This window comes from Pseudomonas sp. Yb2C2 (assembly GCF_052112325.1).
GTDB classification, from domain to species: domain Bacteria; phylum Pseudomonadota; class Gammaproteobacteria; order Pseudomonadales; family Pseudomonadaceae; genus Aquipseudomonas; species Aquipseudomonas marginalis.
Window position 1 is genome coordinate 226,031 of record NZ_JAVAJK010000001.1, and the last position, 229,699, is coordinate 455,729.

A 229,699-nucleotide genomic window follows, 5' to 3' on the forward strand; every position below is an offset into this window, starting at 1 on the left:
CGAGCTGGCGCGTGTGCTACGCGAAAACGCTGCGCCCGGTCGTTGCCTGTTGGTGGATTGCCTGACCCTGTGGCTGACCAATCTGCTGATGCTCGAAGACGCGCAGCGCCTGGCGTTCGAGCGCGATCAATTGCTGGAAAGCCTGGCCGTGCTGTCGGGTGAAATTATTTTTGTCAGCAACGAGACCGGTCTGGGTGTCGTGCCGCTGGGCGAATTGACTCGCCGCTATGTGGATGAAGCCGGTTGGCTGCATCAAGCCTTGGCCGAGCGCTGTCAGCGTGTTGTCCTGACGGTTGCCGGCCTGCCCCTGACGTTGAAAGGTACTGCGTTATGACTGACACCTGGTGGCTCAACCCTTGTAAGGCCATTGACGCCTCGGCGTACGAACAAGCCCTGGCGCGCCAGCAGCAATTGACCAAGCCGGCCGGTTCCCTGGGCCAGCTGGAAGCGCTGGCGGTGCAATTGGCCGGCTTGCAGGGCCAGGTCAAACCGTCGGTGGACCGGCTGTGGATCGCCATCTTTGCCGGTGACCACGGCGTGGTTGCCGAAGGTGTATCGGCGTTTCCCCAGGAAGTGACCGGGCAAATGCTGCATAACTTTGTCACCGGTGGCGCGGCCATCAGTGTATTGGCGCGGCAACTGGATGCGCAGTTGGAAGTGGTCGACCTCGGTACGGTGACCCCTTCGCTGAGCCTGCATGGCGTGCGTCACCTGAATATCGGCGCGGGCACCGCCAATTTCGTCAAGGGCCCGGCAATGACCGGTGCCCAGGGCCGATTGGCATTGCAGGCGGGTCGCGACAGTGTGCTGCGCGCCCGTGAAAGCGGTGCGCAGTTGTTTGTTGGCGGCGAGATGGGCATTGGCAACACCACCGCCGCCAGTGCGCTGGCCTGCGCCTTGCTCGATTGCCAGGTGACCGAGCTGACAGGCCCGGGCACCGGATTGAATGCCCAAGGCGTCAGTCACAAGGTGGCGGTGATCGAACGCGCGCTGGCCGTGCATGCCGCGCAGCGTGGGGATGCGCTGCACACCCTGTGCAATCTCGGTGGCTTTGAAATCGCTGCCCTGGTGGGGGCTTACCTGGCCTGCGCCCAGGAAGGCATCGTGGTGTTGGTGGATGGGTTTATCTGCACCGTCGCGGCGCTGGTCGCCACGCGCTTGAACCCGGCGTGCCGCGAATGGCTGCTGTTCGGCCACCGCGGCGCCGAGCCTGGCCATCGCCATGTCTTGCAGAGCCTCGATGCACAACCGTTGCTGGAACTCGGCCTGCGCCTGGGCGAGGGCAGTGGCGCGGCGTTGGCGGTGCCATTGCTGCGCCTGGCCTGTGCGCTGCACGGGCAGATGGCGACGTTTGCCGAAGCGGCCGTGGCAGACCGTCCGGCATGACCTTGCACCTGGACCTGTTGCGCCATGGCGAAACCGAACTGGGGGGTGGCCTGCGCGGCAGCCTGGACGATGCATTGACCGCCAAGGGCTGGGAACAGATGCGCGCCGCTGTGGTGGCACAGGGGCCCTGGGATCGGCTGATCAGCTCGCCGCTGCAACGCTGCGCGCGGTTCGCGGATGAACTGGGCGCGCGGCTGAATGTGCCGGTGAGTCTGGAAAAGGACCTGCAGGAACTGCACTTCGGTGCCTGGGAAGGGCAAAGTGCGGCAGCGCTGATGGAGACCGACGCCGAAGGCCTGGGCCGGTTTTGGGCCGATCCCTATAGCTTCACGCCGCCCCAGGGCGAACCGGTCAGCGCGTTTTCCCTGCGGGTTTTGGGCGCCGTCCTGCGCCTGCATAAGGCGTATGCCGGTGAGCGTGTGCTGTTGATCAGCCACGGCGGGGTGATGCGTTTGCTGTTGGCCCACGCTCGGGGGCTGCCCCGTGAGCAGTTGCTGAATGTCGAAGTCGCTCATGGTGGGTTGTTCAACCTGCAGGTCGGCGCCGATGGCGTGTTGAAGGAAGGAATCTGAGCATGCTGCCGTTCTGGATCGCCGTGCAGTTCCTGAGCAGTTTGCCGATTCGCCTGCCGGGTATGCCGCAACCGCAGGAACTGGGGCGCTCGTTGCTGTTTTATCCTGTGGTCGGGTTGCTGTTCGGCGTGCTGCTGTGGGGGCTCAATACGCTGTTGATCGGATCACCGCTGTTGTTGCACGCCGCGCTGCTGCTGACGGCCTGGGTGTTGCTCAGTGGCGGCTTGCACCTCGACGGCCTGGCGGACAGCGCCGATGCCTGGCTGGGTGGCTTCGGCGACCGCGAGCGCACCCTCAGCATCATGAAAGACCCGCGCAGCGGGCCGATTGCGGTGGTCACCCTGGGCCTGGTGTTGCTGCTCAAGTTCACCGCGCTGGTGGCTTTGATCGAACAGCGCAACGGTGTGGCGTTGATTCTCGCGCCGTTGATCGGCCGCGCGTCGATGCTGGGGTTGTTTCTCACCACGCGCTATGTGCGAGCGGGTGGGTTGGGCCAGGCGTTGTCGGATCATCTACCGCGCGTCGTCGGGCAACAGGTGCTGATCCTCAGTGGCCTGGCCTGCATCCTGATCGGTGGTTTCAGCGGTGGGGTTGCCGTGCTGCTCGCGGCCGTGTGTTTTATCGGCCTGCGCCAACTGATGGTCAATCGCCTCGGCGGCACCACCGGCGATACCGCTGGCGCGCTGCTGGAGCTGCTGGAAGTGGCTGTTCTGGTCGGTTTGGCGTTGTAACACTTTCTTGCATTTCCTTAATCGCGGGTATATACACGTTCCATGCTTGCCTCCCAATGTTTATGCACCAACCTGCGACGTGCCGCCCGTGGCGTCAGCAGGCACTACGACGGCGCCCTCGACGGCTTCGGGATCAACGTCGCCCAGTATTCCTTGCTGTGCAACCTGCAGCGCCTCGATCAACCGAGCATTTCCAGCCTGGCCGACGCCATGGGCCTGGATCGCAGCACCTTGGGGCGCAACCTGCGGGTGTTGGAAGGTGAGGGCCTGGTGCGGATGGTAGAGGGCGATGATCTGCGCAACCGCCTGGTGCTGTTGACCGCCGCCGGTGAAGAGCGCCTGGCGGCAGCGTTACCCGCCTGGGAGGCGGCGCAACAGAAATTGGTCGATCAACTCGGCGCGGAAAAACGCGAAACCCTGTTGGCCTTGCTGGATGAACTCGCCTGAACGCGGGTTTGTTCGAACACAAGCGGGTATATACCCGCGAACGGAGAATAAGAAATGACGTCGATGTGGCGCACCAGTGGTTGGATCCTTGTAGGGAGTGCGCTGATCCTGGCGTTGTCCTTGGGCGTGCGGCACGGGTTCGGCCTGTTCCTGGCGCCGATGAGCAGCGAATTCGGCTGGGGCCGTGAGACCTTTGCCTTTGCCATCGCCTTGCAGAACCTGATCTGGGGCCTGGCGCAGCCCTTTACCGGTGCCCTGGCCGACCGGTTCGGCGCCACCAAGGCGGTATTTGTCGGCGGGGTGTTATACGCCGCGGGCCTGGTGTTGATGGGCCTGTCGGATTCGGCGTGGTCATTGTCCTTGAGTGCCGGCCTGCTGATCGGGATTGGCCTGTCGGGTACATCGTTTTCGGTGATTCTGGGCGTGGTCGGCCGCGCCGTGGCGCCGGAAAAACGCAGCATGGCCATGGGCATTGCCAGTGCCGCCGGTTCGTTTGGCCAGTTCGCCATGGTGCCGGGCACCTTGGGCTTGATCAGTTGGCTGGGCTGGTCGGCCGCGTTGCTGGCGCTGGGCCTGATGGTGGCGCTGATCCTGCCGCTGGTGAGCATGCTCAAGGATCGCCCGCTGCCGGTCATGGCCGGCCAGCAGACCCTGGGTGAAGCCTTGAAGGAAGCCTGCTCCCACTCCGGGTTCTGGCTGCTGGCCTTCGGCTTTTTCGTCTGCGGTTTCCAGGTGGTGTTTATTGGTGTGCACCTGCCGGCCTACCTGGTGGACCAGCACTTGCCGGCCACGGTCGGCACCACGGTGTTGGCGTTGATTGGGTTGTTCAATATCTTCGGCACCTATACCGCCGGCTGGCTTGGCGGGCGCATGTCCAAGCCGCGCCTGTTGACCGGGTTGTACCTGCTGCGCGCGGTGGTGATCATCCTGTTCCTGTGGGCACCGGTGACCGAAGTCACGGCCTACCTGTTCGGCATGGCCATGGGCTTTTTGTGGCTGTCCACGGTACCGCTGACCAACGGCACGGTCGCCACGTTGTTCGGAGTGCGAAACCTGTCCATGCTCGGTGGGATCGTGTTCCTTTTCCACCAGCTCGGCTCGTTCCTTGGTGGTTGGTTGGGCGGGGTGGTCTATGATCGAACCGGTAACTACGATTTGATCTGGCAAGTGGCGATCCTGTTGAGCGTGCTCGCCGCAGCCCTGAATTGGCCGGTACGTGAGCGGCCGGTGGCGCGATTGCAGGCGCAGATGGAGACGGCATGAGTTCGACCTGGTATTGGTTTGGCGGGGCAATCGCGGCCGCACTGTTGCTGGCCCTGGCCTGGTGGGGCTGGCAGCGCGGTGGCCTGGCGTTGATGCAACTGGGTATGTCGATCTGTTAAGTTCGGTGCCTGAACTCTTTAAAGGACGTTTCGACATGCAGATGCGCTGGCTGGCTGTACCTGTGCTGATGGCTGCTTTTGGCGGCGTGGCGTTGGCTGCCGATTGCCCGCCGTTGCTGGAGGGGCAATTGCCCAAGTTGCGCGCCAAGGAATCCATCGACCTGTGCCAACGTTTTGCCGGCAAGCCCCTGGTGATCGTCAACACGGCGAGCTTTTGCGGGTTCGCGCCGCAATTCAAAGGCCTCGAAGCGCTGTATCAGCGCTACAAGGATGAAGGGTTGGAGGTGATCGGCGTGCCATCCGATGACTTCAAGCAGGAAGCCAAGACCGGCGAAGAAACCGCCAAGGTCTGCTACGTGAACTACGGCGTGACCTTCACCATGACCGAGCCGCAGAAGGTCAAGGGGCCGGACGCGGTGCACCTGTTCAAGGTATTGGCGCAGCAGAGCAATGCGCCGAAGTGGAATTTCTACAAGTACGTGGTGGACCGCCAGGGCAAGGTGATTGCCGATTTCTCCAGCCTCACCAAGCCGGACAGCCCCGACCTGATCAAGGCGGTGGAGCAGGCGATAGCGTCCAAACCCTGATTATCGGGCACTGAAAAGCCCCGCCTCCCTTGCAGGAGAGCGGGGCTTTTTTACACCCGTCCGGATCAGAAGGTGTAGGTCATGCCCAGGCCGAAACCGTTGGCACTGTTTTCGTACTTGGCGCGGTAACTGGCTGTCGACGGGGCGTTAGCCGTCTGGTTGATCTTGACGTCTTCTTCTTTCAGGTACGAATACGCCAGGTCGACGGTCATGTTATCCATGACTTTGTAGCCCAGGCCCACGCTGAAGATCGTACGGTCGCCCGTCGGGATGCGCGGCGAACGATCGGTGTTGTTGGCCGGGGATTGGTCGAAGGTCAGGCCGGTACGCAGCACGACTTGCTTGGTCAACTGATACGAGGTACCCACGGCGTAGGCCCAGGTGTCGTGCCAATTTTGTTCTTCAGTGATAGAGCCCAGTTGGCTTGGCGCCAGTAAGCCGCCTGCAGCTGTTACGCCTTCGTTGTTGACGGTGATCTCTTTCAGGCGACTCCAACGCGTCCAGGTTGCACCGCCGTAGAGTTTCCAGGCGTCGGTCAGGTCTTGGGTGACCGACAGGTCGTAGGACTCTGGGGTGTCGATTTTCAACGAAGCGTCGTAACGGTTGTTACGCAGGAACGGTTGAGTGGCCGCTGGGCCGCTGACCGTGGTGTGGCCTTCCAGCTTGTACTTGACCTTCGAGTGGTAGGTCAGGCCCACGCGAGTGGTGTCGGTGGCCTGGACCAATACGCCGACGTTGAAACCCAGGGCGGTATCGTCACCCTTGATTTTGACGTTGGTGTCGGAGGCAAGCGGGCTGAGGGTCTTGTCCGACTCAAGCACACCGGAAATCCGGTTGATGGTCGGGCCAAAGCCGATGGATACACGATCATTGAACGCATAGCTGACAGTTGGCTGGAAGGTCATGACCTTCACTTCGCTCTTGCTGCCGAAGCCGCGACCCTGGAAGCCGTTTTCATAGTCGGTCACCAGGCCGAACGGTGCGTATACACCGAAGCCGATAGCCCACTGATCGTTGAGTTTGTTGGTGTAGAAACCGAATGGCACCGCGGTGAACGGAACCATGTCGCCTTTGTTGGAACCGCGAGAGTTGCCACCGGTATTGCTGATATCGGTCGAGGCATCAATGGCAGCGACACCACCGGTGATTTGTTGGCCATTCAGACGGGACATACCGGCCGGGTTACCGTAGACAGTGCTTGCATCATCGGCAGAAGAAGAGCGACCTGCGAAACCCGTACCCATCCCGCTGACGCTCTGTTCGTTCAGTGCGAAACCGCTTGCGAACAGTTGGGAGGATGCCATGGCAACGGCGAGGCTAAGTGTGGTCTTGAGCATTACTTTTTTCATTATTAGAACTCCGTGGTGATCACCGCAGCGGAAAGTATCAATAAAATTAACATCGCGCTATAGGCTGTAATGCAGGAGATAGAGCGGTTTTGTAGGACAATCCGACCAAAATTCGGCTTTTTTGCCGAATCTTGCAAATTGCCCGGTCAGCAGGCCACGTGATTCAAGGGCGAAACACAGGTTTGCCAGGCCTGGGTGAAATCCCGCAGCCTTCCTTGAGGATGAAATATTTCTTTCCAGATACGCGCCATGGCTAAAACATCACCGGGTGGTGGCAGGGCGGGGCTGTGTTGTTCGACCAGGAGCCAGGCGATGGCCGTGGCATAACGCAGGTTTACGGTGAGTTCCAGTTGGGGCGCACTGAGAAAGGCGTGTTGGCTGGCGAGCCCGCGTACCAGGCTGGCACGCTCGGGATCGAGCGCCAGGTAGTTATCCCACAAGGCGCGATGGCGAGGTTCGGTGATGCTGTACAGGCCGTGGCCGCGTCGATCATGCAGGGCAGAACCCAATTCCGACTGGCTGGCGGCGATACCCAGCAGCAGTGACTCAGCCGTTGGGCTCTGCTGGCCGAGGTACGTCAAGGTCGGCCGGATCACATAGCGACACAATTCACTGGCTGCGATACCCATACATGCCTCAATCCGTGAAAAGGGTCGACGAGCCCTGAGAAAGGGGGCTTGGCAGCAGTGGATCGGCTCTCAGGCTCGTCGGAAGCGGATCATGCCGCTTGAGTTGAAGTGTAGTGTCATATTCATGAGGTAAAGGACTGTTTTTAAAACATCTTCTTCAACCAGTTATAACGTTTATATCGTTTTGAACTTAGTGCAAATACTCGAGGCAAGAATGACGGGCAATAAAAAACCCTGTGTTTTAAACAGGGTTTTTTGTGTTTCAGCGACTCGGGTCGATCAGGCAACCAGTGCCTGACGGGTACGCTCGATCACGGCCTGCAGCGGTTCAGCGCTGGAGTATTGATCGGGGTACAGGCGTTCGCTGTGACGGGCGATGCCGTGTTCGTTGACCAGGGTGAAGCTGAAGCAGCCTTTGCGAGCGGCCATGATCAGGCAGTTCATTGGGGCAAAAGCGTTGGTGAGGGTGCGAATGGCATCCTGAGTGTGGATAGCGGACATATTATTGGTGTTCCTACAAATGACACGGATAAGAACCGTGCAACGTTAAAACGTTCCAGTAACGTTGATCACCATTGATCAAACGAAGAACCCGACTGGAACAAAGCAGCCAGTTTGAAGCGCTGATTAAGTTAGGCGCGCTTGGGCTGGCAGGTAGGTACTTAGGAGGGCAGGCAACACAACAAGGGCAAAGGTTCTGGGCCCGGGGTGAAGATCCTGATCAATTTGCAGGTTGGTTCGGTCAGAGTATTAAAACTTCGCGGCACCCTTTGCTTGTTCAAAGGCAGTGTCGTCGCAAGTGATACCTGGAAACCATCGAGGTGGTCGATCCCGTGTTGTTCAGGGGAGTTGTTCGACCAGAATTGACTTTCAGCTTGGTACTAACGCTGCGGATAGTAACGGATTGAAACAGGCAATGGAAGCGTGCTAGTCAAAAAACTTCAATCAGCCGCCCAGCAGGCCGCGATACACCAGCACCGTGACGGCGGCGGCCAGGGAACAACCCAACCCATAGGCGGCCAGGGTCAGGCGCAAGGATTGGCCGGTCTCGACCATCTTCATCACATCGCCCATGTCATCGATACGCCCTTCACCCAGCTCGATGCACAGGCTCACGGCGGTGAACGCGGCCGATAGCAGGATGGCGATGGCAAACAACGCCCCATCCGGGGATGGCAGTACGACATTTATCCCTAATGAAATGGCACAGATGGCCAGTAACAACACGGCGAATAACAGCATTCCTTTCATCGGCCCACTCAGCGTTGTGTTGTCCGTCGGGCAGTGTGGCGAGCTGGCAAAGATTTGAAAAGTCCCTGTTTTGCCTCGGCGGTAACATTTTTGAAGGCTATCGCTTCAAAAAAAGCCGGGGATATAACCATCGGATCGGTACTTGTGCACATTAGTTGCGGCGTGTGTAACCTGGCTGTCAATCGCTGGACAGGGCCGCCATTTGCCTGCAATGGAAATTTAAGTCAATGAAAAATCTGGCTTTTTTTTATTGGTGAAAAAATCGTCAGTTTGACTGTGGGCCCCGTTCCATGGGCCTTTGCGCGAGTTAAAGGCTGGTTGTCCACTGAGTTATCCACAGCTTCTGTGGATTGTCCCAAGCGCTTGCTCTAGAACGGGCGTGCCGGGTTTTTTCAGCTTTACCTGTGCGAAAAAAAGAGTAGAGTGGCGCGCCTTCCGTTCTGTCCCACAGTGCTTTATGAAGTTTCGCTTAGTATCACCTTCTGTTACCGATACCTCCCAGACTGTTACCGCACCCAAGCGTTTTTCCTTGAAAGTCGCCCTGTGGTTGCTCGACAGCCCACGCCTGGGCCATAGCACCAACATCAAACACTTCGCCGGGCGCTTGCTCAAGCAGCCGGCCCGTGAGGGCGTAGTGGCTGCGCAAAGCCGTCTGGGCCAATTGATGTGCCGCGAGTGCGGCAACGCCCGCGACCGCCGCATTGGCCACGATCTGCTGCGCCTGGCCGCCCGTGCCGGTGACCGCCGTGCCCAACGGGAACTGGGTCAGGTCGAAGACTGAGCTGTCCTCACGCTCTACGCTTGGTTAACCTTGCTCCTTTTCGGTGATGGCAGAAATGGCTATGGTTTTTGACTGGACCAGTGTTGCCCTGGGCCTGGCTGGCGCCGCAGTGCCTTTATTGGCGGTGTGCTGGCAGATTCAGCGGCGGTTGACCGCGCGGACCACCGGCTGGGAACTGCTCGAAGAGCGCCTGGCCACTGCGCAACTGGCCCAGGAGGGCCTCGCCGCTCAACTGGATGCCAGTCGCGATGAAATCAGCGATCTGAGCCAGGCCAACGCCGCCAAGCAAGCTGACCTGGCTGCAGTGCGCCGCGAGGTCGAGCTGTTGCAGATCGATCGCGACAACGCCCGCGACGCCGCCCACGCCTGGAACCTTGACCGCAGCGCCAAGGAAACCGAATTACGCCGCCTCGACGCACTGTCGGCCGCCTTGCGCGCCGAACTGCGCGAGCAGCAGGAAAGCCATCAGCAGCGCCTCGCCGACCTGCAAGGCTCGCGGGACGAGTTGCGTGCGCAGTTCGCTGAGCTGGCCGGCAAGATCTTCGATGAGCGCGAGCAGCGCTTTGCCGAGACCAGCCAGGAGCGCCTTGGCCAGTTGCTCGACCCCTTGAAGGAACGCATCCAGTCCTTCGAAAAACGCGTGGAAGAGAGCTATCAGAACGAGGCTCGCGAGCGCTTTTCCCTGGCCAAGGAGCTTGAACGCCTGCAGCAGCTGAACCTGCGTCTGTCAGACGAAGCCACCAACCTGACCCGCGCCCTCAAGGGCCAGAAAACCCAGGGCAATTGGGGTGAGTTGATCCTCGAGCGCGTGCTGGAACACGCCGGCCTGGAGAAGGGCCGCGAGTACCAGACCCAGGTCAGCCTCAAGGGGCCGGACGGCGAGCGTTTCCAGCCGGATGTGCTGATCATGTTGCCGGGCGACAAGCAGGTGGTGGTGGACTCCAAGGTCAGCCTGACCGCGTACCAGCAGTATGTCGCAGCGGATGATGAGGTGATCGGCCAGGCAGCCTTGAAGCAGCACGTACTGTCGCTGCGCAATCACGTCAAAGGCTTGGCCGGTAAGGATTACAAACGCCTGGAAGGCCTGCACAGCCTGGATTTCGTGTTGTTGTTCGTGCCGATCGAAGCCGCTTTTTCCGCGGCCTTGCAGGCCGAACCGAATCTGTTCCAAGAAGCTTTCGACCGGCATATCGTGATCGTCAGCCCAACGACGCTGCTCGCCACCCTGCGGGTGATCGACAGTCTCTGGAAGCAAGAGCGTCAAAGCCAGAACGCCCGCGAAATCGCCGAACGCGCCGGGTGGCTGTACGACAAGTTCGTGCTGTTTATCCAGGATCTGGATGAGGTGGGCAATCGTCTGCAGCAGTTGGATAAGGCTTACAGCGCGGCGCGGAACAAGCTGACAGATGGGCGCGGAAACCTGGTCAGTCGCACCGAGCAATTGAGGTTGCTCGGTGCGCGTGCCAGCAAAAGCCTGCCGACGGATTTGCTGGAGCGGGCGATGACCGACGCCGACGGCGTCGCGCACCTGCCCGAATAAACACAATCCGAAAGGTGGAAGGGGTGTAGCCCCCTCCCACATGTTGACTGAGTACATCCGGTTTATAGCGGTAAGTGTCGACTCAGCAACGCCCGCAGCGCGGCGGGCTTCACCGGTTTGGCGAGGTAATCCAGCCCCGCCGCATGCACCTCTGCCACCATCTCCGGGCGGCCGTCGGCACTGATGACCACGCCGGGAATCGGCTCCGCCATTTGCGCCCGCAGCCAGCCCATGAGCTCGGTGCCGGTCTCACCGTGGTCGAGGTGGTAATCCACCAGTGCCAGTTGCGGGCGTACGCCTTGCTCCAGCAGCGCCGCACATTGGGCCTGGTCGGTGGCGGTCCACACTTCACAGCCCCAGCGTGTCAGCAGGCTGCGCATACCGATCAGGATGCTCTCTTCGTTGTCCACGCAGAGTACTTGCGCGCCGCTTAACGGCAGGCCGTTCTCCTGGGTAGGCTTGACCTGCGGGCTGGCCTGGTTGCGTGCCAGCGGCACACGCACGCTGAACACGCTGCCCTTGCCGGGCCATGAGCGCACGCTCAGGCGATGGCCCAGCACCCGGCACAGGCCGTCGGCAATCGCCAGACCCAGGCCCAGGCCTTTCTCGGCGCGGGTCTGGTGGCTGTCCAGGCGTTTGAACTCTTCGAAGATCACCTTCTGTTTATCCAACGGGATGCCAGGGCCTCGGTCCCAGACTTCCAGGCACAGCTCGCCCTTGCGCCGACGTACGCCCAGCAGCACCGGGCCGTCGGCATACCGGAAAGCGTTAGTCAGAAAATTCTGCAAGATCCGTCGCAGCAACTTGATGTCACTGTCGACGCGCAAGCGGCTGCCGCGCAGGCGAAAACGCAGGCCTTGTTCCTGGGCCAGGGCCTTGAATTCCGCGCCGAGGGTGTCGAACAGTTCGTTGAGCACAAAGGGCTGGCGCTGCGGGTTGATCTTGCCGTTTTCCAGGCGCGAGATATCCAGCAGGTCGCTGATCAGGTCTTCGGCCGAACGCAGCGAGCTGTCCAGGTGCTGTACCAGTTGCCGGGCTTCGCTGGACAGGCCGTCGTTCTGGTGGGAAAGGGCAGCGGAGAACAGGCGGGCGGCGTTCAGCGGTTGCATCAGGTCATGGCTGACGGCCGCGAGGAAGCGCGTCTTTGACTGGCTGGCGGACTCGGCAACGCCCTTGGCATCGGTGAGCGCCACATTGAGCTGCGACAGTTCGTGGGTGCGCTCGGTCACCCGTTGCTCGAGGCCTTCGTTGGCCTCGGTGAGTGCCTGCTCGGCCTCGCGGAACGCGGTAATGTCGGTGAAGCTCATGACGAAGCCGCCGCCGGGCATCGGGTTGCCGATCAGCTCGATCACCCGCCCATTCGGGAACAGCCGCTCTGAGGTATGCGCGCGGCCCTGGCGCATCCAATGCAGGCGGCGCGCCACGTGGACCTCGGCTTCCCCCGGCCCGCACAGGCCGCGCTCGGCGTTGTAGCGGATGATGTCGGCAATCGGTCGGCCTACGCTGATCAGCCCGTCCGGGTAATTGAACAACTCCAGGTAACGCCGGTTCCAGGCCACCAGCTTGAGGGACTGGTCCACCACACTGATGCCCTGGGTGATGTTCTCGATGGCGCCCTGCAGCAATGCGCGATTGAATTGCAGCACTTCCGAGGCTTCGTCGGCGATACGTACGACGTCCTCGAGCTGCATTTCCCGCCCCTCGATCGCCGCTTTCACCACGGCCCGAGTCGAGGATGCGCCGAGCACACCGGCCAGCAATCGCTCGGTGTGTGCGATCCAGTCGTTGTCGGCATTCTGGTTGGGGTTAAAGCCTTTGCCCTGGCGATAGGCGAAGCGGATAAAACTCTGCTGGGCCCGTTCTTCGCCGACAAACCGCGCGGCCAGGCTGAGCAGGTCGCTGATCTGTACCGACAGCATCGAGCGGGCATTGGCGCGCTGGCTGATTTCCTGGCCGATAAAGCGCCCGGCTTGCCAGTGTTCCGAGACACGTGTGCGCGACAGCATCGACACCCACACGAACAGCGTGAAGTTACCGGCCAGGGAGAACACGGTGCCCAGGGTCAGTGAGGTGACGGACAAACCGAGCGGGTGCGAATGCATCCACGTCAGCCCCGGGAAAATGGCGAGGGACCAACCCAGGCTTTTCGCGGTAACCGGCAGGACCAAGGTGTAGAACCACAGGAACGTACCCGCCGCCAGCCCCGCAAATACACCGCGTCGGTTGGCTTGCTTCCAATACAGTGCGCCAAGCATGGCCGGGGCCAGTTGAGTCACCGCGGCAAACGCGATCTGGCCGATGGTCGCCAGGCTCGCGGTGGAGCCCAGCAGGCGGTAGCTGACATACGCCAGCAGCAGGATGATCACGATGCTGACCCGGCGCACCGACAGCATCCAGTGGCGGAACACTTCGAACGGCCGCTCGGCGCTGGAACGGCGCAGCAGCCAGGGCAGCAGCATGTCGTTGGAGACCATGGTCGACAAGGCGATGCTCGCCACGATCACCATGCCGGTGGCCGCCGACGCACCGCCGATAAACGCCAGCACGGCGAGGGCCGGGTGGGCTTCGGCCATGGGCAGGCTGATCACGTAGGAGTCCGGCAGCACCGAGCCGGGCAGCATCATTTTGCCGCCCAAGGCGATCGGCACGACAAACAGCGCGGCGAGGATCAGGTAGGCCGGGAACACCCACTTGGCCAGGCGCAGATCCTGGGGGTCGATGTTCTCCACGACCGTCACATGGAACTGCCGAGGCAAGCAGATGATCGCCATCATGGCGACGCCGGTCTGTACCACCATCGACGGCCAGTTGATGGTTTCCTTCCAGTATTCCTCCAGGCGTGGCGCGAGCATCGCCTGGCTGAACAGGTCGCCGAAACCGTCGTACAGGCCGTAGGTCACAAACGCCCCGACCGCGAGAAAGGCGAACAGCTTCACCAACGATTCAAACGCAATCGCCAGCACCATGCCGCGGTGGTGTTCGGTGGCGTCGAGGTTGCGGGTACCGAACACAATGGTGAACAGCGCCAGCACCAGGGACACGATCAGCGCCGTGTCCTGGGCTCGGGTGCCGGTGGTATCGGCACCTGCGCCAATCAGCAGGTTGACCCCCAGCACAATGCCTTTGAGTTGCAGGGCGATATAAGGCAGCACGCCCACCAGGCAGATCAGCGCGACCACCACCGCCAGGGACTGGGATTTGCCATAGCGTGCGGCGATGAAGTCGGCGATGGAGGTGATGTTTTCCTGCTTGCTGATCAGGATCATCTTCTGCAGGACCCAGGGTGCCAACACCAGCAACAGCACCGGTCCCAGGTAGATCGGTAAGAACGCCCACAGCTGTTCGGCGGCCTGGCCTACGGCGCCGAAGAAGGTCCAGCTGGTGCAGTAGACGGCCAGCGACAGGCTATAGACCCAGGCACGCATGCGCGGCGGCAGCGGCGCACGGCGGCGGTCACCGTAGAAGGCGATGGCAAACATAATGGCCATATAGGCCAGGGCAACGGCGGCGATCAGCCCGCTGGACAGCGTCATGGTAACTCCGAGCATGAGAACACCCAGGCATTTCAGGCCCGGTTGGACAGTCTCGCATGATGCCTGGGGTTAGTCAGTGTCGACCAAGGTCGTGTGGGATCTAATGTCGCAGGGGGCGCTTAGCGCGGTGGCAGGGTTTTCTGGCGCAGGATGTAGATTGTCGCCAGCACCGCGCTGGTCAACATGAAGCCACGTGCCCATGGCAACGGCACCAGGTAGCAGGAAAAACCGATACTCAGCCACATCAGGCCGATGGCGTAGACCTTGCCCTTGAGCGGGATGCCGTTGCCGTCCAGGTAGTCACGAATCCAGGGGCCCAGGCGCGGGTGTTCCACCAGCCACTGGTAGAAACGCGGGGAGCTTCGAGCGAAGCAGGCGGCGGCGAGCAGGAGGAAGGGGGTGGTCGGCAATACCGGCAGGAAAATACCGATCACTCCCAACGCTACGCTCAGCCAGCCGATGGCCAGCAGCACGTAGCGCAGGAGCAGCGAGCGATTGCCCATGGGTGTCACGGGCAAGCGACTCAGTGGTGGCGTGGCTTGAGGATCGCCGGTTTTTCGTCAGGGGCGTTGCACAGCAGGTACAGGGCGGTCAGCGCTTCGGGGATCTGTACGATCATGTCGTCCATCAGGTTGGCGTCGGCGGCGATGTCGGAAAATTCAGCTTCTTCCTCAAACAGCCCCGAGCCGACCATGATCGGCAAAAGCATTTCGCTGACTTCTTCCTCGGCGGTTTCGAACCAGGCGGCTTCACGCAGGAACACACCTTCCATGAAGCCGATGCACCAGCCGCGCAGGTCGGAGTCGTCCGGCTCCTCGCCCAGGTCCAGCTCGCACGGCAACTCGAATTCTTCATCGGAGGCCAGTTGGCGAGAGATGTGGGCCTTGAGGGCCAGCAGGGTGGATTCGATTTCTTCGCGCTGGGCGGCGTCGGCGTAGTGCGGCTCTTCGGCGAACAGTGCGTCGATCCATTCACGGTCGGGAACGACCTCGGAGCAGATCGACAGGGCGGTCAGGTAGCCGTGGGCGGCCACGTAGTCCAGCGCCTCGTCATGCAGCTCATCGGCGTCGAGGAAGGCTTGCAGGCGGGTTAGTTGCTCAGCGAAGGACATTGAAGGACTACCTTGGGAATAAACGATGCTGAATTCTAGGCTTTCTTGCGCGCCCAAGCCAGTCGGCGTGCATATTTGCCAGGTTTTAGAGACGGGCTGCAATTCGTCAGCGGCGCCCTTTGCCGGATGACGCTCGGGTATACTGCCGCGTTTTGTGATGCCCCTGCAGGCCAAGCGCCAGGTCGAGAAAACTTCGCTTACGGATTATTTTCCGTGAGCCCGTATTTTTTCGACCAGCCTGTACAGAGGGATTTCGGCACTATTTTGTTGGAGTTATACATGCTCGATCAGGCTCAACGCGTCCTCAAGGACATCTTCGGCTACGACAGCTTTCGTGGTCGCCAGGGTGCGATCATTGAGCGCGTGGCCAAGGGCGGTGATGCCCTGGTCCTGATGCCTACCGGTGGTGGCAAGTCGTTGTGCTTCCAGGTGCCGGCGTTGTTGCGCAACGGGCTGGCAGTGGTGGTGTCGCCCCTGATCGCGTTGATGGACGACCAGGTTGCGACCCTGGAAGAACTTGGCGTCGCTGCCGCCGCCTTGAACTCCACCCTCAGTGCCGAGCAGCAACGCGACCTGGCCGCGCGGATCAAGCGCGGTGAAGTGAAGATGCTTTATCTGGCACCTGAGCGCCTGGTGCAGCCGCGCATGCTGGCGTTTTTGCAGAGCCTGGAAATTGCCCTGTTCGCCATCGACGAAGCCCACTGCGTATCGCAATGGGGGCATGATTTCCGCCGCGAATATTTGCAGCTCGGTCAACTGGCGGAGCTGTTCCCGGACGTCCCGCGCATCGCCCTGACCGCCACGGCCGACAAGCGCACCCGTGAAGAAATCGTCGAGCGCCTGCACCTGCAGAACGCCGAGCGGTTCCTGTCGAGTTTCGACCGGCCAAATATTTTCTACCGCATCGTACCCAAGGAGCAGCCGCGCAAGCAGTTGCTGGCATTCCTTTCCGAGCGACGCAGCGATGCGGGCATTGTCTATTGCCTGTCGCGCAAGAAGGTCGATGAAGTGGCCGCGTTCCTCTGCGAGCAGGGCTACCCGGCGCTGCCGTACCACGCCGGACTGCCCAACGAAACGCGCGCTGCCCACCAGAAGCGTTTTCTCAACGAGGAAGGCCTGATCATGGTGGCCACCATCGCGTTCGGCATGGGCATCGACAAATCCAACGTGCGCTTCGTGGCCCATATGGACCTGCCCAAGTCCCTCGAGGCCTATTACCAGGAGACCGGTCGTGCCGGCCGTGATGGCCTGCCGGCGGATGCCTGGATGGTCTACGGCCTGCAGGACGTGGTGATGCTCAAGCAGATGCTGCAGAACTCCGAAGGCGATGAGCGCCACAAGCGCCTGGAGCAGCACAAGCTCGACGCGATGCTCTCGTTGTGTGAAGAGACCCGCTGCCGCCGCCAGACCTTGCTGGCCTACTTCGACGAGGACATGCCGCAACCGTGCGGCCACTGCGATAACTGCATCGATGGGGTGCAGACCTGGGACGCCACCGAGCCCGCCCGCCAGGCGTTGTCGACGATCTATCGCACCGGCCAGCGTTATGGCGTCGGTCATCTGGTGGATGTATTGCTGGGCAAGGACAACGAAAAAGTACGCAGCTTCGGCCACGAGAAACTCTCGGTCTACGGCGTCGGCAAGGCCCGTGCCGAGGGCGAATGGCGTTCGTTGTTCCGACAGATGGTCGCGCGCGGTCTGGTGGACATCGATATCGAAGGGTATGGCGGCCTGCGCCTGAACGACAGCTGCCGGCCGTTGCTCAAGGGCGAGGTGAGCCTGGAGCTGCGCCGCGACCTAAAGCCGCAAACCACCGCCAAGACCAGCACCAGCCAGGCCAGCCAGCTTGTACGGGGCGAGGAGCGCGAACAGTGGGAAGCCCTGCGTACCCTGCGACGCAAACTGGCCCAGGAACACAGCGTGCCGCCGTACGTTATTTTTCCCGACTCCACGTTGCTGGAGATGCTGCGCGAGCAGCCCACCACCATGGCCGAAATGGCACGGGTCAGCGGCGTCGGTGCGCGTAAGCTGGAGCGCTACGGCCAGGCATTCCTCGAAGTGCTTGGTGGCCAGGCCGAAGCGCCGAAGGAAATCGCCGATATTCGCCATGAACTGATCAGCCTGGCCCGCGCCGGCATGACCCCGATCCAGATCGCCGGCCAGTTGCAATGCACGGAGAAAAACGTCTACACCTTGCTGGCCGAAGCCATCGGCAAGCAGCAGTTGTCCCTGGAGCAGGCCCTTGATTTGCCGGAGGATTTGCTCGGCGAGATCCAGGACGCATTCCTTGACGGAGAAGGCGAATTGCCACCGGTTGCGGAGATAGCACCGCTGTTTGTCGGGCGTGTGCCTGAAGGGGTTTTGTACTGCGTACGGGCCGCTTTGCAGTCTGAATTCGAAATTTAGTGTGCCAATTACGACAATGTAACGAATCAGTACATAGCAACTCTTGCCTAGTGACATGGCTCATGCTTAGCTGACTAATAATTAGCCATACTTTATTTTCAGTCTAAACCATGAGTTTTTTATGCCGTTAACCGATCAACACCGTTTTGGCATGCAACTGGCGCAAATGTCCCGAGGTTGGCGCGCCGAGCTCGACCGCCGTTTGGCCGGGCTGGGCCTGTCCCAGGCGCGCTGGCTGGTGCTGCTGCACCTGGCCCGTTTTGAAGAAGCTCCCACCCAGCGTGAGTTGGCGCAAAGCGTCGGTGTAGAAGGGCCGACCCTGGCCCGGTTGCTCGACAGCCTCGAAGGCCAGGGCCTGGTGCAACGCCAGGCCGTGGTGGAAGACCGTCGCGCCAAGCGCATCTTGCTATGTGACACCGCCAAGCCGTTGATCGAGCAGATCGAGACTATTGCCACGGCTTTGCGCCAGGAGCTGTTTATGGGCGTTGACGAAGAAGATATGCGTGTCTGCATGCGGGTGCATGGGCACATTCTGGCGAACCTGGAAAAGTCCTGATCCCAGGTGAAGTGACGATCAAAATGTGGGGGACTTGCTGTGGTGAGCGGGCTTGCCCCGCGCTGGGCTGCGAAGCGGCCCCAATGAGCCCGCCGCGATTCTTCAGAAAAACCGCAGGGCCTGGTTTCAGGGCCGCTCCGCAGCCCAGCGCGGGGCAAGCCCGCTCACCACAATTAATAGCCGCTCCAATACGGGTGCAGCGTTGTATCAGAACGTCTGCCCCAGGTTCAGGTACACCGCCTTCTGATTATCATCGTTGAAGCCATAGCTGAAATTCAGCGGCCCCAGCGGTGTATCAAACCCGAGGAAAATACTCGCGGCGTTGATATAGCCGCTGTCGAATTCATTGTCGTTGTTCCATGCCCGGCCGCGTTCCAGGGACGCGCCCAGGTACAGCGGGAAATCCAGCGGCAGGTAGGAGCGCGGTGTCAGCCGGCGGTAGTACACCGCGCGCATCAAGCTGATGTTCTGCCCGGATATCGCATCCTGGCGGAAGCCCGACAACTGCCGCGCACCCCCCAGCAGGAAGCTGGAAATCACCACGTCCGAATCATCCAGGGTACGCCCGTAGCGCCCGCCCAGTACCAGGGTGTCCGGACCATGGCTCATGGCCTTGTCCAGCTTGAACTCCCATTGTCGATAGCGCTGGTCCGAGCCCAACCCCGGTTCGAATTCGCGAAACGCCAAGCCAATGTCCTCGCCGCTGTGGGGGAAGTACACGTTATCCAGGGAGTCGAATGAATACTTCAGTTCATAGAAGCCTTCGCTGAAGCTCACACTTGGCAGGTCGCGGTCGCCGATGCGCACATCCGCCTTGCCCCAGGCCTCGCCGACGCCGAAGCGGATCTCGCCGCTGTTGCCGATCTGCCGCCCCACGTTGAGGCCGAAGCCGTAGCGTTCCAGGCGGTATTCGGAGATGGGGTCGTTGTCCAGGATCAGCTCGACGTTCTGTGCCTGGGCGCTGATATACGGCGCGACAAAATAGCGCGAACCGGTATCCATCGGCTGGTAGAACTCGCTGTAAAGCTCCTGCCGATCACCGATCTGTACCCGCGTCAGCCACTCGGCGCCCAGGCGATTGATGCCGTTCATGCGGTAGCTGGCGCCGAGGTTGAAGGCGCTGTCGCCGCGCATGTCGTCCGACAGGTTCAGGCCCAGGCGCAGGTAGTCGGTGCCGCTGCGTTTGCCGCGTGCGCTGATCACCAGGGTATTGTCCTGGCCCTTTTTCACCACGCGGTATTGCACCTGCTCGAAGTAATCCAGGCCATACAGGGTGCCCATGTCGGTCTGCAGGCGGCCAAGTTCCAGCGGTTGGCCCAACGGTTGGCGGATGTAGTAGCGGATCACGTCGTCGCTGACCTTCGAGTCGTTCTCCACCTTGATCGCGGTGATCACCGGGGTGCGTTCGCCCGGGGTACGCGCGGCTACCAGTTGCGGGTCGATCGGCTCGGCGGGGCGCAAATGGGCCAGGCGAACGTCAAGGGCGCGGGTGGCGCGGTAGCCGGCATCGATCATGTCCTTGGCGCGGCCGAAATCCGTCACGCCATAGGCGGCCAGGGGCGGCTGGATCAGTACGTCCTTGGGATGCAGGGCCTTGAGTTGTTCTTCGGAGTTGCGCCGGGTCATCAGGGTGATGGACTGGTTGAGCACGTCCACCACCGTTGCCAGTTGCTTGCGTGAACGCAACGGGGTGCCGATGTCGACCACGATGGCGATGTCCACGCCCATCTCACGCGCCACATCCAGTGGGATGTTATCGGTCATGCCGCCATCCACCAGCAGGCGACCATCCAGCTCCACCGGCGCGAACACGGCCGGGATCGACATGCTGGCGCGGATCACCTGGGGCAGGTGGCCCTTGCTGAATACCACTTTCTCGCCGGTGGTGATGTCGGTGGCCACGGCGCGAAAGGGGATCGGCAGCTTGTCGAAATTACGCGTGTTGCTGGTGTGGGCGAACATGCTTTCCAGCAGCAGCGCCAGGTTCTGGCCCTGGATCACGCCAAGGGGCAGGCCGAGGCTGCCGTCATCGCGGAAGCTGAGCTTCTGCTTGACCAGGAAATCCCGGTCATCCTGCTTGCGTCGAAACGGCACGTCTTCCCGTGGCGGTGCGTCGGACAGCGCCTGTTGCCAGTCGATGCCCAGGGCCAGTTTTTCCAGCTCATCGATCTTGTAGCCCGACGCATACAGCCCGCCAATCACCGCGCCCATGCTGGTGCCGGCAATCGCGTCGATATGAATACCCTGTTCCTCCAGGGCCTTGAGCACGCCGATATGGGCCAGGCCTCGGGCGGCACCGCCGGACAGCACCAGGCCGATTTTGGGGCGGGGCGTCTCAACGGCGTCGGCAAGAAGCGGGAGCAGGCACAGGAACAGGCAGGACAACAGGCGGCGCATCATGAATCTCGAGGCTGGGCGATAAAGGCCGGTATTATAGCCATCCGATCCGCCGAGCCCGTCACACCAGGAGCCTCTCAAATTATGTCGCTGAGCAAACCCGAGATTGTCATCACCTATTGCACCCAGTGCCAGTGGCTGCTGCGCGCCGCGTGGCTGGCGCAGGAGTTGTTGAGTACGTTTGCCGATGACCTCGGCCGGGTGGCGCTGGAACCGGCCACCGGCGGTGCGTTTCGGATCACCTGCGACGGTGTGCAGATCTGGGAGCGCAAGGCGGATGGTGGCTTCCCTGAAGCCAAGGTGCTCAAGCAGCGGGTGCGCGACCAGATCGACCCACACCGCGACCTGGGCCACAACGACCGTACGCCATGAAGGTCACCGCCACATCAGGGCGGTGACCCCTCAGTGCGCCGCTATTTGGCGGCCATCTTGCTTTTGATGAAGCCCACGACCCAGGTCAGCACCAGGCCGCCCACGCCGCCGCCGACGATATTGCTGCCGACTGCCGCCACATCCAGCGCCTCGCCGCCCGATGTGCCGGTCAGCGCGGCCACGACCTGGCCCAGCACGAGCCCGCCGACACCCCCCAGCATGGTATTGAGCCCGGTGCCCAGGCTTTGTTTGGTCATGCCGGCCAAATTGCCACCGACGGCACCGCTGATGATCTGAACCAACAAGCTGATGAACATTTCCATGATGAAACCCCTGCATCGCGTTGATGGAGTGACCACTCGCGTGCAGCAACTGCAGAAAACACCATGGCTGTCGTCGAGGAGTCTTTATCCGTTGAACGACGGCTGACTGTTGCGGATGTTTAAAGTATAGATCAGGCCGTTGCAGCGGGCTGTCTGGCCTGGCTGGCGCTGCCCATCAGCCCGGAAAGCACGATGGCGACGATGATCAACGCGCCGCCCAGCAACATGCGCAGGGTCGGGGTTTCGGCAAACAGCAGCCAGGCCACGGTGATGCCGTAGACCGGCTCCATGGCGAACACCACCGAGGCGGTGCGCGCCTTGATCACCGCGAGGCTGGCAACAAACAGGCTGTGGGCCAGGCCGGTGCAGAACACCCCAAGCAGGCCGATCCACAACCAGTCCAGCGCGCGCACGTCCGCCAGCCCCGGCGCGGCCACGGGCAGCAGGCACACCGCGACCACCACGTTCTGGCACAGCGCTGCCTGCACGGCGGGAATCCGTCCGGAGCTGGCGCGGTTGTTCAGCGACAACAATGAGAACAGCAAACCCGAGACAATCCCCCAAAGCAGGCCGCCCGTGGCTTCGCTGGCGAGATTGAAGTCCGGCGTCACCAGCACCAGGCCAACGGTGACCAAGGCCACCAGCACGATTTCATTGGCGCGGATACGCTCGCGGAAGATCAGCCCTTCGAGGATCACGGTAAACGCCGGGAATGCGGTGAACCCCAGCGTGGCGACGGCTACGCCGGCGACCTTGACGGCAATGAAGAACGTCACCCAATGCGCCGCCAGCAACACGCCGCTGACCAGCAGGCGGCGCCAGTCCTGCAGCGCCAGGGTTTTCCAGGGGGCGTTGCTGGCGAAGCGTGCAAACACTGCCAGGGCAATCACGGCAAACGCGGCGCGCCCGAAGACGATGATGGCCGGGGAGGCGGCCGCCAGCTTGCCGAATACGCCGGTGAGGCCAAACATCAGTGCGCCGATATGCAGGGCGCCGAGGGCTGAGCGGGGAGTCATTGCGATCCTTGAACCAACGGGAGTGACAGGTTCGCAGTCTAGAGGGTGCCGGTGTGTGCGTCTGTCGTGGGACTCGCGATTTTTAGCGCAAGGCTCGCCCTATGTGGCGCGCCGCAACGCGCCGGGAGAGGCGCCGAATTCGCGCAGCATAGCGGCGGCAAAGGCACTTTGTGAGGTGTAGCCAACCCGCACGGCGATTTCACCGACGGGCAGCGGCGTCTCGCGCAGCAGGTTCAGGGCCAGTTGCAGGCGCCGGCTGCGGATGTAATCCATGGGCGTCTGCCCGCATTCGGCGATGAAGCGCGCATGCAGGCGCGCCACCGATAGGCCGGCGATACGCGCCAGGTCGGCGACCTGCAACGGATGGGCGACGTGTCGCTCGATATGCGCATTGAATGCCGCATACGGCAGGCGGCGGCCCGGCAGTTGCGGGGCCTGCGGATGATTGAGGCTGGCCAGCAACAGCACCGCACCCTGTTGGGCGATCAATGGATCATCCACGGGGCTGTGCGCCAGCCATTGCACCAGTTGGTGCTGCCGGGAATCCAGGGCCACGCGTGCCGGTTGATCGAGCAGGCGGCGGCTGGCGTCGGCGTGTTCGCCCAGGGATTGCAGGAGCCAATGCTCCGTGGGCACATCCAGTACCAGGCAACGGCTGCCATCGCGACTGCCACAGGCGTGGTGGGCGGAGAAGGGCAGCACCATCACGCTGCTTTCGCGCACCTGGCTGCCACGGCCGTCGACTTCCAGGTCCAGGTGGCCGGACAGGCCGAACACCAACTGCGCATGGTCATGGCTGTGGGCGATGGGCGCTTCGAGGTAGTGGCGTAGCGTGAGCGACGGTCTCATCGCGGTCTCCTGGGCGGCAGGGCGCCAGTCTACAACGCTTCGCGGCCGGCGGGCGCTGTCATCGGACTGACGCACGACTGTCATGGGCTATTAATCGCCAGGGCGCAAGCTCGCGAAAACAGCGTCGAGGGATGCCCATGACCAGTGCCGAGTTCACCAAGCCCAGCCGCAAGCAGCGGGTTCGTACCCTGTGGATTTCCGACGTGCACCTGGGCACCCGGGATTGCCAGGCCGAACACCTATCGCAGTTCCTCAAGGGCTACCACGCCGATAAGGTCTACCTGGTGGGCGATATCATCGACGGCTGGAAAATGCGCGGCGGCATGTATTGGCCCCAGGCCCATACCAACGTGATCCGTCGCCTGCTGACCATGGCCAAGCGCGGTACCGAGGTGATCTACGTCACCGGCAACCACGACGAGTTCCTGCGCCGCTACTCCAAGCTGATCCTGGGCAATATCCAGTTGGTGGATGAGGCGGTGCACGTGACGGCCGACGGTCGCCATCTGCTGGTGATCCACGGCGACCAGTTCGATGTGATCACCCGCTATCACCGTTGGCTGGCGTTCCTGGGCGACTCGGCCTACGAGTTCACACTCACCTTGAACCGCTGGTTGAACCACTGGCGCGCCCGCTACGGCTATGGCTACTGGTCTTTGTCGGCGTACCTGAAACACAAGGTCAAAACCGCCGTGAGCTTTATCAGCGATTTTGAAGAGGCCATCGCCCACGAAGTGACCCGGCGCGAGTTGCATGGCGTGGTGTGCGGGCATATCCACCATGCGGAGATTCGCAAGGTGGGCGAGGTGGATTACCTCAACTGCGGGGATTGGGTGGAGTCGTGCACGGCGTTGATCGAGCACTGGGACGGGAGCATCGAGTTGTATCGGTTGGCGGATGCCCAGGCGAAAGAAGCGCAGTTGAAAGCTGAGATGATCACAAACTGAAGGCCAACCACAGTCCAACTGTAGGAGCGAGCTTGCTCGCGAAAAACGTCAACGATAACGCGTGCAGCCTGAATAGGCGCGGTGCTTATGAGTTCTTCGCGAGCAAGCTCGCTCCTACGATTGGTTTTGTGTTTCTTCAGTTGGAGACGTCGGCGATGGCTTCGGCCAGAAGTGTCAGGCGTGTCGCATCAATACCCGCCACGTTGGCCCGCCCCGAACTGACCATATACACGCTGTGCTTCTCGCGCAGTTGCTTGACCTGCTCGGCACTCAAGCCGGTGTAGGAAAACATCCCGCGTTGCGCCCCGATGTGCGCAAACCGTTCCGATAGACCATGGGGCGCCAACGCCTCCACCAGTCCGGAACGCAACTGCGCGATTCGCGCACGCATGGCTTCGACTTCCTCGCTCCACTGCTTTTTCAGCTCGGCATCCCCCAGGATGGTCGCGACCACCGCCGCACCATGGTCCGGCGGCGTCGACCACAGGTTGCGCGCGGTATTCGCCAGTTGGCTGCGTACATCCTTCAGCTTCTCGGCATCCGCCGCGCACACGATCAACGCGCCGACACGGTCGCGGTACAGGCCGAAGTTCTTCGAGCATGAACTGGTGATCAATACTTCCGGCAGTTCAGCCGCAAACAAGCGCACCGCCCAGGCGTCCTGCTCCAGGCCGTCGCCAAAGCCCTGGTAGGCGAAGTCGATCAGTGGCAGCAACTGGCGCTCACGCACGATGTGCAGTACCTGGCGCCAGTCATCCTGGGACAGGTCGAAGCCGGTCGGGTTATGGCAGCAGGCGTGCAGCAAGACCACGTCGCCCTTGGGCACGGTGGAGAGGGTTGCCAGCATCGCCGCCACATCCAGGCGGTTATCCGCGCCCACGTAGGGGTAATGGCTGACCCTGAGCCCGGCCTTGGCAAAGATGGTTTCGTGGATCGGCCAGGTCGGGTCGCTCAACCACACGCCACGGCCGGGCAGGCTGTGGGCGATAAAGTCGGCGCTCAGGCGCAGGGCCCCGGTGCCGCCTGGGGTTTGAGTGGCGCCGGCACGGTGTTCGCGCAGCAGGGCGGAGTGGGCGCCCAGCACCAGTTCGCTGATCAGGCTGCCGAACGCTGCATCGCCGTGGCCGCCGATATAGGTCTTGGTGGCCTGGGTGTCGACCAGGCGCTGTTCGGCGCGCTTCACCGAAGCGGGAATCGGCGTCAGGCCCTGGTCGTCCTTATAAACGCCCACGCCGAGGTCGAACTTGTTCGGGTTGGCGTCCTGGGCATACAGGTCCATCAAGCCGAGGATCGGGTCGCCGGGCACGCGGCCTATGGCATCGAAATGCATTACTTGCGGCCCTCGGCGTCCTTGGCCACTTCGTCGGTGCGCGCGGCCATGATGAAGTCGTTGCGGTGCAGGCCCTTGATGGAGTGGCTCCACCAGGTCACGGTGACCTTGCCCCATTCAGTGAGCAGGCCTGGGTGATGGCCTTCGGCTTCGGAGATTTCACCCATGGCGTTGGTAAAGGCCAGGGCGAACTTGAAGTTCTTGAACAGGAAAACCTTTTCCAGCTGCATCACGGCATCGCGCACTTCGATGTTCCAGTCGGGGATCTGCTTGAGCAGCACCGGCAGTTCTTCATCGCTGACTTGCGGGGCATCGGCGCGGCAGGCTTCGCAGTGGGCTTGGTTCAAGGTGGTCATGTGGTGGTGTCCTGAATTCGAGTGTTTAAAAACGGTCGTCAGTGGCGTCACCCTAAAGCAACGCGGGGCCAGGGAACAGACTCACCTGGCCTTAAAAGCTGAGGCTCACGCGGCTTTGGGCTTGGGTGGGAACTTCGGCGCGTGCAAGCCCAACTGCATACCGTGCTCGACCATGCCCATGATGTCTTCCTGCGCCACTTCGAACAGGCGCTTGAGGTTGGGCAATACGAAATACAGCGGTTGCAGGATGTCGATGCGATACGGGGTGCGCATCGCTTCCAGCGGGTCGAAGGCTTGATGTTCAGGCTGGTCGGACAGGCAGTACACGCTTTCCTTGGGCGACGACAAAATCCCGCCACCGTAGATACGCCGGCCGTCGGGGGTGTCCACCAAGCCGAACTCGATGGTCATCCAGTACAGGCGCGCCAGGTATACCCGTTGCTCCTTGCTGGCCGCCAGGCCGAGCTTGCCGTAGGTGTGGGTGAACTCGGCAAACCACGGGTTGGTCAGCAGCGGGCAGTGGCCAAAGATCTCGTGGAAAATATCCGGCTCTTGCAGGTAATCCAGTTCTTCGCGGGTACGAATAAAGGTCGCCACCGGAAACTGCTTGTTGGCGAGTAATTCGAAGAAGGTCTGGAAGGGGATCAGCGCCGGCACGCGAGCGACTTGCCAGCCGGTGGTCGCGGCCAGCACCTGGTTGATTTCACCCAGTTGCGGGATGCGATCCAAGGGCAGGCCGAGCTTGTCGATGCCGTCCAGGTACTCTTGGCACGCGCGGCCCTCGATCACTTTCAACTGGCGGGTGATCAGGGTGTTCCACACCGCGTGTTCTTCCGGCGGGTAGTGGATAAAACCTTGCGCATCGGGCTCGCGGGCCACGTAGTGCGTCTGCTTCATACGGCTCTCCTGCTAGGCATTCGTTCTTGTTATGTCCTGGGATGAGCCTATTGATACGCCGTGCGGGGCAAGATTCCATCGGCTTCAGCATCGGCCGTGTAGGAAAAATTACTGGTTTTCGTAAAGTATTCGTTACGATTGCTTGGCTCAATACGGTATTGGGCTGGGAAAAGCCCCCAAGCTGTCACATAATCTTGACGACTATCTGCGCCCAGCGACAAAAAGACGCGGCGCCTACCCACTTTTCGAGCCTTTTCATGCGTATCAAAGTGCACTGCCAGAACCGCATCGGCATCCTGCGGGACATCCTCAACCTGTTGGTGGAGTACGGCGTCAACGTCGCCAAGGGTGAGGTGGGTGGCGAGCATGGCAACGCCATTTACCTGTTCTGCCCAAACCTGGTGAACATGCAATTCCAGGCGCTGCGCCCGCAGTTCGAGGCGATTGCCGGGGTGTTTGGCGTCAAAAGGGTAGGGCTGATGCCCAGTGAGCGTCGACATATGGAGCTCAATGCGCTGCTCGGTGCGCTTGAGTTTCCGGTGCTGTCCATCGACATGGGCGGCTCCATCGTCGCCGCCAACCGCGCGGCCGCGCAGTTGCTCGGGGTGCGGGTGGACGAGGTGCCGGGCATTCCGCTGTCGCGCTACGCCGAGGATTTCGACTTGCCGGAACTGGTGCGCGCGAGTAAATCGCGGATCAATGGCCTGCGGGTCAAGGTCAAGGGTGACGTGTTCCTGGCGGATATCGCACCGCTGCAATCCTCCGAACATGACGACAGCGAAGCCATGGCCGGTGCCGTGTTGACCCTGCACCGTGCCGACCGTGTGGGTGAGCGTATCTACAATGTGCGCAAACAGGAGCTGCGCGGTTTCGACAGTATTTTCCAAAGCTCCAAGGTCATGGCCGCCGTGGTGCGTGAAGCCCGGCGCATGGCGCCGTTGGATGCGCCTCTATTAATAGAAGGCGAAACCGGCACCGGCAAAGAGTTGTTGGCACGCGCTTGCCACCTGGCCAGCCCGCGCGGGCAATCGCCGTTGATGGCGCTGAACTGCGCTGGGCTGCCCGAGTCGATGGCCGAGACCGAATTGTTCGGCTACGGCCCCGGCGCTTTTGAAGGCGCGCGGGCCGAAGGCAAGCTCGGGCTGCTGGAGCTGACGTCAGGCGGTACGTTGTTTCTCGATGGTGTCGGGGAAATGAGCGCGCGCTTGCAGGTGAAATTGCTGCGCTTCCTGCAGGACGGCTGCTTTCGGCGCGTGGGCAGTGACGAAGAGGTGTACCTGGATGTGCGGGTGATCTGCGCCACCCAGGTGGACCTGTCCGAACTCTGCGCCCGTGGCGAATTCCGCCAGGACCTCTATCACCGCCTCAACGTGCTGTCCTTGCATATCCCGCCCCTGCGCGAATGCCTCGACGGCCTTGCTCCCCTGGTCGAGCACTTTCTCGACCAGGCCAGCCGGCAGATTGGCTGCCCGCTGCCCAGGCTGGCGCCTGCCGCCATGGACAAGCTCAGCCACTACCACTGGCCGGGGAATGTGCGGCAGCTGGAAAACGTGCTGTTCCAGGCGGTATCGCTGTGTGACGGCGGGACGGTCAAGGTCGAACACATCCGCCTGCCGGACTACGGCGTGCGCCAACCCCTTGGCGACTTTTCCCTGGAGGGCGGTTTGGAGGCGATCGTCGGACGCTTCGAGAAGGCGGTGCTGGAGAGCCTGTATGCCGAGCATCCCAGCAGCCGGCAGTTGGGGAAACGCCTGGGGGTGTCACACACCACCATCGCCAATAAGTTGCGTGATTACGAAATCCTCAAGTCCGACAAATAACCCAATGTGGGAGGGGGCTTGCCCCGATAGCGGTGTGTCAGCTAAGAGTAATCTGGCTGACAGACTGCCATCGGGGGCAAGCCCCCTCCCACATTGATCTGCGCCGTTGCCGTAAGCGGCAGTAGTCCGCCGTTTTTTCGACTATCCCTCCATCCATATTTTTCAATACCTTCGCGCAAACCCCCGTCGTTGCTGGGCTTCGTCCTCTTTTAAAAAGTTGGTTCGCAAATTGCTTAAGCCTCATCAGTACAGCGGTGGGCGGCAAGCCTGCGTCAGAAAGAGGAAAGAGCGTGGACAAGTACCTTTATGTGGCAATGACCGGCGCCAGCCAGAATGCACTGGCGCAGAAGGCCCATGCCAACAACTTGGCGAACATTTCCACCAACGGTTTTCAACGTGACCTGGAACAGGCGCGTTCGATGCCGGTGTTCGGTGACAGCTTTCCGGCGCGTGCGTTTGCCATGACCGAACGTCCCGCGACCGACTTCAGCCCTGGCGCCATGATCGAGACCGGTCGCGACCTGGATGTGGCGGTGAACGGCAATGGCTGGATGGCGGTGCAAACCCCCGATGGCGGTGAAGCCTACGTGCGCAGTGCCAGCATGAACGTCGATGCGCTGGGTGTGCTGCGCGCCGGCAACGGCATGCCGATCATGGGCAACGGTGGCCCGATCGCCGTACCGCCGCAGCAGAAAGTCGAAGTGGGCGCCGACGGCACCATCAGCATCCGCGCCATGGGCGAAGGCCCGCGGGTGATGGCTGAAGTGGACCGTATCAAGCTGGTCCAGCCCGACCTCAAGAATATGAATAAAGGCCTGGATGGCACCATCCATACCAAGGATGGCCAGCCGGCCGTCGCCGATGCGAACGTCACGCTGACCTCGGGTTTCCTGCAGGCGAGCAACGTCAACGCGGTTGAAGAAATGACCGCGGTCCTGGCGCTTTCCAAGCAGTTCGAGTTGCACATCAAGATGATGAACAGCGCCAAGGAAGACGACCAGGCCATGACCCGCGTAATGGCGATGAGCTGATAGCCGCGTTATTGACCGACTACTAATTTTTGCAGCGCAGCGCCAACAAACAGGCGCACGAAGGAGAACAGCATGCTTCCGGCTCTATGGGTTGCCAAAACAGGCCTGTCCGCCCAGGACACCAACCTGACCACCATTTCCAACAACTTGGCCAACGTGTCGACCACGGGTTTCAAACGTGACCGCGCCGAGTTCCAGGATTTGCTCTACCAGATCAAACGCCAGCCAGGCGCCCAGTCGACCCAGGACAGCGAATTGCCGTCGGGCCTGCAACTGGGTACCGGTGTGAAGATCGTCGGCACCCAGAAGAACTTCAACGCCGGTAACCTGCAGCAGACCGGGCAGCCGCTGGACATGGCCATCAACGGTAAAGGGTTCTTCCAGATCCTGCAGCCGGATGGGACCACTTCCTACACCCGTGACGGTACCTTCCACCTGGACTCCAATGGCCAGATCGTGACGGCCAACGGTTTCGCCCTGGAACCGGCTATCGTCGTGCCGAACAACGCCCAGACCTTCACCGTCGGCAACGACGGCACCGTGTCGATCACCGTGGCCGGTAACCCGGCGTCGCAAGTGATCGGCAACCTGCAAACCGCCGACTTCATCAACCCGGCCGGCCTGCAGGCGATGGGTAACAACCTGTTCCTGGAAACTGCTTCCAGCGGCGCGCCGCAAATCGGCACCCCTGGCCTGAACGGTTTCGGCACCACGCTGCAAAGCACCCTGGAAACCTCCAACGTCAGCACCGTTGAAGAGATGGTCAACATGATCACCACTCAACGCGCCTACGAGATGAACTCCAAGGTGATTTCCACCGCCGACCAGATGCTTTCGTTCGTAACGCAGAATCTGTAATCAAGTCTATGGGGCGCTCCTGAGAGCACCTGCAACACCGTGAGGTAAGGGTCATGAATCGCTATGTTTCCGTTCTGGCATTGAGTGGGATTGCCGTGCTCGCGGGCTGTGTCGCCCCGACGCCAAAACCCAATGACCCGTACTACGCGCCGGTGTTGCCGCGCACCCCACTGCCGGCGGCGGCCAACAACGGTTCGATCTACCAGGCCGGTTTCGAACAGAACCTGTACAGCGACCGCAAGGCGTTCCGGGTCGGTGACATCATCACCATCACCCTGAACGAACGCACCCAGGCCAGCAAGAATGCCAACTCCCAGGTGGGCAAGAACAGCACCGCCAGCCTTGGTTTGAGTTCTCTGTTTGGCGCCGTGCCCAACGTCAATAACCCGTTGAGCGACGGTGACCTGACCTTGAACGCCGGCTACAGCGGCAGCCGCGCTACCGACGGCAAGAGTGCGGCGGGGCAGGGCAACAGCCTGACCGGCTCGATCACCGTGACGGTCGCTGACGTATTGCCCAACGGTATCATTGCCGTGCGCGGCGAGAAGTGGATGACCCTCAACACTGGTGACGAATTGGTGCGCATAGCCGGTATGGTCCGCGCCGATGATATTTCCACGGACAACACCGTGCCTTCCACGCGGATTGCCGATGCACGCATTACCTATTCCGGTACCGGTGCTTTTGCTGATGCGAGTCAGCCCGGTTGGCTCGACCGTTTCTTCCTCAGTCCGCTGTTCCCTTTCTAGGTGACTACTTTGAAATTCAAACAGCTGATGGCGGCCGCACTGTTGCTGAGCCTGAGCGCAGTCGCCCAGGCCGAACGCCTGAAAGACATCGCCAGCATCTCCGGCGTGCGTTCCAACCAGTTGATCGGCTACGGCCTGGTGGTGGGGCTCAACGGAACGGGTGACCAGACCACCCAGACCCCGTTCACCCTGCAAACCTTCAACAACATGCTCTCGCAGTTCGGCATCAAGGTGCCGGCGGGTTCGGGCAACGTGCAGTTGAAGAACGTCGCGGCGGTGTCGATCAGTGCCGACTTGCCGGCGTTTTCCAAGCCGGGCCAGGTGGTCGACATCACTGTGTCGTCCATCGGTAACTCCAAAAGCCTGCGTGGCGGCACCCTGCTGATGACGCCGCTGAAAGGTATCGACGGCAACGTCTACGCCATCGCCCAGGGCAACCTGGTGGTGGGCGGGTTTGACGCCGAAGGTCGCGACGGTTCGAAGATCACTGTCAACGTGCCGTCGGCCGGGCGTATCCCGGGTGGCGCCACGGTTGAACGCACCGTGCCGAGCGGTTTCAACCAGGGCAACAGCCTGACCTTGAACCTCAACCGTTCGGACTTCACCACCGCCAAGCGTGTAGTCGACAAGATCAACGACATGCTCGGCCCTGGCGTGGCCCAGGCCATCGACGGCGGCTCGATCCGCGTCACCGCGCCGCTGGACCCCAGCCAGCGTGTGGACTACCTGTCGATCCTGGAAAACCTCGAAGTCGATCCGGGCCAGGCGGTGGCCAAGGTCATCATCAATTCGCGCACCGGTACCATCGTGATCGGCCAGAACGTCAAGGTCTCGCCGGCGGCGGTGACCCACGGCAGCCTGACCGTGACCATCACCGAAGACCCGATCGTCAGCCAGCCTGGGCCGTTGTCCAATGGCCAGACGGCGGTGGTGCCACGCTCGCGAGTGAATGCCCAGCAAGAAGCCAAGCCGATGTTCAAGTTCGGCCCCGGCACGACGCTGGATGAGATTGTGCGTGCGGTGAACCAGGTGGGCGCAGCGCCAGGCGACTTGATGGCGATCCTCGAAGCGTTGAAGCAGGCCGGCGCGTTGCAAGCCGACCTGATCGTGATTTAAGGCCATGGCCATGGACATGCGTAACAGCGGCCTGACCAGCACGGCGGATTCGGGTTCGTATTCCGACTTGAATCGCCTGAACCAACTGAAGGTCGGCGACAAGAACAGCGAAGGCAACATGCGCAAGGTGGCGCAGGAGTTCGAGTCGCTGTTCTTGAGCGAGATGCTCAAGTCCATGCGCTCGGCCACCGAGGCCCTGGGCAAGGACAACCCGATGAACACCCCGGCCGCCAAGCAGTACCAGGAAATGTACGACCAGCAACTGGCGGTGTCGATGTCCCGCGAAGGCGGCGGTATCGGCCTGGCCGATGTGCTGATGCGCCAGATGCAGAAGAACAAGCCGGTGGACGCCCAGGCGGCCACCTTGCAGGGCCCGGCGGCGGCCGAGGCGGTCAAGAAAGTCGATGTGCCGACGCAAATTGCCGCCGGTACCCAGGCCGAGGGCCCGCTGGGGCGTTCCAATGGCCAGCGTCCACTGTGGGCCTATCGCGTGGCGGAGCCCCAGGCGGGCGCTGCAGCGGCCCATAGCAATGACATCGCACTGATGAACCAGCGCCGTATCGCCTTGCCGAGCAAGCTCACCGATCGCCTGCTCGCCGGTATCGTGCCGAGCACCGACACCACCACCGTTGCCCAGGCGGCGCCGTTGCGTAACAGCGCGGCCGCCGACAATGTGGTCAACAGCACGGCGCGCACGTTTGCCGTGCCGAGCGGGCGCATGCAGGTCTACGGCCGCGCCGTGGCCCAGCCGCCATTGGCACCGGTGAAGAAGGCGTTCAGCTCCCAGGATGAGTTTGTCGCGACCATGTTGCCGATGGCCAAGGCGGCGGCCGCGCGTATCGGTGTCGATCCGAAGTACCTGGTGGCCCAGGCCGCCCTGGAAACCGGTTGGGGCAAGTCGGTGATGCGCGCCGAGGATGGCAGCAGCAGCCACAACCTGTTCGGCATCAAGGCCGGCCAGAGCTGGCAGGGCGGCCAGGCCCGTGCAATCACCAGCGAGTTTCGTGATGGGGCGATGGTCAAGGAAACGGCGCAGTTCCGGTCCTACGATTCTTACCAGGACAGCTTCCATGACCTCGTGACATTGCTGCAAAGCAATGATCGCTATAAAGATGTTGTGAAATCGGCCGACAACCCGGAACAGTTTGTACGCGAGTTGCAAAAAGCCGGGTACGCCACGGACCCGGCCTACGCCAGCAAGATTTCGCAGATCGCAAAAACCATGAACAGTTACCAGAATTACGCTGCCGCGGGCGCGACCACTCATTTATAAGGTCTGAACCATGAGTTTGCTCAATATCGGGATGTCGGGGCTTAACGCCGCTCAAGGATCGTTGTCGGTCTTGAGTAACAACATCGCCAACGCCAATACCGCGGGTTATTCGCGTCAGCAGACCACCCAGAGCGCAAATGCGTCGAACCAGTATGGCGGCGTGTTCATCGGCAGCGGCACCACCCTGGCCGACGTGCGCCGGGTGTACAACGAATACCTGGACACCGCCTACCAGAACAGCACCTCGCTCAACAGCGATGCCAAGGCTTACCTTGATCAGGTCAGTGCCGTCGACAAGACCCTGTCGGACAAGACCACCGGCATGTCCGCCGTACTCAGTTCATTCTTCGCTGCTGTGCAGACCGCCTCGGCGAACCCCAACGATACCTCGGCCCGCCAGATCCTGCTCACGAACGCCCAGACGCTGAGCAACCGGTTCAACTCCATTTCCAGCCAGTTGAGCCAGCAGAAAGAGACCATTAACAGCCAGTTGTCCTCGATGAGCGATCAGGTCAACCAACTGACTTCGTCGATTGCCTCTCTCAACAAGCAGATCGCCCAGGTGCAGGGTTCGTCGAACACCACCCCGGCCAACCTGCTGGACTCGCGCGCCGAAGCCGTGCGTTCGCTCAATGAGCTGATCGGTGTGACCGCCACTGAGAAGAACGGCGTGTTCAGTGTCAGCACCGGTAGCGGCCAGTCCCTGGTGCTGGGTGATAAGTCCAACACCATTTCCGCCGTACCGAGCAAGAGCGACACCAGCCAGTACACGATCCAGCTCAATGCGGCCGGCGGTACGACGATGGACCTGGGCAACGTGATCAGCGGCGGTAGCATCGGCGGCCTGTTGCGCTATCGCAGCGACGCGTTGATTCCTGCGATCAATGATCTGGGGCGCATCGCGATTGCCACCGCCGATACGGTCAACAGCCAGTTGGGCCAGGGCCTGGACCTCAATGGCGAGTTCGGCGCCTCGATGTTCACCGACATCAACAACGCAGCCTCGGTTGCCCTGCGTAGCCTGGCTGCCCAAGGCAACCTGGGCGACGGTGCCCTGGGCGTGACGATCAAGGACAGCACTCAGCTGACCAACTTCGATTACAAGGTCAGCTTCAACGACGGCACCGACCTCAACAAGGTCACGGTACTGCGTTCCGACGGCAAGGCCATGGGCACCTATGACCTCAGTGCCACGCCGCCTCCGGTCATCGATGGCTTCACCCTGGCGGTCAAGAGCGGTACGGTGCAGGCCGGTGACAGCTTCAAGGTCAGCCCCACCGCCAACGGCGCCAAGGAAATCGGCACGGTCCTCAGCGACCCCAGCAAGATTGCCTTTGCCGCGCCGTTGCAGGGCGAGGCCAGCAAGACCAACCAGGGCACCGGCACCTTCACGCCGCCGACGCTCACCGTGCCCCTGGACATACAGGGTGGTGCCGATACGGCACAACTGCGTACCGGCATCGAATACTCGATGCCGGTGAAGATGGTTTTCGGTAAACCGGCGGCCGATGGCACCCAGCCTTATACGCTGAGTAACGCCCAGGGTGATCCCATCGGTTCCGGCACCATCATTCCGGGACAGGCCAATAAGATCAGCATCAGCGTGCCGATGCGTGATGCCAGCGGTGCCTTGGTGTCGCCAGCCAAGAACTTCAGTTTCGACACCACGGTGGGCGGTTCGCCGGCCAACGGCGACGGCACCTCGTTCTCGTTCAATGCCACCGGCAAGTCCGACAATCGCAACGCCCAGGCACTGCTCGACCTGCAGACCAAGGCAACCGTGGGCCTGGCGGCCGATGGCAGCGGCGGTACCAGCCTGGTGGGCGCCAACAGCAAGCTGGTCTCCACCGTGGGCGCCAAGGCCGCTTCGGCCGGCACTGACAACACCGCTACCGGTGCGCTGCTGGCCGCCAACAAGAACGCGCGCAACTCCGTATCCCAGGTGAACCTGGATGAAGAGGCGGGCGACATGATCAAGTTCCAGCAGTACTACACGGCGTCGTCGCAGATCATCAAGGCTGCGCAAGAAACCTTCAGCACGCTGATCAATAGTCTTTAAGGGAGTCTGGGACGATGCGCATTTCTACACAGCAGTATTACGACACCAGTGCCGTCAAGTATCAGAACAACTATTCCAGCGTTGTGAAGGCCCAGGAACAGGCGAGCTCCGGCGTGCGTGTACAGACCGCTTCGGATGATCCGGTTGCCGCCCAGCGCTTGCTGATGCTGCAACAGCAAAAAGACATGCTGGCCCAGTACAGCGGCAACATCACCAGCATTCAAAATACGCTGACGAACGAAGAAAGCGTGCTGGAGGCGATCAATACCACGATCCAGGCCGGCAGCCAGTTGGCGCTGCGTGCGGGTGGCGTGACCAGCGATGCTGACCGCAAGTCCATTGCGGTCGAGGTGGGCGCGCTTGAAAATCAGCTGTTGGGTTTGCTTAACAGCAAGGATGCGGCGGGCAACTATCTGTTCTCCGGTTCCAAGACCGACACGCCACCGTATTCGCGCAACAATGATGGTACTTATAGCTATCAAGGCGACGAAAACGAGCTGAGCCTGCAGGTTTCCGAGACGCTGAAGGTGCGCACCAGCGATACGGGCAAGACCATCCTGGAAGGCGCGGTCAACACCAGCCGCACCCAAGCCACCTACACGACGCCTGCAACGGTGGATGACCACAAGGTCGCGATCTCGGCAGGCCTGGTAACGTCGGGCATCGATTACACCAAGCAGTTTGCCGACGGCCAGCCCTATAAGGTGACCTTTACCAGTAGCACGCAGTACGTTGTGACCGACAAGGACAACAACGACATTACTTCGCAGCTTCCAGGTAATGGTACGTTCGACTCCACCAAGGAAGGCAGCGCCAGTATCAATGTACGCGGGGTCAAATTCGATATCACCGCAGACCTCACCGGCGTGGCCACCGGGCCGGATGCCGATGCGTTGGTTGCAGGGCGTGAGTTCACCCTGGCCGCCAAGCCGGACGCGTTCAATGTCTCTCGCACCGCAAGCAACACTTCGGCGGCGCAACTGACCAATGCCCGCGTCAGCAGTGCAGCCGACTACTCCAGTACGTTTCCCAACAGCGGCGTACTGATCAAGTTCGACGATGTCGACCCGACTGCTTATAAGGTGTATGCCCAGCCGTATACCCCCGACAGCAAGCCGATTGTCGATAATGGCGTGATCGTCAGCGGTACGCCGCCAGCCAAGGACACGATCACCGCCGCGGGTGTCACCTTCGAGTTGAGCGGTACGCCGAACACCGGCGATCAGTTTTCGGTCGGCAACACCACCCAGAAAACCCAGAATGCCCTCGACACCCTGAGCGAGCTGCGCCAGGCCCTGGAACAGCCGGCGGATGGTATTCCCGGTGCGCGGGTCAAGCTTCAGGACGCCCTGAACGCCGCGGTCAGTAACCTGACCAACTCGGCCGACCAGGTGGACAACGTGCGTGGCTCCATCGGTGCGCGACAGAATGCACTCACGGTGCAGTCCAGTGAAAACACCAGTGTCGGCCTGGCCAACAAGACCACGATGAGTGACCTGGCCAACATTGACATGGGCGAGGCAGCGATCAACCTGACCCTGCAGCAAACCATGCTGGAGGCCTCGCAGCTGGCTTTCGTGAAAGTCTCGCAGTTGAGCCTGTTCAACAAGATGTAAGTGGCGTCAAGTCAAGCGGCCCGCTCTGGAAACAGGGCGGGCCGTTGCCGTTTCTGGGACTTAATTGTTTGAAGGTTTTGCACAAAGCACACACAATTGAGTGACCTGTGAGTCATAAAGCGCATCTTCACTGTATCGTGTGAAAAGGATAAGTCGTCACAGGGTCCTTGCGGGGCGGCTTTCAGCGAGATTTTTATGGGGTTATCCCCTTTATTGTCAGCACTCCAGGCCACGTCTGGGGTGTTCTCCAGCTATTTAGTATTGGGAAGCCACAATGATTGGCATAAAAAGCATCGCCAGTTACGTGCCGGCAGACGGGATCGATAACTACGCCCAGGGTGCCAAGTTCGCCAAGGATGAAGAATTCATCATCGGCAAGATCGGTTCGGCGTTCCTGCCGCGCAAGGAAGCCGCGCAGGAAACCTCCGATCTGTGTGTCGAGGCGGTCAACGCTTTGTTTGCCAACAATCCGGATTTGAAGCGCGAGTCCATCGATGCGCTGATCGTCGTCACCCAGAACGGCGATGAAGAGGGTTTGCCCCATACGGCCGCGATCGTCCAGGACAAACTCGGCCTGCCCACCCACGTGGCGGCGTTTGATATTTCCCTGGGCTGCTCCGGCTACGTCTACGGCATCTACGCGATGAAGGGCTTCATGGAAGCCACCGGCCTGAAAAACGGCCTGTTGGTCACCGCCGACCCGTATTCGAAGATCGTCGACCCGGAAGACCGCAACACCACCATGCTGTTCGGCGATGCCGCCACCGCCACCTGGATGGGCGAAGACGCGCCGTGGTTGCTGGGCAAGTCCAAGTTCGGCACGGACGGTTCCGGCGCACCGCATCTCAAGGTCAGCGATGGCGTGTTCTTCATGAACGGTCGCCAGGTGTTCAACTTCGCCTTGCTCAAGGTGCCCGCGCATTTGCACGAGCTGCTCGACGAGTCGGACCTTGCGGCCGATGACATCGATGCGTTCTGCATTCATCAGGGCAGTGCGGCGATTGTCGACGCCGTGGCCCGGCGTTTCGAAGACGCGCCGGTGGAGAAGTTCATCAAGGACATGGTCGAGACCGGCAACACCGTGTCGTCGAGCATTCCGTTGCTGCTGGAAAAGCATGTGATGGACGCCACCTGGAAGCGCGTGGCAATCAGCGGTTTTGGCGTGGGCCTGTCGTGGGGATCGGCGATTCTCTATCGTCCGTGACGCTTCGATAGACTGCTTTCTGCGTAAAAGCAAACGCCGATGCTCGAAAGAGCATCGGCGTTTTTTATTTGGCGCCAGAAAACCCAATGAAATATGGGTTTTTAGCCGGCGTAAGCCCTTGAATTACAAGGGGTGGCACGGCGCCATTAAAAAAATCAAAAAAAATCCTCAAGCAACCGGCTACCACGACGATAACTATTACGTAGGTTCTCAGGCCACACCCGGCGGTTGCCAGGGCCGGAAGCCGCAGTATCCATCCAACGAGGATTTCGTCATGGCTTTAACAGTAAACACCAACATTGCTTCGATCACTACTCAGGGCAACCTGAACAAAGCCGGCGGCGCCCTGGCCACCTCCATGCAGCGCCTGTCTTCCGGCCTGCGTATCAACAGCGCTAAAGACGACGCAGCCGGCCTGCAGATCGCTAACCGCCTGACCAGCCAAATCAACGGCCTGGGCCAAGCTGTAAAAAACGTGAACGACGGTATCTCCATCGCTCAGACCGCTGAAGGCGCGATGCAGGCTTCGACCGACATCCTGCAAAAAATGCGTACCCTGGCTCTGTCTTCCGCGACTGGTTCCCTCAGCCCTGACGACCGTAAGTCGAACAACGACGAATACCAGGCTCTGACTTCGGAACTGACCCGTATCTCCAACACCACCACTTTCGGTGGCCAGAAGCTGCTGGACGGTTCGTACGGTACCAAGGCCATTCAGGTTGGCGCCAACGCTAACGAAACCATCAACCTGAGCCTGGAAAACGTTGCAGCCAACAACATTGGTTCGCAGCAGATCAAAACCAAGGCCATCGTGCCTAGCGCAACTGGCCTGGCTGGCGGCAGCATCACAGTAACCGGCAACGGCCAAAGCAAAGCCGTTACTTATGCAGCAGGCGCGTCGGCTAAAGACATTGCTTCCGGCCTGAACGGTTCGATCGGTGGCCTGACCGCTACCGCCAGCACCGAAGTCAAGCTGGAAGTGGGTGCCGCAACCCCGTCGAACTTCACTCTGGCTGTTGGTAACAGCGGCGCTGTGAGCTTCGTAGGCGTTACCGATCTGGCTGGCCTGGCTGACCAACTGAAGTCCAACGCTGCCAAGCTGGGTATCAGTGTCAACTACGACGAAGTTAACAAGAGCCTGTCGGTTAAGTCGGATTCCGGTGAAAACCTGTCGTTCGCTGGCGCTGATGCCAACGCTCAGACGAACATCCTGGTTGGCGCGAAAGATGGCGCTGGCGCATTCGCTACCCCGGCTGCTCTGGGTGCTGCTGCAATCGTTGTTACCGGTCAAGTCTCCCTCGACTCGGCTAAAGGCTACTCCTTGAGCGACGCCGGTACCGGTGTTTCGGACTTGTTCTCGGCTGCTACCGTTTCGTCGACCAAAACCTCCATCGCCCAAACCGACGTGACCGACGCTACCAACGCTCAAAACGCCCTGGCTGTTATCGACAAGGCCATCGGCACCATCGACGGCGTTCGTTCGGGCCTGGGTGCTACCCAGAACCGTCTGACTACCACTGCAGACAACCTGCAGAACATTCAGAAGAACTCCACCGCTGCACGTTCCACCGTTCAGGACGTCGACTTCGCTTCCGAAACCGCCGAACTGACCAAGCAACAAACCCTGCAGTCGGCTTCTACCGCGATCCTGTCGCAGGCTAACCAGCTGCCATCCGCTGTACTGAAGCTGCTTCAGTAATCCCAGCGCTTGGTAACTAACGGAAGGGCGCGTCTACGTGCCCTTCCGTTTTTTCGGTTTAGAGGAGATTGGACATGGACATGAGTGTAAAGCTGAACCAGTCTTATCCGCCGGTTGCACCTCAAAGCGCACCTGCCAAGGTAGTGACTGACAACGGTGTCAAGAATGTCCAGGCAACGCCCGCGACCAGCCAAGAGCCCGCACGCGCCGACCTGGAAAAAGCAGTAACCGATATTCGTGATTTCGTTCAGGCTACCCAGCGTAGCCTGGACTTTTCCATTGATGACTCCACCCACCGCGTGGTGGTCAAGGTCATCAATACCGACAATGGTGAAGTGATTCGCCAGATTCCGTCGGAAACAGCCTTGAAGCTGGCACAGAACCTCAGCAGCGCAAGCAACTTGTTGTTTGACGACAAGGCCTGAGCTGGCATGAAACTTGTTGCTGTCTGGTCTTGAGGCGTAATAAGTCAAGATAACGGCAGCCACCGAACAGGAGATAGATGATGGCGGGTTCAACGGTAAGTGGTATCGGTTCGAACATCGATACGCAAGCGATCGTGACATCCTTGGTCAACGCCGAAAAGGTGCCCAAGCAAACGCAGATCAATACCGCGTCTGCGAAGGCGACCACCACGCTGTCTTCGATCGGCAAGGTTCAGGCCGCGCTGGATGCGTTTCGCAGTGCCTTGGACACCATGGCCAAGGACAGCAGTTTCACCGGCTTGACCGGTTCGTCCTCGGATGAAAAGACCGCGACCATGACGGCCAGCAACACGGCCTCGAACGGCAGCTTCCGGCTGGTCGTCGATCAGTTGGCCCAAGCGTCCAAGCTGTCGAGCAAGAACTTCAGCGGTGGCACCTCGACGGTAGTCAACGCGACGGACAAGCCGACGACGCTGACCATCAGTCAATCGGGCAAGTCATACGACCTCAATGTTCCCGCGGGTGCGACCCTGCAGCAGGTGCGTGACTCGATCAATACCCAGTTTGGTACTTCGGGGCTGAGCGCCAACATTCAAACCGACTCCAACGGTTCGCGATTGATCCTGACCTCTACCACCATGGGGACCGGCTCGGACCTTACACTCTCTGGCACTTCGGGCCTCGATGTGGGTGCCACGGTCGTCGATCCGCCCAAGGATGCGCTCTACAGCATCGATGGGGTTGCGTCTGTGTCCAAGTCCAACACCATCACAGGCGCTCTTAGCGGGGTGGATATCAAGCTGGTAGCTGCGTCGACTTACAAGACCAATTCCACCGTCGATAAAAACGTAACGCTCATCACCGTCAGCACCAACAACACCGCACTCAAGTCCGGGGTCAAGGGTTTCATTGATACCTACAACGCCCTGATCACTGCCATGAACGCCGAAACCAAGGTCACCACGAACCTGGACGGCAGCACTACAGCGGCAGCGTTGACCGGCGACTCGACCATGCGTTCGTTGCAGAGCGCTATCCGCAATGAGTTCAACGCGCTGTCGGGCACCGGTGCGTTCAAGTCCCTGGCGCAGTTCGGCGTGACCACCAGTTCGAGCACGGGTCTGCTGGCGATCGATGACAAGAAGTGGGACGCGGCGGTTAAAACCAACGGCGCCGACATCAACAGCATGTTCAGCGGTAAGGACGGCATGCTGGCACGGATGAAAAGCGCCACGGATGACTTTGCCAAATCCACTACCGGCATTCTGGCGACCCGCTCGACGTCCTTGTCCGACACGCTCAAGGACCTGACCAAGCAGCAGTCGACGCTGGACGAGCGCATGACCCTGCTCACCAGCAGCCTGTCGGCCAAGTACAACGCCATGGACACCCTGGTCGCCCAGTTGCGCCAGCAAAGCACCAGCGTGATGACCACGCTCAATGCCTTGAACAATCCAAAGACCAATACTTGATCCCCTGCTGAACAAAAAAAGGCCAGGCAATCTGCCTGGCCTTTTTTATCGCGGGACGACGGGGGCTAAAGCTTTTTGCAAACCCGTCGACATATTGGTTACTAGAATCCTTTTCGCTGTCGCCTGTCACGAGGTAGAAACATGAATCCCATGAGAGCCCTTCGCCAATACCAGAAGGTCAATTCCCATGCCCAGATCTCTGAAGCCAGCCCGCATCGCCTGGTGCAGATGCTGATGGAGGGCGGCCTGGACCGCATGGCCCAGGCCAAGGGTGCGCTGGCTCGTGGCGACATCGCCCAGAAGGGCCTGATGCTGGGCAAGGCCATCGATATCGTGATCGGCCTGCGCGACGGCCTGAATGCTGAAAAGAGTGACAACCCGGCTTACGTCCAGCAGTTGGAAAGTCTGTATGCGTACATGACTAACCGCCTGATGGAAGCGAACCTGCATAACGATGCCGACATGATCGACGAAGTCGCCCGTTTGCTGATTACCGTGAAAGAAGGCTGGGATGCCATCGCCGCGCCACAGGCTGCAACCGAGTAAGGCGCAGCAAAGAAGGGCCTGAGGGCCTTGAGGAATACGTCATGAGCCAAGCACTGCAACGCATTGATGAAACCCGTGAAGCGCTGATCGGCGCGCTGGCAGACCGTAACTGGGACGCCATTGGCGAGCTGGACATGGGCTGTCGCAACGTGATCGACGAGGTGCTCAGCGAAGCGCCGGTGGATGAGGATGCGTTGCGTGAAAAGCTTGAGAGCCTGTTGGCGGTATACCAGCAGTTGCTTGAGGTGACGACGGGCGAGCGCCAGGCGATTTTTGAAGAGATGTCGCAGATCAACCAAGCGAAGAACGCGTCAAAGGTTTACCATTTGTTCGGCTGAACAGACGCAGTTAATCCGAACGGCGCGTCATAAATTTGACCGTGCCAGCTTTTTTGACTTAACTAGTGCTGTTTTCAGATTTCAGACGTCTATAAAGTAAGAAGTCTTACGGCCGTCTCGATTGCCCTTACACTGGGCAGAGCGTTTTACTAGGGAAGTTGCTATTGCATGTGGCGTGAAACCAAAATTCTGCTGATCGATGACGATAGCGTCCGCCGCCGCGATTTAGCGGTGATTTTGAATTTTCTTGGCGAAGAAAATCTGCCCTGCGGCAGCCATGACTGGCAGCAGGTAGTCAGCTCATTGTCATCGAGCCGTGAAGTCATCTGTGTGCTGATCGGGACGGTAAACGCTCCTGGCGCTGTTTTGGGCTTGTTAAAGACACTGTCAACCTGGGATGAGTTCCTTCCGGTGTTGCTAATAGGCGATATTTCTTCTGTCGACCTGCCCGAAGACCAGCGCCGTCGTGTGCTTTCCACCCTGGAAATGCCGCCCAGCTACAGCAAATTGCTCGATTCCCTGCACCGTGCCCAGGTCTATCGCGAGATGTACGACCAGGCCCGCGAGCGCGGTCGCCACCGCGAACCCAACCTGTTCCGCAGCCTCGTCGGCACCAGCCGTGCCATCCAGCACGTGCGCCAGATGATGCAGCAGGTGGCCGATACCGACGCCAGCGTGCTGATCCTCGGCGAGTCGGGCACCGGCAAGGAAGTGGTCGCGCGCAACCTGCACTACCACTCCAAGCGCCGCGACGGGCCTTTTGTGCCGGTCAACTGCGGAGCGATCCCGGCAGAGCTGCTTGAAAGCGAACTATTCGGTCACGAGAAGGGCGCCTTTACCGGGGCGATCACCAGCCGTGCCGGGCGTTTCGAGCTGGCCAACGGCGGCACCCTGTTCCTCGACGAAATCGGCGACATGCCGCTGCCGATGCAGGTCAAGCTGCTGCGCGTCTTGCAGGAGCGCACCTTCGAGCGCGTGGGCAGCAACAAGACCCAGAGCGTCGACGTGCGCATCATCGCCGCGACCCACAAGAACCTCGAAAGCATGATCGAGGTCGGCAGCTTCCGCGAAGACCTGTACTACCGCCTCAACGTATTCCCGATCGAGATGGCCCCGCTGCGTGAGCGCGTGGAGGACATCCCGTTGCTGATGAACGAACTGATCTCGCGCATGGAGCACGAAAAGCGCGGTTCGATCCGCTTCAACTCGGCCGCGATCATGTCCCTGTGCCGCCACGGCTGGCCGGGCAACGTCCGTGAACTGGCCAACCTGGTGGAGCGCATGGCGATCATGCATCCCTACGGTGTGATCGGCGTGGTCGAGTTGCCGAAGAAGTTCCGCTACGTCGACGACGAAGACGAGCAACTGGTCGACAGCCTGCGCAGCGACATGGAAGAACGGGTTGCCATCAACGGCCACACCCCGGACTTCGGCTCCACCGCCATGCTGCCGCCCGAAGGCCTGGACTTGAAAGACTACCTCGGTAACCTCGAGCAGGGGCTGATCCAGCAGGCCCTGGACGACGCCAACGGCATCGTCGCCCGTGCCGCCGAGCGCCTGCGCATCCGTCGAACCACCCTGGTGGAGAAGATGCGCAAGTACGGAATGAGCCGCAAAGAAGGTGATGAACAGGCAGATGATTGACGCCTGTTTTCCAAGCCGCTGATATTTCAGCGGTTTTTTTTCGGCACAACTATTGCTACAGCCCTCGCAACGTTCCGTTTAACTGACGGTCAGCCAAGCGAGAGAGCATCATGCCCCACGCCGCCCAACTATCTTCGGCCCCTGCCATCCAGGGGCTGGTTCCGCCTGTCGAGCCGCCGACCCGCCAGGGTCTTGAGCAGGCGTTCTCGCAGTTCAGCCAGATGTCGAGCCAGCTGACCGACTCCTACAGCCTGCTGGAAGCCCGGGTCTCCGAGCTGAAAGGCGAACTGGCCGTGGTCAGCGCCCAGCGCATGGAAGAGTTGGCCGAAAAAGAGCGCCTGGCCAACCGTTTGCAAAACCTGTTGTCGCTGTTGCCCGGTGGCGTGATCGTCATCGATGAAGAGGGCCGCGTGCGTGAAGCCAACCCGGCGGCCTGCGACATGCTCGGCCTGCCGCTGGAAGGCGAGCTGTGGCGCCATGTCATCACCCGCTGCTTTGCGCCGCGTGAGGACGATGGCCACGAAATCTCCCTGAAGGACGGGCGCCGCCTGTCCATCGCCACCCGTTCCCTGGATGCGGAGCCGGGCCAGTTGGTGCTGCTTAACGACCTGACTGAAACCCGTCATCTGCAAGACCAGTTGGCGCGCCATGAGCGTTTGTCCTCGTTGGGGCGGATGGTCGCTTCGTTGGCGCATCAGATCCGTACGCCGTTGTCGGCCGCGTTGATCTACGCCAGTCATTTGACTGATGAGCAATTGCCCGCCGCCACGCACCAGCGCTTTGCCGGGCGCCTGAAGGAGCGTCTGCATGAGTTGGAGCACCAGGTCCGCGACATGCTGGTGTTTGCCCGCGGCGAATTGCCGCTGACCGACCGCGTGACGCCGGCCCAACTGATGCAGGCCCTGCAAGCGGCGGCCGCTGCCCATATCCAGGACGTGCACGTGCGTTGGCAGTGCGACAGTCACCTCGGCGAGCTGCTCTGCAACCGCGACACCCTGGTGGGCTCGCTGCTCAACCTGATCGAAAACGCCACCCAGGCCAGCGGCCCCGGCGCGCGGCTCAAGGTGCACCTGTACAGCCGCGAGCAAACCCTGCGCCTGTGCATCAGCGACAGCGGCAGCGGTATCGACCCGGTGGTGCTCAAGCGCCTGGGTGAACCCTTTTTCACCACCAAGACCAACGGTACCGGCCTGGGCCTGACCGTGGTCAAGGCGGTGGCGCGTGCCCATCAGGGAGAATTGCAGCTGCATTCCCGCGTTGGGCGTGGCACCTGTGCATTGATGACCTTGCCGCTGTTTTCATGCGCGGCAAGCGCGGAGTAAGGATATGGCTATCAAGGTTTTGTTGGTGGAAGACGATCGCGCCCTGCGTGAAGCATTGGCTGACACGCTGTTGTTGGCGGGCCATGACTATCGGGCGGTCGGTTCTGCCGAGGACGCCTTGGACGCGGTGGAGCAGGAAGCCTTCAGCCTGGTGGTCAGCGACGTGAACATGCCCGGCATGGACGGCCATCAGTTGCTCGGTCTCTTGCGTGCGCGTCAGCCGCAACTGCCGGTGCTGCTGATGACCGCCCATGGTGCGGTGGAGCGTGCCGTGGACGCGATGCGCCAGGGCGCCGCGGATTACCTGGTCAAGCCTTTCGAGCCTAAAGCCCTGATCGAACTGGTGGCGCGCCACGCCCTGGGGGTGATCCCGGCCAACGAAGGCGAGGGCCCGATCGCCTTCGAGCCGGCCAGTGCACAATTGCTTGAGTTGGCGGCCCGTGTGGCGCGCAGTGATTCCACCGTGCTGATCTCCGGCGAGTCCGGCACCGGTAAAGAGGTGCTGGCGCGTTATATCCACCAGCAGTCGACCCGCGCCCAGCAACCGTTTATCGCCATCAACTGCGCGGCGATCCCCGACAACATGCTTGAAGCCACCCTGTTCGGTCATGAGAAAGGTTCGTTCACCGGTGCCATCGCGGCCCAGGCGGGCAAGTTCGAACAGGCCGATGGCGGCACCATTTTGCTGGATGAAATCTCGGAAATGCCCCTGGGCCTGCAAGCCAAGTTGCTGCGGGTGCTGCAAGAGCGGGAAGTGGAGCGGGTTGGCGCGCGCAAGCCGATCCAGTTGGACATCCGTGTGGTCGCCACCACCAACCGGGACCTCGCCGGCGAAGTGGCAGCGGGGCGCTTCCGGGAAGACCTGTTCTATCGGCTTTCGGTGTTCCCCCTGGCCTGGCGCCCGCTGCGTGAACGCCCGGCAGATATCATTCCGCTGGCCGAGCGCCTGCTGAACAACCACGTCAAAAAAATGAAGCACGCCCAGGCGCGGCTGTCGGCGCAAGCCCAGGCCTGCCTGGTGAGTTATCCATGGCCCGGCAACGTGCGGGAATTAGATAACGCCATCCAGCGCGCCCTGATCCTGCAGCAAGGCGGCTTGATCCAGCCCCAGGATTTCTGCCTGGCCATGGGCAGTGGTGCGGCGCCATTGCCCTCGTTGGCGCCTGCGCCGGTGGTTGCAGAGGCTGAGTCTGCCGGTGCCCTGGGCGACGACCTGCGTCGCCGCGAATTCCAGATGATCATCGACACCCTGCGCGCCGAGCGCGGCCGACGCAAAGAGGCCGCGGAGCGCCTGGGCATCAGCCCGCGCACCCTGCGCTACAAGCTGGCGCAGATGCGTGACGCCGGAATGGATGTGGAAGCGTATCTATTCGCCACGTAACCGGTAAGAAGGTCGACAAGGTTTGTCGCCTTTTCTTACGAGTTGATGCGGATCTGGCACCCTTGTTGCTACCTCCCCTAGTAATCGCTGCGTAGTGTCAAAAAATTGCAGGTTGGAGAGAGAAGGTCATGAGCCAGGGTATTGAGTTCAATCGGTTGATGTTGGATATGCGCGCCATGCAGATGGATGCCATGGCTCAACCGAAATCCGTCGCGCCAGCGCCGGAATTGGGCCAAAGCAGCTTCGCCGACATGCTCGGCCAGGCCATCAACAAAGTCAGTGACACCCAGCAAGCTTCCAGCCAGTTGGCCACTGCGTTCGAAATCGGCAAAAGCGGCGTGGACCTCACCGATGTGATGGTCGCCTCGCAAAAGGCCAGCGTCTCCTTCCAGGCCCTGACCCAAGTGCGTAACAAGCTGGTTCAGGCCTATCAAGACATCATGCAGATGCCGGTTTAAGGGCGAGATTTAAGTCATGGCAGAAGCAGTCTCCGACAACGTACCCGCCAAGACAGACGGCAAGCCGCCGCTGTTTGGCCTGTCGTTCCTGGAAAACCTCTCGGAAATGACCATGCTGCGTCAGGTGGGCCTGATGGTCGGCCTGGCTGCCAGCGTGGCGATTGGTTTTGCCGTGGTGTTGTGGTCGCAGCAACCCGATTACCGGCCGTTGTACGGCAGCCTGGCGGGTATGGATTCCAAGCAGATCATGGAAACCCTTGCCGCCGCCGACATCGCCTACACCGTGGAGCCCAACTCCGGCGCGTTGCTGGTCAAGGCCGACGATGTGGCTCGTGCGCGCATGAAGCTGGCCGCCGCCGGCGTGACCCCGTCCGACAGCAATATCGGTTTCGAGATCCTCGACAAGGACCAGGGCCTGGGGACCAGCCAGTTCATGGAAGCCACCCGCTACCGTCGTGGCCTTGAAGGCGAGCTGGCGCGCACCATTTCCAGCCTGAACAACGTCAAGGGTGCCCGCGTGCACCTGGCGATCCCGAAAAGCTCGGTGTTTGTGCGCGACGAGCGCAAGCCAAGTGCTTCGGTACTGGTCGAACTGTTTTCCGGCCGCTCCCTGGAGCCTGGCCAGGTCCTGGCGATCATCAACCTGGTGGCTACCAGCGTTCCCGAACTGAGCAAGTCGCAGATCACCGTGGTCGACCAGAAGGGCAACCTGCTGTCCGACATGGCCGAAAACTCCGCGCTGACCCAGGCCGGCAAACAGTTCGACTACAGCCGCCGCATGGAAAGCATGCTCACCCAGCGTGTGCACAACATCCTGCAACCGGTGCTGGGCAATGACCGCTACAAGGCGGAAGTGTCTGCCGACGTGGACTTCAGCGCCGTCGAGTCGACCTCCGAGCAGTTCAACCCGGACCAACCGGCCCTGCGCAGTGAGCAATCGACCAGCGAACAACGCACCGCCAGCAATGGCCCGCAAGGTGTGCCGGGTGCCCTGAGCAACCAGCCGCCGGCCCCGGCCTCGGCGCCGCAAACCACCGGTGGCGCCGCAGCCACCGCGGGCGCGATCCAGCCTGGCCAGCCACTGTTGGATGCCAACGGCCAGCAGATCATGGACCCGGCCACCGGCCAGCCGATGCTCGCGCCGTACCCGGCGGACAAGCGTAACCAGTCCACCAAGAACTTCGAACTCGACCGTTCCATCAGCCACACCAAGCAGCAGCAGGGTCGCGTCAATCGCCTGTCGGTGTCGGTGGTGGTGGATGACCAGGTCAAGGTCAACGCCGCTGACGGTGCCGTAACACGTGCACCGTGGAGCGCCGACGAATTGGCGCGCTTCACACGCCTGGTGCAGGACGCCGTTGGTTTTGACGCCAGTCGGGGTGACAGCGTCAGCGTAATCAACATGCCGTTCTCCGCCGAGCGTGGCGAAGTGATCGCCGAAGCGGCGTTCTACACCCAGCCGTGGTTCTGGGACATCGTCAAGCAAGTGCTGGGTGTGTTGTTCATCCTGGTGCTGGTGTTCGGTGTGCTGCGCCCGGTGCTCAACAACATCACCGGCAACGGCAAGAAACAACTGGCGGCCTTCGGTGGCAGCGATGTCGAGTTGGGTGGCATGGGCGGCCTGGACGGCGAACTGGCCAACGACCGCGTCAGCCTCGGCGGCCCGCAAAGCATTCTGTTGCCGAGCCCGAGCGAAGGCTATGACGCTCAGTTGAACGCAATCAAAAGTCTGGTAGCAGAAGACCCGGGCCGTGTGGCCCAGGTCGTGAAAGAGTGGATTAACGCAGATGAGTGATCGAGCCGCTGTTGCCAAGCTCTCCCGGGTCGACAAAGCCGCAGTCCTGCTGCTGTCCCTGGGGGAAACCGACGCCGCCCAAGTGCTGCGCCACATGGGCCCCAAAGAGGTCCAGCGGGTGGGCGTGGCCATGGCGCAAATGCGCAATGTGCACCGCGAGCAAGTCGAACAGGTGATGAGCGAGTTCGTCGAGATCGTCGGCGACCAGACCAGCCTGGGCGTCGGCTCCGACAGCTACATCCGCAAGATGCTCACCTCGGCCCTGGGCGAAGATAAGGCCAACGGCCTGATCGACCGCATCCTGCTGGGCGGCAACACCAGTGGCCTGGACAGCCTCAAGTGGATGGAACCGCGCGCGGTCGCCGACGTGATCCGCTACGAGCACCCGCAGATCCAGGCAATCGTGGTGGCCTACCTCGACCCGGACCAAGCCGGTGAAGTGCTTGGCCACTTCGACCATAAGGTGCGCCTGGACATCATCCTGCGCGTGTCGTCGCTGAACACCGTGCAGCCGGCGGCCCTGAAGGAACTCAACACGATTCTCGAGAAACAGTTCTCGGGCAACTCGAACGCCTCGCGCACTACCCTGGGTGGTATCAAGCGCGCGGCCGACATCATGAACTTCCTCGACAGCTCGGTCGAAGGCCAGTTGATGGACTCGATCCGCGAGATCGACGACACCCTGTCCGGCCAGATCGAAGACCTCATGTTCGTATTCAACAACCTCTCCGATGTCGACGACCGTGGCATCCAGGCGTTGCTGCGCGAAGTGTCCTCCGACGTGCTGGTACTGGCCCTCAAGGGCTCGGACGAAGGCGTCAAGGAGAAGATCTTCAAGAACATGTCCAAGCGTGCCTCCGAGCTGTTGCGCGACGACCTGGAAGCCAAGGGGCCGGTGCGCGTCAGCGACGTGGAAACCGCCCAGAAAGAAATCCTCACCATTGCCCGCCGTATGGCCGAAGCCGGAGAAATCGTTCTCGGTGGGAAGGGCGGCGAAGAAATGATCTAAGGCGCTCCCCATGTCGAACAAAGATGAGGCGCCCAGCGATCTGATTCGCGCACGGGACGTCGGTGGGTTCGACATCTGGTCGTTGCCCAGCTTCGATCCGCATGTGCCCGAGCCCGAGCCGGAACCGGTTGAAGAGCCGCCGGTGGAAATGGAAGAAGTGCCGCTGGAGGAAGTCCAGCCACTGACCCTGGAAGAGTTGGAAAGCATCCGTCAGGAGGCCTACAACGAAGGCTTTGCCGCTGGCGAGAAAGACGGTTTTCGCAGCACCACCCTCAAGGTGCGCCAGGAAGCCGAGGCGGCGCTGAGCGTCAAGCTGGCCAGCCTGGAGCGCCTGATGGGCAACCTGTTCGCGCCCATCGCCGAGCAGGATTCGCAAATCGAAAAAGCCATGGTCGGCCTGGTACAGCACATCGCCCGCCAGGTGATCCAGCGCGAACTGGTGCTGGATTCCAGCCAGATCGAAAGCGTGATGCGCGAAGCCCTCAAGTTGCTGCCCCTGGGCGTCGGCAATGTGCGGCTGTACATCAACCCGCAGGACTTCGAACAGGTCAAAGCGATGCGCGAGCGCCATGAAGAAACCTGGCGCATCGTCGAAGATGCGGCGCTGCAGCCCGGCGGTTGCCGGGTCGAGACCGAGCACAGCCGCATCGATGCCACGGTGGAAACCCGCATCAGCCAGATCATGGCCAAGCTGCTTGATCAACAACACGAGCAGGCGCTGAACCCGGCCGAGCCGGACCTGAGCGTGGACCTGGACGCCCCCGATGCGCCTTGATCGCACCAGCTTCGCCAAGCGCCTGGGCGGCTATGCCGAGGCCACCGAATTGCCCGGCCAGCCAATCCTCGAAGGGCGTCTGTTGCGCATGGTCGGCCTGACCCTCGAAGCCGAGGGCCTGCGCGCCGCCATGGGCAGCCGTTGCATGGTGATCAACGACGACAGCTACCATCCGGTGCAGGTCGAAGCCGAAGTGATGGGTTTTTCCGGCAACAAGATTTTCCTCATGCCCGTCGGCAGCCTGGCCGGCATCGCCCCCGGCGCCCGCGTGGTGCCCCTGGCCGACACCGGCCGCCTGCCCATGGGCATGAGCATGCTCGGCCGGGTGCTGGACGGCGCCGGTCGCGCACTGGACGGCAAGGGCGGCATGAAAGCCGAAGACTGGGTGCCGATGGACGGCCCCACCATCAACCCGCTCAACCGCAACCCCATCAGCGTGCCGCTGGACGTGGGGATTCGCAGCATCAACGGTTTATTGACGGTCGGCCGTGGCCAGCGTCTGGGCCTGTTCGCGGGTACGGGTGTGGGTAAGTCGGTGTTGCTCGGCATGATGACGCGCTTTACCGAGGCCGACATCATCGTGGTGGGCCTGATCGGCGAGCGGGGCCGCGAGGTGAAGGAGTTCATCGAACACAGCCTCGGCGAAGAAGGCCTCAAGCGTTCGGTGGTGGTCGCATCCCCAGCGGACGATGCACCGTTGATGCGTCTGCGCGCGGCCATGTACTGCACGCGCATCGCCGAATATTTTCGCGACAAGGGCAAGAACGTCCTGTTGCTGATGGACTCGCTCACCCGTTTCGCCCAAGCCCAGCGGGAAATCGCCCTGGCCATCGGCGAGCCCCCGGCCACCAAGGGCTACCCGCCGTCGGTGTTCGCCAAGCTGCCCAAGCTGGTGGAGCGCGCCGGTAATGCCGAGGCCGGTGGCGGCTCGATCACCGCGTTCTACACCGTATTGTCCGAAGGCGATGACCAGCAGGATCCCATCGCCGACTCGGCGCGGGGCGTGCTCGACGGCCACATCGTGCTGTCGCGGCGTCTGGCCGAGGAGGGGCACTACCCGGCCATCGACATCGAAGCGTCCATCAGCCGGGTCATGCCGGCGGTGGTCACGCCGGAGCATATGGCCCGCGCGCAGCAGTTCAAGCAGCTGTGGTCGCGTTATCAACAGAGCCGCGACTTGATCAGCGTCGGCGCCTATGTGGCCGGCGGCGACCGCGACACTGACCTGGCGATCGCCCTGCAACCGCAGTTGGTGACTTACTTGCGCCAGGGCCTCAACGACAAGATCAGCATGGGTGAAAGCGAAGCGCACCTGGGTTCGATCTTCGCTCCTGCGCCGGGCGGCTAAGCCATGGCCAACAGCCGCGCTGCGCGCCTGGCCCCGGTGGTCGACATGGCCGAAAAAGCCGAGAAAACCGCGGTCCAGCGCCTGGGGTATTTCCAGGGCCAGGTGCGTTTGGCGGAAAGCAAGCTGGGCGACCTGGAGCGCTTTCGTGGCGAGTACCAGCAGCAATGGATCGAACGCGGCACGCAAGGTGTATCGGGGCAATGGCTGATGGGTTACCAGGGCTTTCTCAATCAGCTGGAGACGGCCGTCGGCCAGCAGCGCCAAAGCCTGGCCTGGCACCAGAACAACCTCGACAAGGCCCGCGAGAGCTGGCAGCAAGCCTTCGCCCGCGTCGAGGGCCTGCGCAAACTGGTGCAGCGCTACATCGACGAAGCGCGGGCATTGGAAGACAAGCGCGAGCAGAAACTGCTCGACGAATTGTCCCAGCGCCTGCCGCGCCAATCACAATACTGACGGTTGCCTGTCTCCCACATTTGATCTGCTGTGTTGCTGGTATCCCATTCGCCTGCTACACCTTGTGTCTATGCCTATGACAAGGAAGCAGTCGCATGTCAATCGAGTCAGAAGTATCCCTGGACGGGAAGAAGTTGACGATCGCAATCAAGGGTCGGTTCGATTTCAGCAGCCACCAGGCGTTTCGTGAGGCTTACGAGCGTTTCTACAAGGTGCCTGAGTCGTATGTGGTCGATCTGAAGGAAACCACTTATATGGACAGTTCGGCCCTGGGCATGCTCCTGCTGTTGAGGGACCATGCCGGCGGCGAGGAGTCGGAGGTTCAGGTGATCAACACCAACTCCGATGTGCGCAAGATCCTCGCCATCTCCAACTTCGACAAATTGTTCGACATCAATTGAGCGCCCTGGCCCCCGCGGTTGAGCCGCTGACGATCCTGATCGCCGAAGACAGTGCCGCCGACCTGCTGTTGCTGTCGACCATTGTGCGACGCCAGGGGCACCAGGTGCTCACTGCAACCAATGGCGAGGAGGCCGTTGAACTGTTCGCGCGCGAGCGTCCGCAACTGGTGTTGATGGACGCGATCATGCCCGTGATGGATGGCTTGGCCGCCGCGCGGTGGATCAAGCAGTTGGCGGGGGAGGAGCTGGTGCCGATCATCTTCCTCACGTCCCTGCGCGAAAGTGCCGCCCTGGCCGAGTGCCTGGATGCCGGCGGCGATGATTTCCTGCCCAAGCCCTACAACCAGCTGATCCTGGCGGCCAAGATCAACGCCATGGACCGCCTGCGCCGGCTGCAGGCGACGATGCTGCAGCAGCGCGACCAGATCGCCAGGCACCATGAGTACCTGTTGCGTGAGCAGCGGGTGGCCAAGGCGGTGTTCGATAAAGTCGCCCATTCCGGCTGCATCAACGCGGCGCCGAATATCCGCTACCTGCAATCGCCTTATGCGCTGTTCAACGGCGACCTGCTGCTGGCGGCATATACGCCGTCGGGCGACATGCACGTGCTGCTCGGCGATTTCACCGGCCATGGCCTGCCGGCGGCGGTGGGCGCCATGCCCCTGGCGGAGGTGTTCTACGGCATGACTGCCAAGGGCTACGGCCTGGCGCAGATCCTGCGGGAGATGAATGCCAAGCTCAAGCGCATCCTGCCGGTGGATATGTTCTGCTGCGCCACCCTGCTGTGCCTGAGCACGCAGCGACGGGTGGTGGAGGTGTGGAACGGCGGCATGCCCGAAGGCTATGTGCATGAAGTCGCCAGCGGCAAGCGCGCGCCGCTGCAGTCGCGGCATTTGCCGTTGGGGGTGCTGTCGGCTGAGGCATTTGATGATCGCACCGAGGTCTGGCCCATGGCGCTGGGTGACCGCGTGTTCCTGCTCTCCGATGGTGTGCTGGACACCGCCGACGCCAACGACCAGCTGTTTGGCGTCGAGCGCTTGCAGCAGGTCTTTGCCGCCAACCGTGAGCCCGACCGGCTCTTCGACGACATCGAGCAGGCCCTGGCGGCCTTTCGCGGTGTGACGCGGGATGATGTGAGCATGGTGGAAATCACACTGCGCCCCGGGCAGCCGCTGCGGGCCACCGGGCCGTTGTATGCCGACAGCGGCCAGTCGTGCCCGTTGGATTGGTCGGTGAGTTTCGAATTTCGTGCCGAAACCCTCAAGCGTTACAACCCCTTGCCCTACCTGCTGCAACTGCTGCTGGAGATCCAGGGGCTGCGCGAGCAGAGCGGGGCGCTCTACAGCGTCATGGCTGAGTTGTATTCCAATGCGCTGGAACATGGCGTGCTAGGCCTGGACTCGCGGCTCAAGCGCGATGCCCAGGGCTTTGCCGAGTATTATCGCCAGCGCAATGACCGCCTGGCGCAGTTGAACAGTGGTTATGTGCGTGTGCATGTGCAGGTGGTGCCCACCGAGGCGGGCGGCAAGATGACCCTGCGCGTTGAAGACAGTGGGCCAGGGTTCGACGTGGAGCAGGTGCTGGCCCGGCCGCTGGACATTGATTGCCTGTCCGGTCGGGGCCTGAGCCTGGTGCGTCAACTCAGCAGCGAGGTGCGCTGGTCCGACGGCGGGCGCAGTGTCTGCGTAGAGTTTTGCTGGGGGGCTCTGGCATAATCCGCCGATTCTTGATCAAGGAGCGAGCAAGTGGCTGAGATTCATATGGACCCGGACGTGTTGTCGGGTTTGCAGGAGGTCATGGAAGGCGAGTACCCCAAGCTGCTCGATACCTTCCTCGATGATTCCCAAAAACGCGTCGAAGCGTTGCGCAAGGCACGGGACGACGCCAAGGCACTGGGGCGTATCGCCCATAGCTTCAAGGGCAGCAGTGGCAACCTCGGCGCAGTGCGGTTGGCGTACCTGTGCCAGCGCTTGGAGGCGGAGTCGGTCGAGGCCGCGGCGGACCTGGGGGCGCTGGTGGATCAGATCGATCATGAGTTTGCCTTGGTGAAGCCGATGTATGAGTCGGAGCGGCAGCGGTTCCAGATTTGATTCCATCAGTTTGAAAACCTGGCCCGACTCTTGCTCTACCTCCTGATACTGCATCCCCGATCCCCATGCAGTGGAGACCTTTACCTATGCCAGTCGCCCCGAATTCGCTTCTCCAGGCTGCCCCTGCGGCCAAGCCTCAAGCGCCTGCCGTCAATCCACCGGCAGTGGCTGCGGACCCACGGGACAAGGGCCCTGGCTTCGCTCAGGTGTTCGCCAGCCAGGGTTCCAAACCCACGGTCAAGGCTGATGACAACTCGGCCAAGCCCACGCGGGACAAGCCTGTCGATGCCAGCGCCAAGCCTGCGGCGGGCAACGACAAACCTGCCGCCGCCACGCCAGCGGTTGCCGATAGCGGCAATACCTTGCCTGCCAAGCCTGCGGCATCGTCCGACGACACTGCCAGCAAGGATGACGCTGCACCTGTGGATCCGGCCCTGGCGCAGCAGCCTGCGGTGGACCCGGTGGTCGACCCGGCATTGATTGCCACGGTCACCCCGGTGGTGGTGCCGGTGCCGGTGGAAACCCCGGCCCCCGCAGCCGCTGCCAAGGATGACAAGGCCGCACCCGTGGTTGCGGCGCCAATCGCAGCGACCGAGGACGCCACGCCGGCCTTCGACCCTGAGGCCGATCCCCTGGACGCCATGCCGGCCGTACGCCTGGCAATGGAGCAGGGCGGGCACGTGTCGGCCAGCAGCCAGGCACCGGCCAAAACTGCCCCGACGACCACCCAGGACCAGCCAACCGCCGCCCAGAACTTTGCCGCTGGCCTGGCCACCATGGTCGACCAGCAAGCCACCAAGGACAGTACGGACCAGGGTGGCGATAAGGCCTTCAGCGGCTTGATCGAAGGCGGCCTCAAGGACTTGAAGGAGGCCAGCAGCGACACCCGCGTCGATGACTTCGCCAACCGCCTGGCCGCATTGACCCAGGCGGCCACGCCGAAAACCGCGAATGCCTTGCCGCCGGTGACGAATGCGCCGCTGGCCATGCATCAGAGCGGCTGGACCGACGAGATCGTCAACCGTGTGATGTACCTCTCCAGCGCCAACCTCAAGTCGGCGGAGATCCAGTTGCAGCCGGCTGAGCTCGGGCGCCTGGACATCAAGGTCAACATGACCGCCGACCAGCAGGCCCAGGTCAACTTCATGAGCGCCCACCCGGTGGTGCGTGAAGCCCTGGAAAGCCAGTCCGGTCGCTTGCGCGAGATGTTCGCCCAGCAGGGCATGGGGCAGGTGGATGTGAACGTGTCCGACCAGTCCCGTGGCCAGGAGCAGCAGCAACAGCAGGCGCAGACGGGGGGCGTTAGTCGTAGCGGGCGGGGTGGCGACAGCGGCGACAGCGGCAGCCACATTGAAGTGGCCGAAGCCGTGGCGCCCGTGACTTCGACGGTGATCGGCTCCAGCGCCGTCGATTACTACGCCTGATGTAAGTCTGGCATAGGACAAAATGTGGGAGCTGGCTTGCTGTGGTGGGTGGGCTTGCTGTGGTGAGCGGGCTTGCCCCGCGCTGGACTGCGCAGCAGTCCCATTGTCGGTGAACAAGCCCACCCACCACAGCCCCCGCTTCCACATTTTTTTTGCGGCATTCCCTTGTCTGTGTCCAGCCAGACAACTCTGGCATAACACTTGCTCTTGCCTTTCCGTAGATCTATGAATCCCCGAATAGTGACGGATTATTGGCATGGCGAAGAGCGACGACGCAGCAAAAGCACCCGCACCCGCAGGCAAAGGCAAGCTCAAGCTTATCCTGATGATTGTCGTGGGCCTGCTCCTGGCCATCGGCGCCTCGGTGGGCGGCACCTGGTACATCATGCACAGCAGTGCCAGCAAGCCGGCACCTGCCGCCGAAACCGCCACTAACGCCAAGCAACCGGCAATCTTCGAGCCGATGCTTCCGGCCTTTGTCGCCAACTTCAATCAGAACGGTCGTCAACGCTACCTGCAGGTGAGCATCACTTTGCTGGCGCGTAACCAGTCGGACCTGGATGCCCTCAAGGTGCATATGCCCGTGATCCGCAACAACCTGGTGATGCTGTTTTCCGGGCAGAGTTTCGACACCCTGGCCACCCCGGTGGGCCAGGAAATGCTGCGCCAGAAGGTCACTGCCAGCGTGCAGGAAGTGGCCCAGAAGGAACTCGGCAAAGTCGTGATCGAGCAGGCGCTCTTCACTAATTTCGTATTGCAGTAGGATCACCCCATGGCCGTGCAGGACCTGCTGTCCCAGGATGAAATCGACGCGCTGTTGCATGGCGTCGACGACGGTCTGGTACAGACTGAAATGGCTGCCGAGCCCGGCAGCGTCAAAAGTTATGACCTGACCAGCCAGGATCGCATCGTCCGTGGACGCATGCCGACCCTTGAGATGATCAACGAACGTTTCGCCCGTTACACCCGGATCAGCATGTTCAACATGCTGCGCCGCTCGGCGGACGTGGCGGTGGGCGGCGTGCAGGTGATGAAGTTCGGCGAGTACGTGCACTCGCTGTACGTGCCCACCAGCCTCAACCTGGTCAAGATCAAGCCATTGCGCGGTACCGCGCTGTTCATCCTCGACGCCAAGCTGGTGTTCAAGCTGGTGGACAACTTCTTCGGCGGTGACGGCCGTCACGCCAAGATCGAGGGCCGTGAATTCACCCCTACCGAATTGCGCGTGGTGCGCATGGTGCTGGAACAGGCCTTCATTGACTTGAAGGAAGCCTGGCAGGCGATCATGGAAGTCAATTTCGAGTACATCAACTCGGAAGTGAACCCGGCCATGGCCAACATCGTCGGGCCGAGCGAGGCCATTGTGGTGTCCACGTTCCACATCGAGCTCGATGGCGGTGGCGGCGACCTGCACGTGACCATGCCGTACTCGATGATCGAGCCGGTGCGCGAAATGCTCGACGCCGGCTTCCAGTCCGACCTGGACGACCAGGACGAACGCTGGGTCAAGGCCCTGCGCGAAGACCTGCTGGATGTCGACGTGCCGCTGAGCGCCACCGTGGCCCGGCGCCAGTTGCGCCTGCGGGATATTTTGCACATGCAGCCGGGGGACATTATCCCGGTCGAATTGCCGAACGAAATGATCATGCGCGCCAACGGCGTGCCGTCGTTCAAGGTCAAGCTGGGGTCCCACAAGGGCAACCTCGCTTTGCAAGTGGTTGAGCCGATCAACCGTCGCTGATCCCTATTTATGAATGTTTGCTCCGCCGAGGACATGTAATGGCTACCGAACACGAAAACACTTCCGCCGAAGACCAGGCCCTGGCTGACGAGTGGGCTGCGGCCCTGGAAGAGACCGGCGATGTTGGCCAGGATGATATCGACGCACTGCTGGCCGCTGATGCCGCCACAGCACCAGCGGGTAATCGCCTGCCCATGGAAGAGTTCGGCAGCGTGCCGAAGAACAACGACCCGGTGACCCTCGATGGGCCGAACCTGGACGTGATCCTCGACATCCCGGTGTCGATCTCCATGGAAGTGGGCAGTACCGACATCAACATCCGCAACCTGCTGCAACTCAACCAGGGCTCGGTGATCGAGCTGGATCGCCTGGCCGGTGAGCCGCTGGACGTGCTGGTCAACGGCACCCTGATCGCCCACGGCGAAGTGGTGGTGGTCAACGAAAAGTTCGGCATCCGCCTGACCGACGTGATCAGCCCAAGCGAACGCATCAAGAAGTTGCGCTGATATGAAACGGCTGATGGTGGGACTGTTCGCCGCGCTGCCATTGGTGGCGTGGGCGGCGGAGCCGGCGGCCCAAGTTGCCGCTGCGCCCGTCGGCGGCAGCGTTGGCGGGCAACTGACGCAGCTGGTGCTGGGCCTGTTGCTGGTGGTCGGCTTGATCTTCGTGTTGGCCTGGCTGATGCGTCGTGTGCAGAGCATCGGCCCGGGCAATGCCCAGGTCATCGAAATGATCGGCTCGCGCGCCCTCGGCCCGCGTGACCGGCTGGTGCTGGTGCAAGTGGGCGAGGAACAGATCCTGCTGGGCATTACCCCCGGCCGAATCACGCCGCTGCATGTGCTCAAGACCCCGGTGCCAACCACCCAATCCCAGCCCGCCACGCCAGAATTCGCCCAGCGCCTGATGGAATTGCTGGGCAAGGATCAGAAGGATAAGAAGTAATGCGCGTTTTATTGACGCTCATGCTGTTGCTGGCCGCGCCATTGGCGCTGGCCGCCGACCCGTTGTCGATCCCGGCGATTACGCTGGGTACCAACGCGGCGGGGGCCCAGGAGTATTCGGTCAGCCTGCAGATCCTGCTGATCATGACTGCGCTGAGCTTTATCCCGGCGTTTGTCATGCTGATGACCAGCTTCACGCGGATCATCATCGTGTTCTCGATCCTGCGTCAGGCCCTGGGCCTGCAGCAGACGCCGTCGAACCAGATCCTCACCGGCATGGCATTGTTCTTGACGCTGTTCATCATGGCGCCGGTGTTCGACAAGGTGAACCAGCAAGCCCTGCAGCCGTACCTGGCCGAGACCATCACGGCCCAGGTTGCGATTGACCGGGCGCAAGGGCCGATCAAGGATTTCATGCTGTCGCAGACCCGCTCCAGCGACCTTGAGCTGTTCATGCGCCTGTCCAAGCGTACCGACATCGCGACCCCGGACCAGGCGCCGCTGACCATCCTGGTACCGGCGTTCGTCACCTCGGAACTGAAGACCGCATTCCAGATCGGCTTCATGATCTTTATCCCGTTCCTGATCATCGACCTGGTGGTGGCGAGCGTGCTGATGGCCATGGGGATGATGATGCTGTCGCCGCTGATTATTTCATTGCCGTTCAAGATCATGCTGTTTGTGCTGGTGGACGGCTGGGCGCTGATTATCGGCACGTTGGCCGGCAGTTTCGGAGGGGTGTGATGTGTTAGGTGAAGCAGCATGACCCCAGAAGTCGCCGTCGACCTGTTCCGTGAAGCACTGTGGCTGACCACCGTGATGGTTGCCGTGCTGGTGGTGCCGAGCCTGTTGGTGGGCCTGCTGGTGGCGATGTTCCAGGCCGCGACCCAGATCAACGAACAGACCTTGAGTTTCCTGCCGCGCCTGCTGGTGATGCTGATCACCCTGATTGTCGCCGGCCCGTGGCTGGTGCAAACCTTCATGGAATACATCCTGCAGCTGTACGGCAGTATTCCGCAGTTGATCGGCTGACCCGATGCAGTCCTTGCTGGCATTGACCGACACCCAGATCAGCACGTGGGTGGCCTCGTTCATCCTGCCGTTGTTCCGGGTGACGGCGGTGCTGATGAGCATGCCGGTGTTCGGTACTACCCTGGTGCCGCGCCGCATCCGCCTGTATTTCGCCGTGGCGATCACCGTGGTGCTCGTGCCTGGCCTGCCGCCGATGCCCCCGGTCAACGCACTCGACCTCAGTGCCTTGATGCTGATTGCCGAGCAGATCCTGATCGGCTCGCTGCTGGGCTTTTCGCTGCAACTGTTCTTCCAGGCGTTCGTGATCGCCGGGCAGATCATCTCGATCCAGATGGGCATGGGCTTCGCGTCCATGGTCGACCCCACCAACGGCGTATCGGCGGCGGTGATCGGGCAGTTCCTGACCATGCTGGTGACCTTGTTGTTCCTGGCCATGAACGGCCACCTGGTGGTGTTCGAGGTGTTGACCGAAAGCTTCACCACCTTGCCGGTAGGCTCCGGGCTGGTGGTCAATCACTTCTGGGAGCTGGTGGGGCGTCTCAGTTGGGTGCTCGGTGCCTCGCTGTTGCTGGTACTGCCGGCGATCACGGCCTTGCTGGTGGTCAACATCGCGTTTGGCGTCATGACCCGCGCGGCGCCACAGCTGAACATTTTCTCCATTGGTTTCCCCTTGACCCTGGTGCTGGGCATGGGGATTTTCTGGGTCGGCCTGGCCGACATTCTCAATCAGTATCAACCGCTGGCGACCGACGCCTTGCAGTTCCTACGTGATCTGGCACGGGCGCGCTGAGCCATGGCCGAGAGCGAGAGTGGTCAGGACAAGACAGAAGACCCCACGGAGAAGCGTAAAAAGGACTCCAGGGAAAAGGGCGAGATTGCCCGTTCCAAGGAGCTCAACACCGTTGCGACCATGATGGCCGGATCCGGTGCCTTGCTGATCTATGGTGGCGGCCTGGCGCTGGACTTGATGGAGCTGATGAAGCACAACTTCACCTTGCCCCGCGATGTGCTGCTCAACCCTGGCTCCATGGGTCAATACCTGCTGCACTCGGGCAAGATCGCGATATTGGCGGTGCAGCCGATCCTGATCACCCTGCTGCTGGCCGCACTGATCGGCCCGGTCGCCCTCGGCGGCTGGCTGTTCGCCGCCGGCAGCATGGCACCCAAGTTCAGCCGCATGAACCCTGCGGCCGGTCTCAAGCGCATGTTCTCCGCCAAGGCCCTGGTGGAGCTGCTCAAGGCCCTGGCCAAGTTCATCCTGATTCTGTTCGTGGCACTGATGGTGTTGTCGTCCGACATCGACGACCTGCTGCGCATCGCCCATGAACCCCTGGAGTCGGCGATCATCCACAGCGTGCAGGTGGTGGGCTGGAGTGCGCTGTGGATGGCCGCCGGGCTGATCATCATCGCGGCGGTGGATGCGCCGATCCAGTTGTGGGAAAGCCACAAGAAACTGCTGATGACCAAGCAGGAAGTGCGCGACGAGCACAAGGATCAGGAAGGCCGCCCCGAGGTCAAGCAACGCATCCGCCAGCTGCAGCGGGAAATGTCCCAGCGCAAGATGATGGCCTCGGTGCCCGACGCCGACGTGGTCATCACCAACCCGACCCACTACGCCGTGGCCCTCAAGTACGACCCGGAGAAGGGCGGCGCGCCGATGCTGCTGGCCAAGGGCAGCGACTTTACCGCGTTGAAAATCCGCGAAATCGCCGTGGCCCACGACATCCTGCTGCTGGAATCGCCGGAGCTGGCGCGGTCGATCTTCTACTCCACCGACCTCGACCAGGAAATCCCGGCGGGGTTGTACCTGGCCGTGGCCCAGGTGTTGGCGTATGTCTATCAGATTCGCCAATATCGCGCGGGTAAGGGGAAACGCCCGGATCCGCTCAAGGACCTGCCGATTCCGCCGGAGTTGCGTCGCGATTCCTGACCTCTTACCACTCGTCACTAACTGCCGTCTACCTGTCAACTTTGACAGTAGTCAATCTTATTTCCAGCGCGTTTGATTAGGCTCAGGTCTTAAAACAAGCAGGGTGGAGAAGGTTAATGGCAACCGGCATCGTAAAGTGGTTCAACGCAGAAAAGGGGTTTGGTTTCATCAAGCCGGACGACGGTTCTGAAGATGTATTTGTGCATTACTCGGGGATCGTTTCCGGCGGTTTCAAAAGCCTGGATGAAAACCAAAAGGTCGAATACGTGCTTGCCAACGGTCCCAAGGGGCTGCAGGCAACTGAAGTTAAAACTGTGAGCTAGCCCGTGGGCGCTAGTTTCGCTGTCGGTAATGGATGTGCACAGAACCGACTATGGGAGGGGGCTTGTCCCCTCCCGCAGTTGGAGTGTTTACATCCGATAGAACTCGGGCGCCTGTAGCGATCCACCTCCTCAAAAGCAAAGTTGGAAGGCTTCTTGCAATACCGCCTCCAGGACGCCTCCCGGCGTCAAAAGTTTGCTTCAAGGAAACGAGGAATACCGGTGGTGGATCGCTCTCAAATGTTCAGCACGGCCCGTGGCACCCTGACTGACCTCTCGCGGGGCAATCTGGGTGTGCCGTTGTTGTTGCTGGTCATGCTGGCAATGATGATGTTGCCGATGCCGCCGTTCCTGCTGGACGTGTTCTTCACCTTCAACATCGCCCTGTCCGTCGTCGTGCTGCTGGTGTGCGTCTACGCCTTGCGGCCGCTGGATTTCGCGGTGTTCCCGACGATCCTGCTGGTGGCAACCCTGTTGCGCCTGGCGCTGAACGTGGCGTCCACCCGTGTGGTCATGCTCCACGGCCAGGATGGCCACGCCGCTGCCGGTAAGGTGATCCAGGCCTTCGGTGAGGTGGTGATCGGCGGTAACTACGTGGTCGGTATCGTGGTGTTCGCGATCCTCATGATCATCAACTTCGTGGTGGTGACCAAGGGCGCCGGGCGGATTTCCGAGGTGAGCGCACGCTTTACCCTCGACGCCATGCCCGGCAAGCAGATGGCTATCGACGCCGACCTCAACGCCGGCCTGATCGACCAGAACCAGGCCAAGACCCGCCGCTTGGAAGTCGCCCAGGAAGCCGAGTTCTACGGTTCCATGGACGGTGCCAGTAAATTCGTGCGCGGTGACGCCATCGCCGGCCTGCTGATCCTGTTCATCAACCTGATCGGCGGCATGGCGGTCGGGATCTTCCAGCACGGCATGACCTTCGGCGATGCGGGCAAGGTGTACGCCCTGCTGACCATCGGTGACGGTTTAGTGGCGCAATTGCCATCACTGTTGTTATCTACAGCTGCCGCCATCATGGTGACCCGTGCTTCGGGCTCCGAAGACATGGGCAAGCAGATCAGCCGCCAGATGTTTGCCTCGCCCAAGGCCTTGGCTGTGGCGGCCGGCATCATGGCGATCATGGGTATCGTGCCGGGCATGCCCCACGTCTCGTTCCTGAGCATGGCGGCCCTGGCCGGCGGTGCTGCGTACCTGTTCTGGAAGAAGCAGAACCAGGTCAAAGTCATCGCCCAACAAGAAATTGCCCGCCAGCAAGAACTGCTGCCATCCCCGGCCCGCGCCCAGGAAACCAAGGAGTTGGGCTGGGACGACGTGACCCCGATCGACATGATTGGCCTGGAAGTCGGCTACCGCCTGATTCCGCTGGTGGACCGCAACCAGGGCGGCCAGTTGCTCGCGCGGATCAAGGGCGTGCGCAAGAAGCTGTCCCAGGACCTGGGCTTCCTGATGCCCACCGTGCATATCCGCGACAACCTCGACCTGGCCCCCAGTGCCTACCGCCTGACCCTGATGGGCGTGATCCTGGCCGAAGCCGAGATCTACCCGGACCGCGAGCTGGCAATCAACCCCGGCCAGGTATTCGGCAGCCTCAACGGCATTACCGCCAAAGATCCGGCTTTTGGCCTGGAGGCGGTGTGGATCGAAATCAGCCAGCGCAGCCAGGCGCAGTCCCTGGGCTACACCGTGGTGGACGCCAGTACCGTGGTCGCAACTCACCTCAACCAGATCCTGTACAAGCACTCCCACGAGCTGATCGGCCACGAAGAAGTCCAGCAATTGATGGGCTTGCTGGGCAAGGCCTCGCCAAAACTGGCAGAAGAGCTGGTGCCGGGCGTGCTGTCGTTGTCGCAACTGCTCAAGGTGCTGCAGGCGCTGTTGGCCGAACAGGTGCCGGTACGCGACATTCGCAGCATTGCCGAGGCTATCGCCAACAATGCCGCCAAGAGTCAAGATACCGCCGCGCTGGTGGCGGCGGTGCGTGTCGGATTGTCCCGCGCAATCGTGCAAAGCATTGTAGGGCTTGACTCCGAGCTGCCTGTGATCACCTTGGAACCAAGGTTGGAACAGATATTGCTCAATAGTATTCAGAAGGCAGGACAAGGCCAGGAAGAGGGCGTTCTGCTGGAGCCAAGCATGGCTGAGAAACTGCAGCGTTCGTTGATCGACGCCGCACAGCGCCAGGAAATGCAGGGCCAACCCGTGATTCTGCTGGTGGCGGGTCCGGTCCGGGCGATGCTGTCGCGGTTTGGACGTCTGGCAGTACCGAATTTGCACGTTTTGGCTTATCAGGAAATTCCTGACAACAAGCAAGTGACTATCGTTGCGACAGTAGGGCCCAACGGCTGAGGGTAGTGGGTTATGCAAGTTAAGCGTTTTTTCGCCGCCGATATGCGTCAGGCCATGAAACTGGTCCGCGATGAGCTGGGCGCCGATGCCGCGATTATCGGTAATCGTCGTATTGCCGGCGGTGTCGAGCTGACGGCTGCCCTGGACTACACCCCCTCGGCATTGGCGCCGCGTGTGCCGAACATGGAACTCGAAGACGAGCTGCGCAAGACCGCTTCGCGCATCGTCTCGGCCCAGGCTGAGCTGAGCATGCGTGGCGACAGCGATGCCTCCACCAATCGCCAGTTGTTCGCCGGCCTGCCGCTGACCGCCGCCGAGCCGCTGGTTGAGCCAACGTTCATCGAACCGCCACGTCCTGCCGCGCCAGCCCCGGCCGCCGCAGTCGACCAGCGCGTCTTCGACTCGATGCGTTTTGAACTCAACGGCCTGCGCGAATTGCTGGAAGTGCAACTGGGTTCACTGGCCTGGACCCAACTGCAAGGCAGCAAACCGCACCAGGCCAACCTGTGGCGCCGCCTGCAACGCATCGGCCTGTCCGGCCCGTTGTCCCGCGACCTGTTGGCCCTGACCACCGAAATCGAAGAGCCTCGCCAGGCCTGGCGCATGTTGCTGGCCCACCTGGCGCGGATGATCGCCACCCCGGAAATCGAACCCCTGGAAGAGGGCGGTGTGATCGCCATGGTCGGCCCTGCCGGCATGGGCAAGACCACCACCCTGGCCAAGCTGGCGGCGCGCTATGTGCTCAAGTACGGCGCGAACAGCATCGCGCTGGTGAGCATGGACAGCTACCGCATCGGCGCCCAGGAACAGCTCAAGACCCTGGGCCGTATCCTCAATGTGCCGGTCACCCACGTCGACCCGGGCCAATCCCTGGCCAACGCGCTCGATCCGTTGCTGCGCAAGCGCGTGGTGCTGATCGACACCGCCGGCCTGCAGGCCAGCGATCCGGCGTTGCGCCTGCAACTGGAAAGCCTGGCCGGGCGTGGTATCAAGTCGAAAAATTACCTGGTGCTTGCAACCACCAGCCAGAAACAGGTTCTTACCGCTGCGTACCATAGCTACAAGCGTTGCGGTCTGGCCGGCTGCATCCTGACTAAACTGGATGAAACCGCCAGCCTGGGCGAAGTGTTGAGCCTGGCTATCAGCCATGAACTACCGGTTGCCTACCTGACCGACGGCCCGCGGATCCCGGATGATTTGCATCTGCCGCGCCGTCATCAACTGGTCAGCCGCGCTGTCAGCGTGCAAATGCAAGAAGAGCCTAGCGAGGAAGCGATGGCCGATATGTTCGCCGACCTTTACCACAACCCGGCAAAGCGGGTGGGTTGAGGCGCGATGAACACCGTGAAATGTACCTACATCGATGGTCTGCAAGCGATTCACGCGGCCAAGCCATGTAGCCTGCGTCTAAGCAAGACAAGGTAAAGAAATAAAATGGGCAGCATGCATCCCGTACAGGTGATCGCGGTGACCGGCGGCAAAGGTGGCGTCGGAAAAACTAACGTGTCAGTGAATTTGTCCCTGGCCCTGGCAGAGCTTGGCCGTCGCGTCATGCTGCTGGATGCTGACCTGGGGCTGGCGAACGTCGACGTTCTGCTGGGACTGACGCCCAAACACACCCTGGCCGATGTGATCGAGGGGCGCTGTGAGCTGCGCGACGTGCTGCTCCAGGGCCCAGGCGGGATCCGCATCGTGCCGGCCGCCTCCGGTACCCAGAGCATGGTGCACCTGAGCCCGGCGCAGCATGCCGGCCTGATCCAGGCATTCAGTGACATCGGCGACAACCTTGACGTGCTGGTGATCGACACCGCCGCCGGGATCGGCGAGTCCGTGGTCAGCTTCGTGCGCGCGGCGCAGGAAGTCTTGCTGGTGGTCTGCGATGAACCCACCTCGATCACCGACGCCTACGCCCTGATCAAACTGCTTAACCGTGACTACGGCATGAACCGCTTCCGCGTCCTGGCCAACATGGCCCAGAGCCCGCAGGAAGGTCGCAACCTGTTCGCCAAGTTGACCAAGGTCACGGATCGCTTTCTCGATGTCGCCTTACAATACGTCGGTGCAGTTCCCTACGACGAGTGTGTGCGCAAGGCTGTGCAAAAGCAGCGTGCAGTCTACGAAGCGTTCCCTCGTTCCAAGTGCGCATTGGCGTTCAAGGCTATTGCCCAGAAGGTCGATACCTGGCCGTTGCCTGCCAACCCTCGGGGGCATCTGGAGTTTTTCGTCGAGCGATTGGTGCATCAGACGAGTGCAGGACCGGTGCTATGACAGCGAACGGCTATAACGCTTACAAGAAGTCTGCCCGTGACAGCCAGGGCGAGTTGATCGAGCGCTATGCGCCACTGGTCAAGCGCATCGCCTATCACCTGCTGGCACGCCTGCCCGCCAGCGTCCAGGTCGAAGACCTGATCCAGGCGGGCATGATCGGCCTGCTCGAAGTGTCGACCAAGTACGACGCGAGCAAGGGCGCGAGCTTCGAGACGTATGCGGGCATCCGCATCCGTGGCGCGATGCTCGACGAAGTGCGCAAAGGCGATTGGGCGCCGCGTTCGGTGCACCGCAATACACGCATGGTCAGTGACGCAATTCGTGCAATTGAAGCAAAAACCGGTCGCGACGCTAAAGATCACGAAGTTGCGGCCGAACTCCAATTGAGTCTCGACGATTATTACGGGATTTTGAACGATACCTTGGGCAGCCGCCTGTTCAGTTTCGACGACCTGTTACAGGACGGCGAACACGAAGGGCTGCATGAGGACGGCGCGAGCACGCATATGGAGCCGTCGCGTGACCTGGAAGATGAGCGTTTCCAGGGAGCGTTGGCGGACGCCATTGCCAACTTGCCGGAGCGCGAGCGGTTGGTGTTGGCGCTGTACTACGACGAAGAGCTGAACCTCAAGGAAATCGGTGAGGTCCTGGGGGTCAGCGAATCCCGTGTCAGCCAGTTGCACAGCCAGTGCGCGGCCCGCTTGCGGGGGCGTCTGGGAGAGTGGCGAGCGCGCTGACAGGCAGTGTGGGGAGCATTGCAAAGCGATACCGCGAAGGTGATAGCCTTCGCGGGCTCGGGCCGTGGTGCCCTCGGCAGTCCTTTTTGTGTAATGCCTGTTGATTGAAATGGCGCGTCCAGGTGCTGGGCGCGTTTAAGACTGCTTGGAGGTCGAATTGGACAAGAACATGAAAATCCTCATCGTTGATGACTTCTCAACGATGCGGCGGATCATAAAAAACCTGTTGCGTGACCTTGGGTTCACAAACACGGTCGAGGCGGATGACGGCCTTACGGCGATTCCGATCCTCAACAGCGGGAGCATCGACTTTCTGGTAACGGACTGGAACATGCCGGGGATGACCGGTATCGACTTGTTGCGCCACGTGCGTGCCGACGAAAAATTGCGCAGCCTTCCCGTGTTGATGGTGACCGCCGAAGCCAAGCGTGAACAGATCATCGAAGCCGCCCAGGCCGGGGTCAACGGTTACGTGGTCAAACCATTCACTGCACAGGCCTTGAAAGAGAAGATCGAAAAGATCTTCGAACGCATCCACGGCTGATGCCATCGCGGGGGAGCTATGGAGCATAAAGAAACGTCACAGGGAGACTTTGAGTCGACCCTGAAAAAGCATGCTCACCAGTTGGTCGACAGCCTTGAAAAAGGCCAGTTCGGCGATGCGGTGCAGTTGATCCATGAGCTCAACCAGACCCGTGACCGAGGCCTGTACCAGGAAGTGGGCAAGCTCACACGCGAGCTGCACAGCGCGATCGTCAATTTCCAGATTGACCCGCACATGCCCCAGGCCGAAGAGATTTCGCAGATCACCGACGCCACCGAACGCCTGTCCTATGTGGTCAGGCTGACCGAGGCGGCGGCCAACCGCACCATGGACCTGGTGGAAAACGCCACGCCCCTGGTCAACGGCATGGCCACGGAAGCCCACGCCCTGAGCGTTGACTGGGGCCGCTTCATGCGCCGTGAAGTCGGTGCGGAAGAGTTTCGTGAGCTGGCACGTCGGGTCGAAGGGTTTTTGTCGCGCAGCGAGCAGGAAAACCGCACGGTTTCCAGCAACCTCAATGACATTCTGCTCGCCCAGGATTACCAGGACCTGACCGGTCAGGTGATCAAGCGTGTGACCCAGTTGGTCACCGAAGTGGAAAGCAACCTGCTCAAATTGGTACTCATGGCCGGCCAGGTCGACCGTTTTGCCGGCATCGAACATGACCGCGAAGCGATCCTCTCTGAAAAAGATCCACAAAAACATCTCGCCAAGGGTGAAGGTCCGCAGATTCATGCCGATAAACGTGAAGACGTTGTGTCAGGTCAGGATGACGTAGATGACCTGTTATCCAGTTTAGGCTTCTAAGGAGCACCCACATGAGCTTCGGCGCCGATGAAGAGATCCTTCAGGATTTCCTTGTAGAGGCCGGCGAAATTTTAGAGCAACTGTCCGAACAACTGGTCGAGCTGGAAAGCCGCCCGGATGATGCGAACCTGCTCAATGCAATTTTTCGCGGTTTTCATACTGTAAAAGGGGGCGCCGGCTTCCTCCAGCTCCATGAGCTGGTGGAGTGCTGCCACATCGCCGAGAACGTGTTCGACATCCTGCGCAAGGGTGAGCGTCACGTTGATTCGGAGTTGATGGACGTGATTCTCGAAGCACTGGATGCGGTCAACGGCATGTTCAGCGAAGTGCGCGAGCGTGCCCCGATCACCGCAGCCACTCCGGAACTGCTGGCCGCCCTGGCGCGCTATGCAGAGCCGGCCGACACCTCGGCAGCGCCGGTGGTCGAAGCCGTACCGGAACCGGTGGCGGAGCCTGAAGCGGATGTGACGGACAGCGAGTTCGAGCAACTGCTCAGCTCCCTCAGTGCCGTCAAGGCCGAAGCCGAAGCGCCGGCTGCGGTTGCCCCGGTTGCCCCGGCTGCCGCGCCGACCAGCGAGGACATTACCGACGCTGAGTTCGAGTCCCTGCTCGATCAATTGCACGGCAAGGGCCAGTTCGCCGCCGACGCCGTGGCGCCTGCCGGTGCCGCCGCCGGTGCTGCGCAGGCGCCTGCCGCTTCTGCCAGCACCGACATCACTGACGATGAATTCGAAGCGTTGCTCGACCAGTTGCATGGCAAGGGCACCTTCGCGGCCGATGCCTTGCCGGCAGTCGCCGCTACGGCCGCGGCCCCGGCAGCACCCGCTGCCGGGGCCAAGCCTGCGGACGATGGGTTGATCTCCGATCACGAATTCGAAGCACTGCTGGACGATCTGCACGGCAAGGGCAAGTTCACCGAAGTCGCCCCGGCCGCTGCTGCAGCCACGGCGGCACCGGTTGCCGCCAAAGCCGCCGCGCCCGCCGCCAAGCCTGCGCCTGCGCCGGCTGCTGCCCCGGCTCCAGCGCGTGCCGCTACGGCGCCGGTCGCGGAAAAACCGGCCAGTGAAGCCGAAACCACCGTACGGGTCGATACCGCGCGGCTGGACGACATCATGAACATGGTCGGCGAGCTGGTACTGGTGCGTAACCGCCTGGTGCGCCTGGGCCTGAGCAGTGGCGATGAAGCCATGCAGAAGGCCGTGTCGAACCTCGACGTGGTCACCGCCGACCTGCAGACCGCGGTGATGAAAACGCGCATGCAGCCGATCAAGAAAGTCTTCGGCCGCTTCCCGCGCCTGGTTCGCGACCTCGCGCGCCAGCTGAAGAAAGAGATCAACCTGGAACTGGTGGGTGAAGAAACCGACCTCGACAAGAACCTTGTCGAGGCCCTGGCCGACCCGCTGGTCCACTTGGTGCGCAACGCTGTCGACCACGGTGTCGAAACCCCGGAAGAACGCGAAGCCTCAGGCAAGTCCCGTGGCGGCAAGGTGATCCTGGCGGCGGAGCAGGAAGGCGACCACATCCTGCTGTCGATCACCGATGACGGCAAGGGCATGGACCCGAATATCCTGCGCAGTATCGCCGTCAAGCGTGGCGTGATGGACAAGGACGCCGCCGACCGCCTGACCGACACCGAGTGCTACAACCTGATCTTCGCCCCCGGCTTCTCGACCAAGACCGAGATTTCCGACGTGTCGGGCCGTGGCGTGGGCATGGACGTGGTGAAGACCAAGATCAGCCAGCTCAACGGCTCGATCAACATCTACTCGACCAAGGGCCAGGGCTCCAAGATCGTCATCAAGGTGCCGTTGACCCTGGCGATCATGCCGACCCTGATGGTGATGCTGGGCAACCAGGCGTTCGCCTTCCCGCTGGTCAACGTCAACGAGATCTTCCACCTCGACCTGTCGCGCACCAACGTGGTCGACGGCCAGGAAGTGGTGATCGTGCGGGACAAGGCGTTGCCCCTGTTCTACCTCAAGCGCTGGCTGGTTGCATCGGCCGCCCATGAAGAGCAGCGCGAAGGCCATGTGGTGATTCTCTCCGTGGGCACCCAGCGTATCGGCTTTGTCGTCGATCAACTGGTTGGCCAGGAAGAAGTGGTCATCAAGCCTTTGGGCAAAATGCTGCAGGGAACCCCGGGCATGTCGGGTGCGACCATCACCGGTGACGGTCGGATCGCGCTGATTCTCGATGTTCCGAGCATGCTCAAGCGTTACGCCGCTCGGCGTATTTGATTCTGGTGGGGCATAGGCGGTATTGCCCGCCCCACCTAACGGAGTGTTTATGGCAGTCAAGGTCCTGGTGGTGGACGATTCGGGTTTCTTCCGCCGCCGCGTCTCGGAAATTCTTTCCGCCGATCCAAGCATCCAGGTGGTCGGCACGGCCACCAACGGCAAAGAGGCGATTGATCAAGCCATTGCGTTGAAGCCGGACGTGATCACCATGGACTACGAGATGCCGATGATGGATGGCATCACGGCAGTCCGGCACATCATGCAACGCTGCCCGACCCCGGTATTGATGTTCTCCTCGCTGACCCACGAAGGCGCCCGAGTGACCCTCGACGCGCTGGATGCGGGGGCGGTGGACTTCCTGCCGAAGAATTTCGAAGACATCTCGCGCAACCCCGAGAAGGTCAAGCAACTGCTGTGCGAGAAAGTCCACAGTATTTCCCGCAGCAACCGCCGCAGCCTGTTCAGCGCGCCAGCCCCTGCGCCGGCACCGGTTGCTGCGCCGGCGGCGCCTGCCGGTTCCACGTTTGGCCGCCCGGCGCCTGCGCCGGTTGCACGGCCTGCCGCGCCGCCGGTGCGGACGTCCGCACCGGCGGCTGCCCATTCGCCTGCGCCCAAGCGCAAGGCTTATAAACTGGTCGCCATCGGCACCTCCACCGGCGGCCCGGTCGCCTTGCAGCGCGTGTTGACCCAATTGCCGGCCAACTTCCCGGCGCCGATCGTGTTGATCCAGCACATGCCCGCCGCGTTCACCAAGGCCTTTGCCGAGCGCCTGGACAAGCTGTGCCGCATCAGCGTCAAGGAAGCCGAGGATGGCGACATCCTGCGTCCTGGCCTGGCGTTGCTGGCTCCGGGCGGCAAGCAGATGATGGTCGACGGCCGTGGCGCGATCAAAATCCTGCCGGGTGATGAGCGCCTCAACTACAAGCCGTGCGTGGACATCACCTTCGGTTCGGCGGCCAAGTCCTACGGCGACAAAGTTCTGGCGGTGGTGCTCACCGGCATGGGCGCCGACGGTCGTGAAGGCGCGCGCCTGCTCAAGCAGGGCGGCAGTGCGATCTGGGCCCAGGACGAGGCCAGCTGCGTGATCTATGGCATGCCCATGGCCATCGTCAAGGCTGACCTGGCCGACGCCGTCTACAGCCTGGACGACATCGGCAGGCATCTGGTGGAGGCCTGCCTCTGATGGATGTATTGAGCCTGATCGGCATCATCCTGGCGTTTGTCGCCATTATTGGCGGCAACTACCTCGAAGGCGGTCACCTGGGCGCCCTGGCCAACGGCCCGGCGGCGCTGATCGTGATTGGCGGCACGGTGGGCGCCGCGTTGCTGCAGTCACCGATGAGTTCGTTCAAGCGCGCGATGCAAATCCTCATCTGGATCATTTTTCCGCCGCGTGTCGACCTGGCCGGTGGCATCGATCGCGTCGTCAACTGGAGCCTCACCGCGCGCAAGGAAGGCCTGCTGGGCCTCGAAGGCGTGGCCGATGCCGAACCCGACAGCTATTCGCGCAAAGGCCTGCAATTGCTGGTGGACGGCGCCGAGCCGGAAGCGATCCGCAGCATCCTCGAGGTGGATTTCTACACCCAGGAAAGCCGCGACATCAACGCCGCCAAAGTGTTTGAAAGCATGGGCGGCTACGCGCCGACCATCGGCATCATCGGCGCGGTGATGGGCCTGATCCACGTGATGGGCAACCTGGCCGATCCGTCGCAACTGGGCAGCGGCATTGCCGTGGCGTTCGTTGCCACCATCTACGGGGTGGCCAGTGCCAACCTGGTGCTGTTGCCGGTGGCCAGCAAGCTCAAGTCGATTGCCATGCGCCAGTCGCGTTATCGCGAGATGCTGCTCGAAGGCATCCTGTCGATTGCCGAGGGCGAGAACCCGCGCTCCATCGAATTGAAGCTCCAGGGCTTCATGGATTGATGGTCATGAACCCTGTAGGAGCGAGCTTGCTCGCGAAAATCGTCAACGATAACGCGGGCATCCTGGATGAACGCGTTGCTCTCGGGTTTTTCGCGAGCAAGCTCGCTCCTACAGTTGATTTGTTTTGCGGAGGTAATCGCCTGTGAGCCGTCGCCGTCGCGAGCCTGAAGAACACGTCAACCACGAACGGTGGCTGGTGTCCTATGCGGACTTCATCACCTTGCTGTTCGCCTTTTTCGTGGTGATGTACTCCATCTCGTCGATCAACGAAGGCAAGTACAAAGTCATTTCCCAGGCGTTGATCGGTGTGTTCAACGACGCCGACCGTTCGCTCAAGCCGATCCCGATTGGCGAAGAGCGGCCCAAGACCGTGACCCCGGCCAAGCCGCTGGTCAATGACAGCGACGAAACCGCTGCCGGCGTGGGCGGCACCAGTGATCCGCTGAAAAGCATCGCCGATGACATCAGTGCCGCGTTTGGCGACCTGATCAGCTCCAACCAGATGACCGTGCGCGGCAATGAATTGTGGGTGGAGATCGAGCTCAATTCCAGCCTGCTGTTCGCCAGTGCCGATGCATTGCCCAGCGACCAGGCGTTCACCATCATCGACAAGGTGGCGGCGATCCTCAAACCGTTTGAAAACCCGATCCACGTTGAAGGCTTTACCGACAATGTGCCGATCAGTACTGCGCAGTACCCGACCAACTGGGAGCTGTCATCGGCCCGTGCCGCAAGCATCGTGCGCATGCTCGCGATGCAGGGCGTGAACCCTGGACGCCTGGCGTCGGTGGGGTATGGCGAGTTCCAGCCGGTGGCCAATAACGCCACGCTCGAAGGCCGCGCACGCAACCGTCGGGTGGTGCTGGTGGTGTCCCGAAACCTGGAGGTGCGCCGTAGCCTGACCGGCACCGGTACCGCCAATGCAACACCGGATGCGGCCTTGAAGCGCGCTGGCACACAAACTGCACCGGCCCCTGCAAAGCCGCCGGTTCAGCAGAGTGCCGTCAATTCTCCGTCGCCGGCTCAATAACCTTATGCAATGTCTCGGTCGCGCGTGTGCCCACCGGGAGGAACCATCCGAATGAGAGTCTGGGCAGTTGCCAATCAAAAAGGTGGAGTCGGCAAGACCACCACCTCCATCGCTTTAGCCGGCTTGCTGGCCGAGGCGGGCAAGCGTGTGGTCGTGGTCGACCTCGACCCCCACGGCTCGATGACCAGCTATTTCGGCTACGACCCGGATGCGCTGGAGCACAGCAACTACGACCTGTTCCTGCACAAAGGCAACGTACCGGCCGACCTGCCCGGGCAATTGCTGCTGCCCACCAGTAACGAAAGCATTTCCCTGCTGCCGTCGAGTACCGCGCTGGCCACCCTGGAGCGCCAGTCGCCGGGGCAGAGCGGCCTGGGCCTGGTGATCGCCAAGACCCTGGCGCAACTGTGGCAGGACTTCGACTACGCCATCATCGACAGCCCGCCGTTGCTCGGCGTGCTGATGGTCAACGCTTTGGCGGCCAGCCAGCAACTGGTGATCCCGGTGCAGACCGAGCACTTGGCGGTCAAGGGCCTGGAGCGCATGGTCAGTACCCTGGCGATGATCAACCGTTCGCGCAAACAGGCGTTGCCCTACAGCATCGTGCCCACCCTGTTCGACCGCCGCACCCAGGCGTCCCTGGGCACCTTGCGCGTCCTGCGCGATGCCTACCCGGAGACCATCTGGAACGGCTACATCCCGGTGGATACCCGCCTGCGTGATGCCAGCCGTGCCGGGCTCACGCCGTCGCAGTTCGACGGCAAAAGCCGCGGTGTGCTGGCCTACCGGGCGTTGCTCAAGCACCTGCTGTCCCAGCAGCTTGTGGCGCAGGTGGCCTGATGATGAACCGTCCCGTCGAACTCAAGGTCAAGACCCGCCCGCAACTGGCACTGGAATCCTACCTGGATGCCTTGCTGCAGGACGCGACCGCAGAAGAATTGCCGGAACCGATCCTGGTGCTGGAGCCGGCGGTCGAAGTGCCGTCGTCGAGCAGCCTGGATGAGTTCCAGTTGGCTGTATTGGAAGAGCAGGCCCGCGATGCACTCGTCGTCCCGGTCAGCGTCCCGGTGGTCGCGCCCGTCGTGCCTGTGGTGGTCGAGCCGGTCGTGGAAGTGCACCTGCCACCGAGCATCACGCCACCGCCGGTGAGCGGCGATGATCGTCCGGCCTGGGCGGCCGAGCCATTTGAATGTCTGCTGTTCGACGTCGCCGGGTTGACCCTGGCGGTGCCGTTGGTGTGCCTGGGCTCGATCTACTCGTTGGAGGGCCAGGAACTGACGCCATTGTTCGGGCAGCCGGAGTGGTTCCTGGGCATCCTGCCGAGCCAGGCCGGTAACCTCAAGGTGCTGGACACCGCGCGCTGGGTGATGCCCGACCGCTACCGCGATGACTTCCGCCAGGGCTTGCAATACGTGATCTCGGTGCAGGGCTACGAATGGGGGCTGGCGGTGCATCAAGTCAGCCGTTCGCTGCGCCTGGACCCGAATGAAATCAAATGGCGCAGCCATCGGGGCCAGCGGCCCTGGCTGGCAGGCACCGTGATCGAACACATGTGCGCGTTGCTGGACGTTGCCGAACTGGCCGAGTTGATCGCCAGCGGTGCCGTTAAGGCGATGCCGGTGAACAAACGCAGTTGATTGGACAATAAGGGCCGCGCGAGCGTGCGGCCAAAAGAAGTACACACGCCGCCTACATCGGCATTTGAAGGGGTCAGAGATATGAACAAGTCAGCGTCCGCACAAGGTTTGGATGATCCGATCCTGCAATGGGTTACCTTCAAACTGGACAACGAAACCTACGGTATTAACGTGATGCGCGTGCAGGAAGTGCTGCGCTACACCGAGATCGCTCCGGTTCCCGGTGCGCCAAGCTATGTGCTGGGCATCATCAACCTGCGCGGCAACGTGGTGACGGTGATCGACACCCGCCAGCGTTTTGGCCTGGACACGGTCGAAGTCAGCGACAACACGCGTATCGTCATCATCGAGGCCGACAAGCAAGTGGTCGGGATCATGGTCGACAGCGTCGCGGAAGTGGTCTACCTGCGCCAATCGGAAGTGGAAACCGCGCCGAACGTGGGCAACGAGGAATCGGCCAAGTTCATCCAGGGCGTGTGCAACAAGAACAACGAACTGTTGATTCTGGTTGAGCTGGACAAAATGATGAGCGAAGAAGAATGGTCGGAACTGGAGAGCATCTGATTGTTCCTTGAGGTCGCGGTGATTGTCCTGGCCCTGTTGTGGGCCGGGACCTTGGGTTTTCTGCTGCGCTATATACGCCAGCAGCGCGAATTGGCGATGCAGCAGGCCCAGCGCGATGCGGTGCGTGATCGACGGGTGCTGGAGTTGGTCAAGCGGGTCGATCACTTCCAGCAGAGTGCGGTGAAGGTCGGGGACGAGGTGCATGAACTGCGCGCCATCCTCGCGCCGTTGCCGGACAAACTGGCGCAGATCGAGCAGCGTGATCCTTCCAGCCTGTCATTTGCCCAGGCGGCGAAGCTGGTGGGCATGGGCGCTACCGTGGATGAACTGACCCAGTCGTGTGGCTTGACCCAGGCTGAGGCGCAGTTGATGAGTAAGTTACACAAGAGCTGATTGCGCCGTGTGAACCGTGCGCCTCTCTCTATGCCTTGAATGCCGGCTGCGGCTGATTGTGTCGGATGTGTCACAGTGCCATGGTTCTCCGTGGCACTTTTACTTCTTTGTGATGACCCATCTACGCATGTAGGAAATTTCACTCACAAGGATGCGAAATGTCTGTTGATCCCCCTCTCGAGCAAAACCCTCTGTTTGGCTGCCGTCTTGGGTCGCCACCTCCGCGCTTACCGCACAATCAAATGCCGTGCTTCAAGATCGACCGCGTCGTGCTCAGTGGCGATCAGGCTGAAGATGTCCAGTAAACCCTGTCGATGATCCGTTGCAAGGACGTTGCATCGGTGCCAGCGGCATTGACCTCACGTTGAGCCACGGGCCATGCCAGGGACGCGTTGGCGAATCTCCAGTGTGCGATGGCCGCCGCTGATCCATCACTGAAGGGAAGCAGCGAATGAACGATCTACGCAATGGACTGTACGGCGTCGCGCTGGTATTGGCGGCGGCAGGGTTGGGCGGTTGCGCCTCGTCGATGACGGTCACCGGCGAGCCGGGGGTGAAGATGGGCCAGGGTTATGCCCAGGTGCTCGCGGTGGTCAGCCGCAACAACACTGTGACCAAGCAGGTCGACGGCCAAGGCTTCCGGGCTGAGGGTTACTCGCCGATGTTCAAGGACTGCCGGATCAAATACTTCATCTTCCAGGGCGCCGATGGCTTGCAGCAGGTGAAGTACGAGCCGGCGCCGCGGCTGTCGGTCAAACAGAATTGCCGTCAGCCGTAAGCAGCCCTTTATTCCTCTGCGAGTTGGCTGCTGATGACATTTTACGTGTGGTTCCCGTGGCGCTGCTGGTGCGCGCGGTGCCGGGGCGTGATTGCCTGGACTGGGAACGTGCCGGGCGCCGGGGTGATGGCGTCGACGAAAGCGGGCTTCCCCGATCACAGCGGCGAAAGCCTGGGCATGCCTGGGTCGCGGGATTAATTTTTCAACGCCCATGGCTTTTTTTCGGTCGCCCAGGGTCCACATCCTTCAAGCACCTTTGAATCCAGGAGTAAGCCACCCATGACTACCCCCAAGGCACTGTTGATCCTCCACGGCAAGCAGGCCCTCAACGAGGACGTGCGCAGCGCCGTGCTGGCCCGGCGCAGGCAGGGTGGGGAGCTGGCGGTACGGGTGACCTGGGAGGGCGGTGACGCAAAGCGCCTGGTCAAGGAAGCCTTGGAGGGCGGCTATACCCACATCATTGCCGGCGGCGGCGACGGCACCTTGCGCGACGTGGCCGAGGCCATGGCCGAGGCCAAGGGTGAAGCCAGCCTGGTGCTGATGCCCCTGGGGACCGCCAATGACTTCGCCAAGGCTGCCGGCGTGCCATTGGAGCCCGCCCAGGCCCTGGCGTTGCTGGATGTGCCGCCCCGTGCGATCGACCTCGGCCAGGTCGGCGGGCAAATCTTCCTGAATATGGCCACCGGCGGCTTCGGCAGCCAGGTCACCGCCAATACCTCCGAAGACCTGAAGAAAGTCCTCGGTGGCGCCGCCTACCTGTTCACCGGCCTGACGCGCTTCAGCGAGTTGAAGGCCGCCTATGCCGAGCTGGACGGGCCGGATTTCCACTGGAAGGGCGAGCTGCTCGCGCTGGGCATCGGCAACGGTCGCCAGGCGGGCGGTGGGCATGTGCTGTGCCCTGGGGCATTGGCCGACGATGGCTTGCTGGACGTCAGTATCCTGCCGGCGCCCCAGGAAGTGGTCGGCACCTTGCGCGAGCTGATGGGGAACGGCTGGGAGCTGGACGCGATGTTCGTGCGGGCACGCCTGCCGTGGGTCAACATCAAGGTCGCGCAGGGCTTGTACATCAACCTCGATGGCGAGCCGCTGGAAGGTGACGACCTGCACTTCGAGGCCTTGCCCAAGGCCCTGCGCGTGCATTTGCCGGTGGGTTCGCCCCTAGTCGTCCAGGCTGATGATCTGCTCGCGCACGGCAAATAACACCAGGCCCGCCACGTCGAATATCTGCAGGCGCTTCATGATTTGCGAGCGGTGGGCTTCTACGGTCTTGATGCTCAGGCCCAGGCCGTGGGCGATCTCGCGGGTGGATTTGCCGCGCACGATCAGGCGCAGGATTTCCAGTTGGCGGGCCGTGAGGTTATGGCTGTGGCTGGCGGGCGTGGTCGACCCCTGGCTGCGCACCAGCGCCTGGTTGATCACGGTATGGGCGATCGCCGGGCTAAGGTAGCGCTCGTTGTTGCGCAAGGCCAGCAACGCGTGTTCCAGCTCGTTGGCAGTGGTGTCCTTGAGCAGGTAGCCGTGGGCGCCTGCCTCCAGCGCGCACATGATCAGCTCCGGGTCGGTGTGCATCGACAGGATCAGCACCTTGCTCCTGGGGTGCGCATGCTTGAGTTGCTGTAGCGCCTCGAGGCCGCTGGTGTGCTTCATGGACAGGTCCAACAGCACGATATCCGGCAGCAAGGTATTGAACTGCTCCAACAATTGCGCGCCATCGCTGGCTTCGCCGGTCACCGTGTAGCCGGGAATATCCTGGATCAGCGCACGTACGCCGGCCCTGATCAGTGCATGGTCATCCACCAGGAGTAATGTGCAGGTCACTCGATAACCTTAGGGGCGCTGGCCCGTTCGAGGGAGCGAGGCGCCCAGGGGAAAAGCGCGTCTATCCGTGTGCCGTGGCCTGGTTGGCTGCTGACGGATAATGAACCGCCAAGCTGGTCAATGCGCTCGGACATGCCAGCCATGCCCCGTTGGCCTTCCAGGCCGGGGTTGATGGCGGGCGAAAAGCCCTGGCCGTCATCGCAGATGGTCAGCGACAGGCCCTCGGGCAGGCGCTGCAGGCGCACCAGCAGGTTGCGCGCCTGGGCGTGGCGCAGCATGTTGGTCACGGCTTCCTGGGTAATGCGAAAGGCCGCTACGGCCATTTCCTCAGGGATGCCGCTCAGCCGTTGCTGGCATTCAAGGCTCCAGTGCACCGGGGTGTTTTCCAGGGTTTTGAGCAGGTGCGCGCGCAGGCTGGCTTCCAGGCCCAGGCTGGCGAGCTGCCGGGGGTTGAGGATGGCGGACACGTCGCGCACCTTGGCCAGGGTCTCGTTCAAGGTGTTGCACAACACAGTGCACTGGCTTTGCAATTCATCCGGCAGGCGGCGCTTGAGCCATTCGCTTTGCAGCTTGGCGGCGGTCAGCAACTGGCCGATATCGTCATGCAGTTCACGGCTGAGGCGATGACGTTCGTTTTCCTGCACTTGCAGCAGGCGATCGGCCAACTCCTGGGGCTGGAACTTGATGGATTTACGCGAGCGCCACTGTTGCAGGCCAACCACCACCAAGGTGGCCAGGTTGAGCAGCAGCACCAGCAGCGGCAACGGCGCGGAGCGGCTGTAGGCCCACAGGCTCAGCAGCAGCGAGCCGAGGCACAGGGCGAGGATCAAACGGCGTGCGTTACTGCGGGACGCGGACCTTGCGATGAATGTCTTGAGGCTGGCATGCATAGCGGATGGAGCCAATGAAGGTTCGCTGCGGGAAGACCGGTCGCGGCTGACCGGGCTCTGTTTGGAATACGTTCTTGAATCGTTCTCAAGCAGGCTGAAGTTGAGTCACTTCAAGCGGGTGCATAGTACCACCACTCTTACCGTTGGTCGCCAAGTGCCGTGCCTGGCGGGCCTATTTAAACGCGCAACAACTCGAGGAATGATAATCCCAGAGTTAATGAAGTGAGGTTGTATTATTTCAAAGGGTTTGTATCGTTAATGGCTAATTGATATTGAATCGCCATTTTTCTCCAGCGGATTAGTTGGAGTCGTCGTTTTTAGATAACCCCGTGCTTGAATGCGACCTGATAACGCTTCAAGACAAATGGTGCATACGTTGTTGCGGATTGTAACTGAAACCCTTTTGCGGAATGTGCAGGGTGACCGTGTCAATCAACTTGGTCTGTTCTTCTTTATCCAGGGTCAGCTGGCCTGTTTTTGCATCGATCAGTTCCAGCTGCCAGGCCAGCAATGTCAAGCAGTCATGCAGGGCTTCCAGGGCTTGATCATGTAACTGCAAAGGACTTTCGGCGTTGGCGATCACGTCCTGGATATGCCGCGAGAATTCGCTGATCGCTTGCAGGGCCAGGCAATCGGCCTTTTCGGCGAGCTTGATCAGGCTGATTTTCATGCAGTCGATGGCGTCACTGTCGTTGCGGATCAAATGCAGGTGGCTCAGGCATTCTTCCGACTTGGTCAGCAGCTTTTCAGCCTCGCGCAGGAACTCAGGAAGTGCAACTTGCCACTCGTTACCGTCGTTCATCATGCAAGTCTCCACAACATAAGGTCGGGTGATGAGAGGTCGCACCGGGTGAATGGCGTAAAACTACCGCTGAAAGATAACGGGAATCTGTAGGTTGCTTCTGAGTTTTCAGTAGGACGTTTATTTAAATGACGGCGACGGCTGTGCGTGGCCCCCGTGAGCGGGCTCGATTGCACACCTTCAGTTGCCGTCACGTGAACGTCTGGAAAACCCATAAGACGAGGGCTGGGGATGGCAAACAAAAGCCTGACTCCATTCATGCAATGAGAATGGCGTCACATTAATGGCTATTAGATATTGCGAACATCAGGTTGGGCCTGATTGTGCCTAGGGGAATCCCTTACATGACGGAACCTTGCGTCGATTTGAATGTCGCGCAACGTCGCTGCACCGCCATATGAACAGGCCTCAGCAGTAAAGCATGATGTCAGTGTGACATCAATGAGTTTACGTGGCATTTTACCGGGGTCAAGGTCCGGCGTTTGCCGCCGATAACAAGCTAACTGCACAAACACTTCGCGCATTACTTTCCAGCGCACACCAGGAGCTCTTAATGGCCGGCATTCTCGACACGGTAGACCAACGCACGCAACTGGTGGGTGAGAATCGCCTGGAGATCCTCATGTTCCGCCTGGCCGGGCGGCAGCTGTTCGCCATCAACGTGTTCAAGGTGCAGGAAGTCCTGCAACTGCCCAAGCTGACCCTGATGCCCCAGCGCCACCCCTTCGTGTGCGGCGTGGTCAACCTGCGGGGCCAGACCCTGCCAGTGATCGACTTGTCCCAGGCCATCGGCATGCGTCCGCTGGTGCCGGGCCCCAACAGCACCATTATCGTCACCGAGTACAACCGCTCGGTGCAGGCGTTCCTGGTGGGTGGCGTGGACCGCATCGTCAACATGAACTGGGAAGCCATCCTGCCGCCGCCGACGAGCGCCGGGCGCCAGCATTACCTCACCGCCATCAGCAAGGTCGACGACCAGTTGGTGGAGATCATCGACGTGGAAAAAGTCCTTGCCGAGATCGTGCCGTACAACGCCAAGGTCTCCCGCGAAAAACTCGACGACCCGGTGCTGGAACGCGCCCGTGGCCGCGAAGTGCTGCTGGTGGACGACTCCAACGTGGCCCTGTCGCAATTGCGCGACACCCTCGGCCAACTGGGCGTGAAGATGCACATCGCCAGCGACGGTCTCAAGGCGTTGAATATGCTCAAGGCCTGGGCCGACGCCGGCCATGTGATGACCGACAAGCTGCTGATGATCTTCACCGACGCCGAAATGCCCGAGATGGACGGCTACCGCCTCACCACCGAAATCCGCAACGACCCACGGCTGCGCAAGCTCTACGTGGTACTGCACACTTCGCTGTCAGGCAGCTTCAACGACTCGATGGTGAAGAAGGTCGGCTGCGACAACTTCCTGTCCAAGTTTCAGCCGGACAAGCTGGTGGATGTGGTACGTCAGCGCCTGATGCTGGACGAAGCGTCCGCTTGACCTTAGGGTGACGGCTTTGCCCCTCAGGAATGTTGGCCCATGCTTCGTCTCAGCGCGTTGTACCGTTACCCCTTGAAGTCCGGCAAGGCCGAAACTCTGCAACAGGTCGGCCTGGATAAACTGGGGTTGGACGGCGATCGACGCTGGATGCTGGTGGATGAGGCCAGCGGGCGTTTCCTCACCCAGCGCGCCGTGGCAAAGATGAGCCAACTGTCGGCGCTGTGGAACAGCAGCGGCGGCCTGACCCTGAGTTCGCCTGGCTACGCGCCGCTGGATGTGGCGCTGCCCGGCAGCGCGGCTGAGTTACGTGGCGTGACCATCTGGCGCGACACCTTGCGTGTGCCGGACGCCGGCGACGAAGCCGCCGCCTGGGTCAGCGCCTTTATCGGCAAGCCCACGCGGCTGGTGCAGATTCCTCTGGAACGGGCGCGCACTACCCAGGCAGGTTACGGCCGCGATGATGACCAGGTCGCGTTCGCCGACGGTTATCCGTTGCTGGTGATCGGGCAAGCGTCCCTCGACGACCTCTCGCAGAAAGTCGGCCGTCCCATGGACATGCTGCGCTTTCGCCCCAACCTGGTGATCGAAGGCAGCGACGCCTTCGCCGAAGACGGCTGGAAGCGCCTGCGCATCGGGGATGTGGAGTTTCGCGCAGTCAAGCCCTGCTCACGCTGCATTCTCACCACCATCGATCCGCACACCGGCGAGCGCAGCCCCGACCGTGAGCCTTTTGTGACGCTGGAGGCCTACCGCAAGACGGAGGACGGCGCGATTTTTGGCCAGAACCTGGTCAACGATGGCGTGGGCCGCCTGGAAGTGGGCATGCCGGTGATCATCCTCGAATAAGTCATGCGCCCATAAAAAATGCCCGTCTCGCAGGAGACGGGCATTTTTTTTGCGGCGCAGCGATCAGCCGCGGTATTCGCACAGGTAAGCGGTGTCCACCGCGACCTTCAATTGGAACTTGCTGTTGGCCGGTACGTTGAACTGGCTGCCGGCGGCGAAGGTTTCCCAGTCGTTGGCGTCGGGCAGCTTGACGCTCAAGGCGCCGGACACCACGTGCATGATTTCACGCTGGGCGGTGCCGAATTCGTATTCACCCGGGGCCATCACGCCGATGGTCGCCGGACCTTCTGCGGTGCCGAAAGCGATCGACTTGACGGTGCCGTCGAAGTACTCGTTGACTTTGAACATGGGCGAATCCTCGGAAAAAGTTGATGCTTTACGCTCATCCTGTAGGAGCGAGCTTGCTCGCGAAAAACCTGAGAGCGCCGCTGGGTGCCAGGTTTACCGCGTTATCGTTAACGACCTTCGCGAGCAAGCTCGCTCCTACAGTTGAGCAGCAAGGAAAAGGGGGAGTCAGTATGCCCAAGGCTTCGGGCGCTGCCTAGACCGGCAAAATCAGCGGCAGCAGGCGCGCGGTGTTGCGTGCATCTTCCAGCGCTCGATGTTGCTGGCCCTGGAACTGCATCCCCGCCAATTGCAGGGCGCCATTGAGCCCCAGGGGCTTGTCCAGGCGCCGGGCCTTGGCGAAGCGTTGCTTGAGGTTGACATGGGGCGTGGGGGCCATGGCGCTGGCCAGGCCATGGCGCTGCCACTCGAGCTCCAGCTGTACGCGATCGTAGTCACCCCAACTGGCCCAGCCTTCCAGGCGCGCCTGATGCTGGCCCAGCCAGCGCTCGAACAGCGGCCACACCTCGATGAACGGCGCAGCGCCGTCGATATTTGCCTGGGTGATATGGGTCAGCTGGCGACAAAAGGGCGTGAGCAAGGGGCGGCGCAGCGGCCGCACAAAGCGCTGGAAGTGGTCCAGCTCGCGGCCCTGGCGGTTCACCAGGCTCGCGCCGATCTCGATGACTTCCATCTCCGTCACGGGCCAGCCGCCTTCATCCGTTGTGGCTTCAAGGTCAATAATCAGCCAATGAGGCATCGCGCAGGTTCCCGTACTCGTCCTTTCCTGTTGGGGATAGAGCGTAGACCGGCCTTGTAGTTCCGACTAGGGGGTTATTCGATCTCCAGCAGAACCTGGCGATTGCGTACCTGATCGCCTGTTGTGACCTGCACGGCCTTGACCACGCCGTCCCTGTCGGCCTTGAGTGGATGCTCCATTTTCATGGCTTCGAGCACCAGCAGCAGTTGGCCTTTAGTCACCTGTTCACCGGTGCTGACGCGGACGTCGACGATGGCACCGTCCATCGGTGCCTTGATCGTGCCGCTGCCGGCGTCGGCCTGGCGCCCGGCAACCTGCTGGGTGCGGTTGGTGACGGTAAGGCCAGGCAGCCACAGCCGGGAGCCCTTAAGGTGATAGGCGATGCGACGGCGAACGCCGTTGAGCACCAGGGTGGCGCGACGGCCATCGGTGCTGAGTGGCAGGGCGGCGGCGGTGACGGTGTGGGTTTCGCCGTCGGCCTCCAGGCGCAAGGTGCAGGGAACACGGGCGTTGTTGCGCCATCCCGCGAGGCCGTGGGGATGCTGGTCGGCGCTGTGTTGGTAAAACAGCGCGGCGGCCAGGGCGAGTTGATCACTTGTCGCGGCCGGGCGCGGTATTTCGCTGAAGTGCTCGGCGATAAACCCGGTGCTGAAATCACCGTCGATAAAGCCTGGGTGCTTGAGCAGTTCAGCCAACAAGCGCTGATTGGTCGTCACCCCCAGCAACAGCGTGTCTTCCACCGCCCGCAGCAGCTTGCGCCGGGCTTCTTCGCGGGTGGCGCCATGGGCGATGAGCTTGCCGAGCATCGGGTCATAGAACGGGCTGATGGTTTCGCCTTCGCACAGCCCATGGTCAACCCGTACGCCCACGGCCGGTTCCCAGCGCAGCACCTCACCGGTTTGCGGCAGGAAGCCCTGGGCCGGGTCTTCGGCATAGAGGCGCACTTCCATGGCGTGGCCGTTCAGGCTCACCTGCGCCTGCTCGAGCGGCAGCGGCTGGCCGGCGGCGATTTGCAGTTGCCAGGCCACCAGGTCGAGGCCGGTGATCAGCTCGGTGACCGGGTGCTCCACTTGCAGGCGGGTGTTCATTTCCAGGAAGTAGAACCGGCCGTTGCGGTCGAGCAGGAACTCCACGGTACCGGCGCCGAGGTAATTCACTGCGCGTCCGGCCTTGAGCGCGGCTTCGCCCATGGCCTGGCGCAGTTCGGGCGTCATCACCGGGCAGGGCGCTTCCTCGATGACTTTTTGATGGCGGCGCTGGATCGAGCAGTCCCGTTCGCCGAGGTAAATCAGGTTGCCGTGGCGGTCGCCGAACAGTTGGATCTCGACGTGGCGCGGCTCGATCAGCGCCTGTTCGAGGATCAGTTCGTCACTGCCGAACGCATGCCTGGCCTCCGAGCGGGCGCTGTGCAGGCTTTCCAGCAGCGCCTCCGGCTGGTGGACCAGGCGCATGCCACGGCCACCGCCGCCGGCGCTGGCCTTGATCATCAGCGGGTAGCCGATGCGCTCGGCTTCACGTTGCAGGCAGGTGTCGTCCTGGGCGCTGCCCTGGTAGCCGGCGATGCAAGGCACGCCGGCCTCGAGCATGGCGAGCTTGGAGCGGCGCTTGCTGCCCATCAGTTCGATGGCCTCGGCGCTGGGGCCGATGAACGTCAGGCCGGCGTCTTGGCATGCGCGGGCGAAGCCCGGGTTTTCCGAGAGGAAACCGTAGCCGGGGTGGATGGCATCGGCGCCGGTTTTTTCCGCGGCCTCGAGGATGGCCGGGATATTGAGGTAGGACTGTTGTACCGCCGCGGGGCCGATGCGCACGGCTTCGTCGGCCATCTGCACGTGCAGGGCCTCGGCGTCGGCGTCGCTGTAGACGGCGACGGTGCGGTAGCCCAAGGCCTGGGCCGTGCGCTGGATGCGGCAGGCGATTTCGCCGCGGTTGGCGATCAGGATTTTTGTGAACTGCGGCATTTTTTGCTCCGTGTGTATATCCGTTATTTAGGTCACGGCCACTTAGGGTTCCGCTCTTACAGCGGGTCACTTTTGGAAGGACCCAAAAGTAACCAAAAGGTCCTCGCCCCAACACTCGGCACCTCGCCTAGGCTCGGTGTGCCCTCACTCCGGCTTTGGAGCGTGGGCCGCCGCAATGGGCCATCCATGGCCCAGTGCGGCTAACCCGGCGTCCTGCCGGGTTACCCACGCTCCAAAGCCTGCGTTCGGCCAGCGTGTTTGACGGGGCGATCCCAAATCAAAAACAAGACGAGGCGGCCTTAAAGCCGACCTGATCATTGAAGCGTACGCGGTGTGGCTTCTACTTCCTTAACCGCTGACGAAGTCAGCAATCTTTTGATCTGGCTCTGGCTTTTGATCTTGATCTCAGGCGCCCCGTTAACCACGCTGGCCGAACGCAGGCTTGAATCCGTGGGTAACCCGGCAGGACGCCGGGTTAGCCGTCCTGGGCCAAGGATGGCCCATGACGGCGGCCCACGGATTCAAGCCTTCGTTCGGGCATACCGAGCCTAGGCGAGGTACCGAGTGGTGGGGCAAGAGCCTTTTGGTTACTTTGGGGCTTTTCCAAAGTGACCCGCCGTAAGGGCGGAACCCATAGCGGCCGTGACCGCAGCAACGGATATGTACTCGCTCAAAGCCAACGACATGGTCGGCCCGAAGGCCGCCACGGCAGCAAGCGCCCTCGCCACAGACCACAGAAAATTGTGTAGATACCCATGCTCAGCGGGCGTCACTTGCACCACCGAGGCTTTCTCTTCTGCACAAACGCCTGCGTCCCCTCAATCCCTTCCGCACTGGTCACCGCCTCGGCAAACCACTGCGCCGCCTGGTCCAGCAGCGGCCCCAAGGGCTGCTCCACGCTGGCCAGCAACAGCGCCTTGGTACGCGCGTTGGCGCCCGGCGCGCAGCGCAGCACCTGCCCCAGCACCTCATCCAGACGCTCCGCCAACGCCTGCGGGTCGGTCTCGGTGAAGTGCACCAGCCCCAGCCGTTGAGCTTCCAACCCATCGAACCGCGCCGCCGTCAGCGCCAGTCGCCGCGCCTGGGTCAGGCCGATACGCTTGACCACAAACGGCGCAATCTGTGCCGGCAGCAACCCCAGGCTGGTCTCCGGCAAACCGAACTGCGCCTGGTGATCGGCAATCGCGATGTCACTCACGCAGGCCAGGCCAAACCCGCCGCCCAGCACCGCGCCTTGCAGCACCACGATGACCACTTGCGACACGGCTTCCACCGCTTGCAGCAACGTGCCGAAGGCCCGGTTCAGGGCCTGCAATTGATCGCCGGCGCTGACCAGGTCCTTCACATCGGCACCGGCGCAAAAATGCCCGCCTGCGCCGCTGATCACCACGGCGCGCACCTGGCTGTCCAACCCGGCCAGCACCGCGCGCAGTTCGTTGACCATTTCCAGGCTCATGGCATTGCGGCATTCGGGCCGGTTGAGGGTGATGTGCAACACGCCGTTGTGGGGTTCGAGCAGCAGGGTATTCATGGCTTTTTCCCCGGCAAAGTGCCCATCAACTTGCAGATGATGCCCAGCATGATTTCATCGGCACCGCCGCCAATCGACACCAGGCGCACATCGCGATAAGCGCGGGCCACCGGGTTGTCCCACATGAATCCCATGCCGCCCCAGTACTGCAGGCAACTGTCGCTGACTTCGCGGCCAAGGCGCCCGGCCTTGAGCTTGGCCATGGAGGCCAGGCGGGTCACGTCCTGGCCCTTGATGTACTGTTCGGTGGCCTGGTAGACCAGTGCGCGCAGGCATTCGATTTCGGTGGTCAGTTCGGCCAGGCGAAAGTGAATCACCTGGTTGTCGATCAGCGCCTTGCCGAAGGTCTGGCGTTCCTTGCAGTACTCGACGGTACTGTCGATGCAGTACTCCAGGCCCTTGATCATATTGGCCGCGCCAAACAGGCGTTCCTCCTGGAACTGCAGCATCTGCATCATGAAACCCGCGCCTTCATGGCCGATGCGATTGCGCTGGGGTACGCGCACGCCGTCGAAGAACACCTGGGCGGTCTCGGAGCTGTGCATGCCGAGTTTTTCCAGGGGCGGGCTGACGCTGATCCCTGGGGTGTTCATCGGCACCATGATCAGCGACTTGTTGATATGCGGCTTGTCGTCGGAGGTGTTGGCCAACAGGCAGATAAAGTCGGCGCTGGGCGAGTTGGTGATCCACATTTTGCTGCCGTTGATCACATAGTCGTCGCCGTCCTTGCGCGCATGGGTCTTGAGCCCGGCTACGTCGGAGCCGGCGCCGGTTTCCGAGACACCGATGCAACCGACCTGCTCGCCGCTGATGGCCGGGCGCAGGAATTCGTCGCGCAATTCATCGGAACCGAAGCGGGCGAGGGCGGGGGTGCACATATCGGTCTGCACGCCGATGGACATGGGTATGCCGCCGCAGCGGATGGTGCCGAACTCTTCGGCGGCGACGATCGAGTAGCTGTAGTCCAGGCCCATGCCGCCGAATTGCTCCGGTTTGGAAATCCCCAGCAAGCCGAGGTCGCCGGCCTTGCGGAAGATGTCGTGGATGGGGAAGTGCCCGGCCTTTTCCCATGCGTCCACATGGGGGTTGATCTCGCGGTCGACGAAGGCACGGACGGTGCGGCGCAGTTCATGGTGTTCCTGGGTGAAGATCATTGTTCTTGTTCTCCGGTTAGAAGCGCGCGATGCCGAAGCTGTTGGGCTGCAACTCGCGGACCTCGGCCTCGTGACAGATGTCCAGCAGAAAGCCGAGTAAGGTACGGGTATCCCGTGGGTCTATCAGCCCGTCATCCCACAGGTTCGCGCTGCCATAGAGGGCGGTGGACTGGCTGTCGAGTTTTTGCGCGGTGACCTGTTCGAGCATGTCCAGCACCTTGGGATCCGGCACCAGGCCGTCTTTCAACTGCTTGGCCTCGGTGACGATCCGCAGCACCTTGCCCGCCTGGGCACCGCCCATCACCGCCGTGCGGCTGTTGGGCCAGGCGAAGATAAACCGCGGGTCCAGGCCGCGACCGCACATTGCATAGTTGCCGGCGCCGTAGGAGCCACCGACCACCACCGTGAGTTTAGGCACCCGTGCGTTGGCCACCGCCTGGATCATCTTCGCGCCATGCTTGATCACCCCTTGCTGCTCCGCTTCGGTACCCACCATGAAGCCGGTGGTGTTGTGCAGGAACAGCAGCGGTGTGCGGCTCTGGTCACACAGCTGGATAAACTGCGCCGCCTTGCTCGCGCCCTTGGGCGTGATCGGGCCGTTGTTGCCGATCACGCCGACCGCGCGGCCCTGGATGTGCAGATGACCGCAGACGGTATGGGCGTCGAACGCTGCCTTGAACTCGAGGAACTGCGAACCGTCGGCCAGGCGCGCGAGGATTTCGCGCACGTCGTAGGGCTTTTTCGGGTCAGCGGGGATCAGCCCCAGCAGGTCGTCGATGGGGTACAGCGGCTCGGCGTAAGTGCGTTTGGGCGTCAACGGCAGGCGCTCATCCCAGGGCAACAGGCTGACGATTTCACGCACGATGCGCACGCCGTCGGCGTCGTTTTCCGCCAGGTATTCGGCGGTGCCTGCGATTTGCGCATGCATTTCGGCGCCGCCCAATTCTTCATCGGTGGCGACTTCACCGGTCGCCGCCTTGAGCAGCGGCGGGCCGGCAAGGAACAGCTTGGCCTTGCCGCGCACCACCACCACGTAATCCGACAGTCCTGGCTGGTACGCGCCCCCCGCCGTGGCCGAGCCGTGCACCACGGTGATCTGCGGCAAGCCCATGGCCGACATGCGCGCCTGGTTGGCAAAGCTGCGCGCGCCTTCGATGAAAATCTCCGCGGCATAGTTGAGGTTGGCGCCACCGCTTTCGGCGAGGGTCACCACCGGCAGTTTGTTGTCCATGGCGATCTGTTGCAGGCGCAGGGATTTTTTCAGGCCGGAGGGCGAAACGGTGCCGCCCTTGATCGCGCTGTTATTGGCCACCACCAGCATGCGCACGCCGCTGACGTAGCCGATGCCGGCGATCAGCCCACCGCCGGCGGCGCTGCCGTCCTTGTCATCATGCAGCTTGTAACCGGCCAGGCTCGCCAGTTCCAGGAACGGCGCGCCAGGGTCCAGCAGCAGGTTGAGGCGCTCGCGGGGCAGCAGTTGGCCACGTTTTTCGAACTTGGGCCTGGCCTCCTCGGCCTTGCTCAGCAGGGTCTGTTCCAACTGGCGCAGGTGTTGGATGCCTGCCAGCATGGCGGCGCGGTTCTGGGCGAACTGCGGGCTGTGGGGATCGATCAGGCTGTCAATCAGCGGCATGGTTTATTGCTCCGCCTTGTGTCGCGGCCGCTGACGATCACGGTGTGACCCTGGAACAGGCCGGCTTTGAAGATCGAGTCGAAGGCCACGGCGACGCTCCTTTATGTGAGTTGATCGGCGATGTGTTGCGGCACGGCGATGGGGATTTCCAACAGCTGCTGGGCGAAGGCCTTGCCCTGGGGGTCGATGCGCAGGCTGGCGATGCCACCGCCGCCCAGGGCGTTTTCCAGCAGGAAGTTGAGGCTGTGGCTGCCGGGCAAATACCAGCGTTCGACGCGGCCGTGCACGGGGTCGAGCACGTGGCCCATCCAGTCGACGAGCACTTCCGGCGTCAGCGCTTCGGCAATCCACGGCAGGTACTCGGGGGCGCGGGCGATAACCCCGATATTGCTGTGGTTGCCCTTGTCGCCGGAGCGCGCCACGGCGAGTTTCACCAGCGCCACGCTGGCGTCGGCGCGGCCTTGGGGCTGGGGTGGATCCATCGGCGCGGCAGGCAGGATCGGCGCGTCGGCGATGGGCAGCGTGCAGACGTGGCGTTGGCCCTGGAAGTCGACTACCACCTCGCAGGCGGCCTTATCGATCAGGAACGAGAACAAGCGGATCAGCGGGTACACCGTCGGCCGCCCGCCGACAATCCCGGTCAGCCCCGGCGCCATGCCCGTGGCCGCCTGGGCGATCTCGCGGGCGAACAGCACCAGCGCCGGCTTGCTCGGGTGGCGCACCGCCAGCTTGACCACCACCTCGCGGCAGTCGTGGCGCAGGGCGCGGGGGCCATACGTCGCTTCGCTGCCCAGCAGTTCGATATTTACGTCGGTGTAGGGCGCCCAGCCGCGCTGGCTGAACAGTTCCGAGGTCTTGTTGATGATCGCCTGGCTGACCCGCTCGGCCTTGGCCACCGCATCGATCCCGGCGATCAGGCAACTGGCGGTGCAGCGAAAGCCCTCCGGGTAAGTGGCGCTGACCTTGTACTGGTGCGTTGGCGGCAACCCCTTGGCGCCGTGCAGGCGTACGCAGTTTTTGCCTTGCTGCTGCAGCTTCACCTGGCTGAAATCGCAGATCACATCGGGCAGCAGATACGCGTGAGGGTCGCCGATTTCATACAGCAGTTGTTCGGCCACGCTCAGTTCGCTGATCAGGCCACCGCTGCCCTCGACTTTATTGACCGTGAACTGGCCATCGGTATTGACTTCGACGATGGGGAAGCCGATGTGCTCGTAGTCGGGCACGTCGCGCCAGTCGGTGAAGTTGCCACCGGTACACTGCGCGCCGCATTCAATGATATGCCCGGCCAGCGCGGCCTGGGCCAGGCGGTCATAGTCCTGCCACGACCAACCGAACTCATGCACCAGCGCCGCGCTGACCACCGCGCTGTCGACCACCCGGCCGGTGATGACGATGTCCGCGCCCAGTTGCAGCGCCTGGGCAATGCCCGGTGCGCCGAGGTAGGCATTGGCCGATACGCACAGGGGCGGCAGCGGCGCGCCGTTGAACATGTCGGTGATGCCGTGCAGGTGCTTGAGCCGGGGGTGCAGGTCATCGCCCAGCAGCACGGCGATTTTCAACGGCACCTGGGCTTTATCGCAGGCAGCTTGCAGGGCGGCGGCGCAGGCCTGGGGGTGGATGCCGCCGGCATTGCTGATCACGCGGATGCCCTGGCGCTGGATCTCGGCCAGCAGCGGTGTGAGCACCTCGACGAAATCCGTGGCGTAGCCGGCCTGGGGATCTTTCATCCGTGCACCGGCGAGGATCGACATCGTGACTTCCGCCAGGTAGTCGAACACCAGGTAGTTCAGCTTGCCGCCGTGCACCAACTGCGCGGCGGCGCTGCAGGTGTCACCCCAGAAGGCGCTGGCGCAGCCGATACGAACCGTCTTGCTCATGAGAAATCCTTCCTCGAATGGCTGGCAACGAGACTACCAAGCAAGCGCTTGGTTTGTAAACTCCGGTCACAAGTTTTGCCCAAGCGCTTGCTTGGGTGACTGGCACGGCCTAAATTGCCGGCCAAGACGTCAGTAGAAGTAGAGGAGAGCAGCATGGATGAGCACAAAGCCCTGCGGGTGATGCGCACCATGGTCGACGGCGGCCAATTGACCGACCCCGACAGTGCCCGGGGCAAGTTGCTGCAAACCGCGGCGCACCTGTTTCGCAACAAGGGCTTTGAACGCACCACCGTGCGTGACCTGGCCAGTGCCGTGGGCATCCAGTCCGGCAGTATCTTTCATCACTTCAAGAGCAAGGACGAGATCCTGCGTGCGGTGATGGAGGAAACCATCCACTACAACACGGCCTTGATGCGTGCCTCGCTCGAGGAGGCGAGCACCGTACGCGAACGTGTGCTGGCGCTGATTCGCTGCGAATTGCAGTCGATCATGGGTGGCAGCGGCGAGGCCATGGCGGTGCTGGTGTATGAATGGCGTTCGCTCTCGGCCGACGCCCAGGCCCAGGTGCTGGCGCTGCGCGATGTGTATGAAGACATTTGGCTGCAGGTGTTGGGCGAGGCCAAGACGGCGGGTTACATCAAGGGCGATGTGTTTATTGCGCGACGCTTCCTCACCGGGGCCTTGTCCTGGACCACCACCTGGTTTCGCGCCGAGGGCAACCTGACCCTGGAGCAATTGGCCGAAGAAGCCTTGTTGATGGTTTTGAAGGCCGATTGAGGCGCAAGCTATTAATTTGCCGGTGGAAAGTTGTCTAGCTGGACAAAAACGCCTAGCTTATCGACATCGATGTATTGAACGGTGTGTGCCTTGATGTTTTCGCCATGGCGGTTGGCTGCAGGACTTACTTTATGGGCACTCGGCACCGCAGCGTGGTTGCCGGCTTCGGCTGCGCAACTGGTGCGCATCGGCGCGGCGCATTTTCCGCCCTACACCGTGCGCCCGGAGCAAGGCGCCGACACCGGTCTGTTGCCGCAACTGGTGGAGGCCCTGAACGCCTCGCAAACCGACTACCAGTTTGTGCTGGTACCCACCTCCATCCCTCGGCGTTTTCGTGATTTCGAACAAGGCCGTATCGACATGGCCATCTTCGAAAATCCCGATTGGGGCTGGCAGAAGGTTGCCCACACCAGCATCGACATGGGCCTGGAAGACGCGGAAATCTTCGTCGCCCAGCGTGAGCCCGGTCGAGGCCAGGACTATTTCGCCGACCTTGCCGGGAAACGCCTGGCGGTGTTCAGCGGCTATCACTACGCCTTTGCCAACTTCAACCCCGACCCCAAGTACTTGGCCGAGCACTTCAACGCCACCTTGACCTATTCCCATGACAGCAACCTGCTGATGGTTGCGCGCGGGCGTGCGGACATCGCCTTGGTAACCCGTTCGTACCTGAGTGACTTCATGGTGCGCAATGCGGATATGGCCGGGCAGTTCCTGGTCTCGGAGCGCATCGACCAGGTCTATCACCACTACGCGTTGCTGCGGCCCAAGGCGCCGATCACGGGCGAGGCGTTTTCGGGGTTGCTCAAGCGACTGCGCGATAGCGGCGAGATGCTGAAGATTTTCGAGCCGTATCGTATTGATGTGATGCCTGTGCCCTGATCTTGGCTCGGATGAGTGCGGCTGTGGTTCGGGTTTTGGTTGTGGTGAGCGGGCAAGCCCGCTCACCACAACAAGCCCTTTCACCTCAATCACACCCGCCGTGCAAACGTATCGCTATGGTTGCCGGATACCTTGCGGCAGTGCACCAGCGCATCGCGAATCATGAAGTTCACCAACGTCGGTGAAACCCCCAGTTCCTTGGCAATGTCCTTTTGCGGCACACCGTGCAGGCGGTACATCTCGAACGCGTAGCGGGTGCGCTGGGGCAACTCCGTCAGGGCGTCGGCGATGTTTTCCAGGGTGTTGAAATTGATGTGGGAGGTTTCCGGTGAAGCGCCGTGAATGACCACATTCAAGCCTTCCTCTTCCGTCCCGGAATATTTGAGTTCCAGGGCCTGCTTGCGGTAGTGATCGATCGCCAGGTTGCGCACGATCTGGAACAGATAACTCAGTTGGGCCTTGAACGATGACGTGATCGTCGGCGCCGATTGCAGGCGGAAGTAGGCATCCTGCACTACATCCTCGGCGCGGGAGCGGCACCCGGTAATACGTGCCGCAATCTTCACCAGAATCAGTCGATTGTCGACAAATGCCTGGAGAAGCGGTGAGTCGCACCTGCCTGTGGATACTTGTTCCGTCATGGAAATCACCTTGTCGCAAAAGAGGTTAGGGGAGGGCGTCCTTGCTGAGGCCTCCTACACATCGGGCAACAAATTATGCTGAATGATAATGATTGTCAAATGAGAAGGCGAACTAATCTTATGCTTTCTTGTTTGGTGTGAACCACGTCTCGCAGGTACCCGGCGACTAATTATTTGCCGGTGCCGTCCGTTCTTCTGGGTGACAGGGTCGCTAGTCAAGCGGCCAAGGATCAGCACCCGCAGGAGGACGACATGGGTTTTTATCGTGCACACAGCGTGTTTCAGTTTGGAGTCGTCGCTGGATGACTACGCCGACTCGACTGCGCCTGTTCTGCCTGCCCTATTCGGGCGCCAGCGCCATGGTTTACGCACGTTGGCGCCGCACGTTGCCGGAGTGGTTGCAGGTGTGTCCGCTGGAACTGCCTGGGCGGGGCATGCGCATGGACGAGCCCCTGCAGCGCGATATCAAGGCCTTGGCGGCGCAGCTCGCGGAGGAAATCAGTCGCGACTTGAGCGGCCCTTACGCGTTGTTCGGCCATAGTCTCGGCGGCCTGCTGGCCTTTGAATTGGCCCACGCGTTAAACGCACGAAATGTCCCTGCGCCGCTGGCGCTGTTCGCCTCCGGCACGGCCGGTCCGGCTCGCCGCGATGTCAGCGAATACGCCATCGAAAAGACCGACGCGCAACTGATCGCCCGCCTGCGCGAACTGCAAGGCACCGCCGAAGAAGCCCTGGCCAATCCCGAGCTGATGCAGTTGATGCTGCCGATCCTGCGTGCCGACTTCCTGCTGTGCGGCAGCTTCACCTACGGCGAGCGCAAGCCGCTGGACCTGCCGATCCATGTGTTCGGCGGCAAGCAGGACAGCGTGCGCGCCGACCAGTTGCTCGACTGGCAGCTCGATGCCGCCAGCGGTTTTTCCCTGGACATGTTCGACGGCCACCACTTCTTCCTTATCCAGCACGAAAGCGCCGTATTGCGCTGCGTGCGGCGCTATGCCGACGAACACCTGGCCCGCTGGCGCATTGGCGCGGCGCGGCAACTGGCCGCCGGCTGATCGCTCTCCCATTCCCGAATTTCCCGTAAGCCGATTTCAGGCAGGAACCCCATGATGGACGCCTTCGAACTTCCCCGCACCCTGGTCGAGTCCCTTCAACGTCGCGCCGCCCAGGCCCCGGACCAGGTCGCCCTGCGCTTCCTCGCCGAGTCGGCCGAGCACAACGTGGTACTCAGTTACCGTGACCTGGACCAACGCGCCCGCACCATCGCCGCCGCCCTCCAGGCCAATGCGGCACAGGGCGACCGTGCGGTGCTGCTGTTCCCCAGTGGCCCGGACTACGTCGCGGCGTTCTTCGGCTGCCTGTACGCCGGAGTGATCGCGGTGCCGGCCTACCCGCCGGAGTCCACCCGCCGTCATCACCAGGAGCGTTTGCTGTCGATTATCGGTGACGCCGAACCGCGTCTGTTGCTGACCATCGCCAGCCTGGCCGATGGCCTCGCGCAGATCGAAAACGCGCCGCCGGTGCTGAGTGTCGACACCCTCGACGCACAGATCGCCAGCGCCTGGAGCGCCCCCGACCTGCACCCCGACGACATCGCCTTCCTGCAATACACCTCCGGCTCCACCGCGTTGCCCAAGGGCGTGCAAGTCAGCCACGGCAACCTGGTGGCCAACGAAGTGCTGATCCGGCGCGGCTTTGGCATCGACCTGAACCCTGACGACGTGATCGTCAGCTGGCTGCCGCTGTACCACGACATGGGCCTGATCGGTGGCCTGCTGCAACCGATTTTCAGCGGCGTGCCGTGCGTATTGATGTCGCCGGCCTATTTCCTCGGCCGGCCGCTGCGCTGGCTCGAAGCGATCAGCGAATACCGCGGCACCATCAGCGGCGGGCCGGATTTCGCCTACCGCCTGTGCAGCGAGCGGGTCAGTGAGTCGGCCCTGGAACGCCTGGACTTGAGCAACTGGCGCGTGGCCTATTCCGGCTCCGAACCGATCCGCCTCGACACCCTCGAGCGCTTCGCCGAGAAGTTCGCCGCCTGCGGGTTTACCTCGGATAGTTTCTTCGCCTCCTACGGCCTGGCCGAAGCCACCCTGTTTGTCGCCGGCGGCCGGCGTGGCCATGGCATCCCGGCGCTGCGCGTCGACGAGCAGGCCCTGGCCGCCAACCGCGCCGAGCCGGGGCAGGGCAGTGCGATCATGAGTTGCGGCACCTCCCAGCCGGAACACGCTGTGCTGATCGCCGACCCGCACACACTGAGCGAGCTGGCCGACAACTGCGTCGGCGAACTCTGGGCCAGCGGCCCGAGCATCGCCCACGGCTACTGGCGCAACCCGGAGGCCAGCGCCAAGACCTTCGTGCAGCATGCCGGCCGTACCTGGCTGCGCACCGGTGACCTGGGCTTTATCCGCGAGGGCGAGGTGTACATCACCGGTCGCCTGAAAGACCTGCTGATCGTGCGCGCTCATAACCTGTACCCCCAGGACATCGAACAGACCATCGAGCGTGAAGTGGAAGTGGTGCGCAAGGGCCGGGTCGCGGCGTTTGCGGTGAATGACAACGGCCTGGAAGGCATCGGCATCGCCGCGGAAATCAGCCGCAGCGTGCAGAAGATCCTGCCGCCTGAAGCGCTGATCAAAGCCATCCGCCAAGCCGTGGCCGAGGCCTATCAAGAAGCGCCGTGCGTGGTGGTGCTACTCAACCCCGGCGGCCTGCCCAAGACCTCAAGCGGCAAGGTGCAGCGTGCGGCGTGCGCGCTTCGGCAGGCCGACGGCAGCCTCGACTGCTACGCGCAGTTCCCCGATCTGCACGCCCAGGCGAGCGCTGTTGTGCTGGAATCCGAACTGCAAAGCCGGATCGCCGCGATCTGGTGCGAGCAGTTGCAGGTTGCCACGGTGGCGGCCGATGACCACTTCTTCCTGCTCGGCGGCAACTCCATCACCGCCACTCAGGTGGTGGCGCGCCTGCGGGAAACCCTCGGCCTGGAGCTGAACCTGCGCCTGCTGTTCGAGGCGCCGACGCTGTCCGGGTTCGCCGCCGGCGTGGCGCACCTGCAACAGGACGGCGGCATTGCCCAAGGTGCGATCCGCCCGTTGTCGCGCCAGGACGAACTGCCCCAATCCCTGGCCCAGAACCGCCTGTGGATCACCTGGCAACTGGACCCGCAAAGCAGCGCCTACACCATCCCCGGCGCCCTGCGCCTGCGTGGCGAGCTGGATGAAGACGCGCTGCGCTCGAGCTTCCAGCACCTGATCCAGCGCCACGAAGCCCTGCGCACCCGCTTCTATGAACGGGATGGCCAGGGCTTCCAGCGTGTGGAGGCCAACAGTGATTTCGACCTGCAGGTTATCGATCTCAGCGCCTTGCCCGTCGCCGAGCGTGAAGCCCGCGCGCAACAGATCCGGGAGGACGAAGCCCGTACCCTGTTCGACCTGGAAAAAGGCCCGCTGCTGTGGGTGACCCTGGTGCGCCTGGACGAAGACGATCACCAGTTGCTGGTGACCCTGCACCACATCATCGCCGATGGCTGGTCGTTGAATATCCTCCTCGACGAGTTCTCGCGCCTGTACGCCGCCGCAAGCCAGGGCCAGGCCCTGGCGTTGCCGCCACTGGCCTTGCAGTACGCCGACTACGGCAGCTGGCAGCGCCAATGGCTGGCCGACGGTGAAGGCCAGCGCCAACTGGCGTACTGGAAAGCGCAGTTGGGCGACGAGCATCCGACCCTGAGCCTGGCCACCGACCACCCGCGTGCGGCCCGGCAACGCCACAGTGCGTCGCGCCATAGTGTGCGCCTGAGTGTCAGCCTCAGCGAGGCGATTCGCCAGACCGCCCAGACCCACGAGTCCACGCCGTTCATGCTGTTGCTGGCGGCGTTCCAGACCTTGCTCTACCGCTACAGCGGCCAGCGCGATATCCGCATCGGCGTGCCCAACGCCAACCGCCCGCGCCAGGAAACCCAAGGTCTGATCGGCTTCTTTATCAACACCCTGGTGCTGCGGGCCGAGCTGGACGGGCGCCGGCCTTTCACTGAGCTGCTGGCCGCCACCCGCCAGACTGCATTGGGCGCCCAGGCCCATCAGGACCTGCCCTTCGAGCAACTGCTGGAAGCCTTCCCGCAAGCCCGCGAACAAGGCCTGTTCCAGGTCATGTTCAACCACCAGCAACGTGACCTCAGCGCCTTGCGCCGCCTGCCGGGCATGCTCGCCGACGAGCTGCCCTGGCACAGCCGCGAAGCCAAGTTCGACCTGCAGCTGCACAGCGAAGAAGACCGCAACGGGCGCCTGAGCCTGTCCTTCGACTACGCCGATGAACTGTTCGACAGCGCGACGATCCAGCGCCTGGCCGAGCACTTCATCCACCTGTTGCAAGCGGTCTGTGAGCAACCGCAGCAAGCCCTCGGCGACATCCAGCTGATGCAGCAGGATGAACAGCAAAGGTGGTGCCAGGCGCCGTGCGCACCGGCTCAACAATGGCTGCCCGAACTGCTCAACCAGCACACCTCGGACAACACCGCGCTGGTTTGGCAGGACGGCAGCCTGACCTTCGCCCAACTGCACACCCAGGCCAACCGCCTGGCCCATTACCTGCGCGACAAAGGCGTCGGCCCGGACGTGTGCGTAGCCATCGCCGCCGAGCGTTCGCCGCAGTTGCTGGTGGGCCTGCTGGCGATCATCAAGGCCGGTGGCGCCTATGTGCCGCTGGACCCGGATTACCCTGCCGAGCGCCTGGCCTACATGCTCAAGGACAGCGGCGTGCACCTGCTGTTGACCCAGACCGCATTGCTGGACCGCGTGCCGAGTGCCGAAGGCGTGTGCGTGATTGCCATGGACAGCCTGCACCTCGACAGCTGGCCGACCCAGCCGCCCGGCCTGCACCTCGATGGCGACAACCTCGCCTATGTGATCTACACCTCCGGCTCCACCGGCCAGCCCAAGGGCGTGGGCAATACCCATGCGGCCCTGGCCGAGCGCTTGCAGTGGATGCAGGCCACCTATCAACTCAATGACAGCGACGTGCTGATGCAAAAGGCACCGATCAGTTTCGACGTGTCGGTGTGGGAATGCTTCTGGCCGTTGATCACCGGTTGCCGCCTGGTGCTGGCCGGTCCTGGCGAGCACCGCGATCCGCACCGCATCGCGCAGTTGGTGCAGGCGCACGGCGTGACCACGCTGCACTTTGTGCCGCCGCTGTTGCAGCTGTTTATCGACGAACCGCTGGTGCCCGAGTGCACCAGCCTGCGTCGCCTGTTCTCCGGTGGCGAAGCCTTGCCTGCCGAGTTGCGCAATCGCGTATTGGCGCAGTTGCCGGCGGTGCAATTGCACAACCGCTATGGCCCGACCGAGACCGCGATCAACGTCACCCACTGGCAGTGCCGCGCCGAGGATGGCGAGCGCTCGCCGATTGGCCGGCCGCTGGGCAATGTGATCTGCCGCGTGCTGGACGAGCAGCTCAACCCGTTGCCGGCCGGTGTGCCGGGCGAACTGTGCATTGGCGGCATCGGCCTGGCGCGCGGTTACCTTGGGCGTGCCGGTTTGACCGCTGAGCGCTTTGTCGCCGACCCGCTGGGCGAGGCGGGCGCGCGCCTGTATCGCACCGGTGACCGCGCACGCTGGAGCGCCGATGGCGTGCTCGAATACCTCGGCCGTCTCGATCAGCAGGTCAAGCTGCGCGGCTTCCGGGTGGAACCGGAAGAAATCGAAGCGCGCCTGCTGGCCCTGGACGGTGTCGCCCAGGCCGTGGTGCTGGTGCGTGACGCGCAGTTGATCGGTTACTACACCGCCCATGCCGCCCTCGACGAACAGGACGTCAAAGCCGCCCTGGCCGCCGAGCTGCCGGAGTACATGGTGCCCGCGCAACTGATGCGCCTGGACGCGATGCCCCTGAGCCCCAGCGGCAAGCTCGACCGTCGCGCATTGCCGGCGCCGGTGTGGCAAACCCGCGAACACATCGAGCCCGAAACACCGTTGCAGCAGCAGATTGCAGCGATCTGGCGCGAAGTGCTCGGCGTGCCGAAAATCGGCCTGCGCGATGACTTTTTCGCCCTCGGCGGCCACTCGTTGCTGGCCACGCAAATCATCTCCCGCACCCGCCAGGCCTGCGACGTCGAATTGCCGTTGCGCACCTTGTTCGAGGCCAGCGAGCTGGGGGCTTTTGCCGAGCAAGTCGGCCTGATCCAGGCCAGCGGTCAACGCAACCAGCAAACCGCAATCGCCACAGTCGACCGCAGCCTGCCGGTGCCGTTGTCGTATTCCCAGCAGCGCATGTGGTTTCTCTGGCAGATGGAACCGGACAGCCCGGCCTACAACGTCGGCGGCATGGCGCGCCTGCGTGGCGTGCTGGATGTGGGGCGTTTCGAGGCGGCGTTGCAGGCCTTGATCATGCGCCACGAAACCCTGCGCACTACATTCCCGAGTGTCGACGGCGTGGCCTATCAAAAGGTGTCGGCGCAGACCGGCCTGCGCATGGACTGGCAGGATATGTCGGCGTTGAACGAAGGCGAGCGCGAGCAGCGTTTGCAGCAACTGGCCGACCACGAGGCGCACACCCCGTTCAACCTGGAAACCGGGCCACTGCTGCGTGCGTGCCTGGTCAAGGCCGGTGAGCGGGAGCACTACCTGGTGCTGACCCTGCACCATATCGTCACCGAAGGCTGGGCCATGGACATCTTTGCCCGTGAACTCAGCGCGCTGTACGAAGCCTTTATCGATGAGCGCCTGTCACCGCTGGCGCCGTTGCCGGTGCAGTACCTGGACTACAGCGTGTGGCAACGCCAGTGGCTGGAGTCCGGCGAACGCCAACGCCAATTGGACTACTGGACCGCGCAACTGGGCAACGAACACCCACTGCTCGAATTGCCCGGCGACCGCCCACGGCCACCGGTGCAAAGTCACCGGGGCGAGCTGTACCGCTTCGACCTCAGCGACGATCTGGCCGCCCGTGTGCGTGCCTTCAACGCCGAACGTGGCCTGACCCTGTTCATGACCATGACCGCCACCCTGGCCGTGCTGCTCTACCGCTACAGCGGCCAGACCGACCTGCGTATCGGCGCGCCGGTGGCCAACCGCATTCGCCCGGAAAGCGAAGGGCTGATCGGCGCGTTCCTCAACACCCAGGTGCTGCGTTGCCAGCTCACGGGGCAGATGAGTGTTGCCGAGCTGTTCGAGCAGGTCCGTCACACCGTGATCGAAGGCCAGTCCCATCAGGACCTGCCGTTCGACCATCTGGTGGAGGCCCTGCAACCGCCACGCAGCGCGGCGTACAACCCATTGTTCCAGGTGATGTGCAACGTGCAGCGCTGGGAATTCCAGCAGAGCCGCCAACTGGCCGGCATGACCGTCGAATACCTGGCCAACGATGCTCGCGCGACCAAGTTCGACCTCAACCTGGAAGTCACCGACCTCGACCACCGCCTGGGTTGCTGCCTGACCTACAGCACCGATTTGTTCGATGAACCGCGCATCGCGCGCATGGCCGAGCATTGGCGCAACCTGCTCGAAGCGTTGATCGCCAACCCGCAACAACGCCTCAGCGAACTGCCGTTGCTGAGCGCCACCGAGCAACGCGCGTTGCAGGACAGCCTGGGCGTGGAGGCGGGCGAGCATCGTCTCGACCAGTGCCTCCAGCAACTGTTCAGCCAGCAGGCGCTCAAGCGTGGCGATGCCCCGGCGCTGACCTTTGCCGGTGTGACCCTCACCTACGCTGAACTCGACGCCCGCGCCAACCGCCTGGCCTGGATGCTGCGCGAGCGCGGCGTGGGCCCGCAGGTGCGGGTCGGCCTGGCGCTGCCGCGCTCGCTGGAAATGGTCATCGGCCTGCTGGCGATCCTCAAGGCCGGTGGCGCCTATGTGCCGCTGGACCCGGAATACCCGCTGGACCGCCTGCACTACATGATCGAAGACAGCGGCATCGGCCTGTTGCTCAGCGATGCAGCGATGTTCGACGCCCTTGGCGAATTGCCGGCGAGCGTGGCCTGCTGGTGCCTGGAAGATGACTTGCCGGTGCTGGCCAATTACCCGGCCGGCGAGCTGCCGTTTATCAGTTTGCCGCAACATCAGGCCTACCTGATCTACACCTCCGGTTCCACCGGTAAACCCAAGGGTGTGGTGGTGTCCCACGGTGAAATCGCCATGCATTGCCAGGCCGTGATCGAGCGCTTCGGCATGCGCCCGGACGATTGCGAGCTGCATTTCTATTCGATCAACTTCGACGCCGCCACCGAGCGTTTGCTGGTGCCGCTGCTCAGCGGTGCCCAGGTGGTCCTGCGCGCCCAGGGCCAGTGGGATGCCGAGGAAATCTGCGGGCTGATCCGTACCCATGGCATCACCATCCTTGGTTTTACCCCGAGCTACGGCAGCCAGTTGGCGCAGTGGCTGGCGACCCAGCACCAGACCTTGCCGGTGCGCATGTGCATCACCGGCGGCGAAGCGCTGACCGGCGAACACTTGCAGCGTATCCGCGTGGCGTTCCAGCCCGAGGTGTTTTTCAATGCCTATGGGCCGACCGAAACCGTGGTCATGCCCCTGGCCAGCCTGGCGCCGCAGCAGTTGGAAGAGGGCGCCGCCAGCGTGCCGATCGGCAGCATCATCGGCGATCGCGTGGCCTATATTCTCGACGCCGACCTGGCCTTGGTACCACAAGGCGCGACCGGCGAGTTGTATGTGGGCGGCGCCGGTCTGGCCCAGGGTTACCACGAACGTCCGGGGATGACGGCCGAACGGTTTGTCGCCGACCCGTTTGCCCGCCAGGGCGGTCGCCTGTATCGCACCGGCGACCTGGTGCGCCAGCGCGCCGATGGCCTGGTGGAGTACCTGGGGCGTATCGATCACCAGGTGAAGATTCGCGGTTTCCGTATCGAACTGGGCGAGATCGAAACCCGCCTGCTGGAGCACGCAGCCGTGCGCGAAGCGGTGGTGCTGGCGCTGGATTCGCCGAGTGGCAAGCAACTGGTGGCGTACCTGGTCAGCGACGCCGACCACGGCACCTTGCGTGAGGCGCTCAAGGCCCATCTCAAGGCGCAACTGCCGGACTACATGGTGCCCGCGCACCTGATCGTACTCGACAGCATGCCGCTGACCGCCAACGGCAAGCTCGACCGCCGCGCCCTGCCGCAACCCGATCCCGAGGCCAATCGGCAACAGTACGTGGCGCCGCGCAACGAGCTGGAAAGCACCTTGGCAGCGATCTGGTGCGCGGTGTTGAACGTGCAGCAAGTCGGCCTCGACGATAACTTCTTTGAACTGGGCGGCGATTCGATCCTGTCGATCCAGGTGGTCAGCCGCGCGCGGCAGGCGGGGATTCATTTCAGCCCTCGCGACCTGTTCCAGCACCAGACCGTGCAAACCCTGGCCGGGGTGGCCACGCGCTCCGAGCAGGTCAGCGCCGAGCAAGGCGTGCTCACCGGCGCTTCGGGCCTTACACCGATCCAGCACTGGTTCTTTGACACCGATATTCCCGCGCGCCAGCACTGGAACCAGGCGCTGGTGCTCAAGCCGCTGCAACTGCTCGAGCCTCATCGCCTGGAGCAAGCGCTGCTGGCGGTACTCGAACACCACGACGCCCTGCGCCTGAGCTTTACCCGGCGCGATGCGCAATGGCATGCCGAACACCTGGCCGTGCCGAAAGGCGGCGTGCTGATGCAGGCGCAAGTGCGCGACATGCAACAGTGCACCGCGCTGTTCACCGACACCCAGCGCAGCCTCGACCTGCAACACGGCCCGCTGGTGCGTGCCTTGCTGGTGGATGGCCCCCAAGGCCAGCAACGCTTGCTGATCGCGATCCATCACCTGGTGGTGGACGGTGTGTCGTGGCGCGTGTTGCTCGAAGACCTGCAAAACGTTTACCGCCAGCTCAGCGACGGCCAGTCCGTCAGCCTGCCGGCCAAGACCAGCGCCCTGCGCGATTGGGCCGCGCGCTTGCAGGCGTATGCCGGCAGCGAATCCCTGCGTGAAGAACTGAGCCTGTGGCAGGACCGGTTGGCCGGCTCTGACGCGGCATTGCCCGTGGCCCGCCCGCACGGTTCGCTGCGCAACCGTGATGCCGATACCGTCAGCGTGCGCCTGGATGCCGAACACACCCGCCAGTTGCTGCAACAGGCGCCGAGCGCCTACCGCACCCAGGTCAACGACCTGCTGCTGACCGCCCTGGCCCGTGTGCTGTGCCGCTGGAGCGGGCATGATTCGGCGCTGATCCAGCTCGAAGGCCATGGCCGCGAAAGCCTGTTCGACGACATCGACCTGACCCGCAGCGTCGGCTGGTTCACCAGCGCTTACCCGCTGCGCCTGACCCCGCAAACCGGGCAGGGCGATTCGATCAAGGCGATCAAGGAACAGCTGCGTGCGGTGCCCCATAAAGGTTTGGGCTATGGCGTGCTGCGTTACCTCGCCGATGACCTGTGCAAACAGAGCATGGCCGCCTTGCCGAGTGCGCAGATCACCTTTAACTACCTTGGCCAGTTCGACCAAAGCTTCGGCGCCGATGCACTGTTCCACCCACTGGACGAATCGGCGGGCCTGGCCCATGACCCGGATGCGCCGCTGCCCAACGAACTGAGTGTGGACAGCCAGGTGTACGGCGGCGAACTGGTGCTGCGCTGGACCTTCAGCCGCGAACGCCACGACCCACAGGCCATCCAGGACCTGGCGCAGGCCTACCTGGCCGAACTGCAAGCGTTGGTCGCCCATTGCCTGGAGGACAACGCCGGCGGCCTCACGCCGTCCGACTTCCCCCTGGCGCACTTGAGCCAGTCGCAACTCGACAGCTTGCCGGTACCGGCCAGCGCCATCGAAGACGTGTACCCGCTGACCCCGATGCAAGAGGGCCTGCTGCTGCACACCCTGCTGGAACCGGGCACCGGCCTCTACTACATGCAGGACCGCTACCGCATCAACAGCGCTCTGGACCCCGAGCGTTTCGCCCAGGCCTGGCAAGCGGTGATCGCTCGCCACGAAGCCTTGCGCGCCTCGTTCTGCTGGAACGTCGGCGAAGACATGCTGCAAGTGATCCACAAGCCGGGCAGCACGCCGATCGAGTACCTGGATTGGAGTGCCGACCAGGAAAGTGAACAGGAACCGCGCCTGCAAGCGCTGCTCAAGGCCGAACGCGAAGCCGGTTTCGATCTGCTCAACCAGGCGCCGTTCCACCTGCGCCTGATCCGCGTCGGTGAAGCGCGCTACTGGTTCATGATGAGCAACCACCACATCCTGATCGATGCCTGGTGCCGCTCGCTGCTGATGAATGACTTCTTCGATATCTACATGGCCCTTGGCGAAGGCCGTGAGGCGCAGCTGGCCACGCCGCCGCGCTACCGCGACTACATCGCCTGGCTGCAACGCCAGAACCTGGCCGAAGCACGCCAGTGGTGGCAGCAGAACCTGCAAGGGTTCGAGCGCACCACGCCGATCCCCAGCGACCGGCCGTTCCTGCGCGAACATGCCGGCCACAGTGGCGGCATGGTGGTGGGTGACTGCTACACCCGCCTCGACGCCCGTGACGGTGCGCAACTTCGCGAACTGGCCCAGGCCCATCAACTCACCGTCAACACCTTTGCCCAGGCGGCCTGGGCCTTGGTGCTGCGACGCTTGAGTGGCGAGCGTGACGTGCTGTTCGGCGTCACTGTGGCCGGGCGCCCGGTGGAAATGCCCGAGATGCAACGCACCGTCGGCCTGTTTATCAACAGCATCGCGCTGCGGGTGAAGCTGCCCGAAGACGACCAGCGTTGCAGCGTACGCCAGTGGTTGAACGCGTTGCTCGACAGCAATATGCAACTGCGCGAGTACGAATACCTGCCGCTGGTGACGATCCAGGAACACAGCGAACTGCCCAAGGGCCAGCCGCTGTTCGACAGCCTGTTCGTGTTCGAAAACGCCCCGGTGGAAGTCTCGGTGCTGGACCGCGCCCACAGCCTGAATGCCACCTCGGACTCCGGCCGCACCCACACCAATTTCCCGCTGACCGCCGTGTGCTACCCGGGGGATGACCTCGGCCTGCACCTGTCCTACGACCAGCGTTACTTCGATGAAACCACCGTGCAGGGCATGCTCGGTGAATTCAAGCGCCTGCTGCTGGCGCTGGTGCAGGGCTTCCATGGTGACATGGCCGACCTGCCACTGATGGGCGAACAGGAACGCGCGTTCCTGTTGGACGGCTGCAACCAGAGCGAACACGCCTACCCGCTGGAACGCAGCTATATCGAGCTGTTCGAAGCCCAGGTGAGCGCGCATCCGCAGCGCATCGCCGCCCGTTGCCTGGACCGGCAATGGACCTATGACGAGCTGAACCGGCGCAGTAACGGCCTGGGTCATGCACTGATTGCGGCGGGCGTCGGCCTGGACCAACCGGTGGCGTTGCTGGCCGAGCGTAACCTCGACCTGCTGGGCATGATCATCGGCAGCTTCAAGGCCGGTGCCGGTTACCTGCCGTTGGACCCGGGCCTGCCACGCCCGCGCCTGAGCCGCATCATCGACCTGAGTCGCACACCGTTGCTGGTCTGCACCGAAGCGTGCCGCGAGCAGGCCATCGAGCTGCTGGACGGCGTCGACTGCCAGTTGCTGGTGTGGGAGGACGTGCCTGCCCGTGGGGAAAATCCGGGCATCTACAGCGGCCCGGACAACCTTGCCTACGTGATCTACACCTCGGGCTCCACCGGCTTGCCCAAAGGCGTAATGGTCGAACAGCGCGGCATGCTCAATAACCAATTGAGCAAGGTGCCGTATATGGACCTGACGCCAGCGGATGTGATCGCCCAGACCGCCTCGCAAAGCTTCGATATTTCCGTGTGGCAATTCCTCGCCGCGCCGCTGTTCGGCGCACGGGTGGATATCGTGCCGAACAGCATCGCCCACGATCCGCAGGGCTTGCTGGCCCATGTGCAGGCACACGGCATCACCGTGCTGGAAAGCGTGCCGTCGCTGATCCAGGGCATGCTTGCCCAGGATCGCATCAACCTGGACGGTTTGCGCTGGATGCTGCCGACCGGTGAAGCGATGCCGCCGGAGCTGGCGCACCAGTGGTTGTTGCGTTACCCGGAGATCGGCCTGGTCAACGCCTACGGCCCGGCGGAATGTTCGGACGATGTGGCGTTCTTCCGCGTCGACCTGGCGTCCACCCGTGGCACTTACCTGCCGATTGGTACGCCGACGGACAATAACCGTTTGTACGTGGTGGATGGCGCGCTGGAATTGGTGCCCCAGGGGGCGGTCGGTGAGTTGTGCGTGGCCGGCACCGGGGTGGGCCGTGGGTATGTCAGCGATCCGCTGCGCACCGCCCAGGTGTTTGTGCCGAACCCGTTCGGCGCACCGGGAGAGCGCCTGTACCGCACCGGCGACCTGGCACGGCGGCGCAGCGATGGCGTGCTGGAGTACGTCGGGCGTATCGACCATCAGGTGAAGATTCGCGGCTACCGCATCGAGCTGGGTGAAATCGAAGCGCGCCTGCACGAACATCCGCAAGTGCGCGACGCGGCAGTGGGCGTGCAGGAAGGCGTCAACGGCAAGCATCTGGTGGGTTACCTGGTGGCCGCCGATGAGAGGCTGAATCCGGGCGAACGCCTGGACCGCATCAAGCAACGCCTGCGCGCCGAACTGCCGGAGTACATGGTGCCGCTGCACTGGCTATGGCTCGAGCGCCTGCCGCTCAACGCCAACGGCAAACTCGACCGCAAGGCCCTGCCGGAACTGGAGATCGGCCAGTTGCACAGCCAGGACTACCTGGCACCACGCAACGAACTGGAAAACACCTTGGCCGCGATCTGGGCCGAGGTGCTGAAAGTCGACAGGGTCGGCGTGCAGGACAACTTCTTCGAACTGGGCGGCCACTCGTTGCTGGCCACGCAGATTGCTTCGCGCGTGCAGAAGACCCTGCAGCGGGATGTGCCGCTGCGGGCGATGTTCGAATGCAGCACGGTGGCGGAGTTGGCCGCGTACATCGAGGGGCTGGCGGCCAATGAAATCAGTGCGGAGAAGGTGGATCGGTTGAGTGATTTGATGGCGGAGTTGGAGGGGCTATAATTTTCGCTGGGGTTGAGGGCCTCATCGGTATCTACACAACGTTCAGTGGTCTGTGCCTCAACACTCGGCATCTCGCCTAGGCTCGGTGTGCCCTCACTCCGGCTTTGGAGCGTGGGCCGCCATGCCCAAAGCCTGTGTTCGGCCAGCGTGTTTGACGGGGCGATTTGAGATCAAAAGCCAAAGCGCGGCGGCCTTAGAGCCGACCGGTTTTTTGTCTGATGTACTGGGTTAAAAATGTGGGAGGGGGCACCCCGATGAGCATAAGTATCTACACAATTTTTCAGCGGTCTGTGGCGAGGGAGATTGCTTCCGTGGCGGCCTTCGGGCCGACCATGTCGTTGGGTTTGGGTGAGTACATATCCGTTGCTGCGGTCACGGCTACCTATGGTTCCGCCCTTACGGCGGGTCACTTTTGGAAGAGCGCCAAAAGTAACCAAAAACGCTTCGCCCCAACACTCGGCACCTCGCCTAGGCTCGGTGTGCCCTCACTCCGGCTTTGGAGCGTGGGCCGCCGCGATGGGCCATCCTTGGCCCAGCGCGGCTAACCCGGCGTCCTGCCGGGTTACCCACGCTCCAAAGCCTGCGTTCGGCCAGCGTGTTTGACGGGGCGATCCCAGATCAAAAACAAAGCGAGGCGGCCTTAAAGCCGACCTGATTATTGAAGCGTGCGCGGTGTGGCTTCTACTTCCTTAACCGCTGACGAAGTCAGCAATCTTTTGATCTGCTCTGGCTCTGGCTCTGGCTTTTGATCTTGATCTCAGGCGCCCCGTTAACCACGCTGGCCGAACGCAGGCTTGAATCCGTGGGTAACCCGGCAGGACGCCGGGTTAGCCGTCCTGGGCCAAGGATGGCCCATGACGGCGGCCCACGGATTCAAGCCTGCGTTCGGGCATACCGAGCCTAGGCGAGGTACCGAGTGGTGGGGCAAGAGCCTTTTGGTTACTTTGGGGCTTTTCCAAAGTGACCCGCCGTAAGGGCGGAACCCATAGCCGCCGTGACCGCAGCAACGGATATGTACTCGGTCAAATCCAACGACATGGTCGGCCCAAAGGCCGCCACGGAAACAAGCTCCCTCACCACAAAGAGATTTTTCAGCCTGAAAGTTGTGTAGATACCCATGCCCCGATGGCGTCAGACCAGGCGCCGCTTACTTCGGCCCCATAATCTTCGCCAACTTCTCCGGCGACGGCGCCCCTTGCTGTTGCTGCAAGCCGCCCTTGTCATCCAGGTAGAAAATCGCCGGCGTCGCCGACAGTTCCAGCTCATCCATCAACTTCATATTGGCATCGAGCTTGGCTTCGATGTCCGCCGGGATCTTGGCCAGCGCCTGCAATTTGCTGCCCTTGCCGGCGGCTTCATGTTCTTCCAGGGCCTTTTGCGGGTCCTTGGCGGCGAACAGGGCGGCCGACTTGGCGGCGCTGTCTTCGCGGATGATGCCGACCATGATGTGGCGCAACTGCACCTTGCCGGCTTTTACCCATGGCCGCGCCTGTTCCCAGAACATGTTGCAGTACGGGCAGTTGGGGTCGCTGAACAGGTAGACGATGCGCGGGGCGTTTTTGTCGCCGTCCTGGATCCAGCTGCTTTTTTCCATTTTGGCCCAGACTTCCTTGGCCATCGGCGCGTACACCAGTTTTTCCAGGGGCGCGCTGCTCAGGTCATTGCCCTGGGCGTCGTACAGGTTGCCGGCGATCACGCTCTTGCCGTCGGCGGTCAGGTACAGCGCCATGCCGCGGTTCTGGTATTGCGCGGCGTAGCCGGTGAGGCCGCTGGGGGCGTCGAACTTGCCGAGGATTTTGGCGCCTTTGGCTTCGATCTGTTTGATCGGTGCCGGCCAGTCTTCGGCCTGGGCCAGGGTGGCCGCCAGCGTCAGCGGCAGCAGGGTCAGCAGGTGGCGGAGGCGAGGCATGTCGGTTTCCTTGTGGCGGCAGGGGCGGTGTCGAAGGGTTCCATGGCACGGGCCAGGCTGGCCTGGGACAACTCGCCCAGGTGGCTGTTGATCAGGCGCCCGTCGGCTTGGTAGAACAGCGTGGTGGGCAGGGCCATGGAGCCCACGGCCTGGCCGAGGCGGCCGCTGGCGTCGAACAACACGTTGTCGAGGGTCAGGCCTTGGGTGGCGAGGAAGGTGCTGACGCTTTGCATGCTTTCGGCCTGGTTGACGAACAGGAAGGTCACGTCGGGGCGCATGCGCTGGGCGTTTTCCAGCACCGGCATTTCGCGGCGGCACGGCGGGCACCAGGTGGCCCACAGGTTGATCACCAGCGGGCCGCCCTGGTAATCCGCCAGTTGCACCACTTCGCCATTGGCGTTGCGCAAGGTGATGTCCGGCAGGCGTGTGCCTTTTTCATACACGCTCAAGGACAGGCTGGTCATGCCCCAGAACACCAGCCCGGTGATGACCCCGGCGCTCAGGGGCTTGCGCAGCGCCGGGCGACGCCAGCCATAGAGCAGTGCACCGAGGATCAGGGCGACGATACCGGGCCAGGCGAGAAAACCGCCGTCGCGCAGGTCGACCATCTGCAGCCAGTCGTTGCTGTAGTAACTCCAGTACATCAGCACGAAGCTGACGCGGGCCGCCAGCATGCCCAGCAGGAACAGGCTGAACAGCACCGATTCCGGATTTTCACCGCCACGCTTGGCCACGCGCCAACCCACCAGGGTGGCGAGAATCAACGCGCTGATCAGCAGGATGTGATTCAGGGCGATGGCGAAGGTGCCGATGGTCAGGGTCAGCATCAGAGGGCGTCCCGGGCTTGAGTCCAGCGTTGCAGGAAAGCGGCGGCATCCACTTCGCCGGTGATGCGCTGGGCGCGGCGTTCCTCACCGTCAGGGCCGATCCACACGAAGCTGGGCGGCCCCGGCACCTGGTAGCGGCCCAGCAGTGCGCGGCTGGCGGCATTGTCGGCGGTGACGTCGAGGCGTAGCAGGCGTACATCCTTCAGCGCGTCGAGCACTTCGGGTTTGCCGAACACCTGTTTTTCCATGATCTTGCACGACACGCACCAGTCGGCGTAGTAGTCCAGCAGCACCCATTGGCCCTGGGCCTTGGCGCTGTCGAGCTGGCCTTGCAGCACGCCCGGGTCATTGATGGTCATGAAGGCTTCGTGGGCGGTGGGTGCGGCAGTGGTCCGCGAGCCGCTGTAGACCTTCAACGGTTGCCACAGGTCGTCGCTGCCACCCGCCGCACCCACCAGCAGCAGGCCGCCCCACACCCCCACGACCACGGAACCGGCGCCGAACAGCATGGCGACCCGCCCGAAATCCTGGGCCAGGCGCCAGCCGCAATAGGCCATGGACATGGCCAGCACGCCCCACAGGCCGAGCCACAGGCTTTCGTCGATCACCGGGCGAATCATCAGCACGGCGGTGGCCAGGAACAGGAAGCCGAAGATGCCCTTGAGCACATTCATCCAGGTGCCCGGCTTGGGCAGGAAACGGTTGCCCACGGTCACCAGCAACAGCAGCGGCACGCCAATGCCGATGCCCATGGCGAACAGGATCAGGCCGCCGTGCAGGGCATTGCCGCTCTGGGCGATGTACAGCAATGCACCGGCCAGGGGCGCGGTCATGCACGGCCCCACCAGCAGGCCGGACAGCGCGCCGAGCACCCCGGCGCCGACCAGGCTGCCGCCGCTCTGGTTGCGGCTGACGTTATCCAGGCGATCGCGCAAGGCCACGGGCAGTTGCAGTTCGAAGAAGCCGAACATCGGCAGGGCGAGGATCACGAACAAGGCGGCGAAGCTGCCGAGGATCCACGGGGTTTGCAACAGCGCCGCGAGGTTGGCGCCGAGCAGGGCGGCGAGTACACCGAGCGCCGCATACACCAGCGCCATGCACACCACGTAGCTGCCGGCCAGGGCAAAGCCGCGACGCGGGCTGGCGCCACTGCCCACCACCAGGCCGGCGAGGATCGGCAGCATCGGCAACGAACACGGGGCAAACGCCAGCAGCAGGCCCAGGCCGAAGAACACCAGCAGGCTCCAGCCCAGGCTGCGTTGTTGCAGGCCGCTGGCCAGGCTCTGGTCCTGGGCTTCGGCGGTGGCCGCAACGGCGGGGTTGCCGCCCAGGTCTACGCTGATCGACTGCGGCGGATAGCACAGCCCCGCATCGGCGCAGCCCTGCCAGCCGAGCTTGACCTGGCCGGTGACACCGGCGGGAATCTTCACTTCCAGGCCCTGGCGATACACTTCCTGCTCGCCAAAGAACTCGTCGCTATGGGCTTCGCCCTGGGGCAGCGGCGGTTTTTCGGCGAGGCCATCAAACTTCATGCGCTGCTTGTACAGGTAATAACCGTCGGCAATCTGCCAATACAGCTGGGTCTCGCCACTTTCAAGACGTTCGGAGGTAAAGGTGAAGGCCTTGCCCACCGGGAGGAAATCGGCTTTGGTCTCAAACGGATTGCCCGGCGCGGCCTGGGCGAACCCCGCGAATAACACCAGCAGAAAGGTAAACAGATGCCGCATGGTCAAGCCTTAGTTCGATGCAAGTGAGGCACACAATGTGTGGCGTTGATTAACCGATGATTAACCGGGCGCTATTCTAAAGTGTAGGGATTATCTGAGCTTGCATCTTTTCACGGCATAATCTGCGCTTAATCCGTTGCACTTTTAATCCCCCCATCTTTCATGAAGGGTTCAGCATGCACGTACTGGTCTGTGAAGACGACGAACTGATCGCCAGCGGCATCGTGGCCGGCCTCGGTGCCCAGGGCTTTACAGTCGAGCGCGTGGCCACGGCTGCCGCTGCGCGCGCGATGCTCAAGGCGGCGACCTTCGACATCATGGTGCTCGACCTCGGCCTGCCCGACGAAGACGGCCTCAAGCTGCTGCAACAGCTGCGCAGCCAGGGCCTGGAGATTCCGGTGCTGATCCTTACCGCGCGGGACTCGGTGACCAACCGCGTCGACGGCCTGCAAGCCGGTGCCGATGACTACCTGCTCAAACCCTTCGACCTGCGCGAATTGGCCGCACGCCTGCAAACCCTGCTGCGCCGGATGGCGGGGCGCAGCGTCAACCTGATCGAGCACGGCCGGCTGACCTACGACCCGAGCAGTCGCGAAACCCTGTTGGGCGGCCAGCCGGTGGACCTGTCCCGACGTGAACAGGCGCTGTTGCAGGCGCTGCTGCACAACAAGGGCCGGGTGCTGTCCAGCGAGCAACTCAAGGACAGCGTCTACGGCTTCAACGATGAACTGGAAAGCAACGCCCTCAACGTGCATATCCATCACCTGCGGCGCAAGTTGGGCAATGGCATCGTCGAGACCGTACGCGGCCTGGGTTATCGCCTCGGCCCGGCAGATGATGGAGAGAACGCTTCGTGAAAAGCCTGCGCCTGCGCCTGACGTTCAAGCTCGGCGCCGCGTTTGTGCTGATCTGGGCCCTGGCGGCGGCCTGGATGCTTAACGACCTGCGCAACCAGATGATGTTTTCCCTCGACCAGCGCCTGGTGGCGTCGGCGCGCATGGTGGCGGGCCTGACCGAGCAGATGCCGGGCCTGGCCAGTGTCAGCGGCGGCGCGCATTTCAGTGCCGAGCAACTGAATGTGCCGGGGGGCATGGCCTGCCAGGTCAGCTCCTTGCGCGGGGAAATCCTCGCCCGCAGCCATACCACGCCGGATGAGGGCCTGGAGTCGCGCAAGAGCGGCTTTCGTGACCAAGTCATCGATGGCGTGGGATGGCGCAGTTTTACCCTGTCCCGTGGCGACCTGTTGATCACCACCGCCGACCGCCAGGTGGAGCGCGAGGCGCTGAACCTGTCGATCCTGCTCGCCGCCTCGGTGCCGGTGGGCGTGGCGATGCTCGGTTGCCTGTGCCTGTTGTGGCTGGGCATCGGCCAGAGCCTGCTGCCGCTCAACCGCATGCGTGACGCGCTGATGCGCCGCAGTGCCGATTCCCTCGAACCGTTGCAGATCCACCCATTGCCCAGCGAACTCAAGCCGCTGCTCGACACCCAGAACCAACTGCTGCAACGCATCGCCAAGACCATCGAGCGCGAACGCCGCCTCACCGGCGACGCCGCCCACGAGCTGCGCAGCCCGCTGACGGCGATCAAGACCCACCTGCAAGTGGCGCGCATGACCGAGGGCGCGGCCCGCGACCAATCCCTGGCCCATGCCGAGGAGGGCGCCGACCGCTTGCATCGCACCCTGGAGCAATTGCTGCTGTTGGCGCGGGTGGAAGGCAGCCTGTCATTCGACGATGGCTTGCAGTCCAGCGCCGAGGAAGTCGCGCGGCTGGCGATCCAGGACGCGAATGCCGGCGATAATGGGCGTATCGACCTGAACCTGGCGGACAACCTCAGCGAAACCCCGGTGGACATGCCGGTGGGCCTGGCGGTCGCGGCCCTGCGCAACCTGCTGGACAACGCCCTGCGCCATACACCCGCAGACACACGGGTGGAGCTCAGTGTGTTCACCGCCGCCGATCACGTGATCTTCCGCGTGCGCGACCACGGCAAGCAGATCTCCCCCGAAGACCTGCAATACCTCACCCAACGCTTCTGGCGCAATGGCAACAGCGAGGGCTGTGGCCTGGGCCTGGCGATCGTGCAGGCGATCGTGCAGCGCTGTTCCTGCTCGTTGACGTTCGATAGCCAGGTGGATGGCCTGCGCGTTGACCTGGGCATGCCGTTGCGACGCTGACCGCGTTTTTTCACAAGCCAAATAGTTACCGCCCGCTTGAAGTGCAAGCCTTCAGGATGGCGGTAATTTTTTTGCGCTTGAACGGGCCGAAAGACTCGGCCTGTATTGAAAAGGACGGTTCTTATGTTGGTCATCGATACCAGTTTCCCCGCCAGGGATTTCAACGAACGTCACGGCGAACCTGTGCGGCAGGTGATCCTGCATTACACCGCGGCGCCGTTCGCCTCCTCTTTGCGCACCCTGACCCGGAACGGGATCAGCGCGCATTACCTGCTGCCAGATCCCCATGAGCCCGGCTACCGCGCCGCCGGGTATGACGAGTTGCGCGTGTTCCGCCTGGTGCACGAAAACCAGCGCGCCTGGCATGCCGGGGCGAGTCACTGGGCGGGGCGCGATAACCTCAACAGTCGGGCGATCGGCATCGAGATTGTCAACCTGGCCCGGGATGACGGGGGCGTATTCACCTTTCCAGCGTACGGCCAGGAGCAGGTGGCGGTGTTGATTGCATTGCTTCGCGACATCCTTGGGCGTTACCCGCAGATCGGGCCGGCCGACATTCTCGGGCACTCGGACTTGGCGTACTGGCGCAAGAGCGATCCGGGACCGCGCCTGCCGTGGCGCGGTTTGTTCGAGGCGGGAGTCGGGGCGTGGTTCGACGAGTCGACGCGGGCCATGTACCAGCGCCGGTTTTGTGTCGGGCTGCCGCCAGAAGTGGAGGTGGAGCGGGCATTTCAGCGCTATGGCTATAAGCCGGCGCAGAATCGCCAGGCGTTCGAGCAGCGCACCCGGGCGTTTCAGATGCACTTTCGGGCGCGGGATTATTGTGGTGTGTTGGATGCCGAGACCTGCGCGATCCTGTATGCCCTGAATGAAAAGTACCGCGGACTGTAAAGCCCGGCATATTTGGATCTTCATGCATCAGTTACCGACAACAGCCCTAAATCCGATTGAAGCTGGTGCGTTTCCAGAACAGGAAATCCGTGCGCATGCCCTTGGGCCAGACGCCAACGGATCGGCAGTTTGGTCACCATCATCCGCGTATTGAGGGATCGAGAGATGTCAGTCGCTACCAGCCGTATCGAAGATACCCAGGTGCATGAAACGCTTTATCAGTTCGACGAAAGCCCGCTGCTGGCCCGCCAGCGCCAGCAGGAATCCAACGCCCGCAGTTACCCACGGCGCATTCCCCTGGCGCTCAAGCGCGCCAAGGGGATCTACGTGGAAGACGTGGAGGGCCGCAGTTTCATCGATTGCCTGGCCGGCGCCGGCACCCTGGCGTTGGGGCACAACCACCCGGTGGTGATCCAGGCCATCCAGCAAGTGCTGAGCGACGAACTGCCGTTGCACACCCTGGACCTGACCACTCCGGTCAAGGACCAGTTTGTGCAGGACCTGTTCGGCCTGCTGCCGGCGGAGCTGGCGCGGGAAGCCAAGATCCAGTTCTGCGGCCCCACCGGTACCGATGCCGTGGAAGCAGCATTGAAATTGGTGCGTACTGCCACGGGGCGCAGCACGGTGCTGTCGTTCCAGGGCGGTTATCACGGCATGAGCCAGGGCGCGTTGAGCCTGATGGGCAGCCTGGGGCCGAAAAAACCCTTGGGTGCCTTGCTCGGCAATGGCGTGCAGTTTTTGCCATTCCCTTACGACTACCGTTGCCCGTTCGGTCTCGGCGGCGCAGAAGGCGTGCGGGTCAACCTGCATTACCTGGAAAACCTGCTCAACGACCCGGAAGCCGGGGTGTTGCTGCCGGCGGCGGTGATTGTCGAGGTGGTGCAGGGCGAGGGCGGGGTGATCCCGGCCGATCTCGACTGGCTGCGCGGCCTGCGGCGCATCACCGCGCAGGCCGGCGTGGCGTTGATCGTCGATGAGATCCAGAGCGGTTTCGGCCGTACCGGCAAGATGTTTGCCTTCGAACACGCCGGCATCATTCCGGATGTGGTGGTGATGTCCAAGGCCATCGGCGGAAGCCTGCCGTTGGCGGTGGTGGTGTATCGCGACTGGCTCGACACCTGGCTGCCGGGCGCCCATGCCGGGACATTCCGTGGCAATCAGATGGCCATGGCGGCCGGTTCGGCGGTGATGCGCTACCTCAAGGAGCACGACCTGGCCGGCCATGCGACCGTCATGGGCGAGCGCCTGGGCGAACACCTGCGCATCCTGCAGCGTGACTACCCGCACCTGGGGGATATTCGCGGGCGCGGGCTGATGCTCGGTGTGGAACTGGTGGACCCGGACGGCGCCCTGGATATCCAGGGCCACCCGCCGGTGCATCGCCAACTGGCACCGCTGGTACAGCGTGAATGCCTCAAGCGCGGCCTGATCCTCGAGCTGGGCGGCCGGCATGGCGGCGTGGTGCGCTTCCTGCCGCCACTGGTGATCACCGCCGCCGAGATCGACCGCGTGGCCGAGATCTTCGGGCGCGCCCTGGCGGCAGCCGTCGCCAGCCTCTAATTTTTTGGCGTGTTGGTACGTTTCTACAGATATCAGCGCTGCGCATGGTGCGCAGCCAGCCTTTGAGCGATGGAGAACAGCAATGACCTCAGTATTTGACCGCGACGACATCCTGTTTCAGGTAGTGGTCAACCATGAAGAACAGTATTCCATCTGGCCCGACTACAAGGCCGTGCCGGAAGGCTGGCGCACCGTGGGCAAGAGCGGCCTGAAGAAAGAGTGCCTGGCCTACATCGAAGAAACCTGGACCGATATGCGTCCGTTGAGCCTGCGCCAGAAGATGGACGGCGCAACGCTGGCCTGACGCAAAACCTGCAGTAGGCCGGCCTGTCGTGGTGGGCGGGCTTTTTGTGGCAAGCGGGCTTGTTGTGGTGAGCGGGCTTGCCCCGCGCTGGGCTGCGCAGCAGCCCCAAAACCAGCCGCTGAGTTATGTCTGATACACCGAGTGCTTCTTGAGTGGGGCTGCTTCGCAGCCCAGCGCGGGGCAAGCCCGCTCACCACAAAAAGCTCACCACAAACCACAATAAGCTCATCACATTCGCCATGACCTTACGCGTTCTTGTCCTTCTCCAACCCCCCCGCAGCCCCCGTCACCACCTGCACACTCAAGCGCGGCGTGGCCAGGTCCAGACCGGCGTCATCCAGATGCCGCTTCAGTGACAGGTTGAACGCCCGCGACACTTCCCACTGCTTGATCGGCGCCGTCTTGAACCGCGCGCGCAGGATCGCACTGCCCGACTCGAAGCTTTCCACCCCCTGGATCTCCAGCGGCGACCAGATATTGCGGCGTTGCAGCGGATCGTTACGCATTTTCTGGCCGACATCGCGCATCAGCTTGATCGCATCGTCGATTTCCATGTTGTAGGGGATCGCCACCCGGAAGATTGCATAGCCGAACTCCCGCGAGTAGTTCTTGATGCTTTTGATCTCGCTGAACGGGATGGTGTGCACGATGCCGTCAATGTCGCGAGCGGGCTTTTTGTGGTGAGCGGGCTTGCCCCGCGCTGGGCTGCGAAGCAGCCCCAAAACCAGCCGCTGAGTTATGTCTGATACAGCGAGTGCTTCTTGAGTGGGGCTGCTTCGCAGCCCAGCGCGGGGCAAGCCCGCTCACCACAAAAAGCCCGCTCACCACAATAAGCTCATCACATTCGCCATGACGCTTACGCGTTCTTGTCCTTCTCCAACCCCCCGCAGCCCCCGTCACCACTTGCACACTCAAGCGCGGCGTGGCCAGGTCCAGACCGGCGTCATCCAGATGCCGCTTCAGCGACAGGTTGAACGCCCGCGACACTTCCCACTGCTTGATCGGCGCCGTCTTGAACCGCGCGCGCAGGATCGCACTGCCCGACTCGAAGCTTTCCACCCCCTGGATCTCCAACGGCGACCAGATATTGCGGCGTTGCAGCGGATCGTTACGCATTTTCTGGCCGACATCGCGCATCAGCCTGATCGCATCGTCGATTTCCATGTTGTAGGGGATCGCCACCCGGAAGATCGCGTAGCCGAACTCCCGCGAGTAGTTCTTGATGCTCTTGATCTCGCTGAACGGGATGGTGTGCACGATGCTGTCAATGTCGCGAGCGGGCTTTTTGTGGTGAGCGGGCTTGTTGTGGTGAGCGGGCTTGCCCCGCGCTGGGCTGCGAAGCAGCCCCAAAACCAGCCGCTGAGTTATGTCTGATACAGCGAGTGCTTCTTGAGTGGGGCTGCTGCGCAGCCCAGCGCGGGGCAAGCCCGCTCACCACAAACCACAATAAGCTCATCACATTCGCCATGACCTTACGCGTTCTTGTCCTTCTCCAACCCCCCCGCAGCCCCCGTCACCACTTGCACACTCAAGCGCGGCGTGGCCAGGTCCAGACCGGCGTCATCCAGATGCCGCTTCAGTGACAGGTTGAACGCCCGCGACACTTCCCACTGCTTGATCGGCGCCGTCTTGAACCGCGCGCGCAGGATCGCACTGCCCGACTCGAAGCTTTCCACCCCCTGGATCTCCAACGGCGACCAGATATTGCGGCGTTGCAGCGGATCGTTACGCATTTTCTGGCCGACATCGCGCATCAGCTTGATCGCATCGTCGATTTCCATGTTGTAGGGGATCGCCACCCGGAAGATCGCGTAGCCGAACTCCCGCGAGTAGTTCTTGATGCTCTTGATCTCGCTGAACGGGATGGTGTGCACGATGCCGTCAATGTCGCGCAGGCGTACGGTACGGATGGTCAGACCTTCGACGGTGCCGAGGTGGCCGCCGACGTCCACGTAGTCATCGATGGCCAGGGAGTCTTCGATGATGATGAACAGGCCGGTGATCAAGTCGGCCACCAGTGACTGCGCACCAAAACCGATGGCCAGGCCGATCACACCGGCACCGGCCAGCAGCGGCGTGACGTTCATGCCCATGTTCGCCAGGGCGACGATGGCGGCGATGATAAAGATGGTCACGAACAGCACGTTGCGGATCAACGGCATCATGGTCTGCGCGCGGGCATTGGCCAGGCCTTTGCGCGAGCGGGTGAGGGCGTGATGGATGGCGGTGTCGCTGAGGATCCAGATCAACCAGGCAAATAGCAGCGTGCCGCCCAGGCCGAACAGCTTGACGCTGATTTCATGGCCGTCGCCTTCGGTAAAGCGGATCAGCGACAGGCCCCACACCCGCAGCCCCAGTTCGATAAACACCAGCCACACCACCAGGTGGGCGAGGGTGTAGACGAAGCTTTTCAGGCGTTCGGAGTACAGCGCATGGCGCTTGTGCCCACGCTGCGGCTTGAGTGCATGGCGCCGCACCAGGCCGTTGATCACCATGCACAACACCAGCAACACCGTGCACAACAGCGACTGGCGCAGGGCGGTGCTGGTGTCGCCGGCGGAGACGAACGTGGCGAACAGCGAGATGCCCACCAACAGCAAGGCGGGGATGTACCAGAAGGTGCCGATGATCTCGATGGTGTCGCTGAGGGCCCGGCGGGTCAGGCGGCGCGACAGGGGCTGGTTGCGGATCAGGTGGGCGATCGGCCGCCGGAAACGCAGGATGAACACGCCGGTGGACAGCGCGGCCATCACATTGGCGACCGTGGCCGCCGTGTGGGCCAGGTGTTGGCCGAGCGCAGCCACCAGCCGCGGGTCGCTCAAGGCTTCACCAAAGGCGGCAAAGCTGCCGATCCACCACAACGGGCGGAACGCCTGGTGGCGCAGGATATACAGCGCGCGGTGGCGGTGCGGGCCGTCGAGCAGGGAGAAGGCAATCACACAGATCGCCGAGAAACAGGTACCGACCACCAGCGCATAAGCCAGCACCATTGCCAGGGATTTGCCCAGGGACGAGGGCAGGGCGTAGCTCAGGTACACGGTGATCACCAGTGCGATCAGCCAGGGCCCCAATTTGCGCAGGGCGAAGCGCAGCATGTCCCAGGTACGCGGGTGTTGCGGCAACTCCTCGGGCAGGCCGAAGCGCTCGCGTACCCGGTGGCTCAGCCAGATCAACGCGGCTGCCAGCAGGCTCCATACCGCGAGAATCACTGCAAAGCCGAAAATGATCGGCAGCCATTCGCTGGCCGGCAGCATCAGTGCGCTGAGTTCGTCCTTGGCCAGGTCGACTTCATTCGACCAGCGCCCCAGCGGGCTGTCGGCGCCGGAGAACTGCTGCTCCAGGCCCGACAGCGTACTGCCGATCAGCCCGAGCACGCCTTGCTCGGCGGCGGGCTGGGCCTTCTGGGTAGCGGCGCGCAGCTTCTTCAAGTCGCTCAGCAACTGGGTGCGTTGCTGGTCGTTTTCCAGGGTCTTGATCACCTCGTCCAACGACTGCCCCAACGGCACGTCGGCCTGGGGTTGGGTCTTGGTGGTGCCGAGCAGCCCGGGCAGGCCCACCGCTTGGGCAGACGAGAGCGGCAGCAGCGTGAGCAGGGCGATCAGGAAACAGCAGGGCAGCGCAAACAGACGGGAAAGCACGAGGCGGTCAACCTTGGAAACGACGGGTTGAGCGAGTGTACGAGTGCAAGCGTCATTCGGCCAGTTTGGCGAGGATCTTGTACACCACGGTGCCCAGGATCAGCAGCATGCCGACCCACATGCCGAATACGCCGAGGGGCTTGTCGCGGAAGTTGAAGCCAACGGCGAGCATGATCATGCCGATCAGGATAGGGATAAGCATGGCGTGGAAAGAGGACATGGAGATCATGGGGCGACGGCCTTGTCGGAGTGGGAATACTGACAAGTCTAGGTCGGATTGCAGGAAATGCAGGTGATGCAGATCAGGTGGACGTAAACCAAATGTGGGGGGCAAGTGCGAATCGTCGCACCGCCCCTCCCACATGTTGACGACATCCATTCCTGGTCTTAGGGCAGGTCGTGGCTGGCGTAGAACGCGCCCAACACCTTCACCAGATGCGCCAGGTCATGGCTGCCGCACAGTTCACGAATGGAGTGCATGGCAAACGTCGGCAAACCGATATCCACCGTACGCACACCCAGGTGGCTGGCGGTGATCGGGCCGATGGTCGAGCCGCAGCCCATGTCGCTGCGCACCACAAAGCTCTGCACCGGCACTTCCTGGGCCATGCACAGGTGACGGAAGAACCCGGCGGTTTCGCTGTTGGTGGCGTAGCGCTGGTTGCTGTTGACCTTGATCACCGGGCCGGCATTGAGCTTGGGGCCGTGGTTGGCGTCGTGCTTGTCGGCGTAGTTCGGGTGTACGCCGTGGGCATTGTCGGCCGACACCAGCAGGGATTTCTGAATGGTGCGTACGAATTCATCACCTTCAGGCAACAGGCGACGCAGGGTCTGTTCCAGCATCGGGCCGTCGGCACCGCAGGCCGAGCAGGAACCGACTTCCTCGTGGTCGTTGCACACCAGCACGCAGGTTTCGTCGCTCTCGCTGGTGAGCAAGGCTTGCAGGCCGGCGTAGCACGACAGCAGGTTGTCGAGGCGCGCGCCGGCGATGAAGTCGCCATTGAGGCCGATGACGGCGGCGCTCTGGGTGTCATAGAAGCTCAACTCGTAGTCGAGCACCACATCGGCGTTCAGCCCATGCTCCCGTGCCAACTGCTCGGTGAGCACGGCACGGAAGTCCACGCGTTCATCACCGGCAAATTGCGCGAGGATCGGCGGCAATTCGGTCTGGGCATTGATCGCCCAGCCCTGGTTGGCTTCACGGTTCAGGTGAATGGCCAGGTTGGGGATGATGGCGATGGGCAGCTTAAAGTCGATCAGCTGGCTTTCGACCTTGCCGTCACGGCGGAAGGTGACGCGGCCGGCCAGGGACAGGTCGCGGTCGAACCACGGCGCCAGCAGCGCGCCGCCGTAGACTTCCACGCCGAGTTGCCAGAAGCCCTGGCGTTGCAGCTCAGGCTGGGGCTTGACCCGCAGGCACGGGCTGTCGGTATGGGCGCCGACCAGGCGAATCCCGCCTTGCAACGGCGAATGGCGGCCGAGCTTGAAGGCGATGATCGAGGAATCGTTGCGGGTCACGTAGTAGCGACCGTTGGCTTCGGTGGCCCAGGTCTCGCGCTCGTCGAGGCGCTGGAAACCGGCCGCTTCCAGGCGCTGGGCCAGGGCGGCGGTGGCATGAAAAGGAGTAGGGGAGGCCTTGAGGAAGTCGATCAGGCCTTGATTCAACGCTTCGCGCATAAATAGCTCCAGACAGCAATGCGCGGAGTTTACCGTTCGAGGGCGAGAAGTGCACAGAACAAATGTGGGAGGGGGCAAGTCGCACCGCCCGTCCCACATGTACTGTATTTACAGCTTTAGAAGGGAGCCGGGCACTCAAAGCGCAAGCGCTCGCCGCTTTGCGGGTGAGTGAAGCTCAGCATGCTCGCATGCAGGCACAGGCGCGGCCACGCAGCCAGGGCCTGTTCATGGGCATACAGACCGTCACCGAGCAACGGATGCCCGATGGACAGCATATGCACGCGCAACTGGTGCGACCTTCCGGTAATCGGCGTCAGCTCGACGCGGCACCAGTCGCCACACCGTTCCAGCACTTTCCAGAAGGTCAGCGCGTGCTTGCCGAACTCGTGGTCCACCACATGGCGGGGTTTGGTCGGCGGGTCATAGCGCAAGGGCAGGTCGATGCTGCCGCTGTCCAGTTCCGGCTGGCCCCAGGCCAAAGCGGTGTAGGCCTTTTCGGTTTCGCGGTCGTGAAACTGGCGGGACAGTTCGCGATGGGTATCGGCGTCCCGGGCCAGCAGGATGATCCCCGAGGTTTCCCAGTCCAGGCGATGGACGATGCGGGCTTCGGGGTAGCCGTTTTCCTGCAGGCGGGTGATCAGGCAGTCCTTGTTGTCATCGGCGCGGCCAGGCACCGAGAGCAACAGGGTCGGCTTGTTCACCACCAGGACAGCGTCGTCCTGATGCAGGATATGAATAGTGGACAGCGGCATTAAACAGCCTCGTAACAAACGCCAACGGCGGCTCGACCACCCGGTTCCCGCAAAGGGATCAAGGTGACCGAGCCGCCGTGGCGGCCGCCTGTTCGATCAACGATCAGGCAGGGTGATATTGAGTTCCAGAATCGAGCAGCTGCCGTCATTTTCCAGGGCGACATGCACGTCATCGTTGCCGATATTGACGTACTTGCGGATCACCTCCACCAGTTCCTTCTGCAAGGCCGGCAGGTAATCCGGGGTACTGCGTTGGCCGCGTTCGTGCGCCACGATGATCTGTAGACGCTCTTTCGCGACCGACGCGGTGCTTGGCTTTTTGTTGGCGCGAAAGAAGTCGAGAAATTTCATTGTTTAGTTGCCTCCAAAGATACGCTCGAAGAATCCCTTCTTCTTAACATCGAGGAAGCGATGTTCCACGGTCTTGCCCAGCAAGCGATCAACCGCATCGCTGTACGCCTGGCCGGCGTCGCTCTGGTCGTCGAGAATCACCGGGACGCCCTGGTTGGACGCCTTCAGCACGGCCTGGGATTCCGGGATCACGCCCAGCAGGGTCACGGCGAGGATGTCCTTGACGTCTTCAACACCGAGCATTTCGCCGTTACTGACGCGCTCAGGGTTGTAGCGGGTGAGCAGCAGGTGTTCCTTGATCGGGTCCTGGCCTTCCTCGGCGCGCTTGGACTTGCTGGCCAACAGGCCCAGCATGCGGTCCGAGTCACGTACCGAAGACACTTCCGGGTTGGTCACCACGATGGCTTCATCGGCGAAGTACATCGCCAGGTGAGCACCGGTTTCGATACCGGCCGGGGAATCGCATACCACGAATTCGAAGGTTTCCTTCAGCTCGGCGAGAACCTTGCCTACGCCTTCCTTGGTCAGCGCATCTTTGTCGCGGGTCTGGCTGGCGGCCAGTACGTACAGGTTCTCAAGGCGCTTGTCCTTGATCAGGGCCTGTTGCAGGTTGGCTTCACCGTTGACCACGTTGACGAAGTCGTACACCACGCGGCGTTCGCAGCCCATGATCAGGTCGAGGTTACGCAAACCGACGTCGAAGTCGACGATGACTGTCTTGTGGCCGCGCAGAGCGAGGCCGGTACCGATAGCGGCGCTGGTGGTGGTCTTACCCACACCACCCTTGCCGGATGTAACCACGAGAATCTTGGCCAAGGTGTTTCACCCCTAAGGAAAAAGGACTTTTCAGCCCCTGAAAAACATCTCTTGGAACTCGCCGCAGGCGGACAGCCTTTGTAGGAAAAAGACGGGTTTTCGCAGGAAAAACGCCAACCTTCAAATGTTCCTACGCAAGTAATGCCAGTTTCGCTGTGCTATCAGAGTCTAGAGATGCTTGGAAAATGCGGCAGTATCCGTTAAAGACGGATGATGTTCAACACATCGCCCGACAGGCTGACCTGCACCGCGGCTCCCCACAGTGGATCGCGGCGCAAATCTTCCGAAACCTTGTACTGGCCCGCGATGGACACCAGCTCAGCGGTCAATTGCTGGCAAAAAATGCGCGCCTTGGTATCCCCCTTGATGCCGGCGAGGGCACGTCCGCGCATCGGGCCGTATACATGGATATTGCCATCGGCGAGAAGTTCCGCGCCGGGACTGACCGAAGAGATCACCACCAGGTCGCCGCCCTGGGCGTAAATCTGCTGTCCGCCGCGTACGGGCGTGGTGATTATCTTTGTAGGCTTGATCGTCGGTTCCGCTGGTTTTTCCGGTTTTTTCTGCACTTCGCCGACCAAAGGTTCCAGTGGACGCTCACGCGCGCCGGAGGGTGGCAGTACTGGCAGTTCAATGGCGATGGCTGCGGCAATGTCTTCGATGCGGCTGGCACGAATCGCCAGGGTTCGCAGGCCATGGGAGCGGCACACGCGCATCAGGCCGGGCAGGTCGATGCTGCCCTGGCCGGCCGGCAGTTTGTCCAGGGCCAGTACCAGCGGGGCGTTGTTGAAGAAGTTCGGCGCCAGGGCAACCTTGGCGGCGAGCTGGCGGTCCAAGGCGTCGAGGTCGTTGCGGGCCAGTTCCAGCACGGTGATGGCGAGCATGCTGCCTTTCAGCTGGAACACGGGATCTTGGTCTAGCGGTTCGGTTTGGCTCATGGTCGGCAAAAAGCGGCTTGTCACGAAAAGTGTCGAGACTTATAACGAGAACACTCACTGGCCGCAAGCCGAGTCGAACCGTTGTAGAATGCGCGGCCCTGTCTTTCCCGGAATCTGTAATGGATCGCCCGCGTTTTCGAGCTGTATTTTTTCACCCGCGCTTTTGGCTGTTATGGCTGGGACTCGGCCTGCTCTGGCTGGTGACCCAACTGCCGTACCGTGCGCTGCTGACCATTGGTCGCCTGCTGGGTGCAGGCATGTACCGTGTGGCCGGCGAACGTCGCCGCATCGCCGCACGCAACCTGGAACTGTGCTTCCCGGAAAAAACCGCTGCAGAGCGCAAGAAGCTGCTCAAGGAAAACTTTGCCTCCACCGGCATTGCCTTCTTTGAAATGGCCATGAGCTGGTGGTGGTCGCGCCAGCGCCTGGCGCGCCTGGCCCATGTCGAAGGCCTGGAACACCTCAAGCAGGCCCAACTGGATGGCAAGGGCGTGATCCTCATGGCCCTGCACTTCACCACCCTGGAAATCGGTGCGGCCCTGCTGGGGCAGAAGCACACCATCGACGGCATGTACCGCGAGCACGGCAACCCGCTGTTCGACTATATCCAGCGCCGTGGCCGCGAGCGGCATAACCTCGACTCCCTGGCGGTCGAGCGCGAAGACGTGCGCGGCATGCTCAAGCTGCTGCGTGCCGGTCGCGCCATCTGGTATGCACCGGACCAGGACTACGGCGCCAAGCAAAGTCTCTTCGTGCCGCTGTTCGGCATCCAGGCCGCCACCGTGCCTGCCACCAGCAAGTTCGCCAAGCTGGGCAAGGCGCTGGTGGTGCCGTTCACCCAGGAGCGCCTGGCGGATGGCAGCGGTTACCGCCTGGTCATCCACCCGCCGTTGACCGACTTCCCCGGCGAAAGCGATGAAGTCGACTGCCTGCGCATCAACCAGTGGGTCGAAGCCTCGGTGCGTGAATGTCCCGAGCAATACCTGTGGACCCATCGCCGCTTCAAGAGCCGGCCACCGGGCGAACCCAAGCTGTACGAAAAACGTCGTCGCTAAGACCGACTTTCCCCCCACGTGGAGTGATGCAATGCGCGCAGCTGAACCGGTTACAGGCTTGATTCTTTCCGGCGGCGGGGCGCGAGCGGCGTATCAGGTGGGGGTATTGGCGGCGATTGCCGAGCTGTTGCCGCCGGGGGCGCCCAATCCGTTTCCGGTGATCGTCGGCACGTCGGCCGGTGCGATCAATGCGGTGAGCCTGGCCAGCGGTGCGATGGACTTCACGGCGGCCATCCAGCGCCTGACCGCGTTCTGGCAGGGGTTTCGCAGCCACCTGGTATTGCGCAGCGATTGGCCGGGGGTGGTGCGCCAGGCGAGTCGCTTCTTTACCCACAGCTTGCTGGGCCTGGGCCGGCAGTTACCGGTGGCGCTGCTCAACAGCTCGCCGCTGCGGGACTTGTTGCAGGACAAACTGCATTTGGCAGGTATCGACGAGGCCATCCGCCAACAGCACCTGCATGCGGTCGCCGTCACGGCCTTCGGCTATGAATCCGGGCAGGCGGTGACCTTCTATCAGGGCGGCGGCACCATCGACGCCTGGTTGCGCCATCGGCGTATCGGTGTGCCGACGCAACTCACGGTTGAACACCTGCTGGCCAGTTCGGCGATCCCCTTGCTGTTTGCCCCGGTGAAGCTCGACCAGGAATACTTCGGCGACGGCGCGGTGCGCCAGTCGGCGCCCATCAGCCCGGCGCTGCACCTGGGGGCGACCCGGGTGCTGGTGGTGGGTGTCAGCGGTAACCCGCGGGGCAATGAACCGATGGCGCAACGCACCTATACCGGCCAGGAGCCGACGTTGGCCCAGATCGGCGGGCATATGCTCAACAGCACGTTCATCGACAGCCTGGAAAGCGATATCGAACTGCTGGAGCGTCTGAACCAGTTCAGCCATCACCAGCCAGCCGACAGTGCGGCCCGTGGCCTGGCGCCGGTGGAAGTACTGGTGATTGCGCCAAGCCAGCCGATCGACGAAATCGCCGCAAGGCATCGGCAGGAATTGCCGGCGGCATTGCGTCTGTTCCTGCGTGGGCCGGGGGCGACCAAGACGAGCGGGGCAGGTGTGCTGAGTTACTTGCTGTTCGAGGCGGGGTATTGCAGCGAGTTGATTGAGTTGGGCAGGAAGGATGCGCTGGCCAAGCGTGAAGAGATCATGCGGTTCCTGGGCTTGGCATGAACCCTTGTAGGAGCGAGCTTGCTCGCGAAGAACCCATAGGCACCGCTTTTGTTCTGAATAAACGCGGTGATCTCTGGTTTTTCGCGAGCAAGCTCGCTCCTACAGGGGGTCAGAAGTGGTACTTGACCAGGAAGCTCGCCGTGTCCTGGGTCGTCTTGAACGCGCCGGAATCCTCGATCCCGTACTTGTTCTTCCAGTAGTCGTATTCAAAGCCCACGTACAACTGCTTGTCGCCCCAATGCAGTGCCTTGCCCAAGTCGTATTTGACCTGCGGGTTGAAGTGCAGGTTGGCGTGGTAAGTGCCACGGGCGTTCTTGTCGTTGTCCACCACCCAATCCATAAAGCCGTCGATCAGGATGTCGGAGTTGCCCACCGGCAGGGTGTACGACCATACCGGGGTGATCTGCCATACACCGTCGCCTGGGCGATTGCCTTCGGTCTGGCGCTGGTAGAAGTTCAGCTGGAAGTAGTCGAAGCCCGGGATGTTCAGGTCGAAGCCAGGGCCGAGCAGGTACGACTCGTTGTCGCCTTCGCCGAACTCATACGTGAAGGCCAGCAACACATCCTTGATCGGGCCGAAGGACAGGTCCTGGTCGAAAATCTTACCGAACGACAGTCGCGGGCTGATCTCACCGTAGTACGTGCTTGGGCCGACGTTGCCGTCTTCCTTGCCGTTGTAAAAGATGCGGTCGACGAAGACGAAGTTGTCGCCGTACTTCCAGGCATCGGCATGTTCGAACGTGACGGTTTGCTGGATCTGTGGGTTGACGGTAAAGCTCTTGCCCCACAGATACGTCAGGCTGTTGTTCTGCCACTGCAACAAGTCACCGGCCACGGCCTGGCCGCCGGCCAGCAGGGATCCCGCCAGCATCAGGCCTTTGAACAGAGGTTTCATTCGGTTGCTCCCGAGTTAAAGTTTTATGGTTTTTCTTCTACACAAGCGCTCTGGTGCGGCGCCTTTGGTGGTTACAAAAGTGGTCTGAATGGTCAGCTTTATTGCTACAGCAAGACCCGCGCCAAGGCGGCAAACAACCGTCGATTCAAGCGGGCGCGGAGAATACTGGCTCCCACGTCAGGGCTCAAGTGCGCCGTTACAGCGCGCACAGGGCGACAATGGGGCATGTGTCAGGTGTGGGCGGGGTCGACTACGGGGCGTTCGGCCCCGCCGAGAATGTTGAACAGGATATTCAGCGACAGTGCGCTGAGGGTCGCCATGGCGATGCCGCTGTGGGTGATCGGGCTCATCCACACGGGCAACTGTGCGAAGAACTCCGGGCGCACCACGGGGATCAGGCCCATGCCGATGCTCACCGCCACCAGCAACTGGTTGCGACGGTCGGCGATATCGGCCTCCTGGAGGATCTTGATGCCGGTGGCCGCCACCATGCCGAACATGGCGATCGCCGCCCCGCCGAGCACCGCCGGGGGAATCGACGCCACCAGGTACGCGGCCTTGGGCAACAGGCTGAGCACAATCAGGAAGGCACCGGCCATCATTGTCACCGAACGGCAACGCACGCCGGTCATCTGCACCAGGCCGATGTTCTGCGCGAAGGAGGAGTGGGTGAAGGTGTTGAAGAAACCGGCGAAGAACGACGCACCGGCATCACACAGCAAGCCACGGCGCAGCATTTTCGGCGTGACGTCCTGGCCGGTGATCTTGCCCAGCGCCAGGAACATTCCGGTGGATTCGACAAAGATGATCACCACCACCAGGCACATCGACAGGATCGGCGCCAACTCGAACCTCGGCATGCCGAAGTGCAGCGGCGTCACCACTTGCACCCACGGCGCCCAGGCCAGGCCGCTGAGGTCGACCATGCCGATGGCCCCGCACAAGGCGTAACCCAGGCCCATGCCGATCAGCACCGAGATATTCACCCAGAAGCCGCGCATGAAACGGTTGATCAGCAGGATGGTGGTCAGTACCAGGGCGGCAATTGCCAGGTAAATCGGTGAGCCGAAGGTGGCGGCTGCGCTGCCGCCGCCGGCCCAGTTCACGGCCACGGGGAATAGCGACAGGCCGATGGCGGTGATCACGGTGCCGGTCACCAGCGGCGGAAAAAAGCGCACGATCCTGGACATGAACGGTGCGATTAGCATGCCGAAGAACCCGGCGGCGATGGTGGCGCCGAAGATTCCCTGCAGGCCGATACCGGGCATGCCGGCCATGGCGACCATGCTGCCGACAGCGGCGAAACTGGCGCCCATCATCACCGGCATACGGATGCCCACCGGGCCGATGCCGAATGACTGCACCAGGGTGGCGATGCCGGCTACCAGCAGGTCGGCGTTGATCAGAAAGGCGATTTCTTCACGGCTCAGGCCGGCGGCCTGGCCAATGATCAGGGGGACGGCGACGGCGCCGCCGTACATCAGCAAGACGTGTTGCAGGCCTACCAGAATCAGTTGCAAGAGGGGCAGCCGCACCATGGCGGGAGCGGCAGGAATCTGCGGTTCGACTAACTCGGTCATGCAACACCTCGGATCTTTTTTATTTTTGTGTTGTGTGGAACGCAATCTTCAAAACACTGCAGGTCCAAATGTGGGAGGGGGCAAGCCCCTCCCACATTGGAACTATGTGAATCTGTTAGTTGGTACGCGCCCCCTGATTGATCCATGTGCCAATCAAATCCCGCTCCTGCTGGGTCATCTGGGTGATGTTGCCCAACGGCATGATCTGGCTCGCCACCGCCTGCGCCTGGATGCGCGCCGCCTGTTGCTGGATCTGCGCCGGGGTATCGAACATCACCCCGGCCGGTGCGGTGCTGAACAGCGGGCTGGTGGGTTTGGCCGAATGGCACACGGCGCAACGCTCCTGTATCACCCCGTGGACCTTGTCGAAATCAACCGTCGCCTGGGCAGGCGCAGGTGCAGCCGCGGGTTCGGTCGCCGCAGGCGCGGCGGGTTTCAGGCCACCCCCCAATGCGGTTTCCGGCAACGGTTGGTACTCGATGGCCGCAGGTGCCTTGGCAATCGGTTCGGCCGGCTTGGGCCCGGTCACATACGCCAGGCAAATCATCGCCAGTGCGCCCACCGGCAAGGTCCACGCATACTTCTGGCTGTTATGCCGCGTGTTGAAGTAGTGCCGCACCAACACCGCCGCCACCGCGATCCCCGCCAGGATCAGCCAGTTGTATTGGCTGCCGTAGGTGCTCGGGAAGTGGTTGCTGATCATGATGAACAGCACCGGCAGGGTGAAGTAGTTGTTGTGCCGTGAGCGCAGCAGACCCTTGGCCGGCAGGGCCGGATCGGGGGTGCGGTTCTCGGCGATCGCCGCCACCAGCGCGCGCTGCGCCGGCATGATGATGCGGAACACGTTACCGACCATGATGGTGCCGATCACCGCGCCCACGTGCAGATACGCACCCCGGCCGCTGAACACTTTGCTGAAGCCGTACGCGGCGGCAATCAACAGCACGAACAGGATCAAGCCGAGCAGGGCAGGGCGTTTGCCCAGGGCCGAGTCGCAGAGGAAGGAGTAGATGAACCAGCCGGCGAACAGTGAGCCGATGCCCAGCAAGACGCCTTCGCTGCCACTGAGGCTGCTGCCGGGGGCGAGCAGGTACAGCGTCGGGTTGAGGTAGAACACCACGCACAGCAGCGCGACGCCCGACATCCAGGTGAAATAGGCTTCCCATTTGAACCAGTGCAGGTTGTCCGGCATGGTCGGCGGGGCCAGTTTGTATTTTTCCAGGTGGTAGATACCGCCACCGTGGATCGCCCACAAGTCACCGGACAGGCCGTCCTTGGGGTTGACGCGGTTGAGGTTGTTTTCCAGCCAGACGAAGTAGAACGAAGCGCCGATCCAGGCGACGCCAGTGATCATGTGAACCCAGCGCACGCTGAGGTTCAGCCATTCCAACAGATGTGCTTCCACAGTCTTTACCTCTCGCCTGTCACCCTTGTTGTCGGGTGATCCGGCCTTCTCTTATTGGTGGGGGGCGAGGATCAACCGCTCATCCTCTTTGAAAAAATGCTCATCGCAGTTATTGCCTGTGCCACTGCGATCAACCACCAGGAAGTCATCCCGCTTTTCGATCGTCAGCACCGGGTGGTGCCAGACGCCGCGATGGTAATTGATGCCCTGCCTGCCGTTGGTGACGAAGGCGCGGACCAAGCCTGATACAGGTGCATCGCCAAGTGGCGCGACCACGATCAGAAAGGGGTTACCGAGCAGCGGAATGAAGGCCTGGCTGCCCAGCGGGTGTCTCTCCAGCATGCACACGGTCAGCGGCATATCCAGCGCGTCGGCGCGGAAGATGCTGATGATCGCGTTGTCTTCAGGCTGTGCGGTTTCTACCGTTGCCAGCTTGTGAAAGCGCATGGTCGACCCGTTGTTGATCATGAAGTGATCGCTGCCATCGGTTTCGATAACGTCTCCGAAAGGGGCGAAGGCTTCTTTGGTCAGGGGTTCGATCATCAGTGTGCGCATGGCTGTCTTCTTTTCCGAATGCTGTGTTGTTTGATCTGCTTGTTTTTGTAGTGAGCGGGCTTGCCCCGCGCTGGGCTGCGTAGCAGCCCCAAAAGACAGGGCCGCTTCGCGCCCCAGCGCGGGGCAAGCCCGCTCACCACAGGGTTCACCGCTTACTTGGCTACTTTGCCCAAAACCCGCAGGCGGCTCACACCGCCATCCGGGAACACGTTCAGGCGGATGTGGGTGATCGGGCCCAGTGCCTTGATCTGCTCGGCGAAGGTGTGTTCGGCGTGCATTTCCAGTTTCTGCGCCGGCAGCAGTTCGCGCCAGAACAGCGATTGGGTTTCGATCTGGCTGTCGGTGCCGCCCTTCACGAAGGCGCCCTGGATCGAGCAGGTGTCCGGGTAGTTGCCCTTGAAGTGCAGGGTGTCGACGATGATTTTCTCGATTTCGCCGGGGTGGCCCAGGGCGACGATCACCCAGTCATTGCCTGGCGTGCGACGGCGGGCGGTTTCCCAGCCATCGCCCATGTTGACGCCACGGCCTGGGTTGAGAATGTTGCTCATGCGCCCGAAGTGTTCATCGGAACACGCCAGTGCGCGGCCACCGTTCAATGCGGCAGCCAGGTCGATCTGTTCGTTGTCGCCCACTGCCGACCAGTCGCGGAACGGCACGCCGTACACCCGCAGACGGGCCACGCCGCCATCCGGGTAGATGTTGAAACGCAGGTGGCTGAACGCCTGGTCGTTGCTGATCTCGTGGTAGTGGTGGCTGTTGCCTTGCAACTCGACGGCCGACAGGACTTCTACCCACTGGGTGTTGTCGTCAGGCTCGCCCGAGGCCAGGAAGCAGGCTTCCAGGGACGCCGACGGCGGATAGTTGCCGGTGAAGAATGACGTGTCGATGTCCACGCCCTTGATCGAACCCGGTACGCCCAGGCGGATCACTGCGCTGTCGTAGCCTTCGAAGCGCTTGCGGCGTGACTCCCAGCCGTCCATCCACTTGCCGTTGTCATCGAAAACGCCCTCCTTCCACACGGCCGGGGTCGGCTGGAACAGGCGGTTGGCGTCGGCGAACCAGTCATCTGTCACGGAGATGATCTTGGTGCCCAGGCGGGCGTCGGCCAGGTTGACGAACTTTTCGAAAGGTACGGGTTGCGCTTTCATTCTTCTTGTCTGCCTTAAATAGAGTGGCTGGGGATGGTGGTTTAGAGGGTCAGTAAACGGAACAACGCGATCTTGTTGATCTCGTCCAACGCGCACTTGAACTCGGCATCCACCGAGTTGTGAATGCGCGTTTCGAACGCGGCGAGAATCTGGTGCCGGTTGCTGCCTTTTACCGCCATGATGAAGGGAAACTTGAACTTGGCCTTGTAGGCATCGTTCAGCTCGGTGAAGCGTGAGAACTCTTCGGCCGTGCAGTGGTGAATCCCCGCGCCAGCTTGCTCATCGGTGCTGGCTTGGGTGAGTTGGCCCTGGACGGCAGCTTTGCCGGCCAGGTCAGGGTGAGCGTTGATCAACGCCAACTGACTGGCGTGATCGGCACTCAACAGGATGTCGCTCATGCGCTGGTGCAGGGTTTCGATCTGGTCGATCGAGGCGTCCTGGCCCAGGTCGAAGGCCTTTTCGGCCACCCATGGCGAGTGTTCGTAGATGTCGGCGAAGGCGTGGACGAAAGCGTCACGGCTCAAGGTCGAGGGTTTCAGCGTCTGGAAGGTGCTCATTTGGCCGCTCCCGGGAACGGGTGGGTGGCGTGCCAGTGGCGGGCAATGTCGACGCGGCGGGTGAACCAGACCTGTTCGTGACCCTTGGCGTATTCGATAAAGCGCTTCAGCGCGGCCAGGCGCGCCGGACGGCCGATCAGGCGGCAGTGCAGGCCGATGGACAACATCTTCGGAGCCTCGGCGCCTTCGGCATACAGCACGTCGAACGCGTCCTTGAGGTACTCGAAAAAGTCATCGCCCTTGTTGAAGCCCTGCACCTGGGTGAAGCGCATGTCGTTGGTGTCCAGGGTGTAGGGGATCACCAGGTGCGGCTTGCCGGTGGGGGTGTTGGGTTCCCAGTAGGGCAGGTCGTCGTCGTAGGTGTCGCAGTCGTAGAGGAAGCCGCCTTCCTCCATCACCAGCCGTCGCGTGTTGGGGCCGGTGCGCCCGGTGTACCAGCCCAACGGACGCTCGCCGGTCAGTTCGGTGAGGATGCGGATGGCTTCGAGCATATGCTCGCGCTCCTGGGCCTCGTCCATGTATTGGTAGTCGATCCAGCGGTAGCCGTGGCTGCAGATCTCGTGGCCGGCGTCGACCATGGCGCGGATCACATCCGGGTGGCGCTGGGCAGCCATGGCCACGGCGAAGATGGTCAGCGGAATGTCGAATGCCTTGAACAGCTTGAGGATGCGCCACACGCCGGCACGGCTGCCGTATTCGTACAGCGACTCCATGCTCATGTTGCGCTCGCCCTGCAGCGGCTGGGCCGAGACCATTTCTGAAAGGAAGGCTTCGGACTCTTTGTCACCGTGCAGGATGTTGCGCTCGCCGCCTTCTTCGTAGTTGAGTACGAACGACAAGGCGATGCGTGCCTTGCCCGGCCAGTGGGGGTGAGGAGGGTTACTGCCGTAACCGATCAGGTCGCGTGGGTAGTCAGCGCTCACTGCAGTCTTCCTTCTTGTTCGTGGTAGCAAGTGTGTGGCGGCCAGCGGAAAGACTGGGTGGCGTCACAGCGATGGGCTGATTGTATACAACTTAATGGTCACTTTGTAAGCCTGTATTTCCGCATTTTTTCCGTGGAGTTGCCGCCGTTCAGCGCTGCAAGAAACTTGCCCGATTGGTCAGTAAACGGACAAAAGGTCTTTTAAAAGCAAGGCTTGCTGGGAAATTCCGTTGAGGATCGAGACGTCGCAGCATGTGCGAAACTTTGTGATTTTTATTGTGTACAATTTTTATTAAAAGTGTCTTAATCGGCCCATTAGCGGCTTTTTGATGCCCCGTAAAGGTGCAGCCTATTTCACTTCATGCAAGGGAGCCCGCCCCATGGGACGACTGACGACACACGTACTCGACGCAGCCCACGGCTGCCCCGGCAGCGCCATCCAGGTTGAGCTGTACCGCGTCGACGGCGCGCAGCTGGAACTGGTCGCCACTGCGCTGACCAACAGCGATGGCCGCTGCGACGCGCCGTTACTGCAAGGTGATGACTACCGCAGCGGTGTCTACCAATTGCAATTCAGCGCCGGCGATTACTACCGCGCCCGCGGTGTGCAATTGCCGGAGCCGGCCTTCCTGGATGTGGTGGTATTGCGCTTCGGCATCAGCGCCGAACAGGATCACTACCATGTGCCCCTGCTGATTTCGCCCTACAGCTACTCCACCTATCGCGGTAGCTGAGTCGTCACCTCGCTTCACACCCCCAAAGCTCTTCGTTGGTTTCGCCCGCGCACACTGCGGGCTTTTTTTTGCCTGCCGGTTTTGCGCTCAACTATGTAGCGCCGCAGTGGTCCGTCCGTTGCCTAGCCTTTTCCTTCCATATACAGGGAGGCGATATGAGCACGGTAACGGACAATCAGTTGGACCCCATCAGAGCCGGGTTGACCCGGCGTATCAACGCAACGGCGCAACCGAGCCGGGTCATCAATGAACTGCACAATGCGGGCCTGCGCTGCGAGGTCACGGCCAAGGGCCTTGGGCAGTTGCTCGACCGTGCGCCACGGATTGGCTCGATCATTCGCCAGGCCTTGCGCGACGCATTCGGTGTCGACCCCGACACCCAGTTGCTCAAGGTGCCCCTGGCGCTTGAGGGCATGCCCCACACGCGGGACTTGGTTGAGGCCAGCCTTGGGCTACTGGCGGCGCGGCAGCAGACGCCCCCGGCCCCCGTCCCGGATGATCGGGCCGGGCAGGCGCTGAGCCAAGCCTTAGGGCCGGACTGGCCCAGTCGCTTCGACACCGTAATGGCCCGCTACTGGGACGGCCTGGCCGCAGACTCATGGCGATCAAGGCGAGCCCGCTGGCATGAGTTGTATCAGGCCTTTCTTGCGAGCCAGGCCGTACTCGCCCATGGCGTGTTCGAGTTGTCGGATCATGGCCTGGACATGGTGCAAAGCCTGCTCGACGCGCCGACGGCCGAAGCGCGCCAACGGGCGGGCGGCGACTGGGCGAGCTTGAACGTATCGTCGCTGTACTGGCCACTGAAAGGCGCGACGCCCGTGGCCTTGAGCGGCGGGTTGCACCTGTACCGTGCGGGCCAGCGTCATCAGCGCCAAGTGATTTTTCTACCGGGGTTGGCCCAGGGATTTCACGAATTCGGCTCCTTGGTCCAATTGCAGGAGGCGTTGCCGGCATTGGTCAGTCGCTACCTGGACGGCTGGTGGCAGCGTTTGCCGCTGCGTCAACGACACGCGGTGCCGGACCTGTTCGTTGCTGAATTTCCCGGGTTCAGCCTGCAGCCGGCAGACCCCATTGAAGACGATGCACTGCAACAGGCCGCCGACGCTTTACTCGCCACCCAATGGCAAAACGAATGGGACACTGTGGCGCAGGTCAACCTGGCCTTGTTGTTTCCCCGGGACGCCATCCGCGGTACCCACGGCAGCCTCGTCGAGCGCTTACGCACGGTTGAGCGGCAGCGGCGGCAGTTGATCCCGCTGCGTCCGTCCTTGCATCGAGCGCTGGAGACTTTGCTGGGCTGGGACGCACACCGATGTCGTGATCACATCCACTTTGCCAGCCTGGCCCGCGAGCTGCCCAAGGGTGCCTGTGAACAGACGGTGGCGCGTTATGAGCAAGGCTTGTTGGCGCTGCTGGACCCTGCCGATGCCAGCCAAGAGACCCCAGCCTGGGCGCAGATGCAGGTGCTGCATCAGCAATGGCAAACCCATCAATCCCAGGCATTGGCGATGCTGGAGGCGCATGAAGCAAGTCTTGGCGACCTGGATTTCTGGAGTCGAAAAGTCGCGGGGCAACCGCCCAGGGGCGTCCTGTTATTGCGGGCCCGGCGCGGCGCGCTCGAGAGCGAGGCACGGTTGCAGTGCCACCTTAAATTGATCAGCGAGGGCCAGCAGCAACAGGTCGCGCAGGGCATGGTCAAGCCCGGCGCCACGTGGGTAACGGGGGTTGTGATTGAACACCAGCGCCTGCTGGGCGCGCTGGTTATCTGCACGGCTGAGGCCGTCCAGCAACCGGTGATGTTGTATGTGCCTGGACGGCAGGGAGGGCTTCAGGCGTTTGCATCGCTGGCAAGGTTGTCCGAAGCACTCAGCGCCAGCTTCAAGGCGATCGACCGTTCGCCGCTGTGGGATTGTCTGCATCGCACCCAGCGCAGTGCCGTCCTGGCCAAGGTCCGAGCGTTGAAGGTCGACGAGCCGGTGAGCGTCGAGTATCCGCAGATCGACGGCGACGGCTTGCTGCTGGCGATCAAAGAGCAGATTAAGGGCTTCAATCAGCTCGACCATCTGTTGGCAGCCGGCGAGCCCGTGTTCAGCGAAGTCAGTGATCCGTCGTTCGCCAGGCTGGCGCTGGCGGATGAGGCGGTCAACAGTCTGCAGGTGCCACCTTGCGAGGCGTTTGAACAGGCCCTCGCCAGCGTGCAACTACTGCGGCTTGCCGCTGCCGAGCGCAAGCGGCTTCCAGCCTGGCTGGAGACCGCGCAGGCTTGGCCGCGCAAGCGTTATCGGCGCCTACAGGCGTCATCCCTGCGCAGTTGGCAGGCGCTGGAGTCAGGCGTATTCGAGCGTTTGCCGGCACTGACGGTGTTTGCCCGCGACGCGTTGATCAAGCGGCTGCAAGATGACGGTTTTTACCCTGGGTTGGATATTGACCAGCCGCTGTTGGACATGCCCGATGATGTCAGCGCCCATTGGGTGGGGCATCCAGAGCGGGCGGTGGGGGAGTCCGGCGCGAAAATCGTGGTCAGCCAGGAGCGGCAGACCTACAGCCTGTTGCAATTGGCGTTGCATAACCTTGATGCGAAAGCGCCCTGGGCACGTTGGCGGCTGCAGAAGGCCCATTATCTGCAGCCAGCCTGGAAGGATCGCCTCAGCCCCGACTACTTGCTGGCCACGCTATCGAGGCTGGACCTCGCACAGCGCTATGCTCAACAGATTCGCCAGGCGTTTTATGGCGACCCCCACAGCGACGATCCACAGACCCTGCGACCAGCATTGCTGCGTGCGTTCAAGCAGGCGGCGCAGTGGCATCTGTTCAGCGCCGCCAACAGTGGCCTGAGCGCGCCCGGCCAGCGTTTGTTCGCGCTGGCATTGGCGGCGCAGAGCCGTGCCGATCTTGAGCGTGACGGCCACAGCGTGCAGTTGTGCACGGTCAGGCTGGAGGCGCTGACACTGCCGGCGCCACGGCATATCGCCGGCGTGGTGGTGATCATTGACGAGGTGGATGATCGCTGCGTGCTGTATTGGCCTGACAGCCCTGAACAACCGAGCATTACCGAATACAGCGGCCTGGCAGAGGCCCGCACGGCGTTGATCGGGCTGGCCTCGACGCCGGGCGCAAAGGCTGCGCTGGCCCAAGGGGTTGCCCCGGGGTGGGAGGCTGATGGCCTCGCGGGGTACCCGAACGACCTGCGTGTTGAGGTCGGTTGGATGGAAGGGCTGCTCCGTTATGCCCTGGGTTCCGACGTGTTTCATCTGGCGCGCTGGTTTAACCGCAGTCGAGTGTTTCCGGCCAAAGACTTGAGTGCGATTGAGGCGGAAATTGACGAGCAGCGCACTCATTCCCCAGACAATTGGTTAGGCATCACTCCCACCGAGGGCAATCACCTGCTTGAGCTACTCGCCCACTCCCGCGTATTGACGGCGCAACGCCAGGCTTATAGCCAGTGCAACTCCGATGACGAATTGAAGGTGTACCGCGCGTGGCGTCTCGGCGAGCAGGCCGATACACGGTGGCGAGGGCTGTTGTCATTCGTGCCGGTGCTGGGGTTGGGGATCAAGCTGTATGAAGTGTTATTGGCTGCGCGGCGGCTTCATCAGCAGCATTCACCTGAAGGAATTTTCGAGTTGGTGACCAGCGTGCATATGTTCGTGCTCGAAGTGGCCATGACGTTGCTCCCCGTGCGGGGTTCCCGAGCCGGCGCCAAGCCGCAGGCGCCCAATATGAGCCGGGTCTTGCAAAGGCTGCATCGTCAGCAGCACTTGGCGGCCGGCGGCAGTTTTTTCATGCGTACCTCATTGCCCGCCAAACGGTTCAAGGGCTTGGAAGGCTACCGCAGTCCGAGCGCAGCAGGCGATGGCATCGCGCTAGGCGGGCGCAACAAAGGCAGCTACCTCAAGGATGGCGAACAATTTGTGGTGGACGGCAGGGACCACTATCCCGTTTATCGTCGGCCGGGTGAGTCTGCTTTGCGTCTGAAAAACCGACAACGCCCAGGAGAAAATGAATGGCTGCTGCAGATCGACGAACCTCGACAGTGGCTGCTGGGCGCCGATGCTCCCGAACCGCAGCCGGGGCCCAGTACGGCGTTGTTCCGGCCCTGGGAGCGGCCTGCACCCGGCACGTTCTGGGCTGTTCGTTCACGCCCGACGGCGGAGCGCGTACGCAGCCAGCCGGTGTTGACCGAGAGCTATTGGCAGGCCTGGGGGCACGAGGTGCCCGGAGTCTCGCCGCAGGTGTTGTCGGCGTCCAAACGCTTGTACCGGGTGTATGGCGAGGCGCCTTTCGATGCCGTGAAGCTGGGGGAGAACTACTTCGAGATAGTGCCCGGTGGCCTGCACGCGCCCCATGATGTGGTCTTTGTAAAAAGCCCCAGGGCCCTGGCCCATAACGCAATGGATGACCTTGACCGCTGGTTGGGCGTCAGTCTGGGTGAACAGCCCATTCCCTTCGTCTATGGCGCAGACGGCCGCTGGACGCCTCATCAACCCCTGTTCAATCGCCCCTTGGCGGAGTCGGTCGGGGCTGTTTTTCCAGGCCTGACCCAGGGGAGTCGGCGTTTCGCCGTGCAGCGTCTGGTGGAAGTGGCCGACAGCAGCCGCTCGATGACAGCGACGCGGTTGTTGAACCTGCGCACCACGCTCGACGATTGGCTGCCCGCCGTGCCGCGAGCGGCGGGGTACACCGATGACTTGCTGAAAATGCTCCGGCCGATCGAGTTAGAGGGCAAGTTCAGTGTGAATATCAGCGTAGATGGCTTAGGGCCTGGGTTTGAGCGGGTGGACTTCCTGGTGCCTTTTAGGCTGGAGCCGCGTCTGCTGGACAAGCGCACAGCGCCGGCCTCAAGCAAGATCATCGTTGCTCAGAATGCAGTCAGGCAGGTGTTGGAGCGTCAGGGGTTTCACCTGGAAACGGTGCCCAAGGGCAATCGCGGCGACTTGAACAACTTTATCGTCACGCACCCTAAATCCAACAACGTATATTTCATCCTTACGCGTTGGACGGATTCGAGCAGCATTCCGTTGTCGTCCAATAGGATCTTGCAGTTATCTGACGTGTGGTTCGACCGCAAGCTCGCCAGCCGGGGCAGCCAACGCAGTGTGCAATACGAAACCGTCAAGAAGGCCATCAAAGAACGTCGCCTGGTCCGGCTGGTGGGGGGCATTCAGCAGGACACGCGCGGGTCGACGTTCACGGTGTTTTTCAGCCGCGTGGCCGGGTTGGACTGACCCCGACGCACCCGCGCCGGGGCTGGCAGGCTCAGCGGCTCAATAGCGAGGCCGCGCCCGCACCACTGAACAGCCCGGCGCTGATGCGGTTGAACCAGCTCTGGCCTTTGCCGCTGCGCAGGTAGCGCGCGGCACCGTGGGCACCCAGGCCGTAGGCCAGCTTGCACAACAGGTCGAGCACGGTCCAGGTGGCGATCATTATCAGCAACTGCGGCAGGAACGGCTGCTGGCTGCTGAGGAACTGCGGCAGGAACGCGGCAAAAAACAGGATGTCCTTGGGGTTGCTGGCGCCCAGCACAAAGGCCCGGCCAAACAACGCGCGAAAGCGCGGCACGGGCGCTGCCTGCGGAACCTCCGCGCCACGGGCCGGCAGGCGCGACTGCTGCCAGCTCTGCCAGGCGAGGTAGAACAGGTACAGTGCGCCGACGATCTTCAAGGCGCTGAACAACTGTTCCGAGGCCAGCAACAGTGCGCCCAGGCCCAGGGCCGAGGCGCTCAACAGGCAGATCGAGGCAAACACCCCGCCGAGAAACGCCGGGTATGAACGGCGCAGGCCGTAGTTGAGGCTGTTGCTGATCATCAGCAATGACAACGGGCCTGGGATCAGGATCACGATCAAGGCAGCGCCGCTGAACAGCAGCCAGGTTTCCACACTCATTCCATTCCTCCATTCATGCAAAAGCCCCGCCCGAAGGCGAGGCGGTGTTCGCCACTTCCGCGGTTACAGGAAGATAAACTTGGCGATGAAAATCGCGCACAACGCCCACAGGCTCACGGAAATTTCTTTGTGCTTGCCCGTGCCGGCCTTGAGCGCCACATAGGTGATAAAGCCCAGGGCGATGCCGTCGGCGACCGAGAAGGTCAGCGGCATCATGATCATGGTGACAATCGCCGGAATGCTGTCGGTGGCTTCGTCCCACTCGATATGCGCCATGCCGCTCATCATCAGCATCGCGACATAGATCAACGCGCCCGCCGTAGCGTACGCCGGGATCATGCCGGCCAGCGGCGCAAAGAACATCGCAGCCACAAACAGCACGCCCACGGTGACGGCGGTCAGCCCAGTGCGCCCACCGGCGGCCACGCCTGCAGCGCTTTCCACATAACTGGTCACCGGCGGCACGCCGACCATCGCACCGAACACGCTGGAAGCACTATCGGCTTTCAGGGCGCGGGACAGGTTTTCGATCTTGCCGTCGGCGTTCACCAGCCCGGCGCGCTGGGCCACGCCCATCAGGGTGCCGGCGGTGTCGAACATATGCACGAACAGGAACGCAAACACCACGCTGATCATGCTGATGTTGAACACGCCCATCACGTCCATCGCCATCCAGGTCGGGGCCAGGCTTGGCGGGCTGGCGACAATGCCCTGGTACTGCACCAGGCCCAGGCCCCAGCCGGCCAGGGTTACGGCGATGATGCTGAGCAGGATCGCGCCGAAGACGCGGTGGTAGCTGAGGATCGCGATCAGCAGAAAGCAGATGGCCGCCAGCAGCGGGGCAGGCTCATGCAGTGAGCCTAGCTTGATCAAGGTGGCCGGGCTGTCGACGATGATACCGGCGGTCTTCAGGCCGATCACGCCCAGGAACAAACCGACGCCCGCGCCCATCGCGTGGCGCAGGCTGACCGGGATGCTGTTGAGCAGCCATTCGCGGATGCGCGACAGCGTGAGGATCATGAACAGCACACCGGAGATAAACACCGCACCCAAGGCGGTCTCCCAGTTGTAGCCCATGGTGCCGACCACGGTATAGGTGAAAAACGCGTTCAAGCCCATGCCCGGTGCCAGGCCCACCGGCCAGTTGGCGTACAGGCCCATCAGCAGGCAACCCAGGGCGGCGGCGATACAGGTGGCGACAAAGGCCGCGCCGTGATCGATACCGGCGTCGGCCATGATGTTGGGGTTGACGAAGATGATGTAGGCCATGGTGATGAAGGTGGTGAGCCCGGCGATCAGCTCGGTCTTCACTGTGGTGCCATGCAGGCGCAGTTTGAACAGGCGTTCGAGCCAGCCGTTCTGTGAGGGGGCAAGGTCCAGCGGCGAGGCTTCGGATTTGCGGCTATCCACAGCGAGTACTCCTCAAGCATTTTATTGTTATGTCCAGCGCGGGGCGCTGTGAGGTACTGGCGGGTTTTGTTGACCAATAGGTCAGGAACTCGCACGAAGCGAATTATGCTTTTGTATACAAAGAAAGCAAATAATGTTTTCTATTTTCTGCGTGAAAAGGATGAAAGGCAAAGCCAGGGCGCCACCGAGGATCAAGGCTGGCCTGCAAGTGCCTGGTTGACTGCGAGCCAACCGTTTACCGCTTCTTCGCCCGCTTCGGCGAAGGCGCGCTGCAACAACTTCACCTGTTCACGGCGCAGCGATTGCTCGAAACGCTGGCCTTCTTCGGTCAATTCCAACAGGCGTTTGCGCTTGTCGGTCTCGGACGCAACGCTGTCCACCAGGTGCATCTCCTGCAATTGGCGCAAGGGCATGTTCAGCGCCTGCTTGCTCACACCGAGCAATTCCAGCAGTTCCTTGACGCTCAGCGCCGGGTAGCGTGCGATAAAAAACACGATGCGCTGATGCACCCGGCTCAGCCCACGGCGCTCAAGCATTTCATCGGCCTTGGCAGTGAACGCCTGGTAACCGAAGAAGAACGCTTCCATGGCTTGTTGCTGGCTGCTTTGGTTTTTAAGGTCAAGCATATTGACGTATCCACTCAAGCTGTCGTAATTTCGGTCAACCAGTTTGACGTATTTCCAACAGGCTTCGCTAGCGGTGACCTTATGGCCTTCTCTGAACGTGTTACTCGCCTCAAAAGCTCCTTGATCCGTGAAATCCTCGCGGCCGCCCAGCGCCCGGAAGTGATGTCGTTTGCCGGTGGCCTGCCGGCCGAAGCCATGCTGCCGGCGCTGGACTGGGATGATATGCCGCTGAACATCGGCCAATACGGCATGAGCGAAGGCGAGCCGCAGTTGCGTGAACTGCTCGCCGCCGAGGCACGTGCGTTGGGTGTGCCGTGCCAGGCCAGCCAGGTGCTGGTGGTCAGCGGTTCCCAGCAAACCCTGGACCTGGCGGCCAAGCTGTATATCGACAAAGGCACCAGGATCCTGCTGGAGGGGCCGACCTACCTGGCCGCCCTACAGATCTTCCAGCTGTTCGGCGCCGACTGCCTTACCGTGCAACTGGAAGCCGATGGTCCCGACCTGACCAGCCTGCGCGCCAACCTCGAGCGCCATCGCCCAGCATTCGTCTACCTGATCCCGACGTTCCAGAACCCTTCGGCCGTGCGTTACAGCGAAGCCAAGCGCGAGGCCGTCGCCGCCTTGCTCGATGAGTTCGGCGTGACCCTGATCGAAGACGAACCCTATCGCGAGCTGACCTTCGACGGCGGCAGTGCGCAGCCCATCGTCGGCCGCTTGAAAAAAGCCAGCTGGATCTACACCGGCACGGTCTCCAAGACCCTGCTGCCCGGCCTGCGCGTGGGTTACCTGATCGCCAGCCCGGACCTGTTCCCGCACCTGCTCAAGCTCAAGCAATCGGCGGACCTGCACACCAATCGCGTCGGCCAGTGGCAGGCCATGCAGTGGATCGGCACGCAGAAATACCAGCAGCACCTGGTGGAACTGCGCGGTTTCTACCGTGAGCGCCGCGACGCATTCCAGGCTGCGCTGGCGCGTCACTTCGCCGATCTGGCCGACTGGCAAGTGCCCCAGGGCGGATTATTCTTCTGGCTGACCTTGAAACAGCCGCTCGATACCCGCACCTTGTTGGCACCTGCGCTCGATCAGGACGTCGCGTTCATGCCCGGTGAACCGTTCTTTTCCGAGCCGGACCAGCATTTAGGCTCACTGCGACTCAATTTCAGCCATATCGACCCGGCCCGCCTGGACGAAGGGCTCAAACGCCTGGCCGCGGTGGTCCGTCAAGCACAGCACGCGCAAGCGGCATAAGGGGAGCCCCATGTACAAGGTTTATGGCGATTACAAGTCGGGCAACTGCTACAAGGTCAAATTGATGCTCAACCTGCTGGGCATCCCGTATCAATGGGTGGATATCGACATCCTCAACGGCGATACCGAGACCCCTGAATTCCTGGCCAAGAACCCCAACGGCAAGATCCCGGTGCTGGAACTGGAAGACGGCACCTGCCTGTGGGAGTCCAACGCGATCCTCAACTTCCTTGCCGATGGCAGCGAATTCCTGCCCACCGAACCGCGCCTGCGCACACAAGTGCTGCAATGGCAGTTCTTCGAGCAGTACAGCCACGAGCCTTACATTGCGGTGGCGCGGTTTATCCAGTTCTACCTGAACATGCCGGAAGATCGCCTGGAGGAATACAAGACCACCCACAAGCGCGGTTACAAGGCCCTGAAGGTCATGGAGCGTCAGCTGCAAACCACGCCATACCTGGTGGGCGAGCAGTATTCGATTGCCGATATTGCGCTGTATGCCTACACCCATGTGGCCCATGAAGGTGGGTTTGACCTGACGCCTTACCCGGCCGTGCAGGCCTGGTTGAAGCGCGTGGCCAGCCATCCCAGGCATGTGGGCATGCTCGACTGATCACCGCGGTGAAAAAATGTGGGAGGGCGGTGCGACGATTCGACTTGCCCCCTCCCACATTCAGCTCGATGCCGTGCCAGATAATTCATCGTTCAGCAGGTCGAAACAGCGCTGTGCCGCCGGGCTCAATCCCATCCCGCTACGACTGATCAAGCCGATCTCGCGGTTCACCCCGGGATGATCGATGTGGATGCGCTTCAACCCCTCCAGACTGTCCGCCGCCGACTCCGGCAGTACGCTGATCCCCAGGCCCTGACGCACCAGCGCCAGCACCGTCGACATGTAGTTGGCCTCCATCCCGGCGTTCATCGTCAGCCGTGTCTCATCGAACAGCGCATCCACTTGCTCGCGTACGCTGCTGTCGCGGCCGGTGAGGATGATCGGCTGGTCCGCCAGTTGCTCCAGGGTCAATTGGCGATGGTGGGCGAGGGGGTGATCCAGGGGGACGAACGCACACAATCGATCATTCAGCACCGGCACGAACTCCAGGCCATGGCTTAGCCGCGCCCGTACGCCAATACCGAAATCCACTTCGCCTGCGCGGACCTGGGCATGAATGCGATGGGCCACCAGGTCCTGCAGGCGCACTTCGATCCCGGCAAAACGCTCGCGAAACAGGCGCAAGGCCGGGGGCAGGGCGCCGGCGCAGACCGACGGCAGGGCCGCGAGGGTGACCACACCACGGCGCAAGGCCGCGAGGTCGCGGGAGCCGGTGACGATGTTGTCCAGGTCCAGCAGCAGTTTTTCCATCGGCCCGCGCGCGTCCTGGCCGGCAGCGGTGATGCTCACATGCCGGGGGCTGCGGTCGAGCAGGGCGACGCCGAGCCAGTCTTCCAGTTGTTGCACCTGCACGGTGAGTGCCGAAGGCGAAAGATGCAGCTCATGGGCGGCCTTGATAAAGCTGCCGGTGCGGGCCACCGCAAGGAACGCCTGAATGTGCTGGATCGAATTTTTCATTGTTGTTGTTCTCGAGCGTTTTGTTTTTACGAACATGACTGGCTGAACATTCCAATTTACAAAGAGTAACGCGCTTCCAATACTCCAGGGAAAACAATAACCGGCCACCAAGGCCGCTCTGGAGTAACCCATGCTCGCAACCCTGGGTGTCATTACCATCCTGTGCCTGCTCGCTGCCGTCATGAGCAAACGCCTTTCGCCACTGGTGGCTCTGATCGCCTTGCCGATCATCGCCGCGCTGCTCGGTGGATTCGGCCTGCAAACCAGCGCCTTCATCATTACCGGCATCAAGAACGTCGCCCCCGTGGTGGGCATGTTCGTGTTCGCGATCCTGTTTTTCGGGATCATGACCGATGCCGGTATGCTCGATCCCATCATTGATCGCATCCTGCGCACGGTAGGGACACGTCCTACACGGATTGTCGTTGGGACTGCGACCCTCGCCCTGTTGGTGCACCTGGACGGTTCCGGTGCCGTGACCTTTCTGGTGACGGTGCCGGCGATGCTGCCGTTATATACGCGGCTGGGCATCGACAAACGCATCCTCGCCTGTGTCTGCGCGATGGCCGCCGGGGTCAATTTCCTGCCGTGGACCGGCCCGGTGTTGCGCTCTTCGGCGGCCTTGCACGTGCCGGTGGCGGACCTGTTCCAGCCACTGATTCCGGTGCAGATCGTCGGCCTGATCTTCGTCTTCGCCTGCGCCTGGTGGCTCGGCCGGCGAGAAGAAAAACGCCTCGGCCTGGGCGCCGGCTCCAGCGTGGACGCCGTGCCGCAACGAGTGCTCAGCGACGACGACATCAAGCTGCGCCGCCCCCGCCTGTTCTGGGTCAACCTGATCCTGACCGTGCTGGTCATGGTGGTGATGATCGCCGGCTGGGTCGACCCGGTGGTGATGTTCATGCTCGGCACCGTGGTAGCGCTGTGCATCAACTACCCGAACGTGGACGCCCAACGCGCACGCATTGATGCCCATGCGAAAACCGCTCTGACCATGGCCAGTATCCTGCTCGCCGCCGGGGTGTTCACCGGCATCATGCAAGGCACCGGCATGCTCAAGGCCATCGCTGAAGTGGCGGTGGCGCAGATTCCGGCGGGCCACGGCAAGTTGATTCCGGCGGTGGTGGGCTTTTTGTCCATGCCGCTGAGCATGCTGTTCGACCCCGATTCCTATTATTTCGGCGTGATGCCGGTGATCGCCGAAGTCGGCAAGGCCCTGGGCGTCGACCCGCTGCAAGTGGCCCAGGCGTCGTTACTGGGCGTGCACACCACCGGTTTCCCGGTCAGCCCGCTGACCCCGGCGACCTTCCTGTTGGTGGGCCTGTGCAAGATCGAATTGGCCGATCACCAGCGCTTCACCATCCCTTTTCTGTTTGCCGCGTCGGTGTTGATGACCCTGACGGCGTTGCTCTTGGGAGTGATTTGAAATGAAAACCTTGCGCATCGGTTCCGGCGCCGGCTACTCCGGCGACCGCATCGAACCTGCCGTGGAACTGGCCGAGCTGGGCGACCTGGATTACCTGGTGTTCGAGTGCCTGGCCGAACGCACCATCGCTTTGGCGCAACAGGCGCGAATCAGTGACCCGCAGGGGGGGTATGACCCGCTGCTCAGCGAGCGCATGCGCCGGGTGTTGCCCTTTGTCGGCCAGCATGAGGGGCGCCGTCGCCTGCGGGTGATCACCAATATGGGCGCGGCCAACCCGGTGTCGGCGGCGCTCGAAGTGCGGCGGATTGCCCATGAGCTGGGCCTGGGCCTCAAGGTGGTGGCGGTGGTCGGCGATGACGTGCTGGACGTCTTGCGCCCCGAGCAGGTACTGGATAACGGCCGAACCCTGGGTTCACTGGGCGCGCGACTGATTTCCGCGAATGCCTACCTGGGCGTCGACGGCATTCTTGATGCCTTGCGCGCCGACGCCGATGTGGTGATCACCGGGCGGGTGGCCGACCCGTCGCTGTTCCTCGCCCCGCAGGTGTTTGAATTCGGCTGGGCGATGGACGACTGGCAGCGCCTGGGGCGCGGCACGTTGGTCGGGCATCTGCTGGAGTGTGCCGGGCAGGTCAGCGGCGGCTATTTTGCCGATCCCGGTTTCAAGGATGTGGATGACCTCGCACGCCTGGGTTTCCCGTTGGCTGAAATCGATGCTGAGGGTGAGGCCGTGATCACCAAGGTTGCAGGCTCCGGTGGGCGGGTCAGTCGCGCCACCTGCACCGAGCAATTGATCTACGAAGTGCATGATCCTGCGGCGTATCTCACCCCGGACGTGACCGCCGATTTTTCCCAGGTGGGGTTTGACGAGGAGGGCGTTGATCGGGTGCGTGCCCACGGTGCTGCTGGCCGCGCACGGCCCGAGCAGTTGAAGGTGAGCGTCGGTTACCTGGATGGCTGGATTGGCGAAGGGCAGATGTCCTACGGCGGCCCCGGCGCGGTAGCACGGGCGCAGTTAGCGCGGGATGTCGTACTCAAGCGTTTGCAACTGATGGGTGTGAAGATGCAGGACGTACGCGCCGAACTGATCGGCATGGACTCGCTGCACGGTCCGCGCAGCAGCGTAGAGCCCTGGGAAGTGCGCCTGCGCGTGGCGGCCCGCTGTGAAGACCGCAGTGAAGCGGTGCGGGTCGGCAATGAAGTGGAAACCCTCTACACCAACGGCCCGTCCGGCGGCGGCGGTGCCAGCAAGAGCGTACGGCAGGTGGTGGCGGTGGCGTCATTGCTGCTGCCCCGTGACGCGGTCAACCCGAGGATCGAAGCATGAAACTGCACACGCTGGCCCATTCCCGTACCGGCGATAAGGGCGACACCTCGAACATTTCGATCATTGCTTACCGAGCCGAGGATTATCTGCTGTTGTGTGAACAGCTTACCGCCGAGCGCGTGGCCGACTTTTTTGCCGGCCTGCTGGAGCCTTACGCTGCCCCGGTGCGGCGCTATGAACTGCCGAATGTGCAGGCGCTGAACTTCGTACTGCCGGGGATATTGCGCGGCGGCGTAACCCGCTCGCTGGCACTGGATGCCCATGGCAAGTGCCTCGGCTCGGCGTTGCTGGAGCTGGACCTGGATTTGCCAACACCGAACTGAATGTGGGGGGGGGCAAACTCCCTCCCACATTGGATCTCAGCAGGTCTGTCAGACCGCAGCGAAACGCTTGTCCAGGTAATCGATGATCACCTTGGAGTCATACATCCAGGTGGTCTGGCCATTCTCTTCGATACGCAGGCACGGCACTTTGATCTTGCCGCCTTGCTCCAGCAGGGTCTGGCGGTCCTGCTCGTTGTTCTTCGCATCCTTCAGCGCCACCGGCACATTCAGGCGGTGCAGGGTGCGGCGGGTCTTCACGCAGAACGGGCAGGCGTGGAATTGATACAGGGTCAGGTCCTTGGCCGCTGCGTTCACCTGTGCCTGTTGTTCGGCAGGGCGCTGCTTTTTACGCGGACGGGTAAGTAAGTCGCCGGCGATGATGACGTGGCCGAGGCCCACTCGAAGTGCTTTGACGAACATGGCTGAAACCTCTTGCCCATGAAGAAGGGGCCGCAGCTTACCTTAATTCTGCAGGCGAAAAAAAACCGGCGATGAACGCCGGTCTTTTCCTACGCAGCCTGTTACTTGATCAGGCTGAGGAATTCACTGCGGGTGGCCGCGTTTTCGCGGAACTCACCCAGCATCACCGACGTGATCATCGACGAATTCTGTTTCTCCACACCGCGCATCATCATGCACATGTGCTTGGCTTCGATCACCACGGCCACGCCCAAGGCGCCGGTCACTTGCATCACCGCGTCGGCGATCTGGCGGCTGAGGTTTTCCTGGATCTGCAGGCGGCGCGCATACATGTCGACAATCCGCGCGACCTTCGACAGGCCCAGCACTTTGCCGCTTGGGATATACGCCACATGCGCCTTGCCGATAAACGGCAGCAGGTGGTGTTCGCACAGCGAGTACAGCTCGATGTCCTTGACCAGCACCATTTCGCTGTTGTCGGAGCTGAACAAGGCACCGTTGGTGACTTCTTCGAGTGTCTGTTCATAGCCGCGGCAAAGGTACTGCATCGCCTTGGCGGCACGCTTGGGCGTGTCGAGCAGGCCCTCGCGGGAGACGTCCTCGCCGAGTTGGCCGAGGATCGCGGTGTAGTTTTGTTCCAATGTCACAGGACTGTTTCCGTATGGGTTTCAGAACGGTACGGTGTATGCCTGTACCAATGTGAAGCGCTGCCCGGCGCGCAACAGCGGCGGGTGATGTGGCGCACATAGTAGCGTAGGTGCGCCGACAGTTGTATTCCCGGACGATACCGATGTTAGAGTCGGCCTCCGTTGAGGAGGACGTGATGACCCCGCTGGAGCGAAGTATTTCTGAGCGCGCCCTGATCTTTGCCAAAGCAAATCGGACCCGCATTGCCCGTGAACTTGCCTGCCTGACTAAATACCCAGGTGAAAATTATCCGGTTTCAGTGTTTATGGCGGGCTCGCCTGGCGCCGGCAAGACAGAAGTGTCCAAATCATTTATTCGCTTGATGGAGGAGGGGGATCCAGTGCATTGCGAATCGACCCCGATGACTTCAGGGAATACTTTCCTGATTACACAGGCGCAAACTCCAGTCTTTTTCAACGTGGCGTAACTGCCATGGTGGAGAGGACTGTCGACCTCGTTTATCAGCAGCGCCAGTCTTTCCTGTTGGACGGAACGCTGGCCAACTTTGCCGTGGCTCGGAAAAATATCCAGCGCGCCCTTGATAAGGAAAACCGGTCTGCACAGGTTATCTACGTCTACCAGAAGCCTGAGCTGGCGTGAGTTTCTGGGGCGTCTTCAAGTCGATGTGCTCATCAAGGACACTGATGGCGGGGAGTCATACATCGGCATCGACCTATCGGCTGAGGAAATTGACGAACTCGTTATACAGCCCTACCATCCTGATCAACTTGAGCAAATTTTGACCGGAGTAGCCTTATGAAAGGCGAAATTACGGAAGTTGTAGAAAAATATTCATCCACCACCATGTCAGATTTTTTTCGAAGTGGTTCGGTAGAAGAAAAACGTGCTGTTTACAGAAGCGCAGCCGATACTGCGATCACCATGCAAAAGGCAGTGATCTCGCTGGCGAAAGAGAAAAAAGCGAAAGAGCTTTTCGACAACTGACGTTACTGGCAATACCACAATAGCCCAGCTCAATTGCTGGGCTTTTTATTACTTACTCGTCGCGCCCTTCCATCATCGTGCGCTTGAGCATCACATACACCGCACCCGCGCCCCCATGACGGGCCTGGCACGAGGTAAAGCCGAGCACCTGGGCATGCTGGCGCAGCCAGGTGTTGACGTGGCTCTTGATCATCGGCCGCTTGCCGTCCAAGCGCACCGCCTTGCCATGGGTGACGCGCACGCAGCGAATTTCGAACTTGGTGGCTTCGGCGAGGAAGGCCCACAGGGTTTCCCGGGCTTTTTCCACGTTCATGCCGTGCAGGTCGAGGCTGCCTTCGAACGGGATCTGACCGGCCTTGAGCTTGCGCATCTGGCTTTCCTGTACGCCGTCGCGGGCCCACATCAGCTCGTCTTCGGGGCCGACGTCGATCACGAACTGGTCTGACAGGCCATCCACGGTGGTGGCATCGGTGCGCACGGTAGCAGCCTGGCGCAGCTTGGCGATCTGTGCGCGGTCGGCCTTGGGTTTGCCGGTGTCGGCGCGGTCGTGCTTGATCGGCTTGACGCCGCGCAGCTCGTTTTTGAACAGGGAAAAATCGTCGTCTTGCATGTCAGCCTCCGCGAAGGGCAGGCAGTTTACCTAAATCGCGGCGGCCGGGGCGCAGGAAACGCTATCCAAGCGCCATCAGTCGTGCTTTTTCATCAGGTGCGAGGCGATGTTCAGTGACAACGGCTGGCGCATCTTCCGACGGCTGCGGCGCCACAGCCACACGCCCAGCCACAGCACCAGCAGCCCGATCCCCAACAGAATCGCCGAGCCGCCAGGGCTGGCATTCAGTTCGCCAAGGGCCGGCGAGTGGCCAAACAAACCGGCGCCACCAGCGCCGGTCAACAGCAAACCTACTACCGCCAGCAGCGCGGCAATGCCGGCCACCAGGCGCAGACGCCAGTTGCTCGGGCCCTTGGGGCGCAAGCGACGAGCGTCAAAACCATCGGATATCTTCATTCCGACCTTTCCTCCAGGGTATCGGCCCTTCGACCGGAAGATACACAGGTTGTTCCTGTACCCGAGGTAAATGCGCCAAATGAGAGGGCTTTGCGGATGAGCGGGACCTTCAACAGGCCGCACCGCTCACCCGAAGGGCGATCAGATCAGGTCTTTAGTCAGTGCGAGAGTGGCAAAATTGTCAGCCATGATGGCCATCTCGGTCTGCTGCACATGCTCGGCGCTCAGGATGCCACCTTTGTAAGGCAGGTCGCGGGTGGCGCAGGCGTCTTCCACCAGGGTGCAGCGAAAGCCCAGGTTCTTCGCGGCACGCACGGTGGTGCTGACGCTGGAGTGGCTCATGAAGCCGCAGACGATCAGGTCCAGGGAACCGAGGTCCTGCAGGTGTTTTTCCAGGCCGGTGCCGTGGAAGGCGCTGGGCAGCAGCTTGCCGATGATGGTTTCGTCACCTTGAGGTTCGAGGCCGGGGATGAACTCACCGCGCTCGCCCTGGGGGTCAAACAGGCCGCCCACGGTACCCAGGTGGCGCACGTGCACGATCGGGCGCCCGGCGTTGCGCGCGGCGGCGACCAGTTGCTTGATATTGCCGACCGCCGCGTCCATGCCGGAGAGGGCGAGCGGGCCACTGAGGTATTCCTTTTGAGCGTCGATGATCACGAGGGTCGCATGGCCAAGGTTGGCAGCTGCGTAACCACGACCGCTGAGTTGAAACATCGTCTTTGGAACGGACATTCTGGGGCTCCTGTGAGGGGGGCTTTTGCGTCATTGTCCACTGGCTGAGCGGTTCTGTGAATCGCTACTATCGTAAGGTACGCCGTTGCTGGCGTGCAGCCATGTCAAGTGGCGGCGATGTTTAACCGAATGATGGCGATTTGGATGAAATCCGACGTATGGCAACAGCTTTTCGTACATCGTCGGTACAGGCGAAGGCTGTTAGAATCGCCAGTCGTTTTTTCCAGGAGTCTGCCCCCCGTGATCACATCTCGCCTGCGCACCTTGCGCGACCACATCCGTTGGGCCGTCAGCCGTTTCCATGGGGAAGACCTGTTTTTTGGCCATGGCACCGACAATGCCTGGGACGAAGCCCGGCAGTTGGTGCTCGGCGCTTTGCACCTGCCATGGGAAATTGCCGACAGCTACCTCGATTGCAACCTGGAAGAAGAGGAAATCTCTCACGTACAGCGTTTGTTGCATCGCCGTATTCATGAGCGGGTGCCCACGGCCTACCTGTTGAAAGAGGCGTGGTTCTGTGGGATGTCGTTTATCGTTGACGAGCGCGTGCTGATCCCGCGTTCACCCATCGGCGAGTTGATCGAAAACCGCTTCGAGCCTTGGTTGGCCCAACCGCCGGCGCGCATCCTCGACCTGTGCACCGGCTCCGGTTGCATCGGCATTGCCTGCGCCTACGAGTTCCAGGACGCCGAAGTGGTACTCGGCGACCTGTCCTTCGAAGCCCTGGAGGTGGCCAACCAGAATATCGAGCGCCATGGTGTCGACGAGCGCGTGTACACCGTGCAGGGCGACGGTTTCGACGGCCTGCCGGGCCAGCGCTTTGACCTGATCGTGTCGAACCCGCCGTATGTGGATGCCGAAGACTTTGCCGACATGCCGGACGAATACCAGCACGAGCCGGAGCTGGGCCTGGCCTGCGGCGACGATGGCCTGAACCTGGTGCGACGCATGCTGGCCGAGGCGGCGGACCACCTGACCGAGAAGGGTTTGCTGATTGTCGAGGTGGGCAACAGCCAAGTGCATGTTGACGCGCTGTACCCGGAAGTGGACTTCGCCTGGCTGGATTTCCAGCGGGGTGGGCATGGGGTGTTCATGCTCACGGCCGAACAGTGCCGGGAACACCAGGCAATCTTCGCCGCTCGGGTTTAACCAACCTTAGGGTAGAAAATGTGGGAGGGGGCAAGCCCTAATGCCAGTCAGTTAAGCGTACATCGCCTCCTGTAGGAGCGAGCTTGCTCGCGAAAAACGTCAACGATAACGCGTGCTTCCTGAATGAGCGCGGCGCCTGTGAGTTTTTCGCGAGCAAGCTCGCTCCTACAAAAAGCCTTAACTGACTGGCATTAGGGGCAAGCCCCTCCCGCATTTCGATGGCTTTCCAGCCGGCTAGCGGTGCGTGGCAATCCAGATCAACAGCCCCGCCTGAAACACGGTGAACGCCACCAGGCAGGTGATGGTAAAGCGCAACCCGCTGTCCTCACGCTTGAACTTGGTGACCTTTTCTTCTTCCTTGCGCAGTTTCACTTCCTGCTCCAACAGGTTGTGCTCGGCCTGTTGCAGCATCTGCGCGGCTTCAAGGATCTCCACGAACTGCACCTTCTCGGTGTTCCAACTGTCCAGTACATCGCTGACCTTGCCCGGCTGCACGTTGCCTTTGAGGTGCTGCACATCGGCGTAGGCCACATCGAAACCCTGGACGCGCAGGAAGTGATCGCGGCGCAGGCGTGTGGCTTCGTTGAGTGCGTCCTTGTTGGCCAGGTCCACGCCGTCGACGCGGTAGCTTGACCATTTTTTCTTCGCCCACGCGGCGCCCTGGGCCACCAGGAAGCGACCGATGCCGCGGTTGGCCGGTTCGATTTCCAGGCTGTTGCCCGGGCCGAAGTGCACGCGGTGTTTATCGTGATCCACCCAGATATCCAGATGGTTCTGCTCGCGGCGCACCCGCTGCCCCGGTAATTGGATCACCATGCGCAACAGGCTGTGGTGTTTGTCATGGCGCTCGGCATAGCCGAACTGTACGAACCGCAGCGGCCGCAGGCCGGTGGCGCGGTCGGTGGCCAGCGGTGCCAGGCGCAGCATCTTGAAATGCTCGGCCTGAACATCCGCCCACGGCAGGGGCGCCGCCGTGTCGATAGCCTCGGTTTTTTCAGCCGGGGTGTCGGCGGTCGGTTCCGGTGTTGCTTCAGTGGTTGTCATGCGGTGCGATCCTGTCCAAGCCCTGCCAGTCGACAGTCTTTTTGCTGTCGACTCTGGGCTTATCGGCCGCTTTTTGCAGGACTGGAGGCAAATTGTCGCTTAACGGGGTTGAAGTCCGTCGATAAAGCCTGCCAAGCGGGTGCCCAGCTCAGCGGCGAGCGGCAATTGCGGGTCATTGTAGGAGGCCAATTGTTGCTTTACGTCGTTGGGCACGATGCGCATCACGTGGTTCATGCCTTCGATCACCGCCAGTTCGGCATCGGGCTTGGCCCTTTTGAGTTGCTCGGCGTCGCCCACACCGACCTGAATATCGTTGGTGCCCTGGATGATCAATGCCGGCATGCGCAGTTTTGCAAACGCCGCTGAAGGGTCGGCGCGAAACAGGCTGATCAGATACGGCTGCACGCTGGGTCGGAAAATGCCCTCCAGCGGGCCTGGCACATCGGCATCCACCTGACCGGCCTTGAGGTGATCGAGGATTTCATTGCTGCGCAGCAGCAGGGCAGGGGGCAGGTGATCGGCCAGTTGCTGGCGGATCACCTGGTCGACCGGGCGGGCGCTGCCGGACAGGGATATCACCCCGGCCGGGTCGAGTTGCGGTGCGGCCAGTGCAGCCACCAGCGCGCCTTCGCTGTGGCCCAGCACAATCAGCGGGCCCATGCGTGTGTCGGCCTTGAGCAATTTGCCCCAGGCCACCGCGTCGGCCACGTAGGCCTCCAGGGTCAGGTTGCGTTCGTCGGGCGTGGCGGCGAGGCTGGCGGCCACACCGCGCTTGTCGTAGCGCACGCTGGCGATGTTGTGCCGGGCCAGCACCCAGGCCAGGCGCTTGAGGCTGTCATTGCGAGCGCCGTCGGCGCTGTTGCCGTTGCGGTCGGTGGGGCCGGAGCCGGCGATGATCAACACCACCGGCACCGGTTTATCGGACTGCGGCAGCAGCAGCGAGCCAAACAGTTCGCCGCTGCCGGTGTCCAGGCTGATCGGGCGTTGCAGTACGACAGGGGAGGCGGCGTCGGCCACGGCGGTAAACAGGGTCAGGGTAAACAGAAGAACTCGCAGCATCATCGCGCCATCATGAGGAAGGTGCCGGTTGGACCAAGGTCTACCGGTAAGGTTTCGAGGATGAACTAGTCGGTTAGCCTGCGTATACTGGCCGCCTTAAGTTATTACGGTTGACTTGATTCAACTGATTTCACGGAGCGCCCTGCATGTCCGGCAATACCTTCGGCAAGCTGTTCACTGTCACCACCGCGGGCGAAAGCCATGGCCCGGCGTTGGTCGCCATTGTCGACGGCTGCCCGCCCGGCCTCGAGCTGTCCCTGGAAGACCTGCAGCGTGACCTCGACCGCCGCAAGCCCGGCACCAGCCGCCACACCACCCAGCGCCAGGAGCCCGATGAAGTCGAGATCCTTTCCGGGGTGTTCGAAGGCCGTACCACCGGGTGCGCCATCGGCCTGCTGATTCGCAACACCGACCAGAAGTCCAAGGACTACTCGGCGATCAAGGATCTGTTCCGCCCGGCCCATGCCGACTACACCTACCACCATAAATACGGCGAACGCGACTACCGTGGCGGCGGCCGCAGCTCGGCGCGCGAAACGGCCATGCGCGTGGCAGCCGGGGCCATCGCCAAGAAATACCTGGCGACCCAGGGCATCGTCATCCGTGGCTACATGAGCCAGTTGGGCCCGATTGAAATCCCGTTCAAGACCTGGGACAGCGTTGAAGACAACGCTTTTTTCTGCCCTGACCCGGACAAAGTGCCGGAGCTGGAAGCCTACATGGACCAGCTGCGCCGCGACCAGGATTCGGTCGGCGCCAAGATCACCGTGGTCGCCGAAGGCGTCAAGCCGGGCCTGGGCGAGCCGATTTTCGATCGCCTCGACGCCGAACTGGCCCATGCGCTGATGAGCATCAATGCGGTGAAAGGCGTGGAAATCGGCGCCGGGTTCGCCTGCGTGTCCCAGCGTGGCACCGAGCACCGCGATGAACTGACGCCGGAAGGTTTCCTCAGCAACAACGCGGGCGGCATCCTCGGCGGTATTTCCTCCGGCCAGCCGATTGTTGCGCACCTGGCACTCAAGGCCACCTCGAGCATCACCACCCCGGGCCGTTCGATCGATGTACACGGCAACCCGGTGGACGTGATCACCAAGGGCCGTCACGACCCGTGCGTGGGCATCCGGGCCACGCCGATTGCCGAAGCGATGATGGCCATCGTGTTGATGGACCATCTGTTGCGCAATCGCGGGCAAAATGCCGATGTGCGCGTGAGTACCCCGGTGCTGGGCCAGCTGTGACGGCGCGGCGGTGACAGCCCTCCCGTACTGGCGCCTCTCCAGCTTCTACCTGTTCTACTTCGCCCTGCTCGGGGCGACGGCGCCGTTCCTGGCGCTGTACTTCGACCACCTGGGGTTCTCCAGCGCGCGCATCGGCGAGCTGGTGGCCATCCCCATGCTGATGCGCTGCGTGGCGCCCAACCTGTGGGGCTGGCTGGGCGACTACAGCGGCCGACGCCTGGCTATCGTGCGCTTCGGTGCGGTGTGCACCCTGCTGAGTTTTTCCCTGATCTTCGTCAGTCACACCTACGCCTGGCTGGCCCTGGTGATGGCCCTGCATGCGTTCTTCTGGCACGCGGTGCTGCCGCAGTTTGAAGTGATCACCCTGGCCCACCTGCAAAAACAGACCTCGCGCTATAGCCAGGTGCGCCTGTGGGGCTCCATCGGTTTTATCCTCACCGTGGTGATCATGGGCCGCCTGTTCGACTGGCTGAGCCTGGATATCTACCCGGTGGTGGTCGTGGTGATCATGGCCGGCATCATCGGTGCCAGCCTGTGGGTGCCGAATGCGCAGCCCGCCAGCCACGGCAATCGCCTGGCCGCTGATGGTTTCCTCAAACAGCTGCGCAGCCCCGGCGTACTGGCGTTTTACGCCTGCGTGGCGCTGATGCAAATGAGCCATGGCCCGTATTACACCTTCCTGACCCTGCACCTGGAACACCTTGGCTATAGCCGTGGCATGATCGGCATGCTGTGGGCCCTGGGGGTGGTGGCGGAAGTGCTGATGTTCCTGGGCATGAGCCGCATCCTCACGCGTTTTTCGGTACGCCGGGTGCTGCTGGCCAGTTTCCTCCTGGCGGCCCTGCGCTGGCTGCTGCTGGGCTCGTTTGCCGAACTGCTGTGGGTACTGTTGCTGGCGCAGGTGATGCACGCTGCCACGTTCGGCAGTTTTCACGCGGCGGCGATTGCCTTTGTGCAGCGCAGTTTTGGCGATAAGCAACAAGGCCAGGGCCAGGCGCTGTACGCCGCCCTGGCCGGCACCGGCGGTGCGCTGGGTGCGCTGTATTCCGGCTACAGCTGGAACCTGCTGGGGCCGACCTTCACCTTTAGTATTGCCAGCGTCGCCGCCCTGGCCGCGGCCGCTATCATCGGTTTTCGATTGCAAGAGCAGAACCAAGGAACCCTTCAATGAGTTATGTCGCCGTCTACCCCGTCGCTTCACCGGATACCCCGAACAAGGTCCTGACCCATGTCGACGACATCGCCGCTACCCTGGCCGAGCACGGTGTGCGGTTCGAGCGCTGGCAGCCTGCCCTGATCGAGAGGGGCGCCAGCGACGCTGAGATGATTGCCGCCTATCAGCCGCAGATCGATGCCCTCGGCTACGGTGCGGTGGCGGTGCTCAGTGTCACCAGCGACCACCCGCAAAAAGCCGAATGGCGTGCCCGGTTCCTGGATGAACGCCGCTACAGCGAAGACGAAGTGCGTTTTTTCATCGCCGGCCAGGGCTTGTTCAACCTGCATGTTGGCGACTACGTGTATGCCGTGCGTTGTGAGAAAAACGACCTGCTGGTGATCCCGGCTGGCATGGCGCACTGGTTTGATATGGGCGAGAACCCCCACTTGGTCATGCTGCACTTGTTCAACACCGCGCAGGGGTGTGTACCGACGTTCACCGGCGACGATGTTGCCAGCCATTTCCCAGGTTTGGACGATTGAACTCAGGTAATTGGAATCTTCAACCCCGGCGAGTTGGAAGTTGTTGTGGGAATAAGCTTAGTTACGCGTAGGGTTTGGCTGTTTATCCAGGGCAATGCGCACTGAAACCATTCGTTATGTAACTCTCTGCGTCGCCAGTGTTTGTGCCACCTGTCAATAGGAGGAATCCGAATGGTGGTAGGGCATCAGCCAATAAAAGGAGAGATGTAATGAATGGCCCAGAGGAGTCGTGTCCGCCGCCGTGTGTCGTAACCAATGCTGTCAGGAGACGCCTGAGCCTGTCCGGTAAGCCCCTGACTCCAGCGGAATTGGAGATCTTACGCTGGGCCTCGGAGGGCAAGACTGTCTGGGAAATCAGCCAGATTCGTGCCACGTCCGAAGCCACCGTCAAATTCCACCTGCGCAATATCTACGGCAAGCTGGAAGTCACTAACCGCGTGCAGGCGATGAATGAGGCGGCTCGCCAAGGCCTGTGCTGACACACATCAATAAAAAGGCCGCGACGCTCAATAGCGTCGCGGCCTTTTCATGACTGCGGTATTTACGCCGAGTGGTAGGTCGGCAGGGCAAAGCGGTTCTGGCTTTGCAGCATGGAAATTTGCGGCAATTCACTGGCTTGTTCGGCCAAGTCGCGACGAATCGCGCTGATCACCCAGGTCAATTGATCGGCGGTGTGCAACTGCTGGTAAGAGATCGAACGCTTGACCTGCTTGCCGTCACTGTTGCGCAGGGTCAACAGGATGCCGCCGTCGGGACGTGGCTGGGTGGTGACATCGTAGTTGGAGAATACTGAAGCGAATTTATCTTGGATCAGGCTCATGTCTATCAGCTCCGTTGGCTCAAGTTGGCAAGCATGGAGTGATAGGTGCAGTGATTGTGCCAGCTCATGATTTATAAAAATATCGTTATAAATCAACAGATTGAAAATATCTTGGATTTTCGATTTCGTGCAATTTGCATGAATGGCCATCATGCATCCTGCATTTTGCGCTACTCGATAGGGTGGGATGGGCGCGTCGATACTCGTAAAGACTGTTTCTGCGCAGCTAAATTCCTTTTTTGAGGGCATGCCGGTTGGGATACAAAACTTTTCAAATCCCGCGTGTACAGCCGAAGAACGGCTGACGTATTTTCCTGCAATGCATTCGGCCTTCCGCTTACGGAGGTATCGGTGCTTTTGGATCAGACGAAGAATAAGAAAAAGGACGTTCCTCCATGAGTCACCCGCACAACGACATGATCACCTGGGGCAAGCTGCTGAGTAAGGTGCCGGCCATCGTCCGTGCCTTGCCGCGCGTAGTGCGTGGCATGCGTGCCGCCAATGTCACCGACCCCGCGCAGCCTTGCGGGCTGGGCTGGCACTTTGAGCAAGCCACCCTGCGCAACCCCGACGGCAACGCGTTGCTGTACGGCGACCGTGTGCTCAGCTACACCGACGCCAACCAGCGTGCCAACCGTATTGCCCATCACTTGCAAGCCCAGGGCATCGGCAAGGGTGACGTGGTGGCGCTGTTTATCGAAAACCGCCCCGAATTACTCTTGAACGTGCTGGCCGTGGCCAAGCTGGGTGGCATCTGCGCGATGCTCAATACCGCGCAAACCCAGGCGACGCTGGTGCACAGCCTGACCCTGGTGAGCCCGGCAGCCATTATTGTCGGCGCGGAACTGGTGGCCCCCTATGACGCGGTGCGCGATCAGGTGGCCATCGCGGCTGATCGAACCTGGTTCGTCGCCGATCAACCGTCCAGCCTGGTACCGCAGGGTTATATCGACCTGGTGGCTGCGAGCGCCGAGTGCCCGGTGGACAACCCTGCCAGCACTGCGCAGATCTTCTTTAACGACCCTTGCTTCTATATCTACACCTCCGGCACCACCGGCCTGCCGAAGGCCGGCATCATGAAACATGGCCGCTGGACCAAAACTGCCGTCAGCTTCGGCAGCATCGCGCTGGACATGGGCCCTGACGACGTCCTGTATTGCACTTTGCCGCTGTACCACGCCACCGGCCTTTGCGTGTGTTGGGGCTCGGCGATTGTCGGGGCATCGGGCTTCGCCATTCGCCGCAAGTTCAGCGCCAGCCAGTTCTGGGACGATGCGCGCCGATTCAAGGCGACCACCCTCGGCTACGTCGGTGAGTTGTGTCGTTACCTGCTCGACCAGCCACCCGGTGAAAACGACCTTGATAACCGCGTGACCAAGATGGTTGGCAATGGCTTGCGCCCCGGCGTGTGGGCGCAGTTCAAGGCACGCTATGGCGTGGAGCATATCTGCGAGCTGTACGCGGCCAGTGACGGCAATATCGGTTTTACCAACGTGCTGAATTTCGACAACACCATCGGTTTCTGTCTCCAGCACTGGGCGCTGGTGGACTACGCCCATGACAACGGCGAGCCGCTGCGTGGCAGCGACGGTTTTATGCGTAAAGTCCCCACGGGCGGGCAGGGCCTGTTACTGGCCAGGATCGATGAAAAATCGCCCTTCGACGGCTACACCGACCCGGAAAAGAATCGCCGGGTGGTACTCACCGACGTGTTTGAAAAAGGTGATCGCTACTTCAATACCGGCGATTTGTTGCGCAGCATCGGCTTTGGCCATGCGCAATTTGTGGATCGTCTGGGGGATACCTATCGCTGGAAAGGTGAAAACGTGTCCACCACCGAGGTCGAGAACGTCCTGCTGCAACACCCGCAGATCGCCGAAGTGGTGGCTTATGGCGTCGAGATCGAAAACACCAATGGCCGTGCGGGCATGGTCGCCATCACCCCGAGTGAGTCCCTGGCCTCGCTGGACATGCGCGAGTTGCTGCAATTCGCCCACGGCCAGTTGCCGCACTATGCAGTGCCGCTCTTCCTGCGGATCAAGGTCAAGATGGAAACCACCGGTACCTTCAAGTACCAGAAGGTCAAGCTCAAGGAAGAGGCCTTTGATCCGGACAAGGCCGGCAATGACCCGGTGTATGCCTGGTTGCCGGGGTCGGACTGCTATGTGCCGGTCACCGGGCAACTGTTGGCGCAGATCCAGGGTGGCCAGTTCCGCTATTGATTCTGTCTATGGCCGCTTTTGGTAAAAAGGGCATGACAGTGGGGAACTCCCTCGCGACACTGGCGGCCTATAAAGCACCAGACAAGGAGCCCCCACATGTCAGACCACGCCAAACAAATGACTGAAGACGAAGCCGCCGAATTTGCCGAGCAGGTCTTCGACGTCGCCCGCAAAGGCGACGCCGCCATGCTCGCCGCGCTCCTGGCCAAAGGCTTGCCGGCCAACTTTCGCAATCACAATGGCGATACCTTGCTGATGCTGTCTGCCTACCACGGCCATGCCGAAGCGGTAAAAGTGCTGCTGGAGTTCAAGGCCGACCCGCTGATCGCCAATGACAAGAACCAGCTGCCCATCGCCGGCGCGGCGTTCAAGGGCCACTTGCCGGTGGTCAAGGCGCTGATTGAAGGGGGCACGCCGATCGAGGCCGCCTCGTCCGACGGTCGTACTGCGTTGATGATGGCCGCCATGTTCAACCGCGTCGACATGGTCGACTACCTGCTCAGCCAAGGCGCCAACCCCAAGGCCACCGATGCCCAGGGCGCGACTGCGCTGGCGGCGGCGCAGACCATGGGGGCGAAGGACACGGCGGCGCAGCTGGAGAAACTGGTGTAGGCTGTGGGCCCTCAAAAAACAGCCCGCTACAGGATCACCCCATGAAAACCGCCCTCGTCGAACTTATCAGCAAAATCAGCGCCGGGGTCATGGGCGAGGATGAGGTGGCGCGCATCGCCGAAGAGGCCGCCCAGGCCTACGCCGACCCGGCGGCCTTCCTGGCCGCCAACCCGGATATCAACTACGACGACAGCTTTCCGATCCCGCTGGGGGAGTGGGTGGTGGTCGGCAGCCTGCCGGATACCGTGCTGTTCCAGGCCGATACCTATGGCGACCTGTTTGCGCAGATCGTCGCGTCGTTCGGCCCGGGTGTGGCGTTCAACCTCAAACCCAAGCAACTGGCCAAGACTGACGGCCTCACCGCCCTGAACCGTATCCAGATCCAGATGAGCGCCCTGAGCCCGGAAGACGGCGGTTATGTGCTGCTCAACTTCAGCCAGTTGCTGGACGACGAGATCCAGGCGGTGCTGGTGTTCGGCAATGACCTGCCGCGCGTGCTGGCGTTGTGCGCCGAAGTCGGCATCCAGGCCGAGCCGTCCCTGGAAGCGCTGAAGGTCGCCGTGCACGTCTGAAATAAAACGGAACCCCGGCCAGGGCTGGCTATCCTACAAGGGCATGCCCTCACTTAGGAGCGACACCATGGGTTCCACTTTCAACGGTCTGATCGGGCTGATCATCCTGGCGCTGGATATCTGGGCGATCATCAATGTGTTCAAAAGCGGCGCAAGCACCGGGGCCAAGGTGTTGTGGATCCTGTTGATCCTGCTGCTGCCGGTACTGGGCCTGATCATCTGGGCTATCGCCGGGCCGCGCGGCAACGTGCGGATCTGACCCCGCACCCTCCTTGTAGCAGCTGCCGAGCCTTGGCGAGGCTGCGTCAGCGGTGTATCAGACACACCGCACACGCAGCCTCGCCAAGGCTCGGCAGCTGCTACGGTACTTGCTCGTTTCTTCGCTGCATTTTGTGTATCGAAATATTCGCTGCACACAATTTTCACATCTTATCCAAGACAATCCGCCGGCTCTATCTCTCCCTGCCAAGGCCCTGCCTCAGGTGCTTTTAAAGGCGGCGCAGCGGTGCTCGTTCAGTAATTAATAGCCTTGATGCCGTTGATCGGGCACCATTCGCGCCACTGCACTACTTCGTCACTAAACTTCCAATGGGTCCTGAAACGACATGGCAAACCCGGACGCCCTGAGTCAGCAGCGAGCTTCTAATCGCCTGCTGCAACCGACCGTCAAATCCCATCTAGCGTACACGCTGCTCTGCGCACTGGTCATGATGGTGATGCTCTCCCTGCTGCGCCTGGCGCTGCTGGTCTACAACCGCGAGATGATCCTCGACACGCCGGCCTCGACCTTCCTTGAAGCGTTCGCCAACGGCCTGCGTTTTGACATCCGCCTGGTGGTCTACCTGCTGATCCCGCTGCTGCTGGCACTGTTCAGCGTACGGGCCATGGCCGCGCGTGGGTTCTTCCGCTTCTGGCTGACCCTTGCGTCCAGCATCGCCCTGTTCCTGGGCTTGATGGAGATGGACTTCTACCGCGAGTTCCACCAGCGCCTCAACGGCCTGGTCTTCCAGTATGTGAAGGAAGACCCGAAAACCGTGATGAGCATGCTCTGGTACGGTTTCCCGGTGGTGCGCTACCTGCTGGCCTGGGCCGTGGGCACGCTGATCCTGAGCATCGCGTTCAAAGGTGCCGACCGCGCCACGCGCCCACGTGGTCCGTTCAGTGGTGGCAGCATCGGCACGCGCCAGGTGGCGCCGTGGTACAGCCGCATCGCGGTGTTCGTGGTATGCCTGCTGATCGCCGTGGTTGCCGCCCGTGGCACCCTGCGCCAGGGCCCGCCGCTGCGTTGGGGTGATGTGTACACCACCGATTCGAACTTCGCCAACCAGTTGGGCCTCAATGGCACCTTGTCGCTGATCGCGGCGGCCAAGGCCCGGTTCGGTGAAGACCGCTCCAATGTCTGGAAGGCGACCCTGGACCAGCCGCTGGCCACCCAGACCGTGCGTGACATGCTGGTGCTGCCACAGGAAAAACTGGTCGATACCGACATCGCCGCCGTGCGCCGCGACTACACGCCGCCGGCCGAGAAGACCCTGCCGATCAAGAACGTGGTCGTGATCCTGATGGAAAGCTTCGCCGGTCACTCGGTAGGCGCCTTGGGGCGTCCCGGCAATATCACGCCGTACTTCGACAAACTCTCCAAGGAAGGCCTGCTGTTCGACCGTTTCTTCTCCAACGGCACCCATACCCACCAGGGTATGTTCGCCACCATGGCCTGCTTCCCGAACCTGCCAGGCTTTGAATACCTGATGCAGACCCCGGAAGGCAGCCACAAGCTGTCGGGCCTGCCGCAGTTGCTCAGCGCCCGTGATTTCAACGACGTGTATGTCTATAACGGCGACTTCGCCTGGGACAACCAGTCGGGCTTCTTCAGCAACCAGGGCATGACCAACTTCATCGGCCGCAACGACTTCGTCGACCCGGTGTTCTCCGACCCGACGTGGGGCGTGTCCGACCAGGACATGTTCAACCGTGGCCTGGAAGAGTTGAAGGCCCGTGAAGGCGGCAAGCCGTTCTACGCACTCCTGCAAACCCTGTCCAACCACACGCCGTACGCATTGCCGACGCCGTTGCCGGTGGAGAAAGTCACTGACCGTGGCAGTCTCAACGAGCATTTGACGGCCATGCGTTACTCCGACTGGGCCCTGGGCCAGTTCTTTGAAAAGGCCCGCAAGGAGCCGTACTTCAAGGAAACCCTGTTCGTGATCGTGGGCGACCATGGCTTCGGCAACGAACAGCAGATCACCGAGATGGACCTGGGCCGCTTCAACGTACCGATGCTGATGATTGCACCGGGCGTGCAGGAGAAGTTCGGCGAGCGTGACCACACCGTGGGCACCCAGATCGACATCGTGCCGACCATCATGGGCCGCCTGGGTGGCGACACCCTGCACCAATGCTGGGGCCGCGACCTGCTGAACCTGCCGGAAGGCGACAAGGGCTTTGGCGTGATCAAGCCATCGGGCAGCGACCAGACCGTGGCCTTGGTCACCGCAGACCGCATTCTGGTACTGCCCAAGGAAATGCCACCGAAGCTGTGGCAATACGAACTGGGCGCCAACCCGAGCGGTAAGGTGATTGCCGAATCGCCGGACGAGGCTGCACTCAAGCAGAAACTCGAAGCGTTCCTGCAAACCGCGACCAAGAGTTTGCTGGATAACACCGCAGGTGTTGTAAACGGTAAGCCGGACTAATTAACCGGCAATAAAAAAGAGGCCTTTTTCAAGGCCTCTTTTTTTTGCTTCGTTATTATCGCGGGGCGGTTATATCCGGCCCAGCAACAACAGGACCAGCAGTACCACCAGCACTACACCGAGGATACCCGACGGGCCATAACCCCAATTACGCGAGTGCGGGAATACCGGCAGGCCGCCGACCAGCAGGAGGATCAAGATAATGATCAGAATGAGGCTCATGGTTTTTTCCTTATTGTCTTTCTGCAAAGACCGGTTGTTTAACGATAGGCCTGCAGAGTTAATTACAGACGCCTTAACTACTCCGACTCTGGTGCTTCGCAGAAAATTCCATGTTTTTTTAAAGCATTTCGATCACTCGTTTATTTCTTTTGATTCGCGCTCATCCAGCACTTATTAGTTGAAAAACATTGAACTTAGGCGGACGGCAGGCATCCGACCCGGCCCACGGTTTGCCTGGGGCATTCATCACTCTGATGGTGCGTGGGTGCAGGAAAAACCTTCGCTACACTGCCGATCACTTCTTCTGTGAACCACAAGGCTACTTCCTATGCAAAATCGCATGATGATCACTGGCGCCGGGTCCGGCCTGGGTCGTGAAATCGCTCTGCGCTGGGCCCGTGAGGGTTGGCAGTTGGCCTTGTCGGATGTCAGCGAGCCAGGCTTGCAGGACACCCTGAAGCGCGTGCGTGAAGCCGGTGGCGATGGCTTTATCCAGCGCTGCGACGTGCGCGACTACAGCCAGCTCACGGCGTTTGCCCAGGCCTGCGAAGTGAAGCTGGGCGGCATCGATGTGATCGTCAACAACGCCGGCGTAGCCTCGGGCGGCTTCTTTGCCGAGCTATCGCTGGAGGACTGGGACTGGCAGATCGCAATCAACCTGATGGGCGTGGTCAAGGGTTGCAAGGCGTTCCTGCCGCTGCTGGAAAAGAGCAAGGGCCGCATCATCAACATCGCCTCGATGGCGGCCCTGATGCAGGGGCCGGCCATGAGCAACTACAACGTGGCCAAGGCCGGTGTGGTGGCGCTGTCGGAGAGTTTGCTCGTGGAACTCAAGCAGCAGGAAGTCGGCGTGCATGTGGTGTGCCCGTCGTTCTTCCAGACCAACCTGTTGGACTCGTTCCGTGGGCCCACACCGGCGATGAAGGCGCAGGTAGGCAAGCTGTTGGAGAGTTCGCCGATCTCGGCGGCGGACATTGCCGACTACATCTACCAGCGTGTGGCGCAGGGCGAATTCATGATCCTGCCCCATGAGCAGGGGCGGATGGCCTGGGCCCTGAAGCAGAAGAACCCGCAGTTGCTCTATGACGAAATGACCACCATGGCCGACAGGATGCGCGCCAAGGCACAGGCTGTTAAGGGCTGATCAGGCAGTAGTCTGTCAGGCAATTTACCTGCATGGGTAGGCATTGCCTGATTTTGCCGCGAGGCATTGCTGCGCCCACACCCAGCGCGCATGGTCGGGGTCCTGTCATTCAATAAGGACAACCGCCATGCTGGTCTTAAGCCGCGCCGTAGGCGAAATCATCGCCATCGGTGATGACATCACCGTGCGCATTCTCGAGCTGAACGGTAATCAGGTGAAATTTGGTGTTGTTGCGCCCGTCGGGGTGCATGTCCATCGCGCCGAGGTGTACCAAAAGATCCTCAAGCGTCAAACCCCGCAATCCCAGCCCGCCACCAACCCCTGAGTCAGTCGAACAGATGCTTGGGCACATCGTGCTTGAGCATCAACTGGCACTGCTCGCTGTCCGGGTCGAACACAATCAGCGCCTGGCCCTTGGTCAGCGCCTGGCGCACCCGCAGCACGCGGGTTTCCAGGGGCGTGTCGTCACCATTGTCGGTGCCGTCGCGGGTCACGAAGTCTTCGATAAGGCGGGTCAGGGTGTCGACTTCAAGTGCGTCGTAGGGAATCAGCATACAAGCCTCAGATGATGGATCCCGGCGATCCTACTGCGCCGGGACCGCAGTTGCCAGCGTCAGGACTTCTGGCCGACCAGGCTGTCCACCGATGGCACACGCGTGTCGCTCTCCATCTGCGTTTCGTGCTCGATCTGATGGCTGAACCGATCCAGTGAGCCCTGGGCCGGTTGTGCGTCACTGGCGAACACCGGCGGGCTGAGGATATACGCGCCCAACAGCCGGCTCAGTGCTGCCAGGCTGTCGATATGGGTGCGCTCATAACCATGGGTCGCATCGCAACCGAACGCCAGCAGCGCCGTGCGGATGTCGTGGCCGGCCGTCACCGCCGAGTGGGCATCGCTGAAGTAATAGCGGAACAGGTCGCGGCGCACGGGCAAGTCGTTATCCGAAGCCAGGCGCAGCAGGTGGCGGGAGAGGTGATAGTCATACGGCCCGCCGGAATCCTGCATGGCCACACTGACCGCGTGCTCGCTGGAGTGCTGGCCGGGAGCGACCGGGGCGATATCGATACCGACAAATTCACTCACATCCCAGGGCAGGGCCGCCGCAGCGCCGCTGCCGGTTTCCTCGGTGATGGTGAACAGCGGGTGGCAGTCGATCAGCAGCGGTTCGCCGCTATCGACGATGGCCTTGAGTGCAGCCAACAGCGCGGCGACGCCGGCTTTGTCGTCCAGGTGGCGGGCACTGATATGCCCGCTCTCGGTGAACTCGGGCAACGGGTCGAACGCCACATAGTCACCGATGCCGATCCCCAGGGAATCGCAATCGGCGCGGGTGGCGCAATAGGCGTCCAGGCGCAATTCCACGTGGTCCCAGCTCACCGGCATTTCATCCACGGCGGTGTTGAACGCGTGCCCGGAGGCCATCAACGGCAACACGCTGCCACGGATCACCCCGTTGTCGGTAAACAGACTGACGCGGCTGCCTTCGGCAAAGCGGCTTGACCAGCAGCCGACGGGCGCGAGGGTCAGGCGGCCGTTGTCCTTGATCGCGCGCACGGCGGCGCCGATGGTGTCCAGGTGCGCCGACACCGCACGGTCGGGGCTGTTTTTCTGGCCCTTGAGGGTGGCGCGAATCGTGCCGCGCCGGGTCATTTCAAACGGGATGCCGAGTTCTTCCAGGCGCTCGGCGACGTAGCGCACGATGGTGTCGGTAAACCCGGTGGGGCTGGGAATGGCGAGCATTTCCAGCAGGACTTTTTGCAGGTAGTTGAGATCCGGTTCGGGGATGGTTCGGGTCATAAAGGTTTCCTTTAGTTGCAAGCTTTGAGCTGCAAGCTTCAAGTTAAAAGCGGTATCTGAGGCTTGCCGGCATTGCTCTAGGCTTGAGGCTTGCAGCTTGTAACTTGAGGCTATCCACTGTGGGGGAATAGCAGGTCCACAAACTTCTCCGCCGTCGGCTGCGGTTCATGGTTGGCCAGGCCGGCCCGTTCGTTGGCTTCGATAAACACGTACTCGGGCTGATCGGCAGCGGGCACCATCAAGTCCAGGCCGACCATGGGGATGTCCAGGGCGCGTGCGGCGCGCACGGCGGCGTCCACCAGGGTGGGATGGAGGATCGCGGTGACGTCCTCCAGGCAGCCGCCGGTGTGCAGGTTGGCGGTGCGGCGCACGGCCAGGGTCTGGCCCCGGGGCAGGATGCTGCTGTAGTCGTAGCCGGCGGCGTGCAGGGTGCGTTCGGTTTCTGCATCCACGGGGATTTTGCTTTCGCCGTCGGTGGCCGCCTGACGGCGTCGGCTCTGGGCTTCGATCAGCGCGCCGATGGAATGCTGGCCGTCACCGGTCACTTCGGCGGGGCGGCGGATCGCGGCGGCGACCACCTCGAAACCGATCACCAGGATGCGCAGGTCCAGGCCTTGGTGAAAGCTCTCCAGCAACACGCGGCTGTCGAACTGGCGCGCGGCTTCGATTGCCTGCTGCACCTCTTCAATGCTCTGCAGATCCACCGCCACGCCCTGGCCTTGTTCGCCATCCAGCGGCTTGACCACGATGCGCTGGTGTTCGTCGAGGAATTCCAGATTGTCATCGGCGCTGCCCGCCAGTTGTTGCGCAGGCAGTTTCAAGCCCGCCGCTTTCAACACCTTGTGGGTGAGGCTCTTGTCCTGGCACAGGGTCATGCTGATCGCGCTGGTCAGGTCGCTCAGCGACTCGCGGCAGCGCACGCGGCGGCCACCATGGCTGAGGGTGAACAAACCGGCATCGGCGTCATCCACCTGCACATCGATGCCGCGTCGATGGGCCTCTTCGACAATGATCCGCGCATACGGGTTGAACCCCGCCTGCGGGCCGGGGCCGAGGAACAGCGGTTGGTTGATACCGTTCTTGCGCTTGATCGCAAAGGTGGTCAGCGCACGGAAGCAGAGCTTGGCGTAGAGGTTCTTGGCCTGGCGATTATCGTGCAGCACAGACAGGTCGAGATAGCTCAGGCCACGGCTCATAAAGTGCTCCACCAAGTGGCGTACCAACACTTCGCCCACGCCGGGGCGTGTGCACAGCGGGTCGACCGCCAGGCACCACAGGCTGCAACCGTTTTCCGGGTCGTGGAAGGCTTTCTGGTGATTGAGGCCCATCACGCTGCCGATCACCGCTCCACTGTCTTCGTCCTCGGCCAGCCAGTACACCGGGCCGCCTTCATGGCGCGGTGTCAGGCGTTCGGCGTCGACCGGCAGCATGCCGCGGCCTTGATACAACTGGTTGACCGCCAGCCAATCGGCCTCGCTCTGCACCCGGCGAATGCGGAAACCGCGAAACACGCGGGTGGACGGGCGATAGTCGCTGAACCACAGGCGCAGGGTGTCGGATGGGTCGAGGAACAACTGCTGCGGATCAATCCCGAGGATCTGCTGGGGCGCGGCCACATACAGCGCGATATCGCGCTCGCCGGGCTGTTCGTTGAGCAGCTCCTGGGCCAGGCTGGCCGGGTCCGGGAAGGTATGGCCGATCAATAGCCGGCCCCAGCCGCAATGCACCGCAATCGGCTCGGCGGCCAGCGGGCTGCCATCTTCGGCCAGGCGCGCTTGCAGGCGCTCGTAGGTCGGCGCCTGGCCCTTTAACAAGCGTTGGCTGTAAGCCGCTGCATGGGGTTTCATCAATCAGATTCCTTGTTCGCTGAGCCACAGGTTCAACGCGGCCAGTTGCCACAGCTTCGAGCCGCGCAACGGGGTCAATTGACCTTGCGGGTCGGTGAGCAGGCGGTCGAGCATGGCCGGGTTGAACAGGCCGCGATCCTGGCTTGGGTCCAGCAGCAGTTCGCGCACCCAATTCAGGGTGTCGCCCTGCAAATGCTTAAGGCCCGGCACCGGGAAGTAGCCTTTCTTGCGGTCGATGACTTCGCTCGGAATCACCCGGCGCGCGGCCTCTTTCAACACTTGCTTGCCACCGTCGGGCAATTTGAATTTGCCCGGCACGCGCGCCGACAGTTCCACCAGGCGGTAGTCGAGGAACGGCGTGCGCGCTTCCAGGCCCCAGGCCATGGTCATGTTGTCGACGCGTTTGACCGGGTCATCCACCAGCATCACCGTGCTGTCCAGGCGCAGGGCCTTGTCCACGGCGGCGTCCGCGCCGGGCATCGCAAAATGCTCGCGCACGAAGTCGCCGGCGGCGTCGTTGGCGGTCAGCCATTTCGGTGCGACGGTGGCGGCGTAGTCATCGTAGCTGCGGTCGAAGAACGCCTCGCGGTAGGCGGCATACGGGTCGCTGGCGCCATCCACCTGCGGGTACCAGTGGTAACCGGCGAACAGCTCATCGGCGCCCTGGCCGCTCTGCACCACCTTGCAATGCTTGGCCACTTCCCGCGACAGCAGGTAGAAGGCGATGCAGTCATGGCTGACCATCGGCTCGCTCATGGCGCGGAACGCCGCCGGCAGTTGTTCGATGATCTCGCTTTCGGCAATGCGCAGTTGGTGGTGACGGGTGCCGTAGTGCTTGGCGATCAGGTCCGAATACTGGAACTCGTCGCCACGCTCGCCGCCGGCGTCTTCAAAACCGATGGAGAAGGTCGACAGGTCCTGCACGCCGACTTCACGCAGCAGGCCGACGAGCATGCTCGAGTCGACGCCGCCGGAAAGCAGCACACCGACATCCACGGCAGCCCGTTGACGAATGGCCACGGCTTCGCGGGTGCTGTCCAACACGCGGTCGGTCCAGTCTTCCAGGCTCAGGTTTTTTTCATCTTCATGGGGGCCGTAGGGCAGCGTCCACCAGGTTTTCTGCTCGGTGTTGCCTTCGGCATCGATGCGCATCCAGGAGGCCGGCGGCAGTTTTTCAATGCCCGCCAGCAGCGTGCGCGGAGCGGGCACGACGGCATGGAAATTCAAGTAGTGATTGAGCGCCACCGGATCGAGGATCGGGTTGATATCACCGCCCTTGAGCAGCGCCGGCAGGGCCGAGGCAAAGCGCAGGCGCTGACCGGTGCGCGACAGGTACAACGGCTTCACGCCGAGACGGTCACGGGCGATGAACAGGCGCTGGGCATCGCGCTCCCAGACGGCAAAGGCAAACATGCCGTTGAGCTTGGGCAGCAGTGCTTCGCCCCAGGCGTGGTAACCCTTGAGCAGCACTTCGGTGTCGCCGCCGGAATAGAAGGCGTAGCCGAGGGCTTCAAGCTCCTGGCGCAATTCCGGAAAGTTATAGATTGCGCCGTTGAACGCCAGGGACAGGCCCAACTGGGCGTCGACCATCGGTTGGGCGGAGCCGTTCGACAGGTCCATGATTTTCAGGCGTCGATGGCCCAGGGCAATCGGCCCTTGGGCATGGAAGCCCCACGCGTCAGGGCCGCGTGGGGCCAAATGATGGGTGATTCGCTCCACCGCTGCGAGGTCCGCAGGTTGGTGATCGAAACGTAACTCGCCAGCTAATCCGCACATAGGTTCCTTACCGGTTTTTCCGTTGGGGAGGGATAGAAAGACCCGCACCAAAATGGCGGGTACCTAGGGACTGACCCGAGGCTATACGCGGAGTTTTAGATCAATAAGTTATATGGCAAACCGCCGCCCCCCATTCGGAACACCCCTGCAGCCTGTGCGGCGTGGGTGAAAGGGGCGGTAATTAAGTCGAGGAGAGATGCAAAAAATCGACGCTTGCGCGGGCTGAACCTGCAGCTATTTGAACCCTTTTGCGCGGTCGCAGCGCTTATCGTCTGGCGTCATTGTTCAACGCGATAAAGGAACATTGCGAATGACGCAAACCACTGATTTGACCCAGGCGCTCGAGCCGGTGCCCCACGACCAATTGATGGCGGCGCTGCTGAATATCACCGGCGACCTGGATAAAGCGCAGGTCTTGCATGGCACGCTGCCGGCCTGGTTGGTCAAGGCTGACTCCCACGTATTGCAGGCCATCGAGCAGGCGTATGCCGACAGCGAGCGCCCCCGTGAAACCCTGCACCGGGTGCTGAACCGTCTGCAACCGCTGGATAAATTCTGTGCCGAACGGCTCAAGGCTTTCCTGGACGGCAAGGGGCATGGGGGCCTCGACATCGAAAACGACACCCTGGAAATCCCCCGGCGCTCGTTCAGCGGTGTGAGCCAGGACCTGGGCGGCCAGGTGGTCGAGACCGTTACCCTGGAGAAGCACAGCCTGCTGCAAGCGGCCATGCAGAATTTCTCCCAGGCGGCTGCCGAGCCTGGCGGCTCGCCGACCACTGCCGTGGTGCGCATCGGCCCCAGGCGCCGAATTGCGCAAACCCTCAGCGCTCAGGCCTTTATCGGCTACTGCCGCGAGCTGAACCTGGGAGAGGCCTATCAGACCCATGTGCGCGAAGTGTTCAACCTGGTGGCGCCCGACCAGGACTTCAATCCTTCGGTGACGCAGGTCGGCCAATCCCGTTGCGTGGACATGCAGATCGACCTGCATCTGGCCCATGCCAAGGGCGATATCGATGCACCGACCCGCGCGTTGCTGCTGGGCCTGGTCAAGGCGGATATGCCCGCCGGTGACATCCGGCAATTGTGGTTCAACCAGCAGCCGCTGACCTGGCAAGGCCTGAACATCGACGGCGCCTGCCTGTGGGGGGTATTGGTGTTTTCCAGTGCATCGGCCGAAGGGTTCTCCAGCGGCCCGATCGTGGTGTATATGCCCAACGAGCCCGTGCGGCCGTGGTACCGCTATGAATCACTGGAGCATTTCAAGCTCTACCTCACCCTCAAGCTTCACGTCAGTACCTATCGTGATTTCTTCAAGGGTTACCTGGACGAGTCCGAGCGTTTCGGTTTTTTCGAGCGTTTTGACCAGGAGGCCATCGTCGTGCGGGTGGCGCCGCTCCCGGTCACAGACAAGTTGTCGACATTCTTTTTCAATGCCTGCGTTGGCAAGATCCAGCTGGATGCGCAGGTATTGGCGGTTCCCAATGCCCAGGCCGATGACGACGCGCGTCGCAAGCGTTTCCAGGATTACCTGGATGTCGGCTTGACGGTGCTCAACGTCGCCGGGTTCGTGGTACCGGTGGTGGGCCAACTGATGACCGGTGTGGCCATTGGGCAATTGCTTGGCGAGATGTTCGAGGGGGTGGATGACTGGCTGCACCATGACAAGCTCGGCGCCCTCAGGCACCTGACGAACATCGCGGAAAACCTCGCTGCCATGGCATTGTTCGCCGCGGGTACAAAAGTCGTGGGCCGGCTGTGGCGAACCACACCGTCGGCGGCGGGGTTCTACGACAGCCTCGAAGCCGTGCGGCTGCCCGACACGTCCACGCGCTTGTGGCGCAGTCGTACCGAGCCGTATCGTCACACCGTCTCGCTCGAAGGCACAGTGGCCAGCCCGCGTGGGGTCTATCAGCTCAATGGCCAGTCCTACGTGAATGTCGACGGCGCGCTGTATTCGATTGTCTTTGACGCCCGCACCGGGCGCTGGCGAGCCCGGCATCCGCAGCGGGATTCGGCCTATCGGCCACCCTTGACCCACAACTACCAGGGCGGCTGGCAGTTCTCGTTCGAGCAGGCGGATGAATGGCGCAGCCCTGACTATATCCTGAGGCGGCTGGACCCCAGTCTCAGCGCCTTACCGGCCGGACACCTGCAGGAGATCGCCGCTATCACCGGCTCGACCTTACCGCGCTTGCAGCAACTGGCCAGGCAGAACCTGCCGCTGCCGGAGCGGCTGCGCGACTGTGCGCTGCGGTTCAAGCTGAACCAGGGGGTTCGCGACCTGATCTGGCAAATGGAGCATCAAGCACCGCTCGATGCGGCCACCACCCGTGTGCAGATGCTGGCCCTGCCACTGATGGACGGGTGGCCCCGTGGGCGTTTTTTCGAACTGCTCGACGACGAGGGCTACCTGCTTGAGCGCCATCCAGACACCGCGCCATTCGATTACGAGGACTTGAGCATCCACCTCACCACGCAACAACTGCGGAACGGACAGATCCTGCCTACCCTGCTGGCTGCACTCGATTCCGAAGAAACCGCGCAATTGCTCGGCGGCACCTTCCACGCCGATGAAGCGCAAGCGGTACTGGCGCGGCGTCTCACCGCCTCGCTCAAGACCACGCATCAGGCGGTCTATGAGCGGCTGCGCATGGATGCCGATTTCATCGATCAGACCGATCACGGCCAGCTCAAGCAGCGCTTGCCGCAATTGCCGATCCGGGTGGCCTGGGAGGTCATGACCCAGGCCTCCACGGCCGAGCGCTGGCACTTGCGCCATACCGGGCGTGTGCCGCTGCGGGTCAGCCAGTGTGCCCGGGAAGCCCTGGAAGCGTTGGAGGAAGACGACGCGCTGGCCGGCCTGTATTTGCCGGAGCTGGCCACCGATGCGACACGGCGCGTGGCCACCGGCTTGCTGCAACGGGTTCCAGGCTGGCCCGAGGATCTGTTCTTGCAGGTGCGCCGCGAAAGCGTACAGGGCGCTGTCCTGGGACAGGTGGGCGACCCAGGCGCTGATATCAGTCGTTTCGTGGTGCAGTCGGCCAAGGGCTTTCGCGCCCACGATGGGCAAGGTAAGGCCTTGGGCGCGCTGGCCGGCGGGCCGGAAGGTTTCTACGAGGCGTTGCTCAACAGTTTGTCTGCCGCCCAACTCGACGCGCTGCGCCTGACCGCGAGCGGCAGGGCCAGCCAGTTGCGGCATGCATTGATTGGCAAGGCCCAGGATGAACGCAATCGCATCGGCCGTTACTTATGGCCCGAGCGCGCGGTACCCGAGGAGCCGGCCCTGTCGTGTGTGCAAGGCTCGCCGCCTGCGCTGCCTCCACAGCCTGCGGGCCTCATGCGCAAAGCTCGCAAACTCTTCCCGTTATTCGATGACCGGCGCCTGTCGACCTTCCTGCAGGACTTGGGCACCGATCACCTGTCCCGGGCCAAAGCCGTGCGCACCCTTGAGCAGCACTATGAGGCACTGCAGCGGGCGCTGAGGCTGTGGGCCAAGGGCAAACCGGCGCAGCCACACTCGGACGTCGCGCTGCAAGACTACCGCCTGGCTCGACACCAGGCCGCACGGGCCATCGAGCGCAGTTGGCAATATGCGTCGCTGGCGCCGGATGAACACCATCGGCAAGTGCCGAGCCTGTCCCTGGACGGCATGGCCATCGGGGCGTTGCCGACCTTGCCGGCGCACGTGCAGTTCGAGCATGTCCGGCAATTGTCATTGAAACGCATGGGGCTCAACGATGACGTTGCGTATTTCCTCAAGCACTTCAAGGGGCTGCGCAGCCTGGAGTTGAACGGTAATCGGCTGACGCGGCTGCCGGAAGTGCTCCAGCACATGCCGTGGCTCAGGCAGCTGTACATGGCCGATAACCACCTGCAACTGACCGAGTACACCCGCACCAAACTTGCGGACCTGAAGAGCCTGGTCGTGCTCGACCTGAGCAACAATCCCCTGGTGGACCCGCCGGTCGTCAACAAGATGTTCGAGTTGCGCAACCTGATGCTGCGCAACTGCCGGCTGACCAGTCTGCCCACCGGCTTTACCCGCGTTCCGTACCTGGAGCAACTCGACCTGCGGGACAATGACATCGCCAGTTTGCCGGCATGGTTGTTCAATGCGCCGCGCGAGCACACCGAAGTCATCAATGTGCGGCATAACCCTTTGGACGCCAGCACTCGTCAGGCCTTGAACCGTTACCGGGACACCATCGGCGTGGGCATGGGCTTCGTGGAGGATGACATTGCGCGACTCAACGAGCAGACCGCACGTGAGCTGTGGCTGGGCGATGAGCGCGCGACGCACTTCGCCGAAAAGGCCGAGACCTGGCTGGGGCTCAAGGATGAACCCGGCTCCGACGGCCTGTTCAAATTATTGGCCGGCCTGGGCGGAGCCGCCGACACCAGCCACGTGCGCGAGGACATGAACCGCCGCATCTGGCGCGTGCTGGATGCCGCCGCAGCCGATACCCGACTGCGTGCCGAGGTCTTCGAGCGCGCGGCCACGCCGTTGAACTGTGATGACGCCGCTGCCGTGAGCTTCAGTAGCCTGGAGGTGCTGGTTGAAATCCACGAGGCCGCGCAGCGGGTGGAGGGCGGCAGGGTCACGGCCAAGCCGCTGCTCAGGTTGGCCAGGGGCTTGTTTCGCCTCGACCGCCTGGAGTCCATGGCCAGCCGGCACAGCGCCGAGCATCCGACGCTCGATCCGCTGGAGGTCAGCCTGGCTTATCGCACCGGGCTGGTGGAGCGCTTTCATTTGCCCGGGCAGCCCCGGCATATGCGCTTCGCCAGCCTGGCTGGGGTAACCGAGCATATGCTGGAGGTTGCCGAAGCGCAGTTGAAGGAGGCCGAGCTTTCCCCGCAACTGCTGAACTATATGGTGAAGCTGCCATTCTGGAGCAGTTACCTGAGGCGCACCCATGGCGGTTCGTTCGACACCCTGACCCAGCCCTTTGGCGAGCGCATGGAAGCGGTGTGGGCGCAAAGGGAAAGCTTGGGTGACGCTGACTATCACACCCAGATGGGCGCGATCCAGCGCGCGCGGGAAAGCGCCGAGCTCGTTGAGCTCAAACGCCTGACCCAGGAGGCGTTGAGGTTCGATGCGCTGGGCACCTGCGAATTGTCCCCGGCGGGTTGAAGCGCCGCCTACGGGGTCGTTTTTGCAACGTTGCTGCGAATCAACCCGCGCACCGCAAAGCGATTCGGGTGACAGGCCTCGGCCACGCTGCGGGGCAGGGGCAGCGGTTCGTTGTCCAGCCATGCCGCCAGCAACTCGCCGGACAGCGGCGCGGTGATCAGGCCCCGGGAGCCGTGGCCGCTGTTGATGTACAGGCCGTCCAGCCACGGGCAAGTGGCCTGTGGCGTGTGGCGGGCATCTTTGCGCAGCACGTCGTAGGCCTGGGCGAATGCCAGGCTGTCGGCCAGCGGCCCGACAATCGGCAAGTAGTCCGGGCTGGTGCAGCGGAAGGCGGCGCGGCCCTCCAGGGTCTCTGCGGCAAGGTCGGCGGCGTGCAGGCGCTGGGCCAGGTCCGGGGAAATCTCTTGCAGCAGCTCAAGGTTACCGGCGTGCTCGGCGGCGGTAGGGGTGAGGTCATCGTTGTTGAAATCAAAGCTGGCCCCCAGGGTGTGTTCGCCCAGGCGAGCCGGCGCCACGTAGCCCTCGGCACACACCACCGTGGCCAGGGCCTGGCTGGCGGCGGTCTGGGGCAGGCGGGTGATCTGCCCGCGAATCCGCTTGAGGGGCAACTCGGCGCCGGCGGCAAATCGTTTGACCTCAGCGGCCCCGGCCAGCACCACCACGGGGGCGCTGGCCAGCAGCCGATCACCGTCCCAGGCCTGCCAGTGGCCGTCGACTTTGCGCAGGTCCAGCACCTCATGATGGGCCAGCACCTCGATACCTGGCTGGCGCGCCTGCCATTGGCACAGCGCGGGTGGATGCACCCAGCCGCCTTCGGGGAAAAACAGCCCGCCCTGTTCCAGGCCCACCCCGGCGCGAGCCTGGGCTTGAGCCTTATCCAGCAGATGCAGCAGCTGCGGGGCGAATGCCTGGGCCAGTTGCGCCTGGCGTTCGGCCTCCTTGGCATTGAAGGCCAGTTGCAGCACGCCGCAGCCGTCCCAATCCACCCCGCGTTGCAGGTGCTCCAGCAGGCGCCGGGTGTACCCGAACCCGCTGACGATCATCTGCGACAACGCCGTGCCGTGTGCCGACAGCTTGAGATAAAGCACCCCTTGCGGATTGCCGGAGGCCTCCTGGGCGAGGCCGCCATGGCGCTCCAACAGGCTGACCTGCCAGCCCCGCGCCGCCAGGCTGGCCGCGCTGGCGCAGCCGGCCAGGCCGCCGCCGATCACCAGGGCGTGGCGCTCGCCAGTGGGCATGGTCGGGCGGGCGAACCAGGGTTTGGCGGCGGCCGGTGCCGGCGTGTCGGTCGGCCAGCCGAGAAACTCCCCGCGCAGGATTTCCCACTTGTGGCCGATGCCCGGCGTACGCTTCATCTTGAAACCGGCGGCGTTGATCAGCCGGCGCACCCAGCCGGTGCTGGTGAAGGTGCTGATGGTCGAGCCCGGGGCCGCCAGGCGTGCCAGCTCGGCAAACAGTTCGGCGCTCCACATCTCGGGGTTTTTCGCCGGGGCGAAGCCGTCGAGAAACCACGCGTCGATCTGCGCATCCAGTTGCGGCAACTGTTCCAGGGCATCGCCGATCAGCAGCGTGAGGGTGACGCGGCCGTTGTCCAGCACCAGGCGCTGGAAGCCTTGGTGGATGGCGATGTAGTGCGCCAGCAGTTGCTCGGCGAACGGCGCCAGCTCGGGCCAGAGGGCGAGGGCGCGTTGCAGGTCGGCGTGGCTCAGGGGGTACTTTTCCACGCTGACAAAATGCAGGCGCGCACCGGCCACGGCGTGTTGCTCGAACAACTGCCAGGTACAGAGGAAATTCAGGCCGGTGCCGAAGCCGGTTTCGCCAATCACCAGACGCCCGCCCGCCGGCAGGGCGGCGAAGCGCTCCTGCAAGCGGTTCTGTTGCAGGAACACATAGCGGGTTTCGTCCAGGCCCGATTGGTCGGAGAAATACACGTCGTCGAACACCCGCGAGTGCGGGCGACCTTGATCATCCCAGTCGAGCTGGGCGTGGGTTACGGGGTTCATGGGCGGCTCGGTAAAGGCAAGGCGGCCATTCTAGCCGATCAACAGGCTTTGAATTGACCCACGGCAAGCCCCGGTGGAATTTCCTCCCGCGCGTTGTTGCCCAATCCGCTAGTCTTGCTCACTTCTGGAACGGAGCCGCCCATGTTCGAATCTGCCGAAATCGGTCACGCCATCGACAAAGACACCTTTGAGGCCGAAGTGCCCGCCCTGCGCGAGGCTTTGCTGGAGGTGCAGTACGAGTTGCAACAGCAAAAGCGCTTCCCGGTGATCATCCTGATCAACGGCATCGAAGGCGCCGGTAAAGGTGAGACGGTCAAACTGCTGAATGAATGGATGGACCCGCGCCTGATCGAGGTGCGCACCTTCGACCAGCAGACCGACGAAGAACTGGCCCGCCCCCCGGCCTGGCGCTACTGGCGCCAACTGCCTGCCAAAGGCCGCATGGGCATTTTTTTCGGCAACTGGTACAGCCAGATGCTGCAAGGCCGGGTGCACGGCGAGATCAAGGATGCGCGGCTCGACCAGGCCATCGCCGGCGCCGAGCGCCTGGAGAAGATGCTCTGCGATGAAGGCGCGCTGATCTTCAAGTTCTGGTTTCACCTGTCCAAGAAGCAAATGAAGGCACGGCTCAAGGCCCTGGCCGACGACCCGTTGCACAGTTGGCGCATCAGCCCGCTGGACTGGCAGCAATCCGAGACCTACGACAAGTTCGTGCATTTCGGCGAGCGCATCCTGCGCCGTACCAGCCGCGATTACGCGCCCTGGCATGTGATTGAAGGCGTCGACGCCAACTACCGCAGCCTCACCGTGGGCAAGATCCTGCTCGAAGGCCTGCAGAATGCCCTGAAGCTGCCCAAGGGCAAGGCCAGCGGGATGAACCCGGCGCCGTTGCCCTCGGCCATCGACCAGATGAGCCTGCTCAACAGCCTCGACATGACCCTGAGCCTGGACAAGGACGATTACGAAGAACAGCTGATTACCGAGCAGGCGCGCTTCTCCGGCCTGATGCGCGACAAACGCATGCGCAAGCACGCGCTGGTGACGGTCTTCGAAGGTAACGACGCGGCGGGCAAGGGCGGGGCGATCCGTCGGGTGGCGGCCGCGCTCGACCCGCGCCAGTACCACATCGTGCCGATTGCCGCGCCCACCGAGGATGAACGGGCCCAGCCGTACCTGTGGCGGTTCTGGCAGAAGATCCCGGCGCGGGGCAAATTCACCGTGTTCGACCGCTCGTGGTACGGCCGCGTGCTGGTGGAACGTATCGAGGGCTTCTGCACCACGGCCGACTGGATGCGCGCCTATGGCGAGATCAATGACTTCGAGGAGCAACTGCGCGACGCCGGTGTGATCGTGGTCAAGTTCTGGCTGGCCATCGACAAGCAGACCCAACTGGAACGCTTCCAGGCCCGTGAGGAAATCCCTTTCAAGCGCTTCAAGATCACCGAAGACGACTGGCGCAACCGCGACAAATGGGACGACTACCGCGCCGCCGTGGGCGATATGGTCGACCGCACCAGCACCGAGGTTTCGCCGTGGACGCTGGTGGAGGCCAACGACAAGCGCTGGGCGCGGGTCAAGGTGTTGCGCACCATCAACCTTGCCCTGGAGGAAGCGTTCGCCAAGTCCGACAAGCACGACAAGAAGAAAAAGAAATAACCACTGGCCTGGTGTTGTTCAGGATGCAGCCCTCTGTGGTGAGCGGGCCGGTTGTGGTGAGCGGGCCTGTTTTGGTGAATGGGCCTGTTGTGGTGAGCGGGCTTGCCCCGCGCTGGGCTGCGAAGCGGCCCCAAAACCAGCCAATAAGGTCTGCCTGAAATAACGCGGCGCCTTGGTCAGGGCCGCTTCGCAGCCCAGCGCGGGGCAAGCCCGCTCACCACAACAAGCCCGTTTGCCACTACAAGCCTGCTTGCCACGATAAGCCTGCTCACCACAACCGGCCCGCTTGCCACAACTAGCCGGCCAGCCACAGGTTTATGTCCGTCACCATGCTTTTGTATACGCCGGATGAATGATCGTCGCGGTGGGGCAGGCCTGGATCTATCCTCGATCCATCTCCCCACAACGACAAGATCGAGGTAGCCCATGCGTGAAGTAGTGATCGTCGACAGCGTGCGAACCGGCCTGGCCAAATCCTTTCGCGGCAAGTTCAACCAGACCCGCCCGGATGACATGGCGGCCCATTGCGTCAACGCACTGCTGACCCGCAACGGCATCGACCCGGCCAGCGTCGAGGATTGCATCGTCGGCGCGGGTTCGAACGAAGGCGCCCAGGGCTACAACATCGGGCGCAACGTGGCCGTGCTGTCGCAATTGGGCACAGGTACGGCGGGCATGACCCTCAACCGGTTCTGCTCGTCGGGCTTGCAGGCGATTGCGATTGCGGCCAACCAGATCGCGTCGGGTTGCAGCGACATCATCGTTGCCGGTGGCGTCGAGTCCATCAGCCTGACCATGAAAAGCGTCAACACCGATAACCTGATCAACCCGCTGCTCAAGGAGCAGGTGCCGGGCATTTACTTCCCCATGGGCCAGACCGCGGAAATCGTCGCCCGCCGCTATGACGTCAGCCGCGAAGAACAGGACCTCTACGCCCTGCAAAGCCAGCAGCGCACCGCCCAGGCCCAGGCGGAGGGCTTGTTTGATGATGAAATCGTGCCGATGGCGGTCAAGTACAAGGTCGAGGACAAGAACACTGGCGCTGTGCAGATCCTTGACGGCGTGGTCGACCGCGATGACTGCAACCGCCCGGACACCACGTTGGCCAGCCTCTCTGGGTTGAAGCCCGTATTTGCCGAAGACGGCTCGGTGACGGCGGGTAACTCCTCGCAGCTCTCCGACGGTGCCTCGATGACCCTGGTGATGAGCCTGGAGAAAGCCCTGGCACTGGGACTCAAGCCCAAGGCGTTTTTCCGCGGTTTCACCGTGGCCGGTTGCGAGCCGGATGAGATGGGGATCGGCCCGGTGTTCTCGGTGCCCAAGCTGCTCAAGGCGCGGGGCTTGCAGGTGGCGGACATCGACCTGTGGGAACTCAACGAGGCCTTTGCGTCGCAGTGCCTGTATGCGCGCAATCGCCTGGGCATCGATAACGCCAGGTACAACGTCAACGGCGGCTCGATTTCCATCGGCCACCCGTTCGGCATGACCGGCTCGCGGCAGGTGGGGCACCTGGTGCGTGAGCTGCAACGGCGCAATGTGCGTTATGGCATCGTCACCATGTGCGTGGGTGGCGGCATGGGCGCCACGGGGCTGTTCGAAGCCGTGCGCTGATCAGTGTGGGAGGGGCAGTGCGACGATTCGACTTGCCCCTCCCACATTTTAACTGCGGCGTATCCCAATTCGCTCACTTCCCCCTAGAATGCCCGCTCCACTTCCTCTGGCTTCTGGGGCACTCATGCACATCTCTTCCGGCCGCTGGGTCTACGGTTTTCTCCTGACCCTGCTGACCGCGCTGCTCTGGGGCATTCTGCCGATCAAGCTCAAGCAAGTGTTGCAGGTGATGGACCCGATCACGGTCACCTGGTTTCGCCTGGTGGTGGCCGGCAGTTGCCTGTTCGTGTACCTCGCCGCGACCAGGCGCCTGCCCAGTCGTAAAGTACTCGGCCCCAGGGGCGGCTGGCTGGTGGCGATGGCGGTGTGCGGCCTGGTGGGCAACTACGTGTTGTACCTGGTGGGCCTGAAACTGCTCAGCCCCGGCACTGCGCAACTGGTGGTGCAGATGGGCCCGATCTTCCTGATGATCGCCAGCGTGTTTGTGTTCAAGGAACGTTTCAGCGTCGGGCAGTGCGTGGGCCTGGTGGTGCTGATCGTCGGCTTCGGTCTGTTCTTCAACCAACGCCTGGGAGAGTTGCTGACGTCCCTTGGCGCCTACACCGCCGGCGTGCTGACGATCCTGCTGGCGACTTCGGTCTGGGTGTTCTATGCCCTGGGCCAGAAGCAGTTGCTGACCGTGTGGAATTCGCTGCAAGTGATGATGGTGATCTACCTGTCGTGCGCCGTGCTGCTGACGCCGTGGGCGCATCCGCTGGAGGCCCTGCAACTGAGCCCGCTGCAAGGCTGGCTGTTGCTGGCGTGCTGCATGAACACCCTGGTGGCCTACGGTGCATTTGCCGAAGCCCTGGCTCACTGGGAAGCCTCACGGGTGAGTGCGACCCTGGCCCTGACGCCGTTGGTGACCTTTGTCGCGGTGGCGTTGGCGGCGTGGCTGTGGCCGGACTATGTGCAGGCCGAAGAGATCAATGCCCTGGGCTATTTCGGCGCGCTGGTGGTGGTGCTGGGGTCGGCGGCGGTGGCGCTGGCGCCGTCGTTGCTCGCCGGGCTCAAGGCCCGGCGGCTACGCATGGCGTCCTAGGCGCCCAGCATGTTTTCCGGGCGTACCCACTGGTCGAACTCAGCGTCGGTGAGGTAGCCCAGGTCCAACGCCGCTTCCCGAAGGGTCAAGCCTTCGGTGTAGGCCTTCTTGGCGATCTCTGCCGACTTGTCATAGCCGATGTGCGGGTTGAGCGCCGTGACCAGCATCAGCCCGCGCTCCAGGTGCTCGGCCATTTTCCCGGCGTCGGGTTCGAGGCCGGCGATGCAGTGCTCCTGGAAGTTATTGCAGCCATCGGCCAGCAGGCGGATCGATTCCAGCAGGTTGTGGATGATCACCGGCTTGTACACGTTCAACTGCAAATGCCCCTGGCTCGCTGCGATGCCGATGGTCACGTCATTGCCCAGCACCTGGCAGGCCAGCATCGACAGTGCCTCGCACTGGGTCGGGTTGACCTTGCCGGGCATGATCGAGCTGCCAGGCTCGTTGGCCGGCAGTTTCACCTCCGCAAGTCCGGCACGCGGGCCGGAGCCCAGCAGGCGCAGGTCGTTGGCGATTTTCATCAGGGCCACGGCCAGGGTTTTCAGGGCGCCGTGCAGGGTCACGATCGGTTCATGGCCGGCCAATGCGGCGAATTTGTTCGGCGCGGTGACGAAGGGCAGGCCCGACAAAGCCGCCAATTCCGAGGCGATCGCCTCGCTGAAGCCATGGGGCGCATTCAGCCCGGTGCCCACCGCCGTGCCACCTTGGGCCAGCTCGCATACCTGGGGCAGGGCGCTGCGGATCGCCCGTTCGGCGTAGTCGAGCTGGGCGATAAACGCCGAGAGTTCCTGGCCGAAGGTGATCGGCGTGGCATCCATCATGTGGGTGCGGCCCGTCTTTACCAGCTTTGCATGCCGCGCCGACAGTTCCGCGAGGCCGCCGGACAGTGTATTGATCGCCGGCAACAATTGCTGGTGCACCGCTTGCACCGCCGCAATGCTCATGGCGGTAGGGAAGCAGTCGTTGGAGCTTTGGGAGCGGTTCACATGATCGTTGGGGTGCACCGGGCTCTTGCCGCCACGGGGCTTGCCCGACAGCTCGTTGGCGCGGCCGGCGATGACCTCGTTGGCGTTCATGTTGCTCTGGGTGCCGCTGCCGGTTTGCCAGACGACCAGGGGGAACTGGTCATCATGTTGGCCATCGAGCACTTCGTCGGCGGCCTGTTCGATCAGGCGGGCAATGTCGGCGGGCAGGTCACCGTTGCGGTCGTTGACCCGGGCGGCGGCCTTCTTGATCAGGGCCAGTGCGTGCAGTACCGCGAGGGGCATGCGCTGCTCGCCGATGGCGAAATTCACCAGCGAGCGTTGGGTCTGGGCGCCCCAGTAAGCGTCTTCCGGGACTTCCACGTCTCCCAGGCTGTCGGTTTCGATACGGCTCATCGGGCACTCTCCTTCAGGTTCGTTTGCGCAGTTTAGGCCCTGATCGGCCTGGGGGGTTCCCTAAAAGACTTTTCATCGGATTCATTCACTGCAATCCGCGCCCGGTCAGGCCCGGGGTTGAGCCGCAGCGTTTTTTAGGCGCAGAATGGGCGCCCTTGGGGTCTTACCTCGCCTGCTAGAAAAGGAAACTCGATGACTCGTCTTCGTGCCATCTGTACCGCGGTTGCTCTGGTTTGCGCCAGCGGCCAGGTTTTTGCCGATACCGCCAGCCACAACGCCAGTGCCGAAGCCTTCCTTACCCTGGCCCATGCCGACAAGCTGGGTACCCCGGTGTACATGCAAGTGCAGCAAATGTTCGCCCAGCGTTTCGAACAGACCAAGGCGCCTGCCGCCAAGCAGTCCGTACTGGACAGCTACCAGGCCAAGGCCAACGCCGCCCTGGACCAGGCCATCGGCTGGCCGAAGCTGAAGCCGGACATGGTCAAGCTCTACACCACCAACTTCAGCGAATCCGAGCTCAAGGACCTGGTTGCCTTCTACCAGTCGCCACTGGGCAAGAAAGTCCTGGAAAAAATGCCGCAACTGACCCAGCAATCGGCCCAGATGACCCAGGCCAAGCTGGAAAGCGCCGTGCCGGTGGTGAACAAGCTGTTGGAAGACATGACCAACGAGCTGACGCCAAAAGCCGCCGCACCGGCCAAGAAGAAGTAAGCAGGAATGACCATGCAACAGCGTATCGAAACGGCGCTCGCCGCCCTGGCCCCGGAGCACTTGAGCGTGCTGGATGAAAGCCATATGCACAGCCGTGGGTTGCAGACCCACTTCAAGGCCGTGCTGGTCAGCCAGCAGTTCGAGGGGCTTAACCGCGTCAAGCGCCACCAGAAGGTCTACGCCACCCTGGGTGACCTGATGAGCGAATTTCATGCGCTGGCGCTGCATACCTACACGCCCGAAGAATGGGCGAAAATCGACGCAGCCCCGGCCTCGCCGACCTGCGCCGGCGGGCATCGCTGATACGCGGGTGTCTCTGACACCCTGCATTTGCTAGAATCCGCAGCGCGCCGCTCAGCCGGCGCGTTTTTTTTGCATCCGGTTCACCCCTTACGAGGGTAGCCACCTGGAGAGAACACCCATGACTCAACCGATTGTCGTGGCGGCACTGTATAAGTTCGTCACCCTCGAAGATTACGTCGCCCTGCGCGAGCCACTGCTGCAGGCGATGGTCGACAACGGCATCAAAGGCACCTTGCTGATCGCCGAAGAAGGCATCAACGGCACCGTTTCCGGCAGCCGCGAAGGCATTGATGGCCTGATGGCCTGGCTGAAGAACGACCCGCGCATGGACGACATCGATCACAAAGAGTCGTACTGCGATGAGCAGCCGTTCTACCGCACCAAGGTCAAGCTCAAGAAAGAGATCGTGACCCTGGGCGTCGAAGGCGTCGACCCGAACAAGAAAGTCGGCACCTATGTCGACCCGCAGGACTGGAACGCGCTGATCAGCGACCCCGAAGTGCTGTTGATCGACACCCGCAACGACTACGAAGTGTCGATCGGCACCTTCGAAGGCGCAATCGACCCGAAAACCACCAGTTTTCGTGAATTTCCCGACTATATCAAAGCCAACTTCGACCCGGCCAAGCACAAGAAGGTCGCCATGTTCTGCACCGGCGGCATTCGTTGCGAGAAGGCGTCGAGCTACATGCTCAGCGAAGGTTTCGATGAGGTCTACCACCTCAAGGGTGGCATCCTGAAGTACCTCGAAGAGGTGCCGCAGGCAGAAACCAAATGGCAGGGCGACTGCTTTGTGTTCGACAATCGTGTCACTGTGCGCCACGACCTGAGCGAAGGCGACTACGATCAATGTCATGCCTGCCGCACACCGGTGAGCGCCTCCGACCGCGCATCCGAACACTATGTGGCTGGCATCAGTTGCCCCCATTGCTGGGATAAGCTGCCGGAGAAAACCCGTCGCAGCGCGATCGACCGGCAAAAGCAGATTGAGCTGGCCAAGGCCCGCAATATGCCGCACCCGATTGGCTTCAACTACAAGCAAACCCCTTCCGAGGCCTGACCCATGCCCGCGCGCCTGCTCTATGTGATGGACCCAATGTGTTCCTGGTGCTGGGGCTTTGCCCCGGTGGCGCAGGCGCTGGTCGAGCAGGCCCAGGCGGCCGGCGTGGACGTGCACCTGGTGGTGGGCGGCTTGCGTACCGGCAGCGGCGCGGCACTGGAACCGACCACGCGGCGCTACATCCTCGAGCACTGGCAGGCGGTCACCGACGCCACCGGCCAGCCGTTCAAGCGCGATGGCGCGTTGCCCGACGGCTTTGTCTACGACACCGAGCCTGCGTGTCGCGCCATTGTTACCGCGCGTAGCCTGGCACCGGATTGCGCATGGACGTTGTTAGGGCTGATCCAGCGCGCGTTTTATGTCGAGGGCCGTGACGTGACCCTCGCCAGTGTGCTGGTGGAGCTGGCTGAAGAGGCGGGCATCCCGCGCATCGAGTTTGCCGGCGCATTCGACCGTGCCGAGCAGCATGCCGCGACGGCCGCTGACTTCACCTGGGTCCAGGACCTGGGGATCGCCGGGTTTCCGACCTTGCTTGCCGAGCGTAATGGCCAGTTGGCGTTGCTGACTAACGGCTACCAGCCGCTGTCCGAGCTGTCACCGTTGTTGGGGCGATGGCTGGAGCGAGCAACCTGTGCATGACCAGTCACCACGCACCGACCGACTGACCTGGGCGGAAATTCGCCGCCTGGCCCTGCGGCACAAGAAGTCCCTGTGGATCGCCAATGGCGTCGCCGTGCTGGCGACCCTGTGCAGTGTGCCGATTCCCCTGCTGTTGCCGTTGCTGGTGGATGAAGTGCTGTTGGGACACGGCGATGCCGCGCTCAAGGTCATGAACCACGCATTGCCCCTGGGGTGGCAGAAGGCGGCCGGCTATATCGGCCTGATGCTGCTGGTGACGCTGTTTCTGCGTTGTGGCGCGCTGCTGTTCAACGTGGTGCAGGCGCGGTTGTTTGCGCGCTTGGCCAAGGACATCGTGTACCGCATCCGCGTGCGCCTGATCGAGCGGCTCAAGCGCATCTCCCTGGGCGAATACGAAAGCCTGGGCAGCGGGACCGTCACCACCCACCTGGTCACCGACCTGGATACGCTGGACAAGTTTGTCGGTGAAACCCTCAGCCGTTTCCTGGTGGCCATGCTGACCCTGGTGGGTACCTCGGCGATCCTGGTGTGGATGCATTGGCAACTGGCGCTGCTGATCCTGCTGTTCAATCCGTTGGTGATCTACGCCACGGTGCAGTTGGGCAAGCGCGTCAAGCACCTGAAGAAGCTGGAAAACGACAGCACCTCGCGCTTTACCCAGGCCCTGACCGAAACCCTGGATGCCATCCAGGAAGTGCGCGCCGGCAACCGCCAGGGCTTTTTCCTCGGGCGCCTCGGCCAGCGGGCCCAGGAAGTGCGTGACTACGCCATTCACTCGCAATGGAAAACCGACGCTTCGAGCCGCGCCAGTGGGTTGCTGTTCCAGTTCGGTATCGACATCTTCCGTGCGGCGGCGATGCTCACCGTGCTGTTTTCCGACCTGTCCATCGGCCAGATGCTCGCGGTGTTCAGCTACCTGTGGTTCATGATCGGCCCGGTGGAGCAACTGCTTAACCTGCAATACGCCTACTACGCGGCAGGCGGGGCGCTGACGCGGATCAACGAACTGCTGGCGCGTGCCGATGAGCCGCAATATGCCGGCGGTGCTGATCCGTTCACCGGGCGCGACACCGTGGGCATCGAAGTGCGCGGCCTGGACTTCGGCTACGGCGAAGAACTGGTACTCGACCAGTTGAACCTGACCATCGCGCCCGGTGAGAAGGTGGCAATCGTCGGCGCCAGCGGCGGTGGCAAAAGCACCCTGGTGCAATTGTTGCTCGGGCTCTACACGCCCCAGGCGGGCAGTATCCGTTTTGGTGGTGCCACCCAGCAGGAGATTGGCCTGGAGACCCTTCGCGAGCACGTTGCGGTGGTGCTGCAACACCCGGCGCTGTTCAACGACACCGTGCGCGCCAACTTGACCATGGGCCGGGAGCGCAGCGACCAGGCCTGTTGGCAGGCACTGGAAATCGCCCAGTTGGATGCTACCGTCAAGGCACTGCCCTTGGGCCTGGACAGTGTGGTGGGGCGTTCCGGGGTGCGTTTTTCCGGTGGGCAGCGCCAGCGTCTGGCGATTGCGCGCATGGTCCTGGCCGAATCCAAGGTGGTGATACTCGACGAAGCAACCTCCGCCCTGGACGCCGCCACCGAGTACAACCTGCACCAGGCGCTGGCACGGTTCCTCAGCGGGCGTACTACACTGATCATCGCCCACCGTCTGTCGGCTGTTAAGCAAGCGGATCGAGTCTTGGTGTTCGACGGCGGTCACATTGCCGAGGATGGTGACCATCAGCAGCTGATTGCCGATGGCGGGCTGTACGCCAAACTGTATGGACACTTGCAACAGGTACGTTGATTTAGCCTAGGCTGAGCTATCGAAAGCGGGTTTTCGCGTGCGTATCCAGCAGTGCATGTGCAAGGGACTTCATGAAGCAAAAGCGGACTTTAGGAACGCCCCGGTTGTTGGGCATTGTCTGGCCATTTATCGCCGTGGTGCTGTTCCAGGCATTATTGGGCTGCGTCAGTCTCTACGTGCTTTCGGCCGTGCGTGGTTACGTGGCCGGCGAGAGCCTGTGGTCCAAGGGCCAGAAGGACGCCATCTATTACCTGACGCTCTACGCCGATAATCGCGACGCCGGCACGTACCTCAAGTACCAGCAGGCCATTGCCGTGCCCCAGGGCGGGCACGAACTGCGCATTGCCCTTGACCGTCCCGTGCCCGACCTTGCCGCAGCCCGCCTGGGTATCCTCAAAGGGGGCAACCATCCGGATGATGTCTCCAGCCTGATCTGGCTGTACCTCAACTTTCGCCATTTCAGCTACCTGGAAAAAGCCATCCAACTGTGGACCGTAGGCGATGGTTACCTGCTTCAACTGGATGACCTGGCCCGCGAGATGCACCAGGCGATCATTCACGACCAGATCGGCGCCAACGATGTGCGCCAGTGGAAGGCGCATATCATCGCCATCAACGAAGGCGTGACACCCGCCGCCAAGGCCTTCAGCGATGCTCTCGGCGAAGGTTCGCGCATGATTCTGCGGTTGCTGGTCATCACGAACCTGGCGACGGCCCTGGGCCTGATCGTATTGGCACTGTTGCGCACCCATAAGCTGCTGGCCCAGCGCCATGCCTTCGCCGATGCCTTGCAGGAAGAAAAGGAGCGGGCGCAGATCACCCTGGAGTCGATTGGCGACGGGGTGATCACCACCGACGTCGACGGTGCCATTACCTATATGAACCCGGCGGCCGAGGCGCTGACTCACTGGCACTCGGCGCAGGCCCAGGGCCAGCCCCTGGCAGCGTTGTTCAAGTTGCTGGAAGACCACGTACAGCCGGACGGCTTCACCTTGATCGAACACATCGTCAAGGGCCAGCTCAGCGGCGGCAGCGAGCATTCGAAGACGATCCAGCGCCTGGATGGCAGCACGGTCTCGGTCACCCTGGTGGGCGCGCCGATCCGCAGCGCCGGCAAGGTCTCGGGCGCGGTGCTGGTGCTGCATGACATGACCCAGGAGCGCCAGTACATCGCCAATCTGTCATGGCAGGCGACCCACGATGCGCTGACCGGCCTGGCCAACCGCCGCGAATTCGAGTATCGCCTGGAGCAGGTGCTGCACCCGGCAGGGCAGGCGCAGGCCGGGCGGCATGCGTTGATGTTCCTGGACCTGGACCAGTTCAAGCTGGTCAACGACACCTGCGGCCATGCGGCGGGCGACGAACTGTTGCGGCACATCTGCGCGCTGTTGCAGTCGGACCTGCGCGAAGGTGACACCCTGGCGCGCCTGGGCGGCGATGAATTCGGCATCCTGCTGGAGAACTGCCCGGTGGCGGTGGCGGAAAAAATCGCCGAAAGCCTGCGTCATACCGTGCAGAGTCTGCATTTCGTATGGAAGGGGCGGCCGTTCATGACCACCGTGAGTATCGGCCTGGTACACATTGCCAGCACCCCGACCACCCTGGAAGCCTCGCTGCGGGCCGCCGACATGGCGTGCTACATGGCTAAGGAAAAAGGCCGCAACCGCGTGCAGGTGTACCACGCCGACGACTCCGAACTGTCCCTGCGCTTTGGTGAAATGGCCTGGGTGCAGCGCCTGCACATGGCGCTGGAGGAGAACCGCTTTTGCCTGTACTCCCAGGAAATTTCCCCCCTCGGGCATACCGACGGCGGCAATGGGCATATCGAAATACTGCTGCGCCTGCACGATGAGGCGGGGCGTGTAATCCTGCCGGACAGCTTTATCCCGGCCGCCGAGCGCTATGGTTTGATGACGTCCCTGGACCGTTGGGTGGTGGAGAATGTATTTGAGATTATTGCCCGTTGCATTAACGAGCGTCCGGGCCGTCCCATGGCCCTGTGTGCGATCAATCTGTCAGGTATAACGATTGGCGATGATGACTTTCTCGGATTCCTGCGAGAGAAATTTCATACTTACGCTATTCCGCCCAGCATGATCTGTTTTGAAATTACCGAAACCAGTGCCATTGCAAACTTGGGCAGTGCCATCCGCTTTATTAATGAACTCAAGGCCTTAGGTTGCCATTTTTCGCTGGATGACTTTTGCGCCGGAATGTCCTCATTCGCTTATCTCAAACATTTACCTGTAGACTTCCTGAAGATCGATGGAAGTTTCGTAAAGGATATGCTGGACGACCCGATTAACCGCGCGATGGTTGAAGTGATCAATCACATCGGCCATGTCATGGGTAAGCGCACAATTGCCGAGTTTGTTGAAACACCGCAAATCGAACAGGCCCTGCTCGATATTGGTGTGGATTACGCTCAGGGCTACCTGATTGAACGACCGCAATTGTTTACCTTCGATAGCTTGCAGTGTCGACCCGTGCGGCCGCAGCCTCTGTTATTCAGGGCGCCCGGCACATTCCGCTGAAACATTTGCCGGTCTGTAAATCACACTTAAAAAGGAGCCTTAATAGTGATCGACACATTCAGCAGAACCGGCCCGCTTATGGAAGCCTCAAGCTACCCCGCCTGGGCTCAGCAATTGATCCAGGACTGCAGCGAGAGCAAGCGCCGGGTTGTCGAACACGAACTGTACCAACGCATGCGTGACAACACGCTCAGCGCCAAGACCATGCGTCACTACCTGATCGGTGGCTGGCCCGTGGTGGAACAGTTTGCCTTGTACATGGCACAGAACCTCACCAAGACCAAGTTTGCCCGCCATCCGGGGGAAGACATGGCGCGCCGTTGGTTGATGCGCAATATCCGTGTGGAGCTGAACCACGCGGACTATTGGGTGCATTGGGCGCGTGCCCATGGCGTCAGCCTCGAAGAACTGCAGGCCCAGGACGTGCCGCCGGAGTTGCATGCGCTGAGCCACTGGTGCTGGCACACCAGCTCGGCCGATTCGTTGATCGTGGCCATTGCCGCGACCAACTATGCGATCGAGGGGGCGACGGGGGAATGGTCGGCGGTGGTGTGCTCCACCGGCGTGTATGCGGCAGCCTTTCCCGAGGAAGAGCGCAAGCGTGCGATGAAGTGGTTGAAGATGCACGCCCAGTACGACGACGCCCATCCTTGGGAAGCCCTGGAAATCATCTGCACACTGGCCGGGATGAACCCGACCAGGGAACTGCAGGCAGAGCTGCGCCAGGCCGTGTGCAAGAGCTACGACTATATGTACCTGTTCCTGGAAAGTTGCATGCGCCTGGAGAAAGAAAAACCGGCGAGCGCTGCTGTGCGCGAGCGCCCTTTGCGCGTCGCCAGCGAAGCGTGATGTAACGGGGATGGCGGGGTTTTACCCCGCCATTGCCAGGCGATTGCGGCCTTCGCGCTTGGCCACGTACAAGGCGCTGTCGGCGCGACGCAACAGGCTCTCGGCCGACTCGGCGGCCAGCAAGGTCGAACAACCGAGGCTCACCGTCAATTCGATCCGTCTTCCTTCCGCCCAATAATCCTGGGCCTGTGCCGCCTGGCGCAGGCGTTCACCGACCATGGCCGCCGCATCCCGGCCGGTGTTGGACAGCAGGATCAGAAACTCTTCCCCGCCAAACCGAAACACCATGTCCACGTTACGCAACTGGCTCTTGATCGCCCCGGCGACGGCGCGCAATACGTTATCGCCGGCCGCATGGCCGTGGGTGTCGTTGATGGTCTTGAAGTGGTCGATGTCCAGCATCAGCAGGGACAGCGGGTTCAGGTGCCGGCGCGCCATGTCGATTTCCCGTTGCAGGGTCTGGTCCATGGCAATGCGGTTGCCCGTTTCGGTCAACGGGTCGCGCAGGGCGCTGCGGGTGGCGACGCGGTAGAGCAGGGCGTTGCGCATCGGGTAGAGCAGGGTCGACAGCAGTGATTCGAGCTGGCCGAGTTCCTCTTCCAGCAGGCGCTGGTTGCGGCGAAAGACCAGCTCGCCGAGGTGCTCGCCTTCGTGGCTGAGGCTGTAGCTCACCGAGTGGTGGCCACGGTGGCCGAACTCCAGGCGCAGGTCACTGGTTTCGTGGCGATATTGCAGGGCATCCAGGGGGACCAGGCGCTGGATCTCACGGAAAAACACCGCGAGGATACGCTGCGGTTCCAGGCTGGTCTGCAATTGCATCCCCAGTTGCTGGCGAAGTTGTGCGACGGTCGTCGGGCGGCGAGGTACGAGTGATGGCTGACCAAAGCCCAGGCGTTGCAATTTTGCACTGTCGAAGTCAATTGCGTTGGTCTGGGTGGGGGTTTTCATAAGCAAACGGCCTCTAAGCACTTAGCTGTCTTACAGGCTGGATGAGAGTGGCAAATGCCAGGCGTCTTACTGTTCCTTCAGTTCCGTAAAACATTGGAAACAGTTTAGACCGCTTTACTGGGGGTTTATAACCCCTGGGCACTGCCGCACGTCTTGTCATCGCTTGACCTGCTTGGAAGGTGTTAGAGCGAGATTCGTGCCATTTCGTTTAAATAAATAAAAAACCTTACAAATCAAAGACCGTTTTTACAGTAAAAAACGGTCGTTAAGCACTGACGTCAGTTATTTGGCTGATTGCACCAGCGTGTTGTGGTCAATCTGGTCGATGGACGTGACACCGGTCAACGTCATGGCCACGCGCATTTCCTTGGCGAAGATGTCCAGCAGGTTCTCTACCCCGTGCTGCCCGTCGGCGGCCAGTGCATAGGCGGTGGCGCGTCCGAGCAGGCACGCCTTGGCGCCGAGGGCGAGCATGCGCACCACGTCCAGCCCGGAACGGATGCCGGAGTCCACCAGCACCGTCAGGTCATCGCCCACGACATCGGCAATTGGTGGCAGAGCCTTGGCGGTGGACAGCACACCGTCCAGCTGACGGCCGCCATGGTTGGAAACCACGATGCCATCGGCGCCGAAACTCACTGCGTCCCTGGCGTCCTGAGGATCGAGGATGCCCTTGATAATCATCGGGCCTTTCCAGAAGTCGCGGATCCACTCCAGGTCTTTCCAACTGATGGAGGGGTCGAAGTTATTGGCCAGCCAGCCGATGTAATCTTCCAGGTGAGTGGGTTTGCCGAGGTACCTGGAGATATTGCCCAGGTCGTGGGGGCGGCCCATGAGCCCTACGTCGAACGCCCATTGCGGCTTGGTGACGGCTTGCAACATGCGCCGCTGCGCCGCGAACGGCCCGGACATGCCCGAGTGGGCATCGCGGTAGCGCGCACCGGGCGTGGGCATGTCCACGGTGAACACCAGGGTGGTGACCCCCGCCGCCTGGGCCCGCTCCAGGGCATTGCGCATAAAGCCCCGGTCCTTGAGCACATACAGCTGGAACCAGATTGACTGCGGGCTCTGCGACGCCACTTCTTCAATCGAACACACCGACACTGTCGACAGGCAGAAGGGGATGCCCTTGTTCGCCGCCGCCTTTGCCGCTTGTACTTCGCCGCGCCGCGCATACATGCCGGTCAAGCCGACAGGGCTGAGGATGACCGGCATGTCCAGGGCCTGGCCGAACAGCGTTGTCTTGAGGCTCAGGTTATCGACATTGCGCAGCACGCGTTGGCGCAGGCTGATCTCGGCCAGGTCCGAACTGTTCGCGCGCATCGTGTGCTCGGCGTAGGCACCGCCGTCGATGTAGTCGAACAGGAAGCGCGGCAGCTTGCGTTTGGCCGCTGCGCGGTAGTCGGAGGCGGACGAGATGATCATTAAGCGTGTCTCCACAAGGCTGGGCGGGTCAGGATAGGCAAATATCTGTCATGATAAAAACAACTTTTATCGCTAGATACCAGTCGCTAAAGGAATACCCATGAACTTGAGAACGTTGCGCACGTTCGTCGAAGTGGTGCGCCAGGGCGGATTCTCCCAGGCCGCCGACGTGGTGGCCTTGACCCAATCCACGGTGAGCAAGGCGGTCAAGACCCTGGAGGAAGAACTCGGCATGCCGCTGCTCGATCGCCTGGGTCACCGCAACGAACTCACCGCTGCGGGTGAGATCGCCTACCGCCGCGCCCTGGTACTGCTCGCCGAACACCATGACCTGGTCGCCGAGATCAACGACCTGCGCGGCCTCAAGCGCGGCGTGTTGCGCATCGGCCTGCCACCGGTGGGGTGCGGGGTGTTGTTTGCGACGATGTTTGCCACCTATCGCAGTCGTTATCCGGACATCGACATCGAACTCACCGAATACGGTAGCAAGAGATTGCGCGAGTGCCTGGAAGCGGGGGAGGTCGACCTCGCTGCGTTGCTGCTGCCGGTGGATGCAGGTTTCGATTATCAGCCCGTGCGCAACGAACCGCTGATGGCCGTACTGCCCAAGGGCCACCCCCTGGCCCAGCGTCAACGCATCGACTTCGCCGACCTGGCGGACTCGCCGTTCATCCTGTTCGAAGCCGGCTTCGCCCTGAACGCCAAGATCCTCGCCGCCTGCGAGCGCAAAGGCGTGATACCCCGCGTGGCGGCGCGCAGCGGGCAGATCGACTTCATCGTCGACCTGGTCGCCGCCGGCCTCGGCGTCGCCTTCCTGCCCCGCATGCTGGCGCACAAGCATCAACACGCAGGCATCGCCCTGATCCCTCTCGACGAACCCCACACCGACTGGCACATCGCCCTGGCCTGGCGCGCCAGCGCCCACCTGCCACCCGCCGTGCGCGCCTGGCTGGACCTGGCCAAGGAGCAGCAGCTTTCAGCCGGTCATCCGGATTAATCGTCCAGGCCGTCAGGGAAAGCTTGACTTCTCCTTTTCAATCAGTAACATACGGCGCATTCCGCGATAGCTCAGTTGGTAGAGCAAATGACTGTTAATCATTGGGTCCCTGGTTCGAGTCCAGGTCGTGGAGCCAGATAGGGAAAAGCCTGCAGCGATGCAGGCTTTTTTTTGCCTTGGATTTTTCCGGGGTGATCAAAGCGCACAGCGTGACCCGCATGAATGCATCTCAAATCCTACGATTCCGAGGTCAATATCATGAAAGTCACTGCGGTCGTTTCAACCAAAGGCGGGCCGGGTAAAACCACGGTTGGCGTCAATCTGGGCGCGTTCTGCGCCGATGCAGGGATCCGTACCCTGCTCATCGATCTGGACAATCAGCCGTCGCTGTCGTCGTTCTATGCGCTATCGCATGAGGCGCGCGGTGGAACCTATCAACTGATCGCGAACAACGAGGCCCGGGCCGACCAGGCTATTTCGCACACCTGCATTCCTAATCTCTCACTGATCCATTCCAATGGTTCGTTCAATCAGCTGACGCCACCGCTTACATCCGGTGATGCTCCAGCAAGAAGTCTACGAACAATCGCACCCGCGCCGGCATTGCCGAGCCGCCTACGAACACCGCATGAATCGGTTCCCGGTCGCCGGGGTTCCAGGCTTCCAGCAGCGGTATCAGGTCACCGCGCTGCAGATCCTCGCTCACGCTGAACTCGCCGATACGCGCAATGCCCGCACCTACTCGCGCAAGTTGTGCCAGCGCTTCACCACTGCTGCATTCGATGTTGCCGCAGACCTTCAGGGAGAACTCTCTTGCGTCGCGGATGAACGGCCAGTTGGGTTCGGCACGCCGGAAGTTGAAGCGCAGGCAGTTATGCCGTAGCAGGTCTTCCGGTTCGCGAGGGATGCCGTGGCGTTGCAGATACTCGGGCGATGCCACCACTACCTGGCCGGTGTCGCCGATCCTGCGCGCGGTCAGCGGGCTGTCGGGCAGATGGCCAAAACGTACCGCCACATCGGCCTGGCCGCCGAGAATATCGACCACTTCGTCCCCGAGGGTGAGGTCGACCAAGATGTTCGGATGGCGGGCGCTGAATGCCGCCACCAAGGGAACGATGGCCAGCCGCCCGTGGCCAAGGGCGGCACTGACCCGCAATCGGCCCCTGGGTACGCCCTGGTCGGTGATGGCTTCTTCCACCTCGGCCATATCGGCCAGGATACGCCGGGCGCCGCGCAGGAAAGCCTCGCCCTCGGCAGTGAAGCTGATCGCTCGGGTGGTGCGCAACAGCAGTCGGGTGCCAAGGCGCTGTTCGGTACGCGCGATGATCCGACTGACCGCCGAGGGTGTGAGCCCTAATGCACGCGCGGCAGCCGATAGGCTGCCTTCCTGCGCCACGGTGGCGAACACGAGCATGTCACCGGATCTGCCGTTGAAGTCCATTTGTGCCCCTTACGCATAGGTGATTGCCAAAAATGCTATCTACCGCCTTAAAACGCTGGATCGTAGCATTGGCGGCATAGATAAGGAGCCTTCCATGCGTATCAATCCACCACTTGTCGCACTTGCCATAGGTGCCTTTGGCATCGGTGTTACCGAGTTCGCCCCCATGGGCATGTTGCCGGGCATCGCTGCGGATCTCGGCGTTTCTATTCCCGCTGCGGGACTGTTGGTCAGTGCTTACGCCTTGGGTGTACTGCTCGGCGCGCCGCTGATGACCCTGACTACCGGCAGGATCCCCCGGCGCTATCTGCTGATCGGACTCATGGCGATTTTCACCCTGGGTAATCTGATGTCAGCCCTGGCGACCGATTACTACAGCCTCATGATCGCCAGGGTGGTGACCTCACTGAACCACGGTGCGTTCTTTGGCGTTGGCTCTATCGTTGCTGCCAGCGTGGTCGCCCCTGAGAAACGTGCCGGAGCGGTCGCGGCAATGTTTATGGGCCTCACCCTGGCGACCATTGGCGGTGTGCCGCTGGCCGCCTGGTTTGGCGAAATGTTCGGTTGGCGCACTGCATTCTGGGGCATTACCGGCCTCGGCGTGGTCGCCATGGCCGCGTTATGGTTCGCCCTGCCCAACCTGAAGGCGCCGCCAGGCGTCGGTGTAATGGCCGAAATTCGGGTACTGGGCCGTGGCCCGGTGCTGGGCGCGTTGGCCCTCACGGTAGTCGGCTCGGGCGCAATGTTTACCGTCTTCACCTACATCGCGCCGATCCTTAGCAGCGAGACCCACGCGTCCACCGCCTACATAACCGCCATGCTGGTTCTGTTCGGTGTGGGCCTGACACTGGGCAACATGTGGGGCGGCAAGGCCGCCGACCGCTCGATAGATCGCACACTGATCGTTTCGCTGAGCGTGCTGATTCTCGTGTTGCTGGCGTTTACGGTACTGATGCGTTGGCCGCTGCCGGCGGCCGTTGCCATCCTGATATGGGGTATCGCCAGTTTCGCCTTGGTGCCGCCGCTACAGATGCGCGTCATGGAAGCTGCCAAGGACGCGCCCAATCTGGCCTCGGCGGTGAACATCGGTGCGTTTAACTTCGGCAATGCGATTGGTGCGGCACTGGGCGGTGCGGTGATCAATGCAGGGCTAGGTTATCCGGCGATTTCCCTGGCTGGAGCGGCAGTGGCGGGGCTAGGGCTGCTGATGGTGCTGGGATTTGCCTGGCGTTCCAGAAAGATTGCAACTGCATTGGTGTGAGCTTGATGGGAGAGCCAGTCACTCAGTTGCTCCGTGACTTCCATTGTGATTTTGGCATGACCAAATTGGATGGCTGAATCGCCGAGTAACACACGCTTTGCTTGCCCGCGGGAGTACTTGGAGTGGAGCCCAATATAGCGTTTGAACAAGGAGTCTAAGGTCAGCGCTTACACCCTCTATCTTCCTCCCATGACGCCTCATTAATGAACGTAGCCTGGCAGGCTGGAGATGTCTACGGTGCCGGGGCGATTCAGAATGCTTGAATGAATCCCCCTCACAGCGACGTGAGGGCCGTCTTCATAGAGGTGCTGAGCCGCGTTTACATTCGAGGCTTTCACCTAAGCCACGGATCATCTCCATCAATGCCTTCACCCGCAGCGGCAAGTTTCCGGCCGGGTATACCGCGTGCATCTGTGGGCTCTCACCGCTGCTGGAGGTGAGCTTGTACTCAGGACACACCCGGAGCAGGCGCCCAGTTTCCACTTCGGGTTCCGCCATCCAATCCGCCAGGCGGGCGATCCCGACGCCCGCCAGGGCTGCCTGGAATACCGCCAGGCCGGAGCTGAACCGAAATTTTGGATGAACCCGAAAGCTGATGGCCTGCTCCTCGCTGCGAAAATTCCACTCCTTGAGAATCCGCGGCGCCGTATGCAGGATCAGCGAATGCGACTCCAGTGTCTCGATGGAGTCGGGCATGCCGTTGCGCTCCAGGTAGCCGGGGCTGGCATACAGGTAACGTGAGTAACTCCAGAGCGCAAAGCCGATCAAGTCGCTGGATTGTGGAAACGCACCGCGAATCGAGAAGTCCAGCTTGCTCTTGGCCGGGTCGATGATCTCATCGGTGAAAATCACATCGATGTTAACGTCTGGATAACGCTCGCAGTATTGCGCGATCAACCGGGGCAATACCCCGTGTCCGAGCACCTCGGGGGCGGAAAAACGGATCCAGCCGGAGGCCAGGCCGCTGAGACCGGCCAGGTCTTCATCCACCTCACGTTGCAGATCGAGCATTTTGTACGCGTGGGGCAATAAGCATTCGCCCGCTTCGGTCAAGCTCACGGCATTGGACGAGCGATTGAACAACTTGAGCCCCACACTTTCCTCCAGGGCTTGAACGGCACGGGTCAGTGCGCTGGGGGAGCGCCCCAGCGTCCGTGCCGCGGCGACGAAGCTGCGCTTGCGAGCCACGGTCGCGAAGGCTTCAAGTTCCCCCAACATATTCAATGCCACTTTCCACCTCATTGCATTTTTCACAACGCGGCATTGCAACACAAAAAAGGCCCTTCCGTTAACCTTCCCGTTCAACCCACAAGGATGGTGCAAACAGGAGCGCAAGGACGTGTCGAAGCTGGATGAAGTAATCGGGAAAGCCGCAGCGTGTATTGATGAAGTCATTCATGAAAGGCTGGAAAAAAAATCAGTGACTTCGACCCGACGGGAGATACCGCAAATTCATCTGTCGCTGGAAGAACAACGCACACTTCAGGCCGGGCTGGCATCGCTGGACGTGACCGATAGCGCCTCGGGTATCCGCCGCATGCCGGTCCTGGGGCGGTTGCTGGAAAGTGTCCTGGGCACCGAGAAAATCCAGCAGCTGCGCAATTTTCCACAGGCCCGTGACGTGGCGATGATCGTCAGGGGGCTGCCGCTGGACCCGCAACTGCCTGCCACGCCCTATGACCTGGAGCCGGGTATCGAGAACCTGTCGATTCTGGCCGGGGCTATTTTGTCCGTGCTGCACACTCTGCAAACCCGTCCGCTGGCGTACGAGGGCGAAAGCACCGACACCGTGTTCCGTCACGTATCGCCCAAGCGCAAGCGAGAGACCGAAAAGAGCTCCTATGGCTCTCGCGCGGATCTGGACATGCATGTCGACAACCCTCACCTGCCTTTGACCTGCGAACCCGTCTCGCAGTTGTCGGCCTGTCCGGAGTACCTGTCCCTGACCGGCCTGCGCTGCGAGCTCGAGGTGCCGACGCGCATCGTCGCCATTGACGAGGTGCTGGCCATTCTGCCGGCCTACGTCGAAGAAGAACTGTCACGACCGAACTTCACCGTTCGCCGACCGGCCTCCTTCGGCAAGCAGGGGAATGTGCTGGAAAACGTCCCCTTGCTCTACAGAAGCGCAACCGATGGCTTGTATTGCCGCTATAACAAAGCGAGTGTCGAAGCGACCTGCGCCCCTGCGCAGTTTGCCCTCCAGCTGTTTGCCGCCGCCGCCAATCATCCCGATGTCGTGCACCACATCATGCTGCAACCAGGGGACATGCTGATCTTCAAGAACCAGCAAACCCTGCATGCCCGGGATGGTTTTACCCCCCGCTACGACGGCCGTGATCGCTGGATGTTGCGTGTCTTCGGGGTCAATGATCCGGCACGCGTGGTACCGCTGGACCCTCATCAACCCTACATAGTCAGAGCCTGATTTCATGGTCGATATTGTCATCCTTTGCGTGTTCGCCTTCGCCGCCGGTCTGATCGATGCGGCGGTGGGCGGCGGCGGACTGATTCAGATTCCCGCGCTATTCAACGTGCTACCCACCGCTCAACCGGCGGCGCTGCTGGGTACCAATAAGGTCGCGGCCGCCTGCGGTACCGCATTCGCGGCCCGGTCCTTCGTGCGCAAGGTGGTGATCGACTGGGGGCTTGTGATCCCCGCCGCCTGCGCGGCCTTTGTCATGGCCTTCTTCGGAGCCGCCACGGTGTCGTTCGTACCCCAGTCGATGATCCGGCCGGCGGTGCTGGTGTTGATTGTGCTGATGGCGATCTACACCTTCTGGAAAAAAGATTTCGGTGCCCTGCACAAACCCCTGCGCATCGGTACCAAGGAAAAACTGCTGGCGATCGTCATCGGCGGCGCCATCGGTTTCTACGATGGTCTGTTCGGTCCCGGCACTGGCAGCTTCCTGATCTTCCTGTTTATCCGCTGCTTCGCCTTCGACTTTCTCCATGCCTCGGCATCGGCCAAGCTAGTGAACATCGCGACCAACGTAGCGGCACTGATATTCTTCATTCCGACGGGTAACGTGCTCTACCTGATCGCAATCCCCATGGCGGCATTCAACATCCTGGGCGCGCTCACCGGCACCTGGCTGGCGGTTCATAAAGGCGTGCCCTTTGTCCGGGCTCTATTCCTGGTGTTACTGGTGATTCTGATCAGCAAGCTGTCCTACGACCTGTTCCTGTAAACCAGAGGAAAACTACATGCATCCCATGTTTGATCGCCTCGTGGCACTACTCGATGCCCGCTCTGCGTCCTACCGGGTGTTGATGCACGATGCCGAGGGCCAGTCGGCGCGCGTCGCCGAAATCCGTGGCACCGAGCCCGGCCAAGGCGCGAAGGCCATGCTTTGCGCCCTCAAGGGTCAGGCCGGCCCCTATGCACTGGTGATACTGCCGGGCGACCAGAAGCTGGACATGAAGAAAGTCGGAGCGGCCCTGGGCGGGAAAAAAGCCGAGCTGGTGAAGGCCGAAACCGCCATGGAACTGACCGGGTGCCGGATCGGCGCCATCCCTCCTTTTGTTTTCGATGAGCGGATTCAATTGATCGTCGATCCGGCCTTGACCACAGGCTACGCCGAAATAGCCTTCAACGCGGGGCGGCTGGATGCGTCGATGGTGCTCGATACGCAGGACTATCTGGCGATCGCCATGCCTCGATTGCTGGATATCAGCCAGGCCTGAGCAGGCGTTTTCACAGACGCTGCAAAAAAACGGATAGCCGCCTTGGCCTGTTATGCACTGTAACTGGCCGGTCTTCAGGCTCGAACGACGGGTCGGTCACGTCATTTCCAGAGCACCCTCATCAGGCATGAACCGGTGCGCTCATTCCCTGGCGTAGATTTGCGGGAATTCGTCGGGACCAGGCCGTCCTTTAGTCCATCCACCGTGCAGGTATTGCAGTCTGTGTCTATGCTGCAGTATGGGCGTCGAGACCCGCTACGAACCTGTCTCGACGCCGCACTCTCGCTGTCCGCAGTCCGGATTTTCACCATTACAGCATCAAAACAGCACAGCGGAATGTGCGTGAGCATGAGCTTGAACGCCTGAGCGATTCAGCCACTTATCGAATAGGGAAATAGGCTTGATGTGTCGGTAAAAAAAATTCTTTGCGTGGTCGGAACGCGTCCCGAAGCGATCAAAATGACCCCGGTCATTCTGGCCTTGAAGCAGCAGGGCTGGGTCGATGTGCGTGTGGTCGCCACGGCACAGCATCGCGACATGCTGGATCAGGTCCTGGCGTTTTTCGGCATCGAGCCCGATATCGACTTGGACGTCATGCGACCCAATCAAACCTTGGCCACCCTGACCGGGCAGTTATTGCTCAAGCTGGATGTTGTCCTGCTCGAAGAACGGCCCGATGCGGTTCTGGTGCAAGGCGATACCACCACGGTGATGGCCTGTGCCCTGGCCTGTTTTTATCGGCGTATACCGGTGGGGCATATTGAGGCCGGCCTGCGCACGTGGGATCTGCAGCATCCGTTCCCCGAGGAAGCCAACCGGGTCATTGCCGGTAAATTAGCGCACTGGCACTTCGCGGCAACGCAAGGCACTCGGCAAAACCTGCTGAAAGAAGGCGTAGCCAGTGGGGACATTTTCGTCACGGGCAACACGGTGATCGATGCCCTGCTCATGACCGCGGCCAGTGAGGTGGAGATCGGCTTTGATCTTGATCCGAGCAAGCGCCTGGTGCTGGTGACGGCCCATCGCAGGGAGCATTTTGGCGCGCCGTTTCTCGACATCTGCCGAGCGCTGCGCACCCTTGCCGAGAACAACCCTGGGGTTCAGTTTCTCTACCCTGTGCACCCGAACCCGAATATCCAGGACGTCGCCCAGGCGTGCCTGGCAGGTATACCGAACTTCAGGCTGTGCGCGCCGCTGGGTTACGCGGCGTTCATCGCCGCCATGAAAGCGGCGTATTTCATCCTGACCGACTCGGGAGGCGTCCAGGAAGAGGCGCCGGCGCTGGGTAAGCCGGTGCTGGTCATGCGGGATGAAACCGAGCGCCCGGAAGCGGTGGAGCAGGGCAGCGTCAAGCTGGTGGGGGCCAACTATGAACGTATCATCGAGCAGGCGCAGCGCCTGCTTGACGATGAATCGGCCTACCGTGGCATGGTACGAGGTGTTTCGCCCTACGGCGATGGGCAGGCTGCAGGGCGTATCGTGAAGGTCCTGCGCGAGCACTTTTCTTGAAGCGCCTGGTATTTCTCTCGCCGTTGCCCTGGCACAGCTTCGCCCAGCGGCCGCACAAGTTTGTCAATTGGGTGCACAGCCGCACAGGGGCGTCGGTGCTCTGGGTCGATCCTTATCCCACGCGGCTGCCCAGATGGAGCGATCTCAAGGCGGCTGCGCCCTGCGCGCAAACGAGTCCACCCAGTGGTACGCCGCCATGGCTCACGTTGATCAAGCCTGGCGGTCTACCGATAGAACCTCTACCGGGCTCGGGCTGGGTGAACCGCTTTTGCTGGCGGCATGCATTGAGCAGGATCGATCAATTCACCCACGCCTCCCCAGCCTTGCTCGTGGTCGGCAAGCCCTCGGTCCTGGCACATCTGTTGTTGCAGCGGCTTCGTCACTGCGCGTCCTTGTATGACGCGATGGACGATTTCCCGGCGTTTTATACCGGCCTCTCGCGATCGGCCCTGGCGCGCCGTGAGCGGCTGATCGCCCAGCGCGTGGACGTCATCTGGACGTCGAGTTCCGTGCTCGACGCGCAGTGGCGGCGTTATCGCAACGAGGTGTGCCTGGTGCTGAACGGCCTGGACTTGGCGGCGATCTCTGCCGTAAAGCGGGCGTCGACGTCATCGAGTCGAAAGGTTTTTGGCTACGTGGGCACCCTGGCCACCTGGTTTGACTGGGCCTGGATGGCGGCTTTGGCCGAAGCCAGGCCCAACGATGAAATTCGTTTGATGGGGCCGATCTTCGGCGCCGTGCCCGCGCACTTGCCTAGCAACGTAGTGGTGTTGCCTGCCGATAATCATGGCGCGGCGTTGGCCGCCATGGCCGAGTTCGACGTGGGCTTGATTCCTTTCAAAAAGACCCTGCTCACCGCGTCGGTCGATCCGATCAAGTACTACGAATACCGCGGCCTGGCATTGCCGGTGATCTCGACTGACTTCGGCGAGATGCATGGCCGTTCAGGGCTGCCGGGTGTATTCATCAGTCACTCGCACAGCGATATTGCCGGGCTGGCCGAGGCCGCCTTGCAGTGTGAGCGCAATGCGGATCAAGCCCGTGCATTTGCACTGCAACACTCATGGGAAGCGCGTTTTGATGCCGCCACGCTTCATCCATGACTGCGACGTGATCGTCGTCAACTACAACGTCGGCACGCTGCTCGGCGAATGCGTGGCGTCGGCCTTCAGGGAAGGCGCGCGGCGGGTGATTGTGGTGGACAACGCCTCGAGTGACGGCAGCCTGGCGTACCTGGATGGGTGCCTGGCCGATACGCGCCTGAGCATCATCCGGAATCAGCGGAATATGGGCTTTGCCTCGGCCTGTAATACCGGTGTGGGGGTGTCGAGTGCCGGCGCATTGTTGTTCCTGAACCCGGATTGTGTCCTGCTGCCGGGCTCATTGCAGGGCATGATGGAAGCGCTGCACGCGGATGCCGCCACGGGCATGGTGGGGGGCTTTCTATGCAACCCCGATGGGTCCGAACAGCCGGGCGGGCGTCGGGTGTTTCCGACCCCCAGGAGAGCATTCGTCCGGGCTTTTGGCTTATCGCGCCTGGATGGAGTGTTTCCCACGCTGTGCGCCGACTTCCTGTTGCATCGTGAGCCGCTGCCCACCGAGCCCGCCGCGGTGGAAGCCATTTCCGGTGCCTGCATGCTGGTCAAGCGTGAAGCGTTGAAGTCTGTGGGCCTCTGGGACGAAGGCTATTTTCTGCATTGCGAGGATCTGGACTGGTGCATGCGCTTCAAGCTGAAACAGTGGCGCGTCGTGTTTGTTCCACAGGCGCGCGTCATGCACTGGCGGGGCGCCTGTAGCCGGAATCGACCGTTTTTTGTCGAGTGGCACAAACACCGAGGGATGGTGCGGTTCTACGCAAAGTTCTTCAGGGTCAACTACCCCAAGGGGTTGTGGTGGTGGGTGGTCCTGGGGGTGTGGCTGCGCTTCGGTTTGGTCTGCATCTACCATGGATTCAATTGGTTGCTGGGACGATCCCGGGGTGGGCATGCCTGAGGTCACGGTCGGTGTGCTGGGGGCCAGTAGCCTGGTAGGCCGCTGCCTGCTTGCGTTGCTTGTGCGCGAACAGTTCAAGGTCGTCGCTTTTTCCCGCCAGCCCCGGCACGGCAGCGACAGTGACACGGTCAGTTGGCAACGGCTTTCTGAGACGGGTGTAAGCGCGTATGCCGCGCCGATTCCCTACTGGATCTGCGTGGCACCGATTTGGACGCTGCCGCAGCATTTTGCGCTGCTGCAGGCCTGCGGAGCGCGCAAAGTCGTGGCCTTGTCTTCCACCAGTCGCTTTAGCAAAAGCCACTCCGTCGACTCCGCAGAGCGGCGCCTCGCCAACCTGTTGGGCGATGCCGAGGCGCGTGTTGAGCAGTGGGCGCAGGACCACGGGGTGCACTGGGGCATCCTGCGTCCGACCTTGATCTACGGTCAGGGCCGCGACAAAAACATCACCGAGATCGCACGCTTTATTCGGCGCTTCGGCTTTTTCCCGCTGTTGGGTGGCGCGATGGGGCTGCGTCAACCCGTGCATGCCGAGGATGTGGCGAGCGCCTGTGTGCGTGCGTTGCAGGCACCCCAGGTGTGCCGCCATGCCTACAACCTCAGCGGCGCAGAAACATTGCCCTATCGGGAGATGGTCTCCCGCGTGTTCACCGCGCAGAAGCGCCGCCCGCGTTTTCTCACGGTGCCGCTCTGGGTGTTCCGGATGACGTTGTGGCTGTTGCGAGTACTGCCACGCTACCGCCATTGGTCGGCGGCGATGGCGCAGCGCATGAACCAGGACCTGGTGTTCGAGCATACCGAGGCTGCCCGTGATCTTGGCTTCGCGCCCAGGGGGTTTTTATTGTCACAGGACGACCTGCGTTAGTTACTCATATTCATGGGGCTCCCACGGGCCCCACTTGGCTTCATAGATCGCCTTGTTGCGCTCGAACAGGGCTTGGCGTTCATCCTGGTTCATGAGCGCGAACGATGCCGAAAGCTGGTGATGGATAAACACATCGCGGGCGCAGGCATTCACCAGGCCGGCGTGTTCGACACGTCGGCAGTAGTCGTCATCCTCGAAGAATCCACGGCCATAGACCTCGTCGAGCGGGCCGATTCGCGTGTAGGTACTGCGCGGCATCATCACGCAGAAGAACGCCAGGGTCGGCAGCCGGACCACCTCGCCAAGGTGGCGGCAGGTAAAGCGCCGAGCCGCTTGTGGCATGTCTGCGAGGTTGGTGTAGTCGATGTCGATCCTGGCCTGGTTGCCGATGTTGTTGGTCACCGGGCCAATCAGGCCAAGCTCGGGATTGCGTTGTAAATGCCGGCGCAAGGTACTCGCCCAGCCGCTGGTAACCTGCGTGTCGTTATTGAGCAGCACCAGGTACTCACCGTTGGCGATCGCCAGGCCCTGGTTGTTCGCGGCGGCGAAACCGCGGTTGTCGGTGTTGAGTACGATCGTCTGGCCGCTGTCGGCCGCCCATTGCGAGAGAAATTCAGCGGTGCCGTCACTGGATGCGTTGTCCACCACGATGATTTCCAGTTCAGGCCCCTCGCTGTCGTGCTCGAGGCTGTCCAGGCACGCCCGCGTCAGCGCCAGGTTGTTGTAGGTCACGACGATCACGCTGATGCGTGCCGCGTGGTCGCGGCGTTCGGCCAGGGTGATGAGCGCATCGGCGCGGTGTGTCCAGGTTTGCCGGGCAGCGAACGCCTGACGCTGGGCAATCTGTTCGGTCGTCGCTGGCAGCAATGCCCGCGTGATTGCGGCAATGAACGCCGGGCCGTCGCGGCCAACCTGCACCAGGGAGCCGAATTGTTGCATTTCTGGCAGGTCGACCGAGACCACCGGTTTCCCGGCACTCAGGTACTCGTAGACCTTGACCGGGTTGGTAGCGAGCGTCAGTGCCGTGATGTGAAACGGCACGATGCCCACATCGAAGCCATGCAGGTAATAGGGCAGGGTGGCATAGGGCACTTCGCCGGTGAATTCTACGTTCGCATAGCCACTCAATTGCGCCCGCGCGCCCACCGTATCGGCGCCGATCAGCAGCACCACATGCTGTGGAAACGCCTCGGCGATGCGGGCGACGAGTGCCTGGTCGAACCAGTGTGCAACGGCGCCGTAGTAGCCAATCACCTTACGTTGCAAGCGATCCCGGTAGATCGAGACAGGTGGGGTGCAGAACTGGGTGAAGTCGGCGGCATTGCGCAGGATGGCGCGAGTTTCATTGGCCTGGGCCGGCCATTGCTCGGCCAACCAATCGGAGGTGAACAGCCGAACGTCCGCGTTGCGCACCAGCCGTTGCTCCAGCTGCAGGATGCTTGGGCCGTTGTCGCCGAAGCCTTGATGATGGTCCATGCAATCGTAGATCAATCGGCTGTTGGGTAATTCACCGGCGATGTCGCACCAGAAAGGGTGCTGCACCAGTGAAATGACCCGGGCTGAGCCGGCCCAGAGGAGTACCTCGCCAATACTGCAGCACAACTGCCGAACCTGCGCGGCGTCAGGTGCTGCGGTGTAGATCAGCGGTGCACCACGGGCGAACAGCTTGACCTGGAACAACCGCTGCGTCTGGTCCAGCGACTCGAGTTCAAAGCCGGCCTGGGGGGCGTGTATCAACGAGGCCGATACGTAGATGACCCGCCGCCCGGTGGCGCTCAGCGCCTGGGCCAGTTGCTGCGGGCGCTGGTGGCGCAAGTCCCAGTCGATAGCGCCCCAGATAATGTAATCCGCCAGTCCGGCCTGTTGTGGCTGAGGCGCAGGCTGAGACGACGGCGCTGGGTCGGCGAAGGTTTTCATCGGTTGCAGTACGCCGCGCAATGCGCGCGCAGCGGGCAGCAGTGCACGTCGGTAGATGACTGCCAGGAGTTTTTTCGCGCTGGCCGGCAACGGCAGCCGGTGATACACCGCGCGCCAGCGCTGCCGGCCAGATGGGCGTCGCTCGATCAGCATGGGCGGGGCGACCTCATCCTGACGTTTTCGGCGATGCGGCGACCACCACAAAGTCGCTTTTCAGCGTGCCCGACTCGATCAGCCCGTCTTCGATGTCGAACAACATCTGCAGCACCCTGAGGGACTGCGGGTTGTCCGCGGTGAAGTTGCCGGCGATACCGTGCAGCAGAAACTGCAGCAGCGAACCGCCGCAGAGGTTCAGCGCACGCACATCAAAGTGCTCCTGCACCACCTGCAGAATATCTGCCGAACGCACGGCTTCCGACGGGTCGACTTTCACCACCTCGGCGGGGTCGGGCAGTGGCACGACCTGTTGAACCTGGCCGTATGAACCCTTCACGAATGAGCGGCGCAAATGCTCGGGAATCAAGCCGAACGCATGGCTGATGGCCGCCCTTTGCTGGGCATCAAAGGCAAAGTGATTGGCCCCGACATATTCATTGAAAAACAGCCAGCCGCCGGGTTTCAGGCTATGGCGAACCCGCTGGCAGACCACTTCCAGCTCGCGGATATGGTGCAGTGAGCCATTGAACCAGACTGCGTCGTAGTGATTGCCTGGCAGGTCAGTGCGTTCGATATCACACAGGGAGTACTGGATCGTCGACGCGCCCATCGCCAGCGCCTCGGCTCTGGCCACCTCGAGGGCGGCAGGCGCTATATCCACGCCGTCACAGTGCTCGAACGCCTTGAGCCTGTAGAGTTCGCGCTCCAGGGTGCCGGTGCCGCAGCCGATGCTCAGCATCCGTGTGCCTGGCGCCGGGTTGCCGAGAAACTCCTTCAGGCAGTACTGCACCCAGCCCGGATGGCCGCTGCCCGCCGTTGCCTTGTGCTGATGGCGGCGTTGTACGGTCGGTACCGCCAGCCAATAGACATCCGCAGAAAAGGCGTCGGAGCCGGCCATGTTTTCTGACCAGTGATCCGCTGTGACTTGCTTGTCGGCGCCGATCCCTTCGCGCTTGCCGTTGAGCTTGTGCATGATTCGCTTGAACACGGTGTCTTCCTTTGGTTGGTCAAGGGTTACCCGATTTGCGCTGCGGTTCAGGGCGCGTCCATGTGCCCCATTTGCTTTCAAAGTACGCCTGGTTCTTGTCCCACAGCGCTTGATACTCGCCGCTGGCAATCAGCTTCTTGAAGGACGCCTGCCCGTAGTGGTGGATAAAGGCATCCTCGGCACACACGGTCCTGAGGCCGGCCGCCTGGATGCGCCGGCTGTAGTCATCGTCTTCGAACATGCCGATGCCGAACGCCTCATCCAGCCAACCGATGCGTTCCAGCACCTCGCGGCGCATGGCCACGCAGAACATGGCGAGCATGCTGATATCGAAGGTGCGACCGCGATGCCGCGCGACGTGTTGATCGGCGAAGGCCTCCATGTGTTCGAGGCCGACGTAGTCGACGAGCACTTTCGCTTCGTTGCCTACCGAGTTGGTCATCGGGCCGACCAGGCCAATCTGCGGGTCTTGCAGGTGGCGCAGCAACGGGTCGACCCAGCCCTTGGGCACCACGGTATCGTTGTTGAGCAGCACCAGGTATTCCCCGGCCGCCAGGCGCAGCCCCTGGTTATTCGCGGCGGCGAAGCCCAGGTTGCGGTCATTGAGCACCAGGGTGACGTTCGCGTGGGTGCGGCCCAGGTAACGCAGGTAGTTGCGCGTGTCGTCCGAGGACGCATTGTCGACAATGATCAGTTCGTAATCGGGGTACGTGGTGTTGCGCAACAGGCTTTGGATGCAGCCCTGGGTCAGTTCGACATTGTTATAGGTGACGATCACGATCGACACTTTCGGGTGCAAGGACTTCAGCGCACTGAGGTTGGCGTCGAAGCGGTGGCGCCAGTCATTGGCGCTGGCGAGTGCCACGCGCCGGCTGGCGGCCTGGGTATCGGTTTCGTTCAGGGCGCGCTCGATCTGCTCGATGAAGGCCTGCGGTTCGCTGGCGAAATACACGAAATCCGCGTAGATCTGCATTTCTTCCAGTGGCACCGACACCACCGGTTTGCCCGCGCTGATGAATTCGTAGAACTTCACCGGGTCGACCGCATGGGTCACGTTATACAGGCGAAACGGGATCAGGCAGACATTGAAGTGGTAGAGGTACAACGGCATCTGTGCATAGGGCTTCCTGCCGAGTAAATGCACATTGGGCAGGCGGTCCAGCCCGGCCAGGTCCTTGACGAAAATGTCGCCGATCAACACAAAGTTCCAGTCCGGCCGCAGCCGGGCGATGCCCGCGATCAAGGGCAAATCGACCCATTCGGCCAGGGCACCGTAGAAGCCGATCAGCGGCCGCTCGATCTCCGCCATCAAGGGGTTGGGCACACAATTGCGCTCGAAGAACTCGACATCCACGCCATTGCGCAGCAACAGGCAGTTGCGGCTCATCGCGGCCCATTTTTCCTGCAGCAGGGCGGCGGTGACCGTCACCAGGTCGGCGTCTCGGACCAGGGTGTGTTCTTCCTCCAGCAACGTCGCGCCGATCCCCGGAAAGCCCACCCAGTCATCCATGCAGTCGTACTGGATTTTCCAGCCGTGGGTGCCGCGCAACCGATACGCGAGCGCAGACCAGAACGCCAGGTGCACCACGCTGACTGCGGTTTTTATGCGCCAATCCTTGGCCAGCGCATCGATTGCGTTGGCGTAGGTTTGCAGGTGTTTTTCCAACATGCGCTGGGTGTAGCAGTCTACGAACTCGTCGCGCTGCAATGTCACCTCGAATACCCCGGGTGCCACTTCCAAGGTGCTGTAGGCCTGGCCAGGCTCGGCGCTGCGGGAGGGCATGATGTAGAACACGCGGTGGCCGTGACGGGCGAACTGGCTCATCAACTGCTGGGGCCGCTGGAAGCGTGCGGCCCAGTCGATGTTGGCGAAGCAGAGGATGTCGAAGCGCGCCTCTGGTGATGCTGAATCAGCCGATGGCGACAGTGTTTTTTTCGATGCAGTGTGCAACGGCAGATATTGCCCGTGCAGGAAGTCGGGCGTGTCGGCTTCTGTGTGCGGCGCCCGATACCTCAACCAATGCAGCAGCGCCCGCAAGGGCTTGGTGATCCGCCACGAGCGGGTATTTTTCAACATGGCGATGTAGGCCAGCGCCGCGTCTCGCTCCCTGATGGCCGCATCGCGTTCCATGCGAACGCTTTCGCGCTCAAGGGTGGCCAGAGTGTCCTTATCCATGATGCCGTCCTTCATGAAAACCTTGTGTTGTGCTGTTCGCCGTAAGCGTGCAGAGGTGTCGGGTCGTTGTCCGGCCACATCGAGCTGGTAGAGCCGGGGCGGTAAAACGTCACCGTCACGCTGCGCCTGGAAGAACGACAACCCTCGACCACCCGTGAAACCGCATGCCAGGAGTTGTCGGCGCGCACCAGAATCGCCGAGTTGCCGACCTCGGGCGTCACTTGCGCGACGATATCGGTGGGCCTGGCAGAGCCGAGGATCTGCAGGCAGCCGCCATCGGCGGGGTCCCAGGTCTGATTGAAGTACAAAATGTGCGTGACCAGTTTGTCGTCCAGGTCCGGGTGCGGCCCGAGGTTGGCCCCGGGGCCGTAGTGGAACAGGTTGGCCTCCATGGGGACCTCGGTCACGTCCACCCCGGTCAGCGCGGAGAGGGCCTGGCGGTACTGCGGCGAACAGAGGCTGTGGGCCAGTGCCAGCCATTGCGGGCTCAAGGCTTGTGGATTGACCACTTCGTGGCTGCCCATGGCGATCAATTGCCGCGCCTCGTATTCGTAGTCCTTGGCCCCGCCGTAGCCGGAGACCGTCTTGAAGTGGTCGTGCGGGTAGGTTTCGGCCAGCGCCTTGGCATCGTCGGGGGTGTAGAGCGCACCGATTTGCGCCCAGGAAAAAGGCACGGTCTGCAGGCGGTGGGCCGTCAGTTTGCTCAGGTCAATCATGTCGAAGGGCTCCCAGCCATTTGTTCAGGGTTCGGCGCAGATGGCGCAATGGCGCCGTCAGCTTGAACGAGTTGGAGCGGTACAGCGTTTCCAGTGCCTGTTGATGTTGCTCGCGTTCGTGTTGCCGCTCGGCGGCCTGGCTTTCGAGGAGTGAGTGCAGGTCTTCGAGAACACCCGGCAAGGCTTGCCAGTAGCGGTTGAGCGCGGGCTGCGTGGGCCTGCGACCTTCGCGGATCAACTCGGCCACGCGGTCCCAATGTGCGTCGATCTGTACCATCGCGTCGGCGGTCACCTGGGACACCGGTTGCTTGCCCAGCTGTGCGCGAAACCACTGCGGATCAATCGGTTGGTCCCGGCGTAATTGGAATATTCGTCCATGGCTCGGCAGCGCAGTGTATTTGCCGGTGCCCAGGTCCGCCGAGCAGAAGATCGGCACACCAAAGGCCAATGCACTGATCGCCAGGTGGTAGCTGTGTCCGATTACTCCTTCGGCATGGGCGAGCAGTTCTGCCAGCAGCAGGGGCTCTGGCCAGAAGGGCAGGCAACGCGCGCGCGCAAGGCCGTCGCCCAGTACGGATTCGTGATCACCCAGTACTGGCCCTATGGGCAGCAGCAGCAGTTGCACGTCCTCGAACTGCCCGGCATGGGTTTGCCACAGCTGCAGGAAGCTGTTCAACCCCCACATCGCATGCACCACCAGATAGGGTTGGGTCAGGCCGGCGCTGCTGCACAGCTCCAGGAACGGGGCAGAAGGCGATTGAGGGTCGAGCAGGCGTGGCAGGCCAAAGGCCGTGTCGGGAAGCACCTCGACCTGGGCCGTCGGTGACAGTTGGGCCAGGGCCGATTGGGACAGCGCATCGCGTACCCTGATGTGCGGGCTGTGTTCGAGGGTCAGTTGCACCAGTGGTGCGGCCCACGGCGGGATGTCGTTGCAATGCATGCCCGGCGCATTCCAGATCAACGGGATGCCATGTTGCAGCGCGATCAGCGCGGGCGTCAGCCAGTAGCCGGTGGGGTGGTGAATGGCAGCATCCGGGGGGTAATAACCGCTTGCCACCAGCTTGTCGAAACGCACAATGAAACCACCGCCGATCAATACTCCATCCAACTGACCGGTGATGTCCGGCAAACGGCTCAGTGAGGTGACCTCGTACGGCCATTCGGACGGCGTTTTCCCGTGATAGGAAAACCGGTGCAGCGTTATCGTGCCCAGGCGCCGGGTCAATTCCGCCTCGGCGAGGATGGGAAACAGCAAGTCGCCATAATTGGCGACATCGAATGTGCCGAAGATCCCGACCTGCCACTCTCGGCTCATTGCAGCACCCCCGGTTCATTCGTGTGAGGGGCAGGACCGGCCTCTATTCCCAGATCGACGAAACCAAGGAATTCCCGGGGGCCCGGCAAGGTGTCGAACGCCAGCAGCGCGACCTGCTTCTCGATAAGCTGCGCGGTTTCTTCGAGGTGGCCATTCATCAGTTTCAGCGTGATGTGGTACTTGCCCGCCGCAAGGTTGGCGGGGAAGCGGACGTTGAGCGTCGCCTTGCGCCAGCCCTCGCGCGCTGCCTCCAGGTGCAGCGGCAGGTTGGCGCCGCCGATCACCAGCAGCCGCGCCTCCTGGATCGTCACGCTGAGGGTCGGCAGCTCGATGCTTTCGCGTACCCGGGTTTCGATGCGCAGCTGGATGGTCTCGCCATACACAAAGCTTGAATACAGGCTGTCCGTGTTGGTAAAGCAGGCCGCAACGATATGCCCCTCATCGGTGCCAAAGGCGATGCCAGCCTGTTGGGCAAGGAACGCCTTGGGGGCGACCGCCACCGCGCCGCCGCTGGCCCAGCGACGCTGTTCGTCACGCATCTCCAGCAGGTAGAGTTCGGCCATTTCTTCGGGAGAGCCACTGGCACGCACCTGGCCTTCGCGCAGGTAAATCACTCGATTGCAAAAGCGCTTGACCATGGCCATGTCATGGGACACGAACAGCAGCGTCGTGCCTTGCTGGGTGAGTGCTTCCAGCCGATTGAGGCACTTGAACTGGAAGGACGCGTCGCCCACTGCCAGGGCTTCATCGACGATCAGGATGTCGGGGTCCACGCACACCGCGACGGCGAAGGCCAGTCGCACCAGCATGCCGCTTGAGTAGGTCTTGGTGGGTTGGTCGATGAAGTCGCCAATATTGGCAAAGTCGGTGATCTGGGCAAAACGGGCGTCGATTTCCGCGTGACTGAGCCCCAATACCGCACCGTTCATATAGACGTTTTCACGCCCGGTGAAATCGTGATTGAAGCCCGAGCCCAGCTCCAGCAACGCCGCCACGCGGCCATGGCTCTCAATGCTGCCGGAGGTGGCACTGAGCGTGCCGCAGATCAGTTGCAGCAGCGTCGATTTGCCGCTGCCGTTGCGACCGATGATCCCTACCGTTTCACCTTTGCACAGTTGCAGCGACACGTCCCGCAGTGCCCAGAATTCTCGATAGAACTGCTTTTGCCCGCGAGACAACAGCTGCCACAGGCGATCCCTGGGCGTGTCGTAGATGTGATAGCTCTTACTCAGGTGGGCCGTTTGTACGGCGATGTCAGAGCACATCGGCAAATCCTTTGCGGGTTTTCTGGAACCAGGTGAACCCCAGCCAGGCGATACCCCCGGCCACCAGCAGGCCGCAGGCCCAGGTGAAAGGGTCCGGTATCACGCCCCAGAACAGCACGTCACGGGCCTGTTCGACCACCAGGGTGAGCGGGTTGAGGTGAAGGATGCCCTGGTAGGCCGGCGGAAATGCGCTGGTCGGGTAAAAAATCGCCGAGACAAACATCAATGCCGTGGTCAGCACGCCCACCACCTGGCCGACATCACGCAGGTAAACCCCCAGCGCTGCCAATAGCCAGGTGACTCCCAGTGTGAAGAGCGCCAGTGGCAATAACACCAGGGGCAGCAACACACTGGTCAGGGGCGGCCAGCCGAAAAACACCAGGTGGAAGACCAGCCAGATCACCAGGCTGGCCAGGGTGTGGAACAACACGGCGCCCAGCACCACCCACGGCAGGATCTCGAGGGGGAACACGACTTTCTTGACGTAGTTGGCATTGGCGATGATCAGGCCCGGCGCACGCCCCACGCATTCGGCGAACACGTTGAACACCCGCAGGCCGGCAAATACCAGCAGCGCGAACTCGGTGCGCGAACCGTCGCCCGCGGGCCAGCGCAGCTTGAACATCACGCTGAACACGAAGGTGTAGACCAGCAACATGAATAGCGGGTTAAGGAACGACCACAACAGCCCCATGATGGAGCCTCGATAACGCCCAATCACTTCCCGCTGGACCATGGAAAACAACAACTCCCTGTGTCGCCACGGGCTGGAAAACATCCCTGCCCGCGCGTTTGTTTCACTCATGCAGCGATTCCCATTGCCAGTGCAGTGCGCCCATGAGTCTAGTCAACAATTGTCGTTTCGCTATGTGGCGTTGAGTGATTGTTCGACCTAGGGGGATGCTCATTGCGTCAGCCTGTCTGCACGCAATCACAGCAGCGGATAAATTTTTTTGCTGGCGCTGCTTGAAATTTTTTCCCCTGAACCTACTTAGGTTTTACGCGATGCCGAATACGGGTCGCGTGTCAAATCACTTGGAGAAAACTCAGGAGATTTTGCAATGGCTACTACTCTTTCGTTGGCCCCACTGTTCCGTCATTCCGTCGGCTTTGACCGCTTCAATGACCTTTTTGAATCGGCGCTTCGCAGCGAGGCCGGTACCACCTACCCACCTCACAACGTCGAGAAGCACGGTGAAGATCACTACCGGATCGTCATCGCGGCGGCAGGCCTGGTGGAGGATGACCTGGAGATCCAGGTGGAAAAAGGCGTGTTGACCGTCGCCGGCGGCAAGCGCGAACACGATGAGGGCATCACCTACCTGCACCAGGGCATCGCCCAGCGCGCGTTCCGTTTGTCGTTCCGCCTGGTCGACCACATTGAAGTGCAGGGCGCACAACTCGCCAACGGGTTGCTGAGCATCGACCTGCTCAGGGTGGTACCGGAGGAAGCCAAGCCTAAGCGCATTGCTATTGGCGGTGCTGCCAAGGCCGAGGTGAAATCCATCAGCGAGCAGTAAGGCTGGAATGAATAAAGGCGCTCTTCGGAGCGCCTTTATTCGTAGCGTTCATATTATAGCGAGGGAACATTTCTCCCTCTAGACTCATGCCCCGCCCGCCCCTCACGCCCCTCCCACTTGGCAATCACCAACGGCGCCAGCGCATTGCCCAGCACATTCAGCGCCGTGGTCGGCATCTCCATCAAGCGATACACCCCAGCGATAAACGCGATGCCTTCCAACGGCAAACCCGCGCTGGCCAGGGTGGCCGAGAGGATCACGAACATGAATCCCGGTACTCCGGCGGCCCCCTTGGAGGTGAGCACCATGGTCACCACCAGCAAGGCCTGATCGCCCAGGCTCAGGTCGATGCCGTACAACTGCGCGACGAACAGGGTGCCGATGCCGAGGAACAGGGAAGCGCCGTCGAGGTTGAACGAGTAACCCACCGGCACCACAAAGCTCACCAGCGAAGGAGGTACGCCGTAGGTTTCGAGTTTTTTCATCAGTTGCGGCATCACCGCCGCCGAGCTGGCGGTGGAGAAGGCCAGCACCAGCTCATCCTTGATATGGCGCATCAGCGCGAACAGGTTGATCCCGCACACGCGCGCCACCAGGTTGAGCACCACCAGCACAAAGAACGCGATGGCCACATAGCTGACCATGATCAGCTTGGCCAACGGCAGCAATGAGCTGAAGCCGAAGTTGGCCACGGTCACGGCGATCATGCCGAACACGCCGATGGGCGAGTAGGCCATGATCATCGAGGTGACCTTGAACATCGCGTCGCTGACCCCGCGCAGCAGCGCGATCACCGGGTCCTTGCGCTCGGCGGGCAGGCGCGCCACGCCCAGGCCGAACATCACCGCAAAAAACAGCACCGACAACAGGCTGCCCTGGGCCATGGCGTTGACCACGTTGTCGGGGATGATGCCGACGATGATCTGCCCCAGGCTATGACCGGCGCCGTTGCTGGTGGGCAGGGTGATATTCGCCGCGTGCAGGCTGGACAGTTCAGTGCCGGCGCCGGGCTTGAGCAGGTTGCCCATGACCAGGCCGATGATGATCGCCAGGGTGGTGATGCAGAAAAAATAGCCCAGGGATTTGACCCCGATACGGCCCAGGGATTTGCCGTCACCGTGGCCGGCAATGCCCACCACCATGCAGGCAAACACGATAGGCACCACGATCATCTTCATCAGCTTGATAAAGATATCGCCCGCCGGTTGCAGGAGATTGTCCACCAGCCACGGTCGGGACTCGGGAAAGCGGTGCAGCAGGGCACCAATGGCGATACCGGCGAGCAAGCCGATCATGATTTGCCAGACCAGCGCGATACGGGGCGTGTGCATGGGAATGCCTCATTTGAGATCAATGATTTTTAAGTTGTTGTTCTAGGCAGTCAAAAGGCGACCGTCCGCTGGTCGCCGGGTGTTACGGGTGGCCGTCAGCGCAGGTCATGGCATGCGTCTTTGAGGCGACGGCACCCTTCTTCGATCACGTCCAGGGCGCTTGCGAACGACAGGCGCACATACGGCGACATGCCGTAGGCCGCGCCGCTGACCGTGGCCAGGCCGTAGTCGCGCAGCAGGTAGTCCACCAGTTGGGTGTCGTTGTCGAGGCGATCACCCTGGGGGGTGAGCTTGCCCATCAGGCCGCTGACGTTGGCGAACACATAAAACGCGCCATCGGGCGGGATGATGCCCAGGCCTGGAATACCCGCCAGTCGCTCCAGCATCAGGGCACGACGCTGCCGGTATTCTTCGCGCATCGCCGCAATAGGCGCCTGGTCACCGGCGAATGCAGCCACGGCGGCGGCCTGGCTCACTGAGCTGGGGCAGGTAGTGGTCTGCGACAGCAGCTTGGCGATGGCCGCGATCAGCCACGCCGGCCCGGCGCCAAAGCCCAGGCGCCAACCGGTCATCGCATAGCCCTTGGACGCGCCGTTGACGATCAGCGTGCGTGGCTTGAGGTCGAGCGCCAGGCGTGTCAGCGGCACATGTTGGGCATCGCCGTAGACGAAGTGTTCGTAGATCTCATCGGCCATGACCAGCACATGGGGGTGGCGGCGCAGCACCTGCGCCAGGGCCAGCAGCTCGGCTTCGCTGTACACCGCGCCGCTGGGGTTGTTCGGGCTGTTGAGGATCACCCATTTGGTGCGTGGGGTGATCGCCTCTTCGAGGGCGTCGGGCGACAGCTTGAAACCCAGGCTTTCATCGCCCGGGATGATCACCGGCGTGGCGTCGTTGAGCCGTGCGATGTCCGGATACGACACCCAATACGGCGTGTGCACGATGACTTCATCGCCGCGATTCAAGGTGGCGGCCAACGCGTGATAAATGATGTGCTTGCCGCCGCAACCGGCGACGACTTCGTCCAGGCCATACACCAGATCATTGTCGCGCTGCAGTTTCAGGCAGATGGCCTGGCGCAGGGCAAGAGTGCCGGTGGTGGCGGTGTAATGGGTGTCACCGCTGTGCATCGCCAGGCTGGCGGCCTCGAGAATGTGCGCCGGGGTGTCGAAGTCCGGCTCGCCCACGGTGAAGTTGACGATGTCGCGGCCCTGGGCGCGCAACTCGGTGACCAGGGCGTTGGCGGCGATGCTGGGGGAGGGTGCGATGCCCAGGACGCGGTCCGACAAAAATGCAGTGCTCATCTCGGACTCCTTCACGCCAGGCCGGCGTTGTTGAGGGCCTTGTCGATCCAGCTCTGGCGCACCGCACCGCTGGCGATCTCTGCCTTGACCGCTTCTTCATGTTCGGCATGTTGTGCGGCACGGCGCAGCACTTCGGCGGCGTCGGCCTGGGAGAACGCGACCAGGCCGTCTTCATCACCCACCAGCAGGTCGCCGGGGTTGATCACCATGCCGCCGATGGACACCGGCACGTTCACTTCGCCGGGGCCGGTCTTGTACGGGCCGGTATGCACCACGGCGCGGGCGTAGCAGGGGGTGTGCTCAAAGCTGGCGACATCGCGAATCGCGCCGTCGATCACAAACCCCACGCAACCGCGCTGTTGGGCATACAGCTTGATCAACTCGCCGATCACCGCGTTGTTGGTGTCGCCCTGGCCGTCCACCACCAGCACATGGCCGGGTTGCAGCAGGCTCATGGCCTTGTAGATCAGCAGGTTGTCACCGGGGCGGGTCTTGACCGTGATTGCCGTGCCCACCAGCTTGCCGCTGCGGTTGTAGCGGGTCAGGCCACGGGCGCCGATATGGCGGCCGAGGTTGTCGCTGATATGCGGGGTGACGACATGGGCAAACGCCTCGACCAGTTCGGCCGGCGCCATGGGCGCGTTGGGAAGGATGCGTGAACCGGGCAAGGACATGGCAAATCTCCGGAATTGTTGGATAGCGATGGGCTATGGCCGGATCTTAGGAGTGATGACGGGAGAGTTTTAGCGATATTTTATGATGTGATAGCATCGCTTTTTTTCATGAGTTGGTCGCCATGATCACCTTCAAGCAAATCGATGCGCTGTATTGGATCGCCGAACTCGGCAGCTTCGAAGCGGCGGCGAACAAGCTGAACATGTCTCAGTCGGCCATCTCCAAGCGCATCCAGGAGCTGGAAGACACCTTCGACGTCGAGATTTTCGACCGCAGCAAGCGCAACGCCCGGCTGACGGAGAAGGGCGGTGAGCTGCTCGACTATGCCCGCGACCTGCTCAACAGCCGCGACCAACTGCTCGAACGGGTCAGCGCCCGCGAGGTGCTGGTGCGCCGTTTTCGCCTCGGCGTCACCGAACTCACCGCCTTGACCTGGCTGCCGGCGCTGGTGGAAGCGTTGCGCCAGGCCTACCCCAAGGTGCAGATCGAACCGTCAGTGGAACTGAGCAGCGAACTGTTTCGCAAGTTGGAAAGCGACCAACTCGACCTGGTGATTGTGCCGGACGTCTACAGCGACCCGCGCTTCCACAGCACCGTCCTGCAAAGCGTGGAAAACGCCTGGATCTGCGCACCTGGCCTGATCCCGCACCCCGACCCCGTCAGCCTGGAAGTGCTGGCCGATTACACCGTGCTGACCCAGGGTTCGCAGTCGGGCACCGGCCTGATCTACGAGCGTTGGCTGGCCGCGCACAATGTGCAGATGCCGCGCACCCTCACCAGCCATAACCTGCTGGTGCAGGTGGGGTTGGCGCTGTCGGGGATCGGCGTGAGTTATTTGCCCAAGGCGTGTTTGTCGCACCTGATCGAGCACGGTGCATTACGCGCGCTGGTCACGCAGCCGGAGTTGCCGAATATCCAGTATGTAGCGTTGCATCGCGTGGATCGACAGTTCGGCTTGAACCAGGACGTGGCGCGGATGGCGCAGGTGTGCTGCGATTTTTCGCGATTGTTGTTTTAGAGCAAGTGTGGCGCGATGCTAGTGTATTGGTGCGGTTGAACACCCTTTAAAGAGGCTCACAGGTATGGCATTCACCACCCTGATACTGGATGCACCCGGCCCGCCGTTGCTGTTCGAGGAAGTCGACCGATTCCTTGAGTTGGGCCTGGTCGTTACCCTGAATCTCTACTATTTCACCGATAAACACAGTATCCGCGAGCATTATGGCGAACGCATCCGGTACACCGAGATCAATGGCCACGACAGGCAAGCTTTCATCGACGCCGTGACCCAGGCCGGGGGGTATAGCGTGTTCAAGACGCGCCTGAATATTCCCATTGAGCGCGAGCTGATCCGCACCGCTGCATCACCGGCCCTGCCAACGCCGCTGCGCGCCATCGCCCAGGCGGGTACAGGCGTTAACCATATCGACCGGCAAGAGGCTGAACGGTGGGGCGTGAGCGTACTCAACACCCCGGGCTCCAACGCGGCGGCGGTGGCCGAATACGTCATCGCCCAGGCGTTGTTTTTATCCAGGGACCTGGACCACTACAACGCCCAAACGCATAACGGTCGCTGGGCCAAGGGCACCCTGGCGCCAGGCCGCGAATTCGGTGAACTCACGCTCGGGTTGGTCGGTACCGGCAGCATTGCCCAAGCCGTCGCACGCAAAGCGGGATCGCTCGGTATCAAGGTCATCGCCAGCGGTTCAGAGCGTTTTACACAGCAGGTCGCGCACAGCCTTGGGCTTGAGCGACGGCAAACCCTCGAGCAATTGCTGGGGGAGGCCGACGTGGTGTCTATCCACGTACCGCTGACACCGCTGACCCAAGGCCTGTTCGGCCTTGCCCAGTTCAGGCAGATGCGCCAAGGCTCGATACTGATCAATACCGCTCGCGGCGGCATCGTCGACGAAGCCCAGTTGGCAAGCTTCATGACCGCGTTTCCCAGGCATATAAAAGCGGTTGCCATCGATACCTTTGTCCACGAAAAAGACCGCTTTGACTCGCCACTGGCAGGCATCGGCAACGCCCAACTGACACCGCATATCGCCGGCAGCACGACGACGGCGATCCGTAAGGCTTCACGGCAGATTGTCGACAAGATCCACGCGCTCAGCCTGGCTGCGGACCCAGGCTGAACATTGCCGAGCCGCTGCCGGTGCGCCTTACCAGCGATACGTCAACGAACTGACCAACTGTCGCTCATCGCCATAGCGGCAAATCGCGAATTCGCAGTAGGTGTAGCGCTTGTTGGTGACGTTATTGGCGTTCAGCGCGACTTCCCAGTGCGGGTCGATCTCGTAGCTGGCGCGGGCGTCGTACAGGGTATAAGCGGGCATCGATGACGGCACGCCGGAGGCCTGGGTAGTGCCTTTGTAGCGGGCGCCGCCGCCGATGCGCAGTTGCGGGATGCCGAGCGCCGCCAGGCGGTAATCGGCCCAGAGGGCGGCCTGGTGGTAGGGGGTGTCTTCGCTGCGCTGGCCGATTTCGCTGGCGATATCGCTTTTGGTGATGCGTGCGTCGATGTAGGCGTAGGACGAGATCAGGCTGAGGTTGGGGGTGACTTCGGTCTTGGCTTCCAACTCGAAACCACGGGAGCGCACTTCGCCGACCTGTACCGAGAAATTGAGGTCGGTGCGGTCCTGGCTCAACACGTTGCGCTGTTCCAACTGGTACACCGCCGCACTCAGCAGCGTGGCGCTGCCTTCGGGTTGATAGCGGATACCGATCTCATATTGCTTGCCCTCGGTGGGCACAAAGCTTTGCTCTGCCTTGTTGGCGCCGGCCACCGGGAAGAACGATTCGCTGTAGCTGATGTAGGGCGCCAGGCCGTTGTCGGCCTTGTACACCAGGCCCGCGCGCCAGGTGGTGGCTTCATCGCTTTTGCCGCTGTCGGCGCCATTGCGGAACAGTTCGGTGTGCTGGTCCGCCCAATCATGACGGCCACCGAGCAGCAGTATCCAACGTTCGTCGAACTTGATCTGGTCCTGGAAGTAGATGCCTTTTTGCAGAGTATCGATCTGCGAGCCACGGTCGGTCGCGGGGTTTTTATTGACCACCACCGGCTGGCCGTAGTTGTAGGTCGCCAGGTTCAGCGACGGTGCGTTGCCACGGAAGTTGTGCGAATCGTAACTGGTGTCGTAGCCATCGAAACCCAGCAGGAAGGTGTGCTGCCAGTCGCCGAACTGCCATTTGCTCTCGATATTGGTGTCGCTGGCCAGGCCTCGCGAGCGTTCCTGGCGGTCGCTGTATTGGCGTCGCAGCAGGCCGGTGGTTTGTGCGGTGCCGATGTTGGTGCCGGCGATGTTGACTTGCAGGTAACGCCAGGTCACATCCGACTGGTAGTAACGCAGCTTGTTGCTGATGCGCGTGTGTTCATCGAAGCGATGTTCGAACTCATAGCCCAGCGCCGACATCTCGCCGTTCATTTCGTCGTAGTCCGGCTCGCCGATAAAGTCGTGGCGGCCGATCTGGAACCGGCCTTCGCCGACGCCTTTGGTCAACTGATAGGGCAGGGGCGCGGAGAAGCCGGTTTCGGTCTTCTGGTAGAACGACAGCAGGGTCAGCGAAGTGTCGTCGTCGGGCCGCCAGGTCAGGGCCGGGGCCACGTAGATCTTATCGTTGTTGATATGGTCGGCGGCGGTGTCGCTCTTGCGATCGAGCAGGGTCAGGCGGTAGCTCAAGGTGTCGCTGTCGCCCAACGGGCCGGTGAAGTCCGCGGACAGTTGCTTGCGGTCGTTCTGCCCGGCTTGCAGGTTGATCTCGTGGTAGGGCGTCTGGCTGGGGCGCTTGCTCACGGTATTGATCAGGCCGCCCGGCGACAGCTGGCCATACAGCACCGACGCCGCGCCGCGAATCACTTCCGCACGTTCCAGGCCATAGGGTTCCTGCACGCCGTCGTAGGAGTTGTTCTGCAAGCGCAGGCCGTCGCGCAGGGAGCCGCCGGTGGCCGATTCCACATCGAAGCCGCGAATGCGGAAGCGGTCCGAGGTGCGGTTGAAGCTGGTGGGTTGGCTGGTGAAGCCCGGGGTCAGGTCGAGGGTCTGCGACAGGGTTTCCGATTGGCGGTCGCGGATCTCGTCGCTGGTGACCACCGACAGCGATTGTGGGGTTTCGATGATCGGCGTGTCGGTCTTGGTGGCGCTGAGGTTGCGCGTGGCGACATAGCCCTGGACGTGATCGGTGCTGCTCTCTTCGATCCGTCCGGTGATCGACGTGGGCCCCAGTTCCAAGGAGCCTGTGGTGTCGATCGGCACCAGCACGTAGCCATTGGCGCCTTGCACCGCCCGCAAGCCGCTGCCGCGCAGCAACTGGGCAAAACCCTGGGCCACCGGGAAGTCGCCTTGCAGGCCGGTGGTGTTGAGGCCGGCGACAGTTGTGCTGTCGAACAACAGCGCCACATGGGCCTGCTGGGCGAACAGATTCAGCGCAGGTCCCAGGGGGCCGGCGGCAATGGCATAACGCGCCGCCTCCTGCGCCGCCACCGGGCTGCACACGCCTAAGCTCAGCGCAGCCAGGCTGGCCAGGTTGATCGCCAGGGCGAGGGGTAAGGGAGAACGCTTGAGGTGGCGTGGCATGGAAGAAATTCCTGTTATTGAGGTGCTTTCTTCCTTGACGGGGCAGGCGTGAAAAGCGGAACCCGGCAGGCGAAACTATTTTTCCAGGCGTTCGACCTGCAACCACAACGGGCTGAATGCGCGGATACGCACCGGCAGGCCGTCGGCAATCAATTGCAGGGCGCGCCGCGGGTTATCCAGCGGCAACACCGCGGACACGCGCAGGTCGGCCAACTGCTGGCGATCGAACTGCACGTGGCCGCCGTACTGGCGCGCGAGTTCGTCGAGTACCTCCGGTAACGGCCGGTCCTGCACCACCAATTGATGGTGTTTCCAGGCGTCGTCCGTGGCGCGTGGGTCGATCTTGCCCAACAGCGTGACCGCGTCCGGGGTGATGCGTGCCTGTTCGCCGGCGCTGACCTGGACGGCGTCATGCCGGCTGGCGTCGGTGGCGGCGACGGTGGATTCGAGCATACCCAGCAGTGTGCCCGGTGCTTCGCGCTTGACCGTGAAGCGCGTGCCGAGGGCACGCATCTGGCCGTCGTCGGTCACCACCGTAAACGGCCGCGTTGCATCATGGGCCACTTGCACGAGGATTTCGCCACGCAGCAAGCGCACCTGGCGCTGCTGGCCGTTGAAAGTCAGGTCGACGGCGCTGTTGCCGCCGAGGGTCAATTGCGAGCCATCTTCCAGGTCGACCCGCTGCCATTGCGCCGGGGCGGTGCGCTGGTCGGCCAGCCAGTAACCGGGCGGGTAGGTTCGCAGTGCCAGGGCCACCGGCAACGCCAGCAACAGGCCCAGCAGCACGCGGCCGGCCGGGTTGCGCCGACGTACCCGTGCCGCTTCCAGCGCGGCCTGCACCGGCGCCTGTTGCGGGCGCAACGCCTGCAAACGCCCGACAAAACCCTGCAAGCGCTCAAACGCCGCCACGTGCCGTGGGTCGGCGGCCTTCCAGCGTTCGAATTGCTGTTGCTCGCGCTCGCTGAGGTTGCCTTCATTCAGGCGAATCACCCAGTTGGCGGCCTGCTGGTCGAGGTCGCTGCTCATACGTCCAACGCGTGGTTGCAGTGCATCAGTGCGTTCATCAAATGCTTGCGCACCATGCGCTCGGAAATCCCCAGGCGGCTGGCGATGTCGCTTTGGCGCAGGCCTTCGAGGAAGTACAGCAGGAACGCCTGCCGCGCATTCAGGGCCAGGCCGTCGAGCACGAAGGCGATCTGCTCCAGCGCTTCCAGGGTGACGAGGATCTGTTCCGGCGACTGTTGGCATTGCTCCATCATCTCGACGGTCTGCGCCAGTTCCCGCAGGTAGGCCTCTTCCAACCGGCGGCGGCGTGCGCGGTCGATAATCAGGTGGCGCGCCGTTGTGGTGAGAAACGCCCGGGGCTCGCGCATGCCACCGAGGGCATCGCGGGAGGCGAGGATTCGCACAAACGTATCGTGGGAAAGATCCGCGGCGTTATGGGGGCAACCCAGCTTTTTGCGCAGCCAGCCGAACAGCCAGCCATGGTGCTCGGTGTAGAGCGCATGGACAGCCTGGTTCAAGGGAAGGTTGCTTGCCGACATGGAAGGATACGTCTGCGGATAAGAATTATTCGCAAGATTAGCGGTGTGCCATCAGCGAAAGCAAGCGTGGCCCGCAGGGAGCGCCGTATTTATATCGCCGGGGCTGAACATCCGCTGGGTTATCCCCCCCATGGAGAGCGGTTATTTCGAAGGTGTGCTACGGGGAGGTACCGTTGACGCGGCAACATCCCAGCTCATCAGCAACTGGCTGATCGCCGCGTCGAGGGTGGCATGGGGCACGTTGTCCCGCGCCAAGATCGACACCCCCTGCAAAAAACTGTCAAACACACTCGCCATCACGGCGGGCTGGGTCTGTTGCGGCAACTGGCCCAACCGAACCGCGCGCTCCACGCACGCCACAATCCCCGCCCGCGTACGCAGGCGCGACTGGGTCAACCCGTCGGCCACCCGCGCATTTTCCGGGCTGGGCGCACTCATCACGCCCAGCGCCACCATGCAGCCTTTGGGGTGCCCGTCTTCGCATTGCATGCGCGCCGACTGGCGCAGCGCGGTTTCGACGGCCTGGCGCGGGGGCAGGGTGTCGTCCCACAGGCATTCGGTGACCTGGGCGTAGGTCGCC

At 62.1% G+C, this 229,699-nt stretch carries 203 protein-coding genes, 1 tRNA gene and 3 pseudogenes (2 of these 207 cut by a window edge); 126 read left to right on the forward strand and 81 right to left on the reverse strand.

Annotated features, from left to right (window positions below; genetic code table 11):
- The 8 genes from cobU to Q8X51_RS01095 all read left to right on the forward strand — a co-directional run.
- Positions 1-334: the 3' portion of a bifunctional adenosylcobinamide kinase/adenosylcobinamide-phosphate guanylyltransferase gene (gene cobU, locus Q8X51_RS01060; protein WP_407693431.1), read on the forward strand. 188 nt of this gene lie to the left of the window's left edge; 334 of the gene's 522 nt are visible here — the last part of the coding sequence; its start codon lies beyond the left edge, outside the window; it ends in the stop codon at positions 332-334.
- On the forward strand, positions 331-1,386 hold the full coding sequence (gene cobT / locus Q8X51_RS01065) for a nicotinate-nucleotide--dimethylbenzimidazole phosphoribosyltransferase (protein WP_065946842.1): 1,056 nt from the start codon (positions 331-333) through the stop codon (positions 1,384-1,386). Before cobU ends, cobT begins: the two co-directional genes overlap by 4 nt.
- The gene (gene cobC, locus Q8X51_RS01070; protein WP_065924927.1) at positions 1,383-1,958 is read left to right on the forward strand and encodes an alpha-ribazole phosphatase family protein; all 576 of its coding nucleotides are present in this window, start codon (positions 1,383-1,385) and stop codon (positions 1,956-1,958) included. The genes cobT and cobC overlap by 4 nt, the downstream gene beginning before the upstream one ends.
- Positions 1,959-1,960: 2 nt before the next feature.
- Positions 1,961-2,689: an adenosylcobinamide-GDP ribazoletransferase gene (locus tag Q8X51_RS01075; RefSeq protein ID WP_065924928.1), complete on the forward strand. Its 729-nt coding sequence runs from the start codon at positions 1,961-1,963 to the stop codon at positions 2,687-2,689.
- Positions 2,690-2,731: 42 nt separating this feature from the next.
- Positions 2,732-3,136: a MarR family winged helix-turn-helix transcriptional regulator gene (locus Q8X51_RS01080; protein WP_065946841.1), complete on the forward strand. Its 405-nt coding sequence runs from the start codon at positions 2,732-2,734 to the stop codon at positions 3,134-3,136.
- Between the two features lie 63 nt (positions 3,137-3,199).
- Positions 3,200-4,399 carry an MFS transporter gene (locus Q8X51_RS01085; protein WP_407693509.1) on the forward strand — a complete coding sequence of 400 codons (1,200 nt, stop codon included), beginning with the start codon at positions 3,200-3,202 and terminating at the stop codon, positions 4,397-4,399.
- A complete protein-coding gene (locus tag Q8X51_RS01090; protein WP_256097712.1) occupies positions 4,396-4,518 on the forward strand; it encodes a hypothetical protein in 123 nt (40 codons plus the stop codon). Before Q8X51_RS01085 ends, Q8X51_RS01090 begins: the two co-directional genes overlap by 4 nt.
- A gap of 35 nt (positions 4,519-4,553) precedes the next feature.
- Positions 4,554-5,105, forward strand: coding sequence for a glutathione peroxidase (locus tag Q8X51_RS01095; RefSeq protein ID WP_027603814.1), 552 nt, complete (start codon positions 4,554-4,556; stop codon positions 5,103-5,105).
- 65 nt (positions 5,106-5,170) lie between these two features.
- Here Q8X51_RS01095 and Q8X51_RS01100 read toward each other — a convergent pair whose 3' ends face one another.
- The 4 genes from Q8X51_RS01100 to Q8X51_RS01115 all read right to left on the reverse strand — a co-directional run bounded on the left by Q8X51_RS01100 (position 5,171) and on the right by Q8X51_RS01115 (position 8,334).
- Positions 5,171-6,454 carry an OmpP1/FadL family transporter gene (locus Q8X51_RS01100; RefSeq protein ID WP_065924931.1) on the reverse strand — a complete coding sequence of 428 codons (1,284 nt, stop codon included), beginning with the start codon at positions 6,452-6,454 and terminating at the stop codon, positions 5,171-5,173.
- Positions 6,455-6,600: 146 nt separating this feature from the next.
- Complete coding sequence (locus tag Q8X51_RS01105; protein ID WP_065946840.1) at positions 6,601-7,083, reverse strand: hypothetical protein; 483 nt, start codon at positions 7,081-7,083, stop codon at positions 6,601-6,603.
- A gap of 279 nt (positions 7,084-7,362) precedes the next feature.
- Positions 7,363-7,584, reverse strand: coding sequence for a hypothetical protein (locus Q8X51_RS01110; protein WP_010563939.1), 222 nt, complete (start codon positions 7,582-7,584; stop codon positions 7,363-7,365).
- A 444-nt stretch (positions 7,585-8,028) separates the two neighbouring features.
- Positions 8,029-8,334, reverse strand: a complete 306-nt coding sequence (locus tag Q8X51_RS01115) for a hypothetical protein (RefSeq protein ID WP_065924933.1) — start codon at positions 8,332-8,334, stop codon at positions 8,029-8,031.
- 457 nt (positions 8,335-8,791) lie between these two features.
- Between Q8X51_RS01115 and Q8X51_RS01120 the strand changes: the two genes are divergently transcribed.
- Both Q8X51_RS01120 and rmuC read left to right on the forward strand, forming a co-directional pair.
- The gene (locus Q8X51_RS01120) at positions 8,792-9,115 is read left to right on the forward strand and encodes a hypothetical protein (protein WP_065924934.1); all 324 of its coding nucleotides are present in this window, start codon (positions 8,792-8,794) and stop codon (positions 9,113-9,115) included.
- Between the two features lie 175 nt (positions 9,116-9,290).
- A complete protein-coding gene (rmuC, locus tag Q8X51_RS01125) occupies positions 9,291-10,655 on the forward strand; it encodes a DNA recombination protein RmuC (RefSeq protein WP_330215064.1) in 1,365 nt (454 codons plus the stop codon).
- Positions 10,656-10,717: 62 nt separating this feature from the next.
- Here rmuC and Q8X51_RS01130 read toward each other — a convergent pair whose 3' ends face one another.
- The 3 genes from Q8X51_RS01130 to Q8X51_RS01140 form a co-directional block, all read right to left on the reverse strand.
- Positions 10,718-14,188 (reverse strand): hybrid sensor histidine kinase/response regulator, encoded by a 3,471-nt coding sequence (locus tag Q8X51_RS01130; protein ID WP_065924935.1) that lies wholly within the window; start codon positions 14,186-14,188, stop codon positions 10,718-10,720.
- 119 nt (positions 14,189-14,307) lie between these two features.
- Positions 14,308-14,691, reverse strand: a complete 384-nt coding sequence (locus tag Q8X51_RS01135; RefSeq protein WP_407693432.1) for a YbaN family protein — start codon at positions 14,689-14,691, stop codon at positions 14,308-14,310.
- Positions 14,692-14,711: 20 nt separating this feature from the next.
- Positions 14,712-15,299: a UPF0149 family protein gene (locus Q8X51_RS01140; protein WP_027603822.1), complete on the reverse strand. Its 588-nt coding sequence runs from the start codon at positions 15,297-15,299 to the stop codon at positions 14,712-14,714.
- 279 nt (positions 15,300-15,578) lie between these two features.
- Between Q8X51_RS01140 and recQ the strand changes: the two genes are divergently transcribed.
- Both recQ and Q8X51_RS01150 read left to right on the forward strand, forming a co-directional pair.
- Entirely contained in the window at positions 15,579-17,705 is a 2,127-nt protein-coding gene (gene recQ, locus Q8X51_RS01145) for a DNA helicase RecQ (RefSeq protein ID WP_407693433.1), read from the forward strand.
- Between the two features lie 121 nt (positions 17,706-17,826).
- Positions 17,827-18,261 (forward strand): MarR family transcriptional regulator, encoded by a 435-nt coding sequence (locus Q8X51_RS01150; protein WP_065924937.1) that lies wholly within the window; start codon positions 17,827-17,829, stop codon positions 18,259-18,261.
- 207 nt (positions 18,262-18,468) lie between these two features.
- On the opposite strand, the gene Q8X51_RS01155 is transcribed toward Q8X51_RS01150, so the two are convergent.
- The gene (locus Q8X51_RS01155) at positions 18,469-20,658 is read right to left on the reverse strand and encodes a patatin-like phospholipase family protein (RefSeq protein ID WP_065924938.1); all 2,190 of its coding nucleotides are present in this window, start codon (positions 20,656-20,658) and stop codon (positions 18,469-18,471) included.
- An 84-nt stretch (positions 20,659-20,742) separates the two neighbouring features.
- Between Q8X51_RS01155 and Q8X51_RS01160 the strand changes: the two genes are divergently transcribed.
- Entirely contained in the window at positions 20,743-21,030 is a 288-nt protein-coding gene (locus Q8X51_RS01160; RefSeq protein WP_027603826.1) for a SelT/SelW/SelH family protein, read from the forward strand.
- 41 nt (positions 21,031-21,071) lie between these two features.
- Here Q8X51_RS01160 and Q8X51_RS01165 read toward each other — a convergent pair whose 3' ends face one another.
- The 3 genes from Q8X51_RS01165 to Q8X51_RS01175 form a co-directional block, all read right to left on the reverse strand.
- On the reverse strand, positions 21,072-21,353 hold the full coding sequence (locus tag Q8X51_RS01165; RefSeq protein WP_027603827.1) for a hypothetical protein: 282 nt from the start codon (positions 21,351-21,353) through the stop codon (positions 21,072-21,074).
- Between the two features lie 131 nt (positions 21,354-21,484).
- On the reverse strand, positions 21,485-22,369 hold the full coding sequence (locus Q8X51_RS01170; protein WP_065946835.1) for a DMT family transporter: 885 nt from the start codon (positions 22,367-22,369) through the stop codon (positions 21,485-21,487).
- Between the two features lie 99 nt (positions 22,370-22,468).
- Complete coding sequence (locus Q8X51_RS01175; protein WP_407693434.1) at positions 22,469-23,218, reverse strand: helix-turn-helix transcriptional regulator; 750 nt, start codon at positions 23,216-23,218, stop codon at positions 22,469-22,471.
- Between the two features lie 137 nt (positions 23,219-23,355).
- Between Q8X51_RS01175 and Q8X51_RS01180 the strand changes: the two genes are divergently transcribed.
- The gene (locus Q8X51_RS01180; RefSeq protein ID WP_065924942.1) at positions 23,356-24,165 is read left to right on the forward strand and encodes a UDP-2,3-diacylglucosamine diphosphatase; all 810 of its coding nucleotides are present in this window, start codon (positions 23,356-23,358) and stop codon (positions 24,163-24,165) included.
- A gap of 136 nt (positions 24,166-24,301) precedes the next feature.
- Here Q8X51_RS01180 and Q8X51_RS01185 read toward each other — a convergent pair whose 3' ends face one another.
- The 3 genes from Q8X51_RS01185 to phhA all read right to left on the reverse strand — a co-directional run bounded on the left by Q8X51_RS01185 (position 24,302) and on the right by phhA (position 26,748).
- Positions 24,302-25,495, reverse strand: coding sequence for an amino acid aminotransferase (locus tag Q8X51_RS01185; protein ID WP_330214993.1), 1,194 nt, complete (start codon positions 25,493-25,495; stop codon positions 24,302-24,304).
- Positions 25,495-25,851 carry a 4a-hydroxytetrahydrobiopterin dehydratase gene (locus tag Q8X51_RS01190; protein ID WP_315872359.1) on the reverse strand — a complete coding sequence of 119 codons (357 nt, stop codon included), beginning with the start codon at positions 25,849-25,851 and terminating at the stop codon, positions 25,495-25,497. The genes Q8X51_RS01185 and Q8X51_RS01190 overlap by 1 nt, the downstream gene beginning before the upstream one ends.
- Before the next feature lie 105 nt (positions 25,852-25,956).
- Positions 25,957-26,748 (reverse strand): phenylalanine 4-monooxygenase, encoded by a 792-nt coding sequence (phhA, locus tag Q8X51_RS01195; protein ID WP_065924944.1) that lies wholly within the window; start codon positions 26,746-26,748, stop codon positions 25,957-25,959.
- A gap of 257 nt (positions 26,749-27,005) precedes the next feature.
- Here phhA and Q8X51_RS01200 point away from each other — a divergent pair, with 257 nt between their 5' ends.
- The 52 genes from Q8X51_RS01200 (at position 27,006) to yegS (ending at position 79,491) form a co-directional block, all read left to right on the forward strand.
- Positions 27,006-28,568 carry a sigma-54-dependent transcriptional regulator gene (locus tag Q8X51_RS01200; RefSeq protein ID WP_065924945.1) on the forward strand — a complete coding sequence of 521 codons (1,563 nt, stop codon included), beginning with the start codon at positions 27,006-27,008 and terminating at the stop codon, positions 28,566-28,568.
- A 290-nt stretch (positions 28,569-28,858) separates the two neighbouring features.
- On the forward strand, positions 28,859-29,599 hold the full coding sequence (locus Q8X51_RS01205) for a flagellar basal body rod protein FlgF (RefSeq protein ID WP_065924946.1): 741 nt from the start codon (positions 28,859-28,861) through the stop codon (positions 29,597-29,599).
- A 72-nt stretch (positions 29,600-29,671) separates the two neighbouring features.
- On the forward strand, positions 29,672-30,457 hold the full coding sequence (gene flgG / locus Q8X51_RS01210; protein ID WP_027603835.1) for a flagellar basal-body rod protein FlgG: 786 nt from the start codon (positions 29,672-29,674) through the stop codon (positions 30,455-30,457).
- A 53-nt stretch (positions 30,458-30,510) separates the two neighbouring features.
- A complete protein-coding gene (gene flgH, locus Q8X51_RS01215; protein ID WP_065924947.1) occupies positions 30,511-31,206 on the forward strand; it encodes a flagellar basal body L-ring protein FlgH in 696 nt (231 codons plus the stop codon).
- Between the two features lie 27 nt (positions 31,207-31,233).
- Entirely contained in the window at positions 31,234-32,322 is a 1,089-nt protein-coding gene (locus tag Q8X51_RS01220) for a flagellar basal body P-ring protein FlgI (RefSeq protein ID WP_033901075.1), read from the forward strand.
- Between the two features lie 4 nt (positions 32,323-32,326).
- Entirely contained in the window at positions 32,327-33,595 is a 1,269-nt protein-coding gene (gene flgJ, locus Q8X51_RS01225; RefSeq protein WP_065924948.1) for a flagellar assembly peptidoglycan hydrolase FlgJ, read from the forward strand.
- Positions 33,596-33,605: 10 nt separating this feature from the next.
- Positions 33,606-35,654 (forward strand): flagellar hook-associated protein FlgK, encoded by a 2,049-nt coding sequence (flgK, locus tag Q8X51_RS01230; protein WP_065924949.1) that lies wholly within the window; start codon positions 33,606-33,608, stop codon positions 35,652-35,654.
- A gap of 14 nt (positions 35,655-35,668) precedes the next feature.
- Positions 35,669-37,270 (forward strand): flagellar hook-associated protein 3, encoded by a 1,602-nt coding sequence (locus tag Q8X51_RS01235; RefSeq protein ID WP_065924950.1) that lies wholly within the window; start codon positions 35,669-35,671, stop codon positions 37,268-37,270.
- A 274-nt stretch (positions 37,271-37,544) separates the two neighbouring features.
- Positions 37,545-38,474 (forward strand): ketoacyl-ACP synthase III, encoded by a 930-nt coding sequence (locus Q8X51_RS01240; RefSeq protein WP_065924951.1) that lies wholly within the window; start codon positions 37,545-37,547, stop codon positions 38,472-38,474.
- Positions 38,475-38,748: 274 nt separating this feature from the next.
- A complete protein-coding gene (locus Q8X51_RS01245) occupies positions 38,749-40,173 on the forward strand; it encodes a flagellin N-terminal helical domain-containing protein (RefSeq protein WP_065924974.1) in 1,425 nt (474 codons plus the stop codon).
- A gap of 74 nt (positions 40,174-40,247) precedes the next feature.
- The gene (locus tag Q8X51_RS01250) at positions 40,248-40,598 is read left to right on the forward strand and encodes a flagellar protein FlaG (RefSeq protein ID WP_065924952.1); all 351 of its coding nucleotides are present in this window, start codon (positions 40,248-40,250) and stop codon (positions 40,596-40,598) included.
- A gap of 80 nt (positions 40,599-40,678) precedes the next feature.
- Positions 40,679-42,070: a flagellar filament capping protein FliD gene (fliD, locus tag Q8X51_RS01255; protein WP_065924953.1), complete on the forward strand. Its 1,392-nt coding sequence runs from the start codon at positions 40,679-40,681 to the stop codon at positions 42,068-42,070.
- A gap of 141 nt (positions 42,071-42,211) precedes the next feature.
- The gene (gene fliS, locus Q8X51_RS01260) at positions 42,212-42,616 is read left to right on the forward strand and encodes a flagellar export chaperone FliS (protein ID WP_065924954.1); all 405 of its coding nucleotides are present in this window, start codon (positions 42,212-42,214) and stop codon (positions 42,614-42,616) included.
- Between the two features lie 41 nt (positions 42,617-42,657).
- Complete coding sequence (fliT, locus tag Q8X51_RS01265) at positions 42,658-42,954, forward strand: flagellar protein FliT (protein ID WP_027603846.1); 297 nt, start codon at positions 42,658-42,660, stop codon at positions 42,952-42,954.
- A gap of 168 nt (positions 42,955-43,122) precedes the next feature.
- Positions 43,123-44,598: a sigma-54 dependent transcriptional regulator gene (locus tag Q8X51_RS01270; RefSeq protein WP_027603847.1), complete on the forward strand. Its 1,476-nt coding sequence runs from the start codon at positions 43,123-43,125 to the stop codon at positions 44,596-44,598.
- A gap of 110 nt (positions 44,599-44,708) precedes the next feature.
- On the forward strand, positions 44,709-45,920 hold the full coding sequence (locus tag Q8X51_RS01275; RefSeq protein ID WP_407693435.1) for a sensor histidine kinase: 1,212 nt from the start codon (positions 44,709-44,711) through the stop codon (positions 45,918-45,920).
- Between the two features lie 4 nt (positions 45,921-45,924).
- Positions 45,925-47,301 carry a sigma-54-dependent transcriptional regulator gene (locus tag Q8X51_RS01280; RefSeq protein WP_065924956.1) on the forward strand — a complete coding sequence of 459 codons (1,377 nt, stop codon included), beginning with the start codon at positions 45,925-45,927 and terminating at the stop codon, positions 47,299-47,301.
- A 128-nt stretch (positions 47,302-47,429) separates the two neighbouring features.
- Positions 47,430-47,759: a flagellar hook-basal body complex protein FliE gene (gene fliE, locus Q8X51_RS01285; RefSeq protein ID WP_005790083.1), complete on the forward strand. Its 330-nt coding sequence runs from the start codon at positions 47,430-47,432 to the stop codon at positions 47,757-47,759.
- Between the two features lie 16 nt (positions 47,760-47,775).
- The gene (gene fliF, locus Q8X51_RS01290) at positions 47,776-49,554 is read left to right on the forward strand and encodes a flagellar basal-body MS-ring/collar protein FliF (protein WP_065924957.1); all 1,779 of its coding nucleotides are present in this window, start codon (positions 47,776-47,778) and stop codon (positions 49,552-49,554) included.
- Positions 49,547-50,563, forward strand: a complete 1,017-nt coding sequence (gene fliG, locus Q8X51_RS01295) for a flagellar motor switch protein FliG (RefSeq protein ID WP_017527617.1) — start codon at positions 49,547-49,549, stop codon at positions 50,561-50,563. Before fliF ends, fliG begins: the two co-directional genes overlap by 8 nt.
- A 10-nt stretch (positions 50,564-50,573) precedes the next feature.
- Positions 50,574-51,338 carry a flagellar assembly protein FliH gene (gene fliH, locus Q8X51_RS01300; protein ID WP_065946827.1) on the forward strand — a complete coding sequence of 255 codons (765 nt, stop codon included), beginning with the start codon at positions 50,574-50,576 and terminating at the stop codon, positions 51,336-51,338.
- Positions 51,328-52,686 (forward strand): flagellar protein export ATPase FliI, encoded by a 1,359-nt coding sequence (gene fliI, locus Q8X51_RS01305; RefSeq protein WP_027603852.1) that lies wholly within the window; start codon positions 51,328-51,330, stop codon positions 52,684-52,686. The genes fliH and fliI overlap by 11 nt, the downstream gene beginning before the upstream one ends.
- 3 nt (positions 52,687-52,689) lie before the next feature.
- Entirely contained in the window at positions 52,690-53,139 is a 450-nt protein-coding gene (gene fliJ / locus Q8X51_RS01310; RefSeq protein WP_027603853.1) for a flagellar export protein FliJ, read from the forward strand.
- A 95-nt stretch (positions 53,140-53,234) separates the two neighbouring features.
- Entirely contained in the window at positions 53,235-53,540 is a 306-nt protein-coding gene (locus Q8X51_RS01315; protein ID WP_027603854.1) for an STAS domain-containing protein, read from the forward strand.
- Positions 53,537-55,255 (forward strand): ATP-binding SpoIIE family protein phosphatase, encoded by a 1,719-nt coding sequence (locus Q8X51_RS01320; RefSeq protein ID WP_407693436.1) that lies wholly within the window; start codon positions 53,537-53,539, stop codon positions 55,253-55,255. The genes Q8X51_RS01315 and Q8X51_RS01320 overlap by 4 nt, the downstream gene beginning before the upstream one ends.
- 30 nt (positions 55,256-55,285) lie before the next feature.
- The gene (locus Q8X51_RS01325; RefSeq protein WP_065924960.1) at positions 55,286-55,630 is read left to right on the forward strand and encodes an Hpt domain-containing protein; all 345 of its coding nucleotides are present in this window, start codon (positions 55,286-55,288) and stop codon (positions 55,628-55,630) included.
- A gap of 86 nt (positions 55,631-55,716) precedes the next feature.
- Positions 55,717-57,054: a flagellar hook-length control protein FliK gene (locus Q8X51_RS01330; protein WP_407693437.1), complete on the forward strand. Its 1,338-nt coding sequence runs from the start codon at positions 55,717-55,719 to the stop codon at positions 57,052-57,054.
- Positions 57,055-57,310: 256 nt separating this feature from the next.
- Positions 57,311-57,817, forward strand: a complete 507-nt coding sequence (gene fliL / locus Q8X51_RS01335) for a flagellar basal body-associated protein FliL (RefSeq protein ID WP_065924962.1) — start codon at positions 57,311-57,313, stop codon at positions 57,815-57,817.
- Positions 57,818-57,826: 9 nt separating this feature from the next.
- Complete coding sequence (gene fliM / locus Q8X51_RS01340) at positions 57,827-58,795, forward strand: flagellar motor switch protein FliM (protein ID WP_065924963.1); 969 nt, start codon at positions 57,827-57,829, stop codon at positions 58,793-58,795.
- A gap of 38 nt (positions 58,796-58,833) precedes the next feature.
- Positions 58,834-59,301 carry a flagellar motor switch protein FliN gene (fliN, locus tag Q8X51_RS01345; protein ID WP_027603860.1) on the forward strand — a complete coding sequence of 156 codons (468 nt, stop codon included), beginning with the start codon at positions 58,834-58,836 and terminating at the stop codon, positions 59,299-59,301.
- Between the two features lies 1 nt (position 59,302).
- Complete coding sequence (gene fliO, locus Q8X51_RS01350) at positions 59,303-59,737, forward strand: flagellar biosynthetic protein FliO (protein ID WP_065924964.1); 435 nt, start codon at positions 59,303-59,305, stop codon at positions 59,735-59,737.
- Complete coding sequence (gene fliP, locus Q8X51_RS01355) at positions 59,737-60,480, forward strand: flagellar type III secretion system pore protein FliP (RefSeq protein ID WP_065924965.1); 744 nt, start codon at positions 59,737-59,739, stop codon at positions 60,478-60,480. The genes fliO and fliP overlap by 1 nt, the downstream gene beginning before the upstream one ends.
- Positions 60,481-60,498: 18 nt before the next feature.
- Positions 60,499-60,768: a flagellar biosynthesis protein FliQ gene (gene fliQ / locus Q8X51_RS01360; RefSeq protein ID WP_027603863.1), complete on the forward strand. Its 270-nt coding sequence runs from the start codon at positions 60,499-60,501 to the stop codon at positions 60,766-60,768.
- A 4-nt stretch (positions 60,769-60,772) separates the two neighbouring features.
- Positions 60,773-61,558, forward strand: a complete 786-nt coding sequence (gene fliR, locus Q8X51_RS01365) for a flagellar biosynthetic protein FliR (protein WP_027603864.1) — start codon at positions 60,773-60,775, stop codon at positions 61,556-61,558.
- Between the two features lie 3 nt (positions 61,559-61,561).
- Entirely contained in the window at positions 61,562-62,698 is a 1,137-nt protein-coding gene (flhB, locus tag Q8X51_RS01370; RefSeq protein WP_065946824.1) for a flagellar biosynthesis protein FlhB, read from the forward strand.
- A 116-nt stretch (positions 62,699-62,814) separates the two neighbouring features.
- Positions 62,815-63,021 (forward strand): cold-shock protein, encoded by a 207-nt coding sequence (locus tag Q8X51_RS01375; protein WP_027603866.1) that lies wholly within the window; start codon positions 62,815-62,817, stop codon positions 63,019-63,021.
- Positions 63,022-63,258: 237 nt separating this feature from the next.
- Positions 63,259-65,373, forward strand: a complete 2,115-nt coding sequence (gene flhA, locus Q8X51_RS01380; RefSeq protein WP_370671248.1) for a flagellar biosynthesis protein FlhA — start codon at positions 63,259-63,261, stop codon at positions 65,371-65,373.
- A gap of 12 nt (positions 65,374-65,385) precedes the next feature.
- Positions 65,386-66,702 (forward strand): flagellar biosynthesis protein FlhF, encoded by a 1,317-nt coding sequence (gene flhF / locus Q8X51_RS01385; protein ID WP_330214999.1) that lies wholly within the window; start codon positions 65,386-65,388, stop codon positions 66,700-66,702.
- A 105-nt stretch (positions 66,703-66,807) separates the two neighbouring features.
- Positions 66,808-67,641: a flagellar synthesis regulator FleN gene (gene fleN, locus Q8X51_RS01390; protein WP_003192912.1), complete on the forward strand. Its 834-nt coding sequence runs from the start codon at positions 66,808-66,810 to the stop codon at positions 67,639-67,641.
- Positions 67,638-68,378, forward strand: coding sequence for an RNA polymerase sigma factor FliA (gene fliA, locus Q8X51_RS01395; protein ID WP_065924972.1), 741 nt, complete (start codon positions 67,638-67,640; stop codon positions 68,376-68,378). Before fleN ends, fliA begins: the two co-directional genes overlap by 4 nt.
- A gap of 169 nt (positions 68,379-68,547) precedes the next feature.
- Positions 68,548-68,922 (forward strand): chemotaxis response regulator CheY, encoded by a 375-nt coding sequence (locus tag Q8X51_RS01400; protein ID WP_160385018.1) that lies wholly within the window; start codon positions 68,548-68,550, stop codon positions 68,920-68,922.
- A gap of 18 nt (positions 68,923-68,940) precedes the next feature.
- Positions 68,941-69,729, forward strand: a complete 789-nt coding sequence (locus Q8X51_RS01405; RefSeq protein WP_065924973.1) for a protein phosphatase CheZ — start codon at positions 68,941-68,943, stop codon at positions 69,727-69,729.
- A gap of 11 nt (positions 69,730-69,740) precedes the next feature.
- The gene (locus Q8X51_RS01410; RefSeq protein ID WP_137212127.1) at positions 69,741-71,966 is read left to right on the forward strand and encodes a chemotaxis protein CheA; all 2,226 of its coding nucleotides are present in this window, start codon (positions 69,741-69,743) and stop codon (positions 71,964-71,966) included.
- 49 nt (positions 71,967-72,015) lie between these two features.
- Positions 72,016-73,149, forward strand: a complete 1,134-nt coding sequence (locus Q8X51_RS01415; protein WP_074847404.1) for a protein-glutamate methylesterase/protein-glutamine glutaminase — start codon at positions 72,016-72,018, stop codon at positions 73,147-73,149.
- Positions 73,149-73,889 (forward strand): flagellar motor protein, encoded by a 741-nt coding sequence (locus tag Q8X51_RS01420; protein ID WP_027603872.1) that lies wholly within the window; start codon positions 73,149-73,151, stop codon positions 73,887-73,889. The genes Q8X51_RS01415 and Q8X51_RS01420 overlap by 1 nt, the downstream gene beginning before the upstream one ends.
- 142 nt (positions 73,890-74,031) lie before the next feature.
- Entirely contained in the window at positions 74,032-74,919 is an 888-nt protein-coding gene (gene motD / locus Q8X51_RS01425) for a flagellar motor protein MotD (RefSeq protein ID WP_065924143.1), read from the forward strand.
- Positions 74,920-74,970: 51 nt separating this feature from the next.
- Positions 74,971-75,759, forward strand: coding sequence for a ParA family protein (locus Q8X51_RS01430; RefSeq protein ID WP_065924144.1), 789 nt, complete (start codon positions 74,971-74,973; stop codon positions 75,757-75,759).
- Between the two features lie 2 nt (positions 75,760-75,761).
- Positions 75,762-76,556, forward strand: a complete 795-nt coding sequence (locus tag Q8X51_RS01435; protein ID WP_330215001.1) for a CheW domain-containing protein — start codon at positions 75,762-75,764, stop codon at positions 76,554-76,556.
- 81 nt (positions 76,557-76,637) lie between these two features.
- Positions 76,638-77,120 carry a chemotaxis protein CheW gene (locus Q8X51_RS01440; protein WP_005790025.1) on the forward strand — a complete coding sequence of 161 codons (483 nt, stop codon included), beginning with the start codon at positions 76,638-76,640 and terminating at the stop codon, positions 77,118-77,120.
- Complete coding sequence (locus Q8X51_RS01445; RefSeq protein WP_407693438.1) at positions 77,121-77,513, forward strand: DUF2802 domain-containing protein; 393 nt, start codon at positions 77,121-77,123, stop codon at positions 77,511-77,513.
- Positions 77,514-77,964: 451 nt separating this feature from the next.
- The gene (locus Q8X51_RS01450; RefSeq protein ID WP_065924147.1) at positions 77,965-78,291 is read left to right on the forward strand and encodes a hypothetical protein; all 327 of its coding nucleotides are present in this window, start codon (positions 77,965-77,967) and stop codon (positions 78,289-78,291) included.
- A gap of 279 nt (positions 78,292-78,570) precedes the next feature.
- Complete coding sequence (gene yegS / locus Q8X51_RS01455) at positions 78,571-79,491, forward strand: lipid kinase YegS (RefSeq protein WP_065948321.1); 921 nt, start codon at positions 78,571-78,573, stop codon at positions 79,489-79,491.
- Here the strand turns inward: yegS and Q8X51_RS01460 are convergent.
- The 3 genes from Q8X51_RS01460 to Q8X51_RS01470 form a co-directional block, all read right to left on the reverse strand.
- Complete coding sequence (locus tag Q8X51_RS01460) at positions 79,450-80,109, reverse strand: response regulator (protein ID WP_407693439.1); 660 nt, start codon at positions 80,107-80,109, stop codon at positions 79,450-79,452. The two genes, yegS and Q8X51_RS01460, sit on opposite strands and share 42 nt — an antisense overlap.
- On the reverse strand, positions 80,106-80,999 hold the full coding sequence (locus tag Q8X51_RS01465; protein WP_065924150.1) for a sensor histidine kinase: 894 nt from the start codon (positions 80,997-80,999) through the stop codon (positions 80,106-80,108). Before Q8X51_RS01465 ends, Q8X51_RS01460 begins: the two co-directional genes overlap by 4 nt.
- Before the next feature lie 355 nt (positions 81,000-81,354).
- Positions 81,355-81,804 (reverse strand): hypothetical protein, encoded by a 450-nt coding sequence (locus tag Q8X51_RS01470; RefSeq protein WP_174562740.1) that lies wholly within the window; start codon positions 81,802-81,804, stop codon positions 81,355-81,357.
- Between the two features lie 550 nt (positions 81,805-82,354).
- On the opposite strand from Q8X51_RS01470, the gene Q8X51_RS01475 reads away from it, so the two are divergent.
- Both Q8X51_RS01475 and Q8X51_RS01480 read left to right on the forward strand, forming a co-directional pair.
- Complete coding sequence (locus Q8X51_RS01475; protein ID WP_027603884.1) at positions 82,355-83,290, forward strand: chemotaxis protein CheV; 936 nt, start codon at positions 82,355-82,357, stop codon at positions 83,288-83,290.
- Between the two features lie 39 nt (positions 83,291-83,329).
- The gene (locus Q8X51_RS01480; RefSeq protein WP_065924151.1) at positions 83,330-84,136 is read left to right on the forward strand and encodes an MOSC domain-containing protein; all 807 of its coding nucleotides are present in this window, start codon (positions 83,330-83,332) and stop codon (positions 84,134-84,136) included.
- A gap of 63 nt (positions 84,137-84,199) precedes the next feature.
- Here Q8X51_RS01480 and ppnP read toward each other — a convergent pair whose 3' ends face one another.
- From ppnP to Q8X51_RS01515, 7 genes are all read right to left on the reverse strand, one after another.
- Positions 84,200-84,484: a pyrimidine/purine nucleoside phosphorylase gene (gene ppnP, locus Q8X51_RS01485; protein ID WP_027603886.1), complete on the reverse strand. Its 285-nt coding sequence runs from the start codon at positions 84,482-84,484 to the stop codon at positions 84,200-84,202.
- A 193-nt stretch (positions 84,485-84,677) separates the two neighbouring features.
- Positions 84,678-85,220: an exonuclease domain-containing protein gene (locus tag Q8X51_RS01490; protein WP_027603887.1), complete on the reverse strand. Its 543-nt coding sequence runs from the start codon at positions 85,218-85,220 to the stop codon at positions 84,678-84,680.
- A gap of 74 nt (positions 85,221-85,294) precedes the next feature.
- A complete protein-coding gene (locus tag Q8X51_RS01495) occupies positions 85,295-87,178 on the reverse strand; it encodes an acetyl/propionyl/methylcrotonyl-CoA carboxylase subunit alpha (protein WP_407693440.1) in 1,884 nt (627 codons plus the stop codon).
- A 769-nt stretch (positions 87,179-87,947) separates the two neighbouring features.
- Complete coding sequence (locus Q8X51_RS01500) at positions 87,948-88,709, reverse strand: enoyl-CoA hydratase/isomerase family protein (protein WP_092486482.1); 762 nt, start codon at positions 88,707-88,709, stop codon at positions 87,948-87,950.
- Positions 88,706-89,863 (reverse strand): citronellyl-CoA dehydrogenase, encoded by a 1,158-nt coding sequence (gene atuD / locus Q8X51_RS01505; RefSeq protein WP_065927218.1) that lies wholly within the window; start codon positions 89,861-89,863, stop codon positions 88,706-88,708. Before atuD ends, Q8X51_RS01500 begins: the two co-directional genes overlap by 4 nt.
- A 16-nt stretch (positions 89,864-89,879) precedes the next feature.
- The gene (locus Q8X51_RS01510; RefSeq protein ID WP_074847399.1) at positions 89,880-91,496 is read right to left on the reverse strand and encodes an acyl-CoA carboxylase subunit beta; all 1,617 of its coding nucleotides are present in this window, start codon (positions 91,494-91,496) and stop codon (positions 89,880-89,882) included.
- Positions 91,497-91,597: 101 nt separating this feature from the next.
- A complete protein-coding gene (locus tag Q8X51_RS01515; RefSeq protein ID WP_407693441.1) occupies positions 91,598-93,376 on the reverse strand; it encodes an acyclic terpene utilization AtuA family protein in 1,779 nt (592 codons plus the stop codon).
- Between the two features lie 153 nt (positions 93,377-93,529).
- Here Q8X51_RS01515 and Q8X51_RS01520 point away from each other — a divergent pair, with 153 nt between their 5' ends.
- Positions 93,530-94,153, forward strand: a complete 624-nt coding sequence (locus tag Q8X51_RS01520) for a TetR/AcrR family transcriptional regulator (RefSeq protein WP_137213151.1) — start codon at positions 93,530-93,532, stop codon at positions 94,151-94,153.
- Positions 94,154-94,246: 93 nt separating this feature from the next.
- On the forward strand, positions 94,247-95,035 hold the full coding sequence (locus tag Q8X51_RS01525) for a substrate-binding periplasmic protein (protein WP_065927222.1): 789 nt from the start codon (positions 94,247-94,249) through the stop codon (positions 95,033-95,035).
- Between the two features lie 89 nt (positions 95,036-95,124).
- Here the strand turns inward: Q8X51_RS01525 and Q8X51_RS01530 are convergent, their stop codons facing one another.
- Positions 95,125-95,676 carry an RNA polymerase factor sigma-70 gene (locus Q8X51_RS01530; protein ID WP_027603895.1) on the reverse strand — a complete coding sequence of 184 codons (552 nt, stop codon included), beginning with the start codon at positions 95,674-95,676 and terminating at the stop codon, positions 95,125-95,127.
- Between the two features lie 302 nt (positions 95,677-95,978).
- Here Q8X51_RS01530 and Q8X51_RS01535 point away from each other — a divergent pair, with 302 nt between their 5' ends.
- Positions 95,979-96,731 (forward strand): thioesterase II family protein, encoded by a 753-nt coding sequence (locus tag Q8X51_RS01535; protein WP_065927223.1) that lies wholly within the window; start codon positions 95,979-95,981, stop codon positions 96,729-96,731.
- Positions 96,732-96,782: 51 nt separating this feature from the next.
- Positions 96,783-109,679: a non-ribosomal peptide synthetase gene (locus Q8X51_RS01540; RefSeq protein WP_407693442.1), complete on the forward strand. Its 12,897-nt coding sequence runs from the start codon at positions 96,783-96,785 to the stop codon at positions 109,677-109,679.
- A 1,147-nt stretch (positions 109,680-110,826) separates the two neighbouring features.
- On the opposite strand, the gene dsbG is transcribed toward Q8X51_RS01540, so the two are convergent.
- Genes dsbG through dsbD form a run of 3 tightly spaced genes read right to left on the reverse strand, consistent with a single transcriptional unit; the run spans position 110,827 to position 114,142 of the window.
- Positions 110,827-111,588: a thiol:disulfide interchange protein DsbG gene (gene dsbG, locus Q8X51_RS01545; RefSeq protein WP_065940531.1), complete on the reverse strand. Its 762-nt coding sequence runs from the start codon at positions 111,586-111,588 to the stop codon at positions 110,827-110,829.
- Positions 111,564-112,415, reverse strand: a complete 852-nt coding sequence (locus Q8X51_RS01550) for a TlpA disulfide reductase family protein (protein ID WP_065927226.1) — start codon at positions 112,413-112,415, stop codon at positions 111,564-111,566. The genes dsbG and Q8X51_RS01550 overlap by 25 nt, the downstream gene beginning before the upstream one ends.
- Complete coding sequence (dsbD, locus tag Q8X51_RS01555) at positions 112,415-114,142, reverse strand: protein-disulfide reductase DsbD (RefSeq protein WP_407693443.1); 1,728 nt, start codon at positions 114,140-114,142, stop codon at positions 112,415-112,417. The genes Q8X51_RS01550 and dsbD overlap by 1 nt, the downstream gene beginning before the upstream one ends.
- A gap of 176 nt (positions 114,143-114,318) precedes the next feature.
- Between dsbD and Q8X51_RS01560 the strand changes: the two genes are divergently transcribed.
- The 5 genes from Q8X51_RS01560 to Q8X51_RS01580 all read left to right on the forward strand — a co-directional run bounded on the left by Q8X51_RS01560 (position 114,319) and on the right by Q8X51_RS01580 (position 119,073).
- The gene (locus tag Q8X51_RS01560; RefSeq protein ID WP_065927228.1) at positions 114,319-114,999 is read left to right on the forward strand and encodes a response regulator; all 681 of its coding nucleotides are present in this window, start codon (positions 114,319-114,321) and stop codon (positions 114,997-114,999) included.
- Complete coding sequence (locus tag Q8X51_RS01565; protein WP_065927229.1) at positions 114,996-116,318, forward strand: ATP-binding protein; 1,323 nt, start codon at positions 114,996-114,998, stop codon at positions 116,316-116,318. Before Q8X51_RS01560 ends, Q8X51_RS01565 begins: the two co-directional genes overlap by 4 nt.
- 123 nt (positions 116,319-116,441) lie before the next feature.
- On the forward strand, positions 116,442-117,209 hold the full coding sequence (locus Q8X51_RS01570) for an N-acetylmuramoyl-L-alanine amidase (protein ID WP_407693444.1): 768 nt from the start codon (positions 116,442-116,444) through the stop codon (positions 117,207-117,209).
- Positions 117,210-117,374: 165 nt separating this feature from the next.
- Positions 117,375-118,769, forward strand: a complete 1,395-nt coding sequence (locus Q8X51_RS01575) for an aspartate aminotransferase family protein (protein ID WP_407693445.1) — start codon at positions 117,375-117,377, stop codon at positions 118,767-118,769.
- An 82-nt stretch (positions 118,770-118,851) separates the two neighbouring features.
- On the forward strand, positions 118,852-119,073 hold the full coding sequence (locus Q8X51_RS01580) for an MbtH family protein (RefSeq protein ID WP_027603905.1): 222 nt from the start codon (positions 118,852-118,854) through the stop codon (positions 119,071-119,073).
- Positions 119,074-119,318: 245 nt separating this feature from the next.
- Here the strand turns inward: Q8X51_RS01580 and Q8X51_RS01585 are convergent.
- The 9 genes and pseudogenes from Q8X51_RS01585 to minC form a co-directional block, all read right to left on the reverse strand.
- Positions 119,319-119,738 (reverse strand): annotated as a pseudogene (locus Q8X51_RS01585) (mechanosensitive ion channel family protein); the annotation flags it as partial.
- A 220-nt stretch (positions 119,739-119,958) separates the two neighbouring features.
- A pseudogene (locus Q8X51_RS01590) lies at positions 119,959-120,348 on the reverse strand (mechanosensitive ion channel family protein); the annotation flags it as partial.
- Positions 120,349-120,545: 197 nt separating this feature from the next.
- On the reverse strand, positions 120,546-122,711 hold the full coding sequence (locus tag Q8X51_RS01595; protein ID WP_315872346.1) for a mechanosensitive ion channel family protein: 2,166 nt from the start codon (positions 122,709-122,711) through the stop codon (positions 120,546-120,548).
- A 52-nt stretch (positions 122,712-122,763) separates the two neighbouring features.
- Positions 122,764-122,931 carry a hypothetical protein gene (locus Q8X51_RS01600; protein WP_162494268.1) on the reverse strand — a complete coding sequence of 56 codons (168 nt, stop codon included), beginning with the start codon at positions 122,929-122,931 and terminating at the stop codon, positions 122,764-122,766.
- Between the two features lie 167 nt (positions 122,932-123,098).
- On the reverse strand, positions 123,099-124,388 hold the full coding sequence (locus Q8X51_RS01605) for a M18 family aminopeptidase (protein ID WP_027603907.1): 1,290 nt from the start codon (positions 124,386-124,388) through the stop codon (positions 123,099-123,101).
- 116 nt (positions 124,389-124,504) lie between these two features.
- A complete protein-coding gene (locus Q8X51_RS01610; RefSeq protein ID WP_027603908.1) occupies positions 124,505-125,140 on the reverse strand; it encodes an RluA family pseudouridine synthase in 636 nt (211 codons plus the stop codon).
- A gap of 96 nt (positions 125,141-125,236) precedes the next feature.
- The gene (gene minE, locus Q8X51_RS01615) at positions 125,237-125,491 is read right to left on the reverse strand and encodes a cell division topological specificity factor MinE (RefSeq protein WP_003175252.1); all 255 of its coding nucleotides are present in this window, start codon (positions 125,489-125,491) and stop codon (positions 125,237-125,239) included.
- 3 nt (positions 125,492-125,494) lie between these two features.
- Complete coding sequence (minD, locus tag Q8X51_RS01620) at positions 125,495-126,307, reverse strand: septum site-determining protein MinD (protein WP_065927233.1); 813 nt, start codon at positions 126,305-126,307, stop codon at positions 125,495-125,497.
- Positions 126,308-126,507: 200 nt separating this feature from the next.
- Positions 126,508-127,245, reverse strand: coding sequence for a septum site-determining protein MinC (gene minC, locus Q8X51_RS01625; protein ID WP_027603909.1), 738 nt, complete (start codon positions 127,243-127,245; stop codon positions 126,508-126,510).
- Between the two features lie 119 nt (positions 127,246-127,364).
- Here minC and Q8X51_RS01630 point away from each other — a divergent pair, with 119 nt between their 5' ends.
- Positions 127,365-128,300, forward strand: coding sequence for a lipid A biosynthesis lauroyl acyltransferase (locus Q8X51_RS01630; protein WP_065927234.1), 936 nt, complete (start codon positions 127,365-127,367; stop codon positions 128,298-128,300).
- A 31-nt stretch (positions 128,301-128,331) separates the two neighbouring features.
- Positions 128,332-129,474, forward strand: coding sequence for a patatin-like phospholipase family protein (locus Q8X51_RS01635; protein WP_065927235.1), 1,143 nt, complete (start codon positions 128,332-128,334; stop codon positions 129,472-129,474).
- 109 nt (positions 129,475-129,583) lie between these two features.
- On the opposite strand, the gene Q8X51_RS01640 is transcribed toward Q8X51_RS01635, so the two are convergent.
- The 7 genes from Q8X51_RS01640 to puuE form a co-directional block, all read right to left on the reverse strand.
- On the reverse strand, positions 129,584-130,369 hold the full coding sequence (locus Q8X51_RS01640; RefSeq protein ID WP_065927236.1) for an outer membrane protein OmpK: 786 nt from the start codon (positions 130,367-130,369) through the stop codon (positions 129,584-129,586).
- A gap of 230 nt (positions 130,370-130,599) precedes the next feature.
- Complete coding sequence (locus tag Q8X51_RS01645; protein WP_407693446.1) at positions 130,600-131,949, reverse strand: nucleobase:cation symporter-2 family protein; 1,350 nt, start codon at positions 131,947-131,949, stop codon at positions 130,600-130,602.
- Between the two features lie 115 nt (positions 131,950-132,064).
- Positions 132,065-133,354, reverse strand: a complete 1,290-nt coding sequence (locus tag Q8X51_RS01650) for a urate hydroxylase PuuD (protein ID WP_065927238.1) — start codon at positions 133,352-133,354, stop codon at positions 132,065-132,067.
- Between the two features lie 51 nt (positions 133,355-133,405).
- Positions 133,406-133,909: an ureidoglycolate lyase gene (locus tag Q8X51_RS01655; RefSeq protein ID WP_027603915.1), complete on the reverse strand. Its 504-nt coding sequence runs from the start codon at positions 133,907-133,909 to the stop codon at positions 133,406-133,408.
- A 152-nt stretch (positions 133,910-134,061) separates the two neighbouring features.
- Complete coding sequence (gene alc, locus Q8X51_RS01660) at positions 134,062-135,057, reverse strand: allantoicase (RefSeq protein WP_065948614.1); 996 nt, start codon at positions 135,055-135,057, stop codon at positions 134,062-134,064.
- A 41-nt stretch (positions 135,058-135,098) separates the two neighbouring features.
- A complete protein-coding gene (gene uraD, locus Q8X51_RS01665) occupies positions 135,099-135,614 on the reverse strand; it encodes a 2-oxo-4-hydroxy-4-carboxy-5-ureidoimidazoline decarboxylase (protein WP_092486415.1) in 516 nt (171 codons plus the stop codon).
- Entirely contained in the window at positions 135,611-136,537 is a 927-nt protein-coding gene (gene puuE / locus Q8X51_RS01670) for an allantoinase PuuE (protein WP_407693447.1), read from the reverse strand. Before puuE ends, uraD begins: the two co-directional genes overlap by 4 nt.
- Positions 136,538-136,916: 379 nt before the next feature.
- Here puuE and uraH point away from each other — a divergent pair, with 379 nt between their 5' ends.
- Together uraH and Q8X51_RS01680 are read left to right on the forward strand one after the other, a co-directional pair.
- Entirely contained in the window at positions 136,917-137,270 is a 354-nt protein-coding gene (gene uraH / locus Q8X51_RS01675) for a hydroxyisourate hydrolase (RefSeq protein WP_065927242.1), read from the forward strand.
- A 155-nt stretch (positions 137,271-137,425) separates the two neighbouring features.
- On the forward strand, positions 137,426-142,495 hold the full coding sequence (locus Q8X51_RS01680; protein ID WP_407693448.1) for a dermonecrotic toxin domain-containing protein: 5,070 nt from the start codon (positions 137,426-137,428) through the stop codon (positions 142,493-142,495).
- A gap of 31 nt (positions 142,496-142,526) precedes the next feature.
- Here the strand turns inward: Q8X51_RS01680 and Q8X51_RS01685 are convergent, their stop codons facing one another.
- From Q8X51_RS01685 to Q8X51_RS01695, 3 genes are all read right to left on the reverse strand, one after another.
- Complete coding sequence (locus tag Q8X51_RS01685; protein WP_159936537.1) at positions 142,527-143,153, reverse strand: LysE family translocator; 627 nt, start codon at positions 143,151-143,153, stop codon at positions 142,527-142,529.
- 63 nt (positions 143,154-143,216) lie between these two features.
- On the reverse strand, positions 143,217-144,563 hold the full coding sequence (locus Q8X51_RS01690) for an NCS2 family permease (RefSeq protein WP_407693449.1): 1,347 nt from the start codon (positions 144,561-144,563) through the stop codon (positions 143,217-143,219).
- Positions 144,564-144,754: 191 nt separating this feature from the next.
- Positions 144,755-145,189, reverse strand: a complete 435-nt coding sequence (locus Q8X51_RS01695) for a MarR family winged helix-turn-helix transcriptional regulator (protein ID WP_065926607.1) — start codon at positions 145,187-145,189, stop codon at positions 144,755-144,757.
- Between the two features lie 81 nt (positions 145,190-145,270).
- Between Q8X51_RS01695 and Q8X51_RS01700 the strand changes: the two genes are divergently transcribed.
- Positions 145,271-146,437: an aminotransferase-like domain-containing protein gene (locus Q8X51_RS01700; protein ID WP_065948610.1), complete on the forward strand. Its 1,167-nt coding sequence runs from the start codon at positions 145,271-145,273 to the stop codon at positions 146,435-146,437.
- A 10-nt stretch (positions 146,438-146,447) separates the two neighbouring features.
- The gene (locus Q8X51_RS01705) at positions 146,448-147,050 is read left to right on the forward strand and encodes a glutathione S-transferase family protein (RefSeq protein ID WP_065926609.1); all 603 of its coding nucleotides are present in this window, start codon (positions 146,448-146,450) and stop codon (positions 147,048-147,050) included.
- A 60-nt stretch (positions 147,051-147,110) separates the two neighbouring features.
- Here Q8X51_RS01705 and Q8X51_RS01710 read toward each other — a convergent pair whose 3' ends face one another.
- Positions 147,111-148,007 carry a LysR family transcriptional regulator gene (locus Q8X51_RS01710; RefSeq protein ID WP_065926610.1) on the reverse strand — a complete coding sequence of 299 codons (897 nt, stop codon included), beginning with the start codon at positions 148,005-148,007 and terminating at the stop codon, positions 147,111-147,113.
- Positions 148,008-148,137: 130 nt separating this feature from the next.
- Here Q8X51_RS01710 and Q8X51_RS01715 point away from each other — a divergent pair, with 130 nt between their 5' ends.
- Genes Q8X51_RS01715 through Q8X51_RS01725 form a run of 3 tightly spaced genes read left to right on the forward strand, consistent with a single transcriptional unit; the run spans position 148,138 to position 151,080 of the window.
- Positions 148,138-149,430, forward strand: coding sequence for a CitMHS family transporter (locus Q8X51_RS01715; protein ID WP_065948608.1), 1,293 nt, complete (start codon positions 148,138-148,140; stop codon positions 149,428-149,430).
- Between the two features lies 1 nt (position 149,431).
- Positions 149,432-150,757, forward strand: a complete 1,326-nt coding sequence (locus Q8X51_RS01720) for an acyclic terpene utilization AtuA family protein (RefSeq protein ID WP_065948607.1) — start codon at positions 149,432-149,434, stop codon at positions 150,755-150,757.
- The gene (locus Q8X51_RS01725) at positions 150,754-151,080 is read left to right on the forward strand and encodes an AtuA-related protein (protein ID WP_065926613.1); all 327 of its coding nucleotides are present in this window, start codon (positions 150,754-150,756) and stop codon (positions 151,078-151,080) included. The genes Q8X51_RS01720 and Q8X51_RS01725 overlap by 4 nt, the downstream gene beginning before the upstream one ends.
- A gap of 48 nt (positions 151,081-151,128) precedes the next feature.
- Here the strand turns inward: Q8X51_RS01725 and Q8X51_RS01730 are convergent, their stop codons facing one another.
- Together Q8X51_RS01730 and folE are read right to left on the reverse strand one after the other, a co-directional pair.
- Positions 151,129-151,500, reverse strand: a complete 372-nt coding sequence (locus Q8X51_RS01730; RefSeq protein ID WP_065926614.1) for a glutathione S-transferase N-terminal domain-containing protein — start codon at positions 151,498-151,500, stop codon at positions 151,129-151,131.
- A 101-nt stretch (positions 151,501-151,601) separates the two neighbouring features.
- Positions 151,602-152,147: a GTP cyclohydrolase I FolE gene (gene folE, locus Q8X51_RS01735; protein ID WP_019826593.1), complete on the reverse strand. Its 546-nt coding sequence runs from the start codon at positions 152,145-152,147 to the stop codon at positions 151,602-151,604.
- Between the two features lie 176 nt (positions 152,148-152,323).
- Here folE and Q8X51_RS01740 point away from each other — a divergent pair, with 176 nt between their 5' ends.
- The 3 genes from Q8X51_RS01740 to Q8X51_RS01750 all read left to right on the forward strand — a co-directional run bounded on the left by Q8X51_RS01740 (position 152,324) and on the right by Q8X51_RS01750 (position 153,132).
- Complete coding sequence (locus Q8X51_RS01740; RefSeq protein WP_242001095.1) at positions 152,324-152,614, forward strand: zeta toxin family protein; 291 nt, start codon at positions 152,324-152,326, stop codon at positions 152,612-152,614.
- Positions 152,533-152,787, forward strand: coding sequence for a zeta toxin family protein (locus Q8X51_RS01745; protein ID WP_242001094.1), 255 nt, complete (start codon positions 152,533-152,535; stop codon positions 152,785-152,787). The genes Q8X51_RS01740 and Q8X51_RS01745 overlap by 82 nt, the downstream gene beginning before the upstream one ends.
- 156 nt (positions 152,788-152,943) lie before the next feature.
- The gene (locus Q8X51_RS01750; protein ID WP_065926615.1) at positions 152,944-153,132 is read left to right on the forward strand and encodes a hypothetical protein; all 189 of its coding nucleotides are present in this window, start codon (positions 152,944-152,946) and stop codon (positions 153,130-153,132) included.
- 52 nt (positions 153,133-153,184) lie between these two features.
- Here Q8X51_RS01750 and Q8X51_RS01755 read toward each other — a convergent pair whose 3' ends face one another.
- The 3 genes from Q8X51_RS01755 to Q8X51_RS01765 form a co-directional block, all read right to left on the reverse strand.
- The gene (locus Q8X51_RS01755; RefSeq protein WP_016976371.1) at positions 153,185-153,742 is read right to left on the reverse strand and encodes a Smr/MutS family protein; all 558 of its coding nucleotides are present in this window, start codon (positions 153,740-153,742) and stop codon (positions 153,185-153,187) included.
- A gap of 75 nt (positions 153,743-153,817) precedes the next feature.
- Positions 153,818-154,138: a hypothetical protein gene (locus tag Q8X51_RS01760; RefSeq protein WP_027603931.1), complete on the reverse strand. Its 321-nt coding sequence runs from the start codon at positions 154,136-154,138 to the stop codon at positions 153,818-153,820.
- A 141-nt stretch (positions 154,139-154,279) separates the two neighbouring features.
- Positions 154,280-154,870 (reverse strand): cysteine hydrolase family protein, encoded by a 591-nt coding sequence (locus Q8X51_RS01765; RefSeq protein WP_065926616.1) that lies wholly within the window; start codon positions 154,868-154,870, stop codon positions 154,280-154,282.
- A 240-nt stretch (positions 154,871-155,110) separates the two neighbouring features.
- On the opposite strand from Q8X51_RS01765, the gene prmB reads away from it, so the two are divergent.
- On the forward strand, positions 155,111-156,019 hold the full coding sequence (gene prmB / locus Q8X51_RS01770; protein WP_065926617.1) for a 50S ribosomal protein L3 N(5)-glutamine methyltransferase: 909 nt from the start codon (positions 155,111-155,113) through the stop codon (positions 156,017-156,019).
- A 234-nt stretch (positions 156,020-156,253) separates the two neighbouring features.
- Here the strand turns inward: prmB and Q8X51_RS01775 are convergent, their stop codons facing one another.
- On the reverse strand, positions 156,254-157,063 hold the full coding sequence (locus Q8X51_RS01775; protein WP_027603934.1) for a hypothetical protein: 810 nt from the start codon (positions 157,061-157,063) through the stop codon (positions 156,254-156,256).
- 99 nt (positions 157,064-157,162) lie between these two features.
- Positions 157,163-158,125, reverse strand: a complete 963-nt coding sequence (locus tag Q8X51_RS01780; RefSeq protein WP_065948606.1) for an alpha/beta hydrolase — start codon at positions 158,123-158,125, stop codon at positions 157,163-157,165.
- A 143-nt stretch (positions 158,126-158,268) separates the two neighbouring features.
- On the opposite strand from Q8X51_RS01780, the gene aroC reads away from it, so the two are divergent.
- The 4 genes from aroC to Q8X51_RS01800 all read left to right on the forward strand — a co-directional run bounded on the left by aroC (position 158,269) and on the right by Q8X51_RS01800 (position 161,537).
- A complete protein-coding gene (gene aroC / locus Q8X51_RS01785; protein ID WP_027603936.1) occupies positions 158,269-159,360 on the forward strand; it encodes a chorismate synthase in 1,092 nt (363 codons plus the stop codon).
- A 10-nt stretch (positions 159,361-159,370) separates the two neighbouring features.
- On the forward strand, positions 159,371-160,531 hold the full coding sequence (locus tag Q8X51_RS01790; protein WP_065926619.1) for an MFS transporter: 1,161 nt from the start codon (positions 159,371-159,373) through the stop codon (positions 160,529-160,531).
- On the forward strand, positions 160,528-161,058 hold the full coding sequence (locus Q8X51_RS01795; RefSeq protein WP_065926620.1) for a 1,2-dihydroxy-3-keto-5-methylthiopentene dioxygenase: 531 nt from the start codon (positions 160,528-160,530) through the stop codon (positions 161,056-161,058). Before Q8X51_RS01790 ends, Q8X51_RS01795 begins: the two co-directional genes overlap by 4 nt.
- Before the next feature lie 209 nt (positions 161,059-161,267).
- Positions 161,268-161,537, forward strand: a complete 270-nt coding sequence (locus Q8X51_RS01800; protein WP_065926621.1) for a response regulator transcription factor — start codon at positions 161,268-161,270, stop codon at positions 161,535-161,537.
- 62 nt (positions 161,538-161,599) lie between these two features.
- Here the strand turns inward: Q8X51_RS01800 and Q8X51_RS01805 are convergent, their stop codons facing one another.
- Positions 161,600-161,878, reverse strand: coding sequence for a DUF3509 domain-containing protein (locus Q8X51_RS01805; RefSeq protein WP_027603943.1), 279 nt, complete (start codon positions 161,876-161,878; stop codon positions 161,600-161,602).
- A gap of 395 nt (positions 161,879-162,273) precedes the next feature.
- On the opposite strand from Q8X51_RS01805, the gene Q8X51_RS01810 reads away from it, so the two are divergent.
- The 5 genes from Q8X51_RS01810 (at position 162,274) to Q8X51_RS01830 (ending at position 167,977) form a co-directional block, all read left to right on the forward strand.
- Complete coding sequence (locus Q8X51_RS01810) at positions 162,274-164,100, forward strand: long-chain-acyl-CoA synthetase (protein ID WP_323146999.1); 1,827 nt, start codon at positions 162,274-162,276, stop codon at positions 164,098-164,100.
- Positions 164,101-164,196: 96 nt separating this feature from the next.
- Positions 164,197-164,712 carry an ankyrin repeat domain-containing protein gene (locus Q8X51_RS01815; protein ID WP_027603945.1) on the forward strand — a complete coding sequence of 172 codons (516 nt, stop codon included), beginning with the start codon at positions 164,197-164,199 and terminating at the stop codon, positions 164,710-164,712.
- A 41-nt stretch (positions 164,713-164,753) separates the two neighbouring features.
- Positions 164,754-165,284, forward strand: coding sequence for a hypothetical protein (locus tag Q8X51_RS01820; protein ID WP_065948604.1), 531 nt, complete (start codon positions 164,754-164,756; stop codon positions 165,282-165,284).
- Positions 165,285-165,351: 67 nt separating this feature from the next.
- On the forward strand, positions 165,352-165,543 hold the full coding sequence (locus tag Q8X51_RS01825; RefSeq protein WP_003172956.1) for a PLDc N-terminal domain-containing protein: 192 nt from the start codon (positions 165,352-165,354) through the stop codon (positions 165,541-165,543).
- Between the two features lie 346 nt (positions 165,544-165,889).
- Positions 165,890-167,977 (forward strand): LTA synthase family protein, encoded by a 2,088-nt coding sequence (locus Q8X51_RS01830; RefSeq protein WP_065926624.1) that lies wholly within the window; start codon positions 165,890-165,892, stop codon positions 167,975-167,977.
- Positions 167,978-168,046: 69 nt separating this feature from the next.
- Here the strand turns inward: Q8X51_RS01830 and Q8X51_RS01835 are convergent, their stop codons facing one another.
- On the reverse strand, positions 168,047-168,199 hold the full coding sequence (locus Q8X51_RS01835; protein ID WP_015885095.1) for a DUF3309 family protein: 153 nt from the start codon (positions 168,197-168,199) through the stop codon (positions 168,047-168,049).
- 328 nt (positions 168,200-168,527) lie between these two features.
- Here Q8X51_RS01835 and Q8X51_RS01840 point away from each other — a divergent pair, with 328 nt between their 5' ends.
- Both Q8X51_RS01840 and csrA read left to right on the forward strand, forming a co-directional pair.
- The gene (locus Q8X51_RS01840; RefSeq protein WP_027603948.1) at positions 168,528-169,343 is read left to right on the forward strand and encodes an SDR family oxidoreductase; all 816 of its coding nucleotides are present in this window, start codon (positions 168,528-168,530) and stop codon (positions 169,341-169,343) included.
- Between the two features lie 127 nt (positions 169,344-169,470).
- The gene (gene csrA, locus Q8X51_RS01845) at positions 169,471-169,668 is read left to right on the forward strand and encodes a carbon storage regulator CsrA (protein ID WP_065926626.1); all 198 of its coding nucleotides are present in this window, start codon (positions 169,471-169,473) and stop codon (positions 169,666-169,668) included.
- Between the two features lies 1 nt (position 169,669).
- Here the strand turns inward: csrA and Q8X51_RS01850 are convergent, their stop codons facing one another.
- From Q8X51_RS01850 to Q8X51_RS01865, 4 genes are all read right to left on the reverse strand, one after another.
- The gene (locus Q8X51_RS01850; protein WP_003236706.1) at positions 169,670-169,897 is read right to left on the reverse strand and encodes a YheU family protein; all 228 of its coding nucleotides are present in this window, start codon (positions 169,895-169,897) and stop codon (positions 169,670-169,672) included.
- A gap of 59 nt (positions 169,898-169,956) precedes the next feature.
- On the reverse strand, positions 169,957-171,141 hold the full coding sequence (locus tag Q8X51_RS01855; protein WP_065926627.1) for an osmoprotectant NAGGN system M42 family peptidase: 1,185 nt from the start codon (positions 171,139-171,141) through the stop codon (positions 169,957-169,959).
- Between the two features lie 110 nt (positions 171,142-171,251).
- Positions 171,252-172,988: an N-acetylglutaminylglutamine synthetase gene (ngg, locus tag Q8X51_RS01860; protein WP_407693450.1), complete on the reverse strand. Its 1,737-nt coding sequence runs from the start codon at positions 172,986-172,988 to the stop codon at positions 171,252-171,254.
- Between the two features lie 3 nt (positions 172,989-172,991).
- Positions 172,992-174,764: an N-acetylglutaminylglutamine amidotransferase gene (locus Q8X51_RS01865; protein ID WP_407693451.1), complete on the reverse strand. Its 1,773-nt coding sequence runs from the start codon at positions 174,762-174,764 to the stop codon at positions 172,992-172,994.
- Positions 174,765-175,074: 310 nt separating this feature from the next.
- Here Q8X51_RS01865 and Q8X51_RS01870 point away from each other — a divergent pair, with 310 nt between their 5' ends.
- On the forward strand, positions 175,075-179,895 hold the full coding sequence (locus Q8X51_RS01870) for an NEL-type E3 ubiquitin ligase domain-containing protein (RefSeq protein ID WP_407693452.1): 4,821 nt from the start codon (positions 175,075-175,077) through the stop codon (positions 179,893-179,895).
- Between the two features lie 8 nt (positions 179,896-179,903).
- Here Q8X51_RS01870 and mnmC read toward each other — a convergent pair whose 3' ends face one another.
- Entirely contained in the window at positions 179,904-181,898 is a 1,995-nt protein-coding gene (gene mnmC, locus Q8X51_RS01875; RefSeq protein ID WP_323147004.1) for a bifunctional tRNA (5-methylaminomethyl-2-thiouridine)(34)-methyltransferase MnmD/FAD-dependent 5-carboxymethylaminomethyl-2-thiouridine(34) oxidoreductase MnmC, read from the reverse strand.
- 141 nt (positions 181,899-182,039) lie between these two features.
- Between mnmC and pap the strand changes: the two genes are divergently transcribed.
- The 3 genes from pap (at position 182,040) to Q8X51_RS01890 (ending at position 186,246) form a co-directional block, all read left to right on the forward strand.
- Positions 182,040-183,554, forward strand: a complete 1,515-nt coding sequence (gene pap / locus Q8X51_RS01880) for a polyphosphate:AMP phosphotransferase (RefSeq protein ID WP_065923921.1) — start codon at positions 182,040-182,042, stop codon at positions 183,552-183,554.
- 426 nt (positions 183,555-183,980) lie between these two features.
- Positions 183,981-185,165, forward strand: coding sequence for a thiolase family protein (locus tag Q8X51_RS01885; RefSeq protein WP_027603956.1), 1,185 nt, complete (start codon positions 183,981-183,983; stop codon positions 185,163-185,165).
- Between the two features lie 124 nt (positions 185,166-185,289).
- On the forward strand, positions 185,290-186,246 hold the full coding sequence (locus Q8X51_RS01890) for a DMT family transporter (RefSeq protein ID WP_065923919.1): 957 nt from the start codon (positions 185,290-185,292) through the stop codon (positions 186,244-186,246).
- On the opposite strand, the gene Q8X51_RS01895 is transcribed toward Q8X51_RS01890, so the two are convergent.
- Entirely contained in the window at positions 186,243-187,625 is a 1,383-nt protein-coding gene (locus Q8X51_RS01895; protein ID WP_065923918.1) for a class II fumarate hydratase, read from the reverse strand. The two genes, Q8X51_RS01890 and Q8X51_RS01895, sit on opposite strands and share 4 nt — an antisense overlap.
- A 192-nt stretch (positions 187,626-187,817) precedes the next feature.
- Here Q8X51_RS01895 and Q8X51_RS01900 point away from each other — a divergent pair, with 192 nt between their 5' ends.
- The 7 genes from Q8X51_RS01900 (at position 187,818) to Q8X51_RS01930 (ending at position 195,516) form a co-directional block, all read left to right on the forward strand.
- Complete coding sequence (locus Q8X51_RS01900; RefSeq protein WP_003236690.1) at positions 187,818-188,336, forward strand: DUF2059 domain-containing protein; 519 nt, start codon at positions 187,818-187,820, stop codon at positions 188,334-188,336.
- A 6-nt stretch (positions 188,337-188,342) separates the two neighbouring features.
- A complete protein-coding gene (locus tag Q8X51_RS01905) occupies positions 188,343-188,639 on the forward strand; it encodes a BolA family protein (RefSeq protein WP_407693453.1) in 297 nt (98 codons plus the stop codon).
- Between the two features lie 118 nt (positions 188,640-188,757).
- On the forward strand, positions 188,758-189,699 hold the full coding sequence (gene trhO / locus Q8X51_RS01910) for an oxygen-dependent tRNA uridine(34) hydroxylase TrhO (protein ID WP_065923916.1): 942 nt from the start codon (positions 188,758-188,760) through the stop codon (positions 189,697-189,699).
- A gap of 36 nt (positions 189,700-189,735) precedes the next feature.
- Positions 189,736-190,338: a DsbA family protein gene (locus Q8X51_RS01915; RefSeq protein ID WP_175539041.1), complete on the forward strand. Its 603-nt coding sequence runs from the start codon at positions 189,736-189,738 to the stop codon at positions 190,336-190,338.
- Complete coding sequence (locus Q8X51_RS01920) at positions 190,331-192,133, forward strand: ABC transporter ATP-binding protein (RefSeq protein WP_407693454.1); 1,803 nt, start codon at positions 190,331-190,333, stop codon at positions 192,131-192,133. Before Q8X51_RS01915 ends, Q8X51_RS01920 begins: the two co-directional genes overlap by 8 nt.
- Before the next feature lie 71 nt (positions 192,134-192,204).
- Positions 192,205-194,667, forward strand: a complete 2,463-nt coding sequence (locus Q8X51_RS01925; RefSeq protein WP_407693455.1) for an EAL domain-containing protein — start codon at positions 192,205-192,207, stop codon at positions 194,665-194,667.
- Positions 194,668-194,745: 78 nt separating this feature from the next.
- Positions 194,746-195,516 (forward strand): TenA family transcriptional regulator, encoded by a 771-nt coding sequence (locus tag Q8X51_RS01930; RefSeq protein ID WP_370737680.1) that lies wholly within the window; start codon positions 194,746-194,748, stop codon positions 195,514-195,516.
- Positions 195,517-195,537: 21 nt separating this feature from the next.
- Here the strand turns inward: Q8X51_RS01930 and Q8X51_RS01935 are convergent, their stop codons facing one another.
- Both Q8X51_RS01935 and lldD read right to left on the reverse strand, forming a co-directional pair.
- The gene (locus tag Q8X51_RS01935) at positions 195,538-196,464 is read right to left on the reverse strand and encodes a GGDEF domain-containing protein (RefSeq protein WP_137212746.1); all 927 of its coding nucleotides are present in this window, start codon (positions 196,462-196,464) and stop codon (positions 195,538-195,540) included.
- Positions 196,465-196,746: 282 nt separating this feature from the next.
- Positions 196,747-197,889: an FMN-dependent L-lactate dehydrogenase LldD gene (lldD, locus tag Q8X51_RS01940; RefSeq protein WP_065923910.1), complete on the reverse strand. Its 1,143-nt coding sequence runs from the start codon at positions 197,887-197,889 to the stop codon at positions 196,747-196,749.
- Between the two features lie 100 nt (positions 197,890-197,989).
- On the opposite strand from lldD, the gene Q8X51_RS01945 reads away from it, so the two are divergent.
- The 3 genes and pseudogenes from Q8X51_RS01945 to Q8X51_RS01955 form a co-directional block, all read left to right on the forward strand.
- Complete coding sequence (locus Q8X51_RS01945) at positions 197,990-198,886, forward strand: LysR family transcriptional regulator (protein ID WP_065923909.1); 897 nt, start codon at positions 197,990-197,992, stop codon at positions 198,884-198,886.
- Between the two features lie 60 nt (positions 198,887-198,946).
- Positions 198,947-199,022 (forward strand) — tRNA-Asn (locus Q8X51_RS01950).
- 122 nt (positions 199,023-199,144) lie between these two features.
- Positions 199,145-199,372 (forward strand): annotated as a pseudogene (locus tag Q8X51_RS01955) (ParA family protein); the annotation flags it as partial.
- A 61-nt stretch (positions 199,373-199,433) separates the two neighbouring features.
- Here Q8X51_RS01955 and Q8X51_RS01960 read toward each other — a convergent pair.
- Entirely contained in the window at positions 199,434-200,327 is an 894-nt protein-coding gene (locus Q8X51_RS01960) for a LysR family transcriptional regulator (RefSeq protein WP_407693456.1), read from the reverse strand.
- Positions 200,328-200,421: 94 nt separating this feature from the next.
- Here Q8X51_RS01960 and Q8X51_RS01965 point away from each other — a divergent pair, with 94 nt between their 5' ends.
- On the forward strand, positions 200,422-201,588 hold the full coding sequence (locus Q8X51_RS01965; RefSeq protein WP_027603979.1) for an MFS transporter: 1,167 nt from the start codon (positions 200,422-200,424) through the stop codon (positions 201,586-201,588).
- A 297-nt stretch (positions 201,589-201,885) separates the two neighbouring features.
- Here the strand turns inward: Q8X51_RS01965 and Q8X51_RS01970 are convergent, their stop codons facing one another.
- Positions 201,886-202,818, reverse strand: coding sequence for a LysR family transcriptional regulator (locus Q8X51_RS01970; protein ID WP_065947611.1), 933 nt, complete (start codon positions 202,816-202,818; stop codon positions 201,886-201,888).
- 109 nt (positions 202,819-202,927) lie between these two features.
- Here Q8X51_RS01970 and Q8X51_RS01975 point away from each other — a divergent pair, with 109 nt between their 5' ends.
- The 7 genes from Q8X51_RS01975 (at position 202,928) to Q8X51_RS02005 (ending at position 209,635) form a co-directional block, all read left to right on the forward strand.
- A complete protein-coding gene (locus Q8X51_RS01975) occupies positions 202,928-204,013 on the forward strand; it encodes a TauD/TfdA family dioxygenase (protein ID WP_065923906.1) in 1,086 nt (361 codons plus the stop codon).
- A 4-nt stretch (positions 204,014-204,017) separates the two neighbouring features.
- A complete protein-coding gene (locus Q8X51_RS01980) occupies positions 204,018-204,776 on the forward strand; it encodes a sulfite exporter TauE/SafE family protein (RefSeq protein WP_323147023.1) in 759 nt (252 codons plus the stop codon).
- Between the two features lie 16 nt (positions 204,777-204,792).
- Entirely contained in the window at positions 204,793-205,272 is a 480-nt protein-coding gene (locus Q8X51_RS01985; protein ID WP_027603983.1) for a YbaK/prolyl-tRNA synthetase associated domain-containing protein, read from the forward strand.
- 405 nt (positions 205,273-205,677) lie between these two features.
- Complete coding sequence (wecB, locus tag Q8X51_RS01990; RefSeq protein WP_407693457.1) at positions 205,678-206,781, forward strand: non-hydrolyzing UDP-N-acetylglucosamine 2-epimerase; 1,104 nt, start codon at positions 205,678-205,680, stop codon at positions 206,779-206,781.
- 284 nt (positions 206,782-207,065) lie between these two features.
- Complete coding sequence (locus Q8X51_RS01995) at positions 207,066-207,884, forward strand: glycosyl transferase (RefSeq protein WP_407693458.1); 819 nt, start codon at positions 207,066-207,068, stop codon at positions 207,882-207,884.
- Positions 207,862-208,773 carry a glycosyltransferase family 2 protein gene (locus Q8X51_RS02000; protein WP_315872329.1) on the forward strand — a complete coding sequence of 304 codons (912 nt, stop codon included), beginning with the start codon at positions 207,862-207,864 and terminating at the stop codon, positions 208,771-208,773. Before Q8X51_RS01995 ends, Q8X51_RS02000 begins: the two co-directional genes overlap by 23 nt.
- Entirely contained in the window at positions 208,766-209,635 is an 870-nt protein-coding gene (locus Q8X51_RS02005) for an NAD(P)H-binding protein (RefSeq protein ID WP_065947614.1), read from the forward strand. Before Q8X51_RS02000 ends, Q8X51_RS02005 begins: the two co-directional genes overlap by 8 nt.
- Here Q8X51_RS02005 and Q8X51_RS02010 read toward each other — a convergent pair whose 3' ends face one another.
- From Q8X51_RS02010 to Q8X51_RS02040, 7 genes are read right to left on the reverse strand one after another with little or no spacing between them, the layout of a single operon-like run.
- On the reverse strand, positions 209,636-211,705 hold the full coding sequence (locus Q8X51_RS02010; protein ID WP_407693459.1) for a glycosyltransferase: 2,070 nt from the start codon (positions 211,703-211,705) through the stop codon (positions 209,636-209,638).
- Positions 211,706-211,718: 13 nt separating this feature from the next.
- Positions 211,719-212,696, reverse strand: a complete 978-nt coding sequence (locus Q8X51_RS02015) for a class I SAM-dependent methyltransferase (RefSeq protein ID WP_315872327.1) — start codon at positions 212,694-212,696, stop codon at positions 211,719-211,721.
- Positions 212,697-212,715: 19 nt separating this feature from the next.
- Positions 212,716-214,872: a glycosyltransferase gene (locus tag Q8X51_RS02020; RefSeq protein ID WP_407693460.1), complete on the reverse strand. Its 2,157-nt coding sequence runs from the start codon at positions 214,870-214,872 to the stop codon at positions 212,716-212,718.
- An 11-nt stretch (positions 214,873-214,883) separates the two neighbouring features.
- The gene (locus Q8X51_RS02025) at positions 214,884-215,588 is read right to left on the reverse strand and encodes a 2OG-Fe(II) oxygenase family protein (RefSeq protein WP_065923900.1); all 705 of its coding nucleotides are present in this window, start codon (positions 215,586-215,588) and stop codon (positions 214,884-214,886) included.
- The gene (locus tag Q8X51_RS02030; protein ID WP_407693461.1) at positions 215,581-216,903 is read right to left on the reverse strand and encodes a polysaccharide pyruvyl transferase family protein; all 1,323 of its coding nucleotides are present in this window, start codon (positions 216,901-216,903) and stop codon (positions 215,581-215,583) included. The genes Q8X51_RS02025 and Q8X51_RS02030 overlap by 8 nt, the downstream gene beginning before the upstream one ends.
- A complete protein-coding gene (locus Q8X51_RS02035; RefSeq protein ID WP_407693462.1) occupies positions 216,900-218,168 on the reverse strand; it encodes an ABC transporter ATP-binding protein in 1,269 nt (422 codons plus the stop codon). The genes Q8X51_RS02030 and Q8X51_RS02035 overlap by 4 nt, the downstream gene beginning before the upstream one ends.
- Complete coding sequence (locus Q8X51_RS02040; RefSeq protein WP_407693463.1) at positions 218,158-218,973, reverse strand: ABC transporter permease; 816 nt, start codon at positions 218,971-218,973, stop codon at positions 218,158-218,160. Before Q8X51_RS02040 ends, Q8X51_RS02035 begins: the two co-directional genes overlap by 11 nt.
- A 256-nt stretch (positions 218,974-219,229) precedes the next feature.
- Between Q8X51_RS02040 and Q8X51_RS02045 the strand changes: the two genes are divergently transcribed.
- Complete coding sequence (locus Q8X51_RS02045; protein WP_027603994.1) at positions 219,230-219,688, forward strand: Hsp20 family protein; 459 nt, start codon at positions 219,230-219,232, stop codon at positions 219,686-219,688.
- A 53-nt stretch (positions 219,689-219,741) separates the two neighbouring features.
- Here the strand turns inward: Q8X51_RS02045 and Q8X51_RS02050 are convergent, their stop codons facing one another.
- From Q8X51_RS02050 to Q8X51_RS02060, 3 genes are all read right to left on the reverse strand, one after another.
- On the reverse strand, positions 219,742-221,019 hold the full coding sequence (locus Q8X51_RS02050) for a cation:dicarboxylate symporter family transporter (protein ID WP_407693464.1): 1,278 nt from the start codon (positions 221,017-221,019) through the stop codon (positions 219,742-219,744).
- A gap of 95 nt (positions 221,020-221,114) precedes the next feature.
- The gene (locus Q8X51_RS02055) at positions 221,115-222,323 is read right to left on the reverse strand and encodes a pyridoxal phosphate-dependent aminotransferase (RefSeq protein WP_407693465.1); all 1,209 of its coding nucleotides are present in this window, start codon (positions 222,321-222,323) and stop codon (positions 221,115-221,117) included.
- An 11-nt stretch (positions 222,324-222,334) separates the two neighbouring features.
- Positions 222,335-222,997, reverse strand: a complete 663-nt coding sequence (locus tag Q8X51_RS02060) for an RraA family protein (RefSeq protein ID WP_065947622.1) — start codon at positions 222,995-222,997, stop codon at positions 222,335-222,337.
- Between the two features lie 122 nt (positions 222,998-223,119).
- Here Q8X51_RS02060 and Q8X51_RS02065 point away from each other — a divergent pair, with 122 nt between their 5' ends.
- On the forward strand, positions 223,120-224,016 hold the full coding sequence (locus Q8X51_RS02065) for a LysR family transcriptional regulator (protein ID WP_407693466.1): 897 nt from the start codon (positions 223,120-223,122) through the stop codon (positions 224,014-224,016).
- Positions 224,017-224,080: 64 nt separating this feature from the next.
- Positions 224,081-225,136 carry an NAD(P)-dependent oxidoreductase gene (locus Q8X51_RS02070; protein ID WP_407693467.1) on the forward strand — a complete coding sequence of 352 codons (1,056 nt, stop codon included), beginning with the start codon at positions 224,081-224,083 and terminating at the stop codon, positions 225,134-225,136.
- A gap of 27 nt (positions 225,137-225,163) precedes the next feature.
- Here Q8X51_RS02070 and Q8X51_RS02075 read toward each other — a convergent pair whose 3' ends face one another.
- The 4 genes from Q8X51_RS02075 to Q8X51_RS02090 all read right to left on the reverse strand — a co-directional run.
- Positions 225,164-227,575 (reverse strand): TonB-dependent siderophore receptor, encoded by a 2,412-nt coding sequence (locus Q8X51_RS02075; RefSeq protein WP_407693468.1) that lies wholly within the window; start codon positions 227,573-227,575, stop codon positions 225,164-225,166.
- A 75-nt stretch (positions 227,576-227,650) separates the two neighbouring features.
- Positions 227,651-228,601, reverse strand: a complete 951-nt coding sequence (locus Q8X51_RS02080) for a FecR family protein (protein ID WP_065923889.1) — start codon at positions 228,599-228,601, stop codon at positions 227,651-227,653.
- The gene (locus Q8X51_RS02085) at positions 228,598-229,119 is read right to left on the reverse strand and encodes a sigma-70 family RNA polymerase sigma factor (protein WP_065923888.1); all 522 of its coding nucleotides are present in this window, start codon (positions 229,117-229,119) and stop codon (positions 228,598-228,600) included. The genes Q8X51_RS02080 and Q8X51_RS02085 overlap by 4 nt, the downstream gene beginning before the upstream one ends.
- A gap of 141 nt (positions 229,120-229,260) precedes the next feature.
- Positions 229,261-229,699 carry the 3' portion of a TetR/AcrR family transcriptional regulator gene (locus Q8X51_RS02090; RefSeq protein WP_065947625.1) on the reverse strand. Its footprint extends 203 nt past the window's final position, so the window shows 439 of its 642 coding nt (coding positions 204-642); its start codon lies off the right edge, out of view; its stop codon occupies positions 229,261-229,263.

Excerpts from the sequence above, each read along its gene's own strand:
- cobT (WP_065946842.1), top strand. The coding sequence starts at position 331 with ATGACTGACACCTGGTGGCTCAACCCTTGTAAGGCCATTGACGCCTCG.
- cobC (WP_065924927.1), top strand. The coding sequence starts at position 1,383 with ATGACCTTGCACCTGGACCTGTTGCGCCATGGCGAAACCGAACTGGGG.
- Q8X51_RS01075 (WP_065924928.1), top strand. The coding sequence starts at position 1,961 with ATGCTGCCGTTCTGGATCGCCGTGCAGTTCCTGAGCAGTTTGCCGATT.
- Q8X51_RS01080 (WP_065946841.1), top strand. The coding sequence starts at position 2,732 with ATGCTTGCCTCCCAATGTTTATGCACCAACCTGCGACGTGCCGCCCGT.
- Q8X51_RS01085 (WP_407693509.1), top strand. The coding sequence starts at position 3,200 with ATGTGGCGCACCAGTGGTTGGATCCTTGTAGGGAGTGCGCTGATCCTG.
- Q8X51_RS01090 (WP_256097712.1), top strand. The coding sequence starts at position 4,396 with ATGAGTTCGACCTGGTATTGGTTTGGCGGGGCAATCGCGGCCGCACTG.
- Q8X51_RS01095 (WP_027603814.1), top strand. The coding sequence starts at position 4,554 with ATGCAGATGCGCTGGCTGGCTGTACCTGTGCTGATGGCTGCTTTTGGC.
- Q8X51_RS01100 (WP_065924931.1), bottom strand. The coding sequence starts at position 6,454 with ATGAAAAAAGTAATGCTCAAGACCACACTTAGCCTCGCCGTTGCCATG.
- Q8X51_RS01105 (WP_065946840.1), bottom strand. The coding sequence starts at position 7,083 with ATGGGTATCGCAGCCAGTGAATTGTGTCGCTATGTGATCCGGCCGACC.
- Q8X51_RS01110 (WP_010563939.1), bottom strand. The coding sequence starts at position 7,584 with ATGTCCGCTATCCACACTCAGGATGCCATTCGCACCCTCACCAACGCT.
- Q8X51_RS01115 (WP_065924933.1), bottom strand. The coding sequence starts at position 8,334 with ATGAAAGGAATGCTGTTATTCGCCGTGTTGTTACTGGCCATCTGTGCC.
- Q8X51_RS01120 (WP_065924934.1), top strand. The coding sequence starts at position 8,792 with ATGAAGTTTCGCTTAGTATCACCTTCTGTTACCGATACCTCCCAGACT.
- Q8X51_RS01130 (WP_065924935.1), bottom strand. The coding sequence starts at position 14,188 with ATGACGCTGTCCAGCGGGCTGATCGCCGCCGTTGCCCTGGCCTATATG.
- Q8X51_RS01135 (WP_407693432.1), bottom strand. The coding sequence starts at position 14,691 with ATGGGCAATCGCTCGCTGCTCCTGCGCTACGTGCTGCTGGCCATCGGC.
- Q8X51_RS01140 (WP_027603822.1), bottom strand. The coding sequence starts at position 15,299 with ATGTCCTTCGCTGAGCAACTAACCCGCCTGCAAGCCTTCCTCGACGCC.
- recQ (WP_407693433.1), top strand. The coding sequence starts at position 15,579 with ATGCTCGATCAGGCTCAACGCGTCCTCAAGGACATCTTCGGCTACGAC.
- Q8X51_RS01150 (WP_065924937.1), top strand. The coding sequence starts at position 17,827 with ATGCCGTTAACCGATCAACACCGTTTTGGCATGCAACTGGCGCAAATG.
- Q8X51_RS01155 (WP_065924938.1), bottom strand. The coding sequence starts at position 20,658 with ATGCGCCGCCTGTTGTCCTGCCTGTTCCTGTGCCTGCTCCCGCTTCTT.
- Q8X51_RS01160 (WP_027603826.1), top strand. The coding sequence starts at position 20,743 with ATGTCGCTGAGCAAACCCGAGATTGTCATCACCTATTGCACCCAGTGC.
- Q8X51_RS01165 (WP_027603827.1), bottom strand. The coding sequence starts at position 21,353 with ATGGAAATGTTCATCAGCTTGTTGGTTCAGATCATCAGCGGTGCCGTC.
- Q8X51_RS01170 (WP_065946835.1), bottom strand. The coding sequence starts at position 22,369 with ATGACTCCCCGCTCAGCCCTCGGCGCCCTGCATATCGGCGCACTGATG.
- Q8X51_RS01175 (WP_407693434.1), bottom strand. The coding sequence starts at position 23,218 with ATGAGACCGTCGCTCACGCTACGCCACTACCTCGAAGCGCCCATCGCC.
- Q8X51_RS01180 (WP_065924942.1), top strand. The coding sequence starts at position 23,356 with ATGACCAGTGCCGAGTTCACCAAGCCCAGCCGCAAGCAGCGGGTTCGT.
- Q8X51_RS01185 (WP_330214993.1), bottom strand. The coding sequence starts at position 25,495 with ATGCATTTCGATGCCATAGGCCGCGTGCCCGGCGACCCGATCCTCGGC.
- Q8X51_RS01190 (WP_315872359.1), bottom strand. The coding sequence starts at position 25,851 with ATGACCACCTTGAACCAAGCCCACTGCGAAGCCTGCCGCGCCGATGCC.
- phhA (WP_065924944.1), bottom strand. The coding sequence starts at position 26,748 with ATGAAGCAGACGCACTACGTGGCCCGCGAGCCCGATGCGCAAGGTTTT.
- Q8X51_RS01200 (WP_065924945.1), top strand. The coding sequence starts at position 27,006 with ATGCGTATCAAAGTGCACTGCCAGAACCGCATCGGCATCCTGCGGGAC.
- flgG (WP_027603835.1), top strand. The coding sequence starts at position 29,672 with ATGCTTCCGGCTCTATGGGTTGCCAAAACAGGCCTGTCCGCCCAGGAC.
- flgH (WP_065924947.1), top strand. The coding sequence starts at position 30,511 with ATGAATCGCTATGTTTCCGTTCTGGCATTGAGTGGGATTGCCGTGCTC.
- Q8X51_RS01220 (WP_033901075.1), top strand. The coding sequence starts at position 31,234 with ATGGCGGCCGCACTGTTGCTGAGCCTGAGCGCAGTCGCCCAGGCCGAA.
- flgJ (WP_065924948.1), top strand. The coding sequence starts at position 32,327 with ATGGCCATGGACATGCGTAACAGCGGCCTGACCAGCACGGCGGATTCG.
- flgK (WP_065924949.1), top strand. The coding sequence starts at position 33,606 with ATGAGTTTGCTCAATATCGGGATGTCGGGGCTTAACGCCGCTCAAGGA.
- Q8X51_RS01235 (WP_065924950.1), top strand. The coding sequence starts at position 35,669 with ATGCGCATTTCTACACAGCAGTATTACGACACCAGTGCCGTCAAGTAT.
- Q8X51_RS01240 (WP_065924951.1), top strand. The coding sequence starts at position 37,545 with ATGATTGGCATAAAAAGCATCGCCAGTTACGTGCCGGCAGACGGGATC.
- Q8X51_RS01245 (WP_065924974.1), top strand. The coding sequence starts at position 38,749 with ATGGCTTTAACAGTAAACACCAACATTGCTTCGATCACTACTCAGGGC.
- Q8X51_RS01250 (WP_065924952.1), top strand. The coding sequence starts at position 40,248 with ATGGACATGAGTGTAAAGCTGAACCAGTCTTATCCGCCGGTTGCACCT.
- fliD (WP_065924953.1), top strand. The coding sequence starts at position 40,679 with ATGGCGGGTTCAACGGTAAGTGGTATCGGTTCGAACATCGATACGCAA.
- fliS (WP_065924954.1), top strand. The coding sequence starts at position 42,212 with ATGAATCCCATGAGAGCCCTTCGCCAATACCAGAAGGTCAATTCCCAT.
- fliT (WP_027603846.1), top strand. The coding sequence starts at position 42,658 with ATGAGCCAAGCACTGCAACGCATTGATGAAACCCGTGAAGCGCTGATC.
- Q8X51_RS01270 (WP_027603847.1), top strand. The coding sequence starts at position 43,123 with ATGTGGCGTGAAACCAAAATTCTGCTGATCGATGACGATAGCGTCCGC.
- Q8X51_RS01275 (WP_407693435.1), top strand. The coding sequence starts at position 44,709 with ATGCCCCACGCCGCCCAACTATCTTCGGCCCCTGCCATCCAGGGGCTG.
- Q8X51_RS01280 (WP_065924956.1), top strand. The coding sequence starts at position 45,925 with ATGGCTATCAAGGTTTTGTTGGTGGAAGACGATCGCGCCCTGCGTGAA.
- fliE (WP_005790083.1), top strand. The coding sequence starts at position 47,430 with ATGAGCCAGGGTATTGAGTTCAATCGGTTGATGTTGGATATGCGCGCC.
- fliF (WP_065924957.1), top strand. The coding sequence starts at position 47,776 with ATGGCAGAAGCAGTCTCCGACAACGTACCCGCCAAGACAGACGGCAAG.
- fliG (WP_017527617.1), top strand. The coding sequence starts at position 49,547 with ATGAGTGATCGAGCCGCTGTTGCCAAGCTCTCCCGGGTCGACAAAGCC.
- fliH (WP_065946827.1), top strand. The coding sequence starts at position 50,574 with ATGTCGAACAAAGATGAGGCGCCCAGCGATCTGATTCGCGCACGGGAC.
- fliI (WP_027603852.1), top strand. The coding sequence starts at position 51,328 with ATGCGCCTTGATCGCACCAGCTTCGCCAAGCGCCTGGGCGGCTATGCC.
- fliJ (WP_027603853.1), top strand. The coding sequence starts at position 52,690 with ATGGCCAACAGCCGCGCTGCGCGCCTGGCCCCGGTGGTCGACATGGCC.
- Q8X51_RS01315 (WP_027603854.1), top strand. The coding sequence starts at position 53,235 with ATGTCAATCGAGTCAGAAGTATCCCTGGACGGGAAGAAGTTGACGATC.
- Q8X51_RS01330 (WP_407693437.1), top strand. The coding sequence starts at position 55,717 with ATGCCAGTCGCCCCGAATTCGCTTCTCCAGGCTGCCCCTGCGGCCAAG.
- fliL (WP_065924962.1), top strand. The coding sequence starts at position 57,311 with ATGGCGAAGAGCGACGACGCAGCAAAAGCACCCGCACCCGCAGGCAAA.
- fliM (WP_065924963.1), top strand. The coding sequence starts at position 57,827 with ATGGCCGTGCAGGACCTGCTGTCCCAGGATGAAATCGACGCGCTGTTG.
- fliN (WP_027603860.1), top strand. The coding sequence starts at position 58,834 with ATGGCTACCGAACACGAAAACACTTCCGCCGAAGACCAGGCCCTGGCT.
- fliO (WP_065924964.1), top strand. The coding sequence starts at position 59,303 with ATGAAACGGCTGATGGTGGGACTGTTCGCCGCGCTGCCATTGGTGGCG.
- fliP (WP_065924965.1), top strand. The coding sequence starts at position 59,737 with ATGCGCGTTTTATTGACGCTCATGCTGTTGCTGGCCGCGCCATTGGCG.
- fliQ (WP_027603863.1), top strand. The coding sequence starts at position 60,499 with ATGACCCCAGAAGTCGCCGTCGACCTGTTCCGTGAAGCACTGTGGCTG.
- fliR (WP_027603864.1), top strand. The coding sequence starts at position 60,773 with ATGCAGTCCTTGCTGGCATTGACCGACACCCAGATCAGCACGTGGGTG.
- flhB (WP_065946824.1), top strand. The coding sequence starts at position 61,562 with ATGGCCGAGAGCGAGAGTGGTCAGGACAAGACAGAAGACCCCACGGAG.
- Q8X51_RS01375 (WP_027603866.1), top strand. The coding sequence starts at position 62,815 with ATGGCAACCGGCATCGTAAAGTGGTTCAACGCAGAAAAGGGGTTTGGT.
- flhA (WP_370671248.1), top strand. The coding sequence starts at position 63,259 with ATGTTCAGCACGGCCCGTGGCACCCTGACTGACCTCTCGCGGGGCAAT.
- flhF (WP_330214999.1), top strand. The coding sequence starts at position 65,386 with ATGCAAGTTAAGCGTTTTTTCGCCGCCGATATGCGTCAGGCCATGAAA.
- fleN (WP_003192912.1), top strand. The coding sequence starts at position 66,808 with ATGGGCAGCATGCATCCCGTACAGGTGATCGCGGTGACCGGCGGCAAA.
- fliA (WP_065924972.1), top strand. The coding sequence starts at position 67,638 with ATGACAGCGAACGGCTATAACGCTTACAAGAAGTCTGCCCGTGACAGC.
- Q8X51_RS01400 (WP_160385018.1), top strand. The coding sequence starts at position 68,548 with ATGAAAATCCTCATCGTTGATGACTTCTCAACGATGCGGCGGATCATA.
- Q8X51_RS01405 (WP_065924973.1), top strand. The coding sequence starts at position 68,941 with ATGGAGCATAAAGAAACGTCACAGGGAGACTTTGAGTCGACCCTGAAA.
- Q8X51_RS01410 (WP_137212127.1), top strand. The coding sequence starts at position 69,741 with ATGAGCTTCGGCGCCGATGAAGAGATCCTTCAGGATTTCCTTGTAGAG.
- Q8X51_RS01415 (WP_074847404.1), top strand. The coding sequence starts at position 72,016 with ATGGCAGTCAAGGTCCTGGTGGTGGACGATTCGGGTTTCTTCCGCCGC.
- Q8X51_RS01420 (WP_027603872.1), top strand. The coding sequence starts at position 73,149 with ATGGATGTATTGAGCCTGATCGGCATCATCCTGGCGTTTGTCGCCATT.
- Q8X51_RS01430 (WP_065924144.1), top strand. The coding sequence starts at position 74,971 with ATGAGAGTCTGGGCAGTTGCCAATCAAAAAGGTGGAGTCGGCAAGACC.
- Q8X51_RS01435 (WP_330215001.1), top strand. The coding sequence starts at position 75,762 with ATGAACCGTCCCGTCGAACTCAAGGTCAAGACCCGCCCGCAACTGGCA.
- Q8X51_RS01440 (WP_005790025.1), top strand. The coding sequence starts at position 76,638 with ATGAACAAGTCAGCGTCCGCACAAGGTTTGGATGATCCGATCCTGCAA.
- Q8X51_RS01450 (WP_065924147.1), top strand. The coding sequence starts at position 77,965 with ATGAACGATCTACGCAATGGACTGTACGGCGTCGCGCTGGTATTGGCG.
- yegS (WP_065948321.1), top strand. The coding sequence starts at position 78,571 with ATGACTACCCCCAAGGCACTGTTGATCCTCCACGGCAAGCAGGCCCTC.
- Q8X51_RS01465 (WP_065924150.1), bottom strand. The coding sequence starts at position 80,999 with ATGCATGCCAGCCTCAAGACATTCATCGCAAGGTCCGCGTCCCGCAGT.
- Q8X51_RS01470 (WP_174562740.1), bottom strand. The coding sequence starts at position 81,804 with ATGATGAACGACGGTAACGAGTGGCAAGTTGCACTTCCTGAGTTCCTG.
- Q8X51_RS01475 (WP_027603884.1), top strand. The coding sequence starts at position 82,355 with ATGGCCGGCATTCTCGACACGGTAGACCAACGCACGCAACTGGTGGGT.
- Q8X51_RS01480 (WP_065924151.1), top strand. The coding sequence starts at position 83,330 with ATGCTTCGTCTCAGCGCGTTGTACCGTTACCCCTTGAAGTCCGGCAAG.
- ppnP (WP_027603886.1), bottom strand. The coding sequence starts at position 84,484 with ATGTTCAAAGTCAACGAGTACTTCGACGGCACCGTCAAGTCGATCGCT.
- Q8X51_RS01490 (WP_027603887.1), bottom strand. The coding sequence starts at position 85,220 with ATGCCTCATTGGCTGATTATTGACCTTGAAGCCACAACGGATGAAGGC.
- Q8X51_RS01495 (WP_407693440.1), bottom strand. The coding sequence starts at position 87,178 with ATGCCGCAGTTCACAAAAATCCTGATCGCCAACCGCGGCGAAATCGCC.
- Q8X51_RS01500 (WP_092486482.1), bottom strand. The coding sequence starts at position 88,709 with ATGAATACCCTGCTGCTCGAACCCCACAACGGCGTGTTGCACATCACC.
- atuD (WP_065927218.1), bottom strand. The coding sequence starts at position 89,863 with ATGATCTTCACCCAGGAACACCATGAACTGCGCCGCACCGTCCGTGCC.
- Q8X51_RS01510 (WP_074847399.1), bottom strand. The coding sequence starts at position 91,496 with ATGCCGCTGATTGACAGCCTGATCGATCCCCACAGCCCGCAGTTCGCC.
- Q8X51_RS01515 (WP_407693441.1), bottom strand. The coding sequence starts at position 93,376 with ATGAGCAAGACGGTTCGTATCGGCTGCGCCAGCGCCTTCTGGGGTGAC.
- Q8X51_RS01520 (WP_137213151.1), top strand. The coding sequence starts at position 93,530 with ATGGATGAGCACAAAGCCCTGCGGGTGATGCGCACCATGGTCGACGGC.
- Q8X51_RS01525 (WP_065927222.1), top strand. The coding sequence starts at position 94,247 with ATGTTTTCGCCATGGCGGTTGGCTGCAGGACTTACTTTATGGGCACTC.
- Q8X51_RS01530 (WP_027603895.1), bottom strand. The coding sequence starts at position 95,676 with ATGACGGAACAAGTATCCACAGGCAGGTGCGACTCACCGCTTCTCCAG.
- Q8X51_RS01535 (WP_065927223.1), top strand. The coding sequence starts at position 95,979 with ATGACTACGCCGACTCGACTGCGCCTGTTCTGCCTGCCCTATTCGGGC.
- Q8X51_RS01540 (WP_407693442.1), top strand. The coding sequence starts at position 96,783 with ATGATGGACGCCTTCGAACTTCCCCGCACCCTGGTCGAGTCCCTTCAA.
- dsbG (WP_065940531.1), bottom strand. The coding sequence starts at position 111,588 with ATGCCTCGCCTCCGCCACCTGCTGACCCTGCTGCCGCTGACGCTGGCG.
- Q8X51_RS01550 (WP_065927226.1), bottom strand. The coding sequence starts at position 112,415 with ATGCTGACCCTGACCATCGGCACCTTCGCCATCGCCCTGAATCACATC.
- dsbD (WP_407693443.1), bottom strand. The coding sequence starts at position 114,142 with ATGCGGCATCTGTTTACCTTTCTGCTGGTGTTATTCGCGGGGTTCGCC.
- Q8X51_RS01560 (WP_065927228.1), top strand. The coding sequence starts at position 114,319 with ATGCACGTACTGGTCTGTGAAGACGACGAACTGATCGCCAGCGGCATC.
- Q8X51_RS01570 (WP_407693444.1), top strand. The coding sequence starts at position 116,442 with ATGTTGGTCATCGATACCAGTTTCCCCGCCAGGGATTTCAACGAACGT.
- Q8X51_RS01575 (WP_407693445.1), top strand. The coding sequence starts at position 117,375 with ATGTCAGTCGCTACCAGCCGTATCGAAGATACCCAGGTGCATGAAACG.
- Q8X51_RS01580 (WP_027603905.1), top strand. The coding sequence starts at position 118,852 with ATGACCTCAGTATTTGACCGCGACGACATCCTGTTTCAGGTAGTGGTC.
- Q8X51_RS01600 (WP_162494268.1), bottom strand. The coding sequence starts at position 122,931 with ATGTCCTCTTTCCACGCCATGCTTATCCCTATCCTGATCGGCATGATC.
- Q8X51_RS01605 (WP_027603907.1), bottom strand. The coding sequence starts at position 124,388 with ATGCGCGAAGCGTTGAATCAAGGCCTGATCGACTTCCTCAAGGCCTCC.
- Q8X51_RS01610 (WP_027603908.1), bottom strand. The coding sequence starts at position 125,140 with ATGCCGCTGTCCACTATTCATATCCTGCATCAGGACGACGCTGTCCTG.
- minE (WP_003175252.1), bottom strand. The coding sequence starts at position 125,491 with ATGAAATTTCTCGACTTCTTTCGCGCCAACAAAAAGCCAAGCACCGCG.
- minC (WP_027603909.1), bottom strand. The coding sequence starts at position 127,245 with ATGAGCCAAACCGAACCGCTAGACCAAGATCCCGTGTTCCAGCTGAAA.
- Q8X51_RS01630 (WP_065927234.1), top strand. The coding sequence starts at position 127,365 with ATGGATCGCCCGCGTTTTCGAGCTGTATTTTTTCACCCGCGCTTTTGG.
- Q8X51_RS01635 (WP_065927235.1), top strand. The coding sequence starts at position 128,332 with ATGCGCGCAGCTGAACCGGTTACAGGCTTGATTCTTTCCGGCGGCGGG.
- Q8X51_RS01640 (WP_065927236.1), bottom strand. The coding sequence starts at position 130,369 with ATGAAACCTCTGTTCAAAGGCCTGATGCTGGCGGGATCCCTGCTGGCC.
- Q8X51_RS01645 (WP_407693446.1), bottom strand. The coding sequence starts at position 131,949 with ATGACCGAGTTAGTCGAACCGCAGATTCCTGCCGCTCCCGCCATGGTG.
- Q8X51_RS01655 (WP_027603915.1), bottom strand. The coding sequence starts at position 133,909 with ATGCGCACACTGATGATCGAACCCCTGACCAAAGAAGCCTTCGCCCCT.
- alc (WP_065948614.1), bottom strand. The coding sequence starts at position 135,057 with ATGAAAGCGCAACCCGTACCTTTCGAAAAGTTCGTCAACCTGGCCGAC.
- uraD (WP_092486415.1), bottom strand. The coding sequence starts at position 135,614 with ATGAGCACCTTCCAGACGCTGAAACCCTCGACCTTGAGCCGTGACGCT.
- uraH (WP_065927242.1), top strand. The coding sequence starts at position 136,917 with ATGGGACGACTGACGACACACGTACTCGACGCAGCCCACGGCTGCCCC.
- Q8X51_RS01680 (WP_407693448.1), top strand. The coding sequence starts at position 137,426 with ATGAGCACGGTAACGGACAATCAGTTGGACCCCATCAGAGCCGGGTTG.
- Q8X51_RS01685 (WP_159936537.1), bottom strand. The coding sequence starts at position 143,153 with ATGAGTGTGGAAACCTGGCTGCTGTTCAGCGGCGCTGCCTTGATCGTG.
- Q8X51_RS01695 (WP_065926607.1), bottom strand. The coding sequence starts at position 145,189 with ATGCTTGACCTTAAAAACCAAAGCAGCCAGCAACAAGCCATGGAAGCG.
- Q8X51_RS01700 (WP_065948610.1), top strand. The coding sequence starts at position 145,271 with ATGGCCTTCTCTGAACGTGTTACTCGCCTCAAAAGCTCCTTGATCCGT.
- Q8X51_RS01705 (WP_065926609.1), top strand. The coding sequence starts at position 146,448 with ATGTACAAGGTTTATGGCGATTACAAGTCGGGCAACTGCTACAAGGTC.
- Q8X51_RS01710 (WP_065926610.1), bottom strand. The coding sequence starts at position 148,007 with ATGAAAAATTCGATCCAGCACATTCAGGCGTTCCTTGCGGTGGCCCGC.
- Q8X51_RS01715 (WP_065948608.1), top strand. The coding sequence starts at position 148,138 with ATGCTCGCAACCCTGGGTGTCATTACCATCCTGTGCCTGCTCGCTGCC.
- Q8X51_RS01720 (WP_065948607.1), top strand. The coding sequence starts at position 149,432 with ATGAAAACCTTGCGCATCGGTTCCGGCGCCGGCTACTCCGGCGACCGC.
- Q8X51_RS01725 (WP_065926613.1), top strand. The coding sequence starts at position 150,754 with ATGAAACTGCACACGCTGGCCCATTCCCGTACCGGCGATAAGGGCGAC.
- Q8X51_RS01730 (WP_065926614.1), bottom strand. The coding sequence starts at position 151,500 with ATGTTCGTCAAAGCACTTCGAGTGGGCCTCGGCCACGTCATCATCGCC.
- Q8X51_RS01740 (WP_242001095.1), top strand. The coding sequence starts at position 152,324 with ATGACCCCGCTGGAGCGAAGTATTTCTGAGCGCGCCCTGATCTTTGCC.
- Q8X51_RS01750 (WP_065926615.1), top strand. The coding sequence starts at position 152,944 with ATGAAAGGCGAAATTACGGAAGTTGTAGAAAAATATTCATCCACCACC.
- Q8X51_RS01755 (WP_016976371.1), bottom strand. The coding sequence starts at position 153,742 with ATGCAAGACGACGATTTTTCCCTGTTCAAAAACGAGCTGCGCGGCGTC.
- Q8X51_RS01760 (WP_027603931.1), bottom strand. The coding sequence starts at position 154,138 with ATGAAGATATCCGATGGTTTTGACGCTCGTCGCTTGCGCCCCAAGGGC.
- Q8X51_RS01765 (WP_065926616.1), bottom strand. The coding sequence starts at position 154,870 with ATGTCCGTTCCAAAGACGATGTTTCAACTCAGCGGTCGTGGTTACGCA.
- Q8X51_RS01775 (WP_027603934.1), bottom strand. The coding sequence starts at position 157,063 with ATGACAACCACTGAAGCAACACCGGAACCGACCGCCGACACCCCGGCT.
- Q8X51_RS01780 (WP_065948606.1), bottom strand. The coding sequence starts at position 158,125 with ATGATGCTGCGAGTTCTTCTGTTTACCCTGACCCTGTTTACCGCCGTG.
- aroC (WP_027603936.1), top strand. The coding sequence starts at position 158,269 with ATGTCCGGCAATACCTTCGGCAAGCTGTTCACTGTCACCACCGCGGGC.
- Q8X51_RS01795 (WP_065926620.1), top strand. The coding sequence starts at position 160,528 with ATGAGTTATGTCGCCGTCTACCCCGTCGCTTCACCGGATACCCCGAAC.
- Q8X51_RS01800 (WP_065926621.1), top strand. The coding sequence starts at position 161,268 with ATGAATGGCCCAGAGGAGTCGTGTCCGCCGCCGTGTGTCGTAACCAAT.
- Q8X51_RS01805 (WP_027603943.1), bottom strand. The coding sequence starts at position 161,878 with ATGAGCCTGATCCAAGATAAATTCGCTTCAGTATTCTCCAACTACGAT.
- Q8X51_RS01810 (WP_323146999.1), top strand. The coding sequence starts at position 162,274 with ATGAGTCACCCGCACAACGACATGATCACCTGGGGCAAGCTGCTGAGT.
- Q8X51_RS01815 (WP_027603945.1), top strand. The coding sequence starts at position 164,197 with ATGTCAGACCACGCCAAACAAATGACTGAAGACGAAGCCGCCGAATTT.
- Q8X51_RS01820 (WP_065948604.1), top strand. The coding sequence starts at position 164,754 with ATGAAAACCGCCCTCGTCGAACTTATCAGCAAAATCAGCGCCGGGGTC.
- Q8X51_RS01825 (WP_003172956.1), top strand. The coding sequence starts at position 165,352 with ATGGGTTCCACTTTCAACGGTCTGATCGGGCTGATCATCCTGGCGCTG.
- Q8X51_RS01830 (WP_065926624.1), top strand. The coding sequence starts at position 165,890 with ATGGCAAACCCGGACGCCCTGAGTCAGCAGCGAGCTTCTAATCGCCTG.
- Q8X51_RS01835 (WP_015885095.1), bottom strand. The coding sequence starts at position 168,199 with ATGAGCCTCATTCTGATCATTATCTTGATCCTCCTGCTGGTCGGCGGC.
- Q8X51_RS01840 (WP_027603948.1), top strand. The coding sequence starts at position 168,528 with ATGCAAAATCGCATGATGATCACTGGCGCCGGGTCCGGCCTGGGTCGT.
- csrA (WP_065926626.1), top strand. The coding sequence starts at position 169,471 with ATGCTGGTCTTAAGCCGCGCCGTAGGCGAAATCATCGCCATCGGTGAT.
- Q8X51_RS01850 (WP_003236706.1), bottom strand. The coding sequence starts at position 169,897 with ATGCTGATTCCCTACGACGCACTTGAAGTCGACACCCTGACCCGCCTT.
- Q8X51_RS01855 (WP_065926627.1), bottom strand. The coding sequence starts at position 171,141 with ATGACCCGAACCATCCCCGAACCGGATCTCAACTACCTGCAAAAAGTC.
- ngg (WP_407693450.1), bottom strand. The coding sequence starts at position 172,988 with ATGAAACCCCATGCAGCGGCTTACAGCCAACGCTTGTTAAAGGGCCAG.
- Q8X51_RS01865 (WP_407693451.1), bottom strand. The coding sequence starts at position 174,764 with ATGTGCGGATTAGCTGGCGAGTTACGTTTCGATCACCAACCTGCGGAC.
- Q8X51_RS01870 (WP_407693452.1), top strand. The coding sequence starts at position 175,075 with ATGACGCAAACCACTGATTTGACCCAGGCGCTCGAGCCGGTGCCCCAC.
- mnmC (WP_323147004.1), bottom strand. The coding sequence starts at position 181,898 with ATGAACCCCGTAACCCACGCCCAGCTCGACTGGGATGATCAAGGTCGC.
- pap (WP_065923921.1), top strand. The coding sequence starts at position 182,040 with ATGTTCGAATCTGCCGAAATCGGTCACGCCATCGACAAAGACACCTTT.
- Q8X51_RS01885 (WP_027603956.1), top strand. The coding sequence starts at position 183,981 with ATGCGTGAAGTAGTGATCGTCGACAGCGTGCGAACCGGCCTGGCCAAA.
- Q8X51_RS01890 (WP_065923919.1), top strand. The coding sequence starts at position 185,290 with ATGCACATCTCTTCCGGCCGCTGGGTCTACGGTTTTCTCCTGACCCTG.
- Q8X51_RS01895 (WP_065923918.1), bottom strand. The coding sequence starts at position 187,625 with ATGAGCCGTATCGAAACCGACAGCCTGGGAGACGTGGAAGTCCCGGAA.
- Q8X51_RS01900 (WP_003236690.1), top strand. The coding sequence starts at position 187,818 with ATGACTCGTCTTCGTGCCATCTGTACCGCGGTTGCTCTGGTTTGCGCC.
- Q8X51_RS01905 (WP_407693453.1), top strand. The coding sequence starts at position 188,343 with ATGACCATGCAACAGCGTATCGAAACGGCGCTCGCCGCCCTGGCCCCG.
- trhO (WP_065923916.1), top strand. The coding sequence starts at position 188,758 with ATGACTCAACCGATTGTCGTGGCGGCACTGTATAAGTTCGTCACCCTC.
- Q8X51_RS01915 (WP_175539041.1), top strand. The coding sequence starts at position 189,736 with ATGTGTTCCTGGTGCTGGGGCTTTGCCCCGGTGGCGCAGGCGCTGGTC.
- Q8X51_RS01925 (WP_407693455.1), top strand. The coding sequence starts at position 192,205 with ATGAAGCAAAAGCGGACTTTAGGAACGCCCCGGTTGTTGGGCATTGTC.
- Q8X51_RS01930 (WP_370737680.1), top strand. The coding sequence starts at position 194,746 with ATGGAAGCCTCAAGCTACCCCGCCTGGGCTCAGCAATTGATCCAGGAC.
- Q8X51_RS01935 (WP_137212746.1), bottom strand. The coding sequence starts at position 196,464 with ATGAAAACCCCCACCCAGACCAACGCAATTGACTTCGACAGTGCAAAA.
- lldD (WP_065923910.1), bottom strand. The coding sequence starts at position 197,889 with ATGATCATCTCGTCCGCCTCCGACTACCGCGCAGCGGCCAAACGCAAG.
- Q8X51_RS01945 (WP_065923909.1), top strand. The coding sequence starts at position 197,990 with ATGAACTTGAGAACGTTGCGCACGTTCGTCGAAGTGGTGCGCCAGGGC.
- Q8X51_RS01960 (WP_407693456.1), bottom strand. The coding sequence starts at position 200,327 with ATGGACTTCAACGGCAGATCCGGTGACATGCTCGTGTTCGCCACCGTG.
- Q8X51_RS01965 (WP_027603979.1), top strand. The coding sequence starts at position 200,422 with ATGCGTATCAATCCACCACTTGTCGCACTTGCCATAGGTGCCTTTGGC.
- Q8X51_RS01980 (WP_323147023.1), top strand. The coding sequence starts at position 204,018 with ATGGTCGATATTGTCATCCTTTGCGTGTTCGCCTTCGCCGCCGGTCTG.
- Q8X51_RS01985 (WP_027603983.1), top strand. The coding sequence starts at position 204,793 with ATGCATCCCATGTTTGATCGCCTCGTGGCACTACTCGATGCCCGCTCT.
- Q8X51_RS02000 (WP_315872329.1), top strand. The coding sequence starts at position 207,862 with ATGCCGCCACGCTTCATCCATGACTGCGACGTGATCGTCGTCAACTAC.
- Q8X51_RS02005 (WP_065947614.1), top strand. The coding sequence starts at position 208,766 with ATGCCTGAGGTCACGGTCGGTGTGCTGGGGGCCAGTAGCCTGGTAGGC.
- Q8X51_RS02010 (WP_407693459.1), bottom strand. The coding sequence starts at position 211,705 with ATGCTGATCGAGCGACGCCCATCTGGCCGGCAGCGCTGGCGCGCGGTG.
- Q8X51_RS02020 (WP_407693460.1), bottom strand. The coding sequence starts at position 214,872 with ATGGATAAGGACACTCTGGCCACCCTTGAGCGCGAAAGCGTTCGCATG.
- Q8X51_RS02025 (WP_065923900.1), bottom strand. The coding sequence starts at position 215,588 with ATGATTGACCTGAGCAAACTGACGGCCCACCGCCTGCAGACCGTGCCT.
- Q8X51_RS02030 (WP_407693461.1), bottom strand. The coding sequence starts at position 216,903 with ATGAGCCGAGAGTGGCAGGTCGGGATCTTCGGCACATTCGATGTCGCC.
- Q8X51_RS02035 (WP_407693462.1), bottom strand. The coding sequence starts at position 218,168 with ATGTGCTCTGACATCGCCGTACAAACGGCCCACCTGAGTAAGAGCTAT.
- Q8X51_RS02040 (WP_407693463.1), bottom strand. The coding sequence starts at position 218,973 with ATGAGTGAAACAAACGCGCGGGCAGGGATGTTTTCCAGCCCGTGGCGA.
- Q8X51_RS02045 (WP_027603994.1), top strand. The coding sequence starts at position 219,230 with ATGGCTACTACTCTTTCGTTGGCCCCACTGTTCCGTCATTCCGTCGGC.
- Q8X51_RS02050 (WP_407693464.1), bottom strand. The coding sequence starts at position 221,019 with ATGCACACGCCCCGTATCGCGCTGGTCTGGCAAATCATGATCGGCTTG.
- Q8X51_RS02055 (WP_407693465.1), bottom strand. The coding sequence starts at position 222,323 with ATGAGCACTGCATTTTTGTCGGACCGCGTCCTGGGCATCGCACCCTCC.
- Q8X51_RS02060 (WP_065947622.1), bottom strand. The coding sequence starts at position 222,997 with ATGTCCTTGCCCGGTTCACGCATCCTTCCCAACGCGCCCATGGCGCCG.
- Q8X51_RS02065 (WP_407693466.1), top strand. The coding sequence starts at position 223,120 with ATGATCACCTTCAAGCAAATCGATGCGCTGTATTGGATCGCCGAACTC.
- Q8X51_RS02070 (WP_407693467.1), top strand. The coding sequence starts at position 224,081 with ATGGCATTCACCACCCTGATACTGGATGCACCCGGCCCGCCGTTGCTG.
- Q8X51_RS02075 (WP_407693468.1), bottom strand. The coding sequence starts at position 227,575 with ATGCCACGCCACCTCAAGCGTTCTCCCTTACCCCTCGCCCTGGCGATC.
- Q8X51_RS02080 (WP_065923889.1), bottom strand. The coding sequence starts at position 228,601 with ATGAGCAGCGACCTCGACCAGCAGGCCGCCAACTGGGTGATTCGCCTG.
- Q8X51_RS02085 (WP_065923888.1), bottom strand. The coding sequence starts at position 229,119 with ATGTCGGCAAGCAACCTTCCCTTGAACCAGGCTGTCCATGCGCTCTAC.